Here is a 172868-nt window from a genome sequence, read left to right as displayed (position 1 = left end):
TTCAGCGTTCGACTTGCATGTGTTAAGCACGCCGCCAGCGTTCGTCCTGAGCCAGGATCAAACTCTCCAACAATGTCTTCAAATTCGATCGAGGCATGTAATGCTCTCAAAGGAAACCCCAACGAGGTAGGGTTTCAAACAATAAGCTCTACTGGCTTAGTTCACTAGCACACTGTTGAGTTCTCAAGCAACACACTGAATTGCTTCAAGCGATATTCACAAACTTTTGGCCGAGCATGCCTCATCCTACGATGTTAGTCGTAGGGATTCGGCGGCCGCTCGAGGGCCGACGCTGAACGTTACCTGGTCCGGTTCGCGGTGTCAACCCGCTCGGCCCTGGCGCCTGACCTCGGGGCTTTCGGCCCCGGCGGCCCGGTGTTCCTGGCGACGAAGAGAAGATTACATGGCCCGGAACCGCCCGAAAACAGGGGGGTCACTTAACGGCATCGACGCAGGTCAGGGCCGTGAATCGCTAGTGATCGAGGGTCGGGAGGTAGTGCGGGCGTTCGCGGGCGGGGACGGACCGTTCGAAGTCGGCGGCGAAGGCGAGCATCCGGGCGTCCGACCATCGGCCCGCCATGAACGAGATCCCGACCGGGAGCGGCCCGATCGAACCGGCGGGGACGGTGACGTCCGGGTAGCCGGCGACCGCGGTGGGGGTCGAGGACGGGATCACGTCGTTGTCCCCCTTCGTGCAGTCGGTCTTCCACGCGGGCGGATTCGTCGGCGACGCGATCGCGTCGAGGTGGTACTTCGCCACCGTCTCGTCGATCGAACGGCGCGCCAGGTCGTTGAGCTCGGCACGCGTGGCGAGGTACTTCGGGTCGTCGGGGCCGGGTGCGGCGAGTGCGCGTTCGAAGAGTTCCTGCCCGGCGAAACAGGTCTGTTCCAGCGGGTCGGCGCGGTTGTAGGCGATGAGGTCCGCCAGGTCGCGCGGCACGCCGGTGCGCGTCGCGAGGTAGCGGTCGATGTCGCGGTGGAACTCGGTGAGCAGCGCGGGGAACTCCAGCTGGCCGATGCGGTCCTGGTACGGCAGTTCGACCTCGACGACCTCGGCACCGGCCTTGGCGAGCGCGGCCTTCGTCCGGGTGACCACGGCGTCGACGTCGGGGCCGAGCACCGGCAGGCGCCAGATCCCGATGCGCGCACCGCGCAGGGCACCGGGCCTGAGCAGTCGCGCGTAGTCCGTCGGCTGGTCGGGCGGGTACGCGCCGGTCGCCGGGTCGGCGGGGTCACGGCCCTGGAGGACCGAGAGCGTCAGCGCGACGTCGACAACATGGCGGGCGATCGGGCCCGCGGTGTCCTGCTCGGCGGAGATCGGGACGACGCCCGTCCGGCTGACCAGGCCGACGCTCGGCTTGTGCCCGACCGTGGCGGTCATCCCGGCGGGGCAGACGATCGAACCGTCGGTCTCGCTGCCGATGGCGACCTGCGCGAGCGAGGCCGCGACGCCGGCGGCCGAACCGGCCGATGAACCGCACGGGTTCCGGTCCAGGACGTACGGGTTACCGGTCTGCCCGCCGACGCCGGACCAGCCGGAGGTCGGCTTCGCGGCGCGGAAGTTGGCCCATTCGGACAGGTTGGCCTTGCCGAGGATCACCGCGCCCGCGCCACGCAGCCGGGTGATCAGCGTGGCGTCCTTGGCGGGGCGGCTGCGCAGTGCGCGGGAACCGGCGGTGGTCTGCTGGTCGCGGGTGTCGACGTTGTCCTTGACCAGTACCGGGATGCCGTCGAGCGGGCCACGCAGGTGACCGGCGCGGCGCCGGGCGTCGCTTTCCCTGGCCTGCGCCAGCGCCGCCGGGTTGACCGCGAGGACCGCGTTGACCTTGCGGTCGACGGCGCGCACGCGGTCGAGGTAGGCCGCCGTCAGGCGGGTGGCGGTGAGGCGCCCGGCGGACATCCGGGCCTGCAGCGACGGGATCGTCGCGGAGTCGAGGTCGAGGTCACCCGCCGACGCCGTCGCGGGTGCGACGGCGGCCAGGCTGAGAGCGACGACCAGGGCGGACAGGACACGGGACCTCATCCGCCGCCGCATCACAGCACCGGGAGGAGCGTCCGGAGTTCGTACGGGGTGACCGCGCTGCGGTAGTTGTCCCATTCGGAACGTTTGTTCCGCAGGAAGAAGTCGTAGACGTGCTCACCGAGTGCATCCGGCAGGAGTTCGGACTTTTCCATTTCCGCGAGCGCCTCCCCCAAATTCTGCGGCAGCTGCGCGTAGCCGGCGGCACGGCGCTCGGCGTCGGAAAGCTGCCAGATGTCGTCCTCGGCGGGCGGCGGAAGCTCGTAGCCCTTCTCGATGCCCTTGAGGCCCGCGGCCAGGATAACGGAGTACGCAAGATACGGGTTGCAGGCGGAATCGAGGGTGCGGATCTCGACGCGCCGGGAGGACGCCTTGCCGGGCGAGTACATCGGTACCCGCACGAGCGCCGAGCGGTTGGCGCGGCCCCAGGAGACCGTCGTCGGCGCCTCGCTTCCGCTGATCAGCCGCTTGTAGGAGTTCACCCACTGGTTGGTGACCGCGGAGATCTCCTTGGCGTGGTGCAGCAAACCGGCGACGAACGCCTTGCCGGTGGCGGACAGCTCGTACGGGTCCTCGGCGTCGTAGAAGGCGTTCCGGTCGCCTTCGAAGAGGCTGACGTGGGTGTGCATGCCCGACCCTGGCTGGTCGGTGAACGGCTTCGGCATGAACGTCGCGCGGACGCCCTGGGTCAGCGCGACCTCCTTGACGACGTAGCGGAACGTCATCACGTTGTCGGCCATGGTCAGCGCGTCGGCGTAGCGGAGGTCGATCTCCTGCTGGCCGGGCGCGCCCTCATGGTGGCTGAACTCGACCGAGATGCCCATCGCTTCGAGCGTTTCGATGGCGTGACGACGAAAGTGCGTCGCGGTGGCGTGGCTGGCCTGGTCGAAGTAGCCGCCGTTGTCGGCGGGCTCGGGTTCGCTGCCGTCCTCGGGCAGGTTGGCGAGCAGGAAGAACTCGATCTCCGGGTGGACGTAGCAGGTGAATCCCGCCTCGCCCGCCTTGGACAGCTGGCGGCGCAGCACGTGCCGGGGGTCGGCCCAGGACGGCGAGCCGTCCGGCATCGCGATGTCACAGAACATCCGCGCGGAGTACGGACCGCCCTCCGGCGTTTCCCACGGCAGGACCTGGAAGGTGGCCGGGTCGGGCTTGGCGATCATGTCGGATTCGTAGACCCGCGCGAACCCCTCGATGGCCGAGCCGTCGAAGCCGATGCCCTCGGTGAAAGCACCCTCCAGTTCGGCGGGCGCGACGGCCACGGACTTGAGGAACCCCAGCACATCGGTGAACCACAGCCGGACGAAACGGATGTCGCGCTCTTCCAGGGTACGGAGCACGAACTCCTGCTGGCGATCCATGGCCGCACCCTAACCACAGCGTGTTAACGGGATGTTTCGCGACGCGCCGACTGAGTCCGAAGTGGGTGAGATCCCCCGCTCAGGTGGCGAAGACGGCTTCACGGCGTCCCGATCGGGTGACCGCCAACGACGCCACCGAAGCGATCACGGCGAGTCCCGCGGCGACGTACCAGGCGATGGCGTAGTCCCCGAAGTGGTCGCGGACGGCGCCCGCGGCCGAGGCGGCGAAGGCGGCGCCGAGCTGGTGACACGCGAAGACCCAGCCGAAGACGATCGGACCGGCGTCGCCGAACTTCCGGACGCAGAGCGCGACGGTCGGCGGCACGGTGGCGACCCAGTCGAGGCCGTAGAACAGGATGAACGCCCACATGCTCGGCTGGACCGAGTCGGTGAACAGCTGTGGCAGCAGGGCCAGGGACAGGCCGCGCAGCGCGTAGTAGACGCCGAGGAGTATCCGCGGGTCGACGCGGTCGGTGAGCCAGCCGGAGGCGACGGTCCCGATGACGTCGAAGACCCCGACCAGCGCGAGCAGCCCGGCCGCGGTCGTCTGCGGCATCCCGTGGTCGTGGGCGGCGGGCACGAAGTGGGTGCTGACGAGCCCGTTCGTGGTGGCTCCGCAGATCGCGAACCCGACGGCGAGCAGCCAGAACGTCCTGGTGCGCGCGGCCTTGCCGAGCACGCCGAGCGCGCGGCTCGCGGTGCCGGTCCTGGCGGCGGGACGGGCGATCTCGGTCTCCGGCGGGGCGCCGTAGGCGGTGGTCCCGATGTCGGCGGGGTGATCGCGGATGACGAGCAGCACCACCGGGACGACGGCGAGCGACGCGATCGCGATGACGAGTGAAGCGGTGCGCCAGCCGTCGCTGATCGCGAGGTTCGAGATCAGCGGCAGGAAGATGAGCTGGCCGGTGGCTCCCGCGGCGGTGAGCACGCCCGTGACGGCGCCCCTGCTGCGGACGAACCAGCGCGCGGCGACGGTCGCGGCGAAGCTCATCGCCATCGATCCGGTGCCGACGCCGACGAGCACGCCCCAGCACAGGATGAGCTGCCAGCTCGCCGTCATGAACACGGTGCCGCCGGCGCCGAGCGCGACGACGAACAACGCGGTGGCGACGACGCGGCGGACGCCGAAGCGCTCCATGAGTGCGGCGGCGAACGGCGAGAACAGGCCGTAGAGCACGAGGTTGACCGACACGGCGGCGCCGATGGTGGCGCGCGACCAGCCGAATTCGTCGTGCAGGGGATCGATGAGGACGCCGGGGGCGGCGCGGAAGCCGGCCGCGGCGAGCAGCGCGACGAACGCGGCCCCGGCGATGAACCAGGCGCGGTGGAGGCGGCGTGCGGGACGGGTTTCACGGGTCTCGACGGTCACTGAGGCAGTTTCGCTTTCGCGCTGGCGAAGCCGACAGCGGCTGGAAGGACACTGCTCGAAAGGATCGGGCCATAGGTGTGACGGCAACCACTCCGAGGCGCTCAGTAGGCTCCGGGCCATGCGTCGCCTTCGCTTGGTGTTGGCGCTCGTGCTCGGGCTGACCAGCGGGTGCGCGGCGTCGCCGGAACCTCCGCTGCCCGCCGGGGCCGAACTGGTCTCCGCCGCTGCCCGGACGTTCGCGACCGTCCGGAGCACGCACTTTTCGCTGGGCGTGAACGGGGTCTTACCGGGGTTCCCGCTGCGGCAGATCGAGGGCGACGCGACGCTCGACGACGGCGGCCGCGCCACGGGGTCCGCGGACGTGCAGGACGACGTGCGGCGGACGAAGTTCACGTTCGATCTGCGCGGCGGCGAGGTGACGCGGACGGATCCGTCGGGCACCTCGCGCGGGCCGGTGCCGCCGGAGTACGCGGTGCCGGCGTTGCTGGGACCGGACGGCGGGCTGCGGCGGCTGCTCGACGGGGTCGGGTCGGCGGTGACGGAGCGGCGGGAGCGGGTGGAGGACGTCGACGCCTTCCGGGTCGGCGGCGTCGTTCCGGCGGCGGTGGCGACACGGGTGCTCCCGCAGATTCACGCGGACGTGATCGTGAAGGTGTGGATGTCCGAAAGCGAGCCGCGGCGGTTCGTACGGCTGTGGCTCCAGGTGCCGCCGCCGGGTGAGCACCAGAGCCCTGTGATGTTCGAGTTGGCGTTGACCAGGCAGAACGCGGTCGTGCTTCGCTGAAGTGGGAGCAAGGGACCTTTGCTCTCGTTCGTTAGCGGGCTAATGGTTAGCGCGCTAACGGACGGTAGTAAAGGTCCCTTGCTTCGCCCGGGCCGGGGTCAGGAGCAGCGGGTGCCTTCGGCGGGCAGGGTGCCGTCCAGGAGGTAGGCGATGCCCGCGCGGTTCACGCACTCGTTGCCGCCCAGGAAGACGGTGTGCTGGACGCCGTCGAACGTGAGCAAAGCTCCCTTGATGTCCTTCGCGAGGCGGACGCCCTGGTCGTACGGGGTCGCCGGGTCGCGCGTCGTCGAGACGACCAGCGGCGGGGGCAGCCCATCGGCCTTCGGGACGTGGGCGGACGACGTCGGCGGCACCGGCCAGGACGAGCAGATGTCGAGTTCGCTCATGTCCGGCGTGCCGCCGGCGAGGAACGGCGCGCCGCGCAGCATCCGCTGGTGCGCGGCGTCGATCGCCGCGCGGTCACTCAACCGGGCGAAATCTACGCAGCGGACCGCGAAATAGGTGTCGACCGTTCCCGCGTAGCCGCCGTCCCGCTGCCGCGAGTAGTAGCCGTCGGCCAGCGCCAGCAGCGACTCACCCCGTCCCTCGGCCAGCTGCGCCAACGCGGCTTCGAGCGAGGGCCAGTTACCCGGTGAATACAGGGCCGCGCTCGTGCCGGTCACGGCGTCTTCGAAGGACAGCTTCCGGTTCCCGGCGGGCACCGGTCTCGTACTCAGCGGCCGCACGAGCTGCTGGAACCGCTGGGTCGCGGCGGCCGGATCCCGGCCGAGGGCGCAGCCCTCCCGAGCGGCGCACCGCTTCGCGAACTCGGTGAACGCGCCCTGGAAACCCGCCATCTGCGTGACCAGTGACTCCGCGATGTCCTGGGCGGGATCGACGGCACCGTCGAGCAGCATCGCCCGCACCCTGTCCGGATGCGCCTCGGCGTACGCGGCGCCGAGTTGCGTGCCGTACGAGTAGCCGAGATACGTCAGCTTCTCGTCGCCGAGCACCGCACGCAGGACGTCGAGGTCGCGGACGACGTCACGCGTGCCGATGTTCGCCAGCAGCCGCGCTCCGTGCTCGGTGCGCTGGGCGCATTTTGCACCGTAGTCCCTGGCGTCGGCGAGCTGCTTCGCCGTTCCCGCCGGGGAAGTGTCGCTTTCGCTGTCCGAGGCGCGGTCGGCGTCCCATTCCGCGTCCGTGGAGCAGCGGACGCGCGGCCGGCTCGCGCCCACGCCCCGTGGGTCGAACCCGACGAGGTCGAACCGCCGCACCAGCGGAGCCGCTTCCCGGCTCCGGGCGTAGGCCGCCGCGGCGTTCATCCCGGACGCGCCCGGCCCGCCCGGGTTGACCACCAGCGAACCGATCCGCGTGGCGGGATCGGCCGCCTTGCGGCGGAGCAGGCCGAGGGTGATCGTATCGCCCGCCGGGTCCTGGTAGTCGAGCGGCACGGTCAGCCTGGCGCACTCTGTCGACTTGTCGCTAAAAGACCTCCGCGAGAGCTCGTTACTCGCGTACGGCGTGCACGGCTCCCATTCGAGCTTCTGCCCGGTGAACTTCGCCAGCGTCGACGGCAGCGGCGACGGCGAAGGCGTCGGTCGCGATGTTTCGACAGGCACCTGAGCGGGCGCCGAGCACGACGTCAGAGCCACCGCCGCCGCCAGCGCGGCGAGGGCATGGCGGGATCGGGCCATCGCCCGATCCTCCCAGCCGGACGCTCAGGACGCCGCGCAGCGCTTCCCCTCCGCGGGCAGGGTGCCGTCGACGAGGTAGTCCGTGCCCGCCTTGTCCACGCATCCGACGCCCTGCAGGAACACGGTGTGCTGGGTGCCCTCGAACGTCAGCAAAGCTCCCTTGAGCGCCTTCGCCAGGTTCACCCCGGCCTGATACGGCGTCGCCGGGTCGTTGGTCGTCGAGATGACCAGCAGCTTCGGCAGGCCTTCGACGTTCGGCAGGTGGGGCTGCGAAGTGTTCGGCACCGGCCAGAACGCGCACGCGTCCCGCGCGGCGCTGGCCGGACGGCCGTCGTCGAGGAACGGCGCCACCTGGACGTACTTCTGCTGCGCTTGCTCGATCACCTTCGGATCGGTGACCCGGGGGTCGTCGACGCAGCGGATCGCGGTGAACGCGTCCTGCGTCGTCCCGTACCGGCCGTCCGCGCCGCGCTCGTTGTACAGGTCGGCGAGCTTTTCGAGGGTCCCACCGCGCTGGAGCTTCAGCTCGTTGAGCCCGGTGTTCAGCGATTCCCACAGGCTCTGCTGGTAGAGGGCCTGGATCGTGGCGGTGGTGGCGTCCTCGTAGGAGAGCTTCCTGCCGTCGCCGACCGGGACCGGGAAGTCGATCAGCCTGCGCACCAGGTCCTGGTACGCCTTCACCGCCGCGCCGGCGTCGTGGCCCAGCGCGCAGTCCTGCTGACCGGCACACCACCGGGCGAACTCCCCGAACGCCTTGCCGAACCCGGCGCCCTGCGCGACCAGTGAGTCGGTCGAGCTCTGGTCGGGGTCGACGGCGCCGTCGAGGATCATCGCGCGCACGTTGCGCGGGAACTCCTCCGCGTAGGTCGTCCCGATCCGGGTGCCGTAGGAGTAGCCCAGGTAGGTGAGCTTCTCGTCGCCGAGCACCGACCGCAGGACGTCCATGTCCTTCGCGACGTCGCGGCTGCCGACGTTGGCGAGCATCTCGTCGCCGTGCCGGGTGCGCTGCCCGCACTTCGCGGCGAAGTCCTTCTTCTGCTGCTCCTGCCTGGCCACTCCGGCCGGTGAACCGTCGGTCTCGATGTCGTCCGCGCGGTCCGCGTCGCGCTCGCTGTCGGTGAAGCAGCGGATCTGCGGTTCGCTCGCGCCGATCCCCCGCGGGTCGAAACCGACCAGGTCGAAGCGCTTCCCGAGCGCGCTGTTCGCGGTCTGCCCGGCGAGCCCGGCCGCGGCGGTCATCCCGGAGGCCCCCGGCCCGCCCGGGTTGACCACCAGCGAGCCGATCCGCGCGGCCGGATCGGTCGCCTTGCGCCGGAGCAGGCCCAGCGTGATCGTCGATCCGTCCGGTTTGCCGTAGTCCAGCGGCACGGTCAGCCTGGCGCACTGGACATCTTTCGTACGAAACGCGGATTTCGCGTCGGCGGAGGTCGCGTAGGGTGCGCAGTCGGCCCAGGTCACACTCTGTCCGTAGAACCGTTCCAGCCCGGCGGGCACCGCCCCGACCGGCGCGTGCGACTCGGTCGACGGCGCGGGTGGCTCGGACTTCCCGCTCGTCGAGCACGCGGCCAGCGTGACGGCGAGCAGGCCGGACGCCGCGAGCGCGGTGATTCGGCGGGTACGGGACCTGGCGCTGATGTGGGAGGGCACGGTTGGATCGTGCCATCCGGGCAGGCGCGGAACTCGGACGCACCTGTCCCGCGTTGGTCGGGACGGGGTGTGCTCGGACACAGATAGACGGGAGACCAGGGGTGGCAGCACTGATCAGCCGGGTGGGCAAGCGGCTCCGCCGGATCATCCAGCGCCCGGGCAGCGTCGAGCTGACCCGGTACGAAGCACTGCTGCCCGCCGTCGAAAAGCTCGAACCCGAGCTGGAGAAGCTTTCCGACGAGGAGCTGACCGAGCGCGCCGGCAAGGTCCGCGAGAGCACGGGCTTCGGCGACGACCAGCTGGTGGAGGTGTGCGCGCTGGGCCGCGAGGCGGCACGGCGCGCACTGGGCGAGCGGGCCTTCGACGTTCAGGTACTGGGCACGATGGGCCTGCTGACCGGGCACGTCGTGCAGATGGAGACCGGTGAGGGCAAGACGCTCGCCGGCGCGCTGGCCGCGGCGGGCTACGCGCTGCGCGGCAAGCGCGCGCACGTGGTCACGGTCAACGACTACCTCGCCCGGCGGGACGCGGAGTGGATGGGCCCGGTCTACGCCCTGCTCGGCGTGTCGGTCGGCTGGGTCGAGCCGGCGCACTCGCGCGAGGACCGCAAGGAGGCCTACGCGAAGGAGGTCACCTACGGCGCCGTCGCCGAGATCGGGTTCGACGTGCTGCGGGACCGCCTGGTCACCCGTGAGGAGGACCTCGTCCAGCCCGCGCCCGAGGTCGCGATCGTCGACGAGGCCGACTCGGTGCTGGTCGACGAGGCGCGCGTGCCGCTGGTCATGGCCGGGTCGATCGACCACAGTGACGCCGACGAGGAGGTCGCGAACATCGTCCGCAGGCTGCGGCTCGGCCTGCACTACGAAACCGACTCCGACGGCCGGAACGCGTGGCTGACCACCGCGGGCGCGTCCGTGGTCGAGAAGTCGCTCGGCGGCATCGACCTCTACGGCGACTCCGGTTCCGACCGGCTCGCGGCGGTGAACGTGGCGCTGCACGCACACGCGCTGCTGACCCGCGACGTCGACTACCTGGTCCGCGACGGCAAGGTGCAGCTGATCAACGCCGCCCGCGGCCGGGTCGCCGAGTTGCAGCGCTGGCCGGACGGGCTCCAGGCGGCGGTCGAGGCGAAGGAGCAGGTCACCGCGACCGACCATGGCGAGATCCTCGACTCGATCACCGTGCAGGCGCTGCTCGCGCGCTACCCCGAGGTGGCCGGGATGACCGGTACCGCGGTCGCGGTCGCCGAGCAGCTGCGCGAGTTCTACAAGCTCGAGGTCGCGGTGATCCCGCCGAACACCCCGAACGTGCGTGAGGACCTGGCGGACCGGATCTTCGCGTCGCCGTCGCAGAAGCTGCGCGCGATCGAGGAGGAGGTCCGGACGGTGCACGAGACCGGGCGGCCGATCCTGGTCGGCACCCAGGACGTCGCCGAGTCCGAGGAGCTGGCGGAGAAGCTGGCCAAGGTCGGGCTCGAGTCCATCGTGCTCAACGCGCGCAACGACGCCGAAGAGGCCGCGATCATCGCCGAGGCGGGTAAGAAGGGCGCGGTCACGGTGTCCACGCAGATGGCGGGCCGCGGTACCGACATCCGGCTGGGCGGCACGGACGGCGAAAGCCGCGAGGAGGTCGTCGAGCTGGGCGGGCTGCACGTGATCGGCACCGCGCGGTACCCGTCGAGCCGTCTCGACGGGCAGTTGCGCGGCCGGTCCGGGCGGCAGGGCGACCCGGGCAGCGCGATCTTCTTCGCCAGCCTCAACGACGAACTCGTGCTCTCGAACGCGCCCGACATCCCCGAAGGCATCGATTCGGACGAGGAGACCGGCGAGATCACCGACCCGGCGGCGCTGCGGCAGATCAACCACGCCCAGCGCGTGGCCGAGGGCGTCGACCTGGAGATCCACCGCAACACCTGGCGGTACACGCGGCTGATCGAGCGGCAGCGCGGCGACCTGCTGGCACACCGCGACAAGGTGCTGCGGACGACGCTGGCGGCCGAGGAGCTGGAGAAGGCGCAGCCGGAGAAGTTCGCCGAGCTCAAGGAGAAGCTCGACGACGAGGCCCGTCTGGAGCAGATCTCCCGCGAGGTGCTGCTGTATCACCTCGACCAGCTGTGGTCGGATCACCTGGCGTACCTGACCGACGTCCGCGAGAGCATCCACCTGCGGGCGCTGGCGCGGGAGACCCCGCTGGACGAGTTCCACCGCGCGGCGATCCCGGAGTTCCACAAGATCATCCCGGAGGCGGCAACGCGGGCGGCGAAGACGCTGGAAGAAGCCGAGATCACCGATGACGGGATCGATCTTGCCGACGCCGGGGTGCGGCGGGCGAACACGACGTGGACCTATCTGGTGCACGACAACCCGTTCGACTCCGACTTCGAGCAGACGGTCAAGAAGGTGCGCAGCATGATCCGGCGCAAGTAGTCTCGCGGTCCCGAAAAACCCCCGTCCAGTTCACCGGGCGGGGGTTTTCGGTTGCCGGCCCCGGAAGAATGGGGGCGTGCGCAAGATCCCGACACTGTTCCGGCGCGATCCCGAAGACCTCCGGCGCGTCACCCGCGACGTGCACCCCGACTGCCGGTGGGTGCTCGACGGCCAGGGCGTGCCCACCCGCAAGTACGACGGCACCTGTGTGCGGCTCGACGAGTCCGGCGTGTGGTGGGCACGGCGGGAGGTGAAGGCGGGCAGGAGCGCGCCCGCCGGGTTCGAGGCCGTGCAGACCGATCCGGCGACGGGAAAGACCGTCGGCTGGGAGCCGGTCGAGCAGTCGGCGTTCGCGAAGTTCTTCGAGCAGGCGCGAGCGGAGTTTCCCGAAGCGGCGCCGGGCACTTACGAGCTGTGCGGGCCGAAGATCAACGGCGACCCGGAACAGCTGGGCGCACACCGGTTGGTGCGGCACGCGGCCGCGGAGCGGTTCGACGATGTGCCGCGCGACTTCGACGGGCTGATGGCGTGGCTGCTGGCGCACCCGGAGTTCGAAGGCGTCGTCTGGCATCACCCGGACGGCCGCATGGCGAAGCTCAAGCACCGGGACGCGCGCTTCTCCGGCTGAGGGTGGCTTTTCGCCCACATTCGCTCGGCCGGGCGGGTGGCCGTGAGCCAGAATGTGCGCATGCCGCAACTGCGCATCGCGCTCGCCCAGGTCAATCCCACCGTCGGCGACCTCGACGGCAACTCCGCGCTGACCGTCGCGTGGACCCGCAAGGCCGCCGAGGCCGGGGCCCACGTGGTCGTGTTCCCCGAGATGTCCCTGACCGGTTACCCGGTGGAGGACCTCTCGCTGCGGAAGACGTTCGCCGAGGCCTCCCGCAAGAGCCTCGAGATCCTCGCGCGACGGCTCGACGAAGCGGGCTGCGGTGACGTGCTCACCTACGTCGGCTACCTCGACCTCGACGAGGAGGGCCCGAGGGACGCGGCCGCGGCGCTGTACCGCGGCGAGGTGGTGGCCCGGCAGTTCAAGCACCACCTGCCCAACTACGGCGTGTTCGACGAGCACCGCTGGTACAAGCCGGGCACGACCCTCGACGTCGTGCGGCTGCACGGTCTCGACATCGGCATGGTCATCTGCGAGGACATCTGGCAGGAGGGCGGCCCGATCTCGGCGCTGGGCAGGGCCGGGGTCGACCTCGTCGTGGCGCCGAACGCGTCACCGTACGAGCGGGCCAAGGACGACGTGCGGGTCCCGCTGATCGCGCGGCGCGCCGCCGAGGCCGGTGCCCCGCTGGTGTACACCAACCAGATCGGCGGCCAGGACGACCTGGTCTTCGACGGGGACTCGCTGGTCGTCGGCGCGGACGGGACCGTGCTCGCGCGGGCGCCGCAATTCGTCGAGCACCTGCTGGTGACCGATCTGGACCTCGACGCGGGCGGGCACGTCACGGACGGCGCGCTCGACGGCCTGCACGTCCGCCGGCGGGTGCTGGGCGAAGAGCCGCTCCCCGCCTACGAGCCGCTGACCGGGTCGGTGGTGAGCGAACCGCTGTCCGACGAGGCCGAGGTGTGGTCGGCGCTGGTCGTCGGGCTCCGCGACTACGTCCACAAGAACGGGTTCTCGTCGGTCGTCTTCGGGTTCTCCGGCGGGATCGACTCGGCGGTGGTGGCCGCGCTGGCCGCGGACGCCCTCGGCGGTGACAACGTCTACGGCGTCTCGATGCCGTCGCGGTACTCCTCGGACCACTCCAAGGGCGACGCCGCCGACCTCGCCCGGCGGATCGGCGCGCACTTCCGGGTCGAGCCGATCGAGGACATGGTCCGGGTCTACGTCGACCAGCTGAAGCTCACCGGGCTCGCGGAGGAGAACGTCCAGGCGCGGGCCAGGGGCATGCTGCTCATGGCACTGTCCAATCTGGACGGTCACCTGGTGCTGGCCACGGGCAACAAGACGGAGCTGGCCGTCGGCTATTCGACGATCTACGGCGACGCGGTGGGCGCGTTCGCGCCGATCAAGGACGTCTTCAAGACCCACGTGTGGCATCTGGCCCGCTGGCGCAACGCCGAAGCGGAGAAGCGCGGCGAGACGCCGCCGATCCCGCCGAACTCGATCACCAAGCCGCCTTCGGCCGAGCTGCGTCCCGACCAACTCGACACCGACTCGCTGCCGGACTACGCGCTGCTCGACGACATCCTCGACGACTACGTCGAGGGCGACCGCGGGTACGCCGACCTGCTCGAAGCCGGGTTCGAGCCGGAGACCATCGACCGGGTGGTCCGCATGGTCGACAAGGCCGAGTTCAAGCGCCGCCAGTACCCGCCGGGCACGAAGATCACCTTCAAGGCGTTCGGCCGGGACCGGCGGCTGCCGATCACCAACGCCTGGCGCGAGGGCAAGGCGTAGCTCCCCGGACCACGAAGTGGAGCAAGGGACCTTTGCTCTCGTTCTATGCGCGCGCATGGAACGAGAGCAAAGGTCCCTTGCTCTTCTCAGCTCAGGGTGACCTGGGCGCCGTCGGGCCGGCGCAGGACGGCGACCAGGCCCGGCTTTCGGTCGCGGCGGACCAGCAGCTCCAGGCCGAGCGCGCGGGTCACGACGTCGACGGCCGCCGGGTCGGGGTGCACCCCGGTCACCATCAGGAGCGGGATCTTCGGCAGGCCCCTGGTGGTCGGGTGGGGCGTGCTCCCCCAGTCGATGAGGAACGGCGCGAGTCCGTCGAGACCGCCCGGCGTGGTCAGCCGCCAGGACAGGAGCTCACCCTGCGCGTCCCGGGACATGTCGTGGGCGTCACCGGGGTCGTATCCGGCGGCTCGGACGCCGGCGACGGCTACGTCGATGTCGGGGGTGCGCACCGCCCAGGTCACCAGCGCGGGCTCGCGAAGGTCGTCGATGCCGAACGGGCGCGGCGCCGAGGGCTCCGGCTGCGCCGGGTCGGGGCCGATGACCTCCAGGTAGGCACCCGCGCCGAGGTCGGCGAGGTGGTTCGCGGTACCGAGGCCGACGTGGCTGCCGCCCGGCACGGGTTCGACGCCGGTCAGTTCGGCGACGTGTGCGACCGCGGCCCCGAGGTCGGGGCCGGCGAACACGAGGTGATCGAGCGCGAAGGTCATCGAGCGCCCACCGCCGCGGCGGCGTCGACGAGGCCGTGCCCGTAGAAGGTGTTTCCGGCCGGTGCGGGCTTGCAGACGCCGTCCGGCTTGCCGTCTCCGTTCGGGTCGTACGGATCGGGGCAGGCCAGCGGCCTCGCCGTCGCGTACAGGGCGCGCTTGACGTGCTCGGCGCTCCAGCGCGGGTGTTCGCTCGCGATCAACGCGGCCACGCCGGTCGCGTGCGGCGACGCCATCGAGGTACCGCTGGCCGAGCGGTACAGGCCGCCGGGCCAGGTCGACCAGACCCGCGCGCCCGGGGCGGCAACGGTGATCCGCGAGGACGAATAGTTCGAGAACGAGGCTTTGACCAGCTTCTCGTCGAGCGCGCCGGTACCGACGACGCCGGGGAGTTCGTGCGGCAGCCGGATGCAGCTCGTGTCGATCGGGCGTGGCGCCGGAGTGCTGTCGGCCGGGCTTTCCGTGTCGGCCGACCGGGTGTCGAGGTCGATACCGGCGTTGCCGCCGGACGCCACGACGAGCACGTCGCGGCGCTGCGCGTAGGCGACCGCCCTGCCGACGGCCAGCTTGATCGCCGCCTGGTCGACCTGGTTGTCGCAGTTGTAGCGCCACGGGATCGAGCGGTAGCTGTTGTTCGTGACGGAGAATCCGTGCTCGGCCGCCCACACGAAGCCGCACACCATGCTCTCGGCCGTTTCGGTGTCGTCCAGCTCGGCCAGCTTCACCGACGCGAGCCGCACGCCAGGGGCGATGCCGACGACGCCGGTGCCGTTGCGTGCCGCGGCGATGGTCCCCGCGACGTGGGTGCCGTGCCCGTCCAGGGTCGGCCGCCACGCACCGGGGCTGCGGTCCGCCCAGCCGGACAGGCAGGACACCGAGTTCCGCGCGTCGAACGCGCCCGCGAGTTCGGGGTGAGTGTCGTCCACCCCCGTGTCCAGCACTCCGGCGACGACCCGGCGGCTGCCGTCGGAGACCTTGTGCGCGGCGTCGAGCCCGAGTGCCGGCGCGTCCCACGCCGTGCCCTCGGCGGGCACCTGGCCGGAGTTCGGCGATCCGGGCCCGGTGTAGCGGACGTCCTTCCTGGCGGCGAAGAACTCCACCGGGACCTTCGCGGTCCGCGTCGCACCGACGGCGTCGATTCCCCACGTGCCGCGGACTTTTGCCGCGAAGTCGTCCTTCGCCGTGTACGCCACCACGACCCCGACCTGCGGGTACGAGGACACGACGGTGCCGCCCGCGTGGCGCACGGCGAGTTCGGCCCACCAGGTGTGCAGCCGGTCCGCGCGGGTGACCACGACATGCGGCAGCACCAGGGTTCCGGGTGCCACCGCGGCCGCCTCCGGTGCTGTCGTCAGCACCGGCGGTGCCTCGTCGCGCTCCGCCGCCGAAACTGCCGATGCCGCCGAAGCCGCCGCCGGGGCGACGAGCCCCGTGCCCAGCACGGCGGTCACCACCGCCACCCCCAGCGCTCTGCGCGCACGTGTGTTCCTGCCCGTCACCGACCGACCTCCTCAATCCGGCAAATCCCCCGGACAGAACCTAGCGATCGGCCGCGCGGACGGCATCCCTCTTCGGGCGGTTCTTCTCGTAGGCTGGGCGCATGACGGACAAGGAGTTCCCGCCGCAGGGCTTCGCCGTGTTCGACACCGCCATCGGCCCCTGCGGGCTCGCCTGGCAGGCGGACGTCGTGCTCGGCGTCCAGCTGCCCGAGGGCAGCGCCGAGCGCACGCGATCCCGCATGACCACACGGTTTCCGGACGCCGTCGAATCGGCGCCACCGGAAGCGATGCGCTCGGCCATCGCCGAGATCGTCGCCCTGATGGACGGTGAGCCGAAGCCGCTGCACGACATCGAGCTCGACCTGACCGGTGTGCCGGAATTCCATTGCCGCGTCTACGAAATCACGCGTGCCATCCCACCGGGCAGGACACTGACCTACGGCGACATCGCCGACCGGCTGGGCATGCCCGGCTCGGCGCAGGCTGTCGGCCAGGCGCTGGGGCGCAACCCGTTCCCGATCATCGTGCCCTGCCACCGGGTGCTCGCCGCCGGTGGCAAGGACGGCGGATTCTCCGCGCGGGGCGGCGTCACGACCAAGCGCCGCATGCTCGTCATCGAGGGCGCGCTGGCGGACGAACCGACCTTGTTCTGAGTCACCACCTCCCATCCGGTGTCGCTTGTGGACCGATCACGCCGATGAGGGTTCGGGTTTCCACGCCTTCATCCATGGCGTCTCCGGCCAGTTCTCGGCGGCGGCCATCAACGGGAACGCGGTGGCCCCGTCGATGTGTTCACGCACGATGTCGGCGTGCCCGGCGTGCCGCGCGGTCTCCTGGATCAGATGGAACAGGACCCAGCGCACCGACCAGGCTTCGACGTCCTTCGGGAACCAGGGCACGCCCTTCGGCACCGGGACGGGCCTGCCGAGATCCGGGATCCCGGCGATGACCTCCTCGGTGCGCCTGGCCACCTCGTCATATTGGGCGAGCACACCTTCGAGTGTTTCCCCCTCGATGAGACGGAACCCGTCGACGTAGTCCTCCGGATTCCTTTCCTTCTGTGGCAACTGAAGCATGATGTCGATCCAACCGTCCTCAACGGACGCTACGTGCTTGATGAGCCCGCCGACACTGAGCGCGCTGCGGCTCGGCACGAGTCTGGCCTGCTCGTCGGTGAGCCCGTACGCGGCTATCCGCAGCACATGCCGCTGCTGTTCCAGGAACTTCAGCAGACCTTCACGCTCGTCGGCGACCGGGGGAACGTTTCCCGCCATGGTGGACCTCTCTTCCGGGAGTCGGAGGACGTTTTCGATTGAAGGCATCCTCTCACCCGGCACCGACAGTTTCGGTGTCCTCGCGCGCCGCGCGAACCGCGGGCAGCCCCAGCACGACACACGCGACCAGCAGCAACGCCGCGCTGGCCGTCCACAATGCACCGCGGATCCCGGTCACCGCCGCCAGCGGCCCGGCGAGTGCCGCGCCCGCCGGTGTCAGCCCGAAACCCGCGAGGGACTGGTAGGCCGACACCCGGGACAACCGGTCCGGCCGGACTTCACGGTGCAGCATGACCATCAGGTTCACCCCGAAGACCTCGACCCCCGCCCCGGCGGCGACCGCGGCCACGCACACCACGGCCGACGGGGCGGCGGCCGCCATGGCCACCATCGGCGACACGGTGAGCGCTCCACCGGCGACCGCCGCGACGAGCGGCCGGGCCGCGGTGAACCGCACCATCAGCAGTCCGCCGAGGACCATGCCCGCGGCGTCGCACGCCGTTATCGCTCCCCACGCGGCCGCGCCGCCCAGGGTTTCCGCCGCGTCGACAGGCCCGAGAACCAGTTCGTAGGCACCGACCGCCAGCGCGTTGACCGCCGCGAACTGGACGATCACCGGGCCGAGCCAGCGGTGGGAACGCAGTTCGGCCCAGCCCTCGCGCAGATCCCGCCCGAGATGTCCGCGCACGGTGATGGTGCCCTCGATCCGCATGAGCAGCCCGAGCAGGACGCCGACGGCGAAGGTCAGCGAGTCGATCGCGAGCACCCATCCCGCACCGGCGACCGTGACGAGCGTGCCGCCGAGCGCGGCGCCGCCGATCTGCGCGAGGTTGAGCCCGAGCCGGAACGTGGCGAACGCCCGCGGCCCGTGTTCCCTGGTCACCGTCCGCATCACCAGTCCTCGTGACGCGGGCATGGCGAAGGCCGTCGCGAGGCCGTTCGCGGCGGCCGCCGCAGCGATGTGCCCGAGACGAGCTTGTCCGGTGAGCACCAGGACCGCGAGCACACCCTGGCTCAACGCCGACAGGCTGCCGGCGGCGACGAGGACGAGGTTGCGCGGCCACCTGTCCGCGACGGCCCCGCCGATCAGGAAGAACGCCAGCGCCGGGACGAGACCGGCCGCGCCGACCAGGCCGATGTCCCCCGGCGTGCCACCGATGCCGCGGACGGCGAAGATCACCGCCACCTGCGAGGCGGCCGTTCCCAGCGCGGAGATCGTCGCGCAGGTGAGGAGCAGGACGAAAGTCCGGTTCGTCCAGAGAGTCACGTAATCCCCCAGATGATGTCAAAGTACTTAGTATCAATTTCTCCTATATACTTTGCGGGTAAACTCCGGGGTATGTCAACGGAGAAAGCCCCGACCGGAGCGGAGCTGGCGGACGCGCTGCGGCGCATCACCCACGTCATGCGCCGCTACGCGGGCGCGCCCTACGCGCGGAAGGGCTGGCCGACCGCGCAGGTCCAGTTGCTGCTGGTGGTCGACATGCTCGGCGATCGGCCGCGGATGGGCGAGGTGCGCGAGCGGCTCGGCGTGACCGGGCGGGCGATCACGTCAGCGGTGGACGCGCTCGAACGCGACGGACTGCTGCGTCGCGAACCGGATCCCACCGACCGGCGCGCGAGCCTGCTGGCGATCACCGAGTCCGGGCGTGAACGGCTGAAGGAGATCGAGCGGATTCAGCGCACTCACGCCGACGACACCTTCTCCGTGCTCGAAGCCGAGGAACGGCGAACCCTGCTCGAACTGCTCAGCCGGCTCGAGGCACATATCGCGACGCAGGGGTGACGCGGAGGACGTACAACGCGCCGAGCACCAGTTGCGCGGCGCGGACCACATGCTGCGCGCGGGTGGCCAGCCCGGCGAAGTGCTCGGGGCCGAGCGAACCGGCCACGAGCACGGCCAGCCAGGTGAGCACGACGAGCACCAGGCCGATGATGGCGCTTTCCCGCCAGCCCGGCGGCCACCAGAGCACGAGGCTGCACGAGCCGACGACGAAGGTGATGTTCGTGAGCAGGCTGATGGCGACGCTGCCCGGATAGAGGGCATAGGCGAAGACGAGCGCGCCGAACAGGCTGACCGACCCCGCGGTCAGGCGGCCCGTCCAGTGCACCGGGGCGAGCCGGACCAGCGGCGGACCGGCGAGCAGGAAAGCGCTCCCCGCAACGACTTGCGCGCCGCGGAACAGCGGATGTCCGGTGAGCAGATCGCCGACTGGGTCGTGCAGCGGCGACACCCCGGTGGTGACCAGGAATTCGAGCGGCCACGAGCAATAGGCCACGACGCCGAGTCCAACCAGGACAAGGGCGACCAGCCGCGCAGCACGCACCAGCACACCCTAGGCGACCCGGGCACGTGTGACACGGATTAATCGCTCGGCGACGACTTTGTGGCGCGTTCGGGTGGGTGGCGCGGCGGTCCGGGAGCGGGGGACCTTTGCTCTCGCCGGACGAGAGCAAGGGACCTTTGCTCTCGTTGTATGCGCGCGCATACAACGGTAGTAAAGGTCCCTTGCTTCTCCGTCAGGTCTGCGGGCGTACGAAGGGGAAGAGCACGGTCTGCCGGATCGAGGCGCCGGTGAGCATCATGAGCAGCCGGTCGATGCCGATGCCGAGCCCGCCGGTGGGCGGCATCCCGTGTTCGAGGGCGAGCAGGAAGTCCTCGTCGAGTTCCATGGCCTCGACGTCCCCGCTCGCCGCGCGCAGAGACTGCGCTTCCAGGCGCCGCCGCTGCTCGATCGGGTCGGTCAGCTCGGTGTAGGCGGTCCCGACCTCGGAGCCGAACGCGATCAGGTCCCAGCGTTCGGCCAGCCGCGGGTCGACGCGGTGCTGACGCGTCAGCGGGGAGACGTCGGTCGGGTAGTCGGTGTAGAAGGTCGGCAACACCGTCGCGCCTTCGACGAGGTGCTCGTGTGCCTTGAGCACCAGGTCGCCGTGCCCGGCGTCCTCGCCGATCGGCACGCCGGCGCGGGCGCACAGCCGCCGCAGCGTCTCCACCGGCGTCCCCGCGTCGATCTCCTCGCCCAGCGCCGCGGACACCGCCTGGTGCACCGGGATCACCGGCCAGTCACCGGAGATGTCGTACTCGGTGAGTTTCCCGTTCGCGCCCGGCCGCCGGACCACCTCCGCGCCGTAGGCCGCGACCGCCGCCTGCTGCACCAGCTCGCGCGTCAGCTTCCGCATGGTGCCGTAGTCGGCGTAGGCCTGGTACGCCTCGAGCATGGTGAACTCGGGGTTGTGCGTCGCGTCGACACCCTCGTTGCGGAAGTTGCGGTTGAGCTCGAAGACCCGCTCCACCCCGGCCACACACAGCCGTTTCAGGTACAGCTCCGGCGCGATCCGCAGGTACATCCGCATGTCATAGGCGTTGATGTGGGTGACGAACGGCCGCGCGTTCGCACCGCCGTGCACCGTCTGCAGCATCGGGGTCTCGACTTCGAGGTAGTCGCGGTGGTGCAGCCGTTCCCGCACCGCGCGCACCACGGTCGACCGCAGCCGCAGCATGGTCGCCGCGTCCGGGTTCACCGCGAGGTCGAGGTAGCGCTGCCGCACCCGCGTCTCCGGGTCGGTCAGGCCCTTTCGCTTGTCCGGCAAGGGATGCAGGCACTTCGCGGTGACCGTCCACTCGTCGACGAGCACGGACAGCTCGCCCCGTTTCGAGGTGATCACCTGGCCGCTCACCCCGACGTGGTCACCGAGGTCGATCCCGGTCCGCCAGCCGGTGAGGTCGAGCACCGACGCGTCGAGCATCAGCTGGATCTCGCCGGAGAAGTCCTTGACCCGCGCGAAACACAGCCCGCCGAGGTTGCGCAGCGCCAGCACGCGGCCGGCCACCCGCACGCGATGTCCGGTGCGCGTGTCCGGGGCGAGGCCGCCGAACTTCTTCACCACGTCGCCGAGCAGGTCGTCCCGCTCGAACCCGACGGGGTAGGGGTCGATGCCCGCCGCGCGGAGCCGGTCGAGCTTCGCCACCCGGACCCGGACCTGTTCGGGGCGCCGGGTTTCCCGGACCTTCGGGCGCGCGGCGTCCTCGTCGATCCGCTTGACCCGCGCGACGAACTCGTCGCTGACGGTCTCCAGCCGCAACGACCGCGTCCCGCGGGTGGGCACGAACCCTTCGAGCGCGCCGGCAACGATGCCGACCCTGGGCAGCCGGCGTGCCGAGGAGTAGCAGAGGAACCGCGGCACCCAGTCCGGCCCGTACTTGGCGTTGGACCGGTACAGCGACTCCAGCTGGAAGAACCGGGACGCGACGCCGAGAACGCCCCGCCAGGCGCGGAGTACCGGGCCCGCGCCGATCCGCTCGCCCTCGGAGAACACCGCGCGGAACATCGCGAAGTTGAGCGAGATCTGTTGCACGCCAAGGTGTTGGCCCGCCGCGACGACCTCGGCGATCAGGTACTCGTTGAGACCGTTCTCGGCGTCCCGGTCGCGCCGCATCAGGTCCAGCGACAGACCGCGACGTCCCCACGGCACGAACGAAAGCAGGCCGCGCAGCTCGCCCCGCGCGTCGTACGCCTCGACCATGACGCTGCGGCCGTCGCTCGGATCACCGAGCCTGCCCAGCGCCATCGAGAACCCGCGCTCGGTCTCGGCGCCACGCCATTGCTGGGCGTGGGCGAGCAACGCGCTCATCTCGTCCGCCGGGATCTCACCGTGGCGACGGACCTGTGAGGTGTACCCGGCGCGTTCGATGCGCTTCACCGCCTGCCGCACCGAGCGGCGCTCCGGGCCGGCGAGGCTGAACTCGCGGATGTCGAGCACCGCTTCGTCGCCGATTTCCAGCGCCCGCAGTCCGGCGTCGGTGTAGACCTTCGCGCCCTGTTCGCTCGCGCCGAGCACGCCGGGAGTCCAGCCGTAGACACGGGTTTCGTCCAGCCACGCGCGGACCGCGTCCGGCCAGGACTCGGGATCACCGATCGGGTCGGCGCTGGCCACGCTGGTGCCGCCGAGGACGCGGTAGGTGACCGCGGCCCGGCCGTTCGAAGAGAACACGACGCTCTTGTCGCGGCGGGTGGCGAAGTAGCCGAGCGAATCGCCCTCGCCGTGCTCGGCCAGCAGGCCGCGCAACCGGAGTTCCTCGTCGTCGGTACGCAGGCGCCTGCTGCGGACGCCGCGGAACAGGGTGTACAGCGCGCCGGTGACCACGGCGGTGGCGCCGATGTCGAGCAGCAGGTTCAGCCAGCCTGGCCCCTCCCCGACCCCGAACCGCTTGAGCTTGATGTTCTCACCCGTCGCGTGGTTGACGACCCAGGCGAAGCGCTCCCAGGCGTCGCCGAGGTGGCCGGGGAACGCCTCACTCAGCGCCCAGCCCAGCACGATCACGGCGGCGAACCCGCCCAGCAGGACCGACAGCCCGTCCCGCCAGGCACTCGGGGCGAGCCGGGCGGGGAAGGCGGGGCGCAGCCGGAGCAGGAAGACGAGCAGTCCGATCGTGACCAGGTCGGCGAGGGTCAGCGCCCACACGTGCCCGGGAATGTGGCGGATCTGCTTGGGGCCCAGCGACAGCAGCTCCGGCCACCACAGCAACAGCGCCTGGAGCACGAGCGTCATGATCAGGCCGCCGACCTGGAACAACACCAGCGTGTAGAGCGCGGCGCGTTTGCGGCGGCGCAGCGCCGCGCCGAGCACGACGAGCAGCAGCACGATGACCAGGCTGGAGTTGGTGGGCACGCTGAACGCGGAGAACAGCATGTCGATGCCGTTCATCGTCCGGCCGTGCGGGCCGTTGGTGATCAGCAGTATCACGGAGAAGACGGCGGCGAGCTGGACGACGGTGGCGATGATGCCGCCGGCTTTGGCCTTCCAGGCGGGCAGGCGCGTGCGCGCGCTCGCAGGGTTTCCCATCTTCGCCTTTCGTGCCCGGACGCCCGTGGTGGCGCCGCGACTGCTCTGTTCCACGTCAGTGAACCGCGCCGGGTTGTCTCCGGGCATCATCCCGAAGTCGGACTGTGCCTGGTCCCAGGGCGGTAGCTCGGTGGTGGGAGCACCGCCACGGGCGTGTGAAGCTGGTCGCACGGCCTTGGGGGTGCCCTCGGCGCGTGTCACGCTTTGACCGTTCAGACTCCACGACCCGGGGACCTCGCACGAGGCCTCGAGGGAAGGACGGTCGACAACGATGTCTACCCCCAGCACCGGATCCGGCGGCTCCAGCGGCGAGGTAGCCGCCCCGTACGGTACCGGCCCGGCACCGGCGCCCTCCGCGCCCGTGCGCAAGATTCGCGTCCATCACCTGCGTGAGCTCAAGGAGCGGGGCGAGCCCTGGCCGATGCTCACCGCCTACGACATGTACACCGCCGCGTTGTTCGACGAAGCCGGGATCCCGGTGCTGCTCGTCGGCGATTCCGCGGCCAACAACGTCTTCGGCTACGACACCTCGCTGCCGGTCACTGTGGACGAACTGCTCCCGCTCGTGCGCTCGGTGACCCGCTCGGTGAAGCGGGCGCTGGTCGTCGCGGACCTCCCCTTCGGCTCCTACCAGCTCTCCCCCGAGCAAGCGCTCTCCACCGCCGTGCGCTTCATGAAGGAGGGCAGGGCGCACGCGGTGAAGCTCGAGGGCGGGCGCCGGTTCGCCCCGCACGTCGAGGCGCTGACCTCGGCGGGCGTACCGGTGATGGGGCACATCGGGTTCACCCCGCAAAGTGAGCACAACCTCGGCGGTTACCGGGTGCAGGGGCGCGGCGAAGCGGCGGAGCTGCTGCTCGCCGACGCGCTGGCGCTGCAGGAGGCCGGGGCGTTCGCGGTGGTGATGGAGATGGTGCCCGCGGAGGCCGCGAAGCGCGTGACGCACGAACTCGCCATCCCGACCGTCGGCATCGGCGCCGGCTCGGACTGTGACGCCCAGGTGCTGGTCTGGCAGGACATGGCCGGCCTGCGGCGCGGGAAGGCACCCCGGTTCGTGAAGCGGTACGCCGACCTCGCGGGCGCGCTCTCGGGCGCGGCCGCGGCCTTCGCCGATGAGGTGCGCCGCGGCGAGTTCCCGGCGCCGGAGCACGAGTTCCACTGAGCGGGCCCGACGGTCCGTGGGGGACGCCCTGAGGGAGTCCAAGTCCCTCGGGGAGGCCCCCACGGAGCGTCCTGACCTGCGAAAAGAGAGCAAGGGACCTTTGCTATCGTTTGGTGGCGCGCGATCGATTAGTGCACTAACCAACGAGAGTAAAGGTCCCTTGCTCCCCTCCGGCGAGAGCAAAGGTCCCTTGCTCCCGCGGTGACGCGGCCCCGGCGTCAGCGTCGGCGGGGTCGTCATCGGCGGCGGAACCTCTCCGCGAGCGCCGGGTCGCTCTCCCACCACAGGCCGCCCGTGGGGGCCTCGCCCGCGTCGGCCTCCTCGTCCAGGCGCGCGTCCACCTCGCGGGCGCGGCGCTCGTCGTCACGGGACCAGCGGACGATCAGCGCGCCGACGAACGGGAGCCCGGCGAGGTCGCCGCCGATCCACAGCACACCGGCGCCGATGATCTGGTCGGTCCTCGGCTCCGGGCCCCAGGTCCGGTGCTGCGCCTCGTAGTGCGCGGGCGCGAGCAGCGGGCCCAGCCAGAGGACGAGACCGAGCGCACCGTCGAGGATGACCTCGGCCAGCGAGATCCACACCGACACCAGGTGCGAGTCCCCGCGCGGGGTCGGGTCGAGCTGGATCCGCGTCCAGAAGTAGCCGAACCCCGCGAGCACCAGCAGCACCCGGACCAGCGCGTCCACAATGGAGGATTCCAGCGTCAGCCCGTACAGCGGGCTCAGGTAGATCAGCAGCGGAGGCGCCGCCAGCATCGCGGTGACCACGAGCGGGAAGGTCAGGATCCGCGCGGCCCGGCCGCGTCCGGCCCGCCGCAGCCGGTCCGCCCACGCGACGGGCACCGCGCGCAGCAGCAGGGTGATCGGGGCGCCCAGCGCCAGCAGCAGCGGCGTCACCATCAGCAGCACGATGTTCTGCACCGCCCGCGTCCAGAACAACGTCGTGTCGTACACCGCGAGGAACGAGCAGGTGACCAGGACTATCGTGACCAGCCCGCCGAGGAACGCCGCGGTGCGCCCCGGCGGCCACCCCTCCTGGCGCCGGGCGGCGCGCAGGTACAGCACGGCGAGCACGAGGACGACGACCACGGCCGGGACGTCGAGGGTCCAGGCCGTCGCCAGCCGGGCGCCGGTGAGCGGTTCGAGTACGGAATTCGCTGCGATGTCGATACCCCAGTGTCCGCTACTATTCATCTGCCGGACACTCCGGGTTCAGATCGAGAAAAAGATCAAGCTGCCGATTCCGGCAACGACACAGTAAATGGCGAACGGCGTCAAAGTGCGCGTTTCAAAGTATTTCACCAGAAAACGGACAGCGACGTACGACGCGATTCCGGCGACGACGCTTCCGACGAGCGCGGGCCCGAGTGAAGCGTGGTTCTCCGGGCGGAACAGCGAGGGCATCTTCAGCACACCGGCCGCGAGGATCACCGGCGTGGCGAGCAGGAAGGCGAACCGCGCGGCGTCCTCGTGGTTCAGCCCGCGCCGCAACCCGGCGACCATGGTGATGCCCGAGCGGCTGATGCCGGGGAACAGCGCCAGGATCTGGGCCGAGCCGATGAGTATCGCCTCGCCGACCCTCAGCTTCGACAGGCGGACGTCGGCGACCTCCTCGGCCGAGACCGCCCGCATCACGATGGTCTCCTCCGCCGAGAAGTCGATTGTCTTCTCGGATCGCGAATCCGCTGGTGCGACAGTCTTTTTGGGCCGGGAGAAGCGCTCGGCGGCGTAGAGCACACCGCCGTTGAGCGCGAGGAAGATCGCAGCCGGGACCGGCTTGCCGAGGAAGTCCCGCAGCAGCCCCTCCAGCAGCAGTCCGGCGAGCCCGACGGGGATCGTCGCCAGCACGAGCAGCCAGGCGAGCCGCTGGTCGGCCGTGCTGACCTCGCGGTACCGGATCGACGTCCACAGCCCGCCGATGATGCGCACCCAGTCGCGCCAGAAGAAGATCACCAGCGCCAGCGCGGTCGCCACGTGCATCGCCACGAGCACGGCGAGATACGGCGAATCCTTGCCGATGCTCAGATCCTGCCCCCATTGCCCGCCGACCAGCGCGGGCAGCAGGATGCTGTGCCCCAGACTGGACACCGGAAACAATTCCGACACCCCTTGCAAAGCGCCGACGACAATCGCCTCGACATAGGTAACCGCGGACATTCCGGGCCTCTCTGGTGTACGCCAGGACAATTCCCCGAAAGAAAAGTACCGAGCGCCGAGTTAGCCCTAGGCAAGGGCCCCACCGAGCGTGTGAACCCTCACTCGTTCATATACATGAACGCAAAACACGTACTTGACTACCGTTCGGCGGGTGACCTAGCGTCTACGGCACGCCGCGATACCCACCTTTCGCCCCCTCGAACGGGAGAAACGAGATGCGTGTTCGTGAGCGGATTCTGGCCACCACGGCAGGAACCGTCGTACTGCTGTCCCTGCTCACCCCGGCCGCGTCCGCCGCGACGGTCAAGGTCGCGAACTCCGCGGAGCTGAAGAACGCACTGTCCACAGTGGCCCCCGGCACGACGATCGAGCTCGCCGCGAACACCACGTTCAGCGGCAACTTCAAGGCGTCCCGCAGCGGCACCGCGAGCGGCCGCGTCACGCTGACCGGCCCGCGCAGCGCGGCGCTCTCCGCGTCGGGCGGCCGCACGTTCGAGCTCACCGGCAGCTACTGGACGCTTTCCGGGTTCTCGGTCACCGGCGGACAGAAGGGTGTGATGGCGCTCGGGGTGCACAACACGGTGGTCGACGGCCTGAAGGTCTCCGGTCTCGGGCACGAGGCCATCCACTTCCAGCACGGCAGCACCGACAACGTCGTGCGGAACAACGAGATCAGCGACACCGGCAAGGAGTACGGCGGCTACGGCGAAGGCATCTACTTCGGCTCCGCCAAGAGCAACTGGCCCGGCGGGCAGCCCGACCGCAGTGACCGCAACAAGGCGCTCGACAACAGGATCGGCCCGAACGTGCGGGCCGAGGCCATCGACGTCAAGGAAGGCACCACCGGCGGCGAACTGCGCGGCAACACCTTCGACGGCACCGGTCAGAGCGGGGAGAACTACGCCGACAGCTTCGTCGACATCAAGGGCAACAACTACGTGATCGCCGACAACAAGGGCAGCAGGGTGTTCGTGCACGACGCCGAGTACGGCGGCTTCGAAGTGCACGTCCAACTGGACGGCTGGGGCCAGAACAACACCTTCTCCGGCAACGTCTCCGACCCGCGGGCGCAAAGCGCTTACGGCTACTACGTCGTGAAGGCCGCCCAGGCCACTACCAAGGTCTGCGCGAGCAACAAGGCGACGAACGCCGGCAAGGGATTCGCGAACGTCACCCCGACGGCGGGGTGCTGACGCGATCGAAGACCGGGGGCCCGCTCAGCCCGGCGGCGGGGGCGGGCCCCCACCCTTCGTCGCACTGTCCCGCTGGGGCACAGTGAGGCCATGGACGATCTCTACCCGCCGCTGGCCCCGCACGCCCAGGGCATGCTCGACGTCGGTGACGGCCACCGGATCCACTGCGAGCAGGCGGGCAACCCGGACGGCAAGCCCGTGGTGGTCCTGCACGGCGGACCCGGCAGCGGAATCGCGCCGCTGACCCGGCGGCACTTCGACCCCGGGGCCTACCGGATCGTCCTGTTCGACCAGCGCGGCGCCGGCCGCAGCACCCCGCACATCGGCGAGGACGGCGTCGATCCGGCCACGAACACCCTGTGGCACCTGGTCGCGGACATGGAACTGCTGCGCGAACGGCTCGGTATCGACCGGTGGCAGGTCTTCGGCGGCTCGTGGGGCGCGACACTCGCGCTCGCCTACGCCGAGAAACACCCCGAGCGGGTCAGCGAACTCGTGCTGCGCGGCGTGTTCACCGTCCGGCGCGGTGAGCTCGACTGGCTCTACGGCGGCGGTGCGGCGAACCTGTTTCCGAAGGAATGGGAAGACTTCCTGGCGCCGGTGCCCGCGGATCGCCGCGACGACCCGATCGCCGCGTACGCGGAACTCGTCCACGACCCCGATCCCGCGGTGCGCGAACGCGCCGCGCTCGCCTGGAGCGTCTGGGAGGGCGCGACGGTTTCCCTGTTCCCCCAGGAATCCTTCGTCCGCCAGTACTCGGAGCCGAAGTTCGCGCTGACCTTCGCGCGCCTCGCGCTGCACTACTTCAGCCATGGCGCCTGGCTCGAAGAGGGACAGCTCATCCGCGACGCGGGCAGGCTCGCGGGCATCCCCGGTGTCATCGTGCAGGGCCGCTACGACGCCGTCTGCCCGCCCGCGACGGCGTACGCGCTGCATCGCGCGTGGCCGGGTTCGCGGTTGCGCCTGATCGAAGGCGCCGGGCACGCGGTGAACGACCCCGGCGTGCTGGCGGCGTTGCGCGCGGCCACCGACGGGTTCCGGCCGCGCTAGCCCCGGCCCGCGCGTGCTGAAGGACGCTTTCAGTGCATCCAGCGCACTGAAGGCGTCCTTCAGCACGCCCAACGCATCGAAGGCGTCCTTCAGCACACTTGCAGGGCGAGCCAGAGTTCGGCGCGGACACCCGGGGAATCCAGCGATCGGCCGGTGAGTTCCTCGACCTTGCGCATCCGGTTGCGGAGGGTGTGCCGGTGCACGCCGAGGCGCGCGGCGGCGCCGTCCCACTGCCCGTGGTGTTCGAGCCAGCAGCGCAGGGACGCGACGAGCTCGCCGCGCCCGGTCTCGTCGTGCTGACGCAGCGGGGCGAGCATCCTGGCCGCAAACGCTTGCGCCACCCCGGGTTCGACCAGCTCCAGCAGTTCGGCCCCGACGTGCTCGGCGTGCCGGACGAGCGGGACGCGTCGTTCCCGCGCCGTCGACGCCGCGTGCTCGGCCCGGTCCACCGCGGTCCCGAAGTCCACAAGGGACACCCGCTCGACGAGCCCGGCGTGCAGGCCGCCGATCCGGGCCGCGACGGCGAGCACCTGGTCCCGCCGGTCCTCCGCGCCGAAGACCAGCACCGAAGATCCCGAATGCGCGAAGAACACGTTTTCGGCGACGGTGTCGGCGTCGAGGGTGTCGTGCAGTGCCCGCCGCGCGGTTGCCTGGCCGGCGAAGGCGAGCACCGACCATGGTGGCTCCGGCGCGCCGCCCCACACCGTCGCCAGCACGCCGAGCGCGAGGTCCCCCTGCCCGGCGGCCAGCAGCCCGACGAGGCCGGTGCGCAGGTCGCGCAGCGCCGCGCTCTGCGCGCGGTTCTGTTCCAGGGCAAGGGAAAGCAGGGACACCGCGGCGTTCACGATGTGCTGGCCCGCGGTGTCGAGCGGCCCGTCGGTGCCCACCGCGAGCACACCGCGGGTCCGGGTGTCGAGCGTCTGCAGCGCGACCTCGTACTCCCCCAGCGCGGTCAGCCGCGTCCCCGCCCGGAGCCGGTCCAGCTCGGCACGCAGTTCCCCGGCGTGCCCGCGTGCCGAGGACGGGGCGGCCTCGACGACGGAGCCCGAGGCGTCGAAGAGCAGCACCCAGCCGTCGACGAGCCGGGCCAGCCTGCGCACGACCCCGCCCACCCCCGACTTCCCGACCGCGGTGCGGGTCAGCTCCTGCTGCCCGCGTTCGGTGCGGACCAGCGCGGCGTACTCGTCGGCGGCCACCGCGCGGGAGACGGCGCGGGTGATCGCGATGAACGGGGTCCGCCGCGGCACCTCCAGCACCGGCAGCCCGATCTCGGCGGCGGCGCCGACCAGCGCGTCCGGCACCCGCTCGTGGCTCAGCCCGATGCCGAAGCCGAGCCCGGCGGCACCCGCGTCGACCAGCCCGCGGGCGTAGCCGGGCGAGGTTCGCTCGTCCAGCGCGAGCCCCGTGGTCAGCAGCAGTTCGCCGCCTTCGAGGAAGGCGCGTGGATCGAGCAGCTCGGTCGGGTGCACCCAGCCGATCGGCCGGTCGAGGGCGGCTTCCCCGGCCAGCACGCGCAGGCCGAGCGCGCGCTCGGCGGCCAGGTCGCGCAGGGTGAGTGCCATAGTGTCCAATTCTACCGCTCAAATTGGACAGTTCGGCCAGCTGACGACGGGACCTCGGGGACTCATCCTGAGGACGCACCCATCCCCGCGACGCAGGAGTTCCGCCGTGACCGTCACCGAGGCCGGGCCCCAGGCCCCGGCACCCCAGCAACGCAGGCTGCGCACCGAGATCCCCGGCCCCGCCTCGCGGGAGTTGCAGGAACGCCGCGGCGCCGCGGTGGCCGCCGGGGTCAGTTCCGTGTTGCCCGCCTACATCACCTCGGCCAGCGGCGGGCTGCTCACCGACGCCGACGGCAACGTGCTGATCGACCTCGGCTCCGGGATCGCGGTGACCAGCGTCGGCCACTCCGCGCCCGCGGTGGTGGACCGCGTCCGCAAGCAGGCGTGCTGGTTCACGCACACGTGCTTCATGGTGACCCCGTACGAGGGCTACGTGGAGGTGTGCGAGGCGCTGGCGGAGCTCACGCCCGGCGACCACGCGAAGAAGTCGGTGCTGTTCAACTCCGGCGCCGAGGCGGTGGAGAACGCGGTGAAGATCGCCCGCGTGGCCACCGGCCGCCAGGCCGTCGTGGTGTTCGACCACGCCTACCACGGCCGCACCAACCTCACCATGGCGCTGACCGCGAAGTCCGTGCCGTACAAGCACGGATTCGGCCCGTTCGCGCCGGAGGTCTACCGCGTGCCGGGCTCGTACCCCTACCGCGACGGGCTGTCCGGCGAGGAGGCCGCGCGGATCGCGATCGACCGGATCGCCAAGCAGATCGGCGGCGACCAGGTCGCGGCCGTGGTCATCGAGCCGATCCAGGGCGAGGGCGGGTTCATCGAGCCGGCGCCGGGATTCCTGCCCGCACTCTCGCGCTGGTGCACCGAGAACGGCGTGGTGTTCGTCGCCGACGAGGTGCAGACCGGGTTCTGCCGCACCGGCGAGTGGTTCGCCTCCTCGCACGAAGAGGTCGTGCCGGACCTCGTCGCCACGGCCAAGGGCATCGCGGGCGGGCTGCCGCTGGCCGCGGTGACCGGCCGCGCCGAACTGCTCGACGCCGTCGCGCCGGGCGGGCTCGGCGGCACCTACGGCGGTAACCCGATCGCCTGCGCCGCCGCGCTCGGCTCGATCGAGACGATGCGCGCGGAAAACCTGGCCGACTCGGCGCGACGCGTCGAGCACACGGTGCTCCCGCGGCTGCGCGCGCTGGCGGAGGAGACCGGGATCATCGGCGACGTCCGGGGACGCGGCGCGATGCTCGCCGCGGAGTTCGTCAAGCCGGGCACGAACGAGCCGGACGCCGCGGCGACCCAGCGCGTCGTGAAGACCTGCCACGCCGCCGGTGTCGTGGTGCTGACCTGTGGCACGTACGGCAACGTCGTCCGGCTGCTCCCGCCGCTTTCGCTCTCGAACGACCTGCTCGACGAGGGCCTTTCCGTACTCGAATACGCCGTTCGCCTGGAGGCCTCGCGATGAGCACCACCACCGTTCCGTTCTGGGTCGCCGGGAAACCGGTGACGAGCGAGCAGACCGCCGTCGTCCGGCACTCCTTCGACGACAGCGAGGCCGGTGTCCACTTCGTACCGTCCTCTTCGGACATCGAGACCGCGGTTCAGGCCGCGCACGACGTCGCCGAGGAGTTCGCGACGCTGCCCGCGCACGTCCGGGCGAGCGCGTTGGACCACGTGTCCCGAACCTTGGGTGAGCGGTCCGAAGAGCTGGCTCGGCTGATCACGGCCGAGTCGGGCAAGCCGCTGAAGTGGGCGCGCGGCGAGGTCGGGCGCGCGGTGTCGACGTTCCGGTGGGCCGCCGAGGAGGCGCGGCGCTTCTCCGGCGAGTTGCAGCGGCTGGACACCGACCCCGGCGGGACCGGGCGGCTCGCGCTCGTCCGGCGGGTGCCGCGCGGGCCGGTGCTGGGCATCACGCCGTTCAACTTCCCGCTGAACCTGGTGGCGCACAAGGTCGCCCCCGCGATCGCGGTCGGCGCGCCGATCGTGCTCAAGCCCGCGCCCGCGACGCCGCTGACCGCGCTGGCGCTCGGCGAGATCCTCGCGGAGACGGACCTGCCCGCCGGGAGCTGGTCGATCCTGCCGACCGACAACGAGGCCGCGGCCGCGCTGGTGGCCGATCCCCGGCTGCCGGTCGTGTCGTTCACCGGCTCAGTGCCGGTCGGCTGGGGCATCCGCGACAGCGTGCCGCGCAAGCACGTCGCGCTGGAGCTGGGCGGGAACGCGGCCGTGCTCGTCTGTCCCGATTGGACGGACCTGGACTTCGCGGCGCAGCGCATCGCGACGTTCGCGATGTACCAGGCCGGGCAGTCGTGCATCTCGGTGCAGCGCGTGTACGCGCACGCGGACGTCTTTGACGCGCTTCAGGAGAAGGTGCTGGAGCAGGTGCGCGCCCTGGGCACCGGCGACCCGCGCGCGGACGGCGTCGACGTCGGCCCGCTGATCAACACCGCCGCCGCCGCGCGCGTGGAGTCGTGGGTCTCCGACGCGGTCGCGGCTGGGGGCTCGCTGCTCGCCGGCGGCGCCCGCGACGGCGCGACCGTGGAGCCGACGGTGCTCACGGACGTGCCGGAGGACGCCTCGGTGATGGCCGAGGAGGTGTTCGGGCCGGTGGTGTCGCTGACGCGGGTTTCGTCGGTGGACGAGGGTGTGCGGCTGATCAACGCGTCGCGGTTCGGGTTGCAGGCGGGCGTGTTCACCCGCGACCTGCCGACCGCGTTCGACGTCTCCGCGCGGCTGGCGGTCGGCGGCGTGCTGGTCGGCGACGTGCCGAGCTTCCGGGCCGACCAGATGCCCTACGGCGGGGTCAAGGACTCCGGCGTCGGGCGGGAGGGCCCGGCCTCGGCGATGGCCGACTTCACCGAAGAGCGCGTCACGGTGCTGACCGGCCTGACGCTCTGATTCTCGGGGACGGTCTCTGAAGGCCACCTTGAGAGCGTCTGAGTCCCTCAAGGTGGCCTTACCGGCGTCCGGAGGAGGAGCAAGGGACCTTTGCTCTCGTCCGGTGGCGCGCGATCGATTAGCGTACTAACCAACGCTAGCAAAGGTCCCTTGCTCTCTTTCCGCAGGTCAAGGCGCTCCGTGAATGCCACATTGAGGGACTCTGAGTCCCTCAATGTGGCATTCACGGACCTTCGAGCGCGGCCGTGAGCGACGCGTGGGCCTCGACGAGCGACGGGCCGTACCAGGTGAGGTGGCGGCCGGAGACCAGCGCGTACGGCGCTCCCGGGAACGCCTCGGGCCCGTCGTCGGCGGTGAACTCGTACGGCTCGTCGGGGAGCACGAGCAGGTCCGCGTCGGCGGTGAAGTGGGCGCGGAGTTCCTCGATGTCCGGGCGCGGATAGCGCTCCGGATCGTGGTCGTAGACGTTGGCGACGCCGATCCGGCGCAGCACGTCACCGCCGAAGGTCTCCCGGCCGAGCACGATCCACGGCTTCCGCCACACCGGCACCACCGCGCGGAAGCGCACGGGCGCGACCTCGCGCCACACCTCCTCGGACTCGACCAGCCAGTCCGGTTCGTCGAGCCGGTAGGCCTGGGTGAGCAGGCGGCGCAGCGAGCCGAGCGCGGCGGGCACCGTCGCGGCGGCGGCCATCACCCACACCGGGACACCGTTGGCACGCAGCCGGGCCACGTCCTCCGGCCGGTTCTCCTCGGAGTTGGCGAGCACCAGGTCCGGCCGCAGATCCAGGACACGGTCCAGTTTCGGGTACTTGGAACCGCCGACCCTCGGTACGTCCACAGTGGACGGATGGGTGCAGTAGTCGGTCGCCCCCGCCAGCAGCCCCGGCGCGCTCACCTCGACGGCTTCGGTCAGCGAGGGAACCAGCGACACGACACGGGAGGGCGGCCCCTCCAGCGGGACCGTCTCCCCCAGATCGTCGAACAGTTCCAGCCTCATGCGATCGCCTCGCTCATGCCCGCTCGAACGACACCTTCCGTTTCTCGACGTCGACCGCGGTCAGCCGCACGGCGATCCGCTCGCCCTCGGGGAACTTCTCCCCGGCGCACTTCGCCATCACCGGCGGATCCTCCACCAGGATCTCGGCCCTGGTCTCCTCGGCACGCAGCACGACCGCGCCGAACTCGCCGCCGACGCGCTCGGCGAGCACCCACGCCTCGACCTGGTCGATGCAGGCGCGTTCGACCCTCGCGGCGAGCAGGTCGGACGCGGTCATCAGCTCGGGTACCTCGCCGAGCGCGGCCCGGACCCAGCCCGGCACCTCGCGCCCCGCGGTGACCGCGAGGCAGATCTCCGTCGCGAACCGGTCGACCAGTCGCCGGATCGGCGCGGTCACGTGCGCGTACGCGCCACCGATCCCGGCGTGCGTGGTCAGCGCGGGCAGTTCCCCGTCGAACGCGGTGTACCCGGCGCCGCGCAGCAGGCGCGTCGTGTCGGCGTAGAGCGCCATCGACGCGGGTTTCCCGGGATCGAGCGTGGCGAGGAACTCCGAAACGGTGGCCTCCGCGGGCCAGGCGATGCCGAGGGCGTCGGCGGAGCGGCGCAGCCACTCGACCGCGGTTCCGTCCGGATCGGGCAGCGTCCGCAGCACCCCGACCCCGGCCTCGATCATGATCTTCGCCGCGGCCATCCCGGTGAGCAGCGAGATCTCCGCGTTCCAGCCCTCGACGGAGTTGCGCGGGCGCTGGGCCAGCGCCCAGCCGCCGTCGGGATCGCCGTTGATCTCCTGCTCGGGCAGTTGCAGCTCGATCGCGCCGCGCCGGATCGCCAGCTCCCGGCGCAGCCTGCCGATCTCGGGCAACGCCGCCACCGAGGGGTGCGGGGTGCCCGCGTCGAGCGCGGCCTGCACGGTCTCGTAGTCGAACTGCTCGGTGGATCGCACCAGCGCGCGGCGGACGGTCGTCGCCGTCGGCTCCCCGATGCCGTCGGTCTCGATCGTCCACAGCACCGCGGGCCGGATCTCGCCGGGCAACAGGCTCGCGGCGCCCTCGGACAGCACCGGCGGGTGCAGCGGGACGTTGCCGTCGGGCAGGTACATCGTCTGGCCGCGGCGGCGCGATTCGCGGTCGAGCGCGCCCCCTGGCCGGACGAACGCGGCGAGGTCGGCGATGGCGTAGTGCACGCGGAACCCGGCACGGGTCCGCTCGATCAGCACGGCCTGGTCGAGGTCCTTCGAGCCCGGCGGGTCGATGGTGACCAACGGCAGGTGCGTGGCGTCCTCCCGCGCCGCGGCGGAGGCGAGCGGATCGAGGACGGCGGCCTCCGCCTCGGCGAGGACGTCCGGGCCGAACGACTCCGGCAGCACGAACTCCGCCCGGAGGCGGGCGAAATCCCCTCCGGCCGCAGGTGTCCTGATCACGAGTGGAGGCACCACACAACACTATCCCGCACCCGGCACCGTGATCGCCCGTTCGGGCGCGGCCGGACGGGTGTACGTTGACCCCCTGTATGCAATGAAAACCGATACCATCTTCAGAAAGGGTCCGGCCGTGAAGATCGCGTTCGTCGGCAAGGGCGGGAGCGGAAAGACCACCCTGTCGTCCCTGTTCGTCGCGCACCTCGCCGCCACCGGCAAGCCGGTACTGGCGATCGACGCCGACATCAACCAGCACCTCGCGGTGGCGCTGGGCGCGACCGAGGAGGAAGCGCTGGCCTGGCCGACGCTGGGCGACAACATGGCGCTGATCAAGGAGTACCTGCGCGGTGACAACCCGCGTGTCCCCGACGTCGCGGTGATGATCAAGACCACGCCGCCCGGCCGCGGTTCGCGGCTGGTCACCCCGTTCGAGGACAACCCGATCACCGAGGCCTGCTTCCGGCAGCTCGGCGGCGTGCGGCTCGGTGTCACCGGGCAGTTCGACGAGGACGATCTGGGCGTCGCCTGCTACCACTCCAAGGTCGGCGCGGCCGAACTGCTGCTCAACCACATGATCGACGTCGAGGGCGAATACGTCGTCATGGACATGACCGCCGGGGCCGACGCGTTCGCCTCCGGGCTGTTCACGCGGTTCGACGTGACGTTCCTGGTGTGCGAACCGACCGTGCGCAGCGTCGGCGTGTACCGGCAGTACGCGGACTACGCGCGCGACTTCGGGGTGCGGCTCGTGGTGGTCGGCAACAAGGTGACCGACGCCGAAGACGTCGACTTCCTGCGCGAGCAGGTCGGCGAGGCGCTGCTGGGCTGGCTGGAGAACTCGCGGCACGTACGGGCCGCCGAGCGGGGTACCACGCGGCCGATCGGCGAACTCGAACCGCACAACCTGGCCACCCTGGACGCGATGCTCGCGACCGTGGACGCCGAGCAGCGCGACTGGGCGCGGTACCAGCGCCAGGGCGTTGAGTTCCACCTGCGCAACGCGCGCGCCTGGGGCAGCGGCCGCGCCGGAGCCGACCTCGCCGAGCAGGTCGACCCCGGCTTCGTGCTCGCTCCGCCCGCGCTGGCCACCCAGGACGCCTGAGCCCCGCGACAACGCCTGAGGTGAAGCAAGGGACCTTTGCTAGCGTCCGGTGGCGCGCGATCGATTAGTGCGCTAACCAACGAGAGCAAAGGTCCCTTGCTCCCGTCCGGCGACAGTAAAGGTCCCTCGCTCCCGTCCGGCGGTAGCAAAGGTCCCTTGCTCCGCTTTCGGCGGTGGTGAGGCGGTGTCAGTCGTCGTTCCAGGCGGCGTCGGCCGCGTCGGCCGAGCGGGTGCGTTCGCGGGCGATTTCGAGGGCGCGGCGAGCGGTCGCCTCGTCCGGGTAGGGGCCGAGCAGATCGGCGCTGCGGCTGCGTTCGAGGTGCTCGACCTCGTTCGTACGGGTGTTGTAGTACCAGCCCGGATCGGGGTTCGGGTCCTTAACCATGGTCCAAGCGTGACACCGGCGAAGCCCGCTGTCACGACGAACCCGCCGCGGTCACCGCCGGTAGCGGTAGGGGATCTCGGTCGGGTCCCCGGTCGGCCCGAACTCGGCGACCTCCTGGTTCTGGGCGCCTTCCTGGGCGTTTTCGAACTCGTCGAACCAGCCCCGGTCCGTGCTGGGCCCCTGGCGGGAGGGCTGCGGCAGCGGAGGCGGCGCGGCCGACGGCTGCGGCAGGCCGGACGGTGGCGTGCCCGGCGCCGGGGACGGCGGGGTCATCGGGGCGGATTCACGGCCGGGAAAGACCGGCAGATCCGACGCCGGGGGCACCGTGGGCGGCACCGGGACGGAGCCCTGACCGGGGAAAACCGGCAGCGCGGGAGTACGAGGCCGCGCGGGTGGCTCCGGATACGCGGAGTCACGGCCGGGGAACACCGGAAGCGGAGTGCCGCCGCTCCGCGCATCCGAGCCGGGCTCGGGGTGCCGCGGCGCCGCGCCGGGCTCCAGAGTGTTCCGGACGGCGGGTGCCGGATCCTGCGTGGGCAGGGTGCCGGGGTCCGAGGTGGTGTCGTTCCGTGCGTCCGCGGCGGCGCCGCCGGGCGAGGTGGCACCTGGCCGGACACCGGGATCGCCGAATGCCGACGTCTCGTCTGCGGAGCCGTACTTCTCCGGGGCGGCGGCTCCGGTGTCCGATGTGGACGGAAGAGGCGGCGGGCCGGTACCCGCGTCCGCGTCCCGCACGACCTTGTCGGGGACCGGCTGTGTCTGGTCCGGACCGTGCGACGGCGCGGGCGCGGGGTCGGCCTGCTGGGCCGAGGGCTCCTCCGGCGCGGGGGACGTGCCCTCGTCGGAAGCGGGCGAGGACGACGCGGGCCCGGCCTCGGACGGGGCCGCCGGGGGCGCGATGACCGCCGCCCACCGCCTGCCCGCGCCCGGCTCGGCCGGAGCACCCCAGACCTGTGACGGCGCGCTTCCCGGTGCCAGCGCGGATGGCGGCTCGACCGGGAAGGGCGGCTGTTTCGGGCTTTCCGTCGGCGGGTCGGCGGGCCGCGACATCGACGGCGGGCCGGACGGTGACGACGCGGGCTCCTGCGCTTCCGAAGCCTGCGACGCGGACGGTCGGGTCCCAGGAACCTGCCCGCCGTTCTGCCCCGCCTCGGGCACCTGAGCGTCCGGCAGCCGGTCTTCCGGCGCCTGCGTCCCAGCCGATTCCGCTCCCGCGGTCGGCCGTGTCCCCGGCTGCTGGTTCCCGGGATCCTGCTCGCCGGACGGCTCCGCTCCGGGAGCCCGCGTACCCGACGCCTCCGCCCCGCCGGACGGCTCCGCAGCCCGCGCACCGAACTGCTCCGCGCCGGACAGCCGAGTACTGAACTGCTCCGACCCGGGAACCGGCACACCGGACGACGGGGGCGCGGAAGCCTGCGTGTCGGCCGACTGAGTATCAGGCCGCTCCGCATCCGACGGCTGCGCACCGACAGCCTGCGCACCGAACTGGCCCGCACCGGACCGCTGGGCACCTGACGTCTCCGGCCCGGAGATGGGCGCCCCGGGAGCCGGTGTGCCGGGCGGCTGAGCATCAGGCCGCTCCGCTCCGGAAACCTGCCCACCCGACGACGGCGATCCTGGAGCGGACGACCCGGATGGCGGAGTTCCGGCCACCCACGCACCGGATTGTTCCGCGCCGGCCGACTGACTTCCGGACGATTGTCCGCCAGGAGTCCACGCTCCCAGCGGCGGTGTCCCGGACGATCGCGTGTCCAGGGCCTGCGCACCCGACAACCCCGGAACCGGCACACCGGACGACGGTGTCCTGGGCGCCTGTGCGTCGGGAAGCGGGCTACCGGGCTGCCCTGTTCCAGGCTGCCAGTTGCCGGACGGCTGCGCCCCGGGGACCTGCCCACCCGGCGACAGCGGCTCGAACAACGGTGCCCCCGGAACCTGCGTCCCGGACGACGCTCCCGACGAGTTCACCCCGGGTAGCGGAGGCTCGGGCTGTTGGCTCGCCGATGGCGGGAATCCGGACGGCGGCGCCGTGAACGGCTGCGACATGGGCTGCTGAACGCCGGACGACGGCGTCGCGGACGGCTGGCCACCAGGGTGCTGCGGCCCGGTCGGCTGAGGTCCGGACGAGGGCGGCACGGGCGGCTGGGGTTCCGGCTGCGGGGCCCCCGGGGAGTGCGATCCGGACGGCTGTGGCCCCGAATGCGGTGGCCCCGAATGCTGAGGTCCCGGCGGCCCGGAATGCCCTGGCCCGGCGTGCTGCGGCCCGGGCGGCTGGGGAACGGTCCGCCAGACCGGTGCCGGGCCGATGTTCATCGGCGCGGGCGCGCGGCCGCGGTCCGGCTCCACCGGGACCGCCTGCTCGGCCACGGGCGGACGCGCGGCGGCCCGGGGAATCGGGTCGAGGCAGGACACCAGCACGGTGGTGTTGTCCGGGTCCTCGACGCGGCGCCCGCTGCGTTCCCGGTAGGTCATCTCGCCTTCGGCGTCCATCTCGACCAGGTACCCGGCCTCGGCGAGCTGTTCCTCGTCCAGGTCGACGAGCCGTTCGTACCGGGAGGGCACCACCCGGTAGATCGGCCACGCGAGGCGCGCGTTCTCGTGGTGGAACTGCGCCAGCAGCGCGGCCATCTGCTGCTGCCACGGCAGTGACATGTTCTCGGCGAGCGAACGCGGCAATACGACGTAGCCCGCGTCGACACCCGGCCAGCCCTGGGTCAGCTGGTCGGCCAGCGGGGTGCTGGAGGCGGGACGCTGGTGTGTCGGCGGCTGCGGTGTGCCGAACAGCGCGCTCGGGTCCTGGCCGCCGGTGTCCGCCGGCGCCTTGCCTCGCTTGCCGAATTTCCGTGCCACGTCTTCATCCTCTGTCAGTGCGCGGCCGCGCGCCGATGGATTGGCCGCGACGTCGGGTGAAACGGCCCCACTCGCGCGGATCCGGGCCTGACGCGTTGCCAGGCTCTCCCGTCCACCCCGGTCGGTGTCAAGAGCCCGTGGCTCCGCAGACCATGCTAAACGCCGGGTCGGACAGCCTGCGGGACGACTTCGGCCTCGGTGAACTTGAACGGCCGGATGTGCACGGGCACGCCGTCCTGCTGCGCCTCGACGATCTTGCCGTCGCCCAGGTACATCGCGACGTGGTGGATGCTCACCGGGTCCGCGATGTCGGTGGCGAGGAAGACCAGGTCACCGGGCTGCGCGTCCTTGATCGGGATCATCGCGCCCGCTTTGTACTGGTCCGACGCCACGCGTGGGAGGACGATCCCGGCGGACTTGTAGGCGGCCTTCATCAGCCCCGAGCAGTCCCAGGCGTCCGGGCCGTTGCCGCCCCAGAGGTAGGGCTTGCCCTGCTCGCCGAGCGCGAACTTGATCGCCTGCGCGGCGGCCTGGCTGGCCGGGACCAGCGCGCCCATGCCCTGGCCGCAGCCGGACACGTCGGTGACCTGGCCGAGGTTCTGCACCAGGTGCGCCGCCATCGGCTCCCATTTGTGGTAGCGGTCCGGGAAGCCGGAGCGCTCCACGGCCTGCGCGGCGTCGCCGGGACGGCGGTTCTCCCAGTCCGGCACCGCCTTCAGCACGTCGAAGAACTTGTTGATCGCGTACTGGATGTTGGTGACCTCGGCGACCGAGCCCCAGTTCATCGAGGGCCGCATCTGGAAGATGCCCAGTGAGTCGCGGTCGCCGTAGTTGAGGTTGCGCAGGCCGGACTCGGTCATCCCGGCCTGGATCGCGACCTGCCAGGCGCGCGGGGCGAGGTTGCGCTGCTTGCCGATCGCGATGATCTGCGCGACGATCCCGCGCTGTTCCTCGTTGAGCCTGCCCGCGTCGGTGGCGCCGTCGCCGGTGCCCGGCTGGGTGGGGCCGAGCGAGGCGTCGCAGCTGGTGTTGACGACGCCGCCCGCCGCCGCGGCCTGCTGGTCGGACACGACCTTGGCCACGACGTTGGTGGTGATCACCGCGGTGAAGACCACGGTGATCAGCGCACCGATCAACAGTCCGAGACGCATCGGCTCAGCTCGCCTGGTCGTAGTCCGAAACGCGCCAGCCCGTGGGGGTGTTCCGCACGGTGATGGACAGTTTCGGACCGTCGGTGGGGACCACCAGCTTCAGCGAGCTGGGGTGCGACGTCGTGACCGTGGGTTCACCGGTGACCTTCGCCGCCGGGATGTTCGCCGGGTCCACAGTGGACATCACCGGCAGGTATTCCTCGGTGGTGTAGGGGCGCAGGCCCTCCAGCCACTGTGCGTTCGTGATCCCGTTGGGGTGATTGACCCAGGCGGCCGCCCAGTCCTTCGCGACCTTGATCGCCTCCGGGCTGGGCGGGGCCGTGGACGGGGTGCCCTGCGGGCCGGTCAGCCGGGTGGGCAGCGTGGCCGTTCCGGTGGGGGTCACCGCGATACCGGGTCCCGGCCTGGCCGAGGCCGAGGTCCCCCCTGGCCCCGGCGCGGCGGTGGCGGCGGGCTTTCCGACGAGTTTCGGCAGCGCGACGCCGAGCGTGGTCAGCAGGATGGCCAGGAACACCAGCGTGCCGATCAGGTGCCGCGGCGAGCGCAGCGGCCAGCCCCACAGGCGGCGGTAGACCGCGGCGCGGCCGCGGTTGGTGCGGATCGGCATCGGTCACCGTCCCATGAGGTGGTCGGTGTCGCGCACTTCGTCGCGGACCTCGAGCCCGCGCGACGGCCGGTACAGGACGAAAACCGGCTTCCCGGCGACGACCTCGGGGTCGACCCGCCGGGGCTGGGCACGCACCCCGGGTGGCGGCTGGACCGGCATCGCGGACTCCGGCACGGCGTAGTTGCCGATGCCGTTGTCGAAGTTCGCCGAGCTCATCCGCGAGGGCACCACCACCGGTTCCGGTTCGTCGCTCCAGCGCCGGTCCGCGACCGGTGAGGTGTCGACACGGCGGCTTTCCTCACGCAGCACCCGGTTTCCCCCCGGGGTGAGGACGTACTCGCCGGGGTCGCCGATGCGCGGGTTGTACTGCCCGAAGGCCGGGGCGCCGCTGCCGCCGCCGGGCGGGAGCGCCGCGACCCCGCCGCCCGCGGTGACCGCGCCCGGCCACGGCGCGCCGGACCAGGCCGCCGCCGGGCGGTGGTTGTCGAGCCGCCGCGCACTGGCGAAGACGGTGGCCTCCGGCCGGAACCGGCCGCCGCCGACGGTCGCGCCGATCGGCCCCCTGGTCTCGCCGTCCACGACGTCGTCGGTGTCGCGGACGTTCTGCCAGAACTGGTCCTGCGGGCTGTTGCCCTTGTTCTTGCGGAAGCGGGAGAAGATGCCGCCACTGGGTGTCGGCACCGCGGCGCCGACCGTGCTCACCGACATCTCGACCATCTGCCACAGCCGCCGTACCGGGCGCCCGACCATGAACAGCAGCACGGTCACCAGCCCGGCCATGACCATCTGGGTCAGCAGCGAAAGCGACTTGCCCGCGCCGAAGATGGCCTGCAGCAGCAGCGCGTGCACGCCCGCGAGCACGGAGAGCACGACCATGTTGAACGCGACGGCGCCGACCAGCTTCAGCGTCCGGCGGAGGATGTCGTGGTGCAGCAGCGCCACCAGCCCGATGAGGGGCGCGGTGAGTGTGAACAGCCGGACGACCACCTGCGCGAGCAGCACGGACGCCTTGGCCAGCAGCTGGAACAGCGCGTAGACCAGGCTCTGGCCGAGCGCGAGGAAGCCGGAACCGGTGCGGCTGCCGTCCTCGCCGGTGAAGTATCCGGTGGCCGGGCCGAGCTTGGTCGAGATGTCCTTGTACGTGGCCTTTTTCGCGTCCACGACCGACTGGTTGGCGTCGGACTTGTCGCGGACCTGGTCCCAGGTGAACGCCTGCGAGTCGATGAGCGACTGCGGCGAGCAGGGCGGCGGCGCCTTCGGCGGGGGCGGCGTTCCCGGTGGGGGCGGCGGCGGGCACGGCGGCCTGCCGAACTGCTCGGCCTGCGGCGCGTCCGGCGCGCCGAACTCCCCGCGCAGCCAGTTCTTGTAGACGATCTCGTTGTGCAGGTCGGTCGGCAGGATGTCGTTGACCGCGCGGTTCTGCGACTGGTCGACGAATCCCGCCTGGATGTTCGTGGTGGTCTGGACGATCGCCTTGTCGATCGGGTCGAAGTACCGCAGCATCGCCAGTGAGGACGCGGCCAGCCAGACCGCGGCCAGCGCGTAGAGCGCGCGTTTGCTGACCGAGGCGAGGTCACCGCGCCAGATGTTGCGGAACAGCAGGACCGACAGCAGCAGCGCGGCCAGGCCGAACAGCTGCGCGTAGATGTTGTTGTAGACCTTCTCGGCGCCCGCCTTCACCGCGTTGTAGAGCGGGGTCAGCAGGCCACCCTCGAGCACGGTGTAGTGCAGGGAGTTGGTGGCGCCGACGATGTTCTTGCCGACGTTGAACAGCTGGTTGCCCGCCCAGGTGTCGATCGTCGAGTTCGGCGAGGCCAGCCCGGCCAGCGGGGTGCAGTTGGTCTGGAAGGTGTCCCAGACGAAGCCCGCGTACCCGTAGCTGTAGTACGGGCTGCCCGCCTCGCCGTGGGTGACCTCGGGCTGGTCGATCGCGCCGACGAGGCCCGCGCCGGGGCGTTCCGGGTTCGGGGGCTCGCCGCAGGCCGCGGCGTTGGCGGGCGCGGTGAGCACGATCTGCATGCCGATGATCAGCACCGCGGTGAGCATCGCGGCACGCCGGCCGGGACGCATCCCGTTCCGGGAACCCTCCTTGACACGCCGGCGCAGCCGGTGCCAGCCGTAGGCGACTGCGAAGACAGACGCCAGCGTCATCAAGGTGTTCACGCGGCATCCCTGCCAGGACCGCCCTTGGTGCCGCCGCCGGAGCGGGCGGGCTCGCCACTCTTCCGGTTCGACGCTCCACTGTGGACGTTGCCCTCGACCTCACCGGTCTCGCTGGCGAGCGGGTCCGGCGCGCCGAGCAGGACGTCGTCGGTGAGGCCGACCTCCAGTTCGGCGGCGAGCTCGAAGTCCTGTTCGAGCTCCGGGTCCTCCTCGGGTGGTACCGGTACGTAGACCTTGGCATCGAGCTTCGGTGCCGCGATTTCCGTGCCCGGCCTGGGCTTCGCGTCCGGCGAGCCCGGCGTGGTGTCCATGACGCCGCGCAGGTGGTCCAGGTGCGGGCCGGAGAAGTCGACGCGGATGCGTTCCACGCCACCGGCGCCGTCGCCGAAGATGAACTGCCGCGGCTCGACGTCGCGTTCGAGGCCCCGCTGCCCGCCGGGGCGGCGGCCGAGCGCGGCGACGACCTGCTCGTAGCCGACGCCGACCGGGACCTTCAGCAGGCGCAGCGCGTCGGCCTGCGCGTCGTCGTCGTCGAGGCGGCCGACGAACACCGAGTCCAGCAGGGCCACGAAGCCCTGGATCTTGAGGAAGTCCGCCGGGATCTGCGAGGACAGCAGCACCCGGACGTTCCACTTGCGCGAGTCACGCGCGAAGCGGTTCATCAGCACGCGGCCGGTCGGGACCTCGGAGAGGAAGAACGCCTCGTCGATCCAGACGCCCTTGCGCAGTTCCTTCGGCTTCTCGTAGACCGAGCGCTGGGTGAGCCAGGCGGCGAGGTTCAGCATCTCGACGCCGAGGGACTCCGCGTCGGTCCAGTACTCGCGGGGCACGCCGTCCTTCGGCAGCGTCAGCCCGGCCATCGTCAGGACGGTGAGCCGGTCGTCGCGGGTCTCGGCGTACGGGTCGGCGTCGGTCTCCGGGATGAGCAGCGCCATCCGTTCGCGCATCTCGTCGAGGAAGTCCGCGACGACGACGGCGTGCTCGTGGTGCTCGCTGGAGTCGCGGCGCAGCGCGTCGATGACCTGCCCGGGGTCGGCGTCGAAGCGGCCGCCGACGGCGCGGACCGCGCGCAGCAGCACGATCCGGGTCTGCGCCATCCGCGAGACCTCATACGGCAGGACACCGGTGAGGACGTCGAGTACGAGACGACGCCGCGTAGCGCCCGCGAGGGCCTTCTCGCGGCGCCAGGAGCGCTCGGGGTCGTCCTCGTCCATGAAGTGCTCGATGAGCGGCTCGGCGACCACGCGGTACGGGTTGAGGATGCCGGGCTGCGCGTTGAGCAGGTTGATCGGCCGCGCGTAGGGCCGCATCTCGGGCAGGTCGCACAGGCGCGACAGCGGGCCGGAGGGGTCGAGGATCGTCCAGTGCGCGCCCGCGCGGAGGGTCTTGTAGACGATGCCGCCGCCGAGGAAGGACTTGCCGCCACCGAGCCCGGCGACCATGGCGGTCAGGCCGGAGCCGTCGCGGATCTCCTGTGCCATCCACGGGTCCCAGGCCACCGGGCGCCGGGTCGCGGTGCAGGTCTCGCCGAGCAGGATGCCGCGGCGGTCGCCCACCTCGGCGGTCGCGGTCGGCACCGCCGAGGCCGCCCAGACGACCGACCCGCGGCGTTTGTAGGCGGCCGAGGCCAGCGGCTCGCCCGGGATGAACTCCCGCGCCATCGCGTACTGCGCCTCGGGGTGCTCGACGGCGATCTTCGGCTTGTACAGGTCGAGCAGTTGCTGGGCGAGCTTGAGCGCGTCGCGTTCGGTCGGCCCGGACACCGCCATCCGCCACCACGAGTAGACGCGGGTGGCCAGCGCGGTGAAGCCCGACGTCATCTCGTCGTCGATCTCCAGCACGCGCCCGGCCTGGCGGGCGAGCGACTGCGGGGGTTCCAGCTCGTGCTCGTCGGTGTAGTGCTTGACCTGTGAGCGGACCTTGTTCATCTGGCGCTGGAGCTCGCCGGCCACCTCTTCGGGGCGCCGGACGTAGATCCGCGCGGACACCTCGACGGCGGCAGGCAGCCGGTCGGCGTGCTGGACCCAGGGGTCGTCGACCTCGGGGATCTGCAGGCCGTGCATCTGCCCGACGGTGAGCACCGCGAGGTGCCGCGCCACCCCGGCGTTGGAGCCGGTGCGGCCGCGCACGGTGACCGTCGGGGCGTACGGGTCGGCGTAGAAGTCGGCCGCGTCGGTGAAGCTGGCGAGGTCCTCCGGCTCCCAGGCGGCGCCGGGGACGGCGGGTAGGTTGCGCGGGGCGGGCAGGCCGAGCGAGCAGGAGCGGTGCATCAGCCAGGACATCTCCTCGGCGTGCACCGGGCGGCCCTCCAGCCCGGCGGAGCCGATGACCTGGTCGAGGTGCTCGACCTCGGAGTCCAGCGCGGACAGCTCGGCGTCGACGGCCTCGGGGAGGATCTTGCGCAGCACCGGGGCGGCGCGTTCGACGGCGCGGTCGACCATGCGCCGGGTCTGCACCTGGACGCCGAGGTAGACCTCCTTCTCGGCCATCGAGCGGCCCATCAGCTGCTGCTGCTCGCCGATGAGGTAGTCGTCGAAGGACAACGCGCCGGGCACGTCGCCGGGGCGGCCGACGGCGTTGTGCACGTGCGCCTCGGCCCACATGCGGATCGGGTAGGGCCGGTTGGTGACGCGCAGGTGCAGCCAGCGGCCCTGCAGTTCGGCGTACTGGCCGGCGATGGCGGCGATCAGGTCCCGGCGCTGCGAGTCCGAGCGGAACGACCAGCGTTGCGGCGCGAGGCGGTACCAGGCGTAGACCTCGAACCCGGTGCGCAGCAGGTGGCCGTCGATGCTGCGCGCGGCGACGGACGGCGTGTAGGCGGGGATCGCCTGTTCCCCGGGCAGCCGCCTGCCCTTGCCTGCGGGTTTGGCACCCGGTGCGGAGCGGGGTTGCCGCGGCGGTTCCCAGGCGCCGGTGGGCATGTCCCGATCTCGTTTTCCTCGGCTACCGCCGCGACCGAACAACGACTACCTCCCGGCCCGGACCGCGGCACGGCCCCGGCGCGCTCGTGGTGTTCCCTGTGCTGTGGCCGTCCCCGTACCCGGGCCGTGGCCGCGGTGCCGGTACTGCCGTTTTCTCTTGTGCTTCGGCAGCGGGCGCTCGGCCCGTACCCGGACCCGGCTGGCGGTGACCGCGCCACCCGTGCCCGTGGTCTTCTCCCTCGGTGTGGACAGCTCACGCGCCGCCATCGCGGCCACGGCGCCGAGCGGCCGCTCGTGGCTGATCTTGGCGGTGATCAGCTTGGTGATCACGATCGTGGCGATGAACGCCCATGCCGTGGAGAAGAACCCGAAACTCCAGCCCGCCCACCGTTCGACGGTGAGCACGACCAGGAAGATCGGGATGCCGATGAGCCACGCGACGTAGCGGGCTCTCCAGGGAAAAGTCGCTTTCGGCGGGCCGAGCCAGACGGCGTCGACCCGGTAGACCTCGTCATCAGTCCTGATACGCACGCCGGGCCCGCCTCAGCCGGTGAACAGGCCGGCGATCCACTGGCCCACGTTGACGCCGGCGCCGCTGACCGCGAGTCCGATGATCGCGAGTGCGATGACGACGCCGGCGAGCCTGCGCATCACGCCCGCGTTGTCACCCTTGCCACCGCCGAGCCAGAGCAGCAGGAGCGCGACGGCGAGCAGCACCAGGGGGATGATGTTGTCGAGCAGCCAGGTCCGGACGCTGCCGGTGCCGATTCCGTTTTCTCCGGCGGCCAGCGTCTCGAAGGCGGTCATGGTGGTCATCGCGTTACTCCCGGTGCGCGGTGAGGGCCGCGCGGTTCTGGCTGAGGCGGTGCTTCGAACAACATCATGGCGTTACGAGGGGTAGTGGTCAAAGCGCGCTGTGTAGATGTCGACTTGTCCATCGCGGCCGGAGCCAGGCTTCTCACACGGAAACTCCTCGCCCTCCATCATCGTGGCAAGACTCTCCGGGTTTAACCCCGGCCACCCGTATTTCGTAGTGTGCGAACGAACTCACCCGCTCGCGAGTTTGTTGTTCACGCTGAGTGAGCCGAAAGCCGACCTGATGGGCCGCGGACAGTGTGACATGACCCATTCGGCGCCGTCGCGCGAGTCCGCTCTGTGCTTGTCGCCTCGGCGACCGGTGACGAACTCGATCTTGGCGTAACACCGGGGCGGTCACCGTGCGCACTGGACTACCCGACTTTTTCACCACATAGCGTGAGAAACGGGTTCAGGGGCGGCCGGTGGCGAACACTCCGGGCGGGAACGCGCCCGCCGCGACCAGCCGGGCGCTGATCGGGACGCAGAGCTCTTCGAGCCGCGCGGTCTTCTCCGGTCCGAGATGGGCCCACGGGCCTTCCGTGGCGGCGTTCGTGGCTTCCTCGATGCGTTCGCGCAGGGCTTCGCCCGCCTCGGTGAGCTTGCCGTCCTCGCCCAGGATTCCGGATTCGCGCAGTTCCGCCTCGGCCGCGGCCCACTGCTCGTCGCTCCAGCCGCGGGACTTCTTGGCGGCTTCGGCGAGGAAGCCGTTGCCGGTGGCGGTGTGGGTGACCAGCGCGGGCAGCCCGGCGAGACCGTTGAGGACGAGTGCGGCGATGTGCCCGTCGCCGCGGTGTTCGCGCAGGAGCGTCAGCGCGTGCCAGAGGACGAGGTGCGGCCGGTCGGGCCAGGGCACGGTGGCGTGTCCGGCGTAGAGCGGGCGGCCCTCCGGGCGGCAGGCGGACACGGCCTCCCTGGCGAGTTCCGCGGCCTCGGCGATGTCGTCGGCCGCGAGGGCCTCGGCGCCGAGCAGCCGGGTGAACGCCGCGTCGATGCCCGCGAACCGGGCCGTCACGACCTGCTCCGGCGTCGCGAGCGTCCAGGCGCGGGGGAGGTGCCGCGCGATGACCTCGACGTTGAAGTTGTAGAAGGTGGCGGCCACGGTGGCCGGCCCGACCGCGCCCATCGGCGCGGAACGGCCGGCGAAGTAGCACATCCGTCCTGGCCGCAGTCCCGCCGCGGTGAAGGCCGCTTCGAGTTCCGGGGCGAAGTAACCGAACGCGTGGATCGAGTCGAACGCGTTCTTGAACTGTTTCGCGGTGGCCGTCGCTACACCCATACGGGCACCCTACTCCGGGGTAAATCCCCTCGGCCACGGCCGAACGGCCGTCACCGCTGCCCGATGCGGAGCAAGGGACCTTTGCTACCACTTCCGCACCACGCTGGGCAGCCGTTGCGCTCCGTCCCCCGTCATGGGTCGTGCTGTGAAGGACTCCTTCACGGCGTTGAGCGCTGTGAAGGAGTCCTTCACAGCTTTTCGCTGGGGGCTTCTCGGCCTGGTTTGCTGGTAAGGCCACCTTGAGGGCGTCTGACGCCCTCAAGGTGGCCTTACCAGCATGTCCCCCGGGGATTCTCGACCCCCGGGGTTGTCGTTCCCTGGGTTTGTCGGTGGCTGTCCGTACTGTGTTCGGTAAGGGGGCCTCGGGGTGTCCTGAATCTTCCGTTCATTCCTTCAGTGGTCCGTGAATGCCACATTGAGGGACTCTGAGTCCCTCAATGTGGCATTCACGGACCACCCCTGACCTGCGGGAAGAGAGCAAGGGACCTTTGCTCACGTTGGTTAGCGGGGCTAACGAGTGGTAGTAAAGGTCCCTTGCTCCCACGCGGCCCCGCGGAGCCTGACCGGAGCCGGAGCGGGGCGCGGAGGACGCGGAAGCGGAAGAAGTGGGACGAGCTGGCATGTAAGCCGGATCCTGTCCCCGCGGCTCCTTGCGGCGCCGCGGGTGGCGGTCATCCATCTCGGCCTGCCGTCGCCGGCAGGCTCCAGCGGCCTACCCGCAGACTCGGACGGGCCGTCCTCGAACGCCTGCGCAGGAGCGAACTCCCTCTTGGCCTTGCTCCGGGTGGGGTTTACCTAGCCGTCCCGGTCACCCGGGACGCTGGTGGTCTCTTACACCACCGTTTCACCCTTACCCCCGTCCGTGCGGACAGGGGCGGTCTGTTTTCTGTGGCACTGTCCCGCGGGTCACCCCGGGTTGCCGTTAGCAACCACCCTGCCCTGCGGAGTCCGGACTTTCCTCGGACCGGTTTCCCGGCTCGCGACCGCCCTGCCAGCTCGTCCGCCGTGGAATGCTACCGGTCCCGCCGTTCCCGCCGCCGACGTGGTGGTGCGCCACCGGCCCGGCCGGTCCCTTGTGGACGGATCGGTCCCAGCGCGTGGACGGCCGTTGACCGGCTCCGGGGCCGCTGTTCTACTTCGGCCATGTCCGGCGCCCTGCTGACCCGCCGCCGTCACGTGGACTTCGTCCGCGTGGCGGGCTGCCGCTGTTCCGCGTAGCACCTTTCCCGCGCCCGCCCTATTTCACCACTTTGTGGAGCAACCATGCCCGAAAACGAAGCACGGCTGCGTGAACCGCTGAAGTTCGCCTACTGGGTGCCGAACGTCAGCGGCGGCCTGGTCACCAGCGACATCGAGCAGCGCACCGACTGGGGTTACGACTACAACCGCGAGCTGGCCGTCCTCGCCGAGAACAACGGCTTCGAATACGCGCTCTCCCAGGTGCGCTACACCTCCAGCTACGGCGCCGCCTACCAGCACGAATCGACCGGGTTCAGCCTCGCGCTGCTGCTGGCCACGCAGCGGCTCAAGGTCATCGCCGCGGTCCATCCCGGGCTGTGGCACCCCGGGGTGCTGGCGAAGTTCGTCGCGAGCGCCGACGTCATTTCCGGCGGCCGGGCGGCGGTCAACGTGGTGAGCGGCTGGTTCAAGAACGAGTTCACCAATCTCGGCGAACCCTGGCTCGAACACGACGAGCGCTACCGGCGCTCGGAGGAGTTCATCCGTGTCCTCAAGGAACTCTGGACGAACGACCACGCCGAGTTCGGCGGCGATTTCTACCGGATCCACGACTTCGACATCAAGCCGAAGCCGGTGGCCGGGCCGGGACGCCCGCATCCGGAGATCTTCCAGGGCGGCAACTCCACCGCGGCGCGCAAGCTCGCCGGGCGGGTGTCGGACTGGTACTTCAGCAACGGCAAGGACTTCGACGGCTTCACCGAGCAGGTCGAGGAGGTCGGCGACTACGCGGCGGCGAACGAGCACACCGTCCGCTTCGGACTGAACGGGTTCGTGATCGCCCGCGAGACCGAGAGCGAGGCGAAGGACGTCCTGCGGGAGATCGTCGCCAAGGCCAACGTCGAGGCGGTGCAGGGCTTCCGTGACGCCGTCAAGCAGGCCGGTAAGTCCACTTCGGACTCGAAGGGCATGTGGGCCGATTCGGAGTTCGCCGATCTGGTGCAGTACAACGACGGCTTCCGCACCGGCCTGATCGGGACGCCGGAGCAGATCGCGCGACGGGCCGTCGAGTACAAGCGGCGCGGCGCGAACCTGCTGCTGCTCGGGTTCCTCCACTACCTGGAGGACGTCGAGTACTTCGGCAAGCACGTGCTGCCGGTGATCTGCGAACTGGAGAAAGACCTCGACCGCGGCGCCGCCACCCCGGAACCCCTTGGCGGGTAACGGCCCCACGCCCCCACCCGCGGTCCGTGAATGCCACATTGAGGGACTCAGAGTCCCTCAATGTGGCATTCACGGACCTCCCGGGCGAAAGAGAACTCAGCCGCGCGGGGCGATGGTCTGCCCCGGCTTCATGGTCGGGCCGCAGTCGTCCAGCGGCGCCGTGACGAAGTGCTGCCCCTCGACGTTCATCATCGTGGTGGCCGCGTAGTGCCGCACCGCCTCGAGCTTCGCCAGGTCGGTCACCGCGTCCTTGCGGACGAAGTCGCCGTTGCGCAGACCGGGGGCGGGGTAGACGAAGATCGGGTAGTAGTCCTGGTCGATCCGCGGGTCGACGGTGATGCCGTTACCGCTGGCCCACGGCCCCCACGAGTGGATGAAGGTCGGCTTGACCTTGTCGAACACGTAGTCGCGCAGGCCCTTGATGTCCTCCTTGTGCAGGTAGTCCGCGACGTTCGTCTCGACGAGGCCCGCCATGTCGACCAGCTGCAGCCTGCTCGTCATCGACGAGCCGCCGAGGTCGGGCAGCAGCAGGGACGCCTGCTGCATGCCCAGCATGTCGGCGATGGTGTTGAACCCGCGGCCGAACCGGTCGGCGACCAGGCAGGCCGGGATGGTCGGGGCCTTGACGAACTTGGCCGAGACGTTCACGAACCCGATGGCCGAGGGCACCGCCGCCGCGATCACCACGACCAGCGCCACGACGCGGACCGGCGTCTTCACCGCCCGCAGGAACTCCACCAGGCACAGCGTCCCGATCAGCGCGCCCAGCGCCCACACCGGCGTCGCGAACCGGTACTGGTCCATCCAGTCCGGGATCAGCACGCCGAAGGCGACGATCCCGAGCCCGAACGGCGTCAGCAGGGTGTACAGCGAGCGCCGCCACGGCGCCTTGACCGCCGCCCACACGATCAGCGCCACGAGCACGACGACCGCGGCGACGCCGATGTACAGCGCCAGCGCGCCGGGCCGGATGACCGACTCCAGGTCGGGCAGGCCCTGCTGCTTCGCGATCGACGGGTTGGCCAGCAGCCGTCCGCCGAACTCCGAGTGCCGCCAGACGACGTACGCGCCGAACGGCACGACGAACGCCGCCAGCGAGATCAGGACGCGCCCGACGCTCTTGGCGAACACCGGCCGCCGCAGCTGCCACAGCAGGGCGAGCGGATAGGCGCCGACGTAGATCAGCCCGTCGGGCCGCGTCAGCGCGCAGAAGGCGACCAGCAGACCGGCCCCGGTCGCGACCTTCCACGACAGCAGGTTGTCCCGGCGGGACGCGACGAACAGCAGGACCGCCAGCCACACGACCCCGAACGCGAACAGCGAGTTCTCCAGGCCGGACACGACCCAGATCACGAACGACGGGATCATCGCGAGCGTCAGCCCGGCGACCAGGGTGACCGCCCACGCGTGCCTGCGCACGACCTGCCGCGCGGCCACCTGGAACCCGGCGAGGATGCCGCCGGTGAACAGCAGCCCGAGCAGCTTCGGGAACAGCACATAGTCCGGGATGCCCAGCAGCAGGCCGCGGTCGAACAGGCCGGCCACCTTGCCCAGTGCGAGCAGCACCATCCAGGTCGGGTCGGAGAACCCCTCGACCGGCGGCGCGCCCGGCTGCAGCACCGGGCCGAGGCCGTCGGCGAAGCTGCGCGCGTAGGAGAAGGTGATGGCCGCGTCGTCGACGATCCAGTGCCCGTAGCGGGTGGCGTGCCAGGCGACCGCGGCGACCCCGGCGAGCACCGCCAGGTAGGGGGCCACCCGCAGTGCCCAGCCGCGACGCTCGGTGTCCGATTCCGGCGACCCCGGCAGGTCGCGTTCGGATGCTTCGCTGAGTGCGCTTGCCGTCATGTCCCCGTCACTGTTCCTATTCACAGGCCTTTGCCGAGAAACGCACGAGCCTGCGCCCCCGTGAGGAGGATTCCGGGCGGGATCCGCGGAATCCTTGGCGGGGCGCCACGGCGCCCACCATGTCGGAGAAGCACTCTAGCCAATACCCCATCCGTGGTTCCCCACACGTCAGCATTGGGCGTGATCCGTCCCACATTCTCGCCTCCTCGGGCAACGCCGTCCCGGTTACGGCAGGTGGGAGATGTCGTTGACCAGCCGGACCGACGCGTTGCCGTCCGGGTAGAACTCCGCGATCGACAGCGACGCGAGGTCCAGGTGCAGCCGGAACAGCAGCGCCGGGCCAGCGTCGAGACCCATCCGCAGCAGCGCCTTGATCGGCGTGACGTGGCTGACCACGACGATCGTCCGGCCGCCGTACTCGGCGATCAGTTCGTCGCGCGCCTTCCGGACACGCCGGTGCACGACGTCGAAGCTCTCCCCGTCCGGTGGCGGCACCGAGGTGTCGCCGAGCCACTGCCGGTGCAGTACCGGGTCGCGGTCCTTGGCCTCGGCGAAGGTCAGGCCCTCCCACTCCCCGAAGTCGGTCTCGATGAGCCCCGGATGGGTCTCGACGCGGCCGCCGAGCGCGTCGGCGACGGCCTGCGCGGTCTGCTTCGCGCGGGTCAGCGGGGACGCGATGATCGGCGCCGCCTCGCCGTCGACGACGAGACCGGGCAGGCCGGCGAGCCGCTTGGCCGCGGCGGCGGCCTGTGCCCGGCCGTGTTCGGTCAGCGGGACGTCGCCGCGGCCGGAGTAACGCCGGTCGACCGACATCGCGGTCTGGCCGTGCCGCAGCAGCAGGAGTTTGGTGGGGGTGCCGCTGGCGCCGGTCCAGCGCGCCGGGGAGATGCGGTCGGGTTCCTTCGTCACGGCCTTCGCCGCCTGGACCTGTTTCACCTGTTTCCCGGCCGCCGCGTCCATCGCCTCGTTGGCCAGCCGGTCCGCGTGGGAGTTCTCCGCGCGCGGGATCCACTGGTAGCTGACGCGGTCGAACCCGGCGGCCAGCTCCTTCGCCCGCGCGGCCAGCGGCTGCAACGCGGCGTGCTTGATCTTCCAGCGGCCGGACATCTGCTCCACCACGAGCTTCGAGTCCATCCGTACGTCCACAGTGGACGCTCCGGCCGCGGCGGCGGCCTCCAGCCCGGCGAGGAGGCCGGAGTACTCCGCGACGTTGTTGGTCGCGATGCCCAGCGACTCCCGGCGCTCGGCCAGCACCTCGCCGGTGGCGGGGTCCTTGACGACCGCGCCGTATCCCGCGGGTCCGGGGTTGCCCCGCGAGCCGCCGTCGGCCTCGACGAGCACCCGGTCGGTCACAGGCCCGACTCCAGCGTGCGGACCAGGATCGCCCCGCAGTTCTCGCACTGCACCACCGTGTCCTCGGGCGTGGCCTTGATCTCCGCGATGGTGCTGCGGTCGAGTTCGAGCTGGCAGGCGCCGCACCGGCGGGAGCGCAGCAGCGCGGCGCCGATGCCCTTGTGCTCGCGGACCCGCTCGTACAGCTTGAGCACGTCGGCGGGGAACCGCGGCAGCAGCTTGGCGCGGTCTTCCTGGCGGCGCGCGGTGGTGGTGTCGAAGTCCTTGAACGCCTCGTCGCGACGCCCGGACGCGGCCGCGACCTCGGCGGCGGCCTTGTCGACCTCGGCGCCGGTCCGCTGTGCGTCGAGGTCGAGGGCTTCGCGCTGCTCCATCAGCTCGAGCAGGTCGTCCTCGAGCGCGGTCTGGCGGCGCTGGAGGCTCTGCAGCTCGTGCTCGATGTCGGTCATCTGCTTGGCGTTGACCGAGCCCGATTCGAGCAGCTTGCGATCGCGGTCCCCGCGCGCCCGCACCGACTCGATCTCCTTCTCCTGCCGCGCGACCTCGCGGTCGAGATCGGACGCGGCGGTCTGCACCGACACGAGCGCGTCACGCTTCTCACGCAGCGTCTTCTCCCCCGCGTCGATCTCGGCGATCTCCGGAAGGGTGCGACGGCGGTGCGCGGTGCGCGAGAGCTCGGCGTCCACCTTGGCGAGGTCGAGCAGCTGGCGCTGGACGGCGGAATCGGCCTTCACGGTGCTCCCTGTAGTTGTCGTAGTCGGCGCTAGGCGCGGAGGTTCCACGGGTCGGTGCACCGCGTGGAGACGCAGGTGTCGACGGTACCCGTTGTCGCGGCCTCGACGACGGCCGAGGCTTGCCCGCACCAGGGCCATTCGCTCGCCCAGTGCGTCACGCCGACCAGCGCGGGCACCTCGCCGGTACCGGCGAGGTGTTCCCCGGCCGGGTGATGACGCAGATCCGCGGTGACGAACGCGTCGACCCCGGCGGCGGTCGCCCGCGCGAGGTAGGAGTCGCCCGCGCCGCCGGAGACCGCCACCGTGCGGATCGGGCGCTCGGGGTCGCCCGCGCCGAGGACGCCGGGCACCGTGGCGGGCAGCGCTTTCCCGACCCGCTCGACGAACGCGACGAACGGCTCGGCCTCGGGCAGCTCGCCGATCCGGCCGATCCCGGTGACGCCGTCGGCCTTCGGGTCGAGCGGGCGCAGCACGCGCAGGCCGATCGCCGCGGCGAGGGCGTCGGACACCCCGGGGTCGGCGGAGTCGGCGTTGGTGTGCGCGCAGTAGAGCGCGACACCGGCACGGATCATCCGGTGCACGAGCCCGCCCTTCGCGGTGTCCGCCGGCACGCCGTGCACGCCGCGCAGCAGCAGCGGATGGTGCGCGACGATCAGCTGCGCGCCCCGCTCGATCGCCTCGTCGACGGTCTCGGCGACCGGGTCGACGCAGAACAGCACGCGGGTGACCTCGTCGGCGGGGTCGCCACAGACCAGCCCGACGGCGTCCCAGGATTCGGCCAGTTCGGGCGGATAGGCGGTTTCGAGCGCGGTGATGATGTCGGACACGGCGGGCATCGGAGAATTTTCGCATGTAGCGTCTCGACGGGTGAGGACCCCGCATCTCGTCTTCGTCTGTTCCGGCAACATCTGCCGTTCCCCGATGGCCGAACTTGTGTTCCGGCATGCGCTGGAGGAGGCCGGGCTGGCGGATTCCGTGCGCGTGTCGAGCGCCGGGATCGGGCCGTGGCACGTCGGCGAGCCCGCGGACGAGCGGGCCCGCGCGACGCTGGCGGCCCACGGCTACCCCACCTCGCACGTGGCCTCCGAGGTCGACGAGGACCAGCTGGACGCCGACCTGCTGCTGTGCGCCGACGACGGGCACGTCTCGTTCCTCCGGGCGCGGGCCACCGACCCGTCCCGGGTGCGGCTGCTGCGCTCGTTCGACCCGTCCGCCCCCGAAGGCGCCGAGATCCCCGACCCGTACTACGGCGGCGACAACGGGTTCACCGAGGTGCTGGGCATGATCGAGCGCAGTGTGCCCGCGTTGCTCGACTGGGTGCGATCCCACACCTGACGAGGTCGCCGTCGTGCCGGTGGCGGGGACCGCCTACCGTGGTGGGGTGCGGTTGCGGTTCCTGCTCCGGCCCGGCTGGCTGGCGTTGACGGTGGTGGTGTTCACCTTCGCCGTCTGCTGCTACACGCTGCTCGCGCCGTGGCAGTTCCGGCGGGACACCGAGCGCGAGGTCCAGAACGCGGCCGTGCGGGCCTCCTTCACCGCCGCGCCGGCGCCGATCTCGCAGGAACTGCGCGCGGGCGCCGAACCGGACCAGCACACCGAGTGGCGCCTGTTCACCATGACCGGCTCGTACCTGCCGGAGGCCGAGGTCGTCGCGCGGCTGCGGACCGTGCAGGGCCAGGGCGCCTCCGAGGTGCTCACCCCGTTCCGCACCACCGACGGCGCGATCGTGCTGGTCGACCGCGGGTACGTCAAGCTGTCCAGCGACTCCGGCGTCCCGTCCTACGCACCGCCCCCGGCAGGCACGGTGACCCTCGTGGCACGCGCCCGCCCGGACGAGACGGACCCGAAGAACCGCGAGGCCGCCGCCGACGCGTCGTCCGGCGGAAAACTCCAGAGCTACGTCGTCGACTCGCGCGTCGTCGCGCGCGCCGCGAAGCTCGACATCCGCCCCGGCTACTTCCAGCTCGACGGCGGCCAGCCCGGCGTTCTCGAACCCCTGCCGCTGCCACAGCTCGATTCGGGGCCGTTCTTCTCCTACGCGTTGCAGTGGATCGCCTTCGGCACCATGGCGCTGCTGGGCTGGCTGTACTTCACGGTGCGCGAACTCAAGCCGGGCGGCGCACTCACCACGACACGGCCGACGCGCGGACGCCGCAAATCGGTGGCCGAGATGCTGGCGGAGGACGAGGACGCCGAGGCGGCGGGCTCTGCTGGGTCTGGGGCTGGGCCGGCCGGGTCGGGAGCGGCTGGCTCCGGGGTCGTGGTCGGCGGCTCGGCGGGCTGATCCGGGTCCGGGTCCGGGTCCCGCTCTCGCCCGGTCTCGCCCGGGTGGGAGCAAGGGACCTTTACTACCACTCGTTAGCCCCGCTAACCAACGCGAGCAAAGGTCCCTTGCTCCCTTCCCGCAGGTCAAGGGTGGTCCGTGAATGCCACATTGACGGACTCTGAGTCCCTCAATGTGGCATTCACGGACCGCTGAAGGAATGAACGGAAGATTCAGGACACCCCAAGGCCCCCTTACCGGACACGGTACGGCCAAGCACCGACAACCCCGGGGTCAAGAGCAGCCAGGGGTCGAGAACCCGGGGTCGAGAACAACCCGGGGGTCGAGAATCCCCGGGGACGTGCTGGTAAGGCCACCTTGAGGGCGTCCGACGCCCTCAAGGTGGCCTTACCAGCACACCCAGCGGCGAGAAGCCCCCAGCGAAAGGCCACGGCGCAAGCAAGACTTCAGTGAGAACGGCGCCAGAGGCCGGCCAGCAGGGCGGCGACCACCGCGGTCGCCCCGGCCAGCCAGCCCACCACGCGGGACAACTCCACCGCGCGTGTCACGTGCCCGGCGTCGGGGTTGCGCCCGACCCCCAGCACGGGAAGTTCCTCGACGCCGTGCGGATACACCGTCCGCCCGCCGACCCGCACCTCCAGCGCGCCCGCGAACGCCGCCTCGACCCGGCCCGCGTTCGGGCTCGGGTGCGCGATCGTGTCGCGCCGCCACGCCCGCCACGCGCCCCCCGCGGAACCACCGACCACCGGCGCCGCCAGCACGGTCAGCCCGGCGGCGATCCGCGTCGGGACGAGGTGGGCCAGCTCGTCCGCCCGCTCGATCACCCACGACCGGCGGCCCCGCGACCACTGCCGCAGCAGGCTGATCGCCCGCGAGCCCAGCAGCCCCGGCACCCCGGCGAGCGCGCCCCACACCAGCGGCGCGACCACCACGTCCGACGTGTTCTCCGCGATCGTCTCCACCGAAGCACGCGACAGCGCCACCGGCGTCAGCCCATCGGCCACCCGCGGGTCCAGTTCGGACAGGGCGTGCCGCGCCGGGTCCAGCCGGACCTCCTCCAGATCGCGCGCCAGCTCGGTGCCCTGCGCCGCGAGCCCGGCCGCCCCGACCACCGCCCAGGTCGCCACCGCCGTCGCCGTGGCCTGCACCACCGGACGCCGTCGGCCCGCGCGCTCGGCGAGCACCCCCAGCGCGACACCGGCGGCGGCCAGCCCCATCCCGCGCGCCGGGGACGCCCCGGCGACCCGGCGGAAAGCCACCACCGGCGGCCTGCGCCGCGCGTCGCCGAGCACCCCGTCCGCCGCCACCCCCAGTACCAGGCCGATCGCGCGTGCCGCGCTCACATGGTCCCCCTGCGGTGAAGTCCCTGCTGACGAATGTCTCAGTGCCCGAAAAGGCTACTCGCCCGGCACCCCGGCCAGGACTGAGCCCGCCAGCCCAGGTTGACATGTGACCTTTTGGTCACCTATTCTCGTCCCGTGCCCAGCGACGACCTGGTGTTCAAGGCATTGGCCGACCCGACCAGGCGCTTCCTGCTCGACCAGCTCCACGCGCGTGACGGCCGCACGCTCACCGAGCTGGAGTCCGAAGTGGACATGTCCCGCTTCGGTGTCATGAAACACCTGAAACTGCTCGAAGAGGCCGGACTCGTCATCACCCGCAAGGAAGGCCGCGAAAAACGGCACTTCCTCAACCCCGTTCCGATCCGGCAGATCCACGACCGCTGGATCGACAAGTACACCGAACGTCACGTGACAGCGCTGCTGAACCTCAAAGACGAACTGGAAGGCAACGAACCATGACCGACACGCAGGTCTACCGCGTCTACATCAAGGCCACCCCGGAGGCGATCTGGGACGCCATCACGAAACCCGAGTGGACGCGGAAGTACGGCTACACCGGCCTCGCCGACTACGACCTCAAGCCCGGCGGCAGGTTCGCCGTCCACCCCACCGAAGAGCTCAAGGGCTACGGGGTCACCGGCGACATGGTCGACGGCGAGGTCCTCGAAGCCGAACCGCCGCGCAAGCTCGTCCTCACCTGGAAGCTGGTGATGGCGCCCGAGTTCGCCGACGAGCCGTACACGAAACTCACCTATGACATCGAAGAGACCAAGACCGCGGGCACCCGGCTCACCGTCACCCACGACGTGACCGGCGCCCCGGGCACCGCCGCGATGGTGAGCGGCGCGGGCGAGGACATCACCGCGCCGGAGGGCCAGAACGCCGGTGGCGGCTGGAACTGGGTCCTCTCCGACCTCAAGTCGCTGCTGGAGACCGGAAAGACGCTCACCGGAAGCTGAGGACGTGCTGATGGGGACCCGCGTCGCCGGCGAGTCCCCATCAGCTCACACCCGTTGTGTGGCCGCCTTCAGCGCGGCCTTGGCCGACGCCGGCGCGCCCAGTGTGTCCAAACCGGACAGCGCGGCGCCCACCACCGGATTGACGTCGACGACGCGGACCACCGCCTTCGGGGCCACCTTCAGGCACCGCCGCTCGATCTCCGCGATCACCGGCGCGCCGACCCCGGTGAGCACCCCGCCGCCGAGCACCACCTCCGGCGCCGACGTCGTCAGCTCCAGATCCCGCAGGATCACCGCGACCATCACGCTCACTTCGTCGACGAACCGGGCGACGACCTCCTGCGCGACCTCGTCACCGGCGGCGGCGACCTCGAACAGCAACGGGCACAACCCGTGGATCGAGGCCGCCGGGATCTCCTCGAAATGCAGGCCCTGCACCACTTCGAGCAGCGTCCCGGCACCGAAGTACCGGGTGACGGCGTGCCGCAGCGCGGTGCCGGGGCCGCGCCCGTCCTCCGCCCGGACCGCCCACCACAGCGCCTCCTCGCCGAGCCGGTAGCCACCGCCCCAGTCGCCGGAAACCTTGCCCAGCGCCGGAAAGCGGTACACCCGGCCGTCCGGCCCCGCCCCGGCGCCGTTGATCCCGGCCCCGCAGACGACCGCGACCCCGGTGCCGTCCTCACTGCCCGCGCGCAGCAACGCGAGCGTGTCGTTCCCGACCGTCAGCGTGTCGCTCCAGCCGCGCGCGGACAACGCCGCGTGCAGCGCCTCCTCCTCACGCGGGAAGTCCAGCCCGGCGAGGTAGGCCGAGGTGTGCACGGCGAACGGCTTCGCCACCGCGCGTCCGGCCGAGCGCAGCGCCTCCTCGGCCAGTTCCTCCAGCGCCGCGACGCAGCCGTCGACACCGACGTTCTGCGGCGAGGCGCCGGGCCCGCGGGACTTCCCGAGCACGACGCCGTCCCGCGAAACCACCAGCACCTCGGTCTTGCTGTTCCCCCCGTCGATCGCGACGACCACGTCGCCGACCGCGACATCGACCGTCATGCGTGCGCCCAGGGCAGGAACTCCCGGTTGATCCGCACCAGCGAATCGGCGAGCAGATCGGCCTTCGCGTACTGCCCGACCAGCGGATGCGCCAGCAACGCGTCCGCCACCCGGTCACGGCCGCCGTTGCGCGCCGCCTCCAGCGCCAGGAACTCGTACGAGGTCACCGCCGCCATCAGCCCGGCGAACCGCTGCTCCACCGGCGCCTGCGCGATCGGCTTCGCCCCCTTGCCATCCACTGTGGACGAAACCTCGATCACCGCGTCGTCCGGCAGGAAGGGGAACGTGCCCTCGTTGCGGACGTTGACCACGTGCTCCTCCGCGGGCCCGCCCGCGGTCAGCGCGTGCACGAGCTGCACCGCGGCCTCCGAGTAGTAGGCGCCGCCCCGCTTTTCCAGCTGCTCCGGCTTCGTCACCCGTTCCTCGTCGAGGTAGACCTTCAGCAGCTCCTCCTCGACATCGCTGACGACCTCCGCGCGAGGACGTTCCGTGCGCTGCTTGGCCACCTGCTCGTCGTGGCCGTAGTAGTACTTCAGGTAGTACGACGGCACGACGTTCATCCGCCGCATCCACTCGACCGGAGCGCTGACGTGCTCGGACAGGAACTCGGCGTGTTCCCCGAGCAACTCGGGCAACCGGTCGGCCCCGTCCACCAGGACGCCCCGCTCCCAGCTCAGGTGATTCAGTCCAGTATGGACGAGACGGACGTCGTCGGTGCCCGCGCCCAGCAGCTTCGCGAACGTCCGCTGCAGGTGGATCGCCACGTTGCACAGCCCGACCGCGCGGTGCCCCTCGTTGAGGAGCGCGCGGGTCACGATCCCGACCGGGTTGGTGAAGTTGACGATCCAGGTGTCCTCGCCGGCAACCTTCCGCACCCGCTCGGCGATGTCGAGCACCACCGGCACCGTCCGCAGCGCCTTCGCCAGCCCGCCCGCACCGGTGGTTTCCTGCCCGACACACCCGCAGGCGTGCGGGAAGGTCTCGTCCTCCCGGCGCGCCCGCTGGCCGCCGACCCGGAGCTGGATCAGCACCGCGGACGCGCCTTCCACGCCCTCTTCGAGATTCCCGGTCGTGCGCACCCGCGCCGGATGCCCGGCGTGGCTGAGCAGCCGCTGGCTGAACCCGCCCACCGCCTCCACCCGGTAGGCGTCCGGGTCGATCAGCACGATCTCGTCGACGTCCAAAGTGGACCGGCGACCGGCGATCCCGTCGATCAGCTCCGGCGTGTAGGTGGAACCGCCGCCGACGACTGCGAGCTTCATCCCTTGACTCCCGTGAACGTAATACCCTTGACGAAGGACTTCTGCGCGAAGATGAACAGAATGATCACCGGCGCCATGATCAGCGCCGTCGCCGCCATGGTCAGATTCCATTCCACGTGGTGCATCCCGCGGAAGGACGCGATGGCCAGCGAAAGCGGCCAGTTGTCCCGGTTCTCCCCGGTGTAGAGCAGCGGGCCGAAGTAGTCGTTCCAGGTGAACAGGAAGCAGAACATCGCGGTGGCCGCGATCCCCGGCTTCGCCATCGGCACCAGTACCTTCACCATCGCCTGGAACTCGTTGCAACCGTCGATCTTCGCCGCCTCGATGTAGTCCTTCGGAATGGTGACGAAGAACTGCCGCAACAGGAAGATCGAGAACGCGTCGAACAGGAAGTACGGCACGATCAGCGGCACGAGCGTCCCGGTGAGACCGAGCCGCACCCACAGGTCGTACAGCGGCACGATGGTCACCTGGGGCGGCAACATCATCGCGACCACGGTCAGCATGAAGAACAGGTTCTGCCCGCGCCAGCGCAGTTTCGACAACGCGTACGCCGCCGGGATCGCCGACAGCAACGCGCCGACCGTGGCCAGGCTCGAATAGAGCAGGCTGTTGCCGAAATACCGCAGCAGCGGCGCGTCCTGGAAGACCTTGACAAAGTTCTCGAAATGCCATTCCGTCGGCCACAGGCTCGACGACATGGCCTGATCGCTCTTCATCACCGCGGTGAGCACGACGAACACCACCGGCGCCGCGAAGATCACCGCGAGCGCGATACCGAGCGCGTGGTTCGCGATCCAGAACAGCTTCCTGTTCCAGTTCCGTTTCACCCGTACCCGGGGCGGGATCGAGGCGGGCGGACGCGGTGCCGCTTCGGAAAGCGTCGTCATGCGCCCTCCTCCTGATGCTGACTCTTACGGAACCGCCGCACCAGCACCCACGTGAACCCGGCGGACACGATGAACAACAGCACCGCCATCGCCGCCGCGTAGCCCATGTTGAAGTAGCGGAAACCCTGTACGTACAACCACACCGGGTAGGTCAGCGTCGAGTTCTGCGGCGCGCCGATGAACTTGGTGTTGCCCGCGACGTCGGCCGTGCCCGACGCGGCGGACCCCGCCACGATCGCCTGCGTGAAGAACTGCAACGCGTAGATGATCGAGTTGACCACGCCGAACAGCAGCACCGGCGAAATCGACGGCAGCGTCACGTGCCAGAACCGGCGGATCGGCCCGGCACCGTCGAGCTCGGCCGCCTCGTACTGCTCCTGCGGCACGTCCAGCAACGCCGCCAGGATGATGATCATCAGTTCGCCGGAACCCCACAACGCCAGCAGCGTCAACGCGGGTTTCGACATCGCGGGGTCGTTGAACCACAATCCGCCGTCGATGCCGACGAGCCGCAGAAACCGGTTCACCGGGCCGAATTCCGGGTTGAAGAGGAACACGAACGCCAGCGTCGCCGCGGCGGGCGGAGCCAACGAAGGCAGGTAGCAGAGCGTTCGCACCAGGCCGACACCGGACTTGAGCCGGGAGATCACCGACGCGACCCCGAGCGAGAACGCCACCCGGCACACGGTGAGCACGACGACCAGCCACAGCGTGTTGTACGCGGCCTTGCCGATCAGCTGTTCGCTGGTGAACATCCGGATGTAGTTGTCGAACCCGACGAACTCCGGCGGGTTGATCAGGTCGTACTTGGTGAACGAGTAGTAGATCGTGGCGATCAGCGGATACCCGAAGAAGATCAGGAATCCCAGTGAAGCGGGCGCGATGAACAGCAGCACCGTGCGGCGGTGCCGCGCCCGGCGGGCCCTCGCCCGCGCCGTCACCGGCGCGGACGAGGAACCCGTCGTGTGTGCGGAAAGCGTCGCGGTCATCGCCCTCAGCCGCCAGAGCCCTTTTGCGCCAGCTCGTCGTTCACCTGCTGGTCGACCTTCTTGAGCCCCTCGGTCAGATCGGGCACCCCGCCGGCCTGCCACTTCTCGGCGAAGTCGTTGACGGCCTTGAGGTGCGCGTCACCGATCGGCGTCGACGGGTTCGGCACCAGCTTCCCGCTGTCGTACATGTCGAGGAACGTCTTGAACTCGTCACCGAGCTTCAGCTTCGGATCGGTCAGCGAAGCCTTGGTGCTGGGCACGTTCTTCAGCCCGTTCGCCAGCTCCACCAGCGTGTCGGTGTCCAGCGTCATCTGCTTGATCAGCTCCCAGGCGGCACCGGCGTTCTTGGCGCCCTTGGGAATCGCGATGATCGTGCCCGTGGTGAACCCGCCGCCGTACTGGCCGGCGATGGAGTCGAGCACCGGCGGCGGCGCGGTGGCGAACTTGAGGTCCGGCGCCTGGTCCTTGATGAACGCGGTGCGGTACTCGCCGTCGATCATCATCGCCAGCTTGCCGCGCTGGAAACCGTGGTCGGCCGAGTACTCGTCCCCGAGACCGGACTTGAACTGCTCCAGCTTCTGGTGCCCGCCGTAGAAGTCGATGAGCTTCTTCTGGAACTCGAACATCGCCTTCCAGCCGGGGTCCTCGGCCAGGTGGGACTTCCCATCCTGGCCGAGGTACTTGGCCCCGAAGTTCGGCGCCCAGTACTGCGCCATGTTGGCGTAGAACGGCATCGTCGGGATGAACCCGGCGACCTTGATCGACCCGTCCGGGTTGAACTGGGTCAGCTTCTTCGCGGCCTCGAACAACTCGGTGGTGTTCTTCGGCGGCGCGGAGAGCCCGGCCGCGGCGAACATGTCCTTGTTGTAGTAGAAGCCGTAGACGTCCGACAGCATCGGCATCGCGCACCGCTTACCCTGGTACTCGGTGTAGCTGCGCACCGCGTCCGGGATCTGGTTCAGGTCGATCTTGTCGCGTTCGATGTAGGGCTTGAGGTCCTGGAAACTGCCGTTGGAGCACCAGGCACCGAGGTTGTCGGTGTAGAACGAGATCGCGACGTCCGGCGGGTTGCCGCCGCGGATCGACTGCGTGATCTTGTCGTCGTCCTGGTTGCCTTCGTGCTTGACCTCGATGTTCGGGTACTTGGCCTTGAGCTTGCCCAGCGCCTTGGTCACCACCTCGTACTCGCGCGAGGTGAACTTGCTGTAGACGGTCAGCGTGAGCTTGTCGTCCTTGCCGGGCGCGGCGGCGGCCTGCCCGGTGCCGCCGCTCGGCGCGGCGGCACCGGAACAGGCGGTGGTCAGCAGCGCGAGCGCCGCGGCGGTACAGGCCAGCAACGTGCCGCGCTTGCGCGCGGTGCCGGCGATTCGGGTCGTGCGGGACATGACCCTCCTCCTCAATCGGTCGGGGCAGGGGACGGGGTGGGGCTGGTGTCCGGGAGCGCCACGGCCGCACCGGGTGCTCCTCCCCCGGGCCTGCGCGGCCCGAGGAGAATGGGGGCGCTGACGCCGAAGACGTCCTCGCGGGCGGTGGCGAGCGCGGACTGCAACGCCCCGGCACGCACGGCGTTGCCCGCCACCGAGGCGACGCCGACCGGGGTGCGGGGCAGGACGAGCTCGTGCAGGCGCAGCGCGACCCTGGCGGCGAAGTCCTCGCCACCGGCGCGGCTGGTTTCCCCGCACAGCAACACAAGCTGCGGATCCGCGACGGCCACGAGGCTCGCCACGCCACCCGCGACCCGGCGCGCGAGATCGTCGAGAAAGGCGTCCGCGGCTTCGCTGCCCTCGCGCCGTGCGAGCGCGACAGCGTCCCAACCGCTCTCCGCGATGAGACCGTGCGCCGCGGCCAAGCGAGCGACCGCGGGCGAAGCGACGAGGTCACCGAAACGGGACCCGGCCCGGGGATGCCGCTCACCGGTATCGACCGAAACCGGATCGGGCACGCGCATCCAGTCGATCTCGCCGCCACCGCCGGTCGCGCCGCGCAGCAGCCGCCGCCCGATCACGACCGCGCCGCCGACGCCCTCGGACAGCCACACCATGGCGAAGTCGTCGAGCCCGGCCGCGCGGCCCACGGTCATCTCCTCGACCGCGACCAGGTTGACGTCGTTCTCGATGGTGACCTCGACGCCGAGCTGTTCGCTCAGCGTGGCGGGCACGTCGAACCCGAGCCAGCCGGGGATGTGCGGGGCGGAGGACAGGAAACCGGTGCGGGGATCGAACGCGCCCTGCGCGCCGATCACGACGTTCGCCAGGTCCGGCAGGGTGAGCCCGGCCAGCCGCGTGGCCTCGGAAAGCGCTTTCCCGAACTCTCCGACGATGTCCGCGCCCTCGTGCGCGGGCAGCGGCGCCCGCAGCTCCGCGAGCACCTGCCCGGCGACGTCCGCGATGACGAAGTCGCCCGCCTTCGGGGTGAGGTCGACCGCCGCGACGTACGCGAGACTGCCGACGACCTGCCACAACTGCGCCCGCGGCCCGCGCCCGCCGCCACGCACCCCGGCCTTCCCGACGGCGCCTTCCGCTTCGAGCCGGGTGAGCAGCTGGGCGGTGGCCGGCTTCGACAGGCCGATGGCGACCTCGAGCTCCGCGCGCGTCAGCGGTCCTTCCCGGAGGAGGACCTCGATGGCGGCGCGATCGTTGATCTCGCGCAGCATCCGCGGGCTACCGGCTCGCACGCACACACTCCCGGACTTAATTAGGATACTTTACATACGGTTTCCGGGGACTGTAGTGAGCCGGAGCACACGCCGTCAACGGCTCCGGGAAACGGAGCGGTAACGCTTGGGGGCGCCGTGTGCGCGGGGTGAGCTGAAGGACGCTTTCAGTGCATGGAACGCACTGAAGGCGCCTTCAGCACCTCGGCCCCGCGAACGATTCAGGCGCCCGAGTGGAGTACTCGGGCGCCTGAAAGGGGACTCGCGGGAGGGGCTACGCCTCGGCTTCGGCCCAGGCGGCGAGCATGACGCGGGCGATCGACGAGTTGCCCGGCAGGATCAGCTGCGCCTTGCCCCCGGCGATCGGGGTGGGGACGGCTCCCGCGTTGCGGGTCTGGCTGTTCGCGAAGGCGGCGCGGACCTCATCGCGCGAGACCCACAGCGCCTCCTCGATCTCGCCGTCGGCCGGGGTCAGCGGCGCCGACCGGTCGGCGCGGGCGGCGAAGCCGAGCATGATCGAGCGCGGGAACGGCCACGGCTGGCTGCCGAGGTACCGCACGCCGGAGATTTCGACGCCGACCTCCTCGCGGATCTCCCGCACGGCACAGTTCTCCAGCGACTCCCCCGCCTCGACGAACCCGGCGAGGACCGAGTACCGCTGCGGCGGCCAGATCGGCTGCCGCGCCAGCAGGACGTGCTCGCCGTTCGTGCCCTCCTGGTCGTGCACCAGGCAGATCACCGCGGCGTCGGTGCGCGGGTACTCCTCGCGCCCGTCGGTGGCGCACCGGCTCGCCCAGCCGAACTGGATCAGCTCGGTCGGCCCGCCACACCGCGTGCAGAACCTCGCCTGGCGCCGCCAGTTCCGCAACGCCTGCGCGGTGGTGAACAGACCGGCGGAGGTGTCGTCCAGCAGATCGCCGTACCCCCGCAGATCGACCCAGAACTCGCCGTCGACACGCAGGACCTCTTCGACCATCCCCCAGCTGCCCGACATCCGGACCGTTTCGCCGCCCTCGGCGGGGGCACCGGGCATCGACCAGTAGTCCACGCCCTCCCATTCGCCGAGGAACGCCGCCTCGGGCGGGGGTTCGGTGCCGAATCCACCGGTCTCGCGGGTGGCGAGGGTCTTGCCGCCTTCGAGCACCGGGGTCCGCCCGGTGTCGTCGAGCAGCACCACCCGGGCGTCCGGCCAGCGTTTGACCAGCCGCTCCGGGTTGGTGCGCAACGACTCCTGACGGTCCACAGTGGACCGGGACAGCGTCGGCAGCGAGCCGAGCGTGAACGGAGCAGTGCTACTCATGCGATCGACTCGCTTCGCGAGACAGTGCTCAATCTCTTATGGCGCATGATAACCATGATTCGCTCGCAAGCTTCGCTCATTCCGCTGTCTCGCCCACCACGGTCTCGCCCACCCGGACGTCGCCGAGCGCGGTGAGCTTCGGCGCGAGCAGGTCGGCGTCCCCGACGATCACCCCGGTGAACCGCTTGGGGGCGAAGAACTCCAGTGCCGCGGCGGCCACGTCCTCCGCGGTCACGGCGGCCACCCGCGCGGGGTGCTCGGCCAGCCATTCGGCGCCGAGGCCGGTGGTGGCCAGCGCGAGCAGCTGGCCGGCGAGCCCGGTCTGCGAGGACGTCGAGGTCAGCAGCGAGCCGATCGCGTACTGCCGCACCGATTCGAACTCCTCGGCGGTCGGCGGCACCAGGCCCAGCCTGCCCAGCTCGTACCGGGTCTCCAGCAGCGCCGCCGCGGTCACGTCGCTCGCGGTGTCCGCGTCGACGTTGAGCACCGCGGTCCCGCCGGTGAACTCGAACCCGGAGTGCGCGCTGTAGGTGTATCCCTTGTCCTCACGGATGTTCTCCACCAGCCGCGAGGAGAAGTACCCGCCGAACGCGAGGTTCGCCAGCTGCAGCGCCGCGTACCGCTCGTCCGTGCGTGGCAGGGCCTGCGCGGACAGCCGCAGCTGCGACTGGACCGCGCCGGGACGCGGCACCAGCAGGAGGTCCCCGCCGGTCAGCTCGGGCAGCGCCGGGAGACGGACGGCGGAGCGGTCCGAGGACCAGCCGCCGAAGGCACGCTCCAGCTCACCGATGACGCCATCGGGATCGATGTCCCCGACGAGCACCAGCACCGAACCCCTCGGCAGCACCGACGCGGCGTGCAGCGCGCGCACCTGCTCGGGCACGACCTCCGCGACGTCCTCGGCCTGCGGCACCTCGCGGGTGGCCGGGTGATCGCCGTAGCGGTGCTTCTGCAGCGCCTCACGCGCGATCGTGCGCGGCTGCGTCCGCGACACCGCGATGCGCTCGATCAGCCGCTCCCGCTCCCGCGCCACCTGATTGTCCTGATAGGACGCTCCGGTCAGCACGTCGCCCAGCACGTCCAGCAGCGTCGGCAGCCCGGAAGACAGCGCCGAACCGGACATGACGAGCCGCTCCGGGTCGACGCCCGCGGACAGATCGCCGCCGATCAGCGCCAGCTCGGCGTCGATCTCGATGCGGTCGCGCCGCTCGGTGCCGGTCAGCAGCGTCTCGGCCAGTACCTCGGCGGTGGCCGGGTGCAGCCGGTCCTCCCCCGCGAACGGGATCCACAGCCGGACCTCGACCAGCGGCACGGTCGCCTTGCGCACGGCCAGCACCCGCAGCCCGTTGCCCAGCGTGGTGTCCACATGGGACAGATCGGCGGCGGCCCGCTGCGCACCGAGCGCGGGCAGCGGACGCGGGCCGAGCGCGGTGCGGCCGATCTCCTCGGCGGTGCGATGCGTCGCAGAACTCACTGCTGTTCCCCATTCCCGTTCGCGGGCTTGATCACCAGTACCGCGCGCGCGTCCGGCCGCAGCGCCTTCGCCGCCGCCGACACCGCTTCGCCGGTCACCGCGGACATCCTGTCGGCGAGCCGGTACACCAGCGCGGCGTCGCCGTAGAGCAGCTCGAACGCACCCAGCGCGAGCGTGCGCGACACCAGCCTGTCGTGCTCGGAGTGCAGGCTCGCCGCCCAGCGCGCGGTGACCTTCTTCAGTTCCTGCTCGCCGGGCGGTGTCGCGGCCAGCTTCTCCAGTTCCTCGTCGAGCGCCGCGAGCACCCGCTCCCGCGAGACCTCGTGCGGGTGAATCAGCGTGACGGTGAAGGTGTCCGGATCACGCGCCTCGAACGGACCGAACAGCCCGGCGCCCGCGCCGACGTCGACGACCAGCGGCTCGCGGTGCACCAGCCGCTGCTGCAGCCGGGATCCGTCGCCGTCGGTGAGCACGCCCGCCAGCACGAGGTAGGCCAGGTAGCTCTCGACGTCGTTGATCGGGTCCGGCATCCGGTAGCCGATCGCGAGCGCGGGCAGCGGGGCGTGCGGATCGACGTGCTCGCCGAGCAGCTCGGTGGTGGGCAGCGGCTCGCCGAAGGACGGCCGGACCGGCGCGGGGCGGTACGGGACGTCGCCGAAGTGCTTCTCGATCAGCGCGCGGGCGTTCCCGGCCTCGAAGTCACCCGCGACGGTGAGCACCGCGTTCGCCGGGGAGTAGTAGGTGTCGAAGAAGGCCGCGCAGTCCTCGATGGTGGCCTGCTCCAGATCCTCGAACCCGCCGTAACCGTTGTGCGCGTTGGGGAACGTGGAGTACAGCACCGGCGGGAGGAGGATCCACGGGAACCCGCCGTAGGGCCGGTTCAGCACGTTGAGGCGGATCTCCTCCTTCACCACGTCGATCTGGTTGGCCAGGTTCTCCTTGGTCAGCTTCGGCGCGCGCATCCGGTCGGCCTCGAGGAACAGCGCGCGCTCCAGCGCGGCCGAGGGCAGCACCTCGAAGTAGTCGGTGTAGTCCGGGTGAGTCGACCCGTTGAAGGTGCCGCCGCTGGACTGCACGTGCCGGAAGTGGGCGAGCTTCTCCAGGCTCTCGCTGCCCTGGAACATCAGATGTTCGAACAGGTGCGCGAAGCCGGTGCGTCCCTCCGGCTCGGAGCGGAAGCCCACGTCGTAGTGCACGCTGACGCCGACAACGGGCGCGGTCGAGTCGGGCGCGAGCACTACGCGCAATCCGTTGTCGAGGGTGAAGCGGACGAGCTCGGGATCGGCCATGACCCCACCCTACGGCCAAGGACCGACACCCGGCATCGGGCACGGTGCTCAGGCGACGTCGGCGAACAGCCTGCCGCGCCGGGCCGCCGCGAAGACACCGGTGAGCGCGTCCGCGAACGCCCCGGCGCGCCCGATCGGGACCTCCTCCGCACACCAGTAGACGGGCGGCGGATGCTTCATCTCCGCGAACGTCGAGGTCCACGCCCCGAGTTCGCCCAGCGCGAGCGCGTAGGGCAGGCCGCGCGAGAACACCAGCTCGCGGTCCGGTTTCCCGATCGACTTCGCCCTGGTCCCGGCGAGCCGTTCGCCCAGCCCGAGCAATCTGCGGCGCAGTTCCCGGCCGCTCGCCCGCCGGGCGGGCAGCAGCGCCGACGCGGCGACGGCGGCGGCACCGGCGAGTGCGAGGATCACGCCGAACTGCGCGTACCCGACGGTGAGCGCGAGCAGGACGGTCAGGAACAGCCCGTAGCACACGATCCGGATCCCGGCCCGGCCGAGCCGTCCGAGCCGCCGCGAAGGCGGCCGGGAGAACCAGCCGCGCGCCACGACGCCGTCGTAGAGCGCGTCCCCCACCTGACCGACGTCGAGGTCGCGCCGCCGCAGTTCGGCCAGCGTCACGGAGTCCTCGTCCTCGGGCAGTACCAGTGCGAACACCGCGCGTTCGAAGCCGGTCAGGTGCTCGTCGGCGGGATTGCGGCGGGTGAGCCGCCAGCCGCCGTCGGCGGTGTCCTCGGCGCTCACCCACAGGTAGTTGCGCACCACCAGATCGAGCACCGTGGCGGCCAGATCGGCGGGCCCGGCGCGGCCGGTCAGCACCGTGCCCGCCTGACCGGGCAGCACCCCGTCCGGCGAAGCGAACGCGCCCTCACCGGCGACCAGCTCGACCGGCAGCGGGTCGCCGGGACGCGCGTCGCGGCGCCGTGCCGACCACACCAGCACCGCCGCGGCGAGCAGCACGGCGGCGAATCCCCACCAGGCCGCGAGCACCGGCGAGGTAAGGACGAACGCGCCGCCGATCGTCGCCGAGGGCACCAGCTTCGCGTTCGCGGGCACCGTGCCCGGCGGCAGCTCCACCGTCGCCGTCATCCGCTGCCCGGCGGGCAGGTTCTGCTGGCTGAACCGGGTCAGCCCGGCGTGGTCGATCTGCGCCGCGCCGCAGTGCGTGCCGGAGCCCTCCGGACCGGCCACGCAGTCCACCGCGGCCGGGATCACCGGGGTGGCAAGGGAAGCGCGGACCAGCTTGAGCTCGGAGTCCCAGCCGCCGGCGAGCGGCCAGGTGACGTGCTCGACGCCGCCCTCATCCGCGGAGACCGCACCGTCCACTGTGTACCGGAGGATCGAGGTGCCCTCGGTCAGGTGCGCGGTGAACGCGTCGCCGTCGAGCCGTGCGGAACCGCTGCCCTCCAGGACGACGTCGCGCACGACGTAGACCCGGTCGCGGTGGTGTGCCGAAGGAACCCGCAGCGGCACCCGACGATCCATCGTGGCACCGTTCGGCACCGCGACGGCCTCCGCCACCGAAAGCGAGCCGTCCCGCTGGAGCTTGAGCTGGACCTCGGCACTGCGCGGCAGCCCGGGCAGCGGCGGCTGGTCCGGCTGCTGTCGCGCCCGCACCTGTGCCGAGGCCGCCGGGGCGAACGCGAGCAGCAGCAACGCGACCACGCCCGCGAGCACGCGGGGCCGGACGGTCACCGGCTCAGCGCGTTTTGGCGGGCGCGCGGAACTGCCCCGACTCGGTGAGCAGCCCGTCCAGCGCGGTCAGGAACGACGGGAAGTGCGTGCCGAAGCGGCGCAGGTCCCGTTCGGACTCCAGACCACCGAACCAGTACAGCCCGGCGGCGCCGTCCGCGCCGGGGTTGAGCCCGGCGAAGGTGCCCAGCCAGCGTTCGGTGTCGCCGAGCACCACCGCGTACGGCAGCGAGCGGGAGAACACCATCTCGCGGTCGGCGGCCGGGATGTCCTCGGCCCGCGCGGTGTGCAGGTAGTCGAGCAGGCCGCGGACCTGGCCGACCAGCGCCCTGCCGCGCGCGGTCCGCGAGGGCAGCAGCCCCGCGCCGGCGGCGATCGCCAGGCCGGCGAGCGCGACCGCGACGCCGACCAGCGCGTAGCCGAGGGTGAAGGTGAGCACCGCGGTGGCGACGAGGCCGAGCCCGAAAACGCCCGCGCCGAGCCAGGTCAGCTTCGTACGGCTGAGGTCGGGGCGCCGGGAGAACCAGCGCTTGGACACCACGTCGCGATACATCGCGTCGCTGATCCGGCGCAGATCCAGCCCGCCGCGCGAACGCAGCTGGGACAACAGCACGGCGTCGGTGCCCTCGGGCAGGAGCGTCTCGTACACCGCGCGCTCGAAGTCGTGCAGGTGCTCGTCCGGCGGGTTGCGCCGGGACAGCTGCCAGTCCGGGCCGTCCGGGCCGGGAACCTCGGCCAGCCACAGGTAGTTGCGCACGGCGAGGTCGACGACCGTGGCGCTGATGTCGACGACGTCGACGCTCTCGTCCACCACCGTGCCGACCTGGCCGGGCAACACGCCGTCGGGCGAGGCGAAGTAGACCCGGTCCCCCTCGCGCAGCAGGACCTCGACCGGCCCGGCGCCGGTGGTGAGCGCCCCGGCGTCGCGCTTGCGCTGCCGCCAGACATAGACCGCGCCCGCGATCAGGAGCAGGACGAGCACGGCGAAGACGATGCCGGTGAGCGGGGTCAGCGCGAAGGCGTTGGCCAGCAGTCCGATCTCGGCGAACTTCGCGGTCACCGGCACGGTGTCCGGCGGCAGCCCGACGAGCAGGTCGACCCGGTCGCCGGGGCGGACGTCGTTCTGCTCGACCCGCACGACGCCGGTGTGGTCGAGCTCGGCCAGCGTGCAGCGCTGGCTGGAGCCGAGCGGACCGGAGAAGCAGTCGATCGGGGAAAGCCGGGGCACGGGCGCGATGAAGGAGGCGGTGAGCCGCGCGACCGGACCGTCGAAGCCGCTCGCGGCCTGCCAGCGGAACTGCTGCTGCCCGCCGACGTCGGCGACCGCGCCGTCCACCGTGTAGGTCACGGTGGCCTCGCCGCCGCGGAAGGTCAGCACGAGCTGGTCGCCGGTGGCCTCCGCGGTGGCGGCCCCCTCGGCCTTGACGTCGCGGACGGCGAACACGCGGTCCTGGTCGTCACTCGCCGAAACCCGCAGCGGAACCCGCGAGACGACCTGCTGTCCACCTGGGACGGTCACCTTTTCGGTGACCGACACGGCGCCGTCGCGCAGCAGCTTGAGCGCGACGTCGGCGACCGTGCCGTTCGGCGGCGGCTGGTCGAGCCCGGGCACGTTCCCCCCGGCGAGCTGCGGTTTCTGCACCTGGTCGGCGGGCAGGTTCGGCATGGTCGGGCCTGCCGACGGGCCGTCCGGCTCCTGCGCCGCCGCGGGACCCGCACCGGCCAGCACCGCCCCGGCGGCAAGGGCGAACGCCACACCCCAATTCCTCAACACAGCACCACACCCTAGAGCACTCGATCTATGCTGACGCCCGGTTCGGCGAGATCTCAGCAGGTCGTCGCCTTTGACGAAGCACAAGCACTGGGGGTTCCGCACGATGGGTTCCACGCGATGACACAGCCGCCCGGCCCGCCGGGACCCTGGCACGGGCAGGTGCCGCCGCCGGGCGGGCGGCCACCGCTCCCGCCGCCGGGCGCGCGGCCGCTGCCGCCGCCCGGGGCCCGGCCGTTGCCGCCCACCGGTCCTGGGCCCGTGCCCGGGGGCCCACGGCCTGGTGGTCCTGGTCCCGGGTCCGGTGGTCCTGGGTTCGGTGGTGGTCCCGGCCCCGGTGGTCCTGGTCCCGGCCGTGGTCCTGGGTCTGCTGGTCCTGGGTCCGCTGGTGGTCCGGGACCCGGCGGTCCGGGGCTGCCGGCCGGGCCGCCCCCGGGAGCGCCCCGGCGCCCGGTGCCACCGCCGCCCGGCCGTCCGATGCCGCCACCCGCGGCCGGTCCGCTGCCCCCGCCCCCGGCCGGTCCCGGTCAGGGCCCCGGCTATCCGGCGCCGCAACCGTACGGGCAGCGCTTCGCACCCGCGTACGCGCCGTACCAGCCGAAGAAATCGAACACCGGCGTGATCGTCGCGGTCGCCCTCATCGGCGTCGTCGCGCTCGGCGGCGGCCTGGTGGCCGCGATCGCGCTGCTGGGCGGGAGCACCCGCCACACCGCCGACGCGGGCTACTCCAGCACGTACCCGTCCTACAGCTACACGTCGACGTCCGCCTCTTCGTCGACGACGTCCTCCACGACGTCGTCGAGTACCCGGAGCACCGGCAGCACCGGCACGCGCAGCACACGCTCCACCGAGACCCGGTCGACCGCGCCGACGCAGACCGGACCGCGCTCGGTGGCGAAGCTCGGCGACAACCCGCTGTTCGCGCAGGCGAACGGCGGGCTGCAGAACATCCCGTGCTCGCTGAGCCGGTGGGCGACCAACCAGGCCAGCGTCCAGCAGTTCTTCCAGTCCGGCATCCGCTGTCTCGACGCGATGTGGTCGAAAGCGCTGTCCGAGGCGAACCTGCCGTTCTCGACCCCGAACCTGTCGGTGCCCGCGTCGATCTCGGAGTCCTCGACGCCGTGCGGCAGCGGTGGCACCGCCACCGGCGTCACCCCGTTCTACTGCCCGACGAACCACACGATCTACATGCCGATGAACCGCATCGAGATCGAGACCTGGGGCAACCACCCCGGGCCGTACCTGTCCATCCTGGCGCACGAGTACGGCCACCACGTGCAGGCGATGTCCGGGATTTCCGAGGCCTACGGCGAAAAACGCTACGACTCCGGCGCCGACTCGGCGGCCGGGCTGGAGCTCTCGCGCCGGATGGAGCTGCAGGCGCAGTGCTTCTCGGGGATGTTCCTCGGCTCGGCCGTGGCCGCCGGCGGCTCGGTCGACAGGAACATCTACAACGAGGCCTGGAACGCACAGGACCGCGGCGACGACTACTCCCGCAACGGAAAACGCGACCACGGCACCGCGAAGCACAACATCTCCTGGTGGCAGCACGGCGCCACCAAGAACCGGAACCAACAGTGCAACACCTGGAACTCCAGCTCCGGCGACGTCTCCTGACCGCCTGGTGAGCCCGTGAAGGCCTCCTTACCAGCACTGAGCGCCGGTAAGGGGGCCTTCACGGCATTGAACGCGCCCCCCACCTGCGGATCCGCAGCAAAACGACAGCAAAGGTCCCTTGCTCTCTTCCCGCAGGTCAGAGGTGGTCCGTGAATGCCACATTGAGGGACTCTGAGTCCCTCAATGTGGCATTCACGGACCACTGAAGGAATGAACGGAAGATTCAGGACACCCCAAGGCCCCCTTGCCGAACACGGTACGGGCAGGGGCCGACGGAAAACGTCAGCTGGGCGGGGTGAACGGGTTCTCGACCGGGGCCGCCGGGGGCGCGGATTCGGGCCTGCCGGGTTCCGGCGGTGGCGTGGGCTCCGGCTGCGGCTGTCCATAGGACGGCTGTCCGTGTGACGGCTGTACATAGGACTGGCCGTCCGGCACCGGCTGGCCGTACGGCGACGGCTGCGCCAACGGCTGTGGCTGACCGTAGGTCCGCGGCTGGCCGAACGGCTGCGCATACGGCGCCGGCTGCGCCAAGGGGTGCAGCACAGGCTGAACATACGGCGTCGGCTGTGCGTAGGACGGTGGCGCGGCGGCCATGGCGCGGGCGTGGTCGCGATTCCGGCGTTCGGCCAGGACCGCCGCCAGGTACGCCCAGAGCGGCATCCCCGGCGGGACCGGGGTTCCGATCCGCTCGGCGACCTGCCCCGCGAGACCGTGCCCGAGCGCCTCGGCCGCTTCGGGCCGGAGTTCGCCGCAACGGGCAAGGTACTGCCGGACCGCCAGCGCCAGATCGTCCGGCAGCCCGCTCAGGTCCAGGTGCGCGGCCCAGGACTCCAGCCCGGGCGGCATCATGATCCCGGCCCGCGGGACCTCCGGAACGCGGTCGCGGATCACCACGGTCCCCGCGAGGAAGTCACCGACCCGCCGCCCGTCGGGCGAAACCAGCGACACGATCACCGCGACGGCGCCCAGGAAACCGAGTGCCCAGAAGTCCACGAAGAACCCGGCGAGCGCGCGGGTGAGCGCGTGCCGGAACCGGATCGGACCACCGTCGGTCCGCACCACCCGCAACCCCACCGCGAGCTTGCCGAGCGACTTCCCCCTGGTCAGCGTCTCGAAAATCACCGGGTAGCCGATCACCACGAGCACGAACAGCACCAGGATGAGCGTGATGGTCAGCGACGCGTCGTCCACCGGCATGGCCAGCGTGATCAGCATGATCGCGCAGAACAGCAGCACGGCCTGCACCAGAACGTCGACCAGCATGGCCACGCCGCGGCTGGCGAGCTTCGCCACCCGCAGATCCAGCACCACCGCCTCGCCGGTGACCAGCTCGGACTCTTCTTCCACGGCGCCCAGCCTAGTGCAGCGGCCCGGGCTCGGTCCCTGTCCGAAGTGGACACTGAAGCCACCCGGGCGGCACCCGCCCCGGGCGGCCTAGGCTGGGGCCAGGACTGGGAGGTGCCCGTTGGATGTCGACGTCTTCGTCGCCGCGCACAGCGCCGAATGGACCCGGCTCGGCGAACTCACCCGCCGGCGCGGCAAGCTCAGCGGCCCCGAGGCGGACGAACTCGTGACCCTCTACCAGCGCACCGCCACCCACCTGTCGATCATCCGCTCCTCCGCGCCCGACCCGGCGCTGCTCGCCCGGCTCTCCGGCCTCGTCGCCCGCGCCCGGTCCGCCGTCACCGGCTCGCACAGTCCCGCCTGGCGCGAGGTCGCCCTGTTCTTCACCCGGCGGTTCCCAGCCGCGGTGTACCTCAGCCGCCGCTGGTGGGTCCCGGCCGCGCTCGTCTGCGCGGTGCTCGGCACCGTGCTCGCCGTGTGGATCGCCGGCGACGAGCAGGTGCGCGCCACGCTGGCCACCCCGGAGGAGCTCAAGCAGCTGACCGCGCCCGGCGGCCAGTACGAGACCTACTACTCCACCGGCCCCGCCGCCTCGTTCGCCGCGAAGGTGTGGACCAACAACGCGTGGGTCGCCGCGACCTGCCTCTTCCTCGGCGTCGCGCTCGGCCTGCCGGTGATCGGCGCGCTGTGGCTGAACACCCTAAACGTCGGCGTCGGCGGCGGGCTCATGGCCGCGGCCGGACGCGGCGACGTCTTCCTCGGCCTCATCCTCCCGCACGGCCTGCTCGAACTGACCGCCGTCTTCATCGCCGCCGGGACCGGACTGAAGCTCGGCTGGACCGTCATCGACCCCGGACGCCGCTCCCGGGCCGCCGCGCTCGCGAGGCAGGGACGGTCCGTGGTGGTCATCGCACTCGGACTGGCCTGTGTGCTGCTCGTGTCCGGGCTCGTCGAGGCGTTCGTGACGCCCTCCGGCCTGCCGACCTGGGCACGGATCGGCATCGGCGTCGTGGTCGAACTCGCCTTCCTGACCTACGTGTTCGTCCTCGGCCGCCGCGCCGCCCGCGACGGCGAAGAAGGCGACATCGACAGCCGCGACGCCGGGGACGCCCTGCCCGAATCCGCCTGACCTCCCCGCACCCCGGCGCGGGAGCAAGGGACCTTTACTAGCGTTGCTTAGCGCGCTAATCATTGGCAGGGCAACGGACGACAGCAAAGGTCCCTTGCTCTCTTTTCGCAGGTCAGAACGCTCCGTGGGGGCCTCCTTGAGGGACTCTAGGTCCTTCAAGGAGGCCCCCACGGACCACAACCCCGGGGTGCGGGCGACCGCAACGGGACCAGCGGCACCGAGGGACGCCTTCAGTGCGCTCACCGCACCGAGGGACGCCTTCGGCGCATCGAACGCACCAAGGGCGTCCCTCGGCACCTCCCCCGACCCCGCCCGCTCCCACCACCCAGCCCAAGTCCGTGAATGCCACATTGAGGGACTCTGAGTCCCTCAATGTGGCATTCACGGACCGCTGAAGGAATGAACGGAAGATTCAGGACACCCGCAGGCCCCCTACCCGAGACAGTACGGAAGGGGGACGACAGGAACGGGTCAGCAGAGGCAGCTGCCGTCGAAGGTGATGGTGTTGCCGTCCTCCAGGCTCGCCGAGCCGGTGAAGCGGATCTCGAACTCGCCGGGCTCGGTCAGCAGCACCTTCGGGGACGACGCCGAGCCATCCGCGCCGGTCTTCGCCGACGCCGTTTCCCCGCCACCCTCGAAGACGAGGACGTTCTTCGGCCGCGCCGCCCGCACGTAGAAGTTCACCGGCACCCCGGCCGCGGGCTGGCCGTTCTCCCCGATCACCCGCACCACGAACGGCTCACCCGGCGTCTTCGACGTCAACCGCTGCCCGTTGCCGGACAGGATCCCCAGCGTCCGCCCACCGGCCGCCCAGTGATTCGCCGGCCCGGTCACCGAGCAGATTTCCTGGTACAACCGCGCGCCCGCCGTCGCCGACTCCGCGGTCAGACACCGTCCGGAAGCCACACTCGCGATCTCCACCAGCCCCGGCGTCCCCGCGATCCGGCGCCACTGCTGGAAACGGTCCTTGTCATCGCACGCCGCCAGCTTCACCCCGACCCCGTCCACCGGGCTCTGCGCCGCCATGCACTGTCCACTCGCGACACTCTTGTAGTGCTGGTTTCCCTTGTCATAGACCCATTTCGCCCCCGCGGCCTTCGCGTCGGCCAGCGCGAGCTTACCGTCCGCCACCGCCAGCGACAGCGTCCCGCCGCCATCGGCCAGATACACCGGCGCGCCCTCGTCAGCCGCCGAAGCGACAGCCGGAGAGGCGAAAACCCCCGCCACGACCAGAACCAGCACCCGCCGCACAGCACTCCCTCCACAGAAACACCTGCTTCGGGCATAACAGCGCCCCCGTGCCCGGCACCAGAGGATCCACCCCATCGAGCGGACCTACAGCCGCCCGGCCGCCTTCAACGCCAGATACCGATCCGCCAGCGCGGGCGGCAGTTCCTCCGGAACCGCGTCCACGACATCGACACCCCGGCGCCCCAGCCGCGCCGTGACCTGCCGACGCTCGGTCAAGACCCGCGAAGCCGCTGCCGCGTCGTACACCGCTTCGGCGTCCCCGCGCCCTCGCGCCATCTCGGCCACTCGCGGATCCGCGACCGACGCGACCAGCAGCCGATGCCGCGAGGTCAGCGACCCCAGCACCGGGAACAACCCCTCCTCCAGCGGCGCCGCGTCCAAACCGGTCAACAGCACCACCAGCGCGCGCCGCCGCGTCCGCAGCAACACCTCGGCCGCCATACCCCGCGCGTCCGTCTCCACCAGCGACGGCTCCAGCGGCGCCATCGCGTTCACCAGCGCGGGCAGCAACGCCGACGAACCCCGCACCTCCGCCCGCACCCGCCGGTCGTAGGCCAGCAGATCGACCCGGTCCCCCGCCCGCGACGCGAGCGCCGCCAGCAGCAGCGCCGCGTCCATCGCCGCGTCCAGCCGCGGCGCGTCCCCCACCCGGCCCGCCGACACCCGCCCGGTGTCCAGCACCAGCACCACATGCCGGTCCCGCTCCGGCCGCCAGGTCCGCACCATCACGTCCGCCGCACGTGCCGTCGCCCGCCAGTCGATCGACCGGACGTCGTCGCCGATCACATACTCCCGCAAGGAATCGAACTCCGTGCCCTGCCCCCGCACCAGCACCGCGTTCCGCCCGTCCAGCTGCTGCAACCGCGCCAGCCGCGACGGCAGGTGCTTGCGCGAACCGAACGGCGGCAGCACCCGCACCGACCACGGCACCCCGTGCGAACCCTGCCGCGCCGCCAGGCCCAGCGGACCGTAGGCCCGCACCGTGACCCGGAACGCCGGACGGTCGCCGCGACGCGTCGGCAGCATCGACGTCGTCAGCCTGCGCCGCTCCCCCGCCGGAACGGAAAGCCGGTGCCGCTCCTCGGCACCCGCGCTCGGCGGCCACGCGTCCCGCAGCACCCCGCGCACCCGGCGGCGTCCCGGATTCGCCACGAGCAGCTCCACCGACGCCGGCTCCCCGAGCCGCACCGAGGTGTCCCCGGACCGCGTGAACGTCAGCCGCCGCACGCTCCCCGCCAGCGCGAGATCGGCGAGCACCAGCACGAGCAGCACCGCCCCGGCCACGAGCAGCCCCGTGCCCGAGGGCACCAGCAACCCGACCACCAGCGCCGCGAACAGCGCCAGCGCCCCGAGCCTCCCGGAAACCGCCATGGTGAAAAACTACTCGTGCGCGATCGGTGCGGCAGGGGCGGACCACGAACGCCACAGTGGGGCGCTTGGCACCTCTTGTCTGGACGACGAACTCGCGTGCCGGAACGGCGAACTCGCGTGCTCAGATGGAGAACTCGCGTACCTGGACGGACGACTCGCGTGTCTCGCCCGTGGTGAGCTAGCCGCGCACCGCGGCCACGCACTCGTCGTAGAGGTCCATGACCTCGCCCTTGCCGTCGCGGTCGACCCACGTCATCACCGCGGTGTCCAGGCACGCGAACGCCGTCGCGAGCACCGCGCGGGCCCGCGCGTCCGCCCCACGACCGGCCGCGCCCATCCGCGCCTTGACGAGCGGCAGCAGCTCGTCCTGGAACCGCAGCCCCTTTTCGAGCCACCCGGCACGCAGCGAGGCAGTGTCGCGCAGGAGCCGAAACCGGTCGAGGGCCTGCTCACGGCTGTCGTGCAAGCCTTGCGCGGCAACGATTCCCGCGCGCAGCGCCGCCCACACATCGACATCGGCGGACTGTTCGCCGACCGTGTCCGCCAGCACCCGCCCGAACCGCTCCTGGTTACCGCCGAGCAGATCCTCCTTGGTGCCGAAGTAGCGAAAGAGCGTGCGTTGGGAAACCCCGGCTTCCTTGGCGATCTGGGCGACGGACGTCTCGTCGTAGCCCTGCTCGACGAACAGGCGCAACGCCGTCTCGAGAATCTCCCGGGAGGCCGCCTGCCGCGTCCGATCCCACAGTGTCCCCGCTGAATCCGCCGCACCTTCCCGCCTCATGCCACCAGCTTAGCCCAGCACTGCCAGACCGACACTCACCGCCTACTTGGCAGTCGCTGCCAAGTAGGCGTAGACTGACAGAAGCAACGGCCCAGCCGACTTCCAGATTCCCGCGCCACGCGGAATTTCCCGACCACACAAAGGAAAGCATCGTGCCCACAGCTTTGATCACCGGCGGAACCAGCGGCATCGGCAAGGCGACCGCCGAACTGCTCCACTCCCGCGGCTACCGCGTCCTGGTCACCGGCGTCAACTCCGTCGACACCGCCGGGCTGCCCGAAGACGTCACGGTCATCCGGGCCGACGCGCGGTCCCTGCCGGACCTCGACCACGCGATCGACAGGGCACGCCGCGAGTTCGGTTCCCTCGACCTGCTCTTCCTCAACGCGGGTGTCTCGTACCCCGGCCCGATCGATTCAATCGACGAAGACGCCTTCGACGCCTTGTTCGACGTCAACGTCAAAGGCAGCTTCTTCACCCTGCAAAAGGCGTTGCCACTGCTCAACGAGGGTGCCTCGGTCGTGTTCACCGTGGGCGCGGGCGAAGGACTGGGGTCCGCCCTGACGGCCGCGAAAGGCGCGCTGCTACCGCTCATGCGGTCACTCGCGCTCGAACTCGCGCCCCGCCGCATCCGCGTCAACGCGGTCAGCCCCGGGCTGACCGACACCCCCGCCGCCGGCAAACTGGGCATCACCCGGGAAATGCTCGACTCCTTCGCCAAGGAAATCCCGCTCGGCCGTGTCGGCGCGCCCGCCGACATCGCCGAGGCCGTCGCCTTCCTCGCCTCGAACGCCGCGAGCTACCTCACCGGCGACAACCTCACCGTGTCGGGCGGCCTCGGTGTGCACGCCGGGGCCTGACGAGCCGCCGGCCTCGTCCGGCTCAGCGAGGCACGGCGACCGAGGCGAGCACGCGGTCCAGCACGCCGTCGGCGGTCACGCCCTCCAGCTCGGCCTCCGGCCGCACGTCGAGCCGATGCCGCAAAGCCGGGCGTGCCAACGCTTTCACGTCGTCCGGCGTCGCGTAGTCACGCCCCGAAAGCCACGCCCACGCCCGGCTGACCGCCAGCAACGCGGTCGCGCCCCGCGGCGACACCCCCAGCCGTACCGAGGGCAGTTCCCGCGTCGCGCGGCACAGATCGACGACGTAACCGATCACCTCCGGCCCCACCGTCACCCCCGCCACCGCGTTCCGCGCGGCCGCCAGTTCCGCCGCGCCCGCCACCGGGGTCACCCCGGCCGCGGCCAGATCCCGCGGATCGAACCCCCGCGCGTGCCGCAGCAGGATCCCGATCTCGTCGTCCCGCCCCGGCGCGGGCATCGTCAGCTTCAGCAGGAACCGGTCCAGCTGCGCCTCCGGCAGCGGATACGTTCCCTCGTACTCCACCGGGTTCTGCGTCGCGATCACGATGAACGGGTCCGGCAGCGGCCGCGACCGCCCGTCGAGCGAGACCTGCCGCTCCTCCATCGCCTCCAACAGCGACGACTGCGTCTTCGGCGGCGTCCGATTGATCTCGTCCGCCAGCAGCAGATTCGTGAACACCGGGCCCTCGCGGAAGGAGAACTCGCCACTGTGCGCGTCGTACACAATGGACCCGGTGACGTCGCCGGGCATCAGGTCCGGGGTGAACTGCACCCGCGTCGTCCCCAGATCCAGCGCCGCGGCCAGCGCCCGCACCAGCAACGTCTTCGCCACGCCCGGCACGCCCTCCAGCAGCACGTGTCCCCGGCACAGCAGCGCGAGGATCAGCCCGGTGACCGCCGCGTCGTTGCCCACCACGGCCTTGCCGACCTCGGCGCGCAACGCGATCAGCGCGTTGCGCGCCTCGACCGGCCCGATCTGCGTTTCCGTACCGCTCACAACCGCTCCACTTCGTTTTCGAGCCTGTCCAGTTCGTCGGCCAGCCGCACCAGCGCCGCGTCGTCGGCGGGCGGCGGACCGTAGAGCACCGCGCCGACCTCGGCACCGCCGCGCCCGCTGCGCGCACTCACCGATTCGACCAGCGCGGCCACCTCGGCGTCCGCGGGCAGCCCCAGCACCGACCGCAACCGCGCCCGCGACGCCTCCCGCAACGTCTCCCCGGCGTGCCCGGCCGCCCCGCCACGCCGGTACAGCCGCGCCCGGCCCTCGGCGGTTTCCGCCGCGCGCACCACGACCGGCAGCGGCTCGGCCACCACCGGGCCCAGCCGCCGCGTCCGCCACAACGCCAGCAGCAGCACCGCGATCCCGGCCTGGATCGCCCCGAACCGCCAGCCCACCGGGATCAGGTCCGTGATCGACTTCTTGTCCACGCCCAGCGCCGGGTCGTCGGCCGAGGGCAGATACCAGACCAGCCGCGGATGCTGCCCGAGCAACCGCATCGTCAGCGCCGCGTTGCCCTGATCGGCGATCCGGTCGTTCGTCAGCGGCGCCGGGGTGCCCAGCAGCGTGACCGTCCCGTGCCCGTCGCCGACCTGCACCAGCGTGCCGTTGCCACCGTCGCGGTAACACGACCGCGCGCCGGGATCCGTTGTGCGGTACCGCAGTCCGCCCATCGTGGCCTCCCCGGCGGCGACCGCCGCACCGACCGTGCAGTCCGGTCCGAGCGCGCGGACCTCGCCGGTGCCCGCCGGGTGGACACCCGGCAGCAGCCCGAACAGGGTCTCCGGACCGGGCGCCACGAGCACCACGTGCGCCGAGCGGTCCCGCAGTTCGGCGAGCTTGCCGGGCGGCACCAGATCCGGCCGCGTGACCAGCAGCGTCGCGTTCCCGAGCGAGCCGGACGCCTCGTCGAACGTGTGCGCGGCCCGCACGTCCACCCCCTCGGCGCCGAGCAGTTTCGCGAGCGCGCGGGCACCCTGCGGTTCGTAGGAGCCGGGTTCGAGCGCGCCGGTCGTCTGATCGCCCCGGCTGAGCAGCAGCACCAGCCCGGTCAGGAAAACCAGCAGCAGCAAGGCGAGCGGGACCCGCACCCCGCGCCAGATCCGGCGCAGATCGGGCGAAACGGATGTACTCATGCGATAGCCTCGCTCCGCGAGACTGTGTCCAATCCCTGTCGGCGCATGATGTCTTCGATTCGCTCGCAAGCGTCGCTCATGCGACCGCCACCGGACGGGCCCTCCGGCACCGATCGTCCACATCGGACAGAAAGCGGTAGGACTCCTCGGTGCCGGGACGGCCGCCGTAGTGGACGTCGTCGAACCGCCGCGCGGCCTCGGCCAGCGCCTCGGCCAGCTCCGGCAGCACCGCGCCCGCCTCGGCGGCGGCCTCGTCCGCGGTCCGGCCCGATCGGACGTCGAGCACCGCGCGTTCCTCCAGATCCCGCACCACCGCGCGGAACCGTTCCCGCACCGCCTCGGCGAAGTCCCCGCGCGCGGCGGCCGCCTCCGACGCCCGCCGGTGCTCGGCCGCGCCCCGCCGCGTCCCGGCGAACACCTGCCGCGACGCCCGCGCCGCGCGCGCCACCCTGCCCACCCGCAGCCGGATCACCACCACGAGCACGATCAGCAGCACCAGGACCAGCAGCAGCCCGAAGATCCCGCCGGGCACCACCTGGGACACCTTCTCCAGGAACTCCTCGATCCGCGCGCCGATCCAGGCCGCCACCCGCTGCAGCAGCCCGGGCCGCGCCGCCTGGTACCCCGGGTCCCGCAGCTGGTCGAGCGCGCGCAGCCGCGCGGTGTCCCGGTCGATGTCGAGCGGGACCTCGGCGAGCAGCGGCCCGATCACCGCGGCGGCGTCATCCCGGCCGCGCGGGCCAGCTCGATGTCCATCCCCTCCCGGCGCATCCGCTGGTCGATGTAGACGAGCACGGTGACCAGCGAGGTGAACGGCGCGACCACGGTCTGCACGATCACCGAACCGACCGAGGAAAGCAGCAGATCGCCGGTGCTCGGCGTGACCACCTTGCCCGGGTTCGACAGCTGCGAGAACACCCCGGACCCGAGGTTGAACGGCACCTGGACGATCGAGCTGATCATCCAGCCGATCAGCGCCGCGAGCAGCAGGATCCCCAGCACCCGCCAGAACGAGCCGGACACCAGCTTCACCGACCGCGAGAACGCCTGACGGACCGTGCCGCGCTCCAGGATCAGCGCCGGGCTCGCCAGCGCCCAGAAGATGTACGGGACCACCGCGGGCAGCAGGCAGAAGAACGCGGCCACGATCGTCGCCAGCGTGTACAGCACGGTCAGGCCCAGCAGCGGCAGCAGCCGTGGCGCCAGTCCCCGCATCGACGTCTTGAAATCGACCGGACGCCCCAGCACCGCCTTGCCCGCCACCTCGGTGAGGAACCCGGACAGGAACGTGTGCCCGAGCAGCGTGATCACCAGCGTCGGCAGCAGCGTGAGCAAGGCGTCGCCGAGCAGGCCGAACGCCGCGTTCCGCAGCTCCTGCTCGGTCGCGCCGGGGCCGAGGGTGGCGACCTGTTCGAGGTCCGGCAACACCAGTGACGAGAGCAGGAACGACAACGCGGCCGTGATCACCGCGACCACCGCCGAGACACCCAGGATCAGCAGCGGGTACCGGCGGATGGTGGTGATCGAGCCGTCGAGGATGTCCCCGAGGTTCAACGGCCGCAGCGCGATCACCCCGGGTTTGCCCAGCCCGTGCGGATTCCACTGCGGCTGCTGCGGATAGCCGGGGTACCCCGCGGGCGGCGGCGTCCCGCCCGGCGGCTGCTGCGCTCCGCCCGGTGCCTGCCATTCCGTCTGTGGCGGACCCGGCGGCGGGCCCTGACCCGGCACCGGCGTCTCGGGTGTCGCGGAGGCGGCCTCCGACGCAGAAGCCTCCGGTGTGGACGACCGCGAACCGTCCGGCGCCCGCCACTCCGTCTGCGGCGGACCCGGCGGCGGGCCCTGACCCGGCACCGGCGTCTCCGGCGTCGCGGAGGCGGCCTCCGACACGGCCGCCGGTGTGGCAGTCTCCGGTGTGGACGCGGCGGGCCGCTCCTCCGGCGCCGCGCCGGGCGGCTGCCCGGCCTCCGGCTGCGCGGGGATGCCCTGTTTGGGTGTTTCGGCCCCTTCCGGCTCTGGCGAGCCCCCGGTCTGCGTCATCGCGCCCCTCGTCTCCGACATCGGTTGACAACACTCTTCCAGAGGCCCGGATACCGGGCCAGAGCTGGGGGGACGTCCACCCTTCGGCGTGCACGGGCAGGAAGCGGGGACGATGATCACTGGGGACGGGCCCGTTCCCCCGATATGCTGAACGCCGGGCTGGGTGTACCCCCGGTTCGCGCTAGGACCGCTGTGACCGTCTAGACCCCGGGGACCGCATCGATGACGCAACCGCCCCACGGCAATCTGCCGCCGCGCGGACCCGTCCAGCCGCCGCCCGTGCCGGGCCAGCCACCGGCCGCGCCCTGGCCGCCGGGCCAGCACCACCAGTACCCGGTGGCCCCGCGCCGCTCACCCGGCGCGATCATCGGCATCTGCCTCGGCGCGGTCGCCGTGCTCGTGCTGGGCCTGGTCGCGATCGTCGCGCTCAACAAGAACGACACCCCGGTCGCGTCCACCGGCTACCAGAACACGCCGTCGCCCTCGGCCCCGAGCGAGCTGCCGCCCGCCGGCGCGTCCTCGCCGCAGTCGGCCACCGTCACCGCGCCGCCCCCGTCCTCCTCCGCGCCCAGCAGCGTGGGGCCGCAGAAGATCCTCAAGCTGGGCGATCACCCGATCCTGACGGACAAGAACGCCGGCCTGCAGAACCGGGTCTGCAACCTGCCCCCGTGGCAGAGCACGCAGAGCGGCGCCGAGGCCTTCTTCACCGCCGCCAGCAAGTGCCTCGACGCGGCGTGGGGCCCGTTCCTGGAGGCCTACCACCTGCCGTTCGTCCCGCCCGCGCTGCACTTCCCGACCGGCGCCAGCTTCGAGACCGAGTGCGGCACCATCCAGGTCGGCATCGCCACCGCGGCCTACTACTGCGAGAACAACCTCTACGTGCCCTTCCGCGGGTTGCAGACCGACCAGTACGGCAACAACCCCGGCGTCTACCTCGCGCTGTTCGCCCACGAGTACGGCCACCACGTCCAGGAGGTCGCCGGGCTGATGGACGCCGCCTGGCAGAAGATCTACGAGGCCGGCCAGAACAGCCCGGCCGGGCTGGAGATGTCGCGGCGCAAGGAACTGCAGGCCCAGTGCTTCTCCGGGATGTTCCTCGGCGCGCACGTCGACCAGGGCGGCACGGTCACCCGCGACATGTACAACAAGGCCTGGAACGACCAGGAGACCCGCGGCGACAACACCTCGCGGAGCAGCGACCACGGCACCAACGCGCACTACGCGGCGTGGTGGCGGGCGGGCGCGGTCAACGACCGGATCGCCGACTGCAACACCTTCGCCGCCCCGCCCTCGGAAGTCAGCTGACCGCCGCGACGCGCGGGCCGCGCACGTACAGGAAGGCGTAGCAGGCGCCGGCGAAGCAGCTGAACACCAGCAGCGCGAGCCCCAGCGGCATCCGCGCGCCGCTGGACCCCTGCGAGGTCTGCGCCGCCCGCACCGCGACCGGGCCGTCGGCCGCCGCGTTCTCGGGCACGGTGACCTCGACCCGCTCGCCGGGGCCGTGCCCGCAGCCGCTGAGCGTGCCTTCCCTGGTCTTGCCCGCGATCGTGACCCGGACGGCCTCCACCGGGTCGGGCATCGTGCACGAGGTGGGCTTGACGATCTCGGCCTGCGCCGGGGTGCCGCCCCCGGCCGCGGCGATGCCGAACAGCCCCGGTCCGGCGAACCAGGCCAGGAAAACGACCACGGCGCCGACGGCGGCGGCGATCGCCACCGACGTCCACCGCACGGAGGGCTGTCTGACAGGGTCCGGTCGCACGTCGCCCATGCTTCCAGATCCCGGCGGTGAAACCCACAACGGCGGCGGGACTCACCCGGCTCAGCGTTCGATCTTCTCCGCGGAAGTCACCTTTTTCACATACAGCAGCCGGTCACCGGGCTCGATGGCGTCGGCCTGCGGCGCGTCCACCCGGTACAGCGTGCCGTCCCGGACCAGGCCGAGCACGATGTCCGGCAGGTGCCTCGGGGAGCCACCCTCCTCCGACGGCTCGACCGCGCGCTCGGCGATCGCCAGCCCCGACTCCGGGGTCAGCAGGTCCTCGACCATGTCCACCACCAGCGGCGTCGCGGTCGCCATCCCGAGCAGCCTGCCCGCGGTCTCGCTGGAGACCACGACCTGGTTCGCCCCGGACTGCTTGAGCAGGTGGACGTTCTCCGCCTCCCGCACGCTCGCCACGATGTGTGCCTTCGGTGCCAGTTCACGCGCGGTGAGCGTCACGAGCACGGCGGTGTCGTCCCGGTTCGGCGCCACCACGACGGCCTTGGCGTGCTGCACCCCGGCCACCCGCAGCACGTCCGAGCGGGTCGCCGAACCGTGCACGGTGACCAGGCCGAGCGCGCCCGCGGCGTCCAGTGCCTGCTGGTCGGTGTCGACCACGACGACCTGGTGCGCCGCGAGGTCCTCGTCGCCGAGCAGCGACTTGACCGCCGACCGGCCCTTCGTGCCGAACCCGACGACGACGGTGTGGTCACGCACCTTCGTCCTCCACTTCTGGATCTTGAATGCCTGCCGGGAGCGCTCGGTGAGCACCTCCAGTGTGGTCCCGACCAGGACGATGAGGAAGAGCACCCGCAGCGGCGTGATCACCAGGACGTTCACCAGCCGCGCCGAGGAGGTCGCCGGGGCGATGTCGCCGTAGCCCGTGGTCGAGAGGGAGACGGTCGCGTAGTACAGGCTGTCCAGGAGGGACAGTCCGTCGCCGTTCGCGTCGCGGTAGCCGTCGCGGTCGAGATAGACGATCAGCACGGTCGCCAACAGGGCGAGCAGCGCGCCGACGATGCGTTTCACGATCGAACGCATCGGACTGACCGTCAGCTCCGGCATCTTGATCACGCCGACGAGCTCGTGGTCGGGACGGTCGCTGAGCAGGCCGCTCAGCTGGCGTTTCAGGCCCCTCATGCACCGGCTCCGCGCGATCGGTGTGCGGCGTCACTCACACCGGCGAGAGTAACCGAGAGCAGGCGGTCACGCCGCATGCCAGAGTGTTCGGCATGCCAGCGAATTCTCAGCGTTCCCAGCGACCGGCGAAGCTGCTCGCCGGGCTGCTCGCGACCGGCGGAATCCTGCACTTCATCGCCCCCAAGCCCTACGACTCGATGATCCCGAAGCAGCTACCGGGCGGCGCCCGCGCCTGGACCTACGGTTCGGGTGTCGCCGAGATCGCGGTCGCCACCGCCGTCGCGGTCCCGCGTACCCGCCGCCTCGGCGGGCTGGCCGCCGCGCTGCTGTTCGCCGCCGTCTTCCCCGGCAACGTCAAGATGGCCGTCGACGCCCAGCGCCGCGGGACCCCGCTCCCGCTCCGCCTCGTCGCCTTCCTCCGTCTCCCCCTGCAGATCCCCCTGGTCACCTGGGCCCTGAAGGTCCGCGACCGCGCGTGATCCGCCAGAGATCCCGCGTGCCCCGCCGGAGGTCTCACGTGATCAGACGGAGATTTCGCGTGATCGGGCGGGGTCCTCGGCCAATCACGTGAGATCTCCGTTCAAGCACGTGAGATCGCCGGTGGATCACGTGAGGTCGCCGGTGGATCACGACTCGGGGATGGCGCGGAGGAGGTTCCGGAGGCCGTCGGCGTCGAGGAGGTCGGCGGGGCGGACGGTCCGGTCGTGACGGACGTAGTGGAACGCCGCGCGGACCCGCTCGACGGGGATCCTGTTCAATGCCGCCCAGGCCAGCCGGTACGCGGCGAGCTGCACGGCCAGCGCGGGCATCCGGTCCGGGCCCGGCACCGCGCCGGTCTTCCAGTCGAGCACTGTCCAGCCGCCGTCGGGATCGGCGAACACCGCGTCCATCCGGCCCCGCAGCGTGATGCCCTCGACCTCGGCGGAGAACGGGACCTCGACCGCGTGCGGTACCCGGGTGGCCCAGTCGCTCTTCTCGAACGCGGCCTGCAGCTCCTCCAGGTCGGTGTCCGGCGCCTCCCCGACGTCCGCCGCGCCGGGCAGATCGTCGATCTCCCACAGCTGCTCGCCGGAGAACCGCTGCTCCAGCCAGCCGTGGAACGCGGTGCCCCGGCGCGCGAAGGTGCTGGGCGGCAATGGAAGCGGACGGCGCAGGCGCTGCGCGAGCAGTTCGGGGTCGTCGGCGAGCGCGACCAGCTGGCTCACCGAAAGGTGCGCGGGCAACGCGACCCGCTCGACGCGGTCACGTGCCCTGGCCCGCTCGGCGAGCAGGACGTCGGTGTCGGCGATCCAGCCGTCCGGATCGTCCACAGTGTCCGCTGGCTCCTCGGCGTTCCCGTCGTCCATGGTGTCCTCAGTGGACGATTCAACCGGTTTCGGCGGTTCGTCCACAACGGACTCCATCGCCGCGCGGACCAGGTCGACGCCCGCCGCGACACCGGTCCGCCGGTCCCCCAGCGGGTCCACCGGCCACCGTGCTGCCCGGGATTCGGACACCAGCGGATTCTCGGCGTCCTCGTCCGGCTGATCCGCCCAGACGTCGAGGTGCCCGGCGTCCGCCGAACGCAGAACGTCCGCGATCTCGGTCAGGAACTCCGACGGTCCCTTCGGCCGCGTGCTGCTCTCGTTCCACCAATGCCCGGAGACGATCAGCGCGTGTTCGGACCGGGTGAGCGCGACGTAGCACAACCGCCGTTCCTCGTCGGCCTCCTTCGCCGCGAAACCCTCCTCGTGCAGTTCGAGACCTTCCTGCACTTCCTTGCGGTCATAGCCTTCGGCAACGCGCAGTTCGGGCAGGTCCTGCGCGTCGCCGCGCAGCGCCGCGGGCAGCGCCGTGGAGGTCCGCAGCCAGGAGGACGACCGCCGCTTGCCGGGGAACACCTCCTGCACCAGGTGCGGCACCGCGACGACCTGCCATTCCAGGCCCTTCGACGAGTGCACGGTGAGCACCTGGACCCGGTCCGGGACCACCTCGACCTCGCCGGGTGTCAGGCCGTCCTCGGCGTGCGCGGCGGTGTTCAGGTAGTCCACAAAGGACAACAGGGTGGCGGTCGGCGCGGTCTCGGCGTAGTCGGTGACGACCTCGGCGAACGCGTCCAGGTGCGCCCGGCCAGCCGATCCGGGGCGGGCCAGCGATTCGACGTCGAGCAGCATGGTGCGCTCGACGTCGGCGACCAGCTCGGGCAGCGACTGGTCGAGCCTGCGGCGCAGCGCGGCCAGTTCCCGGCCGACCCGCTGGATCCGCCGGTAGCCCTCGGGTGAGTAGCGGTCCTGATCGCCGGGGTCGTCGACGGCGTCGATCAGCCCGGCCTGTTCCGCGCGCTCGGTGACCAGCTCCGGAGTGTCCACACCGGACTCGTTCGGCGCGGCGGGCACCGGCGAGGACAGCTCCCCTGCCCGGCGCCACAGCGCGGCGAGGTCCGCGGCGGCCAGCCGCCAGCGCGCGCCGGTCAGCAGCCGCGCGGCCGCGCTCCCGGCGAGCGGATCGGCCAGCACCCGCAACGTGCTGACCAGGTCGGCGACCTCGGGCTCGTCGAGCAGGCCGCCCAGGCCGACGACCTCCACCGGCAGGCCGCGTGCCCGCAGTTCGGCCGCGATCGGCGCCATGTCGGCCCGCCGCCGCACCAGCACGGCCGCGGTCGGCGGTTTCCCGGTCTCCTCCTTCACCGCGAACCAGCGCCGCGCCAGCGCGTCGGCCACCCACTCCCGTTCGGCGCGGATGTCCGGCAGCAGCGCACACGCGAGGTCCGCGGGCCCCGCGCCGTCCCGCGCGCGCAGCCGCTCGACGCCGAGGCCGCGGGCCCTCAGCGGTTCGGCGATCGCGTTGGCGAGGTCGAGGATCTCGGCCGGGTTGCGGAAGCTGGTCAGCAGCCCGAAGTCGTGCGCGGGCAGGAGACGATCACCGTCGTGCCGGGGGAAGTCGGTGGTGAAGCGCGGCAGGTTCGCCGCGCTCGCGCCGCGCCAGCCGTAGATCGCCTGTGCCGGGTCGCCGACGGCGGTCACCGGCATCGGCGGGTGCTCGACGCCGCCGAACAACGCCCGCAGCAGCACGCGCTGGGCGTGCCCGGTGTCCTGGTACTCGTCGAGCAGCACGGCGCCGTAGCGTTCCCGCTCGCCCGTGACCACGGCCGGGTAGCCGCCGGCGAGCTGCGCCGCGAGGGACATCTGGTCGGCGAAGTCGAGCGCACCCTCGGCCCGTTTGCGCCGGTGGTACTCCTCGACCAGGGGCAGGAGCGCGAGCCGGAACCGTTGCGCCGCCATGATTTCGGTGAGCTTCACCGGCAACGCGGCCCGCTGCCCCTTGGCCCTCGGCGCGTACTCGATGACGTCGCACAGCCACGAGGTGTACTGCGCGAGCCGTTCGGTGGTCACCAGGTGCTCGCCGAGTTCGCCCGCCAGCGCCAGCAGCTGCGCGGTTACCGTCGAGGGCACGCGGTCGGTGTCGAGGTCACTGTCCCAAGTGGACACGACGCGGTGCGCGATCTGCCACGAGGAAGTCTCCGACAGCAGCCGCACGCCGGGCTGCACCGGCAGCCGCAGCCCGTGTTCGGACAGCAGACGTCCGGCGTAGGCGTGGTAGGTGAGCACGGTCGGCTCCCCCGCGAGCACGGTGGCGCGCAGGCCGCCACCGGGGTCGAGCCGGTCCAGCAGCCCGGATCCGGCCAGCCGCCGCAGCCGGGCGCGGACGCGTTCGCCGAGCTGGCGCGCGGCCTTGCGGGTGAAGGTCAGGCCCAGCACCCGTTCCGGTGTCACGATTCCGTTGGCGACCAGCCAGACGACGCGGGCGGCCATGGTCTCGGTCTTGCCCGCGCCCGCCCCGGCGACGACGAGGGAGGGTTCGACCGGCGCGGCGATCACGGTGGCCTGCTCCGGGGTGGGGCGGTGCAGGCCGAGCGCGTCGGCGATCTCGGCGGGTTCGACCGGGTTCGCGATGAGCAGCGGGCTCACGGGCCGGTCACCTGCCTGCCCTCCGGGCGCAGCGGGCAGCAGCCGCGGGCCGGGCAGCGGTCGCAGTCGGGATTTTCGTTCGCCTGGTAGTCCGGCCCGACCGCGGCGGCCGCCGCGTCCCGCACCAGGTTCAGCCACTGCTTGCCGCCCTCTTCGTCGAGCGGCGCCTGATCCCGTTGTGTGGCCCCGGTTTTGTTGTTGGACTTCGCGACGTACACCAGCCGCGCGCCGCCGGGGACGTTCTTGCCCTCGAGCGCGCCGAGCAGCACGGCCAGCTGGTAGGCGGCCAGCTGTGGGTGTGCCTCGGCGTCGGCGCCGGACACCGGGACCTTGCCGGTCTTGATGTCGACGACGACCGGGCGGCCGTCCTTGTCCAGTTCGACGCGGTCGACGCGGCCGCGGAGCAGGACGCGGACCTCGTCATCGCCCATCGGCAGCTCGACCTCGATGTCCTGTTCGACACCGGCCTCGATCAGCTCGCGGCGGCTTTGTTCCAGCCAGGACACGAAGTTGCGCAGCATCTGCTCGACGCGGGTGCGCTCGCGGCGGGAGAACCAGGGCGCGCCGGCGTCGACCCGTGCCCAGGCGTCGTCGAGCGCGGCGCGCAGCTGGTCCTCGGTGCTGCCGCCCGCGACGGCCTGCGCGAGACCGTGCACGAGTGTCCCGGTGACCGCGGCGAGCTGGGCCGGATCACTGCCGCCGTGCCGTTCGATGAGCCAGCGCAGCGGGCACTTGACCAGGATTTCCACTGTGGACGGTGAGACGCGCATCAGCTCGCCCGGCTTGTGCACCGGGTCCGTTGTGGACGGTTCGAGCAGGCCGTACCAGGTGTCCGGGTGCGCGCCGGGCACCCCGGCGTTGGCCAGCCTGGCGAGCTGGGCGGCCGCGCGCCGCCGCCGTTCCGGGTCGCTCTTGTCGTCGCAGACGACCTCCCGCAGCTCACCGACGAGCTCGGCGAGCACGAGGGAGCGCCCCGGCGGTTTCATGCGGGAGTCCAGTGCCCCGTCCTCGGCGCCGTTCTCCTCCAGGTCGTCGAGGAAGCGGGAGGGTTGTTCGTCCTCACCCGCGACCGCGGTGACCAGCAGAGTCCGCCGGGCGCGCCCGGCGGCGAGGTAGAACAGCCGCCGTTCCTCGGCGAGGATCGGGGCGGTAGCGGACACCATGTCGTCGTCCACTCCGGACAGCAGGTCCACGAGTTTTTCCACGCCCAGCACGGATCCGCGCAGACGCAGATCGGGCCAGGCGCCCTCCTGCACCCCGGCGACGGCGACAACCGTCCATTCGCGACCCGCGGCGGCGTGCGCGGTCAGCAGCGAGACGCCCTCGGCGGGGATCGCGGCGGGGGCGAGGGTGTCGCCGCCGATGTTCTGCGCGGCGAGGTAGTCGGCGAAGGCTGCGACACTCGCGCGCGGCAGCCTGTCGACATAACGACCGGCGGCGTCGAACAGCGCGACCACGGCGTCGAGGTCGCGGTCGGCCTGCGAGCCGAGCGAGCCACCGCGTTCGACCAGCCGCAGCAGCCGGTCCTCCTGGCCGCTGGCCTGCCACAGCTCCCACAGCACGTTCTCGACGCCTTCGCCGCGCCGCACGGCTTCGCGTGTGACGTGCAGCAGCTTGCCGACGCGGCGGATCGGCCCGGCCTCGGCGTCGGCGAGCCCGGCGAGAATGTCCCCGCCCCGCAACGCTTCCACGAGTAGCTCGTCGCTGGCGCGCTGACCGCCGCCGGCGAGTTCGAGCCGGCGCAGGCCGCGCCGGAGGCGGCGCAGGGCGAGCGGATCGGCGCCGCCGAGCGGGGAGGACAGCAGCATCTCGGCGAGGTCGGCGTCGAGCAGTTCCGGTTCGGCCGCCAGCCGGAGCACGGCCAGCAGCGGCCGGATGGCGGTCTGCTTGGCCAGCGGCAGTTCCTCGGTCGCCGAGCCGATCGGGACGCCCGCGGCGCGCAATGCCCGTTGCAGCACCAGGAAGGTCCGGGCGGGTGAGCGGACGAGTACCGCGATCTCCGACCACGGGACGCCGTCGACGAGGTGGGCGCGACGCAGCTGGTCGGCGATCCAGCTCGCCTCGGCGGCGGGGGTCGGCATCAGCCGGACGCGGACCTTGCCGCCACGCGCGTCCGGCGGGGAAACGATCTTGCGGTGCGGTGAGGCGCCGGGGAGCGTCGCGGCGAGTTTCGTGACGGCGGCGCGGATCGTGGGCGCGAGGCGGTGCGACGTGGTGAGCGTGACGGTGCGGTCGCCGTCGGGGTCGGCGTCGGCGAACAGCCGGGGATCGGCGCCGCGGAAGGAGAACACGGACTGGTCGGGGTCCCCCGCGACGACGAACTCCTCGGCCGCGTGGCCGATCGCGCGGATCAGCTGGGTCTGCAGCGGGTCGAGGTGGTGGGCGTCGTCGACGAACAGGTGCCGCACGCGGGCCTGTTCCCGCGCGCGCAGTTCCTCGTCGTCCTCCAGTGCCAGCAGCGCCGAGGTGACCAGCTCGGCGGCGTCCAGCGCGGGCGCGCTCGCGCGGCCGAGCGCGTTGCCGCCGGAGCCGGAGAGCATCGTGACTTCCTCGTACTGCGCCCAGAACGTGCCCGCGGCCACCCATTCCTCGCGGTCGCGGCGGCGGCCCAGCTCGACGAGGTCCTCCGGGCCGAGTCCGCGTTCGGCCGCGCGGGACAGCAGGTCGCGCAGTTCCTCGGCGAAGCCGGGGACGAGCAGCGCGGGCCGCAGCTGCTCGGGCCAGCCGGGCGCGCCCGCCTCCAGGTCACCGGCGAGCAGTTCGCGGACGACGACGTCCTGTTCGGCGCCGGCGAGCAGGCGCGGTGCGGGCAGTTCCTCGGCGGCGGCCTCCATGCGCAGCAACGCGTAGGCGTACGAATGGACCGTTCGCACCAGGGGTTCGCGGACGGTACGGGGCAGCAGCGAGTGCTGCTCGGGGTCCGACGTCAGGCGCCGGGTGATGTCGGCCCGCAGCGCCTCGGCGGCCCTGCGGGAGGTGGTGAGCAGCAGCACGCTCTCCGGGTCGGCGCCGTCGGCGATGCGGCGGGCGGCGGCGGAGGCGAGCAGCGCGGTCTTCCCGGTGCCGGGGCCGCCGAGCACACGCAGGAAGCCCTGGGGCGCGGACAGCACGCGCCGGGCGCCGGAATCCCAGGTGAACGTGGGCGTGCCGGGGGCCGGCGTGCGCACCAGCCGCGCGCTCGCCTGACCCGTTCTCCGCGCGTTCACATCTGGCATGGAATCACGCGACGCGGCCGTGCCCCCGCACCGGCTCGCCGAACTGTCGTACCCATGCGGCAAAGTGCGGGGTATGGACGACGAACTGCACGAACGGGTGCGGTCGGTGATCGCCGACGTACCGGCGGGCACGGTCGCCACCTACGGCGACATCGCGGCGCTGTCCGGCGCGCCCTCCCCCCGGCTGATCGGGCGGATCCTCGCCGAGGACGGCCACGACCTGCCGTGGCACCGCGTGCTGCGCGCGAACGGGACTCCGGCGCCGCATCTGCTGCACGAACAGCTGGAGCGGTTGCGCGCCGAAGGTGTCCTGGCCGACGACCAGCGCGTGGACCTGCGGAAATACCGGTGGCGTCCGGAAGGCGCCGAAGATCACGAACCGGAGGGGCTTTTCTGAACGGTTCTTTAGGTTAGGCTGCCCTAATGAGTACGCAGGCTGACCGCAAGGCGCTGACCTACCATCACGCGCGCGTGACGGGGGTCCGGCGGATCACCCCGCACATGACCCGGGTGACGTTCTCGGCGTCGTCGTTCGGCGAGGTGCCCGCCGGGCCGCCGGATCAGTACGTGAAGGTGTTCTTCCCGCTCGAAGGCCAGGAAGAGCCGCGGCTCCCGCCGCCGGTACTGGGTGACGAGGTGTTGTCGTGGTATCGCACGTACCTGGCGATGCCCGACGACACGCGCCCGCCGATGCGGACCTACACGGTGCGCGCGCACCGGCCGGCGGAGTGCGAGATCGACGTCGACTTCGTGCTGCACGGCGACAACGGGCCCGCCTCGGCGTGGGCGGGGCGCGTGGCGCCCGGCGATCGCGTCGCCTTCACCGGGCCGCACGGGCTGTACAAGGTCCCCGACGACACCGACTGGCAGCTGCTCGTCGGCGACGAGACGGCGTTGCCCGCGATCGGCGCGATCCTGGAGGATCTGCCGCCGTCCACGCGGGCGTCGGTGTACGTCGAGATCGGCGAGTCTTCGGAGCGGCAGACGTTCGAGACCCAGGGTTCGGTCGAGTTGCACTGGATCCTGCGCGGTGCGCGGCCGCACGGCGACGCGCTGCTGGACGCCGTCCGCACGGCGGAGCTGCCCGGCGGCGCGCCGTACGCGTGGGTGTCGGGCGAGGCGGGCGTGGTGAAGCTCGTCCGCCGTCATCTGGTCCGGGAACGCGGCGTGGACAAGCGCGCGATCTGCTTCACCGGCTACTGGCGCCAGGGCGTCAGCGAAGAGGCCGCGAGCCGCGAAAGCGTGCGGCAGATCGAGTCCGGCCAGCTCCCCACCGACGACGACTGACGCCATCTTTTCTTCCGACGTGCTCTGAAGGCCACCTTGAGAGACTTGAACGCCCTCAAGGTGGCCTTCGGAGCATTCCTTCAGCGGTCCGTGAATGCCACATTGAGGGACTCAGAGTCCCTCAATGTGGCATTCACGGACCACCCCTGACCTGCGGAAAACGAGCAAGGCATGATCCGCCGGCTCAGGAAGGTGCCGAAGGACGCCTTCGGTGCATCCAGCGCACTGAAAGCGCCCTTCAGCACGCCCAGCGCACTGATGGCGTCCTTCAGCACACGCCGCCGCACTTCAGCACACGCCGCCGCGCCGGAAAAAGAGCAAGGGACCTTTGCTATCGCCCGGCGCCGGACAGCTCGGTGACCAGCAGTTTCACCAGTGCGCCGAGCCGCTGCCGTTCCGGCTGCCGGGTCGGCACCCCCGCGGCCTCCAGCGGCGCCGCGGTGACCGGGCCGACGCACGCGCACAGTGGCGAGCCGCTCCGCAGCGTGGCGACCAGCTCGTCGTAGCGGCCGTGTTCCCTGGCGAGCGTCAGCAGATTCCCCGCCGCAGGCGCGCTGGTGAACGCCAGCGCGCGCAGCTGCCCGGACAGCACCGCGTCGATCAGCTCCAGCACCGGCCCCGGCGCGGCCGAATGCCACCGGTAGGGCTGTACCGCGACGACGTCCGCGCCCGCGGCGGTCAGCGGGCCGGTGAATTCGGGCAGCGGGGTCCCGTGCAGCTGGACGACGACCCGAGCGCCCGCCACCCCGGCCTCGGTCAGCGCCCCGAAGAGTTCCGCGTTGCTTTCGCTCGCCGCCGAGAACGTCTCGCGCAGGCCCGCGCCGCGTAGCGCGCCGACGGCTTTCGGCCCGCGCGCGAAGATCCGGGACGCACCGAGCGCGTCGAGCAGCGGCTGCCGCAGTCCCCAGCCGTCGGCCGCGTCGAGCCAGCCGCGGAACCCGGCGCCGGTGGTGACCGCGGTGAAGCCGACCGACGAGGACAGCACCGCCTCGGTGCCGGCCCGCAGTTCGGGGTCGGCGTCGAGCGGGACGATGGTGATCGTCGGCGCGTGCCGGACCTCGGCGCCGTACCGGGCCAGCGCCGCGATGAACTCGCCCGCCCGGCGTTCGGCGGTGACGCCGATGGCGACCCCGGTGAGTTCACCCATAGCTCGCGCTCATCTCCTCGATCGCCTGGGCCACCTGCGCGCGCAGGTCCGCCGGGGCCAGCACCTCGAGATGCGGGCCGAACCGCAGCAGTTCCCCGATCGCGGGCTCGCCCGGCTCGACCGGCAGCTCCATCGTCAGCCAGCCGTGCTCGTCGGGCCCGGCCCCGCTCTCACGCGCGGCGGCGAGCGCGCGAGCGCCGACCGACCCCGCGTAGAACGGTACGAGAGCCTGCGCGCGCGGCGACAGGCGCACCCTCGCGACCCGGGGATACATCCGCCGCTCGAACTGCTCGGACCACTCCCGCCAGTACTCGGCGAGATCGAAGTCCGCCGGCCGCTCGAACCGCTCGCCGAGGTCGTCGAGCTCCAGCACCCGCGAAATCCGGTACGTGCGGTCCGTGCCCTCGCAGCGCCCGGCGAGGTACCAGTTGCCTGCCTTGAGAATCAGCCCCAGCGGCTCGACGACCCGTTCGACGACGCGTTGTCCCCACCGTTCGTAGCGGATCCGGATCCGGCGGCTGCCCCACACCGCGTCGGCGACCGCCGAGAGCACCGGCAGGCTCTCGATTCCGCGATGCCAGCCGGGAACGTCGAGGTAGAAGCGCTCGGCGACGCGTCCGGCTCGGCTGCGCAGCTCCTGTGGGAGCGCGGCGTACAGCTTCAGCTGCGCGGCGGCGAGGACGGTGCCGAGGCCGAGTTCGGCCGCGGCGACCGGGAGCCCGGCCAGCGACAGCGACTGCGCCTCCTCCTCGGTCATCCCGGTCAGTCGGGTGCGGTAGCCGTCGACGAGCTGATACCCGCCAGTGCGGCCGCGATCGGCGTACACCGGGACGCCGGACGCCGACAGCGCCTCGATGTCGCGGTACACCGTCCGGACCGAGACCTCCAGCTCGGCGGCCAGTTCGTCGGCGGTCATCCGGCCGCGGTTCTGCAGCAGGAGGAGGACCGACAGCAGTCTGCTCGCACGCATGATTTCAGTATCGCCGAAAAACCTGACACAAGCTGACAGGTATGGACGGCAGAATGGTCCGCAACGACGAACGAAGGAGACTGGATGGCCGAGAACAGCTTCACCATGAACAACTGGGACGAGCGGATCGTCAGCGGCGGCGAGGGCGAGCCGCGGGTGGCCCACGCCCACGCCACGTTGACCTACTCCGGGGTCATCGAGGGCGAGGCGACCTGTGACTACCTGCTGTTCTACCCGGGCGAGGGCTACGACGGCGGCGGGACCACGTCACCGGGGTACGACCGGATCGAGGGTTCCGTCGATGGTCGCAAGGGAACGTTCGTGCTGCGGCACGAGTTCACCTTCGACCTCGAAGGACTGTCCTCGACGTTCACCGTCGTGCCGGGCTCGGGTACCGGCGAGTTGGCCGGGTTGACCGGAAGCGGCACGATCAAGGGGACACCGGGTGTGCTGACGGTGGCCTACACGTTCGAGTACACAGTGGACTAGAAGGGCGGTCTCGCGGTGAATGTCGACCGGGTTCAGGTGCTGGCGCACCGGATCGCCGCGCACGGACTGCACCGGGCCGGGGCCGACGCCGCCGAACTGGCGGTGTTCGACCTCGGCCTGCAGGACAGCATGCGGGACACCGCCCTGCTCGGGCTGGTCGCGCGGCTCGGCGGGGAGGTGACCCCGGAGTCCCTTGTGGACGATGACCGGCTGGCGCTGGCCTGGTCGCACCGGGGCGCGCCGCACTTCCACCGGCGTGCCGGTCTCGCCGAGCTGACCGCGTCGCTGGTACCGCTCGACGAGGCCGACGCGCTGGCCCGGATAATGTGGCAGCGCAAGCAGGTGCGGGAGGCCGGGCTGGACGCGCTGGAGGTGCTGTTCACCACGGCCCGCGCGATCCGGAAGGTCGTCAAGGGGCCGATGACCAAGGGCGCGGTGAGCACCGCGATCACCAAAATCCTGCCACCCGCCTTCTCGCGCTGGTGCCGGGGCTGCGACGCGACGCACGTCCACGAGCAGCTCATGCGGGTGGCCACGCCGCACGCCGGTGTCCGGCTGGAGGCGGGCGAAAGCCCCGCCACGCTCGCGCCGCTGGAGGATCGCGGCCCGATCCGGACGAAGCCGGACGTCGCCGCGGCCACCCGCGTCGTGGAGCGCTACCTGCGGATCAACGGCCCGGCCGCCCCCGGCGACGCGGCCGGTTACGTCGGCACCACCCGGTCGGCGCTGGACCGGATGTGGCCCGAGGGCCTGGCGGAGGTCGACGTCGACGGCAGGCGGACCTTCCTGCCCGCCGATCTGCTGCCCGCGCTGGAAAACCCGCCGGAGCCGGACCTCGTGCGGCTGCTGCCGCCGCTGGATCCGTTCGTCCAGGCACGGGACAAGGCGGTGCTGGTACCGGATCCGGCGCGGCAGAAGGAGGTCTGGCGGATGCTGGGGAACCCGGGTGTCCTGCTCGCGTGCGGCGAGATCGCCGGGATCTGGCGGACGAAGTCGGCGGGCAAACGGCTCGCCTTCGCGATCACCGCCTTCGACCCGCTCCGCCCCGCCGACCGCGACGCCGCCGAGGCCGAAGCCACCCGAGTCGCCACCGCCCGGGGCTTCACCGCCCCCACCGTCACCTGGCTCCCCTGACCCCGGAACGCCTCGATATCCCCCTAGCGCACCCCCCACCCGCCCTGGGGGCCAGCCCTGCACCAGCGTACCGCCGGGGTACGACGAAATCCCCGATCAGGGCGGTCTCGGGGCCGAGTTGTCCACATCGCGGTGCACCTGTGGACAACTGGCGTGGAGCACTCGCCGACGTGCTGTGAAGGACCCCTTCACGGCGCTCAGTGCCGGTAAGGAGTCCTTCACGGCACGGGAGGCGCCGGGCCGGAGAACCGAGGGACGCCCTGGGTGCGTCGAACGCACCGAGGGACGCCCCCGTCGCATCGAACGCACCAAGGGCGTCCCTCGGCACAGCGCGCACCCCAGCACCCCAGCACCCCAGCACCCCAGCACCCCAGCACCCCAGCACCCCAGCACCCCAGCACCGAATTCTCACACGTCCACCGCGAGCCGATACCCCCGCTTGACCACCGTCTGGACCACCCTCCCACCGCCCAGCGCACTCCGCAGCCGCCCGATCGCCGTCTCGACCGCGTGCTCCTCACCGCCGCCGGGCAGCGCCGAAGTCAGCTCCCGGCGCGAAATCACGCGGCCCGGCGACACGGCCAAGGCACGGAGCAGCGCCATCGGCGCGGGCGCGACGTCGCACCACTCACCGTCCACAATGGCCGCTTGGCCGCGCAGTTCGATGCAGCGCCCACCGGCACGCAGCCGGGGCGAACGCGCCACCAGCGCTTCCGCCACCGTCCTGGCCAACGCCCCGATCCGCGCCCGGTGCGGCTGAACGGTCGGAATCCCGACCGCTGCCAGCGGCCCGGCGGTGATCGGGCCGACACACGCCACGACGACCCGCTTCTCCAACGCTTCCACCAGTCCCGGCAACCGCCCGGTCCGCCTCGCCACGGCCAGCATGCTCGCCGCCGCCGGCGCGCTGGTGAACGGCAGCGCGTGCACCGAGCCGTCGAGTACCGCGTCGATGAGCCGGTCGAGCGGGCCGTGGTCGGCGGGGCCGACCCAGCGGTACACCGGGACCTCGACCACCTCGGCGCCCGCGTCCCGCAGAGTGTCCACAAAGTACGGAAGCGGTTCGCCGTGCAGCTGCACCGCGATCCGCCGACCCTCCACTCCGGACTCCAGCAGATGCTGCAACAGTTCCGCGTTGCTCTCCGACGCGGGCGAATAGTCCTCGGAAAGCCCGGCCGCCCGGATCGCCCCCTTCGCCTTCGGCCCGCGTGCCAGCATCGACGCACCGGCGAGCCGGTCGAGCAGGGCGTCACCGAGACCCCAGCCCTCGGCGGCCTCGACCCAGCCGCGGAAGCCGATCCCGGTGGTAGCGACCACGACGTCAAGCCGCTCGCCGAGCAGCCGGGTGGTGGCCTCGTGCAGCTCGGAGTCGTCGGCGAGCGGGACGATCCGGATCGCCGGGCCGTACCGCACGCTCGCCCCCTTGCGCACCAGCAGCGCGCCGAGCTCGTCAGCCCGGCGCGCCGCGGTGATACCGATGACGAAACCCGCCAACGGGAGGACATCGGTCACGGTGACTCCACTTCGACCACACCCCCACGCACCCGGACCCCGTACACCGGCACCGAAACGCCTTCCGCGTCGAGGCATTCCCCGGTCCGCAGATCGAACCGTTCCTTGTAGACCGGCGACGCGACCACCGGCACACCACCCGAATCGCCGACGATCCCGCGCGCCAGCACCGCCGCGCCACTACAAGGGTCCACATTGGACAGAGCGTGGAACCGGTCGCCGGACAGCCGGAAGACCGCCACCTGGACGCCACCGTCGAACAACGCCGCGACACCCGAGTTCTCCGGCACCGCACCGGCCGCGCACACCGCGGTCCAGGTCCGCCGATCCATCGACACCGTCATGATCGCACCTCCGGCACTCCCAGCATGACCGGCACGTTCTGCCCGCGCTCGGCCCGGAACGAGATCGTCGGATCCGGGGTGCCCGGCGCGTTGACGAACGAGCTGAACCGCGCCAGTTTCTCCGGATCCTCCAGCACCCCGCGCCATTCGTCGGCGTAGTTGTCCACGTGCTTCGCCATCGCCGCGTCCAGGTCCTCGCAGATCCCGAGGCTGTCGTCGACGATCACCGCCCGCAGGTGATCGAGGCCGCCGTCCATCTCCTCGATCCACGGCGCCGTGCGCTGGAGGCGATCGGCCGTGCGCACGTAGAACATCAGGAACCGGTCGATCGTCCTGACCAGCGTCTCGGTGTCCACATCGGACACCAGGAGGTCGGCGTGGCGGGGAGTGAGCCCGCCGTTGCCACCGACATAGAGGTTCCAGCCGCTTTCGGTCGCGATGACGCCGAAGTCCTTGCTCCGCGCCTCCGCGCATTCCCTGGCACAGCCGGACACCGCCGACTTGATCTTGTGGGGCGACCGCAGGCCCCGGTAGCGAAGCTCCAGTTCGATCGCCAGTCCGACGCTGTCCTGCACGCCGTAGCGGCACCACGTCGAACCGACGCACGACTTCACCGTCCGCAACGCCTTCCCGTAGGCGTGGCCGGATTCGAACCCGGCGTCGACCAGGCGGCGCCAGATGTCCGGCAGCTGGTCCACGGTCGCGCCGAACAGGTCGATCCGCTGGCCGCCGGTGATCTTGGTGTACAGCCCGAAGTCACGGGCCACCTCGGCGATCACCAGCAGCTTCTCCGGGGTGATCTCGCCGCCGGGGATGCGCGGCACCACCGAATAGGTCCCGTTGCGCTGCATGTTCGCCAGGAACCTGTCGTTGGTGTCCTGCAACGTCGCCTGCTCGCCGCCGAGGATGTGCCCGTTGCCGAGGGTGGCGAGGATCGACGCGACGGCGGGCTTGCAGACCGCGCACCCGCTTCCCGTGCCGTAGCGGTCGATCACCTCGCTGAACGTGCTGATGCGCGTCGCGCGGATGATCTGGAACAGCTCGGCGCGTGACTGTCCAAAGTGCTCACACAGCGCCTTCGACTGCTCGACACCGCACGCGGTCAGCAGCTTCCCGAGCAGGGGAACGCAGGAGCCACAGGAGGTTCCGGCCCGCGTGCAGGCCTTGAGTTTCGCCACCGAATCGCAGCCCTGCTCGTGGACGGCGCCGACCAGGTCCGCTTTGGACACCGCGTTGCACGAGCAGATCTGCGCCGCGTCCGGCAACGCGTCGATCCCGACCGCGGCCCCGCCGCCCGCCGGGGCGAGCAGCGCACCCGGCTCCGCGGGCAGCGGACGCCCGACCAGCGCGCGCAGGGTGTTGTACTCGGCGGCGTCGCCGACCAGGACCCCGCCGAGCAGGGTCTTCCCGTCGTCGGAGACCACGAGCTTCTTGTACGTCCCGGCGACGGCGTCGTTGACGGCGACTTCGAGCGCGCCTTCGGTCTTCGCGTGCGCGTCACCGAAGCTCGCGACATCGACACCCATGAGCTTGAGCTTCGTCGACGTGTCCGGCTCCGGGAACGTGCCCGCGCCCCCAGTCAGCCGCGAGGCGACGATCTCCGCCATCGCGTATCCCGGCGCGACGATCCCGTACACCCTGCCCTCGACCGCCGCGCACTCACCGATCGCGTACACCGCCGGATCACTCGTCCGGCAGCCGTCGTCGACCAGGATCCCGCCACGCTCTCCCACTTCCAGGCCGCTGGACCGCGCGAGGTCGTCACGCGGCCGGACACCGGCGGAGAACACGACCAGGTCGACGTCGAGTTCGGTACCGTTGCCCAGTTTGGCCAGCAGCCGGTCGCCGTCCGCCTCGATGGCGTCAGTGGACGTTCCAGTATGGACGGTCACGTCCAGTTCGGTGATCAGCCGCCGCAGCAGCGAACCGCCGCCGTCGTCGACCTGCAACGGCATCAGCCTGGGCGCCATCTCGACCACGTGCGGCGACATGCCCATGTCCCGCAACGCCTTCGCCGCCTCCAGCCCGAGGAGACCACCGCCGATCACGACGGCGGCACGACGCCCGCGTCCCGGCTTCGCAGCGGCGGCGCGGATCGCGTCGAGATCCTCGATCGTCCGGTATACGAAACAACCGGGGAGGTCACGTCCCGGGACCGGGGGCACGAACGGGCGCGAGCCGGTCGCGAGCACCAGGGCGTCATAGGAAACCTCGAACCCGGACTCGGTCACCACGGTCCGTTGTGCACGGTCCACCGAGGACACCGCGTCGCCGAGCCGGAGCTCGACGTTCGCGTCGCCCGCGTAGTCCGCGCCCGGCAGCGCCAGCGCGGCCGGGTCCCAACACTCCACATAGGACGTCAGCCCCACCCGGTCGTAGGCAGGCCGGTTTTCCTCCGCCAGTACCACGATCCGCCACGCGCCGTCCGGGTCCTCGGCGCGCACCGCTTCCACGAGGCGGTGCGCCACCATCCCGTGCCCGGCGACTACCAGTGTCCGCATCAGACCTCCGCTCCGGCCAGCGCCAGGCCATTGCTCTTGACACTCTCGGGCCGCGTCGCGGGTTTGCGCAGGTATACCGCCCAGGTTACCGCGAAGCAGATCCCGTAGAAGACGAGGAAGCCGACGAAGGCGGGCACGCCGCTCTTCGCGTCGGCGAAGGACTGGCGGAACGCGAGGTTGATGAACAGCCCGCCCAGCGCGCCGATCGCCCCGGCCAGCCCGATCAGCGCGCCGGACAACCGGCGCGAACGGCGCAGCTCGGCCGCCCGCTCGGCACCGGCGTCGATCGCCAGGTGGGCCTTGGCGCGGAAGATCGCCGGGATCATCTTGTACGTCGAGCCGTTGCCGACGCCGGTGAGGACGAAAAGGACGATGAACGCGACGGTGAACAGCACCAGCGACTTCGCCGAGGACGCGAGGATCAGCACCACGGTCGCCAGGGCCATCCCGCCGAAGGTGAAGAAGGTGATCCGGCCGCCACCGACGCGGTCCGCGAGCCAGCCCCCGGCCGGACGGGACAGCGAACCGAGCAGCGGGCCGAGGAACGTCACCGCGGCCGCCTGCAACGGGGTGCGGCCGAACTGGTTCTGCAGCACCAGGCCGAAGGCGAAGCTGTAGCCGATGAACGAGCCGAACGTGCCGATGTACAAAAAGGACATCACCCAGGTGTGCGCGTCCTTGACGACCTCGCGCATCGCGCCCTTGTCACCACGCACGTTCGCGATGTTGTCCATGAACAGCGCCGCGCACACGGCCGCGAGGACGATCAGCGGGATGTAGACGTAGAGCACGATGCGCGGGGCGGTCGCGCCCGCGGTGCCGATCACCAGCAGGCCGACGAGCTGGATCGCCGCCACGCCGAGGTTTCCGCCGCCCGCGTTGAGGCCGAGTGCCCAGCCCTTGCGCCGCTCCGGGAAGAACGTGTTGATGTTCGTCATCGAGGACGCGAAGTTCCCGCCGCCGACACCGCCGAGCGCCGCGACGAGCAGGAACGTCCCGAGCGAGGTGCCGGGGTGCAGCACGATCGCGGCGAGCACGGTCGGGATCAGCAGCAGACCCGCGCTGATGATCGTCCAGTTGCGACCGCCGAAGCGCGCCACCGCCCAGGTGTAGGGCAGGCGCATCAGCCCGCCGACGAGCGTCGGCGTCGAGACGAGCAGGAACTTGTCGGCCGCGGAGAACCCGTAGTCCTTGCCCATGAACAGGACGATGACCGACCACAGTGTCCAGACCGAGAAACCGATGTGCTCGGCGAGGATCGAGAACCACAGGTTCCGGTTGGCGATCTTCTTACCGGTGTCTTCCCAGAAGCGCTCGTCCTCGGGCTCCCAGTGCTCGATCCAGCGAGTCCCCCGCTGGGTGACGCCTGTGCTCATGGTGCCTCCTGAAGATGGGTTACGGGGGTTCACTGCGCGGCCAGCCACTCCGCGATGCCGCCGACGGCGGCCGTGCAGCTGCCGCAGCCGGTGGTGGCTCTCGTCGCGCGGGCCAGCGCCGGGGTGTCGGCGGCTCCCGCCTTCCACGCCTCGACGAGCCGCCCCTTGGTGACGGCGTTGCAGCGGCAGATCACCGTGGACGCCGGGAGGTCCGCCGGGCTGGCGGCGGCCGTGCTGCCCGGGGGCAGCGACCGCCCGAGCAGCACGGCCAACCGGTCCTCGGGAAGCGGGATCCCGCGGTCGTGGAGCTGGGTGATCCGCGCGGCCGCGTCGGGCAGCCCCAGCAGGATCGCCCCGGTGACGCGGTTGCCCCGCGAGACGAGCTTGGCGTAGCGGCCACCCGTCGCGTCGCTGAAGGTGAGCACCTCGGCCTCGGCGTCGTCGGCGGTGATCTGGGTTTCGCCGAGCGCGGCGAGGTCGATGCCCTTGGCCTTGAGCCTGGTCACCGCCGAAGTGCCGCGATACCGCGCCGCGGCGTCGGTCCCGGTGAGGACGTCGGCGAGTACCGCGGCCTGGTCCCACGCGGGCTGCACGAGGCCGGGCGGGGCACCGGGATGACGGGCGCAGTCGCCGAGCGCGTGGATCCGGCCGTCGTTGGTGCGCAACAGATCGTCGACGAGGACACCCATGTCGACGTCGAGACCGGCCGCCTCGGCCAGCGCCGTCTCGGCCCGGACACCGGCCGCGACCACGACGAGGTCGGCGGGCACCAGGCTGCCGTCGTCGAGCTTCAGCCCGTCCCCTGGCAGATACCGCGCGGCGGTCGCGCCGAAGCGGAACGTGACGCCGAGTTCGGTGAGCTGCCGGGCCAGTACGTGCCCGGCGCCGCCGTCGAGCTGCCGCTCCATCACGTGTGGCATCGGATGCACGACGGTGACGACGTTGCCGCGTCCGGCGAGGCCACGGGCCGCCTCCAGGCCGAGCAACCCGCCGCCCAACACCGCGACCGGGGCACCGAACCGGGCGGCTTCGAGGATCCGGGAACAGTCGTCGAGGCTGCGGAACGCGACGACCCCGTCGCCTTCCAGCCCTTCCACCGGGGGAATCCACGGGTTGGCGCCGGTGGCCAGTACCAGTGCGTCGTAGTCCACAGTGGACTCGTCGGCCAGCTCGACACACCGTGCGGCGCGGTCGATCCGGCTGACCGCGGTACCGAGCCGAAGGTCCACATCGGCCTTCTCGGCCCAGCCGGGGTCGTGCAGCTGGACGCTTTCCGCGGTCATCCCGCCCGCGACGACGGCGGAGAGCAGGACCCGGTTGTACGCCGGATGCGGTTCGGCGCCGAGCACGGTCAGCCGTACCCGGTCCGCGCCGGGATCGCGGCGGCGGATCTCGTCGGCCAGCCGGGCGCCCGCCATGCCGTAGCCGACGATCACGACATCCCTTGGACTCATCACGCGGCACCTTCCAAACGGGACAGTGAAACGGCGCAGACCTTGAACTCCGGCATCCGGCTCACCGGGTCGAGCGCCGGGTTGGTGAGCAGGTTCGCCCGCCCCGCGCCGGGGAAGTGGAAGGGCAGGAAGACCAGATCCGGGCGCAGCGTGCCGACACAGCGCACCCGGGCGGTGGTCTCGCCGCGCCGCGAACGCACCAGCGCCAGGTCCCCCTCGGCGAGCCCGTGCCGCGTGGCGGTGTCGGGGTGGACCTCGACGAACACCTCCGGCACGACGTCGAGCAGCTCGGGGATCCGGCGGGTCTGCGCACCGGACTGGTAGTGCTGGAGCACCCGGCCGGTGGTGGCCTGCAAGGGAAACTCGGCGTCCGGCGATTCCGCCGGTCCACTGTGGTCGACCGGGACGAACCGCGCTCGCCCGTCCGGGTGCGCGAAACGGTCGAGGAACATACGCGGCGTCCCGGGGTGATCCTCGGCGGGCACCGGCCAGTGCAGTGCCTCCCCGGACCGCAGCCGCTCGTAGGTGACGCCGGAGTAGTCGGCGACGCCGCCCTTCGAAGCGGCCCGGAGTTCGGTGAACACGCTCGCCGCGTCGGCCGGGAACCGCTCGGCCGGCTGACCGAGCCTGCTCGCCAGCCCGGAGAGGACGTCGAGGTCGGTACGGACCCCCGCGGGCGCGTCGATCGCCTTGCGCCGCATCAGGATCCGGCCTTCGAGGTTGGTGAGCGTGCCGTCCTCTTCGGCCCACTGGGTGACCGGCAGCACCACGTCGGCCAGCGCCGCGGTCTCCGAGAGCACGAAGTCGGCGACCACCAGGAAGTCCACAGCGGACAGTCGATCTTGGACACCCGAGGAGCGTGGCGCGGAGACGACGACGTTGCTGCCGAACACGAGCAGCGCGCGCGGCCCGTCCTCGCGGCCCAGCGCGTCGAGCAGTTCGGTGGCCGAACGCCCCGGCCCCGGCAGGGATTCCGCCGGGACTCCCCAGACACCGGCGACGTGTTCGCGCGCGGCGGGATCGTCGATCCTGCGGTAGCCGGGCAGCTGGTCGGCCTTCTGTCCGTGCTCCCGGCCGCCCTGCCCGTTGCCCTGCCCGGTGAGACAGCCGAACCCGGAACCTTCGCGGCCCGGCAGGCCCAGCGCCAGCGCCAGGTTGATCCAGGCGCCGACAGTCGCGGTGCCGGTGGCGTGCTGTTCGGTGCCGCGCGCGGTGAGGACGTAGGCGTTGCGGGCCCCGGCCAGCAGCGCGGCGGCCGCCCGCTGGTCGGCGGCGGCCACCCCGGTGACCCGCTCGACGCGTTCGGGCCACCACGCGGCCGCGATCCGCCACACCTCGGCAAATCCGGCGGTCCGCTCGTCCACATAGGACTGGCGGAGGTGTCCGTCGGCGACGACGGCGTGCAGGATACCCAGCGCCAGCGCGAGGTCCGTGCCCGGCGCCGGGGCGAGGTGCAGCGCGGCCTGCTCGGCGGTCGCGGTGCGGCGGGGGTCGACCACGATCAGCTCGGCGCCGCGCAGGTGCTGGAGGAACGGCGGCATCGTCTCGGCCGGGTTGGCGCCGGCGAGCAGGACCACGTCGGCCCCGGCGAGATCGGTGACCGGGAACGGCAGCCCGCGGTCGGCGCCGAACGCGCGGAGCCCGGCGGCGGCCGCCGAGGACATGCAGAATCGTCCGTTGTAGTCGATTTGCGAGGTACCGAGCGCGACGCGGGCGAACTTCCCGAGCAGGTAGGCCTTTTCGTTCGTCAGCCCGCCGCCGCCGAACACCGCGACCGAGTCCGCGCCGTGCTCGGCGCGCAGGGCCGCGAGACGCCGCGCGACGAGATCGAGCGCGTCGTCCCAGCTCGCCGGGCGTAGTTCGCCGTCCACTCGCACCAGCGGCGTGGTGAGCCGCGACGGGTGCCGGAGCAGTTCCCCCGAGGTCCAGCCCTTCTGGCACAGGCCACCGCCGTTGACCGGGAACTCGCGCGGGGACACGCGGGTGGCGTCGAGCCGCATCCCGCACTGCAGCGCGCAGTACGGGCAGTGCGTGTCCACGGCGGTCACGACCGCGGTCCCCTGTGTCATAGGCCATCTCCTCGGCTTCGGATCGACTCGAAGCTAAGGAGCGCGTGTTACCTGGGACCTCCCGAATGTTTCAGGCGTTTGACATTGCTCCGCCGTTCGCGAGCCCATCCGGTGAGACGAGACGCTGATCGACGGCTATAAACGGGGTGTATAGCCGCGAGGTATACACCCCGTGTATTGTCCTGCGCATGTCGATCGCGAACACGTTGCTCGGCCTGCTGGAAAGCGGGCCGAAATACGGCTACGACCTCAAGAGGCTCTACGACGAGCGCTTCCAGCAAGATCGTCCGCTGCACTACGGACAGGTGTATTCGACGCTTTCGCGGCTGCTGCGCAACGGGCTCGTCGAGGAGAAGGGGATCGAGCCGGGCGACGGTCCGGATCGCAAGCGGTACGCCATCACCGATGCCGGCGTGACAAACGTCGCAGAGTGGCTCGGCACCCCGGAAAACCCCTCGCTTTACCTCCAGAACACCTTGTACACCAAGGTCGTTCTCGCCCTGCTCTCCAACCGCAGCGCCGCCGACGTGCTCGACACACAGCGCGCCGAGCACCTGCGCGCGATGCGGAAGCTCACCACACGCAAGGCCGAGGGCGATCTGGCCGACCAGCTCATCTGCGACCACGCCCTGTTCCACCTCGAGGCGGACCTGCGCTGGCTCGAACTCACCGCCGCCCGGCTGGACGAACTGGCGGAGCGGCTGAACCCGTGAACGACACGAGGAACCAAGGGAACTTCATGAACACGACCGAGGACATGCCGCTCCTCAGCGGCGTCGGCCTGCGCAAGGCGTTCGGCCCGACCCAGGCACTCGACGACGCCGGGATGGCTCTCCACGCCGGCGAGGTCGTCGCGGTGATGGGGCCGTCGGGCTCCGGGAAGTCGACCCTGTTGCACTGCCTGGCCGGGATCATCCAGCCGGACGAGGGCGAGGTCCGCTACGCCGGGCACGTGCTTTCCGCGCTGCCGGACCGGGAGCGCAGTGCCTTGCGCCGCACCGACTTCGGCTTCGTCTTCCAGTTCGGTCAGCTCGTCCCCGAGCTGACCTGCCTGGAGAACGTCGCGCTGCCGATGCGGCTCGACGGGCAGCGGCGGCGTCCCGCTGAGAAGCTCGCGCGGGAGTGGCTCGACCGGCTCGAAGTCGGCGACATCGCCGACAAGCGGCCCGGCGAGGTCTCCGGCGGCCAGGGCCAGCGGGCCGCCGTCGCGCGGGCGCTGGTGACCGAGCCGAAGGTGATCTTCGCGGACGAGCCGACCGGCGCGCTCGACTCGCTCAACGGCGAGCGCGTGATGCGGCTGCTCACCGCCGCGGCGCGGGAGACGGGCGCGGCCGTCCTGCTGGTCACGCACGAGGCGAGGGTGGCCGCCTACTCCGACCGCGAAATCGTGGTGCGGGACGGGAAATCGCGTCAGGTCGACCTGCCCGCCCCCGCGCTGTCCCGGAGCGCGCGGTGAACCGTCGCACCGGCCTCGCCGCCTGGGCGAGCGACCTGGCACTGGGCTTCCGGCTGTCCGTCGGGGGCGGCCGGACGTCCAGGACCGGGATCGCCCGGCTGGTCATGGGCACGATCGGCATCGGTGTCGCGGTCACCGTGCTGCTCTTCGCCGCCTCGGTCGACCACGCGGTCTCCGAACGCGGCGAGCGCAGGAACGCCGATATCGCCGTACAGATCCCGGCCCCTGGCGTGGCTCCCCTGACGCTGCGCGAGAGCGGAACCACCTTCCGCGGGGAGTACATCGCGATCAACTACGTCCACGCGAGCGGCCCGTCGTCCCCGGTGCCGCCCGGGCTCCCCCGGGTCCCGGCGCCCGGCGAACTGGTCGTGTCCCCGGCACTCGGCGAACTGCTGCGGTCCGACCAGGCCGAGCTGCTGCGCCCGCGGTTCGCCGGACAGGAGATCGGGACCATCGGCCAGGCCGGGCTCCTCGAACCCGGCACCCTGAGCGCGTATGTCGGCGCCGACGATTCCCTGCAGGGCAGGAAGATCTACTCCTTCGGCTATCCCAGCAACTCGGGCGGCCTCAACCCCGGCCTGCTCGCCCTGCTGCTGATCGGCATCGTCTCCCTGCTGGCGCCGGTGTTCGTGTTCGTGGCGACCTCCGCGCGCATCGCGGGCGCGGAACGGGACCGGCGGCTCGCCGCGCTCCGGCTGGTGGGTTCGGACCTACGGCAGGTACGCCGGATCGCCGCGGCCGAGTCGCTGGTGACCGCCGTGACCGGGCTCGTACTCGGCTCCGCCGCGTTCCTGCTGCTACGGCAGCTGGCGCCGTCGGTGCGGCTCCAGAACCTCGGCGTGTTCGTCAGCGACGTCACGCCGCCGTGGCCGCTGGTGGTCGTGATCGTGCTGGCGGTGCCCGCGCTGTCCGTGCTGAGCGCGCTGTTCGCGTTGCGCGGCACGGCGATCGAACCGCTCGGCGTCGTCCGGCGGGCGAAGCCGGTCCGGCGGCGGCTGTGGTGGCGGCTGCTCCCGATCGCCGTCGGCGTCGCGGTGCTGTTGTCCATGTCGCTGCGCGACGGCTCGCGGCAGTCCACGACCGCGGTCGTGGCCGGGGTGGCCTGCCTGCTCGTCGGACTGCCCGTGCTGCTGCCGTGGCTGCTGGAGCGGACGGTGTCGCGGATCCACGGCGGACGGCCGGCGTTCCAGCTGGCGATGCGGCGCCTGCAACTCGACAGCGGGACACCGGCGCGGGTGGTCGCGGGCCTCGCGGTGGTGCTGGCCGGGGCGATCGCGATGCAGTCGCTGCTCGCCGGGCAGGGCAAGGCCTTCGATCCCGGCCCGGCGCCGCACCGGAACGAAGCCCAGCTGTCGGTGAACATCGACGCGTCCGCCAGGACCGCGGCGACCGCGGCGTTGGCGAAGGTGCCGGGTGTCGGCGCGCTGTACGGGGTACAGCCGGTCGAGCTGCGGGGCGCGGACCCGAACAAGACCGTCCGGGCGGAGGTCGCCGACTGCGCGACCTGGCAGGCGCTCGCCGGGCTCCAGGACTGCCGCGACGGGGCCGCCTACGTACGCGGGGAATCGGCCCCGTATGTCCATTCCGGACAGTCCTATGTGGTCAGCCACTTCGACGCGGGAGAACGGGTGCTCGGCACGTGGACGGCACCGGAGTTCATCCCGGCCACCACGCGGGGGGCGGGCACCGCACGGCGCGCCGGGGTCATGCTCACGCCGGGCGCGCTGCCCGGGATCGACCTGAGCCGGGTTCAGGTGAGCGGCACGGTCCAGGTGACCCCGACCGGCCCGGACTTCCCGGAGCACGTCCGGAACGCGATCGCGCCGTTCGCCTGGCACGCCTCGTTGTTCCTGCCGGACCTGGTCCAGCTCTCCAGCGTCCAGAAGTCGTACCTGGCGATCCGGGCCGGGCTGCTCGCCGGCTCGGTGTTCACCCTGCTGCTGGCCGGGGTCAGCCTGCTCGTGCTCGGTCTCGAACAGCTGCGGGAACGGCGGCGCACCATCGCGATGCTCGCCGCGACCGGGGTCCCGGTGCGGGTGCTGGCCCGGTCGATGGTGTGGCAGAACGGGATCCCGCTGGCGCTCGGGATCGTCGCCGCGGTGGTCACCGGGATCGCGCTCTCCGCGCTCGGCGCCCGGCTCACCGGTGCGTACTTCGCCGTCGACTGGCTCGCGGTCGGGATACTCAGCGCCGCCACGGCCGCGCTGGTGCTGCTGGTGACCGCCGTGACGCTCCCGTCGCTGCGCGGCGCGTCCCGGCTGTCCGCCATGCGCACCGAATGACCCGACCCTCCAGGTACGCGAACCGACTCCCCGGGTACGCGAACCGACCGTCCGCGAACGTCAGAGCACCTCGCTGACTTCGCGGGCGGCGGCTCGCAGGCCGTCCAGGGCGGCGCGGGTGGCCCGCGGGTTCAGCGCGTTGGCGGCGAGGCGGAACAGCACCGCGCGCAACAGCAGCTGCGGCCACTCCGGGAGGTGGGCCCAGCGGTCGAGCAGCGCCATGCTCGCGCCGCCCCAGGCCAGCGCGTCGACGGCGGCGATCGCCGCGCCCCACTCACCGGGCCGGTAGTAGGGCACGAAGTCGACGATCCCGGGCGCGGCGTCGCCGTCGAACAGCAGCCCGGCGAGGAGTTCGCCGTGCGCCACCTGATCCGGGAGCGTGATCGGGCGGCGGGCGGCGGCGAGCACCTCGAACCAGCGGCCACCCTTGGTCTCGTCGAGGGGAAGCTCCAGCTCACCCCAGGCGATCCGGTCGGCGACGGCGTCGAGATCCTTGCGCCGGGCGAGAAAATCCGGGCGGGGCAGATCGACGGTGGCCCGGTGCAGCTTGACCGCGGCGAGCACGACCTCGTCGTAGCGGTCGAGTTCCGGCGCCCCCGTCACGAACCGCGCCGCCGACCAGCCGCCGACGATGATCCGCCCGTCGGTGGACCGGACGGGCCGGGCCACGCGCAACCCGGGCTCGTCGACGTGGTCGAGCGCGCGGGCCGTCCAGAGGGTGGCGGCCTTGTCGACCACCGGCTTGAGCACGATGTCACCGCACCGCCAGGCCGCCGAATCCGGCAGCGGCTCAAGCTCGCCCGTGGCGCGGCCGAACGCCGCGCGGACGAGACCGGGGGGACATTCGATGGTGGACCGCACGGGCGGTGAGAGTACCCGCCGGTACCTGCCACGATCGAGAAGACGCGCTGGTCACGGCGCGAAATCCGGCACGGCGAGAGCAAGGGACCTTTGCTGTCGTTTCCCGCCGCGGCCGGATGCCGTCAAGCCGCTCGCCGACCTGGGGGTGGCGGTCCGTGGGGGCCTCCTTGAGGGAGCTGGAGTCCCTCAAGGAGGCCCGCACGGACCGTCCCGACCTGCGAAAAGAGAGCAAGGGACCTTTACTACCGTTCTATGCGCGCGCATACAACGGTAGTAAAGGTCCCTTGCTCCCGCCGAACGTGAGCAAAGGTCCCTTGCTCCCGTTCCGGCCGTGATTCATGCGCCCCAATGTGGCGTTCGGTGCGCTGGACGCACCGAACGCCACATTCGCTGCGTTGGACGCACCCAATGCCACATTGGGGCGCTTCGACCCCGCGACTCAGTACGTCGGCAGGCTCGGGTCGATCTGACGGGCCCAGGCGAGCACGCCGCCGCCGAGGTGGGTCGCGCTCTTGAACCCGGCCGCGTGCAGCGCCGCGAGCGCCTCCGCCGATCGGGCCCCGGACTTGCAGTGCAGCACGATCGGCTTGTCCTGCGGCAGACCCGCGAGCGCCTCCCCGGAAAGGATCTTGTCCTTCGGGATCAGCGTCGCGCCCTTGATGTTCACGATCTCGTACTCGTGCGGTTCGCGGACGTCGATCAGCGCGAAGTCCTCGCCGCTGTCGAACTTCGCCTTCAGCTCGGCCGGAGTGATGGTGTGCCCCGCCGCCGCGTCCGCGGCCTCGTCCGACACCACGCCGCAGAACGCCTCGTAGTCGATCAGCTCGGTGATCTTCGGGGTCTCCGGGTCCTTGCGGATCTTGACCTCGCGGTAGCGCATCTCCAGCGCGTCGTAGCTGATCAGCCGCCCGAGCAGCGGCTCGCCGATGCCGGTGATGAGCTTGATCGCCTCGGTCACCATGATCGAGCCGATGGACGCGCACAGCACGCCCAGCACGCCACCCTCGGCGCACGACGGGACCATGCCGGGCGGCGGCGGCTCGGGGTAGAGGTCGCGGTAGTTGAGGCCCTTGCCGTTCGGCGCGTCCTCCCAGAACACGCTGACCTGGCCCTCGAACCGGAAGATCGAGCCCCACACGTACGGCTTGCCCAGCAGCACCGCGGCGTCGTTCACCAGGTAGCGGGTGGCGAAGTTGTCGGTGCCGTCGACGATCAGGTCGTACCGGCCGAAGATCTCCAGCGCGTTCGAGCTGTCCAGCCGCTCGGTGTGCAGGTGCACCTTGACCAGCGGGTTGATCTCGGCGATCGACTCCTGCGCCGACGCGGCCTTCAGCTTGCCGACATCGGACTGGCCGTGGATGACCTGGCGCTGCAGGTTCGACTCGTCGACGACGTCGAAGTCGACGATGCCGAGGGTGCCGACCCCCGCCGCGGCGAGGTACAGCAGCGCCGGGCTGCCCAGCCCGCCCGCGCCGATCACCAGGACCTTCGCGTTCTTCAGGCGCTTCTGGCCGTCCATCCCGACATCCGGAATGATCAAGTGGCGGCTGTAGCGGGCCACCTCTTCCTTGGTGAGCTCGGCAGCCGGCTCGACGAGCGGCGGCAGTGCTGACATCGGGTCCTCCATCTCACGCGGATCGCGTTGTCGCATCCCAGTATCCACAACGCGCGGAAGCAAGCCGGGCTTCCCACAGTCCGGATGGTGAGACGGCACGAAACGGGAGCCCGGCGCTACGGCGTCGGGTTCGGCCAGGCGTTCGGGCGGCAGACCTTGCCGTCGGCCGGTACCGCGCCGGTGTCCCCGCCGGGGATGTTGTTGAGCTGCGCGACGTAGTTGTCGTCGACGCCGAGGGTCTGCTGCATCATCACCGGCGCCGGATCGTCGGTCTTCGGGCAGCCCACGTGCACTCCGCCCAGCGCGTGCCCGACCTCGTGGTTGATCGCGTACTGCCGGTACCCGGTCATGTCGCCGCCGAAGGCGAGCGCGCCACGGACCCAGCGCGCCAGGTTGATCACGACCCGCCGCTGGAAGCTTTCCCGGTAGCAGGAGGTCTCGTAGGTGATCGAGTAACCGCAGACGTCGGGGCGGTGATTGGTCTCCGGCGTGGTCAACGTCACCCGGAAGGTCGGGTTCGGGAAGCTCGCGTCGACCCGTTGCAGCGCTTTCTTGCCGTCGAAGGTCCAGCTGCGCGGATCGGACAGGATGCCCTGGACGGCGTTGCCGAAGCTGTCGTCACCGGCATAGCTGGCCGGGTCGATCCCGTCCTCGACCTCGACGACGTAGGTGTAGAGCTTGCCCTGGCCGATCTTCGGCCCCGAGCCGTTCACGATGTGGAAGGTGCCCTTGCCCGCCTGGGTGAAGTCACCGCCCTTGGGCAGTTCGGCGGTCGGGATGTTCAGATTGGCGGGCTTGGCCGGGTTCTCCGGCAGCACACCGGTCCCGCTGGGACTGGTCCCGGCGTCCGCGACGGCACTCGTCCTGCCCTCCTGCGCGGCGGTCGGCTCGGCCGGGCCGGTCGCGGTCTGGAACACCACGAGCGCGGTCAGCACGACCAGGACCGGGAGCGCGTACACCCGCCAGCCGTAGGTCTTCGCGAACCTGCCGAACTTCCCGCCCGACGGCGGTTTCCGGCCCCCCTTGGGGGCCTCCTCGTCGTCCTCGGCGTGGGGCTGCCACGACGCGCGCAGCGGTTCGGCGGCGGTCCGGCGCCCGCCGGGGCGGTAGCGGTCCTCGCTGACCCGCCGTGGCGGGGAGACCGTCGGACGGTACTGGCCGGTGCGCGGCGGCTCGGCGGCACCCCGGCCCGTGCCGTGCGGGGAACGGCGCGACGACGCGACATACTGCGTCCGCTGCTCGTCACCTCGAGCGTCGCTCTTCACCCGGTCCACCGTCCCAGGGTGCCATAACCAAATCGTGATGTGCCGAGCGACCGGCGGAAGGCAGCGTGAATCCCCCTCACCCGAACGGGTTACCAGTTACCGGCGTCGACCTGCTCCCACATGCCCAGCACGGCCCGCGCCACCACATTGGGGCGCTCCATCTGCGCGACATGACCGGTCCGCGGCAGCACCAGTAGCCGTGCGTGGGGAATCACCCGGGCGGTCCGCTCGGCACGACGCACGGAGATCACCCGGTCGTGGTTGCCCCAGACCACCAGCGTCGGGGTGGACACCGTGGGCGCGACCGCCCAGAGCGACGCGGGCCCGACCGCCGACCAGGCACGGAAGATACCGAAGGTGCTGCGCGCGAGCGCCGGCGCGGCCCAGGCCAGCCCGGCTCGCGCGCCGTGCTCGGCGGCCAGTTCGTCGAGCCTGCCGTCCGGGAACCGGGCCGGGTCCGCGAAACACAGCTTGATCACCTGCGCGGCGCGTTCCCTCGGGCCCAGCGCGGCCAGCCTGCGCCGCACCGGGGCGCCGACGAGCGGGAGGTAGGCGAACGCCATCCGCGGGTCCGACAGCCGCCTCGGGTCCGGCCTGCGGTCCGGCATGGCCGGCGAGATCAGCGTCAGCGTGCGGACCAGCTCGGGCCGCCGCGCCGCGACGAGCAGGCAGATCGCGCCGCCCATCGAATTGCCGAGCAGGTGCACCGGCCCCGGGGACTCTTCGAGGTAACGCACGACGACGTCGGCGTGCGACGCGAGGCCGAAGTCGAAGCCCGGCGCGGGTTCGGAGTAGCCGAACCCGGGCAGGTCGAGCGCGGCGCCCCAGGCGACCGGGGCGAGCAGCGCGGCCAGATCGGTCCAGTTGGTGGACGACCCGCCGAGCCCGTGCACATAGACGGCGGGCACCCCGTCTGCGCCGGGCGTGCGGCGTACGTGCAGGGTGGTGCCGCCGACGTCCTCCGGTGCCCCCGGCCACGGCGGCGGCACCGGGTCGAGCGAGGGCAGCGGCCGGGTCGACAGCGGGACGTGGGTGAGCGGCACGCGGGTACTCGGCGCCTGCCGCCGTCGAGATCGCGGCCGGGATACTGACGTGGTCACGAAACCAGGATGCCCGACCCTTGGCGTGTCGTACGTACCGACGAGTAATCTCAGAAAGACTTCACGCGGTGGCAAACCCGCCCGTCGAAGCGCGTGGACGGGAGGAACCATGACGGACATAGCGCGGCTGCAGCAACGAGGCGTTCGGCTCCCGCGGACCGAACGACGTGCTCAGCTGCTGGCGGCCGCGCAGCGCGTCTTCGCCGCGAACGGCTACCACGCCGCGGCGATGGACGAGATCGCCGAGGAGGCCGGGGTCAGCAAACCGGTGCTCTACCAGCACTTCCCCGGCAAGCTGGATCTCTACATCGCGCTGCTGGAAAGCCACGTGGACGAACTGGTCCGCCGGGTGAAGGACGCGCTGGACTCGACCACGGAGAACCGGCAGCGCGTCCCGGCCACGGTCGGCGCGTTCTTCGACTTCGTCAACAACGACGCCGGCGCGTTCCGCATGGTGTTCGAATCGGACCTGCGCGGCGAGCCCTCGGTACAGGAGGCGGTGGACAGGGCGACCTCGGCCAGCGTCGACGCGATCACCGAGACCATCACCGCCGACGCCGGGCTCGACGAGGACAAGGCGCGGCTGCTGGCCGTCGGCCTGGTCGGGATGAGTCAGGTCAGCGCCCGGTTCTGGCTCGCACACCACCAGTCGATGAGCCGTGAGGAAGCGGTTGCCCTGACCGCGAACCTCGCCTGGCGCGGCATCGGCGGCGGCTTCCCGCTCAAGGACGGCTGACCGGGGATTTCTCCCCGGCACAAAGCCGGAAGGGGCTTTCCCGCATCGGGCGCGGGAAAGCCCCTTCCGGCTTTTCCGGTGTTCAGCCGGCCCGGGTGGCCGCCCGGATCAACGCGTTGACGCGCGCGGCCACCTCCCTTGCCCGCTCCTGCGGAAGCATGTGCCCGGCACCCGGGTAGCGGACGAACTCGGCCTCCGGCAGGGCGTCCGCGATGACCTTCGCGTGCGCCAGCGGGCAGAGCCGGTCCTTCTCGCCGACCAGCACCGCGACCGGGATGTCCCGCAACGCGCCGAGCCCGACCGCGCCCTCGTGCCGCGCGATCGCGTCGATGAACTCGCCGACGCTCGCCGGATGGGCGCACAGCAACTGCTCGCCCACGCTGCGGACCGCCTCCCGGCGCGGCCGGTCGCCGAACACCAGCATCCGGGCGCCGGAACGCACCATGCCCGGCGACAGCCGGAAGTTCTCCGCCCGCAGCCGCGCGAGGAACTTCGCGACGCGCGGTTCGAGCCGGGTCACCCCGCGACCGGCGAGACCGGGCAACCCGAGGGTCAGCCGGTCCATCTGTCCCGAGGACGTCGCCACGAACGCGGCCGCGGCCACCCGCGAGGACACCAGTTCCGGATGCCGCTCGGCGAGCGCCATCAGGGTCATCCCGCCCATCGAGTGCCCGGCGAGCACGAGCGGGCCGTCCGGGACACGGTCGGCGATGAGCTCGGCGAGATCGTCGGCGAGCCGGTCGATCCGCGCCGTGCCCGGCCTCGCGTGCGCCGATCCGCCGTGCCCGCGCAGGTCGTAGCGCAGGACCCGGATCGCCGGGTCCAGATGCGGCAGCACGAAGTCCCAGGTCCGGTGGTCCTGGGTCCAGCCGTGCACGAGGACGAGGGTGGCGGCGGAGTCGGCCGGTCCGCTCGTTTCGAGGTGCAGCGCGGTGCCGTCACCGGTGACGAACCGGTGCGCGCGGGCCGGGTCCCGCAACCGCTCGGCGGTGGTCATCGGGCCGCCGGGAGCAGGAACGACTTGCGCCAGAAATACATCCCCGGCGCGCCGACCAGGCCGGACTCGTCGAGGAACGGCATGATCTTCTCCCCCGCCCAGGCGATCGTGCCGCGCCAGTTCGGGTTGTTCAGCGCCGCCTCGACGCCGTCGCGCGGCCGGATGCCGACGGCCTTGTAGACGTGGGGGTTGATGAACGCCCTCGTCACGAAGTACGAGATCAGCGCGATGATGAACTGCTGGTAGACGCGTTCGCCGCGGGACAGCTTCGCCATGCCACGCGTGACCTCTTCACGGGCGAAGGTGACGTGCCGCGCCTCTTCGAGGACGTGGATGCGGTTCACCATCCGTACCAGCGGCTGGATGCCCTCGTCGTTCATCTGTTCGCGCTGGAGCCGGTCGAGGACCTCTTCGGCGACCAGGATCGCGCCGTACCGCGCGGGCCCGTAGGAGATCGTCGGCATCAGCTTGGCGAGCCGCCGCAGCCACGGCACCGGGCCGTAGGTGGGGCAGCCGATCCGCGCCGACATCCGAGCGAACATGGTGGAGTGCCGGCATTCGTCGGCGATCTCGGTGAGCGCGAACTGCGCGTGCGAGGTCGTCGGGTCCTGCTCGTAGACCTCCTTGAGCAGCATCTGCATCAGCAGGATCTCGAACCACAGCCCGGTGGTCGCGACACTGGCGACCTCGTGCCTGCCCAGCTCGATCCGCTGTTCCGGGGTCAGCCGGTCCCAGATTTCCGTGCCGTACAAGGAAGAGCGCTCTTCGGGGATGAATCGCTTACCCTCGACCAGTGGCGCATCCCAGTCGATGTCCACGTCGGGGTCGTAGAACTTGTTCGCCGACGACTTGAGCAGGCGGTCCGCGGTCTTCTCGCGGCCGGAATCCTTGAGCGTCCGCGTCATTGCGACACACCCCTTTCGTGACGCAGATTTCTGTAACCGCTAGTAACAGTTACCTCTGGTAGCATGACGACCGTGATCGAACGTGTCAAGCGCTCCAGCAAGCACTCCAGCAAGCGCTCCGCCCCGGACGAGGCCGCCACCGGGGACGCCAGGCGCGACCGCTGGCGCAAACACCGGATCGCGCGCCGGGCGGAGTTCGTGGAGGCGGCGCTGCGCGCGCTCGACAAACACGGTCCCGAGCTGGGCATGGAGGACGTCGCCGCCGAAGCGGGCGTCACGAAACCCGTGCTGTACCGGCACTTCGACGACAAGGCCGATCTGTACGTCGCGCTCGGCCAGCGCGGCACCGAGATCCTGCTGGGGCGGCTGATCCCCGCCATCAACGCCGAACTCGCGCCAGTCCCCCGCATCCGGATGGCGCTCGACGCGTTCTTCACCGTCATCGAAGAGCACCCGAACCTGTACCGCCTGCTCGCGCGCGGCGCGACGCAGGAGAAGACGGGCGACTCCGACGTCGTCGCCGAGGACAAGGAACTCATCGCGACCGCGTTGTCGGCGCTGCTCGGCGACTACATGCGGATGTTCAACATGGACTCCGGCGCGGCCGAGCCGTGGGCGTACGGGATCGTCGGCATGGTCCAGAACACCGGTGAGTGGTGGCTCGACCGCCAGTCCATGGGCCGCGACTCGGTCGTCGAATACCTGACACAGATCATCTGGGCCGCGATCGACGGACTGACCCGCCAGCAGGGCGTGGTCATCGACCCGAACGTGCCGCTCGACGCGAACAAGGTCATCCAGATGAGCAGGACCAAACAGGACCCCGGAGCCGACAGCGACGCCGGCTGAGCCGTACGCGAGGAGAATTCCCGATGAGCGAACACGACGAAGACGGCTACCGCGGCGACGCCACCCTCGTCGTCGACGGCACCGAACTCGCGGTGCGGGTCGACCTGCGGGGCTACTTCCAGCCGATCGACGGCTACTACCGCTGGTACGGCCGGATCACGGCCGACGAGAAGCTCACCGAACTGGCGGGCGGCAAGAAGAAGGCCGTCGAAATCCGCGCGGGCGAGCACTCCGCGTCCGGCGAGATCTCCGACCCCGACCCGTGGGGCCGCTACCGGATCATGGGCACCAGCACCCCGCCCTTCGCCGTCCCGACCACCCTGGAAGAACTCAACGCCTGATCGAGCCCCCGGCGCCCAAGCGCCCCAATGTGGCATTGGGTGCGTCCAACGCACCCAATGCCATATTCGCTGCGTCCAACGCACCGAACGCCACATTGGGGCGCATGAACCACCCCGGACGCGGAGCAAGGGACCTTTACTCGCGCCCGGCGACAGCAAGGGACCTTTGCTATCGTTCTATGCGCACGCATACAACGGCAGTAAAGGTCCCTTGCTACTCCGCCGAGGCTCGCTGCGCGGGCACGCGCTCCGCCGGGATCACGTAGTTCGGCCAGCTCGACAGCTTGTTCAGCAGCCACTCCAGCGGCCCGCGCCCGATCCACTTCCGCCAGGCCACCGCGGCCACCAGCGCGACCACACAGAACTCCGCGAAGTGCCGCACGCCGAACAGGTCCTGCCCGTTCTCCGGCTCGTCCCAGATCAGCCAGATCACCACGAAGTGCAGGACGTACGCCGAGAGCACCCGGCCCCCGAGGTCGGCCAGCGGCCGCAGAACCCTGCCCATGGCAGGCATCACCAGCTGGCACAGGCCGATCACCGCCGCCGCGATCCCGATCGAGATCAGCAGGTCGAACGGGGTGTAGGAGGCACCGGTCGGAACCAGCTCCCAGGCCCACGTCGTGGTGGGCGGCGTGCCGTGCACCCAGGTGTCGTTGATCCGGAAGAACTCCACCGGGCTCATCCCGGCCTGGGTCGCGGCGGGCTCCAGTGAGCGGTACACCGCCCGCATCCCCCCGAGGACGTCGGTGGCCAGCCACGACGCGAGATACCCCGCCGTCGCCAGCGCCGACCCGCCGAAGAACAGCCGCCTGCTGACCCGCGGCGAAGCGAGGTTCAGCCTGCCGATGGCCATCCCGGCGAAGATGTAGGCCATCAGGGTCAGCGCGGGGAACGTGCCGGTCAGCAGCAGCACCACGGCGGCGTGCACGATCCCGGCGCTGGAGGTGAAGTCCGACCACGTCACGTCGGGTGCGAAGAAGATCAGGTCACGCGGCCGGAACTGGGACCGCAGCACGAAGGACAGCAACGGGGCCACCACGGCGGTGACCAGCGCCGCGATGGCGAGCGCTTTCGCACCGCACCGCAGCCACGGGATCGCGAGCAGGAAACTGGCGCCGTAATAGGCGAGGATCACCATGTAGCCGGTGTCCAGCCCGGCGATCAGCAGCCCCAGCGCGACGAGCAGCGGCGCCCGGGTGGCCAGCCGCAAGGCGACCCGCGTCCTGGCGCGCCCCGTCTTCGGACGGCGCCCGCCGGACATCAGCGCGACGGAAACACCGGCGAGCACGGCGAACAACGCGGCCGAATGCCCTTCGAACGGCTTGAAGAGCAGCGCGAACCCGCCGTCGTTGGGATTCGGCCCGATGTGCACCGCGTACATGCCGAGCACGGCGAGGCCGCGGGCGACGTCGACACCGGTGAGCCGACCAGCCGCGCCACCACGGGGATCGCGACCGGCCGGCTCGAGGAATTCCCGGTTCCGGAACGGAACCGTCCGCACCACAGTGACGCCGTCCACCTTCTCTCTCGGCTCGCCCCCCGCGGTCCCCTCCGAAGAGGGTGACGATCAAGCCTGAGAACCAGCTGAGACCAGGCGGTTACGCCACGGTGACGAAGACGTCAGTCCGCGACCCCGAAGCCGACCTTGCGCACGTCGGACGGCGCGATCTCGACGTAGGCGATCCGGTCGGACGGCACGATGTACTTGCGGCCCTTGTCGTCGTTGAGGCGGAAGAGACCGTCCCCGGCCGTCAGGGCCTCGGCGACCAGCTTCTCCACCTCTTCGGGAGACTGGCCACTGGACACCACCAGCTCGCGCGGGGTGTCCTTGATGCCGATCTTGACCTCCACGTGGGACCTCCGCTGGAAATTCGTAAGGGATATGCCTGGCAAGGCTAGCCGAACCGCGTCCTCGCGGTGCCGCGCGTCCACTCTCGGCAGCGCGGCCGTGTCGTCGTACCGCACCGCGTCAGCCCAGGCCGAGTGCTTGCATGCGCTTGGTGTGCCCCTGTTGCAACCGGCGGAACAACGCGGCGATTCCCGACAGGTCGCCGGATCCGCTGACGATCAGCTCGGCGAGCCCGTCCCGCTCGGCGACGACGTACTGCGCCTGGGTGAGCGCTTCCCCGAGCAGCCGCCGTCCCCACAGCGCGAGCTTGTCCCGCGCCTTCGGGTCGGCCTCGATCCCGGCCGCGACCTCGCGCTCGGCGAACGCCGAATGCCCGGTGTCGGCGAGCACGGTCAGCACCAGGTCCTTGGTCTCCGGGTCCAGCCAGTGCGCGATCTCACGGTAGAGGTCGGCGGCGAGTCCGTCCCCGACGTACGCCTTGACCAGCGACTCGAGCCAGGACTTGGGGTGCGTCGACGCGTGCCACTCGTCGATGTGACCGATGAAGGGCGTCATCGCGTCCTCGATCGCGACGCCGTGCGCGGACAGGTGCGCCGACAGCAGGTCGTAGTGACCGATCTCGGCGGCCGCCATGGACGCCAGTTTGGCCCGGCCGGCCAGCGTCGGGGCGCTGCGCGCGTCCTCCGCCATCCGGTCGAACGCGGAAAGTTCGAGATAGGCGATCACGCCGAGGAGGTCGACGACGCCTTCGCTGATCTGTTTGGCCTCGGTCACGGCGACGAGGGTATCGCCGAAGGGCCGCCGGTCGCCGCGAAGAGACCGATCCCACGTCGGCTCGCCGTGGCGGGTACTGTTGTAAAACTGCTGACCAGGTATGCTGTCACTGATATTGACTGGACTTCCGCGTGCCGATGCGGCGTCCCCGCCATGACACGGCCCCGAGGCCGGACGGCGGCCGGGCGCTTTCGCGAGCGGGAACGGCGAGCCGGGTGGTACGTCCACTCGAGCCGCCAGGGAAAGGTGGATCCCAGGATTCACCGACGTACTGAAATGTGCGTGCACGCCTCTATCGGCATTCCCGTGCAGGACCGGCTCCGGCGCCGAACGCGCGGAGCGAGCCGGATTTCGCATGGTCGAGTGTCGAACGGACTTCAGGGCTGTGCGCGCTGGTCACGAGAGAGGCGATCACCCTGACCGCAGAGAAATCCACAACCGAAGAAATCCCCGCCGCCGTCGCGCTGGAGCACAGCGAGACAGGCCCGGCCGCGCTCGACACCTCGCACCCGCTGCAGGCGGGCGCCCCGGTCGAGCCGGAGTCCCCGACCTTCGCGTCCTTCGGCGTCAAGCCGGAAATCGTGAAGGCGCTGGGCGAGGCGGGCATCGAGCGCACCTTCGCGATCCAGGCACTCACCCTGCCGCTCGCGATGGCGGGCGACGACCTGATCGGCCAGGCCCGCACGGGCATGGGCAAGACGCTCGGTTTCGGCGTCCCGCTGCTGCACCGCGTGCAGGTCCCCGGCGACGGCACCCCGCAGGTGCTGGTCGTGGTGCCGACCCGCGAGCTGTGCATCCAGGTCGCGAACGACCTCAAGGGCGCGGGCAAGCACCTCGGGATCCGCACGCTGGCCATCTACGGCGGCCGCCCGTACGAGCCGCAGATCGAGGCGCTGCGCAAGGGCGTCGACGTCGTCATCGGCACGCCCGGCCGGCTGCTGGACCTGGCCGAGCAGCAGCACCTGGTGCTCGGCAAGATCCGCGGCCTGGTGCTCGACGAGGCCGACGAGATGCTCGACCTCGGCTTCCTGCCGGACATCGAGCGCATCCTGCGGATGGTGCCGGACGAGCGGCAGACCATGCTGTTCTCGGCCACCATGCCGGGACCGATCATCACGCTGGCGCGGACGTTCCTGACCCAGCCGACGCACATCCGCGCCGAGGAGAACGACGCGGGCGCCGTGCACGAGCGCACCACCCAGTTCGTCTACCGGGCGCACTCGATGGACAAGCCCGAGCTGATCGCCCGCGCGCTGCAGGCCGAGGGCCGCGGCCTGACCATGATCTTCAGCCGGACCAAGCGCACCGCGCAGAAGGTCGCCGACGAGCTGGTCGAGCGCGGGTTCGCCGCGGCGGCGGTGCACGGCGACCTCGGCCAGGGCGCCCGTGAGCAGGCGCTGCGCGCGTTCCGCTCCGGCAAGGTCGACGTGCTGGTCGCCACCGACGTCGCCGCCCGCGGCATCGACATCGACGACGTCACGCACGTGATCAACTACCAGTGCCCGGAGGACGAGAAGACCTACGTCCACCGGATCGGCCGGACCGGCCGCGCCGGGCGCACCGGCGTCGCGGTCACCCTCGTCGACTGGGACGAGGAGCCGCGCTGGAAGCTGATCTCCGACACTCTCGGGCTGGACCTCGCGGAGCCGGTGGAGACGTACTCCTCCTCGCCGCACCTGTACAGCGACCTGGGCATCCCGGAGGGCACCACCGGCAGGCTGCCGCTGGCCAAGCGCACCCGCGCGGGCCTGGCCGCCGAGGAGGAAGAGGACCTGGGCGGCAAGCGCCGCGGACCGCGCGGCCGTGGTCGCGACACCGCGTCGGAGGAGACCCCGCGCAAGCGCGCCCGTGCCCCGCGCAAGCGGACCAGGGGCGGCGCCCGCGCGGCCGAGGCAGTCGAAGCGGCGGACGCGGCGAAGGCCGAGGGCGGCGCCGAGACCGCTGCCGCCGAGTCCGGGGAGAGCACCCGGAGCCGCTCGCGGCGGCGCACCCGGGGCGGCGCGAAGCCGAGCCCGGAGGCCACCGGCCCCGCCGAGAAGGACGCCGGGGAGAGCACCGAGCGGCCCGCACGGCGGCGTCGCAGGCGTCGGCCCGCCACGGCGGCAAACACCTCTGATACACCTGCGTCGGCAGACTGACCGCGAGACCGCCGACAGTCCGGACCAGGGAGTCAGATTCTCGTGAGCGAGCGCTCGGACGGCACGCCGGAACACGACCCGGCACCGACCTACGGTGACGAGGACGTGCTGACGCCGTCCGGGCCCGAGCCCGCCCCGAAACATCAGGCCGTTTCCCGGGCACGGCGTTCCCCGTGGAATCGCCGCCGGGACCGGCTGGTGGCGGCCGCGATCGCCGTCGTCGTCGCGGTCACCGGCCTGGTCGTGGCCGTGACCAGCGACAGCGCGGCGACCGACCGCTCCACCGCCCCGCCTCCCCCGGCGCTGCCGAAGGCACCCGCCGCGGTGCCCGGGTCGCTCACCGAGCTGTGGCAGGCCCGCAGCGGTGCGACCCCGGTGCCGGTGGGCGAGAGCAACACCGTGGTCACCGCGGACGGCAGCGCGGTGGACGGCCGCGACCCGATGACCGGCCGGACACGCTGGCACTACACCCGGACGAACCTGCCGCTGTGCACCGCGGCCACGGCGTGGGGCCGGGTGAACGTCATGTACAGCAAGAGCCTCGGCTGCAGCGAGGTCACCCAGCTCGACCCGGCGACCGGGCGGATCACCGCGCAGCGCAACGGCGACGCCGAGCTCGGCACGCGGCTGGTCAGCGACGGCACGCACGTCACGACCACCGGCAAGAAGCTGCTCAACACCTGGCGCGACGATCTGGTCAAGGACATGGAGTACGGCCAGGTCGCCGCGATGCAGAACCATGACAAGCAGCCGCGCGTCGGCTGCACGTACGGCACGGTGGCCGCCGCCGCGAGCAAGATCGGGGTCATCGAACGCTGCCCCGGCGACCCCGCCGACCGCCTGACCGTCTACAAGGCGAAGGCCGAACACGAGGACGAGCCGCAGACCACCTACAGCGTCGTCGTCGCCGGCAAGCGGGCACGGCTGGTGGCACTGTCCGGTGATTTCGCCGCCGTCGCGCTGCCCGACCAGAAGCTCCTGGTCATCTACGGCCCGGACGGTGCCCAGCGCACCGCGTTCCCGCTGGACCTGCCCGCGGGCGACCTCGCCCAGGACCCGCCCGGCGGTCTCGAACAGACCACCCGCACGGCCGGCGCCGTGTACTGGTTCACCGGTTCGAAGACCATCGCGCTCTCCCGCGACGACCTCACCCCACGCTGGTCGCTGGACGGCACGCGCGGGCCGGGGATCACCTACGCCGGCCAGCTGGTCATGCCGATCAACGGCGGGCTCGCCGTGCTGAACGAGGCCAACGGCTCGACGATCCGCACCGTCGGCGTGGACCGCCGCGGTTACCCCGGCCCGGTGCGGCTCACCGCTCTCGGCCCGGTGCTGCTGGAACAACGCGGCGACGTCGTCGCGGCCCTGCACTAGCCCTCCCCGTCATCTCTCCCGGCTGCCCAAACGCCCCAATGTGGCATTGGGTGCGTCCAACGCACCCAATGTGGCGTTCGGTGCGTGGAATCAAGGCCGGACGCGCAGCGTCTCCGCTGAGGGTGGCGGCGGGGGCAAGGGCGGAGCACCGAAGGCCACATTCGGGCGCATGAACCACGGTCAAAACGAGAGCAAGGGACCTTTGCTCTCGTTGTATGCACGCGCATAGAACGAGAGCAAAGGTCCCTTGCTCCTCCTGCCCAGGTGAGCGGGCGACGGTCAGGTCAGCCAGAAGAGGACCAGCGCGGCGGCCACGACGGCCAGGACGCCGATACCCGCGAGGCCGGCGACACGTCCGTCGCGGCGATCGGCCACCCGCTGCGCGAACAGCGCGAGCACGGCGGCGACGGGATGGCCGATCAGCATCGGCAGTCCCGGGCCGGGGGCCCCGGTGAACAGGCAGACCCCGGCGACGCCCAGCACTCCGAGCGCGAGCACCACGAGCCCGGCGGCGAGCGAGCCGGTGAACCCGCGCCACCAGCGACCCGGTTCCTTCCGGCGGTCGCCCGCGCCCTCGATGCCCTCAGCGCCCTCAGCGCTCTCGACGCTCTCGACGCTCTCGACGGACGGTGCCTCGGCCCCCGACGACTCCGGCTCCGCGTCCACGGGCGGCGGCGCGCTCGCCAGCTCCTCGGTGTCGGGGGACGCCACGTCTCGTCTTTCCAATCCTGGGTCGGGTTCCGGAACGGCCTGCTCAGGGCGCGAGCAGCTCCCACGGCTGCGCGGCAGCGGCCGTCTGCTGGCCCACCTCGCAGCTGGGCCGGAAATCGCACCACGCGCACCGCCGGTCGGGGCGCGCGGGGAACAACACGTCACCGTCGCCACCGGCATCCAGGGTATCCGTCGCGAGCCGCAGATCCCCGGCGGTCTGCCCGGCGCGTTCCAGATGACGCCGCAGGCTTTCCCCGGTGTGCTCGGCGGCCGCCACCGTCCCCGTCGGCAGGTGGTGCAGCTCGACCTTGGTGCACGGCATGCGCAACGTCCGCGACGCGGCGACCGCGTACATCGCCAGCGCCTGCGACGCGCGGGCCTCGTATTCGTCGGGTTCGCGGCGCCCGGTCTTGTAGTCGACGATCACCAGCTCGCCGCCGCGCTGATCGATCCGGTCCGCGCGGCCCTCGATGATCATCGTCGGCCTGCCGCCGCCCTCCTCGGTGCTCACCGGCGCGGAAACCCAGCGCTCCAGGCCGATCGGATCGTCGGTGACGTCATGGTCCTCGACGTACTCGGCGACCCAGCCCTTCGCCCGCGCGCGATATCGCGCGGCCTGCTCCTGATCGGCGAAACCCGCGTCCTTCCACTGCTCGGCGACCAGCGCGACCGCGCGCTGCGGTGTCCGCTTGGCCACCGGCAGGTCGAACAGCGCCCGCAACGCGTTGTGCACCACCGCGCCGAGGGTGCTGTGCGCCCACGGCCCGGTGCGCTGCGGCGTCGGGCGCTCCAGATACGTCATCCGGTAGCGGCGAGGACAGTCCTCGAACGTCGCCAGCCGCGCCGGGGACACCTTGGTCAGCCGTTGCGGCTGCTGGACACCGAAATCGAAACCCAGTTGCTCTTTCACGCCACCCCACTCGATCCGACCGGTGTCCACGCTACGCACCATCACCGACACTTTCCGGCGCGGGGCGCGACCGCGGTCAGCCGCCCGCGATGAAACCGCGGACCGAGTTCGCGACCAGCTCGACGGCGATCGCGGCGAGCAGCAGGCCGGCGACCTTCGCCAGCAGCGTGATCCCGCTTTCCTTGATGAGCCGGATGACCACACCGGAGTAGCGCATGCAGGTGTAGAGCACGAAGTGCACGGCGACGATCGCCAGCGCCAGCGCCACGTACGCGCCGAGGTGCCCGTCGGCCTGCCGCACGAAGACGATGGTCGCGGCGATGGCGCCCGGCCCCGCCAGCAACGGGGTGCCCAGCGGCACGAGCGCGACGTTGACGTCTTCGACGGCCTCGGGTTCCTGGTTGCTCTTGCTGCTCAGCAGCTGCAACGCGATCAGCAGCAGAAGCAGCCCGCCCGCGCCCTGCAACGCCGGGATGCCGATGCCGAGATAGGACAGAATCGCCTGTCCCGCCACCGCGAACAGCGAGATCACCAGCAGCGAGACGAGAACGGCCTGACGTGCGGCCCGCGCGCGGACCGCCATCGGCTTGCGGCCGACGAGACTCAGGAACACCGGGACCGTCCCCGGCGGGTCCATGATGACGATCAGCGTGATCGTCGCGCTCATGAACAGCTTCGCGTCGAAGAAGCTCGCCACGTTCACGTCAGCCCACCACGACCGTGGTGCCGGTCGCTCTCGCCACCAATTCCTCCAGCTGGATCGGGTCGGTCGTCTCCTGGCCGAGCTTGATCGTCTTGTTCGTGCCGTGGTAGTCGCTCGATCCGGTACGCACCAGTCCCAGCTCCCCCGCGAGGCCGAACAGCTGCTTGCGGGTGCGGTCGTCGTGGTTCGGATGGTCGACCTCGACGCCGGTGAGCCCGCGTGCCGCGAGCGTCGCCAGCGCCTCCTCGTCGATCGTCCAGCCGCGGGTGTACGCGAACGGATGCGCGACGACGGTGACCCCGCCCGCCGCCGCGATCATGTCGATCGCCTCCCCGACCGGGGTGTCGTGCCGCGCGAGGTAGTAGCCACGGCCGGCACCGAGGTACTCCGCGAACGCCTCGTCGACGCTGGCGACCAGCCCGGCGCGCACCAGCGCCTGCGCCAGGTGCGGGCGACCGGCGGGGGCGTCCGGGGGCAGCTGCGCGAAGATCTCGTCGGCGTCGACCGGCAGGCCGTCGGCGGCCATGCGCTCGGCCATCACCCGCAGCCGCATCCGCCGTTCGGCGCGCAGGCGGGTCTGCTCGGCCACCAGCGTGGGCGCCGTCGGATCGAAGAGGTATGCCAGCAGGTGGACGCTGATCTCGCGGCCGGTGGCCGGCTCGGCCCACACCGTGGACAGTTCCGCCCCCGGTACGAGCGTCAGCCCCGGCGGGACGGCGGCGCTCGCCTCGGCCCAGCCCGCCGTGGTGTCGTGATCGGTGATCGCGACTACGTCGAGGCCGGACCGCACGGCGGCCGCGACCAGTTCGGCCGGGGTGTCGGTACCGTCGGAAGCGGTGGAGTGGGCGTGCAGATCGATGCGCATCGCGTTCATTCTTGACGATGCGCTACGTCACAGCGACTCCGGGCGCCTCAGCCCGGAGTACGCGTCCTCGCCGAGAGCGCGGCAGCTCAGCCCACGGCCTTCTTTCCGCGCGCCGCGCGCTGCGCCTTGATCATGGAGAAGCGCTCGGCCTGCTTCTGCTTGTCCCCGAAGACCAGCTCGGAGATGGTGTCGTAGAACTCCTCGGGCCGGGGGAGGTAGTCGATCCGGTTCAGCGCCTGGATCTGGCCCGCGGACTCGACGATCATCGTGCCGTAGCCCATCATGCGGCCGACCCAGGTGCGTTCGTAGGTGAGGTCGGTGACCTTGCTGATCGGCATCATCAGCACCTTCGTGGTGAACACCCCGGTCGTCATGACGAACCGCTTGTCGGTGACCACCAGCCGCTCGACCCACCACTCCATCACCACGTAGGCGAAGCGGAGGACGACGAGCAGGGCGACGTACCAGAGGATGTTCTGCACCACCCACAGCGACGGTGGCAGCAGATACGACACCAGCACGCAGATGGCCAGCAACGCGGCCGCCTCGAAGGTGTCCCAGGTCAGCACGGCCCAGTGGCGACGGATCCGGATGACCCGCCGCTCTGTGTCGAGTAGGTACTCGTCGGGGTCGCGTGGGGCGAACATACGTCGAGGGTATCCGCCGGCTAGCCCTTGAAGATGTTGCTGACGAAGGTGATCACCGATTCGGCCGAGCTGCGGAGGAAGTCGATGGCGTTGCTGACGAGTCCCGCCGCGTGGCCGGGCTGTGCGATCACGAAGAACAGCACCAGCGCGATAGCGGCCAGCGTCAAAATCTTTTTCAGGTTCACCGCGATCAATCCTGTCTCTTACGGCGACAACCGGTCCGACAAAATCCTGACGTTCTACGTTGTACCGCACTGAACACTCACACGGGAGGAAAGTCCCGCGCTTGGGGCAGTGGGCCGTCGGAAGTGTACCGCATGGCTACTCTCCGTGTACAGCGGAGCCCTGGACCTGGGGATTCGTCGCTACGCTGGCGGATATGGACGACTCTCCGCGTGGCTCGATCCGCGCCGTCGGCGCGGTCCTGCACGACGACCAGGGCAGGTTGCTGCTGGTCAAGCGCGCGCATGAGCCCGATGCGGGACTGTGGACGATCCCCGGCGGCAAAGTGGAACCCGGGGAGACCGACGAGCAGGCACTGGTTCGCGAACTCCTCGAGGAAACCGGTCTTGAGGTCACCCTGCGTGCCCATGTCGGCTCGGTGACGAGGGGTCGCTACGACATCCACGACTACGCCTGCGAGGTCGTCGGCGGCACCCTGACGCCCGGCGACGACGCCGCCGACGCCCGCTGGGCCGACCTCGCCGATCTCACTTCACTCAATGCCACGAACCGGCTTCTCGACGCGCTTTTCGTGACTTTGAGTGATTGGGGTGTTCTTCCTCGCAGTTGACCGGGGTTTACGCGTGAGCGAGATACGCAAAGGCAGCGACGCGAGGAAGCAAGGGACCTTTGCTCTCGTTCCCGAGCTTGCCAACGATTAGCGCGCTAACGGACGCTAGCAAAGGTCCCTTGCTGTTCTCCTCCAGGTCGGGACGGGTTTGGACAATGTTCAGGGGCGAAAGGTCCGAGGTATTCGGCGTCGCGAAAGGGACGTTCGCGCCATGCTGGGCGGTCAAGAAAGCCCGGGCGGTGAGGAACCGGGAGCTTCGTCAAGGGAATGTCGAAGATGTCCCATACGCTCCGTTCGCGACGTTCAGTGTCCCGAACGGAGCGTTCGGAACACCGCCACCCAACCCGCGCCCGAGAAGCGCGGACGCCGTGAAGGCCCCCTTACCGGCACTGAGCGCCGGTAAGGGGGCCTTCAGGGACCACGGGAGAAACCTCTACGGCAGCCAGGTCATCCGCTGGCCGTGCGGCGCGGTCCGCGCCAGCGCGAGGGCGTCCGGCTTCCCGCCTTCCCAGCGCACGACGCCGAGCACGCACATCCCGCCGCTCCCGTCGGCTTCGCAGCCGAGGTCGTCCCGGCCGGGCAGGACCGCCTCCAGGCCGACGCGGTACGCCTCCTCGCTCACCCACCACACCGGCCGCCGCTCGGCCAGCGCGGCGAGCGCCTCGACGAACGCGTCGCGCCGGTCCCCGAGGTAGGCCAGCGCGTGACTGGTGAGCACCACCAGCGGCAACGTGTCCGGTAGCCGGGCGGCGGCCGGCGCGAGGTCGTCCACGGCGTCCCCGGCGACAAGTTCCGGCATGTGGCGCGACTGTTCGGCGGCCGCGGTACGCAGCAGGCGCAGCCGGTCCGGCTGGTCGGCCCACACGCAGGCTTCCAGCCAGGCCAGTTCCTCCTCGTCCCGCAGGTCCACCGGCGCCCGGTCGAGCCCGGCCCGCGCGCCGATCGTCAGCTTCTTCGGCAGTTTCGGGAGCACCGCGCCCGGCGCGACGTCGATCGCGCAGTGCAGGCCGACCGCCGCCTTCGCCGGGCCCGCGACGAGCTGCTCACCACCATCGCACTGGTAGCGGTAGGCGAACCGGTCGAGCCCGAGCAGGAGCCCGGCGCTGCAGCCGACCTCCAGCAGCGCGAACCGCTTCGCCTCTTTCGCCACCCGCGCGAGCGCCGGATAGAGCAGCGCCGCGCGCCGGACTTCGTTCGTCTGGGTGAACCGGGCCCCGATGATCTCCCGCGCGCGCTCGGCCCGCTCCAGCAGGAAGGAACGGAACAGCGGCCAGGTGTCCGCGTCGACGCCGTCGAACCCGCCGACCGACGGGTAGTAGCGCGACAACGGGTGAATCGGATCGGCCTGGACGAGCCGGTGCGCGGTGGCCATGAGCAGCGTCCCCCGCGCCTCGCCGCCCCTGGCGCCGGTCAGCAGCCCCGCGACGTCGTCGTCCTCGGCCGCCTGTGTGGCGAGGTGGTCGTAGAGCGGCGAGACGCCGCGGGCCTCGACCTCCGCGAAAGTGCGCAGTCTCCGCTTGATCTCGTCCAGCGCGATCCCCATGGAGGGCTCCTCGCTCATTCGTGCGGCACGGGGCGACCGGGCTGCTCCCCGCCGCGGGCGTCACCGTAGGACCGCTTCGGCACCATCACCTTGCGCCGGAAGACGCACACGATCGTTCCGTCCTGTTTGTACCCGCGTGTCTCGACGTACACCACGCCGCGGTCGTCCTTCGACTTCGACGGCGTCTTGTCGAGCACCTCGGTTTCGCCGTAGATGGTGTCGCCGTGGAAGGTCGGCTTGACGTGCTTGAGCGACTCGACCTCGAGGTTCGCGATCGCCTTGCCGGAGACGTCCGGGACCGACATGCCGAGCAGCAGCGAGTAGATGTAGTTGCCCACCACGACGTTCTTGCCGAAGTCGGTCGTCTCCTCCGCGTAGTGCGCGTCCATGTGCAGCGGATGGTGGTTCATCGTGATGAGGCAGAACAGGTGGTCGTCGTACTCGGTGACCGTCTTCCCCGGCCAGTGCTTGTAGACCGCGCCGACCTCGAATTCCTCGTAATAACGCCCGAACTGCACCCGACGTCCTCCTGTCCGCGTAACGCCCCATGAGCCTGGTACGACACGTATTCGTGGTGAGGAGTACCCTCAACCATTGGTGTTCGCGCGTCAACGCGAGCCCTGCCACTCTCCGCGCCATGCGCTGGCGCCGGCCCGAAGGAGGTGAGGGAACCCCATGAGTAGTAGTGGCGATAGTCCGCTTCCTAGTAGTCGCAGCGTTCCCCCTTCGGTGCCCGGCCTCGTCTTCTTCCGCTAGGCCAGGCAACACCCCGGGAACGCTGGTGAACGCCGGACGGACACGAGTCCGCCAGGCACGTCGTCTTCGCGCACGAACACGCACGACGCAGCCCAGGAGAACCCATGCCTGCCATTCCCTCGCTCGGCGGCCTGCGCGGCCGCGGTGACGACCGTGCCAAGGGCACGCCGGTGCGCGCGCTGCCGGTGCCGCTGTCGGCCTACGTCGTCGACTGCGCCGTGTACGTCGACGGCCGCCGCCTGCCCGGCCGCTGGACGCACTCCGAGGCGATCAAAGAGGTCCGCAAGCGGCACGAGGGGTTCGTCTGGATCGGCCTGCACGAGCCGGACGCCGAGCAGATCCAGGGCGTGGCGGACACCTTCGGGCTGCACGAGCTGGCCGTCGAGGACGCGCTGGAGGCGCATCAGCGGCCGAAGCTGGAGCGCTACGACGACACGTTGTTCATGGTGTTCAAGACCGTGCGCTACGTGGAGCACGAGTCGCCGACCACCGCGAACGAGATCGTCGAGACCGGCGAGCTGATGCTCTTCCTCGGCCGCGACTTCGTGGTCACCGTGCGGCACGGGAACCACTCCGGCCTGGCCAGGCTGCGCCGCGAGCTGGACGAGGACCAGGAGCGGCTCGCGCTCGGCCCCGCCGCGGTCGTGCACGCGATCGCCGACCACGTCGTCGACCACTACCTCGAGGTCACCACCCGGATCGAGTCGGACATCGACGAGATCGAGGCGCAGGTGTTCGCGCCGCGCTCACAGGTCAGCGCCGAGCAGATCTACCTGATGAAGCGGGAAGTCCTCGAACTGCGCCGCGCGGTGCTGCCGCTGGCGACGCCCGTCCAGCGGCTTTCCGAGGGCTACACGCGGCTGGTGCCCGACGAGGTCCGGTCGTACTTCCGCGACGTCGCCGACCACCTCGCGACCGTGTCCGAGCGGGTGGCCGCGTTCGACGAGCTGCTGAGCACCCTGGTCGACGCGACCGTCGCGAAGATCTCGCTGCAGCAGAACACCGACATGCGCAAGATCACCGCATGGGCGGCGATCATCACCGTCCCGACGATGATCGCCGGGATCTACGGCATGAACTTCGACTTCATGCCGGAACTGCACTGGAAGTTCGGCTACCCGCTGATCTTCGGCGTCATCGTCACCATCTGCCTGATGCTGTACCGAATATTCCGGAAGAACGACTGGTTGTAGCTCCCTCCCCGACCCCGTCCTTCACCCGGTAGCAGTACAGGAGACTTCCCATGTCCCGCATCCTGACCAACCTCAAGTTCTGGGCACTCGTGCTGTGCATCAGCTGGCTCGTGGTGATCACGACGATCATCGTGACCCACCCCGAGGCCGCGATGAAGTGAGCTCGGGGGGCTTACCCTGAGCGCATGCCGAAAGCGCTGGTCGTCGCGGACGAGGTGGACGAGCGGCTGTGGACCGACGCGGTCCGCGCCTGTCCGGTCGACCTCGTCGTCGGCGCCGGCGATCTGCCGTATGAGTACCTGGAGTTCCTGGCCGGCGCGCTGGACGCGCCGTGCGTGTTCGTCCCCGGCAACCACGACCCGGACCTGAGCGGTTACACCCGTTACGGCGGACTGTCCATGAAGGACGGTTTCCCGACGGTGTGGCCGGGCCCGGCAGGCGGGATCAACGCCGACGGACGCGTCGTGGACGTCGCCGGGCTCCGGTTCGCCGGGCTCGGCGGGTCCGTCCGCTACAACGACGGGCCGAACCAGTGGACGCAGCGGCAACAGGCACGCCGTGCGCGGCGGCTGGTCCGGCGGGCCGGGTGGCGCCGCCACCGGGACGGCCACGGCGTCGACATCCTGCTGACCCACGCGCCACCGCGGGATCTGGGCGACCGGCCGGATCCACCACACCACGGGTTCGACTGTCTACACCGGACGGTCGAGCGGCTGCGGCCGAAATGGCTGCTGCACGGGCACATCCACCCCCACGGCGAGCCGGTCCCGGACCGGCGGCTGGGCGAAACCCGCGTTCGCAACGTGGTCGGCCATCGGATCATGGAGTTCACATGAGCAGGGAAACCGGGTTTCCGAGGGCCGACGCGGAACACGACTTCCTGCGCGCGCGGCGGCGCCAGGTCCTGTCGCGGCTGGCGAAGTGGCTGCGCGGCGAGCCCGACGACGTGAACATCATGTTGCCGTTCACCGAGGTCGTGGACGCGCTCGGCTACGTCGGCGAGCGACGGATCGGGCTCCGGGTCATCGCACTGGACTCGATCGTGGGCAGTGTGGATCGCGGCCGCGACTTCGACCGGCGCTTCCGGCCGACGTCGGGGCGGGTCCGGGAACGCTGGGAACGGCTCGCGCTGGCCGCGCGCCGCGGCGAGGAGATCCCGCCGATCGAGGTGTACCGCGTCGGCGAGCTGCACTTCATCATCGACGGGCACCACCGGGTTTCCGTCGCGCACGCGCATGGACTGTCCACAATAGAGGCTCAGGTCACCGCGGTCCGGACGAAGCTCGACCCGAGCGGGATCCGGTTCCGCGGCGACCTGATCGTCAAGGACTACCGGCGGCTGTTCCTCGAACGCGTCCCGCTGACCGGGCCCGCCCGCGCGTCGGTGATCGTGTCGGATCCGTGGGACTACGCGCAGCTCGGCGAGCACGTCGAGGCGTGGGGTTTCCGGCTGATGCAGGACGAGGGGCGGTTCTGCGATCGGGCGAGCGTCGCGCAGCGCTGGTTCGACGAGGAGTTCACGCCGGTGGTCGGGATGCTGCGGCAGGCCGACCTGATCGGCACGCGCACCGACGCCGAGGCCTACCTGTGGGTGGCGGGCGAACGGTACCGGCTGATCCGCACGCACCGCTGGGACGACGAGGTCATCGAAGCGGTCCGCAGTCGGAAACGCTGAGCACGTACCAGGTTTCGCCGAACCGAAGCCATATCCGGTCGTCCCGGCAGACCCGGCGGGTGGCCCATGCCGTGGGCCGGGAGCCGTCGGGAAGCAGCAACGGCACCGGTTCCCCGGCGACGAGTTCGCCGTCCTCGACGGAGGCCGGTACGCAGTCGTAGTGGCCCGGGATGTCGTCTCCGGTCAGGAAGAGGAAGTTCCTTCCCGACACGGCTATCGCGCTGGGAAACCTGATCGGCGATCGACGAGCCACGCGAATCCCGTCGCGATCGATTTCCGCCACCGGGAAGCCCGGATAGGGAATCGCCCAAACCTTGCGCCGGCCGACATTGAGCGCATAACAGTCCACCCAGTCGAGCCGCACGGGTGCCAGCTGCGCGTACCACCGCGGTTCGCCGTCCGCACTCCACCGGATGAGGCCGGGCAACGGCATCGCCATCCGCTCGCCCTCGCCGAGGGGTTTGCGCTGACCACGCAGCTCACGGACGCGCGCGGCCATGATGAAAGCCTCGTCGAAGTAGCCGATCCAGATATCGCCCGACTGGTCGGTCAGGATTTCTTCGATCCCGTCACCGGCGTGGAAGGCGACTTCGATCCGGCCGCCCGCGTCGATGATCCAGGCGTTGAGCGGAGGTTCCTCACCAGCCCGGATCTGGCAACGGCCTTTCGCGAGGACGAACCCCTCGCCAAGGCTGTCGATCTTGCTGACCAGCTCGATGTCCGGGATCTCCACCCGGCAGACGACTTCGTCGTCAACGAGAATCGACCCGTCGCGGGCGAGACAGATCATCCGCCCATAAGCGTCCACTGTGGACGCGAGAACATCATTACGGGGTAAGGATCCCCAGGGCCGTAAACGGCCGATAGCCGCGTTCACCGCGCGGAGGTGCTGTCCATTCGTCCAGTCATGCGCTCAGCATGCCATATGTCAGTGGTCCGTGGGGGCCTCCTTGAGGGAACTAGAGTCCCTCAAGGAGGCCCCCACGGACCTTCGTGACTACATGTGGACGGCGGCGGGGGCGCCTTCCGGGGCGGCGACGGGCTTGCCGGACCGCAGCAGCAACGCGGCGATGACACCACCCGCGAGGAAGATCACCGCGGCCCAGCTGAACGCCGTCGTGTAGCTGTGCACGGCGGCTTCGGCCGCGAGCTGCGGCGTCGGCTGCTTGCCCGCCACGAACGACGTCGCGGCGTTGCTGGCCAGCGTGCTCAGCAGCGCGGTGCCGATGGAACCGCCGACCTGCTGCATCGTGTTGACCGCCGCGGAGCCGACACCGGCGTCGTGCGGGTCGACGCCGAAGGTCGCGACGCTCATCGCGGGCGCCATCGACAGGCCGATCCCGAGGCCCATCACGATGAGCGGGCCGAGCACGCCGCTGGTGTAGGTGCTGGTCAGGTCCAGGTTGCTGAGCCAGAACAGACCGAGCGCCGCGATCACCATGCCCGTCGGCACCAGCGGCCGCGCGCCCAGTTTCGGCAGCAGGACACTGGTCGCCGTGGTCGCGCTGAGCATCAGCGCGGCCACCATCGGCAGGAAGCCGACGCCGCTCTGGATCGGCGTGAAACCGAGGTTCAGCTGGATGTAGAACGTCAGGAACAGGAAGATCGCGAACATCCCGATGGCGAGCAGGAACATCGAGATGTAGGCGGCGCCGCGATCACGGTCGAGCAGGACACGCAGTGGCAGCAGCGGGTGCGCGACGCGCTGCTGGATCACGACGAACGCGACCAGCAGCAGCACGCCCGCGGTCAGGAAGCCCCACACCGACGGCGAGGACCAGGAGTTGCGCTCGGCGTTGGAGAAGCCGTAGACCACGGCGAACAGGCCGGCGGTCGCGGTGATCGTGCCGGGCAGGTCCAGCTTCGGGCGCGGGCCGTCGGACTCCTCCTTGCGCAGCAGCACGAAAGCACCGACGAACGCGATGACCGCGAAGACGATGTTGACGTACATGCACCAGCGCCAGTTGAGGTACTCGGTCAGCACACCCCCGAGCAGCAGCCCGACCGCGGCACCCCCGCCACCGATCGCGCCGTACACACCGAAGGCGCGTCCGCGCTCCTTCGGGTCGGTGAACGTCGTCGTCAGCAACGACAACGCCGCCGGCGCGAGCAGCGCGCCGAACACACCCTGCGCGGCCCGCGCGACCAGCAACAGCTCGATGTTGCTCGCCGCTCCCCCGAGCGCGGACACCGCGGCGAACCCGGCCAGGCCGACCAGCAGCGCGTTCTTACGGCCGAACAGGTCCGCCATGCGCCCGCCGAGCAGCAGCAGGCTGCCGAACGCGAGCGCGTACGCGGTGACGACCCATTGGCGCGCGTCGTCGGAGAAGCCGAGCGCGTGCTGGGCCGAGGGCAGCGCGATGTTCACGACGGTCGCGTCGAGCACCACCATCAGCTGCGCGATCCCGATCACCGCGAGGATCAGCCATCGTCTGGCGTGATGCGGATTGGCGCTGTGGACGTCCCCCGGTGGCGCGGCGACAGCGACGGATGACTCTGTCATCGAAAGTCCTTACGAATAGTGATCAACGAAGCTATGTGGAGTAACCGTCTCCCCTTACGTCGATCACGGTACACAAGAACCGGAGAGGCTGCCTCAACTTAAATGTTAAGATGGGACGCATGACACGGGACGCTGCTCCCGCCGCACCGGCGCGGCCGCTGCGGCGCGACGCCGAACTCAATCGACGGCGCATCCTCGAATCCGCGCGCGAGGTCTTCTCCCAGCGCGGGCTCGAAGCCACCCTCGACGACATCGCCCACCACGCCGGGGTCGGCGTCGGCACGGTCTACCGCCGGTTCCCCAACAAGGAACACCTGGTGGAGGCCATGTTCGTCGACCGGCTCGAAGAGGTCGGCGCGATGGCCGAGGCCGCGCTGGCCGCGGACGACCCCTGGCAGGGCTTTCTGGACTTCGCCTGGAAGACGGTCGAACTGCATTCGAGCGACCGTGGCCTGCGCGAGGTCATGTTGTCCAAGGCGTTCGGCCGGGAGCGGGTCGCCGAAGTGAAAAACCGCCTGGTGCCGTTGATCACAGAGGTCGTCGAACGGGCCCAGGCGTCCGGTCAGCTCCGGCCCGACTTCTCCGTGACCGACATGCCGATGCTCCACCAGATGATCGGCGAGGTCATCGAGTACACCCACGCGGTGCGGCCGGAGGTGTGGCGGCGGTACTTCGCGCTGCTCCTCGACGGCCTGCGCGCCGAACCGGGCCGCGCCGAACTCCCCCACGGCCCGATGTGCATCGACGATCTCGACGCCGCCGCCTGCGCGTGGCGTCCCCCGCGGCACGGCTGAACACCCCGGTCCGGGTTCGAACGCCCCAATGTGGCATTGGGTGCGTCCAACGCACCGAACGCCACATTGGGGCGCAGGACCGGTGAGCGGTAGTCAGTCGTTCGGGATGACGACCCACAGCACGAGGTAGATCAGGACCTGCGGCCCGGGCAGGATGCACGAAAGCACCGCGAGCAGCCGGACCATCCCCGGCGAGACGCCGAACCGCTGCGCGATCCCGGCGCACACGCCCGCGATCATGCGGCCACGGCGCGGCCGGGTCAGCTTCTGCGGTACGGGAGTACTCACTTCGTCACATCCTTTGTTCGTCGGCGGCGCCTCCGCCGGATACGTCCAGTTCACCAGCGCGGGACCACGCTCGCATCAGGCCGAAGACGGACTCAGCCCTTAGGGGAACCGACGCTCCGCTCCCCCACGCAGACACAGGGAATTGGACACAAGGGGTGGTTTTCCGGGTGCCACAAGTGATAGTCCATCCCGGTGCCTTGGAACAGTCGTGTACTGGCCGTGACCCTGAGTAGCGTTGTGCTCGCTGCCGGATGCGCAAGCCCCCAGGCGGCACCGGAGCCACCGGTGAGCACGCCGCTGACGGCGGTCAACGCGCTCGGCGACTTCGCCACCGTCGACTACTGCAGCCTGCTCGACCTGCCGCGCCTCGCGGGCGGAGGGCGCGTCGTGCAGCCACCGGCGTCGTCGTTCGAATGGTGCCAGGGCGGGGTGATCGAGGGGCAGGCCCAGCGCGCGATCACGGCCGGGCCGGTGTCCTCCGACGTCGACCCGAACCTCAAGCCGTACGAGTACTTCGGGCCGCTGCCCGACGGCGTCAGCGTGCAGCAGTCGACGTTCAAGACCGATACCACCTGCACCAGGGTCGTCATCTTCGCCGACGGCATCCGGCTGAACCTGTCGGTCACCGACGTCGGGACTCCCGGCCCCGCCGACGCCCGGTGTGCCAAGGCGGACGCGGAGGTCGGGGGCGCGGTCGCCACGATCACCGCGGGCAAGGTGGGCAGGCTGGCGCTCCCGCCGGCGTCGTGGGGCAGGGTGGACCCCTGCACGCTGCTCGACGACCACCAGCTCGACGCCGCGAGCGGCCCTGGCACGAAACCCACGGCCGCGCTGTCCGGGCACAGCTGCATCCGCGGCAAGCTCAGCGTGCAGCTGTCCGTGGAGCAGACCGCCGCGCCGGGGCCCAAGGAAACGCTCGGCGGCAGGGAAGCACGGGTGAGCACGGCGGGATCGTTCTGTTCGGTCGACACCACCCAGCCCGCGCAGGGCACCGCGGAACGGCGCGAGAGAGCCGAAATCAAGGTGGTCGAGACCGGCGGCGACGCGAACGACGCCACCTGCGACGCGGCGAAGACCGCCGCCACCGCGGTCTTCCCCAAACTTCCCTGAGCCCTGGCAGGTCCGTGAATGCCACATTGAGGGACTCTGAGTCCCTCAATGTGGCATTCACGGACCGACGCGAGAGCTATTCCGAGTAGGTCAGGTTCTTGCCGGTGGACGGGTCGAACAGCTTGATCTTGTCGGCGTCGTACCAGACTTCGAGGTCGCCGTTCTCCGCCGCGCCCGACGCCGCCGAGAGCCGCGCGACGATCTGCGCGCCGCCGCCGGGGACGTCGGCGGATCCGCTGTCCTCGGCCAGTTCGGCCAGCTCCGAGGTGCTCGCCAGCTCGCCCTCGACGGTGAAGTGGGCGAACTTCTCCGAGCCCATCGACTCCAGCACGTCGATGTGCGCGGTGAAGGTCGCGCCCTTCGCCTTCTGCCCCGCGTCGAGCAGCGCGGCGTCTTCGAAGGACTCCGGGCGGATGCCGACGATGACCTCGCGCGGCGCGCCGGCGCTCTCGACCAGCCGCCGCACGCGGTCGGTCAGCGGGATGTCGCCGAGCGCGCCGCGCGCGGCCCCGTTCTCCAGTGTCGCCGGCACGAAGTTCATCGACGGCGAGCCGATGAAACCGGCCACGAACAGGTTCGCCGGGTTGTCGTAGAGGAACTGCGGCGAGCCGATCTGCTGCACGTACCCGGCCCGCAGCACCACGACCCGGTCGCCCAGTGTCATCGCCTCGGTCTGGTCGTGCGTGACGTACAACGTCGTGGTGCCGAGCTGCTTCTGGATCTTCGACACCGAGGTCCGCATCTGGCCGCGCAGCTTGGCGTCCAGATTGGACAGTGGCTCGTCCATCAGGAACGCCTTGGGGTTGCGCACGATCGCGCGCCCCATCGCGACCCGCTGCCGCTGGCCACCGGAGAGGTTCGCGGGCTTGCGGTCCAGGTGCTGGGTCAGGTCGAGGATCTTCGCCGCCTCGTCGACCTTGGTCCGCACCGTCCGGTCGTCCACTTTGGCCAGTCGAAGCGGGAAGGCCATGTTCTCCCGGACGCTCATGTGCGGGTAGAGCGCGTAGGACTGGAACACCATGGCGATGTCCCGGTCCTTCGGCGCCTTTTCGTTGACCCGCTTGCCGTCGATGCGCAGCTCGCCGGAGGAGATGTCCTCCAGCCCCGCCACCATGTTCAGCGTGGTCGACTTCCCGCAGCCGGACGGGCCGACGAGGATGATGAACTCACCGTCGGCGATCGTCAAGTCCACTTCGGACACCGCGAGCGCGCCATCGGGGTATTTCTTCGACACCTTGTCGAGAACGATCTCAGCCATTGCGTTACCCCTTCACCGCACCGGAGGTCAGCCCCGCCACGATGCGACGCTGGAAGAACAACACGAACAGGATGATCGGGATGGTGATCACGACCGCGGCCGCGGACACCTGACCCGTCGGGTCCTCGAACTGCGAGGACCCGGTGAAGAACGACAGCGCCGCCGGTACCGTGCGCGAGGACTCGGTGGACGTCAGCGAGATCGCGAACAGGAAGTCGTTCCAGCAGAAGATGAACACCAGGATCGCCGTGGTGAACACGCCCGGCGCCGCGAGCGGCGCGATCACCTTCCGGAACGCCTGCGCCGGGGTCGCACCGTCCATTTTGGCCGCCTTCTCCAGCTCCCACGGGATTTCCCGGAAGAACGCGGAAAGCGTGTAGATCGACAGCGGCAGCGCGAAGGTGATGTAGGGCAGGATCAGCCCCGGCCAGGTGTCGAACAGGCCGAGGCTCCGCTCGATGTTGAACAGCGGCGTCACCAGCGAAACCTGCGGGAACATCGCGATCAGCAAGGACATCCCGACCAGCAGCCGCTTGCCGGGGAAGTCGAGCCTGGCGATCGCGTACGCCGCCATCGTGCCCAGCACCACCGCGATCACCGTCGCGATCACCGCGATGCCGATCGAGTTGACCAGCGCCCGGATGAACTCCGTGGTCTGGAAGATGTCCGCGTAGTTCTGCCAGGTCCACGAGCGCGGGATGAAGTTCCCGTCGGTCAGGGTGTCCTTGGTCTTGAACGACAGCGACACCACCCACAGCACCGGCACCAGCGCGAACACCAGCACCAGGATGTCGACGAGTCCCCATTTGACCTTGCGGCCGGTCGTGACCGCTCCACCGATGGCCATCAGCGCCTCCCCCCGGTGTCCGAGCCCGGCGCCGCGGTGCCGAACACCTTGATGAAGATGAACGCGATGATCGCCACGGTCAGGAAGATCAGCACGGCCATCGTGGACCCGATCCCGAGGTTGAGCCCCTTGACCAGGTTGTTGTAGGTCTGCATCGACACCGACGACGTGTCCTGCGCGCCGTTGGTCAGCACGAAGATGTTGTCGAAGATGCGGAACGCGTCGAGTGTGCGGAACAACAGCGCGACCAGGATCGCCGGCTTCATCACCGGCAGCATGACCTTGGTGAACCGCTGCCACGCCGTCGCGCCGTCCATCGCGGCCGCCTTGAGCAGGTCGTCCGGCACGAGCGCGAGCCCGGCCATCAGCAGCAGCGCCATGAACGGCGTGGTCTTCCACACCTCGGCGCCGATGATGATCAGCAGGGACGGGATCTTTTCGGTCAGCAGCGCGGAATCCGGCGCGATGACGTTCGCGAGGTACCCGGTCTTCGGCGTCCAGGCGTAGAACCAGGAGTACGCCGCGACGACCGTCACGATCCCGTACGGGATGAGCGCGACGGTGCGGATCAGGCCGCGGCCCACCAGCGTCCGGTGCATGATCAGCGCGAGCGCCATGCCGAGCGCGAACTCGATCACCACCGACACGATCGTCAGCACCATCGTGGTGCCGAACGCCGTCCACCAGTACGAACTGGACAGTACGGCCGCGTAGTTCGCGAGCCCGACGAACTCCTTCTGCGCCGGGAACCGCAGATCGTAGCGTTGCAGGGAAAGCCACAGCGAGTACACGATCGGATAGCCGGTGACGGCGATCATCACCAGCGCCGCGGGCGCGCACAGCAGCAGCCCCAGCCTGCGCTCGGCCTTCTTTCCCTCACTGAGCGCGGGCTTTCCCCTACGAGGAGCCACAGTGTCCACAGTGGAGGTTTCGTGCACGGTCACGGGATCACTCCCTTCGACTGGAGGGCGTCATCGAGCTGCTCCCGCAGCTTGTCCGCGGTCTTCACCGGATCGATCGCCGAGGGCGGGGAAAGGATCTTCGACATCAGAGTCGAGGCGTTCTGGTACGCCGGGGTGAGCGGGCGCAGCGCCGCGTTCTTCAGCGCCGCGAGGATGCTGTCCCGCATCGGGTACTTCTTCGCCATGTTCGGGTTGTCGTCGCTCACCGGTTTGGCGGGATCGACCGGGACGTCGTCGTGGTAGACCGACTCGATCGACGGCGGGACACCGTCGTTGATCGCCGAGAACTTCTGGCTTTCCGGGCTGCGCAGGCACAACGCCGCGTCGTACGCCTCCGGCTTGTGCTGCGAGTACGAGCTGACGGCGAAGTCGACGCCGCCGATCGTCGTCTTCGCGGGGACGGCGGGATCGGCCCGCGGGTACACCGCCCACTTGATGTGCGAGACCTCCTGCGGCTTCTCCTTGGCGTAGGAGGCGTAGACGAACGGCCAGTTCAGCTGGAACGCGGCGGTGCCGCGCTGGAACGACTGCCGGACATCGTCCTCTTTGGAGTTCGTGAGCGACGGGTCGGTGATGCCCGAGGACGTCACCTTCTTCAGCAGGTCGAGCGCCCTGACCGCGCCCGCGTCCATCACCACGGACTTCCCGTCGTCGGACAGGATGCGCCCGCCCATCGACTCGACCAGCGTGTTGTACACGACGACGAGGCCCTCGTACTGCGCGCCGGTGAACACGATGTTGTGCGGCTTGCCCTGTGCCTTGAGCCCCACGGCCTGATCGATCATCTCGTCCCACGTCTTCGGCGGGTTCGGGGTGACGCGGTCGTCGTACCAGAGCAGCTGGACGTTGGTGTTCTTCGTCGCCCCGTAGAGCTTTCCGTTCCAGGTGGCGGTTTTCAGCGGCGCCGGCAGCACGTCCCGCGTCGCCTGTTCCTTGTACGCGCCGGTCCACTCGTCGACCCAGCCCGCCTCGGCGAACTCCGGCACCCAGGTGATGTCGAGCCCGAGGACGTCGATCGAGGTGTCCCCGGCGGCGAGCCTGCGCACCATCTGCTCACGCTGACCGTCCGAACCACGCGGCAGTTTGTTGTAGACGATCTTGTAGCGTCCGGCCGCCTTGGCGTTGCAGTTGTCCACGACCTGCTGGAAGTGGTCCTCGGGCGCCTGGTAGACGTTGACCGTGATGCCCCCGCCACCCCCGCAGCCCGCGAGCAGCCCCGCGGTCAGGGTGCCGGTGCCCAGCAGGGCGGTGGCGCGACCTCCGGGAGAACGTCCCCGGATACGCGCGGTGATCCTTTTCCCCATGAAAGGCCTCCTCGCCCCGCGCACGCCGGCCGCCACGGCGCGTGGCAGGCACCGCGACGAGCTGAGGCAGACCCAAGCCAGCACACCGACGTGCTAGTACTCGGGCGACGCCGTTGGAGTCCACCGCCGCCCGACTGGTGTCGGACAACTTATGCCGGGCGTTCGATGCTGGCAAGCAGTGACGGTAACGATTCAGCCCACCGCGTCGCGAACCGCCGGACGACCCCGGGAATCCCCCTCGGAAGAGGGGTATCGGCCCGGCACCGGATGGGGTATCCGCGTTACTTCTGGGAGCCCAGTGCGAGCTTGGCCAGCAGCTCCCGCCCGCGTTCGGCGGTCCGCGGCTGGCAGAGGACGTCGTAGCGGCCCGCGACGAGCTGGCTCGCCGAGGAGAAGTCGCGGCGCCCGCGCGACATGCTGAAGCCGATCGCGGCGAACATCAGCCCGGACAGCACACCGAGCACCAGGCCGGTGAGCAGTTGCAGCGCGAACCCCCGGTTGACGAACAGGCCGAGCAGCAGCCCGGCGAAGAGCCCGAACCAGGCGCCGGACACCGCGCCGGTGGCCAGCACCCGGCCCCAGGTCAGCCTGCCGATGACGCGTTCGACGAGCATCAGGTCGATGCCGACGATCGTGACGTCGCCGACCGAGAACTCGCTCTCCGCCAGGAAGTCCACCGCCTGCTGGGCCTCGCCGTAGGTCGCGTACGACCCGATGGGCCAGCCGGTCGGCGGCGTCGGCAGCCGGGGTGTCCCGCCTGCCTGCCGTCCGCCCCCAAAAGGACCAGTCACCGTCATCACCCGCTCGTCCGCGCTCCGTGGTCCTCCATCTTGTCAAGGACCCGTGAGCCGTGCCTACCCGGCGTGCGGAGGCGGGGACCGGAGTGTGAGAAAGACCGCCGCGCGGTCAGCCCCGGGTCCGGTACTCGCGCAGCAGGCCGCGGCTGATGATCGTCTTCTGGATTTCGCTGGTGCCCTCGCCGATGAGCAGGAACGGGGCCTCGCGCATGAGGCGCTCGATCTCGTACTCCTTCGAGTAGCCGTAGCCGCCGTGGATGCGGAAGGCCTCCTGGGTGACCTCGGCGCAGTACTCGCTCGCGATCAGCTTCGCCATCCCGGCCTCGACGTCGTTGCGCTCGCCGGAGTCCTTCAGCCGGGCGGCGTTGACCATCATCAGGTGCGCGGCCTCGACCTTGGTCGCCATCTCGGCCAGCTTGAACGCGACGGCCTGGTGCTCGGCGATGGCCTTGCCGAACGTGCGGCGCTGCTGCGCGTACTCCACCGCCAGTTCGAACGCGCGGATCGCGATCCCGCACGCCCGCGCCGCGACGTTCACCCGCCCGACCTCGACGCCGTCCATCATGAACGCGAAACCCTTGCCCGGCGCGGCACCCAGCACCTTGTCCGCGCCGATCCGGAAGCCGTCGAACACCGCCTCGGTGGTGTCGACGCCCTTGTAGCCCATCTTGTCGATCTTGCCGGGAATGGTCAGCCCCGGCGCCACCTCGCCGAACCCGGACGGCTTCTCCACCAGGAACGTGGTCAGGTTCTGGTGGGGCTTCTCGGCCCCTTCGTCGGTCTTCACCAGCAGCGCGATGAGGTTCGAGCTGCCCCCGTTGGTCAGCCACATCTTCGCGCCGTCGATGACGTAGTCGTCACCGTCGCGACGCGCCCTGGTCTTGATCGCGGCGACGTCCGAGCCCAGGTCCGGCTCCGACATGGAGAACGAGCCCCGCACCTCGCCGGTCGCCATCCTCGGCAGGAAGTGCTGCTTCTGCTCCGGCGTCCCGTGCCGGGAGATCATGTGCGCCACGATGAAGTGCGTGTTGATCACGCCGGACACGCTCATCCAGCCGCGCGCGATCTCCTCCACCACCAGCGCGTAGGTCAGCAGCGATTCGCCGAGCCCGCCGTACTCCTCCGGGATGGTGAGCCCGAACAGGCCCATCTCCTTCATGCCCTCGACGATGTCCGCCGGGTACTCGTCGGCGTGCTCCAGCGCCTGCGCGTGCGGAATGACCTCCTTGTCCACGAACTGGCGAACCGTGGCGAGGATCTCCGACTGGACGTCGGTCAGACCGGCGGTCTGGGCGAGGCGGGCCATCGCTGCTCTCTTTCTCCAAGAAGGCGAGACGCCGGCTCCCGGCGCTGGGTTACCGGTGAGTATGACGCGAAAGCCCGCGCCCTGCTATGAGGGTGCTCACGCTCACCCGGCCGAGGGCCACGCCGACCCGCGGAGGCCACCCGGACGGTGACGTTACGGTTGTGGCCCGGCGAGAACACAGCGAGGAGCCCATGAGCACCACACCCGATCCGCAGGAGCGGCCCGAACCGGTGAAGCCGGACCACGAGCCCTCCGCGACCGCCGATCCCGCGCCGTTCGAGCCGCCGTCCACCGTCGAACCGCCGCAGGCCTTCGACGCGCCGCCGACCGCGGAGCCGGGCGCCTACGAACCGCCCGCGACGGCCGATCCGGCGCCGTTCGAGCCGATCGTCCCGCTCGACATCCCGGTCGCGCACATCCCGGGCGCCGAGCCGCCACCCGCCCCTGACGTCCCCGCGGCGGGCCCGTTCGTCCCGCCCGCCCCGGACCCCACCGCCGCGCCGTACCCGGACGCGACCTACCCGCCGCCCGCACCGCCCTACGGAACGCCGTACTCCCAGCCCGTGTACGGGCCGCCCGCGCCGTTCGGCATCCCGCCGGCGGGTTCGGCGCAGTCGCAGGACAACGCCCTCGCGATCGGCGCGCTGGTGTGCTCGATCGTCGGGTTCTGCTCGTGCGTCAGCGCGCTGCCCGGGCTGATCATGGGGCACATCGCGCTGGCCAAGGCCAACCGCGGCGAGGCGGGCGGGCGGAACCTCGCGCTGGCCGCGGTCGTCATCGGCTACGTCATCGTGGCGCTCTACCTCGGGTTCTTCACCACGATCATCATCCTGGGCGTCAACGGGAAGCTGGACGACTGAGCGGTCAGCGCAGCAGTTCGATGACCTCCGCGAAGACGTCCATGTGGAATTCGATCACGCTGAAATAGGTCAGCCCGTAGGTTTCCCGGTATTCGCGCAGCTTGTCGGCGATCGTGGCCGGGCTGCCGATCAGCATGCCGGGCAGCTTCAGGATCCGTTCGTCGGACAGCTCGGGGGCGAGCGTGCGCTGGAAGGACAGTTCGGCCTTCGAGGGGTCCGGGAAGACACCCTGCACGAGCAGGTTCAGTTCGGGCGCCGTCTCGCGCGAGGCGGCCGCGGTACGCACCAGGTCCATCGTCTTGGCGAGCGCGGCGTGGCCGGTGTCGGTTTCGTCCAGCGGGAGCGCGCCCGCGATGCCGACGATCTCGGCCTGCTCGGCGGCGAAACGCAGCATCCGGGGTCCGACTCCGGCGACCATGATCGGCGGTGCCGGGCGCTGGACGGCCGGGGGCTGGTGGTCGCCGGTGAGCATGCGCCGCACCTCGGCGACGGTGTGCTTCAGCTGCTTCAGGCGCTCGCCACCGCTGACGAAGGGCAGCTCGGCCGCCTTGAACTCCTCTTCGACATAGCCCGCGCCGAGGCCGAGCTCGAAACGGCCGTCGGTGAGCAGATCGATGGTGGCGACCTCCCGCGCGAGCAGCGCGGGGCGGTAAAAGCCCGAATTCAGCACGTACGTGCCCAGCCGGGCGGTCGTGGTGGCCTCCGCCGCCGAGGCCAGCATCGGGAACGGCGCGGGGAAGCCCAGGTGGTCGGGCACCATGAGCACGTCGTAGCCGAGGCTTTCCGCGCGCCGCGCCTTGTCCTGCCACTTCGCCCGTGATTCGCCGATCGCCATGTTCACGCCGAATCGGAAGGGGCGGACGGACATGCGGTTCTCCTCCGGTCGGTGGATCTTCCTCCACCGATCCTAGGGAAAATCGCCCGGCGCGAAACCGGTTTTCCGGGCACCGAAAAGAGTCCGAAAGGACCTCGACGAGCTAGTCCGCAGGGCGCGGCGAAACGACGTCGGAATCGCTCGGCAGTCTCGGCGCCGGGGCACCGTTCCCGTTCACCTCGGGCCCGTTCGCCGCCGTCGCGGGCGGTTCGGCGGGCTCGGATTTCGCCGCCTTCGCCGTCTGCGCGTCGAGAAAACGCAGCAGTTCCACCGGGAACGGCAGCACCAGCGTCGAATTCTTCTCCGAGGACACCTGGACCACGGTCTCCAGCAACCGCAACTGCAACGCGGAAGGCGTGTCGGCCATCGCCGCCGCGGCCTGCGCGAGCTTGTGCGAGGCCTGGAGCTCACCATCGGCGGAGATGACGCGTGCGCGCCGTTCCCGCTCCGCCTCGGCCTGCCGCGACATCGAGCGCTTCATCGCCTCCGGCAACGCCACGTCCTTGATCTCGACCCGGTCGATGTGGATGCCCCAGTCGAGCGCGGGACTGTCGATCATCAGCTCGAGGCCCTGGTTGAGCCGCTCACGGTTGGACAGCAGGTCGTCGAGATCGCTCTTGCCGATGATCGAACGCAGCGAGGTCTGCGCGACCTGCCCGACCGCGGCGCGGTAGTCCTGCACATTGACCGCGGCGACCACCGGGTCGACGACCTTGAAGTACACAACCGCGTCGACCCGGACGGTGACGTTGTCCCGGGTGATGCCGTCCTGGGCGGGCACCGGCATGGTCACGATCTGCATGTTGACCTTCTGCAGGCGATCCGCGAACGGCACGAGCATCGCCAGCCCGGGTTCCCGCACACTCGATCGGACCCGGCCGAAGCGGTAGACCAGGCCGCGTTCGTACTGTTTGACCACGCGCACGCTCGCCGCGAGCCAGGCACCTCCGGCGAGCACGACCGCGCTGAGGAATCCCATCACCATGGCAGCTCCGTTGGGTCGCCCCCTGCTCCCGAGGGTACGCCGGAGGGCCGATCGGGGAAATGCGCTTGCCGCCGGATGGCAGGCTTGGCGGTGTGCTGGAGATCCCGCCGAAGTTCGCCGCGAGGGCCCCGTCCGTGCTCGGTCCCGAAGGGGTCGCCTGGCTGGCCACGCTCCCCGGACTCGCCGAGCGCTACGCCCGGAAGTGGGAGCTGACCTTCGAAGGCACCGTGATGCACGGGTACGCCGGGGTCGTCCAGCCCGCCCGGCTGCCCGACGGCACCCCGGTGGTGCTGAAGCTGAGCTGGCGGCACCCCGAGTCCGAGGACGAACCGCTCGCACTGTCCACATGGGCCGGTCGTGGCGCGGTTCTCTTGCTGGACAACGCGTCCGAGGACGGCGTGCTGCTCCTCGAACGGCTCGACGCCACGCGGTCGCTCGACGGCGAACCGCTGCCGGAGGCGATCGGGATCGCGGGCGGGCTGGCGCGGCGGCTGGCCGTCCCGGCGCCACCGGAACTGGCGCGGAGCCTGGCGCACGAGGCCGCGCGGCTGGTCGAGGACCTGCCCCGGGAGTGGGACGAGCTGGGGCGGCCGTTCCCGCGCGAGTTCGTCGACGCCGCGGTCGACGTCTGCCGCGCGCTGGGCCCGGTTTCGGCGAAGCTGCTGGTGAACGAGGATCTGCACTACGAGAACGTCCTCGCCGGGGAACGCGAACCCTGGCTGGTCATCGACCCCAAGCCGCTCGCGGGCGACCTCGAGTACGGCGTGATCCCGTTGCTGTGGAACCGGTTCGAAGAGTCCACTCTGGACAGTCGGCTGGCCGCGATCGTCGCGGCCGCGGACCTCGACACCGAGCGCGCGCTGGCGTGGACACTCGTGCGGGGCGTCCAGAACTGGCTGTGGCTGGTCGAAGACGAAGAGGACGACGAGGACGGCTCCCCGGTGGCCTTTGTGCCGGCCATCACGCGGTGGGCGTTCCAGCGAGGAGCGCGCTGACCCGATAGCCTTTGGCCCATGGCCGCCGTGAACAGGGTCTTCGCAGCTCAGCTGGCCGGTTTGCCGGTCTTCGGTCCCGACGGCGAGTCGATCGGCAAGATCCGCGACCTGGTCGTCGGCCTGCGCCTGGACCAGCAGCCGCCCCGCATCCTCGGCCTGGTGGTGGAGCTGGCCACCCGCCGCCGGGTCTTCGTGCCGATGCTGCGGGTCACCTCGATCGAGCCGACCGCGGTGACGCTGGCCACCGGCTCGGTCAACATGCGGCACTTCCACCAGCGCCCCAACGAGGTCCTGGTGCTGGGCCAGCTGCTCGACGCGCACGCGACGCTGCCCGGGTCGCAGACGCGGATCACCGTCGTCGACGCGGCGATGGAGCCCACCCGCACCCGCGACTGGGTGCTGGCGAAACTGGCGATCCGGGAGCGGTCCAGCAGGCTCGGCCTCGGCAGGCGGCGGTCGGCGATGCAGGTGCTGCCGTGGTCGGAGGTCGCCGGGCTCGGCCTGACCGACCTGGCAGGCCAGCCACAGGGCGCGGGCAGGCTGCTCATGCTGTTCGACACCATGCGCGCGGTCGACGTCGCCGCCACCGTGCGGGACCTGCCGCTCAAGCGACGGCACGAGGTCGCCGACGCGATGGACGACGAGAAGCTCGCCGACGTCATCGAGGAACTGCCGGAGGACGACCAGAAGGAGCTGTTGTCCTACCTGGCCGAGGAACGCGCCGCCGACATCCTGGAGGCGATGAGCCCGGACGACGCGGCCGACCTGCTGGCCGAGCTCGCGCCCGCCGAGCAGAGCAGGCTGCTGGAGCTGATGGAGCCGGAGGAGTCCGCGCCGGTGAAGCGGCTGCTGGCCTACTCCTCCGACACCGCGGGTGGCCTGATGACCCCGGAGCCGGTGGTGCTGACCCCGGACTCGACGATCGCCGAAGCGCTCGCGCACATCCGCAACGCCGAGCTGCCCTCGGCACTGGCGACCATGGTGTTCGTCTGCCGACCGCCCTCGGCGACGCCGACCGGGCGGTTCGTCGGGGTCGTGCACTTCCAGCGCCTGCTGCGCGAACCCCCGGCCGAGCTGGTCGCCAGCGCCGTCGACACCGGGCTGACCGCGTTGCGCCCGACCGCCCCGCTGGCCGAGGTGACGCGGTACTTCGCGGCGTACAACCTGGCGTGCGCGCCGGTGGTGGACGCCGAGGACCACCTGCTCGGCGCCGTCACCGTCGACGACGTCCTCGATCACCTCCTGCCCGAGGACTGGCGGGAAACCGGCCTGCACGACGTCACCGGCGACAGCGCCGCGGAGCACGAGGACCACGAACCCGAGGAGGCGGACCGTGCCTGAGCTGACCGGCGGGCGGCGGCTGGACCAGCCACGCAGCCAGACCCGGTTCCGGCTGAACATCGACCCGGACTCGTTCGGCCGATTCACCGAGCGGATCGCGCGCTTCCTCGGGACCGGGAAGTACCTGTTCTGGCAGACGCTGATCGTCGTCGTCTGGATCATCCTGAATCTGGCGGCGGTGTCCCTGCAGTGGGACCCCTACCCGTTCATCCTGCTGAACCTGGCCTTCTCGACCCAGGCGGCCTACGCGGCCCCGTTGATCCTGCTGGCGCAGAACCGGCAGGACGACCGTGACCGCGTCTCCCTGGAGGAGGACCGCAACCGGGCCACCCAGACGAAGGCGGACACCGAGTACCTCGCGCGAGAGCTGGCCGCGCTACGGCTCGCGATCGGCGAGGTCGCGACGCGTGACTACCTGCGCAGCGAACTGGACCGGCTGCGCGAGGATCTCGACAAGCCCCGCAAGCAGAAATCGAACCGGGACAAACAGAGCAGCGCTACCGGTACGTAACATGGGCTCGTGACGAGTACACAGCAGCTCCCCAGCGTCGACGACGTCCGCAACGCGCTGAAGGACGTGTACGACCCGGAGATCAAGAAACCCATCACCGACCTCGGCATGGTCAAGGACGTCGAGGTGGGTGCCGACGGGGTCGTCAAGGTCGGTATCTACCTGACCATCGCGGGCTGCCCGCTGAAGGCGACGCTGACGAAGGACACCACCGAGGCGGTGGCGAAGCTCCCCGGTGTGCGGGACGTCCGCGTCGAACTCGACGTGATGAGCGACGAGCAGCGCACCGAGCTGCGGAAGTCGCTGCGCGGCGACGCCGCCGAACCGGTCATCCCGTTCGCCCAGCCGGGCTCGCTGACGCGGGTGTACTGCGTCGCGTCCGGCAAGGGCGGCGTCGGCAAGTCCTCGGTGACGGTGAACCTGGCCGCCGCGATGGCCGAGCGCGGCCTGTCCGTCGGCGTGGTCGACGCGGACATCTACGGCCACTCGATCCCGCGCATGCTGGGCGCGCGGGAGAAGCCGACCAAGGTCGACACGATGATCATGCCGCCGCAGGCGCACGGCGTGAAGGTCATCTCGATCGGCATGTTCACCCCGGGCAACACGCCGGTGGTGTGGCGTGGCCCGATGCTGCACCGCGCGCTGCAGCAGTTCCTCGCCGACGTGTTCTGGGGCGATCTCGACATCCTGCTGCTGGACCTGCCGCCGGGCACCGGCGACATCGCGATCTCGGTGGCGCAGCTGATCCCGAACGCGGAGATCCTGGTGGTCACCACCCCGCAGCAGGCCGCCGCGGAGGTCGCCGAGCGGGCCGGGGCGATCGCGATGCAGACGCGTCAGCGGGTCGCCGGGGTCATCGAGAACATGTCGTGGCTGGAGACGCCGTCCGGGGAACGCATGGAGATCTTCGGCTCGGGTGGCGGGCAGACGGTGGCGGACTCGCTGTCGAAGTCGGTCGGGTCCGAGGTGCCGCTGCTCGGCCAGGTCCCGCTCGACCCGCGGCTGCGTGAACAGGGCGACGCCGGGACCCCGCTGGTCCTCGCCGCGCCGGACGCCCCGGCCTCGGCCGTGCTGCGCGAAGCGGCGTCGAAGCTGAGCGTCCGGGCACGCGGCCTGGCCGGGATGATGCTCAACGTCACCCCCACCGGCCGCCGCTGACCCAGGTTCAGGCGCTGCTCAGGACGGCGTCGAACGCGCCACATTGGGGCGCATGAACCGCGGACGGAACGGGAGCAAGGGACCTTTGCTACCGCCGGGGCGGAGCAAGGGACCTTTACTACCGTTGTATGCACGCGCATAGAACGAGAGCAAAGGTCCCTTGCTCCTCTGGCGCCCTGGACGCGTTGAAAGCCTCTGAAGGCCACCTTGAGGGAACTCAGGTCCCTCAAGGTGGCCTTCAGAGGCTTTGGCCGCGCCGGAGTCAGGTGGCGTCGGGGTCGACTGGGGGCCGCTCGCCGGGCTTGAGCGGCTCGGCCTGCGGGGTGCTCGTGGCGGGGTAGCCGTTCGGCTTCGCGGAGCCGTTCGCACCGTTGGTGCCGTTGACGCCGTTCGTCCCGTTGATGTCGTTCTTGAAGCCGTTGACGCCGAGCGGGTCGCTGTCGCCGTCGAACAGGTGCTGGGTGACCACACGCTTCGGATCGAAGTTGCGCAGGCCGCGCAGGTCTTCCAGGGGTTTGCGCAGCTGGTCGAACTCCGGGCCCATCTCCTCACGGAGCTGCTCCCGCGCGCCGGTGGCGAATTCGCGGACCTTGCGCACGCTCTTGGCCAGCCAGGACGCGGCGCCCGGCAGCCGTTCCGGGCCAAGGATGAAGAGGCCGGCGATGATGATCACGAGGATCTCGCCCCAGCCGACACTTTCGAACACCCGTGAACCTCCGGCGTCGTGACTAACCCCGCTCAGCGTACCTGCGCGAAGCCCGGCTCCGGCACCCGCGAACGGAGTCCGATGTCAGTCCGAAGCCAGCGTCACATCGACGACGAGTGACGCCCCGTCACGCACGACCTGCACGGGTACGACCTCACCGACGTTGCGCCCGCGCACGGCGACGAGCAGTTCGGCGGAATCGCGGACCAGTTTGCCGCCGATCTTGGTGACGACGTCGCCTTCCTTGATGCCCGCGTTCGCCGCGGGCCCGCCCGGCGCCACGTTCTTGACCTGGGCGCCCATCGTCTTGGAGCCGGCCACGGTCGACGAGGCGTTGATGCCGATGTCCGCGTGGGCGACCTTGCCGTCCTTGATGAGTGTCTTGGCGATCTTGATCGCGTAGTCGCTCGGGATCGCGAACCCGATGCCGATGCTGCCGCCGTCCTGGCCCGACGAGCGGATCGCGGAGTTGATCCCGACCAGCGCGCCGGTGGCGTCGACGAGCGCGCCCCCGGAGTTGCCGTGGTTGATGGCGGCGTCGGTCTGGATCGCCTCGTAGGTGACCGGCGGCGCGCCGTTGTCACCGCCCGCGGTGATGGGGCGGTTCAGCGCGCTCACGATCCCGGAGGTCACCGAGTTCTGCAGCGCCAGCGGCGAACCGACGGCGAGCACCGTGTCCCCCACCTGCAGGTCGGCGGACTTGCCGATCTGCAACACCGTCGGGTTGGTCACGTTGACCTTCACCACGGCGAGGTCGGTCTTCTGGTCCGCGCCGACGACCTTGGCCTCGGTGCGGGTGCCGTCGATGAATACGGCGGTGATCTTGACGGCCTGGTCCGAGACCGCCGAGGAGATCACGTGCTCGTTGGTCAGCACGTAGCCCTGCGGGTCGATCACGACCCCGGAGCCCTCTTCGCCGGAGTTGCCGCCGGGCTTGAAGACCTCCAGCGAGACGACCGCCGGCGAGACGCGCTTGGCGATGTTCGCGACCGAACCGGCGGGCCGCTCCTTCGCCGCCTCGGCCTCGGAGATCGTCGCCGTGCCGGTGAGCTCGTTCCCGGTGTCCGCGACCCACCAGCCGACCAGTCCACCGACCGCGCCGACCAGCAGCGCGACCACGCCCAGCAGTGCCAGTGCCTTCGGCTGGACACGCCTGCCGAACAGCACCTCGGGCAGGCTCAGCAGCGCTCCCGCGGGGCGGGCCCCTGGTTTTTTCTCCGCTTCGGCCTGCTCCGCGGGACCGGCGAGGACGGCGCCCGAGGCGGGGTCGCGCCACGGATCGGAGGTTTCCGTCCACAGCGGCGCTCCGGGGCCCTGATCGGTGCCCGCGGTTGCCTCACGGGGCCGCTCCAGGAGTACGCCTTCGGCACCCGGCGGTCGCCGGAACGCCTCGGCCAGTGATTCCGGGGTCGGCGGGGCCAGGTTCAGCGGTGGCGCCGTCCGGCCGTTGGTGGTGCCCGGCGTGTAGAGCTTGTCGAAGGCGCCTTCGACGCCGTGCGGCCTGCCGAAGGTGGCCGCCTGTGCCGGATCGACGGCCGGACGGTCCAGCGGGCGTGGGCCCAGACGATCCTCGCCAGCCGTGCCGGACTGGGGCGGGTGCGCGTTCGGCTGCTGCTCGGTCATCATTCCCCGGGGCTCAGGATCGGTGGCTGGGCGTGACGATACCCAAGCCTCGGGCACCGAGTCTGCCGAAACGGCAGTGAAATGCCTGTCAGCGCCTCACCGTCAGCGAGCCGCCGCGGGTACGTGCACGACGCCACCGACCGGGGCCACCGAGGTCGGAGCCGGGGTGGGCAGCTGTGTCGACGACGGGGGCACCGCCATCCGCGCGGGCAGCAGGTTGGCGTTCTGCGGAGCCTTGATCGCCGGGTCGGTGTTCTCGTGCCTGCTGTCGGCGGACGTCGCGACCAGGGCGAGCGCGCTCAGCACGAGCCCGGAGACGACCACACCGGCGCCCTGCGCGGCCCGGCGCCGCGCGCCGCCGAAGCGGCCGCCGCCCAGGACGTTCGGGGACTGGCCCAGCGGTGCCGCGGACCCGATCGGCGCCGTCCCGCCGAGCACGCCGGTGTCCCGCAGCCCGGCCACGCGGTCGGGACGCTGGATGGCGACGAGCTGACCATCGGCCGTGACGGCCAGGTTGTCCGGGCTGCTGGGCAGCTCGGTCTGCTCCGGGATCGCCCGCAGGCTGGCCAGGAACCCGGCCGACATCGAGGGTTCCCCGGCGCGCTTGACCGCGGCCACGACCTGACGCTGTGCCGTCACATCCGCCGCGCAGCTCGCGCACCGCGCGATGTGGGCGGCCGCCCTGTCCATCGCGCCGAGCGACAGCTCACCGTCGACGAACGCGACCACGGCGTCCGGTAGGAGATGGGACTCGGGTAGCCCCCAGCCTCGCGGTGCGGTCATACCGATACCTTCGCAGACTCGGCGGCGGCCGCGCGGCGACGCTCCAGCGACGCGCGCAGCGCCTGGCGGCCACGGTGGATCCGGCTGCGCACAGTGCCCAGCTTGACACCCAGCGTCGCGCCGATCTCCTCGTACGACAGGCCCTCGACGTCACACAACACGACCGCGGCGCGGAACTCCGGCGGCAGCTCGTCGAGCGCGGCCTGCAGGTCCGGGTCGAGGTGGGTGTTCGAGTACACCTGCTCCGGGCTCGGGTCGTCGCCGACGATCCGGTCGGTGTCCTCGGGCAGCCCCTCCATGCGCACCCGCGAGCGGCGGCGCGCCATGTCGAGGAAGAGGTTCGTGGTGATGCGGTGCAGCCAGCCCTCGAAGGTCCCCGGCTTGTACGAGGCCAGCGACCGGAAGACCCGGATGAAGGTCTCCTGGGTGAGGTCCTCGGCGTCGTGGGTGTTACCGGTGAGCCGGTACGCGAGCCGGTAGACGCGGTCGGCGTGTTCGCGCACGACCTCGTCCCAGGACGGGGGCGTCCAGGCCGCCTCCCCCTGGTCCGGCGAACCGACAGTGACCGGCTTGACCTCCGGCATGTCCGAAACGGCGTTCTGCATCGGCGGAGCAGGCACCTCCATCAGCGTGTCTCCCAACTACTCCACCCAACGCGGGCCATCGGCACGGTGTTCCCGTATCTACGAGACTGAGTCTGTCGTGTCTCCTTATGGTTCTAGTGAGACGAGACTGAGAACTATCTGAGAAGTCGGCAATCGGCCAACCAGGGAGTCTGCGCTGATTTATCGACAAGCAACGCTAACCTCCCTGCGTGAACTCCGGGACGCATGCGGCCTCGGCGACCGGTCCCGCCGAGGCCGAGTACGTCGACGGGTACCTGCCCGATGACGAGGTACTGACCTCCGCGCGGGCGCGCGCGGAGGAGCTCGGCTGCGAGACGCTGAGCCCGGCCGCGGGCGCGACCTTGGGTTTCCTGGCCGCGACCCTGTGCGCGAAGGCCGTGGTGGAGGTCGGCACCGGCACCGGGGTGAGCGGCCTCTACCTGCTCCGCGGGATGGCCGCGGACGGCGTGCTGACCTCGATCGACATCGAGCCCGAGTACCAGCGCGCCGCCCGGAAGACGTTCATCGAGGCCGGGCGGCCGCCGGGACGCACCCGGCTGATCATCGGCCGCGCGCTCGACGTCCTGTCCCGGCTGACCCCCGGCGGCTACGACCTGGTGTTCGTGGACGCCGCGCGGATGGAGTACCCGGGCTACTACGAAAAGGGCGTCGCGCTGCTGCGGCGGGGTGGGATCATCGCGTTCCACAACGTGCTTGCGGACGGGCGCATGTTCGACCCGTCACGACGGGACGCGGAGACGATGGGACTGCGCGAGGTCGCGCGGGCGATCCGGGAGGACGAGCGGCTGGTGCCCGCGCTGCTCCCGGTCGGCGGCGGACTGCTGGTCGCCGCCGCCTGCTGAGCCGGAGGCTGGACGGTATGGCGCGAATGCCCGGACTGGGGCGGTGGTGGCGTGGCCGCCGGGGCACGTGGTGGTGGGCGATCGTCGTGATCGTCGTCCCGGTCGCGGTCGTGGCGGGCACGGCGGTGACGCTGTTGCTGAGCTTTGTCGACGCGGGTGATCCGAAGAACCAGATCGAGTTGATCCGGACCGGGCTGACCGTCGGTGCCGGGACCGGTGGCGTGGTGGCGCTGGTGCTGGCCGGGCGGCGGCAGTGGTCCACCGAGCACGACGCCGCCGAGCGTCGGATGACCGAGCTGTATGTGAAGGCGGTCGAGCAGCTCGGGTCGGACAAGGCCGCGGTCCGGCACGGCGGGTTGTATGCGCTGGAACGGGTGGCGCAGGACAATCCCGACCACCGGCAAACCGTCGTCAACGTCCTGTGCGCTTATCTCCGCGCGCCCTTCACCCCGCCCGGTGAGCCACGCCCACGCCAACGACGTGGCATCCGCCGTCCCCTTGCTCCGGCGTCGTGCTCTGCGATGGCGCAGGTGGGTCAGCCCGAAGAGCTCACCGTGGCCGAACTCGACGACGAAGCCCGGCAGGAGCGCGAAGTCCGGCTCACCGCACAACGCATCCTCGCCGCCCATCTCCAGCCCGGCGAAGATCCCGGCCATCCGGTCGCCACGTTCTGGGCCGACATCGACCTCGACCTCACCGGCGCCACCCTCATCGACTTCAACCTCAGCGGCACTCGACTCCGGGCAGTGACCTGCACCACCGCCCACTTCATCGGTGACGCCTGGTTCGACGGAGCGAGCTTCCTCGGAGACGCCCTGTTCGACGAAGCCGGTTTCACCGGTGACGCCCTGTTCAGCCGAACAGGCTTCGCCAAAGCCACCCGGTTCAACCGGGCAGGCTTCGCCAAGGAAGTCTCGTTCAACCGAGCGACATTCGTGGGTGACGCGTCCTTCAACAGGGCGACCTTCGCCGAAGAAGCCTGGTTCAACAGAACAATTTTCCGCGAGGACGCCTCGTTCAACCGAGCGGCCTTCACCAAGGATGCCTGGTTCACCAGGACGATCTTCAGCGAGGACGCCTGGTTCAGCGGGACCGGCTTCACCAAGGCCGTGTGGTTCACGAGGGCGACGTTCCTCAAGGAGGCCCTGTTCGGCGGAGCGGACTTCCGCGGGGACACCCTGTTCGACGATGTCACCTTCCACCGGCCCCCGGACTTCGGCGGGGCGGGTTTCGAGCGAACTGTGCCCGAACCGCTCCGAACGCAGATGACCACTCAACACACGCAGACCTGACACACCGAAAGGCGGCGATCTTTGGTCACGCCTTTGGCCTGCCAATTATCAGCGCGCTAACGAACGCTAGCGAAGGTCCCCTGCTCTCGTTTCGCCGTCGCGCGCGAGGTCCGGGTGGCTCCAAACGCGACCGCGAGCACCGCCAGCAGCAGCCAGATCGCGACCGCGCCGATCAGCCACGACCAGCCCGCGTGCCCGTAGACGTACCCGCCGATCGCGCCGCCGACGCTGCTGCCCAGGTAGTACGACAGCGTGTACAGCCCGGACACCTGCCCGCGCGAGCCGTCGGGAGCTTCGGCCGCCGCCCAGCCGTTCGCGACGGCGTGCGCGGAGAAGAACGCGGCCGTCAGGATCACGAATCCCAGCACGACCAGCGGCAGCGAGTCCGGCAGGGTGAGCGCGGCACCGGCGAGGGTCAGCAGCAGCGAGCCGATCAGCGCGCGCGTCCGGCCGACGCGGGCGACCAGGCGGCCGGCGGCGGCCGAGGACACCGAGCCCATCGCGTAGGCCAGGAACACCAGCGACGCGATCGCGGGCGAGAGGTCCAGCGGCTCGCCGGTCAGCCGGAACCCGGCCGCGTTGTACAACGCCACGAACGAGCCCATCGCGAGCAGCGCGACCGCGTACTGCGCGAGCAGCACGGGACGCCGCACCGCCGTCGCGAGTCCCGAAGCCACCTGCCGCAGCTGATCCCCCAGGCCGCGCGAAGCGAGAGCAAAGGTCCCCTGCTCCCGCCGGGCCGAGCGAGGCAGGGTGACCACGGTGACGGCCGAGCACAGCAGGCTGACCGCGGCCACGACGTACATCGCGCCGCGCCAGCCCAGTGCGTCGGCGGTGAAACCGCTGCCGAGCCTGCCGAGCATGCCGCCGACGGTGTTCCCGGCGATCATCGCGCCGACCGCGGCCGCCACGCCCGCCTTGCCGAGCCGTTCGGCCAGGTAGGCGGCCGCGACGCCGGGAAAGCCCGCGATCGCCACTCCCTGCAGGGCCCGCACGGCCAGCAACGCCGGGTACGACGGCGCCAGCGGCACCAGCAGGCCGAAGACCACCGAAAGGATCACCGAGCCGAGGATCATCGGGCGACGGCCGACCACCTCGGACAACACCGCGATCGGCAGCACGGCGATCGCCAGCGCGCCGGTCGCGACGCTCACCGCGAGCGACGCGCTCCCCGGGTCGAGGTGGTACTCGGCGGCGAGCTGCGGCAGCACCGGTTGGGGTGCGTAGAGCAGGGCGAACGAGGAGATCCCCGCCGCGGCGACGGCGATCTTGACGCGCCGGGACGTCTTGGCGGAGGGCACTTCGGAAGGTACTGCGGTGGTCACTCCCGGAAAGTAAGCCCGGCTAATCAATACGTCCAATACGTCCATCAGCCATAATCCATACGGTGGAGCATGAAAGCCTGACCGCCCAGCTCGCGCCGCAGCTGCTCCTGCTGAGCACGCTCCGGAAGACGAGGAACATCACACGCGCGGCGGAGCTGCTCGGCGTCCCGCAGCCGACGATCAGCAGACGCGTCGCCGCGCTCGGCGAGTCGCTGGGCACCCCGCTGACCGTCCCCGACGGACGGGGGATCCGGCTCACCCGCGCCGCCGAACTGCTCGCCGAGGCCGCCGAACGCGCGCTGGCCGACGTCGAGTCGGGGGCGCGGCGGGCCCGGGAGGAGATCGACCCCGAAACCGGGCACGTCGTCCTCGGGTTCCTGCACCTGATGGGCCGGTCGATCGTGCCCACCATGCTGCGCGACCACCGGGCCCGGCACCCGCGCGTCCGGTTCACCCTGGTCCAGGGTTCCCGGCAGGACATGCTCGACCGGCTCACCGCGGGCGAACTCGACCTCGCCCTGCTCGCCCCGCTGCCCGACGACCCGGCACTGACCGCGGTCCCGCTCGCCGACCAGGAGATCCTGCTGACGGTCCCCGCCACACACCGGCTCGCCGCGCGGTCGAGCGTGCGGATGGCGGAGCTGGCCGACGAGCAGTTCGTGCTGCTCGAACACGGCTACGGCCTGCGCCGCATGACCGACGAACTGAGCGCGGCCGCCGGGTTCAGCCCGCGGATCGCGTTCGAGGGCCAGGAATCCGACACCGTCCGCGGGCTGGTCGCCGCCGGGCTTGGCGTCGCGCTGCTGCCCCGCTTCGAACCGGGCACGCCCGCCGGGGTCGCGGAGGTACCGCTCGTCCCGCCGGTGACCAGGACCGTCGGGCTCGCCTGGCGGGCCCACGAGCAGCTATCGCCCGCCGTCCTCGGCTTCCGCGACCATCTCCTGACCCGCACTCCCCTGCTCTGACCTGCGGGTTCGCCTCAAAACGAGAGCAAAGGTCCCTTACTCCCGCGAGCCAGGCCGTGCCGGTCCTTGCCTCTGTGCCGGTCCGTGAAGGACTCCTTCACAGCGCTCAACGCCGGTAAGGAGGCCTTCACGGCACATCGGACGGGACCGCGCCGCCTTCCGGCGACACGGCGAGTCCGAAACGTCGCGAACGGCCCGTTCGGGACACTCAACGTCGCGAACGGGCCGTTCGCGACGTCCTGAGCACCCCTACCGGACAGAGTACGGGTGGGGGCCGACGGAAAAGGGGCGTCACGAAGGAGGGTGGCGGGGTGGGGGTCAGGCGTAGGAGGCGACGAGTTCGACCAGGGTGCGGGCGGCGAAGCCGGTGGCGCCGGGGACGACGTCGTCGTAGGTCCGGTCCGCCCGCGCGGGGCCCGCGATGTCCAGGTGTGCCCACGGCAGGCCCGCGGTGAACTCCCGCAGGAACAGCGCCGCGGTGATCCCGCCGGGGCCGCGCGGCGCCTGGCGCACGTCGCCCAGCTCGCCGCGGACCAGCTCGGCGTAGTCCTCGGTCAGCGGCATCCGCCACCACGCCTCGCCCACGCGCGCGCCGGCCTCGACGACCCGCGAGGCCAGCTCGTCGGACGACGAGAACAGACCACCGGTGCGCAGGCCGAGCGACACCTTCATCGCGCCGGTCAGCGTCGCGACGTCGACCACGGCGTCCGGCTTGAAACGTTTGATCCCGTACGCCAGCGCGTCGGCCAGCACCATCCGCCCCTCGGCGTCGGTGTTGCCGACCTCGGTCGTCTTGCCGCCGTAGTGCCGCACGATGTCGCCCGGCCGGTACGCCGAGCCCGACACGTGGTTCTCCGCCGCGGGCACCAGCGCGGTCACCCGCACCGGGAGACGCCGGGCCGCGATCGCCCGCACCGCGGCGATCACCGCGCCGCCCCCGGCCATGTCGGTCCGCATCAGGTGCATCCCGTCCGCGGGCTTGATCGACAAGCCGCCGGTGTCGAACGTGATGCCCTTCCCGACCAGCAGCAGATGCGCCGACGCGCCGCGGGGCCGGTACTCCAGCTCGATCAGCCGCGGCGGGCTCGCCGAACCGCCGCCGACCGCGAGAACACCGCCGAAACCCTGCTCAGCGAGCCACTTCTCGTCACGGACCACCGCCGTGACGCCCTGCTCCGCGCCGGCGACCTTGGCCGCGGTCCCGGCCAGCCAGGCCGGGTTCTTCACGTTCGACGGCGTGTTCGCCAGATCCCTCGCGAGCGCCGTCGCGGCAGCGAGGTCACGGACCCGCCCGACCAGCTCCGTGTACGCCGGGACGGCCCGTTCGTGCCGGGTCAGGACGCGGAAGGACCGCACCGACGGCTTCGGCTCCTCGGCCGTGACGGCGAAGCGGTAACCGCCGAGCAACAGGCCCGTGGCAAGCGCTTCCACGTGCTCGCCGGCGGTGTCCTCGGGCAGCTCGACCTGCACCGCGCGAAACGCCTTGCCGCCGCTGTCGACGTCCTCGGCCAGCGCGGCGTCGACCGTGCGCGCCAGCGCGGCGCCCGCCTTCCGGTACTGCTTCGGCTCCCCGTCGCCCACCCCGGCGACCCAGCGGGGGCCGCCACCGGGCACCTCCCGCACCTCACCGGCCTTGCCGGTCACCCGCAGACCACCGAACTCGGGGGCGGCGTCCTCCTCCCCCGGCGCCGCGATCAGCAGTGCCACCGGGGCACCGCGCCGTGCACCGTCCGAGACCTCGATCTCGGGCAGCCTGGTCGGAACAGGGGGTAGCGGGTTACGCACAGTGAGCGACCTCCGGGTGCAGAGGAACCACGACCCCGGCCTCCGTGGGAGACCGGGGTACGTCGGACGGACGGAATTCGGGGCGGATCTAGCCAGTGACCTCCTGCAATGCGGCGCCGAGGTCCTTCGCTTCCTCCGCGGAGAGTTCGACGACGAGGCGCCCACCACCCTCGAGCGGTACGCGCATCACGAGGCCCCGCCCCTCCTTAGTCACTTCGAGGGGACCATCTCCGGTCCGGGGCTTCATGGCCGCCATAGCGTGCTCCCTCCGTCTCAACCGGCGCGCCCGGGTCGCGCTCGTGAAAGCCAGCCGGGTCAGGTGTCCATTGTCCCTCATCAGCGGGCGGGCGCGAACGCGGACCGATCTTTTGCGGGCAGTATCGGTGCTGGTATGCCGCCCGCCGGGCTGAAAGACTCCCACTGACCGCTTTCGCCGAAGGAGTTTTTCGTGACCACATCCGAGGTTCTGCTGACCGCCGACGCCGACGGCGTGCGGACCCTGACCCTGAACCGGCCGCAGGCGTACAACTCGCTGACCGTCGAGCTCAAGGAGACCCTCCTCGCCGCCCTGCGCGAGGCCGCCGCCGACGACGCCGTCCGCGCCGTCGTGCTCACCGGCTCGGGCAAGGCGTTCTGCGCCGGACAGGACCTGAAGGAGCACGTCGGGCTGCTCCAAGCGGGCGACCCCGCCCCGCTACGGACGGTGAAGGACCACTACAACCCGATCGTCCGCGCGATCGTCGACATGCCGAAGCCGGTCATCGCCGCGGTCAACGGCACCGCGGCCGGGGCGGGCGCCGCGTTCGCCTACGCCGCGGACCTGCGCGTCGCCGCCGCCTCGTCCTCGTTCCTGATGGCCTTCGCCAACGTCGGCCTCGGTCCGGACTCGGGCGCGTCGTGGACGTTGCAGCGGCTCATCGGCTACGGCCGCGCCGCCGAACTGATGCTGCTCGGCCGCACGGTCGACGCCGCCGAGGCGCTGAGCCTCGGACTGGTCGGCGAGGTCGTCCCCGACGACGAACTCGCCGCGCGCGCCCACGCCGTCGCCGCGAAGCTCGCCGCCGGGCCGACCGTGGCCTACGCGAAGATCAAGAGCGTCCTGACCGTCGCCGCCGAGTCCACACTGGACGAAGCGCTCGCCGCCGAGGACGCCGCGCAGGGCGCGCTCGGCTCCACCGCCGACCACAGCGAGGCCGTCGAAGCCTTCGTCACCAAGCGCAAACCGAACTTCCAGGGCAAATAGCCGACGGTCCGTGGGGGCCTCCTTGAGGGACTCTAGGTCCCTCAAGGAGGCCCCCACGGACCTTCAGGAAGCTCGGAAGCAGCCCTTGACGTGGTCATCGACCATGCCGGTGGCCTGCATCAACGCGTAACAGGTCGTCGGGCCGAGGAACGCGAAGCCGCGCTTCTTCAGCTCCTTGGCCATCGCCTTCGACTCGTCGGTGATCGCCGGGACCTCCGCCATCGTCTTCGGCCGACGGCGCTCCGCACGGGGAGCGGGCGCGAACGACCACAGCAGATCGTCCAGCGGCTCGTCCAGCGCGGCGATCGCCCGCGCGTTCGTGATCGCGGCCTGGATCTTCGCGCGGTTCCGCACGATCGACGCGTCCTGCATCAGCCGCTCGACGTCGGCCTCCCCGAACCGGGCCACCGCCGACGGCTTGAACCGCTTGAACGCCTTCCGGAACGCCTCCCGCTTGCGCAGGATCGTGATCCACGACAGGCCCGACTGGAACGATTCGAGGCACAGCCGCTCGTACAGCGCGTCCCGCCCGCGCACCGGCACACCCCACTCGGTGTCGTGGTACTCGGCGTAGTCCGGCGCCGAGTTCCCCCACGTGCACCGCGCGACACCGTCGGACCCCACCAGCGATTCCCGCGCGTTCATCGACCCCCCACCGAATAGTCCTCCGCGAACCGCGCGAACCGGCGCAGCGACTGCCGCACCCCCAGCGCGAAAGCCGGGCGCACCGCCGGCCAGCCCAGCCGCCCCAGCGGCCCGAACGGCAGCCGCAGGTGTTCGGCCCAGACGAACGTCGACCGGTTCGCGCCCTTCGCGACCACCTGGAACGCCCCGGTGCCCTGCACCAGCGACCCCAGATGCCGCACCGAACACCGTACCGGCGGCTCCCAGCCGATGATCTCCATGGTGTCGGTGAAGCCGATCCCGGCGATCCCGGTGAACGCCGCCAGCTTCGACCCGACACTGCGGCCGTTGCCCTCGACGACCTCGACACGCGTGCCCAGCATCCACTCGCCCTGGCGGGCCCAGTCGGTCAGCGCGAGCCAGGTGGTGCCCGCGGACGCGCCGACCTCGACCGACAGCACCAGGTCGGTCACTGGGCGCCTTCGGAGGAGGAAGCCGTCGTGGCCGAAGACGCCGCCGCCTCCCGCTCGGCCTCCAGCCGCGCCACCCGCTCCCGCAACTCGTCCAGCTCCGCGCCGACCCTGCGCATCACCCAGTCCACTTCGGACATCTTGTATCCGCGCAGTACCAGCTGAAAGCGCACGTCCGAGACGTCGGCGCCGGTGATGTCCTCGGCGGGCAGCCGGGTCGGCGAGCTGCCCGGCGGCAGCGGCGCCAGCTCCTCACCCCGCCCGAACACCACGGCGGCGAGCAGGAACACCACGGCGGCCACCAGCAGCATGACTACGAGGTAGATCAGCGCGGTCGTCACGCGACGATCGTGGCACATCCGCCCCAGGAACGTCGCGCGAGCACGACAAGACGCACGCTCAGCACCACCCAGGCCACCATCAGCAACCCGCACGGCACGGTCAGGAACAGCCTGCCGGCGTCGACCAGACCGGTCGCGAAGATCAGCAACGCGACCGAAAGCATGTTGAACTCGACGGCCACCACGATCAACCGCGCCGACAGGCGCACCAGCCTGCTGCCGTCCATCTTCCGGGAATGCCACCGCATCCCGGCCAGCACGCCCAGCCCGAGCACCGGCACGACGAACACCGCGCCGTGCGTGAAGTGGGTGACGAAGCCGTACCAGGACGGGGTCGGCGTGGTCAGCCTCGTCCAGTCCCCGAAGGTCAGTATCCGCGCCATGTCCCAGGCCAGCTGCATGAGCGGGACGCCGATGATGAGCTGCCACAGCGTGCGGATCCCCACCTGCATCCCCAGCTCGGCCTGGTACTCGCGGGCCACGACCGGCACCGGGCCGAACTCGCGCACCGCCCGGTGCTCCGCGGCCGCGGCGTCCCAGCCGCCCTCGCGGTAGGCCTCGGCGGCGTCGTGCAGCCCGTCCCGCGCCTCGGCCAGCAGATCCGCCTTCGCCGAGGCCGGCCCGGACAACGTCCGGTCCAGCTCCGTGAGATACCCCTCGATCGCGTTCACGCTCACGCGCCGCCTCCCAGCACTCCCCCGATGACCGTCGTGAACTCACGCCATTCGGCGCGTTCGGCGGCCAGCGCCTGCTGCCCGGAGCGAGTGAGGCGGTAGGTGCGGCGCTTGCGGCCGGACACGACGTCCCACTCACTGGCGAGATACCCGGCCCGCTCCAGCCGCCGCAACGCCGGGTACACGGTGCCCGTGGGCAGGTCGAGCGCGCCGTCGCTGCGCAGCTGCAGCGCCTCGATGATCGCGTACCCGTGCAGCTTCCGGCCGTCGAGCACGGCCAGCAGCAGTGCGTCGAGATGCCCGCGCAAGCTATCCGCCTTCATACCTAGGCAGTCTACTCATACCAACCCCGACAGCGTATTCGTCACGCACCCCTGGCACACCAGGGAAAATCCCCCATCTCGACCCTGGATCATGCATTTGCCCGCTACATGTAGCCGTACTACGTATATAGTCCGGCGACATGGACGCACTCCCGATCGCGAGACTCCAGTTCGCGACGACGACCTCCTTCCACTTCCTGTTCGTACTGCTCACCCTGGGCCTGGTGACCCTGGTCGCGCTCATGCAGACCTGGGCGAGCATCAGCGGGAAGCCCGAACTGCTTCGCATGACCCGCTTCTGGGGAAAGCTCTATGTGATCAACTACGCACTCGGTATCGCGACCGGGATCGTCATGGAATTCCAGTTCGGACTGACCTGGACCGGGCTTTCCCGGGTCGCGGGAGACGTCTTCGGCGCACCACTCGCGATCGAGACACTGGTCGCGTTCTTCGCCGAATCGACTTTCCTCGGGCTGTGGATCTTCGGCTGGGGACGGCTGCCGAAGTGGCTGCACCTGACGATGATCTGGCTGGTCACGCTCACCGCGTACGCCTCGGCGCTGTTCATCATGGTGGCCAACTCGTTCCTGCAGAACCCGGTCGGCACGCGCGCGGAGAACGGCGTGCTGCGGCTGACGGACTTCGGCGCACTGCTGACCAACCCCGCGCTCACCGCGTCACTGCCACATGTGCTTTCGGCGGCGCTGCTCACCGGCGGGTTCTTCGTCGTCGGTGTCAGCGCGTACCACTTCCGCAAGCGCACGGCCGAGGTCGAGTTCTTCCGCCGCTCGATGCGGATCGGCGTGGTGACCTCGTTCGTCGGCAGCCTGCTCACCATCGGCGCCGGGTTCGGCCAGTTCCCCGCGCTGGCCGGGTACCAGCCGGACAAGATGACCAGTGGAAACCCGGCGGTGGGCGTCCCACTGGCCTTCATGATCGACATCGGGTTCGTCGCGCTCCTGTGCTCGGGCATCGGCCTGGTGCTGCTCTACCGCGACTGGTTCGCGAAGTCCCGCCTCGTGCTGGGCCTGATGACCCACGGCATCATGCTGCCGTTCGTCGCCGCGATCCTCGGCTGGCTGGTACGGGAGATCGGCAGGCAGCCGTGGCTGGTCTACGGGAAGCTCCGCACCGCCGACGCCGTCGCCGGGATCCCCGCCGGTCAGATCCTGTTCTCCTTCATCGCCTTCACGCTCCTGTTCGCCGCGCTGGCGATCGCCGACTGGGTCCTGATGTCCCGGGTCGCGCGCCGCGGGCCGGAGCGCGACGAAGAACCCGCCGTCCCGCAGCCGACCGTCCTCAGTGGAGTGTGAATCGTGGTGACCTTCTGGTGGTGCCTGTTCGGCCTGCTGACCTGCGGCTACTTCGCGCTGGCAGGCTACGACTACGGCGTCGGCATGCTGCTGCGCGGCTTCGGCGGCGACGAGCCGAGGAGACGCCGGGTGCTCGGCGCGCTCGGCCCCTTCTTCCTGGCCAACGAGGTGTGGCTGATCGCGGCCGTCGGCGTCCTGTTCGGCGCCTTCCCGCATCTGGAGGAAAGCCTTTTCTCCGGTGCATACGTCCTCGTCGTGACCCTCCTTTTGGGACTGGTCACGTTCACCGCGTCGGTCCAGCTCCGCTCGCGGCGCCCGGACGCGCGGCGCGGCGCGTGGACGACCGGGATCGTCGCCGGCGCGGCACTGACCGCGGTGTCCTGGGGACTGTTCCTCGGCAACCTCGTCCTCGGGCTTCCGCTGGACGCCGACGGCGGGCCGACCGGTGACCTGCTCGCCCTCTTCCACCCGTACGCGCTGGTGTGGGGACTCGGCTTCGTCGCGCTGTTCTGCCTGCAGGGCGCGGTGTTCCTGACCGTGCGCGGCCCGGCCGAGCTCACCGGGCGGGCGCGGCGGCTCGCGACGGCGTTCCTCGCGCCGGTGCTGGCGTTCCTGGTCATCGCGACCGTCTGGGGTGCCTTCACCGTCGAAGGCACCTCGCGCTTCGCGTTCGTCGCGCCGCTGATCGCGCTCGTGGCGTTCGCGAGCACAGCGCTGGCGCTGCGCTTCCGGCGGCATCGTATGGCGTTGCTCGGCGCAATGACGTTGTCCGCCATGCCCGCGATCGCCGTCGGCACGCTCCG

At 70.8% G+C, this 172868-nt stretch carries 152 protein-coding genes, 1 rRNA gene and 1 other RNA gene (1 of these 154 cut by a window edge); 51 read left to right on the top strand and 103 right to left on the bottom strand.

Annotated elements, in window-relative coordinates; genetic code table 11:
* From ABD987_RS35560 to ABD987_RS35545, 4 genes are all read right to left on the bottom strand, one after another.
* Positions 1-73 (bottom strand): 16S ribosomal RNA (locus ABD987_RS35560); the annotation flags it as partial.
* A 399-nt stretch (positions 74-472) separates the two neighbouring features.
* Positions 473-2035 carry an amidase gene (locus ABD987_RS35555; RefSeq protein ID WP_378214131.1) on the bottom strand — a complete coding sequence of 521 codons (1563 nt, stop codon included), beginning with the start codon at positions 2033-2035 and terminating at the stop codon, positions 473-475.
* Positions 2035-3378, bottom strand: a complete 1344-nt coding sequence (glnA, locus tag ABD987_RS35550) for a type I glutamate--ammonia ligase (protein ID WP_345404600.1) — start codon at positions 3376-3378, stop codon at positions 2035-2037. Before glnA ends, ABD987_RS35555 begins: the two co-directional genes overlap by 1 nt.
* 79 nt (positions 3379-3457) lie before the next feature.
* Complete coding sequence (locus ABD987_RS35545) at positions 3458-4747, bottom strand: MFS transporter (RefSeq protein ID WP_345404597.1); 1290 nt, start codon at positions 4745-4747, stop codon at positions 3458-3460.
* 118 nt (positions 4748-4865) lie between these two features.
* On the opposite strand from ABD987_RS35545, the gene ABD987_RS35540 reads away from it, so the two are divergent.
* Positions 4866-5531: an LppX_LprAFG lipoprotein gene (locus ABD987_RS35540; protein WP_345404594.1), complete on the top strand. Its 666-nt coding sequence runs from the start codon at positions 4866-4868 to the stop codon at positions 5529-5531.
* Between the two features lie 98 nt (positions 5532-5629).
* Here ABD987_RS35540 and ABD987_RS35535 read toward each other — a convergent pair whose 3' ends face one another.
* Together ABD987_RS35535 and ABD987_RS35530 are read right to left on the bottom strand one after the other, a co-directional pair.
* On the bottom strand, positions 5630-7207 hold the full coding sequence (locus tag ABD987_RS35535; protein WP_345404591.1) for an alpha/beta hydrolase: 1578 nt from the start codon (positions 7205-7207) through the stop codon (positions 5630-5632).
* 24 nt (positions 7208-7231) lie between these two features.
* Positions 7232-8854: an alpha/beta hydrolase gene (locus ABD987_RS35530; protein WP_378214132.1), complete on the bottom strand. Its 1623-nt coding sequence runs from the start codon at positions 8852-8854 to the stop codon at positions 7232-7234.
* 101 nt (positions 8855-8955) lie between these two features.
* Here ABD987_RS35530 and secA2 point away from each other — a divergent pair, with 101 nt between their 5' ends.
* The 3 genes from secA2 to ABD987_RS35515 all read left to right on the top strand — a co-directional run bounded on the left by secA2 (position 8956) and on the right by ABD987_RS35515 (position 13690).
* The gene (secA2, locus tag ABD987_RS35525; RefSeq protein ID WP_345404588.1) at positions 8956-11280 is read left to right on the top strand and encodes an accessory Sec system translocase SecA2; all 2325 of its coding nucleotides are present in this window, start codon (positions 8956-8958) and stop codon (positions 11278-11280) included.
* Positions 11281-11356: 76 nt separating this feature from the next.
* Complete coding sequence (locus ABD987_RS35520; protein ID WP_345404585.1) at positions 11357-11908, top strand: RNA ligase 1 family protein; 552 nt, start codon at positions 11357-11359, stop codon at positions 11906-11908.
* 60 nt (positions 11909-11968) lie between these two features.
* Positions 11969-13690, top strand: coding sequence for an NAD+ synthase (locus tag ABD987_RS35515; protein ID WP_345404582.1), 1722 nt, complete (start codon positions 11969-11971; stop codon positions 13688-13690).
* Between the two features lie 86 nt (positions 13691-13776).
* On the opposite strand, the gene ABD987_RS35510 is transcribed toward ABD987_RS35515, so the two are convergent.
* Positions 13777-14397 (bottom strand): VOC family protein, encoded by a 621-nt coding sequence (locus ABD987_RS35510; protein WP_345404579.1) that lies wholly within the window; start codon positions 14395-14397, stop codon positions 13777-13779.
* Positions 14394-15893 carry a S8 family peptidase gene (locus tag ABD987_RS35505; protein ID WP_345404576.1) on the bottom strand — a complete coding sequence of 500 codons (1500 nt, stop codon included), beginning with the start codon at positions 15891-15893 and terminating at the stop codon, positions 14394-14396. Before ABD987_RS35505 ends, ABD987_RS35510 begins: the two co-directional genes overlap by 4 nt.
* Before the next feature lie 101 nt (positions 15894-15994).
* On the opposite strand from ABD987_RS35505, the gene ABD987_RS35500 reads away from it, so the two are divergent.
* The gene (locus ABD987_RS35500) at positions 15995-16546 is read left to right on the top strand and encodes a methylated-DNA--[protein]-cysteine S-methyltransferase (RefSeq protein WP_345404573.1); all 552 of its coding nucleotides are present in this window, start codon (positions 15995-15997) and stop codon (positions 16544-16546) included.
* A gap of 36 nt (positions 16547-16582) precedes the next feature.
* Here the strand turns inward: ABD987_RS35500 and ABD987_RS35495 are convergent, their stop codons facing one another.
* Both ABD987_RS35495 and ABD987_RS35490 read right to left on the bottom strand, forming a co-directional pair.
* Positions 16583-17167, bottom strand: a complete 585-nt coding sequence (locus ABD987_RS35495) for a DinB family protein (RefSeq protein WP_345404570.1) — start codon at positions 17165-17167, stop codon at positions 16583-16585.
* A gap of 52 nt (positions 17168-17219) precedes the next feature.
* Entirely contained in the window at positions 17220-18434 is a 1215-nt protein-coding gene (locus ABD987_RS35490) for an MFS transporter (protein WP_345404567.1), read from the bottom strand.
* 72 nt (positions 18435-18506) lie between these two features.
* Between ABD987_RS35490 and ABD987_RS35485 the strand changes: the two genes are divergently transcribed.
* On the top strand, positions 18507-18953 hold the full coding sequence (locus tag ABD987_RS35485; protein WP_345404564.1) for a MarR family winged helix-turn-helix transcriptional regulator: 447 nt from the start codon (positions 18507-18509) through the stop codon (positions 18951-18953).
* Here ABD987_RS35485 and ABD987_RS35480 read toward each other — a convergent pair.
* On the bottom strand, positions 18916-19494 hold the full coding sequence (locus tag ABD987_RS35480) for a hypothetical protein (RefSeq protein WP_345404561.1): 579 nt from the start codon (positions 19492-19494) through the stop codon (positions 18916-18918). The two genes, ABD987_RS35485 and ABD987_RS35480, sit on opposite strands and share 38 nt — an antisense overlap.
* A gap of 193 nt (positions 19495-19687) precedes the next feature.
* Positions 19688-23011, bottom strand: a complete 3324-nt coding sequence (gene lysX, locus ABD987_RS35475; RefSeq protein ID WP_345404558.1) for a bifunctional lysylphosphatidylglycerol synthetase/lysine--tRNA ligase LysX — start codon at positions 23009-23011, stop codon at positions 19688-19690.
* 271 nt (positions 23012-23282) lie between these two features.
* On the opposite strand from lysX, the gene panB reads away from it, so the two are divergent.
* The gene (panB, locus tag ABD987_RS35470; RefSeq protein ID WP_345404555.1) at positions 23283-24170 is read left to right on the top strand and encodes a 3-methyl-2-oxobutanoate hydroxymethyltransferase; all 888 of its coding nucleotides are present in this window, start codon (positions 23283-23285) and stop codon (positions 24168-24170) included.
* 236 nt (positions 24171-24406) lie between these two features.
* On the opposite strand, the gene ABD987_RS35465 is transcribed toward panB, so the two are convergent.
* Positions 24407-25363, bottom strand: a complete 957-nt coding sequence (locus tag ABD987_RS35465; protein WP_345404552.1) for a cytochrome c oxidase assembly protein — start codon at positions 25361-25363, stop codon at positions 24407-24409.
* Positions 25364-25381: 18 nt separating this feature from the next.
* On the bottom strand, positions 25382-26326 hold the full coding sequence (locus ABD987_RS35460; protein WP_345404549.1) for an undecaprenyl-diphosphate phosphatase: 945 nt from the start codon (positions 26324-26326) through the stop codon (positions 25382-25384).
* Positions 26327-26541: 215 nt separating this feature from the next.
* Here ABD987_RS35460 and ABD987_RS35455 point away from each other — a divergent pair, with 215 nt between their 5' ends.
* Both ABD987_RS35455 and pip read left to right on the top strand, forming a co-directional pair.
* The gene (locus ABD987_RS35455; protein WP_345404546.1) at positions 26542-27519 is read left to right on the top strand and encodes a right-handed parallel beta-helix repeat-containing protein; all 978 of its coding nucleotides are present in this window, start codon (positions 26542-26544) and stop codon (positions 27517-27519) included.
* 90 nt (positions 27520-27609) lie between these two features.
* Positions 27610-28569: a prolyl aminopeptidase gene (gene pip, locus ABD987_RS35450; protein ID WP_345404543.1), complete on the top strand. Its 960-nt coding sequence runs from the start codon at positions 27610-27612 to the stop codon at positions 28567-28569.
* Positions 28570-28658: 89 nt separating this feature from the next.
* Here pip and ABD987_RS35445 read toward each other — a convergent pair whose 3' ends face one another.
* Positions 28659-30131 carry a PucR family transcriptional regulator gene (locus ABD987_RS35445; RefSeq protein WP_345404540.1) on the bottom strand — a complete coding sequence of 491 codons (1473 nt, stop codon included), beginning with the start codon at positions 30129-30131 and terminating at the stop codon, positions 28659-28661.
* Positions 30132-30237: 106 nt separating this feature from the next.
* Between ABD987_RS35445 and gabT the strand changes: the two genes are divergently transcribed.
* Together gabT and ABD987_RS35435 are read left to right on the top strand one after the other, a co-directional pair.
* Entirely contained in the window at positions 30238-31590 is a 1353-nt protein-coding gene (gene gabT, locus ABD987_RS35440; RefSeq protein ID WP_345404537.1) for a 4-aminobutyrate--2-oxoglutarate transaminase, read from the top strand.
* Entirely contained in the window at positions 31587-33023 is a 1437-nt protein-coding gene (locus ABD987_RS35435; protein WP_345404534.1) for an aldehyde dehydrogenase family protein, read from the top strand. Before gabT ends, ABD987_RS35435 begins: the two co-directional genes overlap by 4 nt.
* 223 nt (positions 33024-33246) lie before the next feature.
* Here ABD987_RS35435 and ABD987_RS35430 read toward each other — a convergent pair whose 3' ends face one another.
* Positions 33247-34023, bottom strand: coding sequence for a helical backbone metal receptor (locus ABD987_RS35430; protein WP_345404531.1), 777 nt, complete (start codon positions 34021-34023; stop codon positions 33247-33249).
* Positions 34024-34036: 13 nt separating this feature from the next.
* Positions 34037-35443 carry an RNB domain-containing ribonuclease gene (locus ABD987_RS35425; protein WP_345404528.1) on the bottom strand — a complete coding sequence of 469 codons (1407 nt, stop codon included), beginning with the start codon at positions 35441-35443 and terminating at the stop codon, positions 34037-34039.
* 130 nt (positions 35444-35573) lie between these two features.
* Here ABD987_RS35425 and ABD987_RS35420 point away from each other — a divergent pair, with 130 nt between their 5' ends.
* Entirely contained in the window at positions 35574-36542 is a 969-nt protein-coding gene (locus ABD987_RS35420; RefSeq protein ID WP_345404525.1) for an ATP-binding protein, read from the top strand.
* Positions 36543-36729: 187 nt separating this feature from the next.
* Here the strand turns inward: ABD987_RS35420 and ABD987_RS35415 are convergent, their stop codons facing one another.
* The 10 genes from ABD987_RS35415 to rnpB form a co-directional block, all read right to left on the bottom strand.
* Positions 36730-36927, bottom strand: a complete 198-nt coding sequence (locus ABD987_RS35415) for a hypothetical protein (protein ID WP_345404522.1) — start codon at positions 36925-36927, stop codon at positions 36730-36732.
* A gap of 51 nt (positions 36928-36978) precedes the next feature.
* Positions 36979-39774, bottom strand: a complete 2796-nt coding sequence (locus ABD987_RS44645) for a hypothetical protein (protein ID WP_378214133.1) — start codon at positions 39772-39774, stop codon at positions 36979-36981.
* A 155-nt stretch (positions 39775-39929) separates the two neighbouring features.
* Positions 39930-40925, bottom strand: a complete 996-nt coding sequence (locus ABD987_RS35405) for a C40 family peptidase (protein WP_345404519.1) — start codon at positions 40923-40925, stop codon at positions 39930-39932.
* A 4-nt stretch (positions 40926-40929) separates the two neighbouring features.
* Positions 40930-41532, bottom strand: a complete 603-nt coding sequence (locus tag ABD987_RS35400; RefSeq protein WP_345404516.1) for a hypothetical protein — start codon at positions 41530-41532, stop codon at positions 40930-40932.
* A 3-nt stretch (positions 41533-41535) separates the two neighbouring features.
* Complete coding sequence (locus ABD987_RS35395) at positions 41536-43695, bottom strand: magnesium transporter (RefSeq protein ID WP_345404513.1); 2160 nt, start codon at positions 43693-43695, stop codon at positions 41536-41538.
* Positions 43692-46658, bottom strand: coding sequence for an ATP-binding protein (locus ABD987_RS35390; RefSeq protein ID WP_345404510.1), 2967 nt, complete (start codon positions 46656-46658; stop codon positions 43692-43694). The genes ABD987_RS35395 and ABD987_RS35390 overlap by 4 nt, the downstream gene beginning before the upstream one ends.
* A 3-nt stretch (positions 46659-46661) precedes the next feature.
* The gene (locus tag ABD987_RS35385; protein WP_345404507.1) at positions 46662-47147 is read right to left on the bottom strand and encodes a hypothetical protein; all 486 of its coding nucleotides are present in this window, start codon (positions 47145-47147) and stop codon (positions 46662-46664) included.
* Between the two features lie 12 nt (positions 47148-47159).
* On the bottom strand, positions 47160-47432 hold the full coding sequence (locus ABD987_RS35380; RefSeq protein ID WP_345404504.1) for a hypothetical protein: 273 nt from the start codon (positions 47430-47432) through the stop codon (positions 47160-47162).
* Between the two features lie 451 nt (positions 47433-47883).
* Positions 47884-48750: an SCO6745 family protein gene (locus ABD987_RS35375; protein ID WP_345404501.1), complete on the bottom strand. Its 867-nt coding sequence runs from the start codon at positions 48748-48750 to the stop codon at positions 47884-47886.
* A 607-nt stretch (positions 48751-49357) separates the two neighbouring features.
* Positions 49358-49749: RNase P RNA component class A (rnpB, locus tag ABD987_RS35370), an RNA gene on the bottom strand.
* A gap of 264 nt (positions 49750-50013) precedes the next feature.
* On the opposite strand from rnpB, the gene sfnG reads away from it, so the two are divergent.
* Positions 50014-51150 carry a dimethylsulfone monooxygenase SfnG gene (sfnG, locus tag ABD987_RS35365; protein WP_345404498.1) on the top strand — a complete coding sequence of 379 codons (1137 nt, stop codon included), beginning with the start codon at positions 50014-50016 and terminating at the stop codon, positions 51148-51150.
* A 96-nt stretch (positions 51151-51246) separates the two neighbouring features.
* On the opposite strand, the gene ABD987_RS35360 is transcribed toward sfnG, so the two are convergent.
* From ABD987_RS35360 to ABD987_RS35345, 4 genes are all read right to left on the bottom strand, one after another.
* Entirely contained in the window at positions 51247-52995 is a 1749-nt protein-coding gene (locus ABD987_RS35360) for a hypothetical protein (RefSeq protein WP_345404495.1), read from the bottom strand.
* A 225-nt stretch (positions 52996-53220) separates the two neighbouring features.
* Positions 53221-54348: a bifunctional RNase H/acid phosphatase gene (locus tag ABD987_RS35355; RefSeq protein WP_345404492.1), complete on the bottom strand. Its 1128-nt coding sequence runs from the start codon at positions 54346-54348 to the stop codon at positions 53221-53223.
* Positions 54345-55082, bottom strand: coding sequence for a zinc ribbon domain-containing protein (locus ABD987_RS35350; RefSeq protein WP_345404489.1), 738 nt, complete (start codon positions 55080-55082; stop codon positions 54345-54347). The genes ABD987_RS35355 and ABD987_RS35350 overlap by 4 nt, the downstream gene beginning before the upstream one ends.
* Before the next feature lie 29 nt (positions 55083-55111).
* The gene (locus ABD987_RS35345; RefSeq protein ID WP_345404486.1) at positions 55112-55918 is read right to left on the bottom strand and encodes a Nif3-like dinuclear metal center hexameric protein; all 807 of its coding nucleotides are present in this window, start codon (positions 55916-55918) and stop codon (positions 55112-55114) included.
* On the opposite strand from ABD987_RS35345, the gene ABD987_RS35340 reads away from it, so the two are divergent.
* Both ABD987_RS35340 and ABD987_RS35335 read left to right on the top strand, forming a co-directional pair.
* The gene (locus ABD987_RS35340) at positions 55899-56417 is read left to right on the top strand and encodes a low molecular weight protein-tyrosine-phosphatase (protein ID WP_345404630.1); all 519 of its coding nucleotides are present in this window, start codon (positions 55899-55901) and stop codon (positions 56415-56417) included. The genes ABD987_RS35345 and ABD987_RS35340 overlap by 20 nt on opposite strands.
* 46 nt (positions 56418-56463) lie before the next feature.
* Positions 56464-57366 carry an SURF1 family cytochrome oxidase biogenesis protein gene (locus ABD987_RS35335; RefSeq protein ID WP_345404483.1) on the top strand — a complete coding sequence of 301 codons (903 nt, stop codon included), beginning with the start codon at positions 56464-56466 and terminating at the stop codon, positions 57364-57366.
* Between the two features lie 446 nt (positions 57367-57812).
* Here ABD987_RS35335 and ABD987_RS35330 read toward each other — a convergent pair whose 3' ends face one another.
* Positions 57813-58709: a cobalamin biosynthesis protein CobD/CbiB gene (locus ABD987_RS35330; RefSeq protein WP_345404480.1), complete on the bottom strand. Its 897-nt coding sequence runs from the start codon at positions 58707-58709 to the stop codon at positions 57813-57815.
* Between the two features lie 135 nt (positions 58710-58844).
* On the opposite strand from ABD987_RS35330, the gene ABD987_RS35325 reads away from it, so the two are divergent.
* Both ABD987_RS35325 and ABD987_RS35320 read left to right on the top strand, forming a co-directional pair.
* Entirely contained in the window at positions 58845-59168 is a 324-nt protein-coding gene (locus ABD987_RS35325; protein WP_345404477.1) for an ArsR/SmtB family transcription factor, read from the top strand.
* Positions 59165-59668: an SRPBCC domain-containing protein gene (locus ABD987_RS35320; RefSeq protein ID WP_345404474.1), complete on the top strand. Its 504-nt coding sequence runs from the start codon at positions 59165-59167 to the stop codon at positions 59666-59668. Before ABD987_RS35325 ends, ABD987_RS35320 begins: the two co-directional genes overlap by 4 nt.
* 45 nt (positions 59669-59713) lie before the next feature.
* Here the strand turns inward: ABD987_RS35320 and ABD987_RS35315 are convergent, their stop codons facing one another.
* The 11 genes from ABD987_RS35315 to ABD987_RS35265 form a co-directional block, all read right to left on the bottom strand.
* Complete coding sequence (locus ABD987_RS35315) at positions 59714-60712, bottom strand: N-acetylglucosamine kinase (protein WP_345404471.1); 999 nt, start codon at positions 60710-60712, stop codon at positions 59714-59716.
* Positions 60709-61974, bottom strand: coding sequence for a 6-phospho-beta-glucosidase (locus tag ABD987_RS35310; RefSeq protein ID WP_345404468.1), 1266 nt, complete (start codon positions 61972-61974; stop codon positions 60709-60711). The genes ABD987_RS35315 and ABD987_RS35310 overlap by 4 nt, the downstream gene beginning before the upstream one ends.
* Positions 61971-62864: a carbohydrate ABC transporter permease gene (locus ABD987_RS35305; protein WP_345404465.1), complete on the bottom strand. Its 894-nt coding sequence runs from the start codon at positions 62862-62864 to the stop codon at positions 61971-61973. Before ABD987_RS35305 ends, ABD987_RS35310 begins: the two co-directional genes overlap by 4 nt.
* A complete protein-coding gene (locus ABD987_RS35300; protein WP_345404462.1) occupies positions 62861-63853 on the bottom strand; it encodes a carbohydrate ABC transporter permease in 993 nt (330 codons plus the stop codon). The genes ABD987_RS35305 and ABD987_RS35300 overlap by 4 nt, the downstream gene beginning before the upstream one ends.
* A 5-nt stretch (positions 63854-63858) precedes the next feature.
* The gene (locus tag ABD987_RS35295; RefSeq protein ID WP_345404459.1) at positions 63859-65238 is read right to left on the bottom strand and encodes an ABC transporter substrate-binding protein; all 1380 of its coding nucleotides are present in this window, start codon (positions 65236-65238) and stop codon (positions 63859-63861) included.
* A gap of 11 nt (positions 65239-65249) precedes the next feature.
* The gene (locus tag ABD987_RS35290) at positions 65250-66506 is read right to left on the bottom strand and encodes an ROK family transcriptional regulator (protein ID WP_345404627.1); all 1257 of its coding nucleotides are present in this window, start codon (positions 66504-66506) and stop codon (positions 65250-65252) included.
* Between the two features lie 274 nt (positions 66507-66780).
* Complete coding sequence (nudC, locus tag ABD987_RS35285; protein ID WP_345404456.1) at positions 66781-67806, bottom strand: NAD(+) diphosphatase; 1026 nt, start codon at positions 67804-67806, stop codon at positions 66781-66783.
* Between the two features lie 76 nt (positions 67807-67882).
* On the bottom strand, positions 67883-69280 hold the full coding sequence (locus tag ABD987_RS35280) for a M16 family metallopeptidase (protein ID WP_345404453.1): 1398 nt from the start codon (positions 69278-69280) through the stop codon (positions 67883-67885).
* The gene (locus ABD987_RS35275; protein ID WP_345404450.1) at positions 69277-70569 is read right to left on the bottom strand and encodes a M16 family metallopeptidase; all 1293 of its coding nucleotides are present in this window, start codon (positions 70567-70569) and stop codon (positions 69277-69279) included. Before ABD987_RS35275 ends, ABD987_RS35280 begins: the two co-directional genes overlap by 4 nt.
* Positions 70570-70617: 48 nt before the next feature.
* Positions 70618-72261 carry a DUF2207 family protein gene (locus ABD987_RS35270; RefSeq protein WP_345404447.1) on the bottom strand — a complete coding sequence of 548 codons (1644 nt, stop codon included), beginning with the start codon at positions 72259-72261 and terminating at the stop codon, positions 70618-70620.
* 4 nt (positions 72262-72265) lie between these two features.
* Positions 72266-74032 carry a DUF2207 family protein gene (locus ABD987_RS35265; RefSeq protein WP_345404444.1) on the bottom strand — a complete coding sequence of 589 codons (1767 nt, stop codon included), beginning with the start codon at positions 74030-74032 and terminating at the stop codon, positions 72266-72268.
* Positions 74033-74482: 450 nt separating this feature from the next.
* Here ABD987_RS35265 and ABD987_RS35260 point away from each other — a divergent pair, with 450 nt between their 5' ends.
* Positions 74483-75646 carry a neutral zinc metallopeptidase gene (locus ABD987_RS35260; RefSeq protein WP_345404441.1) on the top strand — a complete coding sequence of 388 codons (1164 nt, stop codon included), beginning with the start codon at positions 74483-74485 and terminating at the stop codon, positions 75644-75646.
* Between the two features lie 282 nt (positions 75647-75928).
* Here ABD987_RS35260 and ABD987_RS35255 read toward each other — a convergent pair whose 3' ends face one another.
* Positions 75929-76993: an RDD family protein gene (locus ABD987_RS35255; RefSeq protein WP_345404438.1), complete on the bottom strand. Its 1065-nt coding sequence runs from the start codon at positions 76991-76993 to the stop codon at positions 75929-75931.
* A gap of 118 nt (positions 76994-77111) precedes the next feature.
* On the opposite strand from ABD987_RS35255, the gene ABD987_RS35250 reads away from it, so the two are divergent.
* A complete protein-coding gene (locus ABD987_RS35250) occupies positions 77112-78119 on the top strand; it encodes a stage II sporulation protein M (RefSeq protein ID WP_345404435.1) in 1008 nt (335 codons plus the stop codon).
* Positions 78120-78590: 471 nt separating this feature from the next.
* Here the strand turns inward: ABD987_RS35250 and ABD987_RS35245 are convergent, their stop codons facing one another.
* The 3 genes from ABD987_RS35245 to ABD987_RS35235 form a co-directional block, all read right to left on the bottom strand.
* On the bottom strand, positions 78591-79370 hold the full coding sequence (locus ABD987_RS35245) for a ricin-type beta-trefoil lectin domain protein (RefSeq protein ID WP_345404433.1): 780 nt from the start codon (positions 79368-79370) through the stop codon (positions 78591-78593).
* A gap of 84 nt (positions 79371-79454) precedes the next feature.
* Positions 79455-80741, bottom strand: a complete 1287-nt coding sequence (locus ABD987_RS35240) for a DUF58 domain-containing protein (RefSeq protein ID WP_345404431.1) — start codon at positions 80739-80741, stop codon at positions 79455-79457.
* Between the two features lie 178 nt (positions 80742-80919).
* On the bottom strand, positions 80920-81522 hold the full coding sequence (locus ABD987_RS35235; RefSeq protein WP_345404428.1) for a TetR/AcrR family transcriptional regulator: 603 nt from the start codon (positions 81520-81522) through the stop codon (positions 80920-80922).
* Between the two features lie 152 nt (positions 81523-81674).
* Between ABD987_RS35235 and ABD987_RS35230 the strand changes: the two genes are divergently transcribed.
* A complete protein-coding gene (locus ABD987_RS35230; protein ID WP_345404425.1) occupies positions 81675-82382 on the top strand; it encodes an SDR family NAD(P)-dependent oxidoreductase in 708 nt (235 codons plus the stop codon).
* A gap of 22 nt (positions 82383-82404) precedes the next feature.
* Here the strand turns inward: ABD987_RS35230 and ABD987_RS35225 are convergent, their stop codons facing one another.
* From ABD987_RS35225 to ABD987_RS35210, 4 genes are all read right to left on the bottom strand, one after another.
* Positions 82405-83382 carry an AAA family ATPase gene (locus ABD987_RS35225; protein ID WP_345404422.1) on the bottom strand — a complete coding sequence of 326 codons (978 nt, stop codon included), beginning with the start codon at positions 83380-83382 and terminating at the stop codon, positions 82405-82407.
* Positions 83379-84518 (bottom strand): DUF4350 domain-containing protein, encoded by a 1140-nt coding sequence (locus tag ABD987_RS35220; RefSeq protein WP_345404419.1) that lies wholly within the window; start codon positions 84516-84518, stop codon positions 83379-83381. The genes ABD987_RS35225 and ABD987_RS35220 overlap by 4 nt, the downstream gene beginning before the upstream one ends.
* 76 nt (positions 84519-84594) lie before the next feature.
* The gene (locus ABD987_RS35215) at positions 84595-85230 is read right to left on the bottom strand and encodes a DUF4129 domain-containing protein (RefSeq protein WP_345404416.1); all 636 of its coding nucleotides are present in this window, start codon (positions 85228-85230) and stop codon (positions 84595-84597) included.
* Complete coding sequence (locus ABD987_RS35210; RefSeq protein ID WP_345404413.1) at positions 85227-86576, bottom strand: hypothetical protein; 1350 nt, start codon at positions 86574-86576, stop codon at positions 85227-85229. The genes ABD987_RS35215 and ABD987_RS35210 overlap by 4 nt, the downstream gene beginning before the upstream one ends.
* Positions 86577-86777: 201 nt before the next feature.
* On the opposite strand from ABD987_RS35210, the gene ABD987_RS35205 reads away from it, so the two are divergent.
* Positions 86778-87860 (top strand): neutral zinc metallopeptidase, encoded by a 1083-nt coding sequence (locus tag ABD987_RS35205; protein WP_345404410.1) that lies wholly within the window; start codon positions 86778-86780, stop codon positions 87858-87860.
* Here the strand turns inward: ABD987_RS35205 and ABD987_RS35200 are convergent.
* Both ABD987_RS35200 and ABD987_RS35195 read right to left on the bottom strand, forming a co-directional pair.
* The gene (locus ABD987_RS35200; RefSeq protein WP_345404407.1) at positions 87853-88284 is read right to left on the bottom strand and encodes a hypothetical protein; all 432 of its coding nucleotides are present in this window, start codon (positions 88282-88284) and stop codon (positions 87853-87855) included. The genes ABD987_RS35205 and ABD987_RS35200 overlap by 8 nt on opposite strands.
* Positions 88285-88374: 90 nt before the next feature.
* Positions 88375-89454: a potassium channel family protein gene (locus ABD987_RS35195; protein ID WP_345404404.1), complete on the bottom strand. Its 1080-nt coding sequence runs from the start codon at positions 89452-89454 to the stop codon at positions 88375-88377.
* Between the two features lie 92 nt (positions 89455-89546).
* Between ABD987_RS35195 and ABD987_RS35190 the strand changes: the two genes are divergently transcribed.
* A complete protein-coding gene (locus ABD987_RS35190; RefSeq protein WP_345404401.1) occupies positions 89547-89933 on the top strand; it encodes a DoxX family protein in 387 nt (128 codons plus the stop codon).
* A gap of 147 nt (positions 89934-90080) precedes the next feature.
* Here ABD987_RS35190 and ABD987_RS35185 read toward each other — a convergent pair whose 3' ends face one another.
* A complete protein-coding gene (locus ABD987_RS35185) occupies positions 90081-93401 on the bottom strand; it encodes an ATP-dependent helicase (protein ID WP_345404398.1) in 3321 nt (1106 codons plus the stop codon).
* Positions 93398-96616, bottom strand: a complete 3219-nt coding sequence (locus ABD987_RS35180) for an ATP-dependent helicase (RefSeq protein ID WP_345404395.1) — start codon at positions 96614-96616, stop codon at positions 93398-93400. The genes ABD987_RS35185 and ABD987_RS35180 overlap by 4 nt, the downstream gene beginning before the upstream one ends.
* Before the next feature lie 73 nt (positions 96617-96689).
* Between ABD987_RS35180 and ABD987_RS35175 the strand changes: the two genes are divergently transcribed.
* On the top strand, positions 96690-97013 hold the full coding sequence (locus ABD987_RS35175) for an MGMT family protein (protein WP_345404392.1): 324 nt from the start codon (positions 96690-96692) through the stop codon (positions 97011-97013).
* A 26-nt stretch (positions 97014-97039) separates the two neighbouring features.
* Positions 97040-97903 (top strand): siderophore-interacting protein, encoded by an 864-nt coding sequence (locus tag ABD987_RS35170; protein ID WP_345404389.1) that lies wholly within the window; start codon positions 97040-97042, stop codon positions 97901-97903.
* A gap of 331 nt (positions 97904-98234) precedes the next feature.
* Here ABD987_RS35170 and ABD987_RS35165 read toward each other — a convergent pair whose 3' ends face one another.
* Both ABD987_RS35165 and ABD987_RS35160 read right to left on the bottom strand, forming a co-directional pair.
* Positions 98235-99050: a uroporphyrinogen-III synthase gene (locus ABD987_RS35165; RefSeq protein WP_345404386.1), complete on the bottom strand. Its 816-nt coding sequence runs from the start codon at positions 99048-99050 to the stop codon at positions 98235-98237.
* On the bottom strand, positions 99043-100020 hold the full coding sequence (locus ABD987_RS35160) for a helix-turn-helix transcriptional regulator (RefSeq protein ID WP_345404383.1): 978 nt from the start codon (positions 100018-100020) through the stop codon (positions 99043-99045). The genes ABD987_RS35165 and ABD987_RS35160 overlap by 8 nt, the downstream gene beginning before the upstream one ends.
* An 84-nt stretch (positions 100021-100104) precedes the next feature.
* On the opposite strand from ABD987_RS35160, the gene ABD987_RS35155 reads away from it, so the two are divergent.
* Positions 100105-100509: a DUF3224 domain-containing protein gene (locus tag ABD987_RS35155; RefSeq protein ID WP_345404380.1), complete on the top strand. Its 405-nt coding sequence runs from the start codon at positions 100105-100107 to the stop codon at positions 100507-100509.
* 15 nt (positions 100510-100524) lie between these two features.
* Positions 100525-101643 carry a DNA glycosylase AlkZ-like family protein gene (locus tag ABD987_RS35150; RefSeq protein WP_345404377.1) on the top strand — a complete coding sequence of 373 codons (1119 nt, stop codon included), beginning with the start codon at positions 100525-100527 and terminating at the stop codon, positions 101641-101643.
* Positions 101644-102051: 408 nt separating this feature from the next.
* On the opposite strand, the gene ABD987_RS35145 is transcribed toward ABD987_RS35150, so the two are convergent.
* Genes ABD987_RS35145 through ABD987_RS35120 form a run of 6 tightly spaced genes read right to left on the bottom strand, consistent with a single transcriptional unit; the run spans position 102052 to position 110899 of the window.
* Positions 102052-103155: a uroporphyrinogen-III synthase gene (locus tag ABD987_RS35145; RefSeq protein ID WP_345404374.1), complete on the bottom strand. Its 1104-nt coding sequence runs from the start codon at positions 103153-103155 to the stop codon at positions 102052-102054.
* Positions 103152-103499 (bottom strand): nitrite reductase small subunit NirD, encoded by a 348-nt coding sequence (gene nirD / locus ABD987_RS35140; protein ID WP_345404371.1) that lies wholly within the window; start codon positions 103497-103499, stop codon positions 103152-103154. Before nirD ends, ABD987_RS35145 begins: the two co-directional genes overlap by 4 nt.
* A complete protein-coding gene (gene nirB / locus ABD987_RS35135) occupies positions 103496-106000 on the bottom strand; it encodes a nitrite reductase large subunit NirB (RefSeq protein WP_345404366.1) in 2505 nt (834 codons plus the stop codon). The genes nirD and nirB overlap by 4 nt, the downstream gene beginning before the upstream one ends.
* Complete coding sequence (locus ABD987_RS35130; RefSeq protein WP_345404363.1) at positions 106000-107376, bottom strand: nitrate/nitrite transporter; 1377 nt, start codon at positions 107374-107376, stop codon at positions 106000-106002. Before ABD987_RS35130 ends, nirB begins: the two co-directional genes overlap by 1 nt.
* Positions 107377-107405: 29 nt before the next feature.
* Positions 107406-108830 (bottom strand): FAD-dependent oxidoreductase, encoded by a 1425-nt coding sequence (locus ABD987_RS35125; protein ID WP_345404360.1) that lies wholly within the window; start codon positions 108828-108830, stop codon positions 107406-107408.
* On the bottom strand, positions 108830-110899 hold the full coding sequence (locus ABD987_RS35120) for a molybdopterin oxidoreductase family protein (RefSeq protein ID WP_345404357.1): 2070 nt from the start codon (positions 110897-110899) through the stop codon (positions 108830-108832). The genes ABD987_RS35125 and ABD987_RS35120 overlap by 1 nt, the downstream gene beginning before the upstream one ends.
* A 188-nt stretch (positions 110900-111087) precedes the next feature.
* Here ABD987_RS35120 and ABD987_RS35115 point away from each other — a divergent pair, with 188 nt between their 5' ends.
* Genes ABD987_RS35115 through ABD987_RS35105 form a run of 3 tightly spaced genes read left to right on the top strand, consistent with a single transcriptional unit; the run spans position 111088 to position 114637 of the window.
* Positions 111088-111612 (top strand): PadR family transcriptional regulator, encoded by a 525-nt coding sequence (locus tag ABD987_RS35115; protein ID WP_345404354.1) that lies wholly within the window; start codon positions 111088-111090, stop codon positions 111610-111612.
* Between the two features lie 26 nt (positions 111613-111638).
* On the top strand, positions 111639-112355 hold the full coding sequence (locus ABD987_RS35110) for an ABC transporter ATP-binding protein (RefSeq protein ID WP_345404351.1): 717 nt from the start codon (positions 111639-111641) through the stop codon (positions 112353-112355).
* Positions 112352-114637: an ABC transporter permease gene (locus ABD987_RS35105; protein ID WP_345404348.1), complete on the top strand. Its 2286-nt coding sequence runs from the start codon at positions 112352-112354 to the stop codon at positions 114635-114637. The genes ABD987_RS35110 and ABD987_RS35105 overlap by 4 nt, the downstream gene beginning before the upstream one ends.
* A 60-nt stretch (positions 114638-114697) precedes the next feature.
* Here the strand turns inward: ABD987_RS35105 and ABD987_RS35100 are convergent, their stop codons facing one another.
* From ABD987_RS35100 to ABD987_RS35085, 4 genes are all read right to left on the bottom strand, one after another.
* A complete protein-coding gene (locus tag ABD987_RS35100) occupies positions 114698-115498 on the bottom strand; it encodes a TIGR02569 family protein (RefSeq protein ID WP_345404345.1) in 801 nt (266 codons plus the stop codon).
* A 439-nt stretch (positions 115499-115937) separates the two neighbouring features.
* Entirely contained in the window at positions 115938-117113 is a 1176-nt protein-coding gene (gene moeZ / locus ABD987_RS35095) for an adenylyltransferase/sulfurtransferase MoeZ (protein ID WP_345404342.1), read from the bottom strand.
* A 116-nt stretch (positions 117114-117229) separates the two neighbouring features.
* On the bottom strand, positions 117230-118387 hold the full coding sequence (locus ABD987_RS35090) for a DUF3152 domain-containing protein (RefSeq protein ID WP_345404339.1): 1158 nt from the start codon (positions 118385-118387) through the stop codon (positions 117230-117232).
* Between the two features lie 80 nt (positions 118388-118467).
* The gene (locus tag ABD987_RS35085; RefSeq protein ID WP_345404624.1) at positions 118468-119367 is read right to left on the bottom strand and encodes an alpha/beta fold hydrolase; all 900 of its coding nucleotides are present in this window, start codon (positions 119365-119367) and stop codon (positions 118468-118470) included.
* A 220-nt stretch (positions 119368-119587) separates the two neighbouring features.
* On the opposite strand from ABD987_RS35085, the gene ABD987_RS35080 reads away from it, so the two are divergent.
* Positions 119588-120214 (top strand): TetR/AcrR family transcriptional regulator, encoded by a 627-nt coding sequence (locus ABD987_RS35080; RefSeq protein ID WP_345404336.1) that lies wholly within the window; start codon positions 119588-119590, stop codon positions 120212-120214.
* 82 nt (positions 120215-120296) lie between these two features.
* On the opposite strand, the gene ABD987_RS35075 is transcribed toward ABD987_RS35080, so the two are convergent.
* Positions 120297-121211: an alpha/beta fold hydrolase gene (locus ABD987_RS35075; protein ID WP_345404333.1), complete on the bottom strand. Its 915-nt coding sequence runs from the start codon at positions 121209-121211 to the stop codon at positions 120297-120299.
* On the bottom strand, positions 121208-122116 hold the full coding sequence (locus ABD987_RS35070) for an AurF N-oxygenase family protein (RefSeq protein ID WP_345404330.1): 909 nt from the start codon (positions 122114-122116) through the stop codon (positions 121208-121210). The genes ABD987_RS35075 and ABD987_RS35070 overlap by 4 nt, the downstream gene beginning before the upstream one ends.
* A gap of 63 nt (positions 122117-122179) precedes the next feature.
* On the opposite strand from ABD987_RS35070, the gene ABD987_RS35065 reads away from it, so the two are divergent.
* Positions 122180-122965 (top strand): TetR/AcrR family transcriptional regulator, encoded by a 786-nt coding sequence (locus tag ABD987_RS35065; RefSeq protein WP_345404327.1) that lies wholly within the window; start codon positions 122180-122182, stop codon positions 122963-122965.
* A gap of 23 nt (positions 122966-122988) precedes the next feature.
* A complete protein-coding gene (locus ABD987_RS35060; RefSeq protein ID WP_345404324.1) occupies positions 122989-123306 on the top strand; it encodes a DUF4873 domain-containing protein in 318 nt (105 codons plus the stop codon).
* A 214-nt stretch (positions 123307-123520) separates the two neighbouring features.
* On the opposite strand, the gene ABD987_RS35055 is transcribed toward ABD987_RS35060, so the two are convergent.
* From ABD987_RS35055 to ABD987_RS35045, 3 genes are all read right to left on the bottom strand, one after another.
* Positions 123521-124825 (bottom strand): DUF418 domain-containing protein, encoded by a 1305-nt coding sequence (locus ABD987_RS35055; protein WP_345404321.1) that lies wholly within the window; start codon positions 124823-124825, stop codon positions 123521-123523.
* Between the two features lie 101 nt (positions 124826-124926).
* On the bottom strand, positions 124927-125157 hold the full coding sequence (locus tag ABD987_RS35050; protein WP_345404318.1) for a DUF3107 domain-containing protein: 231 nt from the start codon (positions 125155-125157) through the stop codon (positions 124927-124929).
* 118 nt (positions 125158-125275) lie between these two features.
* A complete protein-coding gene (locus ABD987_RS35045) occupies positions 125276-125929 on the bottom strand; it encodes a ferritin-like fold-containing protein (protein ID WP_345404314.1) in 654 nt (217 codons plus the stop codon).
* A 512-nt stretch (positions 125930-126441) separates the two neighbouring features.
* Between ABD987_RS35045 and ABD987_RS35040 the strand changes: the two genes are divergently transcribed.
* Positions 126442-128067 carry a DEAD/DEAH box helicase gene (locus ABD987_RS35040; protein WP_345404621.1) on the top strand — a complete coding sequence of 542 codons (1626 nt, stop codon included), beginning with the start codon at positions 126442-126444 and terminating at the stop codon, positions 128065-128067.
* A 42-nt stretch (positions 128068-128109) separates the two neighbouring features.
* Positions 128110-129441, top strand: a complete 1332-nt coding sequence (locus ABD987_RS35035) for an Rv3212 family protein (protein WP_345404311.1) — start codon at positions 128110-128112, stop codon at positions 129439-129441.
* Positions 129442-129720: 279 nt separating this feature from the next.
* On the opposite strand, the gene ABD987_RS35030 is transcribed toward ABD987_RS35035, so the two are convergent.
* From ABD987_RS35030 to ABD987_RS35005, 6 genes are all read right to left on the bottom strand, one after another.
* Positions 129721-130152 carry a hypothetical protein gene (locus tag ABD987_RS35030; RefSeq protein ID WP_345404308.1) on the bottom strand — a complete coding sequence of 144 codons (432 nt, stop codon included), beginning with the start codon at positions 130150-130152 and terminating at the stop codon, positions 129721-129723.
* Positions 130153-130195: 43 nt separating this feature from the next.
* Positions 130196-131104 carry a RecB family exonuclease gene (locus ABD987_RS35025; RefSeq protein WP_378214135.1) on the bottom strand — a complete coding sequence of 303 codons (909 nt, stop codon included), beginning with the start codon at positions 131102-131104 and terminating at the stop codon, positions 130196-130198.
* Positions 131105-131138: 34 nt separating this feature from the next.
* Positions 131139-131729, bottom strand: coding sequence for a MarC family protein (locus tag ABD987_RS35020; RefSeq protein ID WP_378214159.1), 591 nt, complete (start codon positions 131727-131729; stop codon positions 131139-131141).
* Between the two features lie 37 nt (positions 131730-131766).
* Complete coding sequence (locus tag ABD987_RS35015; protein ID WP_345404303.1) at positions 131767-132630, bottom strand: PHP domain-containing protein; 864 nt, start codon at positions 132628-132630, stop codon at positions 131767-131769.
* Between the two features lie 86 nt (positions 132631-132716).
* The gene (locus tag ABD987_RS35010) at positions 132717-133277 is read right to left on the bottom strand and encodes a PH domain-containing protein (RefSeq protein ID WP_345404300.1); all 561 of its coding nucleotides are present in this window, start codon (positions 133275-133277) and stop codon (positions 132717-132719) included.
* A gap of 20 nt (positions 133278-133297) precedes the next feature.
* A complete protein-coding gene (locus tag ABD987_RS35005; protein WP_345404297.1) occupies positions 133298-133462 on the bottom strand; it encodes a hypothetical protein in 165 nt (54 codons plus the stop codon).
* A gap of 194 nt (positions 133463-133656) precedes the next feature.
* On the opposite strand from ABD987_RS35005, the gene ABD987_RS35000 reads away from it, so the two are divergent.
* On the top strand, positions 133657-134070 hold the full coding sequence (locus ABD987_RS35000; protein ID WP_345404294.1) for an NUDIX domain-containing protein: 414 nt from the start codon (positions 133657-133659) through the stop codon (positions 134068-134070).
* Between the two features lie 433 nt (positions 134071-134503).
* Here ABD987_RS35000 and ABD987_RS34995 read toward each other — a convergent pair whose 3' ends face one another.
* Positions 134504-135613: a DUF2332 domain-containing protein gene (locus tag ABD987_RS34995; protein WP_345404291.1), complete on the bottom strand. Its 1110-nt coding sequence runs from the start codon at positions 135611-135613 to the stop codon at positions 134504-134506.
* 14 nt (positions 135614-135627) lie between these two features.
* Entirely contained in the window at positions 135628-136131 is a 504-nt protein-coding gene (locus ABD987_RS34990; RefSeq protein WP_345404288.1) for a MaoC family dehydratase, read from the bottom strand.
* A 342-nt stretch (positions 136132-136473) separates the two neighbouring features.
* On the opposite strand from ABD987_RS34990, the gene corA reads away from it, so the two are divergent.
* The 3 genes from corA (at position 136474) to ABD987_RS34975 (ending at position 139237) form a co-directional block, all read left to right on the top strand.
* The gene (gene corA, locus ABD987_RS34985) at positions 136474-137562 is read left to right on the top strand and encodes a magnesium/cobalt transporter CorA (RefSeq protein WP_345404285.1); all 1089 of its coding nucleotides are present in this window, start codon (positions 136474-136476) and stop codon (positions 137560-137562) included.
* Positions 137563-137747: 185 nt separating this feature from the next.
* Positions 137748-138398, top strand: coding sequence for a metallophosphoesterase family protein (locus tag ABD987_RS34980; RefSeq protein ID WP_345404283.1), 651 nt, complete (start codon positions 137748-137750; stop codon positions 138396-138398).
* Entirely contained in the window at positions 138395-139237 is an 843-nt protein-coding gene (locus ABD987_RS34975) for a chromosome partitioning protein ParB (protein ID WP_345404280.1), read from the top strand. Before ABD987_RS34980 ends, ABD987_RS34975 begins: the two co-directional genes overlap by 4 nt.
* Here the strand turns inward: ABD987_RS34975 and ABD987_RS34970 are convergent.
* Both ABD987_RS34970 and ABD987_RS34965 read right to left on the bottom strand, forming a co-directional pair.
* The gene (locus ABD987_RS34970) at positions 139206-140027 is read right to left on the bottom strand and encodes a hypothetical protein (RefSeq protein ID WP_345404277.1); all 822 of its coding nucleotides are present in this window, start codon (positions 140025-140027) and stop codon (positions 139206-139208) included. The genes ABD987_RS34975 and ABD987_RS34970 overlap by 32 nt on opposite strands.
* A gap of 207 nt (positions 140028-140234) precedes the next feature.
* Positions 140235-141740 (bottom strand): MFS transporter, encoded by a 1506-nt coding sequence (locus ABD987_RS34965; protein WP_345404274.1) that lies wholly within the window; start codon positions 141738-141740, stop codon positions 140235-140237.
* 119 nt (positions 141741-141859) lie between these two features.
* Between ABD987_RS34965 and ABD987_RS34960 the strand changes: the two genes are divergently transcribed.
* Positions 141860-142534: a TetR/AcrR family transcriptional regulator gene (locus ABD987_RS34960; RefSeq protein ID WP_345404271.1), complete on the top strand. Its 675-nt coding sequence runs from the start codon at positions 141860-141862 to the stop codon at positions 142532-142534.
* Between the two features lie 93 nt (positions 142535-142627).
* On the opposite strand, the gene ABD987_RS34955 is transcribed toward ABD987_RS34960, so the two are convergent.
* Entirely contained in the window at positions 142628-142822 is a 195-nt protein-coding gene (locus ABD987_RS34955; protein ID WP_345404268.1) for a PspC domain-containing protein, read from the bottom strand.
* Positions 142823-143107: 285 nt separating this feature from the next.
* On the opposite strand from ABD987_RS34955, the gene ABD987_RS34950 reads away from it, so the two are divergent.
* On the top strand, positions 143108-143932 hold the full coding sequence (locus tag ABD987_RS34950) for a hypothetical protein (RefSeq protein ID WP_345404265.1): 825 nt from the start codon (positions 143108-143110) through the stop codon (positions 143930-143932).
* Between the two features lie 76 nt (positions 143933-144008).
* Here ABD987_RS34950 and ABD987_RS34945 read toward each other — a convergent pair whose 3' ends face one another.
* From ABD987_RS34945 to ABD987_RS34920, 6 genes are all read right to left on the bottom strand, one after another.
* A complete protein-coding gene (locus ABD987_RS34945; RefSeq protein WP_345404262.1) occupies positions 144009-145190 on the bottom strand; it encodes an ABC transporter ATP-binding protein in 1182 nt (393 codons plus the stop codon).
* Between the two features lie 4 nt (positions 145191-145194).
* A complete protein-coding gene (locus tag ABD987_RS34940) occupies positions 145195-146037 on the bottom strand; it encodes a carbohydrate ABC transporter permease (protein ID WP_345404259.1) in 843 nt (280 codons plus the stop codon).
* Positions 146037-146981 carry a carbohydrate ABC transporter permease gene (locus ABD987_RS34935; RefSeq protein WP_345404256.1) on the bottom strand — a complete coding sequence of 315 codons (945 nt, stop codon included), beginning with the start codon at positions 146979-146981 and terminating at the stop codon, positions 146037-146039. Before ABD987_RS34935 ends, ABD987_RS34940 begins: the two co-directional genes overlap by 1 nt.
* Positions 146978-148303 (bottom strand): ABC transporter substrate-binding protein, encoded by a 1326-nt coding sequence (locus tag ABD987_RS34930; RefSeq protein ID WP_345404253.1) that lies wholly within the window; start codon positions 148301-148303, stop codon positions 146978-146980. Before ABD987_RS34930 ends, ABD987_RS34935 begins: the two co-directional genes overlap by 4 nt.
* Before the next feature lie 281 nt (positions 148304-148584).
* A complete protein-coding gene (locus ABD987_RS34925) occupies positions 148585-149100 on the bottom strand; it encodes a YflT domain-containing protein (protein WP_345404250.1) in 516 nt (171 codons plus the stop codon).
* A gap of 109 nt (positions 149101-149209) precedes the next feature.
* Positions 149210-150406 (bottom strand): acyl-CoA dehydrogenase family protein, encoded by a 1197-nt coding sequence (locus ABD987_RS34920; protein WP_345404247.1) that lies wholly within the window; start codon positions 150404-150406, stop codon positions 149210-149212.
* Between the two features lie 191 nt (positions 150407-150597).
* Here ABD987_RS34920 and ABD987_RS34915 point away from each other — a divergent pair, with 191 nt between their 5' ends.
* Positions 150598-151266: a DUF4190 domain-containing protein gene (locus tag ABD987_RS34915; RefSeq protein WP_345404244.1), complete on the top strand. Its 669-nt coding sequence runs from the start codon at positions 150598-150600 to the stop codon at positions 151264-151266.
* 4 nt (positions 151267-151270) lie between these two features.
* Here the strand turns inward: ABD987_RS34915 and ABD987_RS34910 are convergent, their stop codons facing one another.
* Together ABD987_RS34910 and ABD987_RS34905 are read right to left on the bottom strand one after the other, a co-directional pair.
* A complete protein-coding gene (locus ABD987_RS34910; RefSeq protein ID WP_345404241.1) occupies positions 151271-152134 on the bottom strand; it encodes a TIGR03621 family F420-dependent LLM class oxidoreductase in 864 nt (287 codons plus the stop codon).
* Between the two features lie 109 nt (positions 152135-152243).
* Entirely contained in the window at positions 152244-153125 is an 882-nt protein-coding gene (locus ABD987_RS34905) for an SPFH domain-containing protein (RefSeq protein WP_345404238.1), read from the bottom strand.
* Between the two features lie 59 nt (positions 153126-153184).
* On the opposite strand from ABD987_RS34905, the gene ABD987_RS34900 reads away from it, so the two are divergent.
* Genes ABD987_RS34900 through ABD987_RS34885 form a run of 4 tightly spaced genes read left to right on the top strand, consistent with a single transcriptional unit; the run spans position 153185 to position 157130 of the window.
* Complete coding sequence (locus tag ABD987_RS34900) at positions 153185-154120, top strand: aminoglycoside phosphotransferase family protein (RefSeq protein ID WP_345404235.1); 936 nt, start codon at positions 153185-153187, stop codon at positions 154118-154120.
* A gap of 18 nt (positions 154121-154138) precedes the next feature.
* Positions 154139-155461 (top strand): magnesium transporter MgtE N-terminal domain-containing protein, encoded by a 1323-nt coding sequence (locus ABD987_RS34895; RefSeq protein ID WP_345404232.1) that lies wholly within the window; start codon positions 154139-154141, stop codon positions 155459-155461.
* Positions 155454-155972 (top strand): DUF1003 domain-containing protein, encoded by a 519-nt coding sequence (locus ABD987_RS34890; RefSeq protein ID WP_345404229.1) that lies wholly within the window; start codon positions 155454-155456, stop codon positions 155970-155972. Before ABD987_RS34895 ends, ABD987_RS34890 begins: the two co-directional genes overlap by 8 nt.
* A 9-nt stretch (positions 155973-155981) precedes the next feature.
* On the top strand, positions 155982-157130 hold the full coding sequence (locus ABD987_RS34885) for an Mrp/NBP35 family ATP-binding protein (protein ID WP_345404226.1): 1149 nt from the start codon (positions 155982-155984) through the stop codon (positions 157128-157130).
* Between the two features lie 262 nt (positions 157131-157392).
* On the opposite strand, the gene tatB is transcribed toward ABD987_RS34885, so the two are convergent.
* The 4 genes from tatB to sigE all read right to left on the bottom strand — a co-directional run bounded on the left by tatB (position 157393) and on the right by sigE (position 160868).
* Entirely contained in the window at positions 157393-157836 is a 444-nt protein-coding gene (tatB, locus tag ABD987_RS34880; RefSeq protein WP_345404223.1) for a Sec-independent protein translocase protein TatB, read from the bottom strand.
* Positions 157837-157920: 84 nt separating this feature from the next.
* Positions 157921-159462, bottom strand: coding sequence for a S1C family serine protease (locus ABD987_RS34875; protein WP_378214136.1), 1542 nt, complete (start codon positions 159460-159462; stop codon positions 157921-157923).
* 99 nt (positions 159463-159561) lie between these two features.
* Positions 159562-160242, bottom strand: coding sequence for an anti-sigma factor family protein (locus ABD987_RS34870; protein WP_345404217.1), 681 nt, complete (start codon positions 160240-160242; stop codon positions 159562-159564).
* Positions 160239-160868, bottom strand: a complete 630-nt coding sequence (sigE, locus tag ABD987_RS34865) for an RNA polymerase sigma factor SigE (protein ID WP_345404213.1) — start codon at positions 160866-160868, stop codon at positions 160239-160241. Before sigE ends, ABD987_RS34870 begins: the two co-directional genes overlap by 4 nt.
* 188 nt (positions 160869-161056) lie before the next feature.
* On the opposite strand from sigE, the gene ABD987_RS34860 reads away from it, so the two are divergent.
* Both ABD987_RS34860 and ABD987_RS34855 read left to right on the top strand, forming a co-directional pair.
* Positions 161057-161710, top strand: coding sequence for an O-methyltransferase (locus tag ABD987_RS34860; RefSeq protein WP_345404210.1), 654 nt, complete (start codon positions 161057-161059; stop codon positions 161708-161710).
* Between the two features lie 17 nt (positions 161711-161727).
* Complete coding sequence (locus ABD987_RS34855) at positions 161728-163002, top strand: pentapeptide repeat-containing protein (protein ID WP_345404207.1); 1275 nt, start codon at positions 161728-161730, stop codon at positions 163000-163002.
* A gap of 56 nt (positions 163003-163058) precedes the next feature.
* Here the strand turns inward: ABD987_RS34855 and ABD987_RS34850 are convergent, their stop codons facing one another.
* The gene (locus ABD987_RS34850) at positions 163059-164327 is read right to left on the bottom strand and encodes an MFS transporter (protein ID WP_345404204.1); all 1269 of its coding nucleotides are present in this window, start codon (positions 164325-164327) and stop codon (positions 163059-163061) included.
* A 62-nt stretch (positions 164328-164389) separates the two neighbouring features.
* Between ABD987_RS34850 and ABD987_RS34845 the strand changes: the two genes are divergently transcribed.
* Entirely contained in the window at positions 164390-165292 is a 903-nt protein-coding gene (locus ABD987_RS34845; protein WP_345404201.1) for a LysR family transcriptional regulator, read from the top strand.
* Positions 165293-165610: 318 nt separating this feature from the next.
* Here the strand turns inward: ABD987_RS34845 and ABD987_RS34840 are convergent, their stop codons facing one another.
* Both ABD987_RS34840 and ABD987_RS34835 read right to left on the bottom strand, forming a co-directional pair.
* Positions 165611-167077: a leucyl aminopeptidase family protein gene (locus ABD987_RS34840; protein WP_345404198.1), complete on the bottom strand. Its 1467-nt coding sequence runs from the start codon at positions 167075-167077 to the stop codon at positions 165611-165613.
* Positions 167078-167165: 88 nt separating this feature from the next.
* Positions 167166-167333, bottom strand: coding sequence for a DUF3117 domain-containing protein (locus tag ABD987_RS34835; protein ID WP_005155393.1), 168 nt, complete (start codon positions 167331-167333; stop codon positions 167166-167168).
* Between the two features lie 192 nt (positions 167334-167525).
* Here ABD987_RS34835 and ABD987_RS34830 point away from each other — a divergent pair, with 192 nt between their 5' ends.
* Complete coding sequence (locus ABD987_RS34830; protein ID WP_345404195.1) at positions 167526-168320, top strand: enoyl-CoA hydratase-related protein; 795 nt, start codon at positions 167526-167528, stop codon at positions 168318-168320.
* A 63-nt stretch (positions 168321-168383) separates the two neighbouring features.
* Here the strand turns inward: ABD987_RS34830 and ABD987_RS34825 are convergent, their stop codons facing one another.
* From ABD987_RS34825 to ABD987_RS34805, 5 genes are read right to left on the bottom strand one after another with little or no spacing between them, the layout of a single operon-like run.
* On the bottom strand, positions 168384-168965 hold the full coding sequence (locus ABD987_RS34825) for a DNA-3-methyladenine glycosylase I (protein ID WP_345404192.1): 582 nt from the start codon (positions 168963-168965) through the stop codon (positions 168384-168386).
* Positions 168962-169417 carry an SRPBCC family protein gene (locus tag ABD987_RS34820; RefSeq protein WP_345404189.1) on the bottom strand — a complete coding sequence of 152 codons (456 nt, stop codon included), beginning with the start codon at positions 169415-169417 and terminating at the stop codon, positions 168962-168964. Before ABD987_RS34820 ends, ABD987_RS34825 begins: the two co-directional genes overlap by 4 nt.
* On the bottom strand, positions 169414-169755 hold the full coding sequence (locus tag ABD987_RS34815; protein WP_345404187.1) for a DivIVA domain-containing protein: 342 nt from the start codon (positions 169753-169755) through the stop codon (positions 169414-169416). The genes ABD987_RS34820 and ABD987_RS34815 overlap by 4 nt, the downstream gene beginning before the upstream one ends.
* Positions 169752-170426, bottom strand: a complete 675-nt coding sequence (locus ABD987_RS34810; RefSeq protein ID WP_345404615.1) for a permease prefix domain 1-containing protein — start codon at positions 170424-170426, stop codon at positions 169752-169754. The genes ABD987_RS34815 and ABD987_RS34810 overlap by 4 nt, the downstream gene beginning before the upstream one ends.
* Positions 170427-170428: 2 nt before the next feature.
* Positions 170429-170752, bottom strand: coding sequence for a helix-turn-helix transcriptional regulator (locus ABD987_RS34805; RefSeq protein ID WP_345404184.1), 324 nt, complete (start codon positions 170750-170752; stop codon positions 170429-170431).
* A 140-nt stretch (positions 170753-170892) separates the two neighbouring features.
* Here ABD987_RS34805 and ABD987_RS34800 point away from each other — a divergent pair, with 140 nt between their 5' ends.
* Together ABD987_RS34800 and cydB are read left to right on the top strand one after the other, a co-directional pair.
* On the top strand, positions 170893-172065 hold the full coding sequence (locus ABD987_RS34800; protein ID WP_345404181.1) for a cytochrome ubiquinol oxidase subunit I: 1173 nt from the start codon (positions 170893-170895) through the stop codon (positions 172063-172065).
* A 3-nt stretch (positions 172066-172068) separates the two neighbouring features.
* Positions 172069-172868, top strand: the 5' portion of a protein-coding gene (gene cydB / locus ABD987_RS34795) for a cytochrome d ubiquinol oxidase subunit II (protein ID WP_345404178.1). Its footprint extends 196 nt past the window's final position; only the first 800 of its 996 coding nucleotides appear in the window; the start codon lies at positions 172069-172071; the stop codon falls past the right edge of the window.

Origin of the sequence: Amycolatopsis samaneae, from assembly GCF_039541975.1 — a bacterium.
Lineage (GTDB): Bacteria > Actinomycetota > Actinomycetes > Mycobacteriales > Pseudonocardiaceae > Amycolatopsis > Amycolatopsis samaneae.
Note: the sequence above shows the minus strand (reverse complement) of the source record. Positions and strands in the feature narration are given on the sequence as shown.

Coding starts and splice junctions, on each gene's coding strand:
- ABD987_RS35320 (WP_345404474.1), top strand. CDS start 59,165: ATGACCGACACGCAGGTCTACCGCGTCTACATCAAGGCCACCCCGGAG.
- ABD987_RS35155 (WP_345404380.1), top strand. CDS start 100,105: ATGGCCGAGAACAGCTTCACCATGAACAACTGGGACGAGCGGATCGTC.
- ABD987_RS34900 (WP_345404235.1), top strand. CDS start 153,185: ATGCGCTTGCCGCCGGATGGCAGGCTTGGCGGTGTGCTGGAGATCCCG.
- ABD987_RS34910 (WP_345404241.1), bottom strand. CDS start 152,134: ATGTCCGTCCGCCCCTTCCGATTCGGCGTGAACATGGCGATCGGCGAA.
- ABD987_RS35010 (WP_345404300.1), bottom strand. CDS start 133,277: ATGTTCGCCCCACGCGACCCCGACGAGTACCTACTCGACACAGAGCGG.
- ABD987_RS34870 (WP_345404217.1), bottom strand. CDS start 160,242: ATGACCGCACCGCGAGGCTGGGGGCTACCCGAGTCCCATCTCCTACCG.
- ABD987_RS35210 (WP_345404413.1), bottom strand. CDS start 86,576: ATGTCGGAGACGAGGGGCGCGATGACGCAGACCGGGGGCTCGCCAGAG.
- ABD987_RS35415 (WP_345404522.1), bottom strand. CDS start 36,927: ATGGTTAAGGACCCGAACCCCGATCCGGGCTGGTACTACAACACCCGT.
- ABD987_RS34995 (WP_345404291.1), bottom strand. CDS start 135,613: ATGGGGATCGCGCTGGACGAGATCAAGCGGAGACTGCGCACTTTCGCG.
- ABD987_RS35500 (WP_345404573.1), top strand. CDS start 15,995: ATGACGGACAAGGAGTTCCCGCCGCAGGGCTTCGCCGTGTTCGACACC.
- ABD987_RS35430 (WP_345404531.1), bottom strand. CDS start 34,023: ATGAGGCTGGAACTGTTCGACGATCTGGGGGAGACGGTCCCGCTGGAG.
- panB (WP_345404555.1), top strand. CDS start 23,283: ATGTCTACCCCCAGCACCGGATCCGGCGGCTCCAGCGGCGAGGTAGCC.
- ABD987_RS35190 (WP_345404401.1), top strand. CDS start 89,547: ATGCCAGCGAATTCTCAGCGTTCCCAGCGACCGGCGAAGCTGCTCGCC.
- moeZ (WP_345404342.1), bottom strand. CDS start 117,113: ATGTCAGCACTGCCGCCGCTCGTCGAGCCGGCTGCCGAGCTCACCAAG.
- ABD987_RS34970 (WP_345404277.1), bottom strand. CDS start 140,027: ATGATCTGTCTCGCCCGCGACGGGTCGATTCTCGTTGACGACGAAGTC.
- ABD987_RS35130 (WP_345404363.1), bottom strand. CDS start 107,376: ATGAGCACAGGCGTCACCCAGCGGGGGACTCGCTGGATCGAGCACTGG.
- ABD987_RS35080 (WP_345404336.1), top strand. CDS start 119,588: ATGACGGACATAGCGCGGCTGCAGCAACGAGGCGTTCGGCTCCCGCGG.
- nirB (WP_345404366.1), bottom strand. CDS start 106,000: ATGCGGACACTGGTAGTCGCCGGGCACGGGATGGTGGCGCACCGCCTC.
- ABD987_RS34965 (WP_345404274.1), bottom strand. CDS start 141,740: ATGACAGAGTCATCCGTCGCTGTCGCCGCGCCACCGGGGGACGTCCAC.
- ABD987_RS35540 (WP_345404594.1), top strand. CDS start 4,866: ATGCGTCGCCTTCGCTTGGTGTTGGCGCTCGTGCTCGGGCTGACCAGC.
- ABD987_RS35235 (WP_345404428.1), bottom strand. CDS start 81,522: ATGAGGCGGGAAGGTGCGGCGGATTCAGCGGGGACACTGTGGGATCGG.
- sigE (WP_345404213.1), bottom strand. CDS start 160,868: ATGGAGGTGCCTGCTCCGCCGATGCAGAACGCCGTTTCGGACATGCCG.
- ABD987_RS35180 (WP_345404395.1), bottom strand. CDS start 96,616: ATGCCAGATGTGAACGCGCGGAGAACGGGTCAGGCGAGCGCGCGGCTG.
- ABD987_RS35460 (WP_345404549.1), bottom strand. CDS start 26,326: ATGTCCGCGGTTACCTATGTCGAGGCGATTGTCGTCGGCGCTTTGCAA.
- ABD987_RS34800 (WP_345404181.1), top strand. CDS start 170,893: ATGGACGCACTCCCGATCGCGAGACTCCAGTTCGCGACGACGACCTCC.
- ABD987_RS35025 (WP_378214135.1), bottom strand. CDS start 131,104: ATGGTGCGTAGCGTGGACACCGGTCGGATCGAGTGGGGTGGCGTGAAA.
- ABD987_RS35000 (WP_345404294.1), top strand. CDS start 133,657: ATGGACGACTCTCCGCGTGGCTCGATCCGCGCCGTCGGCGCGGTCCTG.
- ABD987_RS35405 (WP_345404519.1), bottom strand. CDS start 40,925: ATGCGTCTCGGACTGTTGATCGGTGCGCTGATCACCGTGGTCTTCACC.
- ABD987_RS34915 (WP_345404244.1), top strand. CDS start 150,598: ATGAGCACCACACCCGATCCGCAGGAGCGGCCCGAACCGGTGAAGCCG.
- ABD987_RS35070 (WP_345404330.1), bottom strand. CDS start 122,116: ATGACGCGGACGCTCAAGGATTCCGGCCGCGAGAAGACCGCGGACCGC.
- ABD987_RS35075 (WP_345404333.1), bottom strand. CDS start 121,211: ATGACCACCGCCGAGCGGTTGCGGGACCCGGCCCGCGCGCACCGGTTC.
- ABD987_RS35110 (WP_345404351.1), top strand. CDS start 111,639: ATGAACACGACCGAGGACATGCCGCTCCTCAGCGGCGTCGGCCTGCGC.
- pip (WP_345404543.1), top strand. CDS start 27,610: ATGGACGATCTCTACCCGCCGCTGGCCCCGCACGCCCAGGGCATGCTC.
- ABD987_RS35165 (WP_345404386.1), bottom strand. CDS start 99,050: ATGGGTGAACTCACCGGGGTCGCCATCGGCGTCACCGCCGAACGCCGG.
- ABD987_RS35485 (WP_345404564.1), top strand. CDS start 18,507: ATGTCAACGGAGAAAGCCCCGACCGGAGCGGAGCTGGCGGACGCGCTG.
- ABD987_RS34895 (WP_345404232.1), top strand. CDS start 154,139: ATGGCCGCCGTGAACAGGGTCTTCGCAGCTCAGCTGGCCGGTTTGCCG.
- ABD987_RS34960 (WP_345404271.1), top strand. CDS start 141,860: ATGACACGGGACGCTGCTCCCGCCGCACCGGCGCGGCCGCTGCGGCGC.
- ABD987_RS35345 (WP_345404486.1), bottom strand. CDS start 55,918: ATGCCCGCCGTGTCCGACATCATCACCGCGCTCGAAACCGCCTATCCG.
- ABD987_RS34930 (WP_345404253.1), bottom strand. CDS start 148,303: ATGGGGAAAAGGATCACCGCGCGTATCCGGGGACGTTCTCCCGGAGGT.
- ABD987_RS35125 (WP_345404360.1), bottom strand. CDS start 108,830: ATGAGTCCAAGGGATGTCGTGATCGTCGGCTACGGCATGGCGGGCGCC.
- ABD987_RS34925 (WP_345404250.1), bottom strand. CDS start 149,100: ATGACGGTGACTGGTCCTTTTGGGGGCGGACGGCAGGCAGGCGGGACA.
- ABD987_RS34855 (WP_345404207.1), top strand. CDS start 161,728: ATGGCGCGAATGCCCGGACTGGGGCGGTGGTGGCGTGGCCGCCGGGGC.
- ABD987_RS35275 (WP_345404450.1), bottom strand. CDS start 70,569: ATGGCCGATCCCGAGCTCGTCCGCTTCACCCTCGACAACGGATTGCGC.
- sfnG (WP_345404498.1), top strand. CDS start 50,014: ATGCCCGAAAACGAAGCACGGCTGCGTGAACCGCTGAAGTTCGCCTAC.
- ABD987_RS34980 (WP_345404283.1), top strand. CDS start 137,748: ATGCCGAAAGCGCTGGTCGTCGCGGACGAGGTGGACGAGCGGCTGTGG.
- ABD987_RS34875 (WP_378214136.1), bottom strand. CDS start 159,462: ATGATGACCGAGCAGCAGCCGAACGCGCACCCGCCCCAGTCCGGCACG.
- ABD987_RS35020 (WP_378214159.1), bottom strand. CDS start 131,729: ATGAGCGCGACGATCACGCTGATCGTCATCATGGACCCGCCGGGGACG.
- ABD987_RS35195 (WP_345404404.1), bottom strand. CDS start 89,454: ATGAGGGGCCTGAAACGCCAGCTGAGCGGCCTGCTCAGCGACCGTCCC.
- ABD987_RS35175 (WP_345404392.1), top strand. CDS start 96,690: ATGGACGACGAACTGCACGAACGGGTGCGGTCGGTGATCGCCGACGTA.
- ABD987_RS35375 (WP_345404501.1), bottom strand. CDS start 48,750: ATGGGTGTAGCGACGGCCACCGCGAAACAGTTCAAGAACGCGTTCGAC.
- ABD987_RS35205 (WP_345404410.1), top strand. CDS start 86,778: ATGACGCAACCGCCCCACGGCAATCTGCCGCCGCGCGGACCCGTCCAG.
- ABD987_RS35305 (WP_345404465.1), bottom strand. CDS start 62,864: ATGACGACGCTTTCCGAAGCGGCACCGCGTCCGCCCGCCTCGATCCCG.
- ABD987_RS35510 (WP_345404579.1), bottom strand. CDS start 14,397: ATGACCTTCGCGCTCGATCACCTCGTGTTCGCCGGCCCCGACCTCGGG.
- ABD987_RS35170 (WP_345404389.1), top strand. CDS start 97,040: ATGAGTACGCAGGCTGACCGCAAGGCGCTGACCTACCATCACGCGCGC.
- nudC (WP_345404456.1), bottom strand. CDS start 67,806: ATGAGTAGCACTGCTCCGTTCACGCTCGGCTCGCTGCCGACGCTGTCC.
- ABD987_RS34975 (WP_345404280.1), top strand. CDS start 138,395: ATGAGCAGGGAAACCGGGTTTCCGAGGGCCGACGCGGAACACGACTTC.
- ABD987_RS34835 (WP_005155393.1), bottom strand. CDS start 167,333: ATGGCGGCCATGAAGCCCCGGACCGGAGATGGTCCCCTCGAAGTGACT.
- ABD987_RS35160 (WP_345404383.1), bottom strand. CDS start 100,020: ATGCGTGCGAGCAGACTGCTGTCGGTCCTCCTCCTGCTGCAGAACCGC.
- ABD987_RS34940 (WP_345404259.1), bottom strand. CDS start 146,037: ATGGCCATCGGTGGAGCGGTCACGACCGGCCGCAAGGTCAAATGGGGA.
- ABD987_RS35060 (WP_345404324.1), top strand. CDS start 122,989: ATGAGCGAACACGACGAAGACGGCTACCGCGGCGACGCCACCCTCGTC.
- ABD987_RS34805 (WP_345404184.1), bottom strand. CDS start 170,752: ATGAAGGCGGATAGCTTGCGCGGGCATCTCGACGCACTGCTGCTGGCC.
- ABD987_RS35435 (WP_345404534.1), top strand. CDS start 31,587: ATGAGCACCACCACCGTTCCGTTCTGGGTCGCCGGGAAACCGGTGACG.
- ABD987_RS35310 (WP_345404468.1), bottom strand. CDS start 61,974: ATGAAGCTCGCAGTCGTCGGCGGCGGTTCCACCTACACGCCGGAGCTG.
- ABD987_RS35120 (WP_345404357.1), bottom strand. CDS start 110,899: ATGACACAGGGGACCGCGGTCGTGACCGCCGTGGACACGCACTGCCCG.
- ABD987_RS35290 (WP_345404627.1), bottom strand. CDS start 66,506: ATGCTGCGCGAGATCAACGATCGCGCCGCCATCGAGGTCCTCCTCCGG.
- ABD987_RS35240 (WP_345404431.1), bottom strand. CDS start 80,741: ATGGCGGTTTCCGGGAGGCTCGGGGCGCTGGCGCTGTTCGCGGCGCTG.
- ABD987_RS35445 (WP_345404540.1), bottom strand. CDS start 30,131: ATGGCACTCACCCTGCGCGACCTGGCCGCCGAGCGCGCGCTCGGCCTG.
- ABD987_RS35065 (WP_345404327.1), top strand. CDS start 122,180: ATGACGACCGTGATCGAACGTGTCAAGCGCTCCAGCAAGCACTCCAGC.
- ABD987_RS35340 (WP_345404630.1), top strand. CDS start 55,899: ATGTCGGACACGGCGGGCATCGGAGAATTTTCGCATGTAGCGTCTCGA.
- ABD987_RS35400 (WP_345404516.1), bottom strand. CDS start 41,532: ATGCCGATCCGCACCAACCGCGGCCGCGCCGCGGTCTACCGCCGCCTG.
- ABD987_RS35360 (WP_345404495.1), bottom strand. CDS start 52,995: ATGACGGCAAGCGCACTCAGCGAAGCATCCGAACGCGACCTGCCGGGG.
- ABD987_RS35300 (WP_345404462.1), bottom strand. CDS start 63,853: ATGACCGCGACGCTTTCCGCACACACGACGGGTTCCTCGTCCGCGCCG.
- ABD987_RS34825 (WP_345404192.1), bottom strand. CDS start 168,965: ATGAACGCGCGGGAATCGCTGGTGGGGTCCGACGGTGTCGCGCGGTGC.
- ABD987_RS35465 (WP_345404552.1), bottom strand. CDS start 25,363: ATGAATAGTAGCGGACACTGGGGTATCGACATCGCAGCGAATTCCGTA.
- ABD987_RS35555 (WP_378214131.1), bottom strand. CDS start 2,035: ATGCGGCGGCGGATGAGGTCCCGTGTCCTGTCCGCCCTGGTCGTCGCT.
- lysX (WP_345404558.1), bottom strand. CDS start 23,011: ATGGGAAACCCTGCGAGCGCGCGCACGCGCCTGCCCGCCTGGAAGGCC.
- ABD987_RS35380 (WP_345404504.1), bottom strand. CDS start 47,432: ATGACCACCATGACCGCCTTCGAGACGCTGGCCGCCGGAGAAAACGGA.
- ABD987_RS34945 (WP_345404262.1), bottom strand. CDS start 145,190: ATGGCTGAGATCGTTCTCGACAAGGTGTCGAAGAAATACCCCGATGGC.
- ABD987_RS34920 (WP_345404247.1), bottom strand. CDS start 150,406: ATGGCCCGCCTCGCCCAGACCGCCGGTCTGACCGACGTCCAGTCGGAG.
- nirD (WP_345404371.1), bottom strand. CDS start 103,499: ATGACGGTGTCGATGGATCGGCGGACCTGGACCGCGGTGTGCGCGGCC.
- ABD987_RS35315 (WP_345404471.1), bottom strand. CDS start 60,712: ATGACGGTCGATGTCGCGGTCGGCGACGTGGTCGTCGCGATCGACGGG.
- ABD987_RS35115 (WP_345404354.1), top strand. CDS start 111,088: ATGTCGATCGCGAACACGTTGCTCGGCCTGCTGGAAAGCGGGCCGAAA.
- ABD987_RS34905 (WP_345404238.1), bottom strand. CDS start 153,125: ATGGTGATGGGATTCCTCAGCGCGGTCGTGCTCGCCGGAGGTGCCTGG.
- ABD987_RS35455 (WP_345404546.1), top strand. CDS start 26,542: ATGCGTGTTCGTGAGCGGATTCTGGCCACCACGGCAGGAACCGTCGTA.
- ABD987_RS35495 (WP_345404570.1), bottom strand. CDS start 17,167: ATGGCGGGAAACGTTCCCCCGGTCGCCGACGAGCGTGAAGGTCTGCTG.
- ABD987_RS35220 (WP_345404419.1), bottom strand. CDS start 84,518: ATGAGTACATCCGTTTCGCCCGATCTGCGCCGGATCTGGCGCGGGGTG.
- ABD987_RS35515 (WP_345404582.1), top strand. CDS start 11,969: ATGCCGCAACTGCGCATCGCGCTCGCCCAGGTCAATCCCACCGTCGGC.
- glnA (WP_345404600.1), bottom strand. CDS start 3,378: ATGGATCGCCAGCAGGAGTTCGTGCTCCGTACCCTGGAAGAGCGCGAC.
- ABD987_RS35295 (WP_345404459.1), bottom strand. CDS start 65,238: ATGTCCCGCACGACCCGAATCGCCGGCACCGCGCGCAAGCGCGGCACG.
- ABD987_RS35535 (WP_345404591.1), bottom strand. CDS start 7,207: ATGGCCCGATCCCGCCATGCCCTCGCCGCGCTGGCGGCGGCGGTGGCT.
- ABD987_RS35015 (WP_345404303.1), bottom strand. CDS start 132,630: ATGCGCATCGATCTGCACGCCCACTCCACCGCTTCCGACGGTACCGAC.
- corA (WP_345404285.1), top strand. CDS start 136,474: ATGCCTGCCATTCCCTCGCTCGGCGGCCTGCGCGGCCGCGGTGACGAC.